The 223,433-nt window shown below is 70.2% G+C and carries 217 protein-coding genes and 3 tRNA genes (1 of these 220 only partly in view); 104 read left to right on the forward strand and 116 right to left on the reverse strand.

Annotated elements, in window-relative coordinates:
- Positions 1-42: 42 nt before the first annotated feature.
- From cysN to V8J36_RS06610, 7 genes are all read right to left on the reverse strand, one after another.
- Positions 43-1,953 (reverse strand): sulfate adenylyltransferase subunit CysN, encoded by a 1,911-nt coding sequence (gene cysN, locus V8J36_RS06580; protein WP_336466481.1) that lies wholly within the window; start codon positions 1,951-1,953, stop codon positions 43-45.
- Complete coding sequence (cysD, locus tag V8J36_RS06585; RefSeq protein ID WP_336466482.1) at positions 1,953-2,876, reverse strand: sulfate adenylyltransferase subunit CysD; 924 nt, start codon at positions 2,874-2,876, stop codon at positions 1,953-1,955. The genes cysN and cysD overlap by 1 nt, the downstream gene beginning before the upstream one ends.
- 313 nt (positions 2,877-3,189) lie before the next feature.
- Positions 3,190-4,137: a DUF2927 domain-containing protein gene (locus V8J36_RS06590; RefSeq protein ID WP_336466483.1), complete on the reverse strand. Its 948-nt coding sequence runs from the start codon at positions 4,135-4,137 to the stop codon at positions 3,190-3,192.
- 1 nt (position 4,138) lies between these two features.
- Positions 4,139-5,326, reverse strand: coding sequence for a toxic anion resistance protein (locus V8J36_RS06595; protein ID WP_336466484.1), 1,188 nt, complete (start codon positions 5,324-5,326; stop codon positions 4,139-4,141).
- Between the two features lie 43 nt (positions 5,327-5,369).
- On the reverse strand, positions 5,370-6,284 hold the full coding sequence (locus V8J36_RS06600) for a 5-bromo-4-chloroindolyl phosphate hydrolysis family protein (protein WP_336466485.1): 915 nt from the start codon (positions 6,282-6,284) through the stop codon (positions 5,370-5,372).
- Positions 6,284-6,487, reverse strand: coding sequence for a hypothetical protein (locus V8J36_RS06605; RefSeq protein WP_336466486.1), 204 nt, complete (start codon positions 6,485-6,487; stop codon positions 6,284-6,286). The genes V8J36_RS06600 and V8J36_RS06605 overlap by 1 nt, the downstream gene beginning before the upstream one ends.
- Before the next feature lie 86 nt (positions 6,488-6,573).
- Complete coding sequence (locus V8J36_RS06610) at positions 6,574-8,409, reverse strand: pseudouridine synthase (RefSeq protein WP_336466487.1); 1,836 nt, start codon at positions 8,407-8,409, stop codon at positions 6,574-6,576.
- A gap of 174 nt (positions 8,410-8,583) precedes the next feature.
- Between V8J36_RS06610 and V8J36_RS06615 the strand changes: the two genes are divergently transcribed.
- Positions 8,584-9,222: a sulfotransferase family protein gene (locus V8J36_RS06615; RefSeq protein ID WP_336466488.1), complete on the forward strand. Its 639-nt coding sequence runs from the start codon at positions 8,584-8,586 to the stop codon at positions 9,220-9,222.
- 5 nt (positions 9,223-9,227) lie between these two features.
- On the opposite strand, the gene V8J36_RS06620 is transcribed toward V8J36_RS06615, so the two are convergent.
- The 4 genes from V8J36_RS06620 to pepN form a co-directional block, all read right to left on the reverse strand.
- Positions 9,228-9,902: an ABC transporter ATP-binding protein gene (locus tag V8J36_RS06620; RefSeq protein WP_336466489.1), complete on the reverse strand. Its 675-nt coding sequence runs from the start codon at positions 9,900-9,902 to the stop codon at positions 9,228-9,230.
- Positions 9,895-11,199, reverse strand: a complete 1,305-nt coding sequence (locus V8J36_RS06625) for a lipoprotein-releasing ABC transporter permease subunit (RefSeq protein ID WP_336466490.1) — start codon at positions 11,197-11,199, stop codon at positions 9,895-9,897. Before V8J36_RS06625 ends, V8J36_RS06620 begins: the two co-directional genes overlap by 8 nt.
- Positions 11,200-11,329: 130 nt before the next feature.
- Entirely contained in the window at positions 11,330-12,208 is an 879-nt protein-coding gene (locus V8J36_RS06630; protein ID WP_336466491.1) for a lysophospholipid acyltransferase family protein, read from the reverse strand.
- Between the two features lie 103 nt (positions 12,209-12,311).
- Positions 12,312-14,909, reverse strand: coding sequence for an aminopeptidase N (gene pepN / locus V8J36_RS06635; protein WP_336466492.1), 2,598 nt, complete (start codon positions 14,907-14,909; stop codon positions 12,312-12,314).
- 215 nt (positions 14,910-15,124) lie between these two features.
- Between pepN and V8J36_RS06640 the strand changes: the two genes are divergently transcribed.
- A complete protein-coding gene (locus V8J36_RS06640) occupies positions 15,125-15,922 on the forward strand; it encodes a gamma-glutamyl-gamma-aminobutyrate hydrolase family protein (protein ID WP_336466493.1) in 798 nt (265 codons plus the stop codon).
- Positions 15,923-16,217: 295 nt separating this feature from the next.
- Positions 16,218-16,787: a manganese efflux pump MntP gene (locus V8J36_RS06645; RefSeq protein WP_336466494.1), complete on the forward strand. Its 570-nt coding sequence runs from the start codon at positions 16,218-16,220 to the stop codon at positions 16,785-16,787.
- Positions 16,788-16,858: 71 nt separating this feature from the next.
- Here the strand turns inward: V8J36_RS06645 and V8J36_RS06650 are convergent, their stop codons facing one another.
- Entirely contained in the window at positions 16,859-17,479 is a 621-nt protein-coding gene (locus V8J36_RS06650; RefSeq protein WP_336466495.1) for a transglycosylase SLT domain-containing protein, read from the reverse strand.
- Between the two features lie 260 nt (positions 17,480-17,739).
- Here V8J36_RS06650 and gatB point away from each other — a divergent pair, with 260 nt between their 5' ends.
- The 9 genes from gatB (at position 17,740) to V8J36_RS06695 (ending at position 28,307) form a co-directional block, all read left to right on the forward strand.
- A complete protein-coding gene (gene gatB / locus V8J36_RS06655; protein ID WP_336466496.1) occupies positions 17,740-19,251 on the forward strand; it encodes an Asp-tRNA(Asn)/Glu-tRNA(Gln) amidotransferase subunit GatB in 1,512 nt (503 codons plus the stop codon).
- Between the two features lie 145 nt (positions 19,252-19,396).
- A complete protein-coding gene (locus V8J36_RS06660; RefSeq protein WP_336466497.1) occupies positions 19,397-20,035 on the forward strand; it encodes a DUF4177 domain-containing protein in 639 nt (212 codons plus the stop codon).
- A gap of 141 nt (positions 20,036-20,176) precedes the next feature.
- Positions 20,177-20,818: a J domain-containing protein gene (locus V8J36_RS06665; RefSeq protein ID WP_336466498.1), complete on the forward strand. Its 642-nt coding sequence runs from the start codon at positions 20,177-20,179 to the stop codon at positions 20,816-20,818.
- Between the two features lie 445 nt (positions 20,819-21,263).
- Positions 21,264-22,250 carry a cobaltochelatase subunit CobS gene (gene cobS, locus V8J36_RS06670; protein ID WP_336466499.1) on the forward strand — a complete coding sequence of 329 codons (987 nt, stop codon included), beginning with the start codon at positions 21,264-21,266 and terminating at the stop codon, positions 22,248-22,250.
- Positions 22,251-22,343: 93 nt separating this feature from the next.
- Positions 22,344-24,227 carry a cobaltochelatase subunit CobT gene (gene cobT, locus V8J36_RS06675; protein WP_336466500.1) on the forward strand — a complete coding sequence of 628 codons (1,884 nt, stop codon included), beginning with the start codon at positions 22,344-22,346 and terminating at the stop codon, positions 24,225-24,227.
- Entirely contained in the window at positions 24,227-26,038 is a 1,812-nt protein-coding gene (locus V8J36_RS06680; RefSeq protein WP_336466501.1) for an aminopeptidase P family protein, read from the forward strand. Before cobT ends, V8J36_RS06680 begins: the two co-directional genes overlap by 1 nt.
- Positions 26,039-26,101: 63 nt before the next feature.
- Positions 26,102-26,452, forward strand: a complete 351-nt coding sequence (locus tag V8J36_RS06685; protein ID WP_336466502.1) for a DUF427 domain-containing protein — start codon at positions 26,102-26,104, stop codon at positions 26,450-26,452.
- An 89-nt stretch (positions 26,453-26,541) separates the two neighbouring features.
- Complete coding sequence (locus V8J36_RS06690) at positions 26,542-27,921, forward strand: FAD-binding oxidoreductase (RefSeq protein ID WP_336466503.1); 1,380 nt, start codon at positions 26,542-26,544, stop codon at positions 27,919-27,921.
- Positions 27,918-28,307 carry a YybH family protein gene (locus tag V8J36_RS06695; protein WP_336466504.1) on the forward strand — a complete coding sequence of 130 codons (390 nt, stop codon included), beginning with the start codon at positions 27,918-27,920 and terminating at the stop codon, positions 28,305-28,307. Before V8J36_RS06690 ends, V8J36_RS06695 begins: the two co-directional genes overlap by 4 nt.
- Here V8J36_RS06695 and V8J36_RS06700 read toward each other — a convergent pair.
- Positions 28,291-28,605 carry a J-domain-containing protein gene (locus tag V8J36_RS06700; protein ID WP_336466505.1) on the reverse strand — a complete coding sequence of 105 codons (315 nt, stop codon included), beginning with the start codon at positions 28,603-28,605 and terminating at the stop codon, positions 28,291-28,293. The two genes, V8J36_RS06695 and V8J36_RS06700, sit on opposite strands and share 17 nt — an antisense overlap.
- An 89-nt stretch (positions 28,606-28,694) precedes the next feature.
- The gene (locus V8J36_RS06705) at positions 28,695-30,296 is read right to left on the reverse strand and encodes a bifunctional metallophosphatase/5'-nucleotidase (protein WP_336466506.1); all 1,602 of its coding nucleotides are present in this window, start codon (positions 30,294-30,296) and stop codon (positions 28,695-28,697) included.
- A gap of 193 nt (positions 30,297-30,489) precedes the next feature.
- Between V8J36_RS06705 and V8J36_RS06710 the strand changes: the two genes are divergently transcribed.
- The gene (locus tag V8J36_RS06710; RefSeq protein WP_336466507.1) at positions 30,490-30,828 is read left to right on the forward strand and encodes a DUF952 domain-containing protein; all 339 of its coding nucleotides are present in this window, start codon (positions 30,490-30,492) and stop codon (positions 30,826-30,828) included.
- Positions 30,825-31,889, forward strand: coding sequence for a quinone-dependent dihydroorotate dehydrogenase (locus V8J36_RS06715; protein ID WP_336466508.1), 1,065 nt, complete (start codon positions 30,825-30,827; stop codon positions 31,887-31,889). Before V8J36_RS06710 ends, V8J36_RS06715 begins: the two co-directional genes overlap by 4 nt.
- Positions 31,890-31,893: 4 nt before the next feature.
- On the opposite strand, the gene V8J36_RS06720 is transcribed toward V8J36_RS06715, so the two are convergent.
- Genes V8J36_RS06720 through V8J36_RS06730 form a run of 3 tightly spaced genes read right to left on the reverse strand, consistent with a single transcriptional unit; the run spans position 31,894 to position 34,198 of the window.
- Positions 31,894-33,234 carry an MATE family efflux transporter gene (locus V8J36_RS06720; RefSeq protein WP_336466509.1) on the reverse strand — a complete coding sequence of 447 codons (1,341 nt, stop codon included), beginning with the start codon at positions 33,232-33,234 and terminating at the stop codon, positions 31,894-31,896.
- Complete coding sequence (locus V8J36_RS06725) at positions 33,231-33,731, reverse strand: PaaI family thioesterase (RefSeq protein ID WP_336466510.1); 501 nt, start codon at positions 33,729-33,731, stop codon at positions 33,231-33,233. Before V8J36_RS06725 ends, V8J36_RS06720 begins: the two co-directional genes overlap by 4 nt.
- Complete coding sequence (locus tag V8J36_RS06730; RefSeq protein WP_336466511.1) at positions 33,728-34,198, reverse strand: PaaI family thioesterase; 471 nt, start codon at positions 34,196-34,198, stop codon at positions 33,728-33,730. The genes V8J36_RS06725 and V8J36_RS06730 overlap by 4 nt, the downstream gene beginning before the upstream one ends.
- 113 nt (positions 34,199-34,311) lie before the next feature.
- Here V8J36_RS06730 and V8J36_RS06735 point away from each other — a divergent pair, with 113 nt between their 5' ends.
- The 10 genes from V8J36_RS06735 (at position 34,312) to V8J36_RS06780 (ending at position 45,393) form a co-directional block, all read left to right on the forward strand.
- On the forward strand, positions 34,312-34,704 hold the full coding sequence (locus V8J36_RS06735) for a MerR family transcriptional regulator (protein ID WP_336466512.1): 393 nt from the start codon (positions 34,312-34,314) through the stop codon (positions 34,702-34,704).
- A gap of 246 nt (positions 34,705-34,950) precedes the next feature.
- Positions 34,951-35,346 (forward strand): MerR family transcriptional regulator, encoded by a 396-nt coding sequence (locus V8J36_RS06740; protein WP_336466513.1) that lies wholly within the window; start codon positions 34,951-34,953, stop codon positions 35,344-35,346.
- 48 nt (positions 35,347-35,394) lie between these two features.
- The gene (locus tag V8J36_RS06745; RefSeq protein ID WP_336466514.1) at positions 35,395-37,131 is read left to right on the forward strand and encodes an acyl-CoA dehydrogenase; all 1,737 of its coding nucleotides are present in this window, start codon (positions 35,395-35,397) and stop codon (positions 37,129-37,131) included.
- A gap of 89 nt (positions 37,132-37,220) precedes the next feature.
- Positions 37,221-37,433, forward strand: coding sequence for a hypothetical protein (locus tag V8J36_RS06750; RefSeq protein ID WP_336466515.1), 213 nt, complete (start codon positions 37,221-37,223; stop codon positions 37,431-37,433).
- A 312-nt stretch (positions 37,434-37,745) separates the two neighbouring features.
- On the forward strand, positions 37,746-38,372 hold the full coding sequence (locus tag V8J36_RS06755; RefSeq protein WP_336466516.1) for a glutathione S-transferase family protein: 627 nt from the start codon (positions 37,746-37,748) through the stop codon (positions 38,370-38,372).
- A 37-nt stretch (positions 38,373-38,409) separates the two neighbouring features.
- Positions 38,410-39,621 (forward strand): acetyl-CoA C-acetyltransferase, encoded by a 1,212-nt coding sequence (locus tag V8J36_RS06760; RefSeq protein WP_336466517.1) that lies wholly within the window; start codon positions 38,410-38,412, stop codon positions 39,619-39,621.
- Complete coding sequence (locus V8J36_RS06765) at positions 39,621-40,088, forward strand: cupin domain-containing protein (RefSeq protein ID WP_336466518.1); 468 nt, start codon at positions 39,621-39,623, stop codon at positions 40,086-40,088. The genes V8J36_RS06760 and V8J36_RS06765 overlap by 1 nt, the downstream gene beginning before the upstream one ends.
- 98 nt (positions 40,089-40,186) lie before the next feature.
- Complete coding sequence (locus tag V8J36_RS06770) at positions 40,187-42,358, forward strand: 3-hydroxyacyl-CoA dehydrogenase NAD-binding domain-containing protein (protein WP_336466519.1); 2,172 nt, start codon at positions 40,187-40,189, stop codon at positions 42,356-42,358.
- 256 nt (positions 42,359-42,614) lie between these two features.
- Entirely contained in the window at positions 42,615-44,255 is a 1,641-nt protein-coding gene (locus tag V8J36_RS06775) for an AMP-binding protein (protein ID WP_336466520.1), read from the forward strand.
- A gap of 118 nt (positions 44,256-44,373) precedes the next feature.
- On the forward strand, positions 44,374-45,393 hold the full coding sequence (locus V8J36_RS06780; protein ID WP_336466521.1) for a hypothetical protein: 1,020 nt from the start codon (positions 44,374-44,376) through the stop codon (positions 45,391-45,393).
- 98 nt (positions 45,394-45,491) lie between these two features.
- Here the strand turns inward: V8J36_RS06780 and V8J36_RS06785 are convergent, their stop codons facing one another.
- The 6 genes from V8J36_RS06785 to V8J36_RS22855 form a co-directional block, all read right to left on the reverse strand.
- Positions 45,492-46,073, reverse strand: a complete 582-nt coding sequence (locus tag V8J36_RS06785) for a hypothetical protein (RefSeq protein WP_336466522.1) — start codon at positions 46,071-46,073, stop codon at positions 45,492-45,494.
- A gap of 103 nt (positions 46,074-46,176) precedes the next feature.
- Positions 46,177-46,809, reverse strand: coding sequence for a uracil phosphoribosyltransferase (gene upp / locus V8J36_RS06790; protein ID WP_336466523.1), 633 nt, complete (start codon positions 46,807-46,809; stop codon positions 46,177-46,179).
- Positions 46,810-46,881: 72 nt separating this feature from the next.
- Positions 46,882-47,859: an adenosine deaminase gene (locus V8J36_RS06795; RefSeq protein ID WP_336466524.1), complete on the reverse strand. Its 978-nt coding sequence runs from the start codon at positions 47,857-47,859 to the stop codon at positions 46,882-46,884.
- A complete protein-coding gene (locus tag V8J36_RS06800; RefSeq protein ID WP_336466525.1) occupies positions 47,856-49,067 on the reverse strand; it encodes a phosphopentomutase in 1,212 nt (403 codons plus the stop codon). The genes V8J36_RS06795 and V8J36_RS06800 overlap by 4 nt, the downstream gene beginning before the upstream one ends.
- 1 nt (position 49,068) lies before the next feature.
- On the reverse strand, positions 49,069-50,358 hold the full coding sequence (locus V8J36_RS06805; protein WP_442902470.1) for a thymidine phosphorylase: 1,290 nt from the start codon (positions 50,356-50,358) through the stop codon (positions 49,069-49,071).
- Between the two features lie 31 nt (positions 50,359-50,389).
- Entirely contained in the window at positions 50,390-50,785 is a 396-nt protein-coding gene (locus V8J36_RS22855) for a cytidine deaminase (RefSeq protein WP_442902468.1), read from the reverse strand.
- Positions 50,786-51,114: 329 nt separating this feature from the next.
- Here V8J36_RS22855 and V8J36_RS06815 point away from each other — a divergent pair, with 329 nt between their 5' ends.
- Positions 51,115-53,409 carry an NADP-dependent malic enzyme gene (locus V8J36_RS06815; protein WP_336466528.1) on the forward strand — a complete coding sequence of 765 codons (2,295 nt, stop codon included), beginning with the start codon at positions 51,115-51,117 and terminating at the stop codon, positions 53,407-53,409.
- 37 nt (positions 53,410-53,446) lie between these two features.
- Here the strand turns inward: V8J36_RS06815 and V8J36_RS06820 are convergent, their stop codons facing one another.
- Entirely contained in the window at positions 53,447-54,130 is a 684-nt protein-coding gene (locus V8J36_RS06820) for a hypothetical protein (RefSeq protein ID WP_336466529.1), read from the reverse strand.
- Between the two features lie 223 nt (positions 54,131-54,353).
- On the opposite strand from V8J36_RS06820, the gene V8J36_RS06825 reads away from it, so the two are divergent.
- Positions 54,354-56,249: a propionyl-CoA synthetase gene (locus V8J36_RS06825; RefSeq protein WP_336466530.1), complete on the forward strand. Its 1,896-nt coding sequence runs from the start codon at positions 54,354-54,356 to the stop codon at positions 56,247-56,249.
- Between the two features lie 141 nt (positions 56,250-56,390).
- Positions 56,391-57,833 (forward strand): sigma-54-dependent transcriptional regulator, encoded by a 1,443-nt coding sequence (locus V8J36_RS06830; protein WP_336466531.1) that lies wholly within the window; start codon positions 56,391-56,393, stop codon positions 57,831-57,833.
- Between the two features lie 79 nt (positions 57,834-57,912).
- Here the strand turns inward: V8J36_RS06830 and V8J36_RS06835 are convergent, their stop codons facing one another.
- Positions 57,913-58,686, reverse strand: a complete 774-nt coding sequence (locus V8J36_RS06835; RefSeq protein WP_336466532.1) for an NAD kinase — start codon at positions 58,684-58,686, stop codon at positions 57,913-57,915.
- Between the two features lie 249 nt (positions 58,687-58,935).
- Here V8J36_RS06835 and glyA point away from each other — a divergent pair, with 249 nt between their 5' ends.
- Positions 58,936-60,231 carry a serine hydroxymethyltransferase gene (glyA, locus tag V8J36_RS06840; protein WP_336466533.1) on the forward strand — a complete coding sequence of 432 codons (1,296 nt, stop codon included), beginning with the start codon at positions 58,936-58,938 and terminating at the stop codon, positions 60,229-60,231.
- A 190-nt stretch (positions 60,232-60,421) separates the two neighbouring features.
- Here glyA and V8J36_RS06845 read toward each other — a convergent pair whose 3' ends face one another.
- Positions 60,422-61,819, reverse strand: coding sequence for a GntP family permease (locus V8J36_RS06845; protein WP_336466534.1), 1,398 nt, complete (start codon positions 61,817-61,819; stop codon positions 60,422-60,424).
- Positions 61,820-62,034: 215 nt separating this feature from the next.
- On the reverse strand, positions 62,035-62,406 hold the full coding sequence (locus tag V8J36_RS06850; RefSeq protein ID WP_336466535.1) for a hypothetical protein: 372 nt from the start codon (positions 62,404-62,406) through the stop codon (positions 62,035-62,037).
- A gap of 113 nt (positions 62,407-62,519) precedes the next feature.
- On the opposite strand from V8J36_RS06850, the gene V8J36_RS06855 reads away from it, so the two are divergent.
- On the forward strand, positions 62,520-63,296 hold the full coding sequence (locus V8J36_RS06855) for an alpha/beta fold hydrolase (RefSeq protein WP_336466536.1): 777 nt from the start codon (positions 62,520-62,522) through the stop codon (positions 63,294-63,296).
- Between the two features lie 61 nt (positions 63,297-63,357).
- Complete coding sequence (gene ygfZ / locus V8J36_RS06860) at positions 63,358-64,149, forward strand: CAF17-like 4Fe-4S cluster assembly/insertion protein YgfZ (RefSeq protein WP_336466537.1); 792 nt, start codon at positions 63,358-63,360, stop codon at positions 64,147-64,149.
- Positions 64,150-64,734: 585 nt separating this feature from the next.
- Here the strand turns inward: ygfZ and V8J36_RS06865 are convergent.
- Positions 64,735-65,451, reverse strand: a complete 717-nt coding sequence (locus V8J36_RS06865; protein ID WP_336466538.1) for a DUF1428 domain-containing protein — start codon at positions 65,449-65,451, stop codon at positions 64,735-64,737.
- 82 nt (positions 65,452-65,533) lie between these two features.
- On the opposite strand from V8J36_RS06865, the gene V8J36_RS06870 reads away from it, so the two are divergent.
- On the forward strand, positions 65,534-66,034 hold the full coding sequence (locus V8J36_RS06870; protein ID WP_336466539.1) for a MarR family winged helix-turn-helix transcriptional regulator: 501 nt from the start codon (positions 65,534-65,536) through the stop codon (positions 66,032-66,034).
- A 230-nt stretch (positions 66,035-66,264) separates the two neighbouring features.
- Complete coding sequence (locus V8J36_RS06875) at positions 66,265-66,585, forward strand: DUF6280 family protein (RefSeq protein WP_336466540.1); 321 nt, start codon at positions 66,265-66,267, stop codon at positions 66,583-66,585.
- 179 nt (positions 66,586-66,764) lie between these two features.
- On the opposite strand, the gene V8J36_RS06880 is transcribed toward V8J36_RS06875, so the two are convergent.
- From V8J36_RS06880 to V8J36_RS06890, 3 genes are all read right to left on the reverse strand, one after another.
- Entirely contained in the window at positions 66,765-67,985 is a 1,221-nt protein-coding gene (locus V8J36_RS06880; RefSeq protein WP_336466541.1) for a hypothetical protein, read from the reverse strand.
- A 191-nt stretch (positions 67,986-68,176) separates the two neighbouring features.
- Complete coding sequence (locus tag V8J36_RS06885; RefSeq protein WP_336466542.1) at positions 68,177-69,556, reverse strand: TolC family outer membrane protein; 1,380 nt, start codon at positions 69,554-69,556, stop codon at positions 68,177-68,179.
- 128 nt (positions 69,557-69,684) lie between these two features.
- On the reverse strand, positions 69,685-70,338 hold the full coding sequence (locus V8J36_RS06890; RefSeq protein WP_336466886.1) for a protein-L-isoaspartate O-methyltransferase family protein: 654 nt from the start codon (positions 70,336-70,338) through the stop codon (positions 69,685-69,687).
- 226 nt (positions 70,339-70,564) lie between these two features.
- Between V8J36_RS06890 and V8J36_RS06895 the strand changes: the two genes are divergently transcribed.
- A complete protein-coding gene (locus V8J36_RS06895) occupies positions 70,565-70,831 on the forward strand; it encodes a hypothetical protein (RefSeq protein ID WP_336466543.1) in 267 nt (88 codons plus the stop codon).
- 302 nt (positions 70,832-71,133) lie between these two features.
- On the opposite strand, the gene V8J36_RS06900 is transcribed toward V8J36_RS06895, so the two are convergent.
- From V8J36_RS06900 to V8J36_RS06930, 7 genes are all read right to left on the reverse strand, one after another.
- On the reverse strand, positions 71,134-72,159 hold the full coding sequence (locus V8J36_RS06900; RefSeq protein WP_336466544.1) for a molybdopterin biosynthesis protein: 1,026 nt from the start codon (positions 72,157-72,159) through the stop codon (positions 71,134-71,136).
- A complete protein-coding gene (locus V8J36_RS06905) occupies positions 72,159-73,199 on the reverse strand; it encodes an XdhC family protein (protein ID WP_336466545.1) in 1,041 nt (346 codons plus the stop codon). The genes V8J36_RS06900 and V8J36_RS06905 overlap by 1 nt, the downstream gene beginning before the upstream one ends.
- 206 nt (positions 73,200-73,405) lie before the next feature.
- On the reverse strand, positions 73,406-73,903 hold the full coding sequence (locus V8J36_RS06910; protein ID WP_336466546.1) for a DUF1203 domain-containing protein: 498 nt from the start codon (positions 73,901-73,903) through the stop codon (positions 73,406-73,408).
- A 245-nt stretch (positions 73,904-74,148) separates the two neighbouring features.
- Positions 74,149-76,194 carry an OmpA family protein gene (locus V8J36_RS06915; RefSeq protein ID WP_336466547.1) on the reverse strand — a complete coding sequence of 682 codons (2,046 nt, stop codon included), beginning with the start codon at positions 76,192-76,194 and terminating at the stop codon, positions 74,149-74,151.
- A gap of 163 nt (positions 76,195-76,357) precedes the next feature.
- The gene (locus V8J36_RS06920) at positions 76,358-77,629 is read right to left on the reverse strand and encodes a vWA domain-containing protein (RefSeq protein WP_336466548.1); all 1,272 of its coding nucleotides are present in this window, start codon (positions 77,627-77,629) and stop codon (positions 76,358-76,360) included.
- A 90-nt stretch (positions 77,630-77,719) separates the two neighbouring features.
- The gene (locus V8J36_RS06925) at positions 77,720-78,640 is read right to left on the reverse strand and encodes an AAA family ATPase (RefSeq protein ID WP_336466549.1); all 921 of its coding nucleotides are present in this window, start codon (positions 78,638-78,640) and stop codon (positions 77,720-77,722) included.
- A gap of 2 nt (positions 78,641-78,642) precedes the next feature.
- Positions 78,643-79,626: a LysR substrate-binding domain-containing protein gene (locus V8J36_RS06930; RefSeq protein ID WP_336466550.1), complete on the reverse strand. Its 984-nt coding sequence runs from the start codon at positions 79,624-79,626 to the stop codon at positions 78,643-78,645.
- A 107-nt stretch (positions 79,627-79,733) separates the two neighbouring features.
- Here V8J36_RS06930 and V8J36_RS06935 point away from each other — a divergent pair, with 107 nt between their 5' ends.
- On the forward strand, positions 79,734-80,966 hold the full coding sequence (locus tag V8J36_RS06935; protein WP_336466551.1) for an acyl-CoA dehydrogenase: 1,233 nt from the start codon (positions 79,734-79,736) through the stop codon (positions 80,964-80,966).
- Here the strand turns inward: V8J36_RS06935 and V8J36_RS06940 are convergent.
- From V8J36_RS06940 to V8J36_RS06975, 8 genes are all read right to left on the reverse strand, one after another.
- A complete protein-coding gene (locus V8J36_RS06940; RefSeq protein ID WP_336466552.1) occupies positions 80,951-81,196 on the reverse strand; it encodes a hypothetical protein in 246 nt (81 codons plus the stop codon). The genes V8J36_RS06935 and V8J36_RS06940 overlap by 16 nt on opposite strands.
- A gap of 308 nt (positions 81,197-81,504) precedes the next feature.
- On the reverse strand, positions 81,505-82,458 hold the full coding sequence (locus V8J36_RS06945) for an aldo/keto reductase (protein WP_336466553.1): 954 nt from the start codon (positions 82,456-82,458) through the stop codon (positions 81,505-81,507).
- Between the two features lie 360 nt (positions 82,459-82,818).
- Positions 82,819-83,619, reverse strand: a complete 801-nt coding sequence (locus V8J36_RS06950) for a phosphodiesterase (protein ID WP_336466554.1) — start codon at positions 83,617-83,619, stop codon at positions 82,819-82,821.
- Between the two features lie 73 nt (positions 83,620-83,692).
- Positions 83,693-84,976, reverse strand: coding sequence for an ABC transporter substrate-binding protein (locus V8J36_RS06955; RefSeq protein WP_336466555.1), 1,284 nt, complete (start codon positions 84,974-84,976; stop codon positions 83,693-83,695).
- 46 nt (positions 84,977-85,022) lie between these two features.
- The gene (locus V8J36_RS06960; RefSeq protein WP_336466556.1) at positions 85,023-85,844 is read right to left on the reverse strand and encodes a carbohydrate ABC transporter permease; all 822 of its coding nucleotides are present in this window, start codon (positions 85,842-85,844) and stop codon (positions 85,023-85,025) included.
- Complete coding sequence (locus V8J36_RS06965) at positions 85,844-86,755, reverse strand: carbohydrate ABC transporter permease (RefSeq protein WP_336466557.1); 912 nt, start codon at positions 86,753-86,755, stop codon at positions 85,844-85,846. The genes V8J36_RS06960 and V8J36_RS06965 overlap by 1 nt, the downstream gene beginning before the upstream one ends.
- Positions 86,752-87,897 (reverse strand): ABC transporter ATP-binding protein, encoded by a 1,146-nt coding sequence (locus V8J36_RS06970; protein ID WP_336466558.1) that lies wholly within the window; start codon positions 87,895-87,897, stop codon positions 86,752-86,754. The genes V8J36_RS06965 and V8J36_RS06970 overlap by 4 nt, the downstream gene beginning before the upstream one ends.
- 354 nt (positions 87,898-88,251) lie before the next feature.
- Positions 88,252-89,253 carry a GSCFA domain-containing protein gene (locus tag V8J36_RS06975; protein ID WP_336466559.1) on the reverse strand — a complete coding sequence of 334 codons (1,002 nt, stop codon included), beginning with the start codon at positions 89,251-89,253 and terminating at the stop codon, positions 88,252-88,254.
- 376 nt (positions 89,254-89,629) lie between these two features.
- On the opposite strand from V8J36_RS06975, the gene V8J36_RS06980 reads away from it, so the two are divergent.
- Positions 89,630-90,592: a phosphoadenosine phosphosulfate reductase gene (locus V8J36_RS06980; protein WP_336466560.1), complete on the forward strand. Its 963-nt coding sequence runs from the start codon at positions 89,630-89,632 to the stop codon at positions 90,590-90,592.
- Positions 90,593-90,661: 69 nt separating this feature from the next.
- Here the strand turns inward: V8J36_RS06980 and V8J36_RS06985 are convergent, their stop codons facing one another.
- The gene (locus tag V8J36_RS06985; RefSeq protein WP_336466561.1) at positions 90,662-92,302 is read right to left on the reverse strand and encodes an alpha-glucosidase; all 1,641 of its coding nucleotides are present in this window, start codon (positions 92,300-92,302) and stop codon (positions 90,662-90,664) included.
- A 245-nt stretch (positions 92,303-92,547) separates the two neighbouring features.
- On the opposite strand from V8J36_RS06985, the gene V8J36_RS06990 reads away from it, so the two are divergent.
- The 8 genes from V8J36_RS06990 (at position 92,548) to V8J36_RS07025 (ending at position 98,569) form a co-directional block, all read left to right on the forward strand.
- Positions 92,548-93,555: a glucokinase gene (locus V8J36_RS06990; RefSeq protein ID WP_336466562.1), complete on the forward strand. Its 1,008-nt coding sequence runs from the start codon at positions 92,548-92,550 to the stop codon at positions 93,553-93,555.
- A gap of 111 nt (positions 93,556-93,666) precedes the next feature.
- The gene (locus tag V8J36_RS06995; RefSeq protein WP_336466563.1) at positions 93,667-93,957 is read left to right on the forward strand and encodes an STAS domain-containing protein; all 291 of its coding nucleotides are present in this window, start codon (positions 93,667-93,669) and stop codon (positions 93,955-93,957) included.
- Complete coding sequence (locus V8J36_RS07000) at positions 93,954-94,319, forward strand: response regulator (protein WP_336466564.1); 366 nt, start codon at positions 93,954-93,956, stop codon at positions 94,317-94,319. The genes V8J36_RS06995 and V8J36_RS07000 overlap by 4 nt, the downstream gene beginning before the upstream one ends.
- Before the next feature lie 10 nt (positions 94,320-94,329).
- On the forward strand, positions 94,330-96,474 hold the full coding sequence (locus tag V8J36_RS07005) for a chemotaxis protein CheA (RefSeq protein ID WP_336466565.1): 2,145 nt from the start codon (positions 94,330-94,332) through the stop codon (positions 96,472-96,474).
- Between the two features lie 4 nt (positions 96,475-96,478).
- Positions 96,479-96,937, forward strand: a complete 459-nt coding sequence (locus V8J36_RS07010; RefSeq protein ID WP_336466566.1) for a chemotaxis protein CheW — start codon at positions 96,479-96,481, stop codon at positions 96,935-96,937.
- Positions 96,934-97,812 (forward strand): CheR family methyltransferase, encoded by an 879-nt coding sequence (locus tag V8J36_RS07015; RefSeq protein WP_336466567.1) that lies wholly within the window; start codon positions 96,934-96,936, stop codon positions 97,810-97,812. Before V8J36_RS07010 ends, V8J36_RS07015 begins: the two co-directional genes overlap by 4 nt.
- Positions 97,812-98,198, forward strand: coding sequence for a response regulator (locus V8J36_RS07020; RefSeq protein ID WP_336466568.1), 387 nt, complete (start codon positions 97,812-97,814; stop codon positions 98,196-98,198). Before V8J36_RS07015 ends, V8J36_RS07020 begins: the two co-directional genes overlap by 1 nt.
- Positions 98,195-98,569, forward strand: coding sequence for a hypothetical protein (locus tag V8J36_RS07025; RefSeq protein ID WP_336466569.1), 375 nt, complete (start codon positions 98,195-98,197; stop codon positions 98,567-98,569). Before V8J36_RS07020 ends, V8J36_RS07025 begins: the two co-directional genes overlap by 4 nt.
- 41 nt (positions 98,570-98,610) lie before the next feature.
- Here V8J36_RS07025 and V8J36_RS07030 read toward each other — a convergent pair whose 3' ends face one another.
- The 3 genes from V8J36_RS07030 to V8J36_RS07040 are packed head-to-tail and all read right to left on the reverse strand — an operon-like array spanning position 98,611 to position 103,137.
- The gene (locus V8J36_RS07030) at positions 98,611-99,144 is read right to left on the reverse strand and encodes a chemotaxis protein CheD (RefSeq protein WP_336466570.1); all 534 of its coding nucleotides are present in this window, start codon (positions 99,142-99,144) and stop codon (positions 98,611-98,613) included.
- The gene (locus tag V8J36_RS07035; protein WP_336466571.1) at positions 99,141-100,193 is read right to left on the reverse strand and encodes a protein-glutamate methylesterase/protein-glutamine glutaminase; all 1,053 of its coding nucleotides are present in this window, start codon (positions 100,191-100,193) and stop codon (positions 99,141-99,143) included. The genes V8J36_RS07030 and V8J36_RS07035 overlap by 4 nt, the downstream gene beginning before the upstream one ends.
- Entirely contained in the window at positions 100,183-103,137 is a 2,955-nt protein-coding gene (locus V8J36_RS07040; protein ID WP_336466572.1) for a methyl-accepting chemotaxis protein, read from the reverse strand. Before V8J36_RS07040 ends, V8J36_RS07035 begins: the two co-directional genes overlap by 11 nt.
- Before the next feature lie 261 nt (positions 103,138-103,398).
- On the opposite strand from V8J36_RS07040, the gene V8J36_RS07045 reads away from it, so the two are divergent.
- Together V8J36_RS07045 and V8J36_RS07050 are read left to right on the forward strand one after the other, a co-directional pair.
- Positions 103,399-104,382, forward strand: coding sequence for a response regulator (locus tag V8J36_RS07045; RefSeq protein WP_336466573.1), 984 nt, complete (start codon positions 103,399-103,401; stop codon positions 104,380-104,382).
- Positions 104,383-104,397: 15 nt separating this feature from the next.
- Positions 104,398-104,784 carry an Hpt domain-containing protein gene (locus V8J36_RS07050; RefSeq protein ID WP_336466574.1) on the forward strand — a complete coding sequence of 129 codons (387 nt, stop codon included), beginning with the start codon at positions 104,398-104,400 and terminating at the stop codon, positions 104,782-104,784.
- Positions 104,785-104,814: 30 nt separating this feature from the next.
- Here the strand turns inward: V8J36_RS07050 and V8J36_RS07055 are convergent, their stop codons facing one another.
- The 9 genes from V8J36_RS07055 to V8J36_RS07095 all read right to left on the reverse strand — a co-directional run bounded on the left by V8J36_RS07055 (position 104,815) and on the right by V8J36_RS07095 (position 115,066).
- Positions 104,815-105,378: a DedA family protein gene (locus V8J36_RS07055; protein ID WP_336466575.1), complete on the reverse strand. Its 564-nt coding sequence runs from the start codon at positions 105,376-105,378 to the stop codon at positions 104,815-104,817.
- A 4-nt stretch (positions 105,379-105,382) separates the two neighbouring features.
- Complete coding sequence (mraY, locus tag V8J36_RS07060; protein ID WP_336466576.1) at positions 105,383-106,465, reverse strand: phospho-N-acetylmuramoyl-pentapeptide-transferase; 1,083 nt, start codon at positions 106,463-106,465, stop codon at positions 105,383-105,385.
- Positions 106,466-107,932, reverse strand: coding sequence for a UDP-N-acetylmuramoyl-tripeptide--D-alanyl-D-alanine ligase (locus tag V8J36_RS07065; RefSeq protein ID WP_336466577.1), 1,467 nt, complete (start codon positions 107,930-107,932; stop codon positions 106,466-106,468).
- On the reverse strand, positions 107,929-109,425 hold the full coding sequence (locus tag V8J36_RS07070; RefSeq protein WP_336466578.1) for a UDP-N-acetylmuramoyl-L-alanyl-D-glutamate--2,6-diaminopimelate ligase: 1,497 nt from the start codon (positions 109,423-109,425) through the stop codon (positions 107,929-107,931). The genes V8J36_RS07065 and V8J36_RS07070 overlap by 4 nt, the downstream gene beginning before the upstream one ends.
- A gap of 44 nt (positions 109,426-109,469) precedes the next feature.
- On the reverse strand, positions 109,470-111,251 hold the full coding sequence (locus V8J36_RS07075; protein ID WP_336466579.1) for a peptidoglycan D,D-transpeptidase FtsI family protein: 1,782 nt from the start codon (positions 111,249-111,251) through the stop codon (positions 109,470-109,472).
- Between the two features lie 5 nt (positions 111,252-111,256).
- Positions 111,257-111,652: a cell division protein FtsL gene (gene ftsL / locus V8J36_RS07080; RefSeq protein WP_336466580.1), complete on the reverse strand. Its 396-nt coding sequence runs from the start codon at positions 111,650-111,652 to the stop codon at positions 111,257-111,259.
- A gap of 1 nt (position 111,653) precedes the next feature.
- Positions 111,654-112,652: a 16S rRNA (cytosine(1402)-N(4))-methyltransferase RsmH gene (gene rsmH, locus V8J36_RS07085; protein ID WP_336466581.1), complete on the reverse strand. Its 999-nt coding sequence runs from the start codon at positions 112,650-112,652 to the stop codon at positions 111,654-111,656.
- A gap of 2 nt (positions 112,653-112,654) precedes the next feature.
- Positions 112,655-113,167 (reverse strand): division/cell wall cluster transcriptional repressor MraZ, encoded by a 513-nt coding sequence (mraZ, locus tag V8J36_RS07090; RefSeq protein WP_336466582.1) that lies wholly within the window; start codon positions 113,165-113,167, stop codon positions 112,655-112,657.
- Between the two features lie 768 nt (positions 113,168-113,935).
- The gene (locus V8J36_RS07095) at positions 113,936-115,066 is read right to left on the reverse strand and encodes an Mrp/NBP35 family ATP-binding protein (RefSeq protein ID WP_336466583.1); all 1,131 of its coding nucleotides are present in this window, start codon (positions 115,064-115,066) and stop codon (positions 113,936-113,938) included.
- Between the two features lie 283 nt (positions 115,067-115,349).
- Between V8J36_RS07095 and V8J36_RS07100 the strand changes: the two genes are divergently transcribed.
- Positions 115,350-115,571 carry a DUF1127 domain-containing protein gene (locus V8J36_RS07100; RefSeq protein ID WP_336466584.1) on the forward strand — a complete coding sequence of 74 codons (222 nt, stop codon included), beginning with the start codon at positions 115,350-115,352 and terminating at the stop codon, positions 115,569-115,571.
- Positions 115,572-116,219: 648 nt separating this feature from the next.
- On the opposite strand, the gene V8J36_RS07105 is transcribed toward V8J36_RS07100, so the two are convergent.
- Positions 116,220-116,723: a DUF4405 domain-containing protein gene (locus tag V8J36_RS07105; RefSeq protein ID WP_336466585.1), complete on the reverse strand. Its 504-nt coding sequence runs from the start codon at positions 116,721-116,723 to the stop codon at positions 116,220-116,222.
- A gap of 81 nt (positions 116,724-116,804) precedes the next feature.
- The gene (locus V8J36_RS07110) at positions 116,805-119,285 is read right to left on the reverse strand and encodes an ATP-dependent helicase (protein WP_336466586.1); all 2,481 of its coding nucleotides are present in this window, start codon (positions 119,283-119,285) and stop codon (positions 116,805-116,807) included.
- Positions 119,286-119,593: 308 nt separating this feature from the next.
- On the opposite strand from V8J36_RS07110, the gene V8J36_RS07115 reads away from it, so the two are divergent.
- Both V8J36_RS07115 and V8J36_RS07120 read left to right on the forward strand, forming a co-directional pair.
- The gene (locus tag V8J36_RS07115; protein WP_336466587.1) at positions 119,594-123,031 is read left to right on the forward strand and encodes a pyruvate carboxylase; all 3,438 of its coding nucleotides are present in this window, start codon (positions 119,594-119,596) and stop codon (positions 123,029-123,031) included.
- 303 nt (positions 123,032-123,334) lie between these two features.
- A tRNA-Gly gene (locus V8J36_RS07120) sits at positions 123,335-123,409 on the forward strand.
- Between the two features lie 28 nt (positions 123,410-123,437).
- On the opposite strand, the gene V8J36_RS07125 is transcribed toward V8J36_RS07120, so the two are convergent.
- Positions 123,438-123,746 carry a hypothetical protein gene (locus V8J36_RS07125; RefSeq protein ID WP_336466588.1) on the reverse strand — a complete coding sequence of 103 codons (309 nt, stop codon included), beginning with the start codon at positions 123,744-123,746 and terminating at the stop codon, positions 123,438-123,440.
- Positions 123,747-123,839: 93 nt separating this feature from the next.
- Here V8J36_RS07125 and V8J36_RS07130 point away from each other — a divergent pair.
- The 7 genes from V8J36_RS07130 (at position 123,840) to V8J36_RS07160 (ending at position 128,372) form a co-directional block, all read left to right on the forward strand.
- Positions 123,840-123,914 (forward strand) — tRNA-Gly (locus tag V8J36_RS07130).
- Between the two features lie 188 nt (positions 123,915-124,102).
- Complete coding sequence (hisB, locus tag V8J36_RS07135; protein WP_336466589.1) at positions 124,103-124,690, forward strand: imidazoleglycerol-phosphate dehydratase HisB; 588 nt, start codon at positions 124,103-124,105, stop codon at positions 124,688-124,690.
- Complete coding sequence (gene hisH, locus V8J36_RS07140) at positions 124,690-125,328, forward strand: imidazole glycerol phosphate synthase subunit HisH (protein WP_336466590.1); 639 nt, start codon at positions 124,690-124,692, stop codon at positions 125,326-125,328. Before hisB ends, hisH begins: the two co-directional genes overlap by 1 nt.
- Complete coding sequence (locus tag V8J36_RS07145) at positions 125,328-126,254, forward strand: glutaminase (protein ID WP_336466591.1); 927 nt, start codon at positions 125,328-125,330, stop codon at positions 126,252-126,254. The genes hisH and V8J36_RS07145 overlap by 1 nt, the downstream gene beginning before the upstream one ends.
- 100 nt (positions 126,255-126,354) lie before the next feature.
- Positions 126,355-127,080 (forward strand): 1-(5-phosphoribosyl)-5-[(5-phosphoribosylamino)methylideneamino]imidazole-4-carboxamide isomerase, encoded by a 726-nt coding sequence (gene hisA, locus V8J36_RS07150; protein WP_336466592.1) that lies wholly within the window; start codon positions 126,355-126,357, stop codon positions 127,078-127,080.
- Between the two features lie 222 nt (positions 127,081-127,302).
- Complete coding sequence (gene hisF, locus V8J36_RS07155) at positions 127,303-128,064, forward strand: imidazole glycerol phosphate synthase subunit HisF (protein WP_336466593.1); 762 nt, start codon at positions 127,303-127,305, stop codon at positions 128,062-128,064.
- A complete protein-coding gene (locus V8J36_RS07160) occupies positions 128,061-128,372 on the forward strand; it encodes a phosphoribosyl-ATP diphosphatase (RefSeq protein WP_336466594.1) in 312 nt (103 codons plus the stop codon). Before hisF ends, V8J36_RS07160 begins: the two co-directional genes overlap by 4 nt.
- Positions 128,373-128,514: 142 nt before the next feature.
- Here the strand turns inward: V8J36_RS07160 and V8J36_RS07165 are convergent, their stop codons facing one another.
- Complete coding sequence (locus V8J36_RS07165; RefSeq protein WP_336466595.1) at positions 128,515-129,504, reverse strand: hypothetical protein; 990 nt, start codon at positions 129,502-129,504, stop codon at positions 128,515-128,517.
- A gap of 31 nt (positions 129,505-129,535) precedes the next feature.
- Positions 129,536-130,378 carry an alpha/beta hydrolase gene (locus V8J36_RS07170; RefSeq protein WP_336466596.1) on the reverse strand — a complete coding sequence of 281 codons (843 nt, stop codon included), beginning with the start codon at positions 130,376-130,378 and terminating at the stop codon, positions 129,536-129,538.
- Between the two features lie 409 nt (positions 130,379-130,787).
- Here V8J36_RS07170 and V8J36_RS07175 point away from each other — a divergent pair, with 409 nt between their 5' ends.
- Entirely contained in the window at positions 130,788-131,015 is a 228-nt protein-coding gene (locus tag V8J36_RS07175; protein WP_336466597.1) for a LysR substrate-binding domain-containing protein, read from the forward strand.
- 15 nt (positions 131,016-131,030) lie between these two features.
- Here the strand turns inward: V8J36_RS07175 and V8J36_RS07180 are convergent, their stop codons facing one another.
- Genes V8J36_RS07180 through V8J36_RS07200 form a run of 5 tightly spaced genes read right to left on the reverse strand, consistent with a single transcriptional unit; the run spans position 131,031 to position 136,181 of the window.
- Positions 131,031-131,852 carry a sugar phosphate isomerase/epimerase family protein gene (locus V8J36_RS07180; RefSeq protein ID WP_336466598.1) on the reverse strand — a complete coding sequence of 274 codons (822 nt, stop codon included), beginning with the start codon at positions 131,850-131,852 and terminating at the stop codon, positions 131,031-131,033.
- A gap of 8 nt (positions 131,853-131,860) precedes the next feature.
- The gene (locus V8J36_RS07185; RefSeq protein ID WP_336466599.1) at positions 131,861-132,472 is read right to left on the reverse strand and encodes an NIPSNAP family protein; all 612 of its coding nucleotides are present in this window, start codon (positions 132,470-132,472) and stop codon (positions 131,861-131,863) included.
- Positions 132,469-134,220, reverse strand: coding sequence for an FAD-dependent oxidoreductase (locus tag V8J36_RS07190; protein WP_336466600.1), 1,752 nt, complete (start codon positions 134,218-134,220; stop codon positions 132,469-132,471). The genes V8J36_RS07185 and V8J36_RS07190 overlap by 4 nt, the downstream gene beginning before the upstream one ends.
- Before the next feature lie 7 nt (positions 134,221-134,227).
- Positions 134,228-135,061, reverse strand: coding sequence for an IclR family transcriptional regulator (locus V8J36_RS07195; protein WP_336466601.1), 834 nt, complete (start codon positions 135,059-135,061; stop codon positions 134,228-134,230).
- 7 nt (positions 135,062-135,068) lie between these two features.
- The gene (locus V8J36_RS07200) at positions 135,069-136,181 is read right to left on the reverse strand and encodes a Gfo/Idh/MocA family protein (protein WP_336466602.1); all 1,113 of its coding nucleotides are present in this window, start codon (positions 136,179-136,181) and stop codon (positions 135,069-135,071) included.
- A 189-nt stretch (positions 136,182-136,370) separates the two neighbouring features.
- Here V8J36_RS07200 and V8J36_RS07205 point away from each other — a divergent pair, with 189 nt between their 5' ends.
- The 9 genes from V8J36_RS07205 to V8J36_RS07245 all read left to right on the forward strand — a co-directional run bounded on the left by V8J36_RS07205 (position 136,371) and on the right by V8J36_RS07245 (position 144,955).
- On the forward strand, positions 136,371-138,110 hold the full coding sequence (locus V8J36_RS07205; protein WP_336466603.1) for an FAD-dependent oxidoreductase: 1,740 nt from the start codon (positions 136,371-136,373) through the stop codon (positions 138,108-138,110).
- Entirely contained in the window at positions 138,107-138,994 is an 888-nt protein-coding gene (locus V8J36_RS07210; RefSeq protein WP_336466604.1) for an NAD-dependent epimerase/dehydratase family protein, read from the forward strand. Before V8J36_RS07205 ends, V8J36_RS07210 begins: the two co-directional genes overlap by 4 nt.
- A 79-nt stretch (positions 138,995-139,073) precedes the next feature.
- On the forward strand, positions 139,074-139,889 hold the full coding sequence (locus V8J36_RS07215; protein WP_336466605.1) for a shikimate dehydrogenase family protein: 816 nt from the start codon (positions 139,074-139,076) through the stop codon (positions 139,887-139,889).
- A gap of 69 nt (positions 139,890-139,958) precedes the next feature.
- Entirely contained in the window at positions 139,959-141,080 is a 1,122-nt protein-coding gene (locus tag V8J36_RS07220; protein WP_336466606.1) for an ABC transporter substrate-binding protein, read from the forward strand.
- A 99-nt stretch (positions 141,081-141,179) separates the two neighbouring features.
- Entirely contained in the window at positions 141,180-142,055 is an 876-nt protein-coding gene (locus V8J36_RS07225) for a branched-chain amino acid ABC transporter permease (protein WP_336466607.1), read from the forward strand.
- Complete coding sequence (locus V8J36_RS07230; protein WP_336466608.1) at positions 142,052-143,026, forward strand: branched-chain amino acid ABC transporter permease; 975 nt, start codon at positions 142,052-142,054, stop codon at positions 143,024-143,026. The genes V8J36_RS07225 and V8J36_RS07230 overlap by 4 nt, the downstream gene beginning before the upstream one ends.
- Positions 143,023-143,769: an ABC transporter ATP-binding protein gene (locus V8J36_RS07235; protein WP_336466609.1), complete on the forward strand. Its 747-nt coding sequence runs from the start codon at positions 143,023-143,025 to the stop codon at positions 143,767-143,769. The genes V8J36_RS07230 and V8J36_RS07235 overlap by 4 nt, the downstream gene beginning before the upstream one ends.
- 1 nt (position 143,770) lies before the next feature.
- Entirely contained in the window at positions 143,771-144,490 is a 720-nt protein-coding gene (locus V8J36_RS07240; RefSeq protein WP_336466610.1) for an ABC transporter ATP-binding protein, read from the forward strand.
- Positions 144,491-144,823: 333 nt separating this feature from the next.
- On the forward strand, positions 144,824-144,955 hold the full coding sequence (locus tag V8J36_RS07245) for a hypothetical protein (protein ID WP_336466611.1): 132 nt from the start codon (positions 144,824-144,826) through the stop codon (positions 144,953-144,955).
- Positions 144,956-145,127: 172 nt separating this feature from the next.
- Here V8J36_RS07245 and V8J36_RS07250 read toward each other — a convergent pair whose 3' ends face one another.
- From V8J36_RS07250 to V8J36_RS07260, 3 genes are read right to left on the reverse strand one after another with little or no spacing between them, the layout of a single operon-like run.
- Positions 145,128-145,886, reverse strand: a complete 759-nt coding sequence (locus tag V8J36_RS07250) for an SDR family NAD(P)-dependent oxidoreductase (protein ID WP_336466612.1) — start codon at positions 145,884-145,886, stop codon at positions 145,128-145,130.
- Positions 145,879-146,640: an SDR family NAD(P)-dependent oxidoreductase gene (locus V8J36_RS07255; protein WP_336466613.1), complete on the reverse strand. Its 762-nt coding sequence runs from the start codon at positions 146,638-146,640 to the stop codon at positions 145,879-145,881. Before V8J36_RS07255 ends, V8J36_RS07250 begins: the two co-directional genes overlap by 8 nt.
- Positions 146,637-148,376: an FAD-dependent oxidoreductase gene (locus V8J36_RS07260; protein ID WP_336466614.1), complete on the reverse strand. Its 1,740-nt coding sequence runs from the start codon at positions 148,374-148,376 to the stop codon at positions 146,637-146,639. The genes V8J36_RS07255 and V8J36_RS07260 overlap by 4 nt, the downstream gene beginning before the upstream one ends.
- Positions 148,377-148,505: 129 nt before the next feature.
- Here V8J36_RS07260 and V8J36_RS07265 point away from each other — a divergent pair, with 129 nt between their 5' ends.
- The 3 genes from V8J36_RS07265 (at position 148,506) to pobA (ending at position 151,282) form a co-directional block, all read left to right on the forward strand.
- Complete coding sequence (locus tag V8J36_RS07265; protein WP_336466615.1) at positions 148,506-149,417, forward strand: helix-turn-helix domain-containing protein; 912 nt, start codon at positions 148,506-148,508, stop codon at positions 149,415-149,417.
- Between the two features lie 81 nt (positions 149,418-149,498).
- Positions 149,499-150,101, forward strand: coding sequence for an NIPSNAP family protein (locus V8J36_RS07270; RefSeq protein ID WP_336466616.1), 603 nt, complete (start codon positions 149,499-149,501; stop codon positions 150,099-150,101).
- 11 nt (positions 150,102-150,112) lie between these two features.
- A complete protein-coding gene (gene pobA / locus V8J36_RS07275) occupies positions 150,113-151,282 on the forward strand; it encodes a 4-hydroxybenzoate 3-monooxygenase (RefSeq protein WP_336466617.1) in 1,170 nt (389 codons plus the stop codon).
- Positions 151,283-151,387: 105 nt separating this feature from the next.
- On the opposite strand, the gene V8J36_RS07280 is transcribed toward pobA, so the two are convergent.
- Together V8J36_RS07280 and V8J36_RS07285 are read right to left on the reverse strand one after the other, a co-directional pair.
- Positions 151,388-151,474: transfer RNA gene (locus V8J36_RS07280), tRNA-Leu, on the reverse strand.
- A gap of 205 nt (positions 151,475-151,679) precedes the next feature.
- Positions 151,680-153,251: a peptidoglycan-binding domain-containing protein gene (locus tag V8J36_RS07285; RefSeq protein ID WP_336466618.1), complete on the reverse strand. Its 1,572-nt coding sequence runs from the start codon at positions 153,249-153,251 to the stop codon at positions 151,680-151,682.
- Between the two features lie 129 nt (positions 153,252-153,380).
- Here V8J36_RS07285 and lipB point away from each other — a divergent pair, with 129 nt between their 5' ends.
- From lipB to ctaD, 3 genes are all read left to right on the forward strand, one after another.
- Complete coding sequence (gene lipB / locus V8J36_RS07290; RefSeq protein ID WP_336466619.1) at positions 153,381-154,046, forward strand: lipoyl(octanoyl) transferase LipB; 666 nt, start codon at positions 153,381-153,383, stop codon at positions 154,044-154,046.
- 235 nt (positions 154,047-154,281) lie between these two features.
- The gene (locus V8J36_RS07295; RefSeq protein ID WP_442902471.1) at positions 154,282-154,692 is read left to right on the forward strand and encodes a c-type cytochrome; all 411 of its coding nucleotides are present in this window, start codon (positions 154,282-154,284) and stop codon (positions 154,690-154,692) included.
- 253 nt (positions 154,693-154,945) lie between these two features.
- Positions 154,946-156,619, forward strand: a complete 1,674-nt coding sequence (ctaD, locus tag V8J36_RS07300; RefSeq protein WP_336466621.1) for a cytochrome c oxidase subunit I — start codon at positions 154,946-154,948, stop codon at positions 156,617-156,619.
- A 121-nt stretch (positions 156,620-156,740) separates the two neighbouring features.
- On the opposite strand, the gene V8J36_RS07305 is transcribed toward ctaD, so the two are convergent.
- Positions 156,741-157,115: a hypothetical protein gene (locus V8J36_RS07305; protein ID WP_336466622.1), complete on the reverse strand. Its 375-nt coding sequence runs from the start codon at positions 157,113-157,115 to the stop codon at positions 156,741-156,743.
- A 211-nt stretch (positions 157,116-157,326) separates the two neighbouring features.
- Here V8J36_RS07305 and V8J36_RS07310 point away from each other — a divergent pair, with 211 nt between their 5' ends.
- Entirely contained in the window at positions 157,327-158,259 is a 933-nt protein-coding gene (locus V8J36_RS07310; RefSeq protein WP_336466623.1) for a hypothetical protein, read from the forward strand.
- A gap of 126 nt (positions 158,260-158,385) precedes the next feature.
- Positions 158,386-158,910, forward strand: coding sequence for a DUF2244 domain-containing protein (locus V8J36_RS07315; protein WP_336466624.1), 525 nt, complete (start codon positions 158,386-158,388; stop codon positions 158,908-158,910).
- A gap of 6 nt (positions 158,911-158,916) precedes the next feature.
- Here the strand turns inward: V8J36_RS07315 and V8J36_RS07320 are convergent, their stop codons facing one another.
- Together V8J36_RS07320 and V8J36_RS07325 are read right to left on the reverse strand one after the other, a co-directional pair.
- The gene (locus V8J36_RS07320; RefSeq protein ID WP_336466625.1) at positions 158,917-159,102 is read right to left on the reverse strand and encodes a DUF3008 family protein; all 186 of its coding nucleotides are present in this window, start codon (positions 159,100-159,102) and stop codon (positions 158,917-158,919) included.
- Positions 159,103-159,182: 80 nt separating this feature from the next.
- The gene (locus V8J36_RS07325) at positions 159,183-159,644 is read right to left on the reverse strand and encodes a GatB/YqeY domain-containing protein (RefSeq protein ID WP_336466626.1); all 462 of its coding nucleotides are present in this window, start codon (positions 159,642-159,644) and stop codon (positions 159,183-159,185) included.
- 150 nt (positions 159,645-159,794) lie between these two features.
- Here V8J36_RS07325 and carA point away from each other — a divergent pair, with 150 nt between their 5' ends.
- Both carA and V8J36_RS07335 read left to right on the forward strand, forming a co-directional pair.
- Positions 159,795-160,955, forward strand: coding sequence for a glutamine-hydrolyzing carbamoyl-phosphate synthase small subunit (gene carA / locus V8J36_RS07330; protein ID WP_336466627.1), 1,161 nt, complete (start codon positions 159,795-159,797; stop codon positions 160,953-160,955).
- A gap of 121 nt (positions 160,956-161,076) precedes the next feature.
- Positions 161,077-163,089, forward strand: a complete 2,013-nt coding sequence (locus tag V8J36_RS07335; protein WP_336466628.1) for a glycosyltransferase — start codon at positions 161,077-161,079, stop codon at positions 163,087-163,089.
- Here V8J36_RS07335 and V8J36_RS07340 read toward each other — a convergent pair.
- Positions 163,086-163,715 (reverse strand): GntR family transcriptional regulator, encoded by a 630-nt coding sequence (locus V8J36_RS07340; protein ID WP_336466629.1) that lies wholly within the window; start codon positions 163,713-163,715, stop codon positions 163,086-163,088. The genes V8J36_RS07335 and V8J36_RS07340 overlap by 4 nt on opposite strands.
- Before the next feature lie 149 nt (positions 163,716-163,864).
- Here V8J36_RS07340 and V8J36_RS07345 point away from each other — a divergent pair, with 149 nt between their 5' ends.
- Positions 163,865-164,518, forward strand: coding sequence for a pyrimidine 5'-nucleotidase (locus V8J36_RS07345; protein WP_336466630.1), 654 nt, complete (start codon positions 163,865-163,867; stop codon positions 164,516-164,518).
- 59 nt (positions 164,519-164,577) lie between these two features.
- On the forward strand, positions 164,578-165,774 hold the full coding sequence (locus tag V8J36_RS07350) for a UbiH/UbiF family hydroxylase (protein ID WP_336466631.1): 1,197 nt from the start codon (positions 164,578-164,580) through the stop codon (positions 165,772-165,774).
- A gap of 4 nt (positions 165,775-165,778) precedes the next feature.
- Here the strand turns inward: V8J36_RS07350 and V8J36_RS07355 are convergent, their stop codons facing one another.
- A complete protein-coding gene (locus V8J36_RS07355) occupies positions 165,779-166,237 on the reverse strand; it encodes an Lrp/AsnC family transcriptional regulator (protein WP_336466632.1) in 459 nt (152 codons plus the stop codon).
- 62 nt (positions 166,238-166,299) lie between these two features.
- Positions 166,300-166,764, reverse strand: a complete 465-nt coding sequence (locus V8J36_RS07360; RefSeq protein ID WP_336466633.1) for an Lrp/AsnC family transcriptional regulator — start codon at positions 166,762-166,764, stop codon at positions 166,300-166,302.
- A gap of 122 nt (positions 166,765-166,886) precedes the next feature.
- Here V8J36_RS07360 and ilvC point away from each other — a divergent pair, with 122 nt between their 5' ends.
- Both ilvC and V8J36_RS07370 read left to right on the forward strand, forming a co-directional pair.
- A complete protein-coding gene (ilvC, locus tag V8J36_RS07365) occupies positions 166,887-167,909 on the forward strand; it encodes a ketol-acid reductoisomerase (protein ID WP_336466634.1) in 1,023 nt (340 codons plus the stop codon).
- 142 nt (positions 167,910-168,051) lie between these two features.
- Positions 168,052-168,333 carry a hypothetical protein gene (locus V8J36_RS07370; RefSeq protein WP_336466635.1) on the forward strand — a complete coding sequence of 94 codons (282 nt, stop codon included), beginning with the start codon at positions 168,052-168,054 and terminating at the stop codon, positions 168,331-168,333.
- A gap of 71 nt (positions 168,334-168,404) precedes the next feature.
- Here the strand turns inward: V8J36_RS07370 and V8J36_RS07375 are convergent, their stop codons facing one another.
- Positions 168,405-169,220: a DUF6635 family protein gene (locus V8J36_RS07375; protein WP_336466636.1), complete on the reverse strand. Its 816-nt coding sequence runs from the start codon at positions 169,218-169,220 to the stop codon at positions 168,405-168,407.
- A gap of 258 nt (positions 169,221-169,478) precedes the next feature.
- Between V8J36_RS07375 and V8J36_RS07380 the strand changes: the two genes are divergently transcribed.
- Complete coding sequence (locus V8J36_RS07380; protein ID WP_336466637.1) at positions 169,479-170,687, forward strand: OpgC family protein; 1,209 nt, start codon at positions 169,479-169,481, stop codon at positions 170,685-170,687.
- Positions 170,688-170,796: 109 nt separating this feature from the next.
- Here V8J36_RS07380 and glmM read toward each other — a convergent pair whose 3' ends face one another.
- The 7 genes from glmM to V8J36_RS07415 all read right to left on the reverse strand — a co-directional run bounded on the left by glmM (position 170,797) and on the right by V8J36_RS07415 (position 180,866).
- A complete protein-coding gene (glmM, locus tag V8J36_RS07385; protein WP_336466638.1) occupies positions 170,797-172,143 on the reverse strand; it encodes a phosphoglucosamine mutase in 1,347 nt (448 codons plus the stop codon).
- Positions 172,140-173,162: a dihydropteroate synthase gene (folP, locus tag V8J36_RS07390; protein WP_336466639.1), complete on the reverse strand. Its 1,023-nt coding sequence runs from the start codon at positions 173,160-173,162 to the stop codon at positions 172,140-172,142. Before folP ends, glmM begins: the two co-directional genes overlap by 4 nt.
- A gap of 46 nt (positions 173,163-173,208) precedes the next feature.
- Positions 173,209-174,141, reverse strand: coding sequence for a dihydroneopterin aldolase (locus V8J36_RS07395; protein WP_336466640.1), 933 nt, complete (start codon positions 174,139-174,141; stop codon positions 173,209-173,211).
- Positions 174,142-174,246: 105 nt separating this feature from the next.
- Positions 174,247-175,011, reverse strand: a complete 765-nt coding sequence (locus V8J36_RS07400) for a cell wall hydrolase (protein WP_336466641.1) — start codon at positions 175,009-175,011, stop codon at positions 174,247-174,249.
- 182 nt (positions 175,012-175,193) lie between these two features.
- Positions 175,194-177,773: a putative PEP-binding protein gene (locus V8J36_RS07405; RefSeq protein ID WP_442902469.1), complete on the reverse strand. Its 2,580-nt coding sequence runs from the start codon at positions 177,771-177,773 to the stop codon at positions 175,194-175,196.
- 134 nt (positions 177,774-177,907) lie between these two features.
- Positions 177,908-179,971, reverse strand: coding sequence for a glycine--tRNA ligase subunit beta (gene glyS / locus V8J36_RS07410; RefSeq protein ID WP_336466643.1), 2,064 nt, complete (start codon positions 179,969-179,971; stop codon positions 177,908-177,910).
- Between the two features lie 82 nt (positions 179,972-180,053).
- Positions 180,054-180,866, reverse strand: a complete 813-nt coding sequence (locus V8J36_RS07415; protein ID WP_336466644.1) for a hypothetical protein — start codon at positions 180,864-180,866, stop codon at positions 180,054-180,056.
- A gap of 359 nt (positions 180,867-181,225) precedes the next feature.
- Between V8J36_RS07415 and V8J36_RS07420 the strand changes: the two genes are divergently transcribed.
- On the forward strand, positions 181,226-182,569 hold the full coding sequence (locus V8J36_RS07420) for a DEAD/DEAH box helicase (protein ID WP_336466645.1): 1,344 nt from the start codon (positions 181,226-181,228) through the stop codon (positions 182,567-182,569).
- Positions 182,570-182,614: 45 nt separating this feature from the next.
- The gene (locus V8J36_RS07425; protein ID WP_336466646.1) at positions 182,615-183,193 is read left to right on the forward strand and encodes a thymidine kinase; all 579 of its coding nucleotides are present in this window, start codon (positions 182,615-182,617) and stop codon (positions 183,191-183,193) included.
- A gap of 73 nt (positions 183,194-183,266) precedes the next feature.
- Here the strand turns inward: V8J36_RS07425 and V8J36_RS07430 are convergent, their stop codons facing one another.
- The 4 genes from V8J36_RS07430 to V8J36_RS07445 all read right to left on the reverse strand — a co-directional run bounded on the left by V8J36_RS07430 (position 183,267) and on the right by V8J36_RS07445 (position 185,238).
- Positions 183,267-183,470, reverse strand: coding sequence for a CsbD family protein (locus V8J36_RS07430; protein WP_336466647.1), 204 nt, complete (start codon positions 183,468-183,470; stop codon positions 183,267-183,269).
- 63 nt (positions 183,471-183,533) lie between these two features.
- Positions 183,534-183,890 (reverse strand): tRNA-binding protein, encoded by a 357-nt coding sequence (locus V8J36_RS07435; RefSeq protein ID WP_336466648.1) that lies wholly within the window; start codon positions 183,888-183,890, stop codon positions 183,534-183,536.
- Positions 183,887-184,699 (reverse strand): pyrroline-5-carboxylate reductase, encoded by an 813-nt coding sequence (gene proC, locus V8J36_RS07440; protein WP_336466649.1) that lies wholly within the window; start codon positions 184,697-184,699, stop codon positions 183,887-183,889. The genes V8J36_RS07435 and proC overlap by 4 nt, the downstream gene beginning before the upstream one ends.
- Before the next feature lie 35 nt (positions 184,700-184,734).
- Positions 184,735-185,238 (reverse strand): YbjN domain-containing protein, encoded by a 504-nt coding sequence (locus V8J36_RS07445; RefSeq protein ID WP_336466650.1) that lies wholly within the window; start codon positions 185,236-185,238, stop codon positions 184,735-184,737.
- A 323-nt stretch (positions 185,239-185,561) separates the two neighbouring features.
- Between V8J36_RS07445 and V8J36_RS07450 the strand changes: the two genes are divergently transcribed.
- Entirely contained in the window at positions 185,562-186,533 is a 972-nt protein-coding gene (locus V8J36_RS07450; protein ID WP_336466651.1) for a hypothetical protein, read from the forward strand.
- Between the two features lie 95 nt (positions 186,534-186,628).
- Here the strand turns inward: V8J36_RS07450 and V8J36_RS07455 are convergent, their stop codons facing one another.
- A complete protein-coding gene (locus tag V8J36_RS07455; RefSeq protein ID WP_336466652.1) occupies positions 186,629-186,883 on the reverse strand; it encodes an accessory factor UbiK family protein in 255 nt (84 codons plus the stop codon).
- Positions 186,884-187,056: 173 nt separating this feature from the next.
- Between V8J36_RS07455 and lgt the strand changes: the two genes are divergently transcribed.
- The 5 genes from lgt to V8J36_RS07480 all read left to right on the forward strand — a co-directional run bounded on the left by lgt (position 187,057) and on the right by V8J36_RS07480 (position 191,218).
- Positions 187,057-187,953, forward strand: a complete 897-nt coding sequence (gene lgt, locus V8J36_RS07460) for a prolipoprotein diacylglyceryl transferase (RefSeq protein WP_336466653.1) — start codon at positions 187,057-187,059, stop codon at positions 187,951-187,953.
- Positions 187,950-189,032 (forward strand): class I SAM-dependent methyltransferase, encoded by a 1,083-nt coding sequence (locus V8J36_RS07465; protein ID WP_336466654.1) that lies wholly within the window; start codon positions 187,950-187,952, stop codon positions 189,030-189,032. Before lgt ends, V8J36_RS07465 begins: the two co-directional genes overlap by 4 nt.
- Before the next feature lie 44 nt (positions 189,033-189,076).
- Positions 189,077-189,844: a peptidoglycan editing factor PgeF gene (gene pgeF, locus V8J36_RS07470; RefSeq protein ID WP_336466887.1), complete on the forward strand. Its 768-nt coding sequence runs from the start codon at positions 189,077-189,079 to the stop codon at positions 189,842-189,844.
- 192 nt (positions 189,845-190,036) lie between these two features.
- Positions 190,037-190,231 (forward strand): hypothetical protein, encoded by a 195-nt coding sequence (locus tag V8J36_RS07475; RefSeq protein ID WP_336466655.1) that lies wholly within the window; start codon positions 190,037-190,039, stop codon positions 190,229-190,231.
- Between the two features lie 144 nt (positions 190,232-190,375).
- Entirely contained in the window at positions 190,376-191,218 is an 843-nt protein-coding gene (locus tag V8J36_RS07480; protein WP_336466656.1) for a Hint domain-containing protein, read from the forward strand.
- A gap of 99 nt (positions 191,219-191,317) precedes the next feature.
- Here the strand turns inward: V8J36_RS07480 and V8J36_RS07485 are convergent, their stop codons facing one another.
- On the reverse strand, positions 191,318-191,818 hold the full coding sequence (locus V8J36_RS07485; protein ID WP_336466657.1) for an Lrp/AsnC family transcriptional regulator: 501 nt from the start codon (positions 191,816-191,818) through the stop codon (positions 191,318-191,320).
- Between the two features lie 268 nt (positions 191,819-192,086).
- Between V8J36_RS07485 and trxB the strand changes: the two genes are divergently transcribed.
- The 3 genes from trxB to V8J36_RS07500 all read left to right on the forward strand — a co-directional run bounded on the left by trxB (position 192,087) and on the right by V8J36_RS07500 (position 194,846).
- Positions 192,087-193,037, forward strand: coding sequence for a thioredoxin-disulfide reductase (gene trxB, locus V8J36_RS07490; protein ID WP_336466658.1), 951 nt, complete (start codon positions 192,087-192,089; stop codon positions 193,035-193,037).
- Positions 193,038-193,161: 124 nt separating this feature from the next.
- Positions 193,162-194,463, forward strand: a complete 1,302-nt coding sequence (locus tag V8J36_RS07495) for an HWE histidine kinase domain-containing protein (RefSeq protein ID WP_336466659.1) — start codon at positions 193,162-193,164, stop codon at positions 194,461-194,463.
- Positions 194,460-194,846 carry a response regulator gene (locus V8J36_RS07500; protein ID WP_336466660.1) on the forward strand — a complete coding sequence of 129 codons (387 nt, stop codon included), beginning with the start codon at positions 194,460-194,462 and terminating at the stop codon, positions 194,844-194,846. The genes V8J36_RS07495 and V8J36_RS07500 overlap by 4 nt, the downstream gene beginning before the upstream one ends.
- 196 nt (positions 194,847-195,042) lie before the next feature.
- On the opposite strand, the gene V8J36_RS07505 is transcribed toward V8J36_RS07500, so the two are convergent.
- Both V8J36_RS07505 and V8J36_RS07510 read right to left on the reverse strand, forming a co-directional pair.
- The gene (locus V8J36_RS07505; protein ID WP_336466661.1) at positions 195,043-195,273 is read right to left on the reverse strand and encodes a DUF1150 family protein; all 231 of its coding nucleotides are present in this window, start codon (positions 195,271-195,273) and stop codon (positions 195,043-195,045) included.
- Positions 195,274-195,299: 26 nt separating this feature from the next.
- A complete protein-coding gene (locus V8J36_RS07510) occupies positions 195,300-195,716 on the reverse strand; it encodes an Hsp20 family protein (protein WP_336466662.1) in 417 nt (138 codons plus the stop codon).
- A gap of 222 nt (positions 195,717-195,938) precedes the next feature.
- Here V8J36_RS07510 and V8J36_RS07515 point away from each other — a divergent pair, with 222 nt between their 5' ends.
- From V8J36_RS07515 to V8J36_RS07525, 3 genes are all read left to right on the forward strand, one after another.
- Complete coding sequence (locus V8J36_RS07515; protein ID WP_336466663.1) at positions 195,939-196,169, forward strand: YdcH family protein; 231 nt, start codon at positions 195,939-195,941, stop codon at positions 196,167-196,169.
- Between the two features lie 136 nt (positions 196,170-196,305).
- The gene (gene purE, locus V8J36_RS07520) at positions 196,306-196,791 is read left to right on the forward strand and encodes a 5-(carboxyamino)imidazole ribonucleotide mutase (protein WP_336466664.1); all 486 of its coding nucleotides are present in this window, start codon (positions 196,306-196,308) and stop codon (positions 196,789-196,791) included.
- The gene (locus tag V8J36_RS07525; protein ID WP_336466665.1) at positions 196,784-197,860 is read left to right on the forward strand and encodes a 5-(carboxyamino)imidazole ribonucleotide synthase; all 1,077 of its coding nucleotides are present in this window, start codon (positions 196,784-196,786) and stop codon (positions 197,858-197,860) included. The genes purE and V8J36_RS07525 overlap by 8 nt, the downstream gene beginning before the upstream one ends.
- 100 nt (positions 197,861-197,960) lie before the next feature.
- Here the strand turns inward: V8J36_RS07525 and V8J36_RS07530 are convergent, their stop codons facing one another.
- Entirely contained in the window at positions 197,961-198,473 is a 513-nt protein-coding gene (locus tag V8J36_RS07530) for a VPLPA-CTERM sorting domain-containing protein (RefSeq protein WP_336466666.1), read from the reverse strand.
- Positions 198,474-198,611: 138 nt separating this feature from the next.
- Positions 198,612-199,457, reverse strand: a complete 846-nt coding sequence (locus tag V8J36_RS07535; RefSeq protein ID WP_336466667.1) for a DMT family transporter — start codon at positions 199,455-199,457, stop codon at positions 198,612-198,614.
- 108 nt (positions 199,458-199,565) lie between these two features.
- Between V8J36_RS07535 and V8J36_RS07540 the strand changes: the two genes are divergently transcribed.
- Positions 199,566-200,024: an NUDIX hydrolase gene (locus V8J36_RS07540; protein ID WP_336466668.1), complete on the forward strand. Its 459-nt coding sequence runs from the start codon at positions 199,566-199,568 to the stop codon at positions 200,022-200,024.
- 4 nt (positions 200,025-200,028) lie between these two features.
- Here V8J36_RS07540 and V8J36_RS07545 read toward each other — a convergent pair whose 3' ends face one another.
- The 5 genes from V8J36_RS07545 to groES all read right to left on the reverse strand — a co-directional run bounded on the left by V8J36_RS07545 (position 200,029) and on the right by groES (position 204,906).
- On the reverse strand, positions 200,029-200,511 hold the full coding sequence (locus tag V8J36_RS07545; protein WP_336466669.1) for a GNAT family N-acetyltransferase: 483 nt from the start codon (positions 200,509-200,511) through the stop codon (positions 200,029-200,031).
- A gap of 151 nt (positions 200,512-200,662) precedes the next feature.
- A complete protein-coding gene (locus V8J36_RS07550; RefSeq protein WP_336466670.1) occupies positions 200,663-201,859 on the reverse strand; it encodes a zinc-binding metallopeptidase family protein in 1,197 nt (398 codons plus the stop codon).
- Between the two features lie 64 nt (positions 201,860-201,923).
- Positions 201,924-202,796: a GGDEF domain-containing protein gene (locus tag V8J36_RS07555; RefSeq protein ID WP_336466671.1), complete on the reverse strand. Its 873-nt coding sequence runs from the start codon at positions 202,794-202,796 to the stop codon at positions 201,924-201,926.
- Between the two features lie 107 nt (positions 202,797-202,903).
- A complete protein-coding gene (gene groL / locus V8J36_RS07560; protein ID WP_336466672.1) occupies positions 202,904-204,544 on the reverse strand; it encodes a chaperonin GroEL in 1,641 nt (546 codons plus the stop codon).
- Positions 204,545-204,618: 74 nt separating this feature from the next.
- Positions 204,619-204,906, reverse strand: coding sequence for a co-chaperone GroES (gene groES / locus V8J36_RS07565; RefSeq protein WP_336466673.1), 288 nt, complete (start codon positions 204,904-204,906; stop codon positions 204,619-204,621).
- 263 nt (positions 204,907-205,169) lie between these two features.
- Here groES and V8J36_RS07570 point away from each other — a divergent pair, with 263 nt between their 5' ends.
- Entirely contained in the window at positions 205,170-206,261 is a 1,092-nt protein-coding gene (locus V8J36_RS07570; protein ID WP_336466674.1) for a TraB/GumN family protein, read from the forward strand.
- 217 nt (positions 206,262-206,478) lie between these two features.
- The gene (locus V8J36_RS07575) at positions 206,479-207,396 is read left to right on the forward strand and encodes a manganese-dependent inorganic pyrophosphatase (RefSeq protein ID WP_336466675.1); all 918 of its coding nucleotides are present in this window, start codon (positions 206,479-206,481) and stop codon (positions 207,394-207,396) included.
- An 81-nt stretch (positions 207,397-207,477) separates the two neighbouring features.
- Here the strand turns inward: V8J36_RS07575 and V8J36_RS07580 are convergent, their stop codons facing one another.
- Entirely contained in the window at positions 207,478-207,819 is a 342-nt protein-coding gene (locus V8J36_RS07580) for a DMT family transporter (RefSeq protein ID WP_336466676.1), read from the reverse strand.
- Positions 207,816-208,376 (reverse strand): TetR/AcrR family transcriptional regulator, encoded by a 561-nt coding sequence (locus V8J36_RS07585; RefSeq protein ID WP_336466677.1) that lies wholly within the window; start codon positions 208,374-208,376, stop codon positions 207,816-207,818. Before V8J36_RS07585 ends, V8J36_RS07580 begins: the two co-directional genes overlap by 4 nt.
- Before the next feature lie 135 nt (positions 208,377-208,511).
- Here V8J36_RS07585 and V8J36_RS07590 point away from each other — a divergent pair, with 135 nt between their 5' ends.
- Entirely contained in the window at positions 208,512-209,393 is an 882-nt protein-coding gene (locus tag V8J36_RS07590) for a TIGR01459 family HAD-type hydrolase (RefSeq protein ID WP_336466678.1), read from the forward strand.
- A 73-nt stretch (positions 209,394-209,466) separates the two neighbouring features.
- Here the strand turns inward: V8J36_RS07590 and V8J36_RS07595 are convergent, their stop codons facing one another.
- A complete protein-coding gene (locus V8J36_RS07595; protein ID WP_336466679.1) occupies positions 209,467-211,227 on the reverse strand; it encodes an FUSC family protein in 1,761 nt (586 codons plus the stop codon).
- On the reverse strand, positions 211,224-211,706 hold the full coding sequence (locus tag V8J36_RS07600; protein WP_336466680.1) for a MarR family transcriptional regulator: 483 nt from the start codon (positions 211,704-211,706) through the stop codon (positions 211,224-211,226). Before V8J36_RS07600 ends, V8J36_RS07595 begins: the two co-directional genes overlap by 4 nt.
- Positions 211,707-211,882: 176 nt before the next feature.
- Here V8J36_RS07600 and V8J36_RS07605 point away from each other — a divergent pair, with 176 nt between their 5' ends.
- From V8J36_RS07605 to V8J36_RS07615, 3 genes are read left to right on the forward strand one after another with little or no spacing between them, the layout of a single operon-like run.
- Positions 211,883-212,326 carry a MaoC family dehydratase gene (locus tag V8J36_RS07605; RefSeq protein WP_336466888.1) on the forward strand — a complete coding sequence of 148 codons (444 nt, stop codon included), beginning with the start codon at positions 211,883-211,885 and terminating at the stop codon, positions 212,324-212,326.
- A 42-nt stretch (positions 212,327-212,368) separates the two neighbouring features.
- A complete protein-coding gene (locus V8J36_RS07610) occupies positions 212,369-213,331 on the forward strand; it encodes a bifunctional riboflavin kinase/FAD synthetase (protein ID WP_336466681.1) in 963 nt (320 codons plus the stop codon).
- On the forward strand, positions 213,331-213,867 hold the full coding sequence (locus tag V8J36_RS07615) for a GNAT family N-acetyltransferase (RefSeq protein ID WP_336466682.1): 537 nt from the start codon (positions 213,331-213,333) through the stop codon (positions 213,865-213,867). The genes V8J36_RS07610 and V8J36_RS07615 overlap by 1 nt, the downstream gene beginning before the upstream one ends.
- Positions 213,868-213,886: 19 nt before the next feature.
- Here the strand turns inward: V8J36_RS07615 and V8J36_RS07620 are convergent, their stop codons facing one another.
- Complete coding sequence (locus V8J36_RS07620) at positions 213,887-214,201, reverse strand: DMT family transporter (RefSeq protein WP_336466683.1); 315 nt, start codon at positions 214,199-214,201, stop codon at positions 213,887-213,889.
- Between the two features lie 219 nt (positions 214,202-214,420).
- Here V8J36_RS07620 and V8J36_RS07625 point away from each other — a divergent pair, with 219 nt between their 5' ends.
- Positions 214,421-214,882: a YcgN family cysteine cluster protein gene (locus tag V8J36_RS07625; protein WP_336466684.1), complete on the forward strand. Its 462-nt coding sequence runs from the start codon at positions 214,421-214,423 to the stop codon at positions 214,880-214,882.
- A complete protein-coding gene (locus V8J36_RS07630) occupies positions 214,883-215,935 on the forward strand; it encodes a threonine aldolase family protein (RefSeq protein ID WP_336466685.1) in 1,053 nt (350 codons plus the stop codon).
- Here the strand turns inward: V8J36_RS07630 and V8J36_RS07635 are convergent.
- Positions 215,922-216,719, reverse strand: a complete 798-nt coding sequence (locus V8J36_RS07635) for an alpha/beta fold hydrolase (protein ID WP_336466686.1) — start codon at positions 216,717-216,719, stop codon at positions 215,922-215,924. The genes V8J36_RS07630 and V8J36_RS07635 overlap by 14 nt on opposite strands.
- A 121-nt stretch (positions 216,720-216,840) precedes the next feature.
- Between V8J36_RS07635 and V8J36_RS07640 the strand changes: the two genes are divergently transcribed.
- A complete protein-coding gene (locus tag V8J36_RS07640; RefSeq protein ID WP_336466687.1) occupies positions 216,841-217,860 on the forward strand; it encodes a ribose-phosphate pyrophosphokinase in 1,020 nt (339 codons plus the stop codon).
- Between the two features lie 142 nt (positions 217,861-218,002).
- Here V8J36_RS07640 and V8J36_RS07645 read toward each other — a convergent pair whose 3' ends face one another.
- From V8J36_RS07645 to atpA, 7 genes are all read right to left on the reverse strand, one after another.
- On the reverse strand, positions 218,003-219,739 hold the full coding sequence (locus V8J36_RS07645) for a methyl-accepting chemotaxis protein (protein ID WP_336466688.1): 1,737 nt from the start codon (positions 219,737-219,739) through the stop codon (positions 218,003-218,005).
- Positions 219,736-220,023: a hypothetical protein gene (locus V8J36_RS07650; protein WP_336466689.1), complete on the reverse strand. Its 288-nt coding sequence runs from the start codon at positions 220,021-220,023 to the stop codon at positions 219,736-219,738. The genes V8J36_RS07645 and V8J36_RS07650 overlap by 4 nt, the downstream gene beginning before the upstream one ends.
- 74 nt (positions 220,024-220,097) lie before the next feature.
- Positions 220,098-220,448, reverse strand: coding sequence for an H-type lectin domain-containing protein (locus tag V8J36_RS07655; protein ID WP_336466690.1), 351 nt, complete (start codon positions 220,446-220,448; stop codon positions 220,098-220,100).
- A gap of 98 nt (positions 220,449-220,546) precedes the next feature.
- Positions 220,547-220,993 (reverse strand): F0F1 ATP synthase subunit epsilon, encoded by a 447-nt coding sequence (locus tag V8J36_RS07660; RefSeq protein ID WP_336466691.1) that lies wholly within the window; start codon positions 220,991-220,993, stop codon positions 220,547-220,549.
- Between the two features lie 10 nt (positions 220,994-221,003).
- Positions 221,004-222,425: a F0F1 ATP synthase subunit beta gene (atpD, locus tag V8J36_RS07665; protein WP_336466692.1), complete on the reverse strand. Its 1,422-nt coding sequence runs from the start codon at positions 222,423-222,425 to the stop codon at positions 221,004-221,006.
- Positions 222,426-222,446: 21 nt separating this feature from the next.
- Complete coding sequence (locus V8J36_RS07670; protein ID WP_336466693.1) at positions 222,447-223,322, reverse strand: F0F1 ATP synthase subunit gamma; 876 nt, start codon at positions 223,320-223,322, stop codon at positions 222,447-222,449.
- Positions 223,323-223,338: 16 nt separating this feature from the next.
- Positions 223,339-223,433, reverse strand: the final stretch of a protein-coding gene (gene atpA / locus V8J36_RS07675; protein ID WP_336466694.1) for a F0F1 ATP synthase subunit alpha. The gene runs 1,444 nt beyond the window's last position; 95 of the gene's 1,539 nt are visible here — the last part of the coding sequence; the start codon falls outside the window, past its right edge; the stop codon is at positions 223,339-223,341.

Consider the following 223,433-nt stretch of genomic DNA (forward strand, 5'->3'; position numbering starts at 1 on the left):
AGGGCCCGGGGGGCAGCGCCCCCCGCCCCAGATCGCCCAACCTCAGCGCAGAAGCGCCTCGACGATCCGATCCGCCGCCTCTTCCGCCGTCATCTCGACGGTGTTCACGGTGATCTCCGCCGCCGCGGGTGCCTCATAGGGGCTGTCGATGCCGGTGAAGTTCTTCAGCTGCCCCGAGCGCGCCTTCTTGTAGAGCCCCTTCACGTCCCGCGCCTCGGCCACCGCCAGGGGCGTGTCGACGAAGACCTCGACGAACTCGCCCGCCGGCAGCAGGTCGCGCACCATCTGCCGCTCGGCCCGGAACGGCGAGATGAAGGCCGTCAGCACGATCAGCCCGGCGTCGCACATCAGCTTCGCCACCTCGCCCACCCGGCGGATGTTCTCGACCCGGTCGGCATCGGTGAAGCCCAGATCGCGGTTCAGCCCGTGACGGACGTTGTCGCCGTCGAGCAGGAACGAATGCTTGCCCAGCGCATAGAGCTTCTTCTCGACCAGGTTCGCGATCGTCGACTTGCCCGAGCCCGAAAGCCCGGTGAACCACACCAGCTTCGGCGTCTGGCCCTTCTGCGCGGCATGTGCGGCCCGGTCGATGTCGACCGCCTGCCAGTGGATGTTCTGCGACCGGCGCAGCGCGAAGTGGATCATGCCCGCCGCCACCGTGCGGTTGGTCATCCGGTCGATCAGGATGAAGCCGCCCAGATCGGGGTTGGTCGCATAGGCCTCGAACGGGATCGAGCGGTCGAGCGAGATGTTGCACACCCCGATCGAATTCAGCTTCAGCGTCGTCACCGCCAGATGTTCCAGCGTGTTGACGTTGACCTCGTATTTCGGCGCGGTGATCGTCGCCGTCACCGATTGCGCGCCGATCTGCAGGATGTAGGGACGGCCCGGCAGCATCTCGTCCTCGTCCATCCAGACGATGGTCGATTCGAACTGGTCGGCGACCTCGCAGGGGGCATCGGCCGTCACCAGCACGTCGCCGCGCGAGCAGTCGATCTCGTCGTTCAGCGTCAGCGTCACCGACTGGCCGGCCACCGCCTGCGGCAGCTCGCCATCATAGGTGACGACGGCCTTCACGGTCGAGGTCTTGCCCGAGGGCAGCACCCGCACCGCGTCGCCGGGCTTCACCTGCCCCGCGACGACCAGTCCGGCAAAGCCGCGGAAGTCGAGGTTCGGGCGGTTCACCCATTGCACCGGCATCCGGAACGGGCCTTCGGCCTTCTCCGTCTCGCCCAGCGGCGCCTCTTCCAGATGCGCCATCAGCGTCGGGCCCTTGTACCAGGCCATGTGCTCGGACGGCGTGACGATGTTGTCGCCCTTCAGCCCCGAGATCGGGATCGGGGTGAAGCTGTCGATGCCGATCGACGCGGCGAAGGCCGAGTAATCGGCCAGGATCTCGCGGAAGCGGGCCTGCGAATAGCCCACGAGGTCCATCTTGTTGATCGCCAGCACCACATTGCGGATGCCCAGCAGGTTCACCAGATAGCTGTGCCGCCGGGTCTGGGTCAGCACGCCCTGCCGCGCGTCGATCAGGATCACGGCCAGATCGGCGGTCGAGGCGCCGGTGACCATGTTGCGGGTGTACTGCTCGTGGCCGGGGGTGTCGGCGACGATGAACTTGCGCTTGTCGGTGGCGAAGAAGCGATAGGCCACGTCGATGGTGATGCCCTGCTCGCGCTCGGCCGCCAGACCGTCGACCAGCAGCGCGAAGTCGATCTCCTGACCTTGCGTGCCCACCGCCTTCGAGTCCTTCTCGAGGCTCGCGAGCTGGTCCTCGAAGATCATCTTCGAATCGTATAGCAGCCGGCCGATCAGCGTCGACTTGCCGTCATCGACGGACCCGCAGGTGATGAAGCGCAGCATGGTCTTGTGCTGGTGCTGCAGCAGGTAGGCGTCGATGTCCTCGGCGATCAGGCTGTCGGCGACGAACGAGGGATCCTTCGGGGTATTCATCAGAAGTAGCCCTCCTGCTTCTTCTTCTCCATCGAGGCGGCACTGTCGTGGTCGATCGCCCGTCCCTGCCGTTCAGAGGTGGTGGTCAGCAGCATCTCCTGGATCACTTCCGGCAGCGTGGCGGCGGCGGATTCGACCGCGCCGGTCAGCGGGTAGCAGCCCAGCGTCCGGAACCGGATCGAGCGCATCACCGGCTCTTCGCCCGCGCGCAGCGGGAAGCGCTCGTCGTCGACCATCAGGATCAGCCCGTCGCGCACCACCGTCGGGCGCGGTGCCGAGAAATACAGCGGCACGATCTCGATGCCCTCGAGATGGATGTATTGCCAGATGTCGAGCTCGGTCCAGTTCGACAGCGGGAAGACGCGGATCGACTCGCCCTTGGCCTTGCGCGCGTTGTAGAGCCGCCAAAGTTCCGGGCGCTGGTTCTTCGGGTCCCAGCGGTGCTGCGCGGTGCGGAACGAGAAGATCCGCTCTTTCGCGCGGGCCTTCTCCTCATCGCGACGCGCGCCGCCGAAGGCCGCGTCGAAGCCGTATTTGTCCAGCGCCTGCTTCAGACCGTCGGTCTTCCACATGTCGGTGTGCAGCGAGCCGTGGTCAAAGGGGTTGATGCCCTTCGCCTTGGCCTCGGGGTTCTGATAGACCAGCAGCTCCATGCCCGCATCCTTCGCGGCCTTGTCGCGCAGGTCGTACATCGCCTTGAACTTCCACGTGGTGTCCACGTGCAGAAGCGGGAACGGCGGCGGCGCCGGGTAGAAGGCCTTCTTCGCCAGATGCAGCATGCAGGCGCTGTCCTTGCCCACCGAATACAGCATCACCGGGTTCGAGGCCTGCGCCACGACCTCGCGCATGATGTGGATGCTCTCGGCTTCCAGACGCTGAAGATGCGTCAGACGCGCGGGGGAGATATCGGTGGGTGTCGCCATGTCGGAAGATACCTGTCCGTCCAGAAGGGATCGACGCGGCCCAGACCGCGCCTGAGTTGCTGCAATGGCACCGCATTCCGCGCGGGTCCAGTGCCTTGCACGACTTTACGCGGCCCGTCGCCAATGCCGCCGCGGACCCGTCAGTGGTTCCGCCCCGGATGCCGCAAACGCCCGTTGCGCCCATCCCCCGAACGCCGGAGCGCCGTTCCGTCCCGGCGCAGGCATCGCGGAGAAGATTTTTTTTCGCATCTTCCGCCGCCCGCGCCCGGATTTCCCCTGCGGCAGGCTGCGGTTCCGGGGGCTTGGCGGGCACTCAGCTCGGCGCGGCCAGCATCTCGGTGGCCATCTGCTGCACCAGCGGGCGCGCCTCGTCCGGCGTCATGCCCGGCGCCAGCCGCCGGTCGTAGAGCATCCGCAGCATCAGCTCGTCCATCCGCGTCAGCAGCGCGAATTCCTCGTCGTCGTTGAAGATCGAGGGCCGTGCCACCGGGCTGTCATTGGCCAGCCCCAGCCCCTGCGCCAGTTCCTCGTGGATGCAGGACAGGCGCATCAGGTCGGGATGCTCGCCGCGGATCACCGCCACCGCCCGGGTGTAGATCGGCGACGATCCGGTCGAATAGGCGAAGACAAGGCAGTAGGTCCCCGACCCCATCGTCAGGATCGAATTGCGCGAGGCCGCGTCGATGTTGGGGAACAGCGCGTCGAGCCGGGCGGCGTAGCCCAGCCGGTCGCCCTCGTTCAGCACCAGCACGGTGTAATTGGCGCTGTCGACGCTGCCCATCCGGATCGGCAGGCCCGAGATCCGCGACAGCCGCCGCGCATAGCCCGAGATCTCGGCGCTGTCGCGGACCCGCTGCGCCGCGGGCACGGTGGCGCCGTATTCGACCGCCATCGTCACCGGGCTTTCCCAGCGGCGCAGGCGGCTGGGCACCGCGCGGTGCACGAAGGACCCGCCCTGCGCCACGTATTCGTCCCAAAGCGCGATCTTCTCGAAATTCTCGGCCAGGATCCGGGCGTCGAAGGGCGTGTCGACCCCGCCGCCGTCCTGCCTGAGCAGCCCCTGCGACAGAAGCTGCGCCTGCACCTTCTCCAGCCGCGCCTTCATCGCAAGGCTCTCGGGCGACAGCGGCGGATCGGCGCGCGGACGCTCGGCCGGGCGCGCGGGCGGCACCGGCGTCTGTTCGATCCCGCCGGTCTGGCAGGCCGCAAGCAGCGCAATCAGGATCAGGGGATGAAATGCCCCGGGAACGCGCAGGCCCATGTCAGCGGTTTGCGCCTCCGTTCACGCGCCCGGCCGAGGGGCCGCGGGCGCGCGCCGAAGACAGCGCCTCGCGCAGCTCTCCCTCCATCTTCTGCAGCTCGCCCTCGGCGGCACGGCGGCGGGCCTTGCCCTCGTCGGCGATGCGCAGCGAATCCTCGATCGTCGCCACCAGCTCGGCATTGGCGGTCTGCACCGCGGTGATGTCGAAGATGCCGCGCTCCAGTTCGGTGCGCACCTGCTGGTTCGCCTGCCGCAGGTTCTTGGCATTGGCGGTCAGCAGCTCGTTCGTCAGGTCGGTCGCGGCCTTGACCGACCGCGCCGCGTCGCCCGAGCGCTGGATCGTCACCGCCTGCGCCAGCTGCGTCTCCCACAGCGGCACCGTGTTCACCAGCGTCGAGTTGATCTTGGTGACCAGCGCCTTGTCGTTCTCCTGCACCAGCCGGATCGAGGGCAGCGCCTGCATCGTCACCTGCCGCGTCAGCTTCAGGTCGTGCACCCGCCGTTCCAGATCGTCGCGGGCGGCGCGCAGGTCGCGCAGCACCTGCGCGGCCATCACCTTCTGGCCCTCGCTCGCCGCCGCCACCTCGGCCTCGCGCGCGGGGATGTCGCGGGCATCAACCTCGGCCAGCTTCGCCTCGCCCGCGGCGATGTAAAGGCCCAGCTCGCGGTAGAAGCCCAGCGTGCGGTCATAAAGCAGGTCGAGCGCCTTGATATCCTTCAGAAGCTTGTGCTCGTGCCCCAGCAGATCGTCGGTGATCCGGTCGATCTGGCCCTGCACCTCTTCGTAGCGGGCCACGAAGCGGGCGAAGGGCGCGGTGCGGCCCATCAGCTTCTCCCACCAGCTGCGCTCGCGGCGCACGTCGAGTTCGGCGACAGAGAAGCCGCGGATCGTGGTCACGATCTGGCGCAGGGTGGCGCCGGCCGGGCCCACGTCCTTGTTCTTCACATCGGCCAGCATCGACTGGCTGATCTCTTGCAATTCGGCCTGCGCGGTGCTGCCGAACTGCACGATCGAGCCCGCGTCGTTCAGGTCGATCTGCGCCATCGCCTCGCGGATGCGGCTGGCCTCTGATTCCGAGGCTTCCGAAAGCGTCGTCGGTGTCGAGGGAACCTCGGGCAGCTCGACCCTGGTCATGTCCTCGATCTCGGCCTTGGCGGCACGCGCGCCGTCACGGGTTCGGTCGGTCATGTCGGTGATTCCTGCTGTCGCGCCGGCCCGGGGGCCATGGCGGCTATTCCATCCCATCCCCGCGCCGGGCGGCAAGCCCCTCGCGCGAAAGACGTTCGCGAAGTACCTCGATCTCCACACCCAGATCCGCGCGGTCGTTGCCGATCAGCGCCTCGGTCCGGGCGGCGTAATCCGCCTCGAGATCGTCGAGAAGATCCATGTAGGCGGCGCGGGCGGCCCGGTCCTCGCCGCCGCGCAGGATCTGCACCAGTTTCTCGGTCGCGTCGGCCGCGCCCTGCAGATAGACGCCCAGATAGCGCCGGGCGGCGGTCAGGTCGCGCGGGTCCTCGGCCACCCGGGCGAACATCGCGCGGGCGGTGTCGTGGAACCCGGCGACCCGGCGGGTCAGCGTCCGGTCGCCCAGATCGGCCACCGCGCGGGTCATCCGCGCCAGGTGCCGCTCGGCCTCGTCCAGCGCCCGCGCCACCCGGTCGTGCTGGAAGGCGTCGATGCCCTCGGGGCGGCGGTCGCGCAGCGGGTCCATGCCGAAGGCCACGGCATGCAGCACCATCGCGATCGCCCCCAGCAGCAGGCCCCCGGCCACCGCGCCGGCTTCGGCCTCGCCCGCCAGCGCGCCGTCGGGCAGCGCCGCCAGCGCGACGCCGATCCCGGTCGCGGCCAAGCCGAACAGCTTGCGCGGGATCGCCGGGCGGCGCGCGACGGCCTGCGCATTGAACGCGGCCTCGGCCTTGACCCCTTCCGAGGTCAGCCAGGCCCCGCCCCAAAGCGCGGCCAGCGCCAGCAGATCGCCCGCCAGATCCAGCGCCCCGCCCGAAAACGCGCGGAACACCAGCGGCAGCGGCGCGAGGAACAGCAGGTTGCGCCGGGCCCGCATCGGCTCGGGCGCGCGGGTGCGCAGCTTGGAGCCGCGCGGCGCACGGGCGCCGGGCGAATGCGGCCCGCCGAAGCGTTCGGCCATCAGAGCCCCTCCAGCCAGCCGGCAGAGGTGGCCGCGATCACCAGAAACAGCGCCGCGAAGGCCAGCCGGGCGGCGGTGCCGTCCTGCCCGGCCTTGACCGGCAGCGGATCGCCGTCGCGCGCAGGCATCACCCGCGCGGCCAGCCAGCGCAGCGCCAGCACCACCGCGCCCAGCAGCGCCGCAAGGATCAGAAGCCTTTGCATCGGTTACTCTCGGTTCGCGTCATGCCCTCAGACATAGGAGATGGGTCGCGCCCCTGCCAGCGGCAATGCCCCGGCCCGAACCGGGATCAGCGCGGGCTGCGCGGACCCCTGCCGGGCGGGCCGCCCTGCGGACGGTCGCCGCGCGGCTTGCCGAAGGGCTTGCCGCCCGGCCCGCCCGCGGTCTTTCCACCCGGGCCACCGGCGGGCCGACCTGCGGGCTTGCCGAAGCTCTTGCCCACGGGGCGCTCGCCCGGCGGTTTGCCATAGCTGCGCGCGGGGCCCTCGCCGCTGCCCGCGGGCCGCGGCTTGCCGAAGCCCCCGCCCTGCGGACGGTCGCCGAAGCTGCGGGCCGGGCGTTCGCCGCGCGGGCCGTCGGCATGGCTCTTGAAGCCCTCGGCGCGGGATTTGCCCGCCGGGCCACCATGCGACTTGAAGCCCGAGCTGCGCGGGCCGTCCGCGCTGCGCGGCTTGCCCTTGAAGCCCTCGCCACGGGGGGCAGAGGCAAAGCCCTCGCGCCGCGGTCGCTCGCCGGTCGCGCCCTCTTCGCGCGGCGGACGCGGACCCTTGTGGCGCGGCTTGCGCGCCCCCTCGTCAGCCCCGGCCTCGGGACGCGGGGCGCGGTTGAACGGGCGGTCGCCCTCGGGGCGCGGACCGCGCGAGAAGGGACGGTCGCCCTCGGGCCGCGGGCTCTTCGAGAAGGGGCGGTCGCCGGTCGGGAGCGGGCCCTTGCCGAAGGGGCGGTCGCCTTCGGCGCGGGGGCCTTTCGAGAACGGGCGATCCCCGGTCGGACGCGGGCCCTTGTTGAACGGACGATCCCCGTCGGCCCGCGGGCCCTTGCTGTAGGGGCGATCCCCATCGGCGCGCGGGCCCTTGTTGAACGGACGGTCGCCATCCGCCCGCGGGCCCTTGCTGTAGGGACGATCCCCATCGGCACGCGGCCCCTTCGAGAACGGACGGTCGCCATCAGGACGCGGACCGCGGCTGAACGGGCGATCGCCGTCAGGGCGCGGCCCCTTGCTGAAGGGGCGGTCGCCGTCGGGACGCGGGCCGCGCTCGAAGCCGCGCTCGCCCGAGCGGTCGCGGTTGCGATAGCTCTCGGCCGGCTCTGCGCGGTTGCGCTGGTCGTAGTTGCGCGGGCCGCCGCCTTCGCGCGAGATGCGCGAGGGACGCTCGACATGATCCTCGTTGCCCGGCAGCAGCGCACCCAGCTGGTCGCGCATGACCTTGGCCTTCACCTCGGTGATGTCGCCGGCCTTCATCTCGTTCAGGCGGAACGGGCCGTAGCTCACCCGGATCAGGCGGTTCACGGTCAGGCCCACGGCGGCCATCGCGCGGCGGATCTCGCGGTTGCGGCCCTCGCGGATGCCGACGGTCAGCCAGGCGTTCGCGCCCTGCTGGCGGTCAAGCACCACCTCCATCGGCTGGAAGTCCTCGCCCTCGATCGTGATGCCCCGGCGCAGCGGGTCGAAGGTCAGGTCGTTGGGCTGACCGTTCACGCGCACGCGGTATTTGCGCAGCCAGCCGGTTTCCGGCAGCTCGAGCCGGCGTTTCAGCTCGCCGTCGTTGGTCAGCAGCAGCAGCCCCTCGGAATTGAGGTCGAGCCGGCCCACCGACATCACCCGCGGCATGCCCTCGGGCATGGTGTCGAAGATGGTCTGGCGGCCCTTTTCATCCTTCTCGGACACCACGAGGCCCAGCGGCTTGTAGTAAAGCCACAGGCGCGTCGGCTGCTTCTCGTCGATGGCGCGGCCGTCCAGCGTGATGCGGTCGCCGGGCGCCACGTCCAGCGCGGGGCTCGCGATCTTCTTGCCGTTCACCGCGACGCGGCCCTCAAGGATCATGCGCTCGGCATCGCGGCGCGAGGCGACGCCGGCACGGGCCATCACCTTGGCAATACGGTCGTTGGCGTTGGAATCGGTCATGTCTGTCCTCGAGATCACTGGCGACATCGCGTCGCGGAAGCCCGCAGGAATACAGCAAAGCCCCCGCGCTTGAAAGGGGGAGCACATCGCGGGCGACATGCACCTTTTGCGAAACTTGACGCAGCGTCAGCGCGGACCGATTGTCGTCTGCAGGGAAAAGGTCGGGGGGACGGCATGACACTCAGGGTAATCGGCTCCGGCTTCGGCCGGACGGGAACGCGCTCGCTCAAGGAAGCGCTGGAAATCCTCGGTTTCGGGCCCTGCCACCACATGGAGGAGGTCTTCGCGAACCCCGCCCAGGTGCAGGGCTGGGTGGACGCGCTGTCCGGCCGGCCGACCGACTGGCCTGCGCTGTACGCCGGCTACGCCGCGCAGGTCGACTGGCCCGGCGCCCATGTCTGGCGGCAGGCCGCGGCGGCCTTTCCGCAGGCGAAGGTGATCCACAGCCAGCGCCCCGACGACAGCTGGTGGCGCAGCTTCTCGGCGACGATCGGCAAGGTGCTGCGGATCTCGGACAGCCTGCCCCTGCCCCCGCATATCCGCCAGATGTTCAACGCTGCCCTTCCGGCGATCGGCGAGGGCACCTTCGGCACCCGCACCCCCGACCGCGACACCGCGCTGGCCGCCTATCACCGCCGCCGCGAAGAGGTGCTGGCGGCGCTGCCGCATGACCGCGTGCTGGTCTTCGACGTGGCCGAGGGCTGGGGGCCGCTCTGCGAGTTCCTGAAGGTGCCGGTGCCCGACACGCCCTTCCCGCATCTGAACGAGCGCGAGGCGTTCTGGGCCAACTTCGGGGGCGAGCCGCCCGGCTGAGCCTGTTAGAGGATCCGCCCCTCTTCCAGCCGCACGGTGCGGTCCATCCGCGCCGCAAGCTCGAGGTTGTGGGTCGCGATCAGCGCCGACATGCCGGTCGCGCGCACGAGGTCCATCAGCGCGCCGAACACCACGTCCGAGGTGCCGGGGTCGAGGTTCCCGGTCGGCTCGTCCGCCAGAAGCAGCGCCGGCGCATTCGCCAGCGCCCGGCAGAAGGCCACGCGCTGCTGCTCGCCCCCCGACAGCGCCGCGGGCCGGTGATCGGCGCGCGGGCCAAGGCCGACGCGGGTCAGCAATTCGCGCGCCCGCGCCTCGGCGGCCTTCGGACCCGTGCCATTCGCCAGCTGCGGCAGCACGATGTTCTCGAGCGCAGTGAACTCGGGCAGCAGGTGGTGGAACTGGTAGACGAAGCCCAGCGCCTCGCGCCGCAGCCGCGTGCGGGCGCGGTCCCCCGCCCCGGCCATCGCCTGCCCGGTGATGCGCACGTCGCCCGCATCGGGCGTGTCGAGAAGCCCCGCGATGTGCAGCAGCGTCGACTTGCCAGAGCCCGAGGGCGCGACCAGTGCCACCACCTCGCCCGCGGCGATGGTCAGGTCCGCCCCGCGCAGCACCGCCACTTCCGAGGGCAGGCCGCGGTTGTAGATCTTCTCGATCCCCTGAAGCGAGAGCACGTCACTCATAGCGCAGGGCCTCCACCGGGTTCATCCGCGCGGCGCGGCGGGCGGGCAGGATGGTGACGACGAAGCTCAGCACCAGCGACAGGCCCGCGGCCTTGCACACGTCCCAAAGCTGCAGCTTGGCCGGCAGGTTGTAGATGCCGCGGATCGACGGGTCCCAGACCCCGCCCCCGGCGACGAAGTTCACGAAGCTGAAGATCGGGTCGATCCAGAGCGCGAACAGGCAGCCAAGGATCACCCCCATCACCGTGCCGATCACGCCGGTGAACGCCCCGCACAGGAAGAACACCCGCAGGACCGAACCTTCGGTCAGTCCCATCGTGCGCAGGATGCCGATGTCGCGGCCCTTGTTCTTCACCAGCATGATCAGACCGCTCGTGATGTTCATCGCCGCGATCAGCACGAGGATCGACAGGATGATGAACATCACGTTGTCCTCGACATCCAGCGCCCGCAGGAACGAGCCCGAGGAATCGCGCCAGGTCCACAGATAGACCTGCTGCCCTGCCGCCAGCGCGATCGGGCCCGACAGGTCGTCCACATGCTCGGGATCCTCGGTCATCACCTCGATCTCGTCGGCGACGCCCTCGCGGTTGAAGAAGCTCTGCGCCTCGGCGAAGGGCAGGTAGATCCGCGTGCGGTCGATGTCATAGCGCCCGGCGGTGAAGATGTAGACGACCTGATAGGCATTGGCGCGCGGGCTGGTGCCGAAGGCGGTGCGCACGCCGTTGGGCTGGATCAGCCGCACCCGGTCGCCGACATTGACCCCAAGCTCGCGCGCGAGGCCCGAGCCGATGGCGATGCCGCCGCCCTCGACCGCGCCGAAGTCCTTCAGCTCGCCCCAGGAGGCATCCGGGTGCTGGCCGATGCGCGGGATCTGCGCCAGATCCTCAGAGGTGATCCCGAAGACCTCGGCCCCCACCGCCTGCTCGCCGAAGCTCGCCATCACCTGACCGCGGATCAGCGGCGCGGCAGAGGTGACGCCCGGAACCTTGGCCACCTTCTCTGCCACCGCCTGATAATCCGGCATGGTGCGGATCGTGGCGCCATTCTCCAGCGTCTGCGGCGCGGCATAGACGGTGACATGGGCATTCGCGCCCAGGATCGTGTCGACGAACTCGGCCCGGAAGCCCGCGCGCACCGACAGCGTCGCGATCAGCGCGAAGACCGCCAGCGTGATGCCGACAAGGCTGATCCAGGTCATCACCGACACTCCGCCCTCGGCGCGGCGGGCGCGCAGGTAGCGCCAGGCGATCAGGAATTCGAAGCGCGAGAAGGGGGCGGTCGGGCGACCTGTCATGCTGGCTCCGCGTCAGGGGGCAAAACGCGCGCACCGTGGCGTCGGGGCGCGGGAAGGTCAAGGCAGGCCCCGGCCCGGCCCGCGCACGGTGGCGCGAGCAGAGGGGGCGCGTGTGAGAGCAGGGTAGCGATCAGCCGATCGCGGGGCGCCCGCGGCGGGCCAGCAGCTTGCGGCTGACCTCGACCATCGAGATGCCGGGCCGGTCGATCTCGCCCAGCGCCAGCGTCTCGCGCTTGAGCATCTCGATCCCGTCGGCCGAGGTCTCGGGCAGCCGTTCCGGCATGATCGGGCGGCCGATGTTCACCCGGTAGGGCTGGCGGGCCTTGTTCAGCATCTCGTGGAACAGGGTGATGTCGCGCAGCGTCGGGTGGATCATGTCGAAGAGGTAGAACAGGATCGAGTTGCGCGCCCGGATGTTCAGCGGGATCACCGGCAGGTTGTTCTTGCGCGCGATCATCGCGGCCGAGGGCATCCATTCGCGCTCGTAAAGCCTCAGGCCCCGGCGCTTGGCGAGCCGCCCCGAGGGGAAGATGACGCCCAGCCGTCCCTTCTCGATCGCCTCGCGGGTCAGGGTCATCGTCTCGCGGGTCTTGGTCAGGGTGCGCTTCTCCTGCCGCCATTCGACCGGCAGGATCAGGCTTTCCATCTGCGGCAGGATCCGCAGGATGTCGCTGTTGGCATAGATGAACAGGTCCGGGCGGATCTGGCTCAGGATGTGCCACAGGATGATGCCGTCGGCGATGCCGGTGGGATGGTTCGCCACGATCAGCGCCGGGCCGTTCCGGGGAATGTTCTCAAGCCCCGAGACCTGCAGATCCTTGGCGATCACCTCGGCCACGGTGCCCATGATCACCTCGGTCGGCGAGAACTCGACCTTGCGGCCGATCGCCAGCGTCTTCGGATACCCCAGAAGCGAGGTCAGGACGCGCTGCGCAAGCTCGTGATGCGGCTTGCCGGTGAACAGCCACGGCGCGCGCTCTGCGATCAGCGGGTCGATCTTGTCTTTCATGGCGCACTCCGAACACGAGGTGACAACAGCATTATGACAAGCGGGTTCCCGCTGCCAGTCACTTGCGATGCCGCATCCTGCATCGGCAGGGTTTCGCAGGCGCTCAATCGCTGCCCGCCGCACGAATCCGGCCCACCATCTCGGCGGTGTCGCGGCTGAGCCCCGGCGCCGCCGCGATCCGCGCCAGCGCCTCGGACGCCTGCCCGCGGCGGTCGGCATCATAGCGGGTCCAGGTCTCGAAGGCCGTCGACATCCGCGCCGCGGTCTGCGGGTTCAGCGCATCCAGCCGGATCAGCCAGTCCGCAAGGAAGCGGTAGCCCGCGCCGTTAGCGGCATGGAAGCCCGCGTGGTTGGCGGTCAGCCCGCCGATCAGGCTGCGGAAGCGGTTCGGGTTCTTCCAGTCGAAATCGGCGTGCTTCGCCAGCCGCTCTGCCACCGCCACCGCGGCCCCGGGCGCTGCGTGCATCGGCTGGATCAGGAACCACTTGTCGATCACCTGCCGGTTCCCGGCCCAACGGTCGTGGAAATGCTGAAGCTCGACCGCGCCCCGCCCGGCCTCGAGCAGGCAGGACAGCGAGCCGAGGCTTTCGGTCATCGTCCGCGCGGCCGCATGGATCCGCGCGGCCTCGGCCCCGTGGTCGAGCCGGCTCAGCAGCGCGAGCAACCCCATGCGCAGTGCGCGCTTGCCGCCCTGCTCGGCATCCGGGCGGAAGTCGCCGGTCACCGCCAGATCGGCGATCATCGTCCCCAGCCGCGGCGACAGCCGTTCGGCCAGCGCCACCGCCAGCGCCTCGCGCGCGGCACGGATCGCGTCGGGATCGGGGGTGCGGCCCGCGTCGTGCAGCGCCTGCGCCAGATCTTCCTCGCCCGGCAGCCGCAGGCAGAGCGCGCGGAACTGCGGGTCGAGCGTCGCATCCGTCGCCACCGCCTCGAGCCCCGCCAGAAGCCCGGCCGAAGGCGCCGCGCCATCGGCCACCATCCGCACCAGCACCTCGCGCGCCAGCGCCCGGCCCGCCTCCCAGCGGTTGAAGGGATCGGTGTCATGGGCCAGCAGGAAGGCGCGTTCGCCCTCGCTCACCTGCCGGTCGAGCACAACGGGCGCCGAGAAGCCGCGCAGGATCGAGGGCACCGGCCGCGCCGAAAGCCCGTCGAAGCGGAAGCTCTGCGTCGTCTCGGTCATCTCGAGCACGCGGGTCGGCAGCACCTCGTCGCCATTGGGGTTCAGAAGGCCGACGGCGATCGGGATCACCCGCGGCGGCTTGCGGTCCTGCCCCGGCGTCGGCTTCGTGTTCTGCGTGAAAGTCAGCGTGTAAGTGCCTGCGTCATAAACCTCTTCCACGCTCAGCCGCGGCGTGCCGGCATCGGTGTACCAGCGCTTGAACTGCGACATGTCGCGCCCGGTCGCATCCTCGAAGACCTGCAGCCAATCCTCGATCGTCGCGGCATCGCCATCGTGCCGTTCGAAATACAGGTCCAGCGCGCGGCGATAGCCGTCGTCGCCCACCAGCCGCTTGAGCATGCCGATCACCTCGGCGCCCTTTTCATAGACGGTGGCGGTGTAGAAGTTGTTGATCTCGATATAGCTGTCGGGCCGGACCGGATGCGCGAGCGGCCCCATGTCCTCGCGGAACTGGCGGGCGCGCAGGGTCAGCACGTCGTCGATCCGCTTCACCGGGGCCGAGCGCATGTCGGCGGTGAACTGCTGGTCGCGGAAGACGGTCAGCCCTTCCTTCAGGCACAGCTGGAACCAGTCGCGGCAGGTGATCCGGTTGCCGGTCCAGTTGTGGAAGTATTCGTGGGCGATGATCCCCTCGATACGTTCGAAATCCATATCCGTGGCGGTCTCGGGCGAAGCGAGAACCCATTTCGAGTTGAAAATGTTCAACCCCTTGTTCTCCATCGCCCCCATGTTGAAATCGTCCACGGCGACGATGTTGAACACGTCCAGATCGTATTCCCGGCCATAGACCCGCTCGTCCCAGTCCATCGAGCGGATCAGAGCCTCCATCGCATAGGCGCAGCGGTCGATGTCGGCCGGGCGCACCCAGATGTTCAGCGCCACCGCCCGGCCCGAGGCGGTGGTGAAGGCGCCGGGATGCGCCTTCAGATCGCCCGCGACCAGCGCGAAGAGATAGGCGGGCTTCGGCCAGGGATCGACCCATTCCGCCCAGCCGGGTCCCGAGGCGACCGGGTTGCCGTTCGACAGCAGCACGGGCTTGTCGCTTTCGATCCGCACCTTGAAGGGTGCCATCACGTCAGGGCGGTCGGGGTAGTAGGTGATCTTGCGGAAGCCCTCGGCCTCGCACTGGGTGCAGTAGATGCCCCCGGACATATAGAGGCCTTCCAGCGCCGTGTTGCCCTCGGGGTCGATCTCGACCTCGGCCTCCCAGAGGAAGCCCGCGGCGGGCAGCAACGCCTGCGGCACCGTCAGCCCCGCGGGGGTCACCGGCACGCGGGCCGGGTCCAGCCCCACCCCGTCGATCGCCAGCGACCGGATCGCCAGCCGCTCGCCGTCCAGCACCAGATCGCCGCCGGCCTGCGCGCCCGCGGCGGGGTTCGGCTCGAACCGGATCCGCGACAGCACCCGCGTCGTCTTCGGCGCAAGGCGGAAGGTCAGCTCGACCTGCGCGATCCGCCACGGATAGGGGCGGTAATCGGCAAGGCGGGTGGCGGCATGGGCGGGGGCGCTGTCGGCCGGCATGGCGAAGTCCTTCGGTCTGCGCCGGGCTTGGACCCGGCCCGCCAAGGGTAGGCGCGCGCGCGGCCCGCTTCAACTCCGGCCCGGCGGCAGCGGGTCTGCCCAGAAAAGCGGCCTCTGCCGAGATGCGCGGCACTCTGTGCGTCCGGGGCCTTTCTCTGCGCGAGCGCAGCCCATATCTTCCCCCCATGCGACATCTTGCGAACGAGGAGGCGGCGATGTCCCGCGGCCAGTCCAGGCGGCCCGTCATCGGGATCATCAGCAACGCCACGGTGCTGAACGACACCTACCCGGCCCATACCGGCGGGGTGATGAATTCCACCGCGATCGCGACGGTGGCCGGTGGCCTGCCGATGCTGATCCCCTCGGACCCGCGGCTGGTCTCGGTCGAGGAATTGCTCGAGATCTGCGACGGCTTCCTGCTGACCGGCGGCCGGCCGAACGTCCACCCGTCCGAATACGGCGAGGAAGAAACCGAGGCGCATGGCACCTTCGACCGCTCGCGCGATGCGATCACCCTGCCCCTGATCCGCGCCTGCGTCGAGCGGGGCCAGCCCTTCCTCGGCGTCTGCCGCGGCTTTCAGGAGGTGAACGTGGCGATGGGCGGCACGCTCTACCCCGAGATCCGCGACCTTCCGGGCCGGATGAACCACCGGATGCCGCCCGACGGCACCATCGAAGAGAAATTCGCCCTGCGCCATGTCGTCAGCTTCACCGACGGCGGGCCGTTCCACCGGCTGATGGGGGCGCGCGAGGTGATGACCAACACCCTGCATGGGCAGGGGATCAAGGCGGCGGGCAGCCGGATCGTCATCGACGGGCTTGCCCCCGACGGCACGCCCGAGGCGATCTATGTGAAGGACGCGCCGGGGTTCACCCTGTCGGTGCAGTGGCACCCCGAGTGGAATGCCGCGAGCGACCCGGTCTCGCGCCCGCTGTTCGAGGCCTTCGGTGAGGCCGCCCGCGCCTGGGCCGAGTGCCCCGGCCGCGCCGCGGCGCAACGGCTTTCGGCCTGAGGTGAGGCTGCGTTCCAGAGTTGCGCCCGAAGTTGCGACTGAGACGCAGAAACACAAGCACCTGCAAAGATTGACAAATTTCCGAATCCCAGTCACAAGCCGGGCCATCGGGGAGTAGCGACCGGCCGGGATCTTCCGGGCCGGGGGCGCGTCAACACCGTCGCGGGGTTCGGCCCTGCGTGGCGCGTCCAGCCGGGCAACCGGCCTTGCGAGACCGTGGCGTTTTTCGAGCCTCCCGATCCCGGGCCGGGGGCCGCCATGCGTCTGCTCCCCTGCCCGGGGCCGGAGAGATCCCATGTCCCCGATCGCCATCGGCGTGCTTGCCATCGGCATGTCCATCGACGCCCTCATCGCCTCGCTCGGCCGCGGTGCCCGCGCGACGGGGCGCCCCAACCTTGGCGCGGCGCTGCGCACCGGCGCCGTCTTCGGCGCGGTCGAGGCGGTGACACCGCTGATCGGCTGGGCGCTTGGTGTGGCCGCGGCGGGCTTCGTGAAATCGGTCGACCACTGGATCGCCTTCGGCCTTCTTGCCGCGGTCGGCGGCAAGATGCTGGCCGATGCGCTGTCGCGCGGCGGCTCCGAGGCCGAGGAGGCCACGCCTGCGAACGGGCTGATGGCGCTGCTGGCCACCGCGATCGGCACCTCGATCGATGCCGCGGCAGTGGGCGTGTCGCTGGCCTTCCTCGAGGTGAACATCTGGATCGTCGCCGCCGCGATCGGACTTGCCACGATGCTGATGTCGACGACGGGGATGCTGGCGGGCCGGGTGCTTGGCCGTCGCTTCGGCCGCTGGGCCGAGGGCGCGGGCGGGCTCGCGCTGGTCGGCCTCGGCCTCGGGATCCTGATCGAGCATCTGGCGGCCTGAGGCCGCCGCCGCCCTCCCGAAACGACAACGCGCCCCGGTGGGGCGCGTTCAGCAATCACGAAATGCCGGTGTCAGGCGCGGGCGCCGGGCTTGACGCAGTAGCTCTGCTTCGAGGTCCAGGCGGCCATCGCGCTGACCTTCGCGGACGAGCGCATCGGCGCCCAGTCGCGGGCGAGGCCTTCCCAGCCCGGCGCGCCGCTTTCGACGATGGCGTTGTCGCGCGGCACCTGCCGGGCGGCGATCTTCACCGCGCAGCTGACGTTGGCCGCGCCGTCCTTCAGCCCCGAGGACGAGGTCGCGTCGCAGGAATAGGCGCGTGCCGTCGAGGGCGCGATCTGCAGCAGCCCGACCCAGGCCCCGCCACCGCCCGAGGCCTTCGGGTTCCAGGTGCTTTCATACTGCGCCAGCGCCGAGAACAGGCCCGACCAGAAGGCCTGCCGCTCTTCCAGCGAGGCCTCGGCATAGTTCGGGCAGAACCGCTCGATGTCATGGGGGACGGTGGTCGCCAGCACCGCGCCGTCGGTCGCCATCGCGCTGATCGCCGCCTTCGTCCAGTCCGCCGCTTCGGGACGATGATCCCAGCGCATCGCCGGAGCCTCGTCGAAGGATCCGCCGGACTGAACGCACCCGGACAGGGCGGCCGCGGCGACGATCATGGCGGGGGCGGTGAGGCAGGCGAGGGACTGTCGCATCGGTTCCGGGGCGTGGCACCGGACCCTTTGCCCGGCCGCCGGGTTCTGACCGTCAGGGGAGATTCTGACAATTCGCGAAAAATCGCCTAGGCGGATCCTCGCGACTCAGGCGGATTCTTGCCGGTTTCCGTCATCGGGCGTCGCGAAGCGTTCATCAGATCGAAAGGTCTGACTGCGTTGCCCTTGCGCCACATGCCCCGCGCCTTGCCTCACGCGGGCGCGCGCCGTAAGAGGGCGGGAACGACGAAAGCGAGGCCCCGATGCTCGATCTGACCTACACCGCCCCCACCCCGAAGGTGATCTCCGGCGCCAAGGAAGACTGGGAGCTGGTGATCGGACTCGAGGTCCATGCGCAGGTCGCCTCGCAGGCCAAGCTGTTCTCGGGCGCCTCGACCGCCTTCGGCGCGGAGCCCAACGCCAACGTCGCCTTCGTCGACGCGGCGATGCCGGGCATGCTGCCGGTCATCAACGAATTCTGCGTGGCGCAGGCGGTGCGCACCGGGCTTGGCCTGAAGGCGGGGATAAACCTGCGCTCGGCCTTCGACCGCAAGAACTACTTCTACCCGGACCTGCCGCAGGGCTACCAGATCAGCCAGCTCTACCACCCGATCGTGGGCGAGGGCGAAGTGCTGGTCGAAATGGGCCCCGGCGTCGCGCGCCGGGTGCGGATCGAGCGCATCCATCTGGAACAGGACGCCGGCAAGTCGATCCACGACATGGACCCGGCGATGAGCTTCGTCGACCTCAACCGCACCGGCGTCGCGCTGATGGAGATCGTCAGCCGCCCCGACATCCGCGGGCCGGAAGAGGCCGCGGCCTATGTCGCGAAGATCCGCCAGATCATGCGCTATCTCGGCACCTGCGACGGCAACATGCAGAACGGCAACCTGCGCGCCGACGTCAACGTCTCGGTCTGCCGCCCCGGCCAGTATGAGAAGTGGCTGGCCGACGGCGACTTTGGTCACCTCGGCACGCGGTGCGAGATCAAGAACATGAACTCGCTGCGCTTCATCCAGGCCGCGATCGAGTACGAGGCCCGCCGCCAGATCGCCATCGTCGAGGACGGCGGCACGATCGTGCAGGAAACCCGCCTTTACGACCCCGACAAGGGCGAGACGCGCTCGATGCGCTCGAAGGAAGAGGCGCATGACTACCGCTACTTCCCCTGCCCCGACCTGCTGCCGCTGGAAATCGAGCAGGGCTGGGTCGACGACATCGCCGCGACCATGCCCGAGCTGCCCGATGCGCGGAAGGCGCGCTACATGGGCGACTTCGGCCTGACCGACTATGACGCGAGCGTGCTGACCGCCGAGCGCGAGAACGCCGCCTTCTTCGAGGCCGTGGCCGAGGGCCGCGACGGCAAGCAGGCCGCGAACTGGGTGATCAACGAGCTGTTCGGGCGGCTGAACAAGGAAGGCCTCTCGATCGAGACCTCGCCGCTGTCGGCCGCGCAGCTGGGCGGCATCCTCGACCTGATCGCCAAAGGCGACATCTCGGGCAAGATGGCCAAGGACCTGTTCGAGATCCTGTGGACCGAGGGCGGCGATCCGGCCGAGGTCGCGGCCGCGCGCGGCATGAAGCAGGTGACCGATACCGGCGCGATCGAGGCGATGGTGGACGAGATCATCGCCGCGAACCCCGCGCAGGTCGAGAAGGCCAAGCAGAACCCGAAGCTTGCCGGCTGGTTCACCGGACAGGTGCTGAAGGCCTCGGGCGGCAAGGCGAACCCGGCCGCCGTGCAGGAGATCGTCTCGGCCAAGCTGGGGCTCTGAGCGCCGCGCCGCCCCCCTCACGGGGGCGCGCGCCGACGTGTCTTGCCTTTCGCCCCGCGGACGGGCGACAAACGGGCCAAAGCACCGCAAGGGCCCTGCGCGGGAGATCCCGCACAGGCCGCACCATGCGAGGAGACGAGGGCCAATGCAGCGATACGAATACAAGGTGGTGCCGGCGCCGGTCCGGGGTGAGAAGGCGCGCGGGCTGAAGACGACCGCCGACCGCTTCGCCCGTGCGCTGACCCTGCTGATGAACGAACAGGCGACCGAGGGCTGGGAGTACGTCCGCTCGGACACGCTGCCCTGCGAGGAACGCAGCGGCCTGACCGGGCGCGCGACCAGCTATCAGAACATGCTGACCTTCCGCCGTCCGCTCGCCACCGCAGGCGCCCCTGCGGTGCCGGCGCTGGCCGCGCCCGCGCCGACCCCGGCTCCGGTTCTGGCCGCGCCGGTCGCCGAGCCGGTCGCCGCGCCGGTCGAAGGGCCTGCGGTGGTGCCGGCCGCTCCGGCGGTTGCCGCGCCGGTCGCACCGGCTGCCGCCAGCGCCCCCATCACAGGCCCCGTCACAGCCCCCGTCACGGCGGCTGCGGCGGTCCCCTCGCCCGCAACCGACGCGGCAGAGCGGACCCTGTCGTTGGTCAGCGCACTGAAGGCCCGCGCCCAGAGCGGCAAGCCCGCCCAGCCCCTGAACGTCCGCGCCCCGACGGGCGAGGCACCGCCGCTGGGCGGCGCGGACGAGGCCGGCAGTCCGCCGCCCCTCGGCCCGGCCGACCGCAAGGAGTGAGGGCGACGACGGTCGCTGACGGGCCCCGCGGGGCCCGTTTCTGCATCCGCGAAAGAAACCGCCGAGACTGGTCGCGAGGCTCTTCCGCTGGCCGCGAAAAACCCTAAACTCTCCCTCCCGAGTCGCTAGTCAGGCAGAGGCATGAGCAAGAACGACCCCTTCGGATTCGACCTGCGCGTTTCTTCCGACAAGAAGAAGCGCACCAAGGGCCGGCGCGGCATGTCGGGTGCGATCGACACCTCGACCCGGGTCTGCGACCATCCGGGCTGCGAAGAGCAGGGCCAGTACCGGGCGCCGAAATCGCCCGACCAGCTCGACGAGTTCTTCTGGTTCTGCAAGGATCACGTCCGCGAGTACAATCTGAAATGGAACTTCTTCCAGGGCACGACCGAGGACGAGTTCCAGAAGTTCATCGACAAGGATCGGGTTTGGGGCCGCGAGACCAAGCCCTTCGCCAAGATGGGCGAGGAGGACCGCGCCTGGGCACGGCTGGGCGTCGACGACCCGCACCAGATCCTGGGCGACAACGCGACCCAGAACCCCGGCCGCGGCCCGACCTCGGGCGCGACCCGCAAGCTGCCGCCGACCGAGCGCAAGGCCATCGAGATCCTCGAGGCCCGCGACAGCTGGACCAAGCCCGAGATCCGCAAGCAGTACAAGGCGCTGATCAAGGTGCTGCACCCCGACATGAACGGCGGCGACCGTTCTGACGAGGAGCGGCTGCAGGAAGTGGTCTGGGCCTGGGACCAGATCAAGGACAGCCGCAACTTCCGCGACGCCTGAGCCTGCGGCCCGGGGTCTTCGGGGCGGGGTCTTCGGGGCGGGAAGCGCGGGCGCCGCCCGTCTTGAAGGCAAAGGCGGGGGCTCTGCCCCCGGGGCCCGTGCCGGGCCCTCCCCCGGGATATTTTCGCCAGTGCGAAAGCGATGCAGACGGGGGCTCCGCCCCCGCGCGCCAAGGCGCGCTCCCCCGGAGTATTTGGACCAAGCCGAAAGCGCGCGCGGCCCCGGGCGAAGCCAAGGGCAAAGCTTGGTGACGCGCCGCAATTCCGGCCTCGCGCCCTTGCACCCCCGCCCCGAATGTTTCATCAATCCCGGGTGCGCCGTCCGGGCCCCGGGACGGCGATGGCTCGCGATGCAGGAACCGCAAGGCTCCGGGCGCCGCGCCGGGGTGGCTAACCGCAAGGATCGGCGCCGCAAGGGCGGTGCGCCGGTCGGAAGGATCTGGACGATGGCTGACGGCATGCTCGACATCAACGCGAAGCCCACCGAGGAGATCTCGGTCCGCGAGGTCTTCGGGATCGACACCGACATGAAGGTGAAGGGCTTCCCCGACCGCACCGAGCGCGTGCCGGACCTCGACCCGACCTACAAGTTCGATCCCGACACCACGCTCGCGATCCTGGCGGGCTTCGCCTACAACCGCCGCGTCATGATCCAGGGCTATCACGGCACCGGCAAATCGACCCATATCGAGCAGGTCGCGGCGCGGCTGAACTGGCCCTGCGTGCGCGTCAACCTCGACAGCCATGTCAGCCGGATCGACCTGATCGGCAAGGACGCGATCAAGCTGGTGGACGGCAAGCAGGTGACGGTGTTCCACGAGGGCATCCTGCCCTGGGCGCTGCGCAACCCGACCGCGATCGTCTTCGACGAATACGACGCCGGCCGCGCCGACGTCATGTTCGTGATCCAGCGCGTGCTGGAGGCCGAGGGCAAGCTGACGCTTCTGGACCAGAACGAGGTGATCAGCCCGAACCCGGCCTTCCGGCTGTTCGCGACCGCGAACACCGTGGGCCTTGGCGACACCACCGGGCTCTATCACGGCACCCAGCAGATCAACCAGGGCCAGATGGACCGCTGGTCGCTGGTCGCGACGCTGAACTACCTGTCGCACGATGCCGAAGCGGCGATCGTGCTGGCCAAGAACCCGCATTACAACACCGAGAAGGGCCGCAAGGAGATCAGCCAGATGGTCACCGTCGCGGACATGACCCGCACGGCCTTCATGAACGGCGACCTCTCGACCGTCATGTCGCCGCGGACCGTGATCGCCTGGGCGCAGAACGCGCGGATCTTCTCGAACCTCGGCTATGCCTTCCGACTGACCTTCCTGAACAAGTGCGACGAGCTCGAGCGTCAGACCGTGGCCGAGTTCTACCAGCGCTGCTTCGGCGAGGAACTGCCCGAGAGCGCGGCCTCGCAGAGCGTCAAGTGAAGTGACCGGGGGGCCGCGGCCCCCCGGGACCCCCGCGCTTCGGGCGCGGCATGAATGGGGCCCGGCCGCCGGGCCAGTAAGGACCCGCGAGCGATGTCGAAACCCTCCGACAACCCGGCAGATCCCTTCAAGAAGGCGCTGGCCGAGGCCGCCAAGACCATGGCCGACGCGCCCGACCTGACCGTCAGCTATTCGGTCGACCCGCCCGGCATGTCGGGCGACACCATGCGCCTGCCGCAGGTCAGCCGCCGGATGACCCGCGACGAGGTGCTGCTGGCCCGCGGCACCGCCGACAGCCTCGCGCTGCGCCATCGCTATCACGACGCCAAGGTCTTCAACCGCTATGCCCCGCAGGGGCAGATGGCGCGCGACCTGTTCGAGGCGATGGAACATGCCCGCTGCGAAGCGGTGGGCGCGCGCGACATGCCCGGCACGCTGGGCAACATCGACGCCAAGATCGGCCATGACGCCGAACGCAAGGGCTATGGCCAGATCCGCAGCCAGACCGACGCGCCGCTGGCCGCGGCGGCGGGCTATCTGGTGCGCCATCTCGCCACCGGCCGGGCGCTGCCGCCGGCGGCCGCGAATGTGATGGAGCTGTGGCGGCCCTTCATCGAAGGGCAGGCGCAGGGCGCGCTCGACGACATCAACGCCACGCTCGCCGACCAGACCGCCTTCGCGCGGCTGGCGCGGCGGGTGATCTCGGACCTCGGCTACGGCGACCAGCTGGGCGACGATCCCGACAGCGAGGATGACGACGCCGGCGACGAGGCGACCGAGGATCAGGAACCCGAGTCCGGCGACAGCCAGAACCGCGACCAGGAGCAGGACGACCAGTCCGAGGCCGCGCCCGAGCAGAGCCAGGAACAGCAGCAGGACTCGGCCGAGGCGCAGGTCAGCTCGGACGATCTCGCCGACCAGGAAGAGGGCGAAGAGGCGGAACTGCCCGAGGGAGACGCGCCGATGGAGCCGCCGCCCCCCGCCCCGCATTCCAGCGCCGATCCGAACTATGCCGTCTACACGACCCTCTTCGACGAAGAGATCGGCGCGGCCGACCTTGCGGAACCCGCGGAACTGGAACGGCTGCGCGCCTATCTCGACCAGCAGCTGGAACCGCTGAAGGGTGCCGTGTCGCGCCTTGCCAACAAGCTGCAGCGCCGCCTGCAGGCCCAGCAGAACCGCAGCTGGGAATTCGACCGCGAAGAGGGCACGCTGGACGCGGGCCGCCTCGCGCGCGTCGTCGCCAACCCGACCACGCCGCTGTCCTTCAAGGTCGAGAAGGACACCGAATTCCGCGACACCGTGGTGACGCTGCTTCTGGACAACTCCGGCTCGATGCGCGGGCGTCCGATCTCGATCGCGGCGATCTGCGCCGACGTGCTGGCGCGCACGCTGGAACGCTGCCAGGTGAAGGTCGAGATCCTGGGCTTCACCACCCGCGCCTGGAAAGGCGGGCAAAGCCGCGAAAGCTGGCTGGCCGCGGGCCGCCCCCAGCAGCCGGGTCGCCTGAACGACCTGCGCCACATCGTCTACAAGTCCGCCGACGCGCCCTGGCGGCGGGTGCGGGCGAACCTCGGCCTGATGATGAAAGAGGGCCTGCTGAAGGAAAACATCGACGGCGAGGCGCTGGAATGGGCGCACAAGCGGATGCTCGCCCGGCACGAGGCGCGCAAGATCCTGATGGTGATCTCGGACGGGGCGCCGGTGGACGACTCGACCCTGTCGGTCAACCCCGCGAACTATCTGGAAAAACACCTGCGCGACGTGATCGCGATGGTCGAGAAGCGCCGCGCGGTGGAGCTGATCGCCATCGGCATCGGCCATGACGTGACCCGCTACTACCAGCGCGCCGTCACCATCACCGATGTCGAACAGCTTGCCGGCGCGATGACCGAACAGTTGGCCGGGCTCTTCGACAGCGACCCGCGCAAGCGCGCGCGCTTCGCGGGCCAGACCCGGGTCGGGGGAAGCCGCTGATGTTCCAGACCTTCACCGCCGCCACCCGGCCCGAGGACGGCCCTGCGCGACTTGCCGCGCTGCGGGCCGAACTGGAACGGCGCGAGCTTGACGGCTTCATCGTGCCACGCTCGGACGCCTGGCAGGGCGAATATGTCAGCCCGCATGACGAGCGGCTGGCCTGGCTGACCGGCTTCACCGGCTCGGCCGGGTTCGCGATCGTGCTGCCGCAGGTGGCGGGCGTCTTCATCGACGGGCGCTACCGGGTGCAGGTCAAGGCGCAGGTCGCGCTGGAGCACTTCACACCGGTCGCCTGGCCCGAGACCCTGCCCGGCCCCTGGCTGAAGCAACAGCTTCCGGGCGGCGGCGCGGTGGGCTTCGATCCTTGGCTGCACACGCCGAAAGAGATCCGCGAGATCGAAAAGGCGCTGGCCGGCACCGCGGTCAAGCTGGTGCCGGTGAGCAATGCGCTGGATGCGGTCTGGCCCGACCAGCCCGCCCCGGCGCGTGGCAAGGTCGTACTGCAACCCGTCGATTTCGCTGGCGAAACCGCCGAGGACAAGCTCGCGCGGATCGCGGGCGTGCTGAAGGCCGCCGGTCAGGCGACCTGCGTGATCACACTGCCGGATTCGATTTCCTGGCTGTTGAACATCCGCGGCAGCGACATTCCGAAGAACCCGGTGGTGCAGGCCTTCGCGATCCTAGACGCGGGCGGCAGCCTTGATCTGTTCATCGACCCCGCGAAGGTCGAGGGGCTCTCCCTGCCCCGCAAGGTGCGCCTGCACGCGCCCGACAGCTTCCCGATGGCGCTACGCGGCCTTGACGGTCCGGTGCGCGTCGATCCGGCCACCGCGCCGCTGCAGGTGCTGGCCGAGATGAAGCACGGCGGTTTCGGCGGCACCGGCATCAAGATCGCCGAGGCCGAGGACCCGATCCTGCTGCCCAAGGCCCGCAAGAACCCGGCCGAGATCGCGGCGACGACCGAGGCGCATCTGCGCGACGGCGCGGCGATGGTCGAGTTCCTCGCCTGGCTCGATGCCGAGGCGCCGAAGAGCGGGCTGACCGAGATCGCGGTGGTGAAGGCGCTTGAGGGCTTCCGGCGCGCGACCAATGCGTTGAAGGACATCAGCTTCGACACGATCTGCGGCGCGGGCCCGAACGGCGCCATCGTGCATTACCGCGTCACCGAAGAGACCGACCGCGTGATCACACCCGGTCAGCTGCTGCTGGTCGACTCGGGCGGGCAATATGTCGACGGCACCACCGACATCACCCGCACCATCGCCGTGGGCGAGGTCGGCGAGGCCGAAAAGCACGCCTTCACCCTTGTCCTGCAGGGGATGATCGGGATTTCGCGGCTGCGCTGGCCGAAGGGTCGCGCGGGCCGCGATCTCGAGGCGGTGGCGCGCTATCCGCTCTGGCTCAACGGCATGGATTACGACCACGGCACCGGTCACGGCGTCGGCGCCTATCTGTCGGTGCACGAAGGCCCGGCGCGGCTGAGCCGGGTGTCGGACGTGCCGCTGGAAACGGGCATGATCCTGTCGAATGAGCCCGGCTATTACCGCGAGGGCGCCTTCGGGATCCGGATCGAGAACCTGATCACCGTCATCCCCGCCCCCGACCTGCCCGGCCAGGACGACCGCGAGATGCTGGCCTTCGACACCCTGACCTGGGTGCCGATCGACCGGCGGCTGGTGACGGTCGCGATGCTTTCGGGGGCCGAGCGCGATTGGCTCAACGCCTATCACGCCACGGTGGCCGAGAAGCTGGCGCCGCGGCTGTCCGAGGCTGCCCGCGACTGGCTGGCTGAGGCCACCGCCCCGATCTGACACGCAGGTTTTACCGAAGACCCTGAAGGTTCCGGTCTCGCGACCGGAGCCAAGGAGACTGCCATGTTGATGACCCAGACCCAGCCCGCCGTCCGCCGCCTGCCCGGCACCTGGGTGGTCCGCGCCGCCGGTGCCGTGCTCGGCGAGACCGAGACCGCGCTGGAACTGACCGAGGCCAATGGCCTGACCCAGGTCTACTTCCCCGAAGCCGATCTCGCGCTTGCCTTTTTCGAACGTTCGCCGCGCAGGATCGCCTCCGATCTGGGCGGAACCATGCAGTATTTCGACATTATCGGCCGTAACGGGGCGATGGCCGAGGCGGCTTGGACCCACGAGGCCGCCCAGGACCGCGCCGCGCGCCTGACTGGCCATATCGCCTTCGACACCCAGCGGGTCGCTGTCGAACGCGTCTGACGCCGCGACAGCGAAAGGGGCATGGGCGGGGGTCTTCCGCCCGGCCCGTCCCGGGGATAGGGTGCCGGCCTGACCGGAGGAGCCCGCCCATGGCCATCGACACCGTCCTGCCCGCCCTTTCCGCCCTGCTGGGCGACAGGCTCAGCACGTCGCGCGGCGACCGCGACCAGCACGGTCACTCGGAAAGCTACTTCCCCCCGACCCCGCCCGAGGCGGTGGCCTGGCCCGAAACCACCGCCGAACTGGCCGAGATCGTGCAGATCTGCGCCAGCGCCGGCGTGCCGGTGGTGCCCTGGGGCGCGGGCACCTCGCTCGAAGGTCAGGCGCAGGCCACGCAGGGCGGGCTCGTGCTCGACATGGCGCGGATGGCGCAGGTGCTCGAGGTGCTGCCCGAGGACATGCTGGTCCGCGTCCAGCCCGGCATCACCCGCGAGGCGCTGAACGCCCATCTGCGCGACACGGGTCTGTTCTTCCCGATCGACCCTGGCGCCAATGCCTCGATTGGCGGCATGGCCGCGACGCGTGCCTCGGGCACCACGGCGGTGAAATACGGCACCATGCGCGACAACGTGCTGGCGGCAGAGGTGGTGCTGGCCGACGGCCGCGTCATCCGCACCGGCTCGGGCGCGCGCAAATCCTCGGCCGGCTACGACCTGACCGGGCTCTTCGTCGGCGCCGAGGCCACGCTTGGCATCTTCACCGAGTTGACCCTGCGCCTGCATGGCCAGCCCGAGGCGGTGACCGCCGCCGTCTGCGCCTTCGACGACTTCGCCCGCGCGGTGGAAACCGTGATCGCGACGATCCAGATGGGCATCGACGTGGCCCGCATCGAATTCGTCGACGAGGCCACCGCGGCCGCGTTCAACGCCGCCGCCGGCACCGATCTGCCGGAACTGCCGCATCTGATGGTGGAATTCCACGGCACCCCGGCCGCGGTGAAGGAACAGGCCGAACGCTTCGGCGAGATCGTGGCCGAGATGGGCGGCGCGCATTTCGCCTGGGCCGAGCGGCCCGAGGACCGCACGAAGCTGTGGAAGATGCGCCACGGCGCCTATCCCGCCTGCCTCGCGCTGCGCCCCGGGTCGATGGCGGTGGTGACCGACATCTGCGTGCCGATCTCGCACCTGGCCGAGGCCGTGGCCGAAACCCGCGCCGACATCGCCGAACAGGGGCTTATCGGCCCGATCCTCGGCCATGTCGGCGACGGCAATTTCCACGCCATCCTGCTCGTCGACCGCGACGACCCCGAGGAGCTTTCGCGCGCCAAATGGATCGCCGCGCGCCTCGCCGCCCGCGCGCACCGCTTCGGCGGCACGATGACCGGCGAGCATGGCGTGGGCATCGGCAAGCGCGCGCTGATGGCCGATGAACACGGCCAGGGCTGGCAGGTGATGGCGGCGATCAAGCAGGCGCTCGACCCGAAGAACATCCTGAACCCCGGCAAGATCGTGCCCGGAGACCTCGCATGAGCTTTTCGACCCCCGACGATTTCGCGCGGCAATTCGCGCAGGCCTGGGGCGCGCGCGACGTGGCGGCGCTGGTCTCGCTCTTCTCCGAGGACGCGGACCTGCTGACCCTGACCGGCGCCTGGGCCGAGGGTCGTGAAGAGATCGGCAACGTGCTGTCGGGTGAATTGGCCGGCGCCTTCGCCCGCGCCAAGCTGGTGACCGGCAAGGCCAAGGTCCGCGCGATCGGGCCGCAGGCGGCGGTGGTGATGCAGCGCTTCGTGCTCTCGGGGATCCGCAATGCCGACGGCAGCGACGCGGGCCGGATCGGCACGGTTCTGAGCGCGGTCGTCGCCCCCGGCGGCGACGGCTGGCAGGTGCGGCAGGCGACCTTCAGCGTCGAGAGCTGAAGGCCTGTTTCGCAAGGTCCAGCCGGACCTCCATCATCGACATCTCGCGCAGGATCTCGCCCCGCTTCGTGCGGTCGGTCTCGTCGCGCAGGCTCTCGCGCAGCCGCGCGAGGGTCTTCGACAGGGTGACGAATTCCGGCTCGCCCCCCGCCTCGCGCACCAGCCGGTGCAGCAGCGCGTTCTCGGGATCCTCGACCTCGGGCAAGGGCTTGCCCGCCCCCGCGAGGTTGTCGAAGGCGCCGTTCGCTTCCGCCTCGGCGATCCGGGCGTTGATCAGGTCGATGAGCGGATGGTCCATGGGCCGACGATGCCAAGGTCAGCGCCCGGGCGCAACACCGGGCAAGGGCACCAAAGCACGGGGGGCTCCGCGAGCCCCCCGACCCTGTTTCACTTCTTGACGATGCGCCCGTCGGTATAGGGCTTGTAGGGCTGGTTCGCCGCCAGGAACTCGGCCGTCACATCGGCGAGGTCCGGCCCGAAGTCATAGGCGTTCATCCCCTCGGCCGCGAACATCTTGAAGCCGTCGCCGCCATTGCGGACGTAGTTGTTGGTCACCACGCCATAGGTCGCCTCGGGGTCGATCGGCACCCATTTGCCGTCCTTCTCGACCATGACGTCCGACACTCGCTCGCCCACCGGCTTCGAGATGTCGAAGGTATAGTGCAGCCCAGCGACCTGGGCGAAGCGGCCCGCGGCCTCTTCATACTGGCTCACGCCATTCTCCAGCGCCTTGACGATGGTCGCGCCCTTGGCCTGGAAGGTGGCGAGCGTGTTCTGGAACGGCAGCACCGTCAGCACGTCGCCCATCGTCACCTCGCCCCCGGCGATCGAGGCGCGCAGGCCCCCGCCGTTCGCGATCGAGATGGTCACGCCCTGGTCCTTGACCCGCGCCAACTGCGCATCGGCGACAAGGTTGCCCATGGTGCATTCCACCGCGCGGCAGCTGTCGCGGTTGCCGTCGATGTCGCCCTCGCTGGTGGCGACGACCTTGGCCTTCAGCTCGTCGATCGGGCCCGACAGTTCCTTGATGCGCGCGACCATTTCCGGGTCCGGCGTGACCGAGGCATCGAGCAGGATCGGCTCGCCTTCCGCCTTCAGAAGCTTGCCGGCGTCGTCGAAGGTCAGGACCGTGTGGCCGAGGTATTTCGAATAGGCATAGGCGGTGCTGATCGGCACCTCAGTGCCCGAGGGGCCCTTGACCATGGTCGGGAACGGACCCGCGGCCTTTTCGTCGGTGCTCGACAGGTAGGTGTGCGAATGCCCGCCGATGATCGCGTCCACGCCCTCGGCCTTGGCGGCGATCGCCTGGTCCTTGACGTAGCCGACATGGGTCAGGGCGATGATCTTGGTGACGCCCTCGGCCTCCAGCGCCGCGGCATCGGCGGCGAGGCTGTCGGCCTCGTCCTGGAAGGTGACGTTCGGGCCGGGCGACGAGGTTTCGGGCGTGTCCACCGCCAGCGCCGAGATGATGCCGATCTTCTCGCCGCCGACCTCGAGCACGGCATGGTCCTTGATCTTGCCCTTCAGCTCGGTCGAGGACGACAGGTCGAGGTTGCCCGAGATCACCGGGAAGGTGACGTTGTCCAGCAGCTCCAGCGTGCCGGTGGGGCCGTCGTCGAATTCGTGGTTGCCGACGGCCATCGCGTCGAAGCCGATGTCGGTCATCAGCTCGGCCACCAGCTTGCCCTTGTAGGTCGAATAGAACAGCGAGCCCTGGTACTGGTCGCCCGCGTCCAGCACGATGACATTCGCGCCCTCGGCCTTCAGCTTGTCGCGCATCGCGTTGATTTCGGTCTTCACGCGGGCGATGCCCCCGAAGCACTCGCCCTTCGCCTCGCCCTCGTCGCCGCAGGTCGAATCGTACTTGTTGATCGACTGGATGCGGCTGTGCAGGTCGTTGATGTGCAGCACATGCAGGGTGTAATCGGCATGGGCGGCGCCGGCGGTCAGCGCGAGCGCCGCGGCCGAGGCAAGAAGCCTGGTCTGCATCGGGGATCCTCCTGTCGGATACTTGTCATATGGCCGTTACATTGGCGGCGACCGGGGAAGCCTGTCAAAGCCGAATGCCCGGGCATCCTTGCGTAATGCAATGACGCGCGCGTGACACTGCCCGCAAAGCGGGCAATCGCGGGCGGCTCTGCGCCCATTGACGCGGGCCGGGGTTCCGGCGCATGTGTCGGCCATGCTCGTCTTCAAGATCCTTCGCCGGTCCGAATGGGACCAGTTCCGCGCTGCGGGAGAGACCGCCGGGGCGCCGGTGGATCTGGCCGACGGCTACATCCACTTTTCGACCGCGAACCAGGTCGCCGAGACGGCCGCGAAGCATTTCGCGACCGAGAGCGACCTCGTGCTGGTCGCGGCCGCCGCCGACATGCTGGGCGACGCGCTGAAATGGGAGCCGTCGCGGGGCGGGCAGCTGTTTCCGCATCTCTATCGCCCGCTGCGGCTGGCCGACGTGGTCTGGGACAAGTCCCTGCCGCTGGGCGCCACGGGCCACATCTTCCCCGAGGGCCTGCTGTGAGCACGCTTTATGAACGGCTTGGCATGGCCGCGCTGCACCGGCTCGACCCCGAGACCGCGCATGACCTCGCGCTGAAGGCGCTGGCCGCGGGGCTGGTGCCGCTGCCGGGGCTGGTGAGCTCGCCTCGGCTCGCGACCTCGGTCGCGGGTCTGGCGCTGGCGAACCCGGTGGGGCTGGCCGCGGGCTTCGACAAGAACGCCCGCGCGATCCCGCAGCTGGCGCGGGCGGGTTTCGGCTTTGTCGAGGTCGGCGCCGCCACCCCGCGCCCGCAGCCCGGCAACCCGAAGCCGCGCCTGTTCCGGCTGACCGAGGACCGCGCGGTGATCAACCGCTTCGGCTTCAACAACGAGGGGATGGAGGCGATCGCCGCCCGTCTGGCCCGCGATGCCGCGGGCGCGCAGGTGCCGGTGGGGCTGAACCTCGGCGCGAACAAGGATTCCACCGATCGTTCAGGCGATTACGCGACGGTCCTGAAGTGCGTGGCGCCGCATGTCGCCTTCGTCACGGTCAATGTCTCGTCGCCCAATACCGAGAAGTTGCGCGACCTGCAGGGCCGCGCGGCGCTGACCGCGCTCTTGACCCGGGTGATGGAGACGCGGGCCGGGCTGGCCAAACCCCTGCCCGTCTTCCTGAAGATCGCCCCCGACCTGACCGGGGAAGAGATCGAAGAGATCGCGGAGGTCGCCATCGCCACCGGCATCGACGCGATCATCGCGACCAACACGACCTTGTCGCGGGATGGTCTGAAAAGTGCGCATAAAGGTGAAATGGGCGGGCTCTCTGGCGCGCCCCTGTTCGAAAAGTCCACGCGGGTTCTGGCGCGGCTTTCGCATGCGCTGGAGGGGCGGCTGCCGCTGATCGGCGTGGGCGGCGTGGCCTCGGCCGATCAGGCCTATGAAAAGCTGCGCGCAGGGGCCTCGGCCGTGCAGATCTATTCGGCGCTGGTCTATGGCGGGCTGTCGCTGGCGGCAGAGGTGGTGCGCGGGCTCGACACGCGGCTGCAGCGCGAAGGTCTCACCGCGGCGCAGGTCAGCGGCACCGGGCGCGGCGACTGGCTGTAAGGGCTCAGGCGGGCGCGCCCAGCGCGTCGCCCGTGATCACACCGCGTTCCAGCCGGGGATAGAGCAGCGCCAGGCTGACCCCGCGCAGCAGGTTCATCGTCAGCAGCGCCGCCCAGATCCCATGCGTGCCGAAGGCGCCGACCAGCAGCGGCACCGCGGCGAAATAGCAGGCCATCGCCACGATCATCGCGTTGCGCATGTCGCGGGTGCGGGTCGCGCCGATGAAGATGCCGTCGAGCATCCAGCAGGCAAGGCTCGCCACCGGCAACGCCGCCATCCAGATCAGATGCGCCCCGGCCTCGGCCCGCACCGCCGGCGCGGTGGTCATCAGCGCGATCAGCGCCTCGCCCGCGGTCATGTAGATCACCGTCAGCCCCAGCGCGCCGGCCAGCCCCCAGACCGAAGTCACCAGCGCCGCCCGCCTTAGCCGCCCGCGGCTGCGCGCGCCGACCGCCTGCCCCACCAGCGCCTCGGCCGCAAAGGCGAAGCCGTCCAGCGCATAGGCCGTGATTTCAAGGAATTGCAGCAGCACCTGGTTCGCGGCGAGCGTCACGTCGCCCGCCCGCGCGCCAAGGAACAGGAAGGTCAGGAAGCCCAGCTGCAGCAGAATCGAGCGGATCATGATGTCGCCGTTTACCGCCAGCACCCGCGCCATCCGGTCGCGGGCGAAGATCCGCGCCCGGCCCGCCGCCAGCCCCTCGGCCAGCGCCGCCCGGCAAAGCCAGAGCCCCAGCGCCAGCCCCGACCATTCCGCGATCACCGTCGCCGCGGCCACCCCCGGCACGCCCCAGCCAAGATGCAGCACGAACCACAGGTCCAGCAGGATGTTGACGCCGTTCATCACCAACTGCAGCGCCAGCACCCCGCGGGTGCGTTCCGCGGCGATCAGATAGCCGGTCAGCGCAAAAAGCGTGACCTGCGCCGGCGCGCCCCAGAGCCGGATGCCAAGGTATTGCGCGGCCAGCGTTTCGACCTCGTCCGAACCGGGGGAAAGCGCCAGCGCCCCCGCGGTCAGCGGCAGCTTCAGCGCCACCATCAGCGCCCCCGCCGCCAGCCCGATCAGCACCGCGCGCGCAAGGTCGCGCGCCGCGGCGCCGCGATCGCCACGGCCCAGTTCCTGCGCGACCAGCCCGCTGGTGCCCATCCGCAGGAAGCCCAGCACGGCGTAGAGCGAGGCGATGACCACCGCCCCCAGCCCGACCCCGCCGATCGGCGCGGCGGTGCCGATCTGGCCCACCACGGCGGTGTCGACAGCGCCGAGGATCGGCACCGTCGCATTCGACAGCACGATCGGCAGCGCGATCGCCAGCACCCGCCGATGCGTGATCACATCGGACGTGATCACGCGCGTTCCGGCATCAGGAAATGGCCGGTCGCCTGCGCGAAGAGCTTCGCGCGGTTGTCCTGCCAGGCCTCGACATGCACGCTGGCATAGCGCCGGCCCGATCGGTTGACCCGCGCCCGCGCATAGGCATCGCGCGGCAGGCCGGAGCGCAGGAAGTCGACGGTGAAGTCGATGGTCTTCGGCAGGCGCGGCAGCGCCACGGCCTCGGGCGCGGGGCCGCCGGCGGCCTCTATCTCTTCCCACATCAGCGACCAGGCCAGCTCGACGATGGCCGCGGTTTCCAGGAAGGCCGCGGTGACGCCGCCGTGGATCGCGGGCAGCATCGGGTTGCCGATCAGCTTGTCGTCGAAGGGCATGATTGCGGTCAGCTCGTCGCCGCGACGGTCGAAGCGCAGGCCGAGGAAGCCGATGTAGGGCACCCCCTCGACCAGCGCCGCCAGCGCCGCGTCGCGCCGGCTCTTGATCACCTGAACGGGTTCGGGACGCGGCCGGCTCATGCGCCGCCCTCCTCTGGGCTGGCCGACAGCGCCGGCACCTCGGACGCGCCGCCAGCGGTGAAGGCGCCGGTCGCGGTGGCGACGGGGCGCGCGCGGTCGTCATCGGTCGCGGTGGCGCGCACGAAGGCGACCGAGCGGGTGACATGGTGGCAGACCGCCTCGGCCCGGATCCGCTGGCCGGGCTGGGCCGCGCGCATGTATTCGATGCGCAGGTCGATGGTCGCGGTGACCTGGGTCACGTTCGGATGCGCCATCACCGCCGCCCCCGCGCAGGTGTCCATCAGCGCCGAGACCGCGCCGCCGTGGATCACCCCGGTCGACGGGTCGCCGACCAGCTCGGGCGCCCAGGGCATCGACAGGACGGCGCGGCCCTGCCCCATCTCTTCGACCTCCATCCCCAGCGCCCGTGCATGCGGGATCACCGCGATGAACTGGCGGGCAAGCGCAAGCTGTTCGGCATCGGTCATGGGCTGTCTCCGGCACGGGTCCTGCCCCTGTTATGGACCGCGCCCGCGCCTGCGCAAGCCATGTTGGAATCATGCGACCAACGTATTAGCCTTCGCGCGGGAGGATTTTGCAGATGGCCGACACACGCCTGACGTTCAAGGAGATGTGCGCGCGCTTCGACGTGACGCCACGGACCTTGCGCTATTACGAATACATCGAACTGCTGCAGCCGGACCGCGAGGGGCGCGCGCGCTACTACGGCCCGCGCGAGATCGCGCGCATGACGCTGATCCTGCGCGGGCGGCGGTTCGGCTTCCAGCTGGAAGAGCTGCGCAAGTGGCTGCTGCTCTACGATCAGAAGGGCAAGACCGACCAGTACCGGGTCTGGGTCGAGATGGCCGACCGCCAGCTGGCCGTGCTGCTGGAAAGCCGGGCCGAGCTCGACCGCTCGATCGCCGACCTGCGCGAGCTGCGCGATCACACCGCCGCCAGCCTGGGGCTGGAGAGCCGTCCCGAATCGGCCTGACTGACCAGACAGTAAAACTTTGCACGGCCCTCGTCGCCCTTCGTGACCCTGCGTCAGGAATTGCGCGGCGGGGGCCGAAGTTTTGCCGGAAATTGCCGGCGCCCCGCTGTCATCTTTCCGTTGCTTTCCGCTTTTTCAGGGTGACGCAGGGTCAACCTGACCGTATCGTCAAGTTTTCTGGACAGGCTTCGACGAAGCCGTCATTCCGCCCGCTTCATGGACATAAATCTGTCGGGACCAACCGATATGACCGAGAAGATGATGACGATCCGCGAGATGTGCGACACCTACGAGGTGACGCCGCGCACCCTGCGGTTCTACGAGGCCAAAGAGCTGCTTTTCCCCGTGCGAGAGGGGCAGAAGCGGCTGTTCACCAAGCAGTGCCGGGCACGGATGGCGCTGATCCAGCGTGGAAAACGCTACGGCATCAGCCTTGAAGACATCCGGCAGCTGCTCGATCTTTATGAGCAGCCGGACGGCGCGCAGCGCCAGCTGGTCCGCTCTGTCGAGGTCGCGCGCGACCGGCTGGCGGAACTGCGCCGCCAGCAGGAGGAGCTGACCCAGACGATCGGTGCGCTGATCACCGAGATCGCCTGGGGCGAAGACGAAATGAAGCGTTCGACGACCCAGACCGCCGCCTGACGGCGGCACGCCCGGGCCCTCGGACGCGCAGGCGACGGAGGGCCCCGGATGCCGGGTTACGTGCCGCCTCTCGAGGCGATCCGCTTCACCCTGCGGGCGGTCACGCCCGCAGACACCCCGATCCCCCTCCTGCCGGACGAGGCCACGCTCGAGGCGATCCTCGACGGCGCCGGGCGTCTCGCGGCCGAGGCTCTGGCCCCTCTCAACCCCATCGGCGACCGCGAGGGCTGCGTGCTGGAAAACGGCACCGTCCGCACGCCCGCGGGCTTCCGCGACGGCTTCGACGCGATGCGCGACGGCGGCTGGTGCGGGCTCGACTGTGCCGAGGACCACGGCGGCGCGGGGCTGTCCTACCTGATCCATTCCACGGTGGGCGAGATCTTCGTCTCGGCCAACATGGCGCTGCAAATGTATGCAGGCCTGACCCACGGCGCCTATTCCGCGATCCTCGCCCATGGGTCAGAGGCGCAGAAGGCGCTCTATCTGCCGAAGCTGGCCAATTGCGCGTGGACCGGCACGATGAACCTGACCGAGCCGCAGGCGGGCACCGATCTGGGCCTGATCCGCACCAAGGCGGAACCGGCCGAGGATGGCAGCTACCGCCTGACCGGGCAGAAGATCTTCATTTCTGCCGGCGAGCACGACCTAGCGGAGAACATCGTGCATCTGGTGCTGGCCCGCGCGCCGGGGGGCGAGCCCGGCACCCGCGGCCTGTCGATGTTCATCGTGCCGAAGCACCTGCCGGAGGAGGATGGCACCCCCGGCGCCCGCAACGCCGTGCACTGCCTGAAGGTCGAAGAGAAGATGGGCATCCACGGCAACGCGACCTGCGTGATGGCCTATGACGGCGCCACCGGCTGGCTGATCGGCGAGTTGCACAAGGGCATGCGCGCGATGTTCACGATGATGAACGAGGCGCGGCTGGGCGTCGGCCTGCAGGGCTATGCGGTGGCCGAGGCCGCGGCGCAGGCCGCCGCCGCCTATGCCCGCGACCGTCTGCAGGGCCGCTCGCCCCTGCCCGGGCCGCACGAGGGCGCCGCCGACCCGCTGATCGCCCATCCCGACATCCGCCGGATGCTGATGGACCAGCGCGCCTTCCTGGAGGGCGCGCGGGCGCTGACCTACTGGGGCGCGGCGCAGATCGACCTCGCCCGCACGGGGGATGCCGAGGCCGAGGCGCGGATCTCGCTGCTGACGCCGGTGATCAAGGCCTTCCTGACCGACCGCGGCTTCGAAACGGCGGTCACCGCCCAGCAGGTCTTCGGCGGGCATGGCTACATCGAGGAAACCGGCGTCGCCCAGTACCTGCGCGATGCCCGGATCGCGATGATCTACGAAGGCGCGAACGGCGTGCAGGCGCTCGACCTCGTGGGGCGCAAGCTGGCCGGGGACGGCGGTCGCGCGATGATGGCCTTCTTCGCGACGATGAAGGCCGAGATCGCCGCCGCGACCGAACCCGAGCTGCAGGGCATCGCGCAGGCGCTGAAGGCGGGCTCGAAGGATCTGCAGGCGGCGGCGATGCATTTCGCCGAGCACGGGCTGAAGGAGCCCGCCGTGGCGCTGGCCGGGGCGAGCGATTTTCTTTCGCTTTTCGGTCATGTCGCGCTGGGCTGGATGCATCTGAAGCTTGCCCGTGCCGCGCTGGACGACGCGGGGCGCCGCGAACGCCAACTGGCCCTGGCCGAACATTGGGCCGGCCGGCACATGCCTGCGACGGCGCTGCATCTGGCGCGGATCCGCGCAGGCGCGGCTTCGGTTATGGCACTTCCTGCCGAAGCGTTCTAACCTGACCGGCAGGGGCGCCGCGCGCCCCCTGCCCGTTCACCGCCGTGCCGAGTGTTGCGCGTATCATTGCCCCAGTGTCCGAGGATCCGATGCCAAAGCGCCTGCGCCTGACCCGCCGCATTCCCGTCGCCCTGACCGAAGACGCCTGGCGCAAGCTGAAGGGCTTCGCCGCCGAGGCCGAGATCACCACCGACGAGGCGCTGGTCTTCCTGTTCGAGAATTTCGGCTCGGTCACGCGCGAGGACAACCTCGGCCACCGGTTGCGGCTGTTCAAGGCCGAGCTCGAGGCCCGCAAGGCCTGACCCGAAAGCCTGACCCGAAAGCCTGACCGCGACAGGCGAAAAGGCGCCCCGGCCTGAGCCAGCAAACACACCCTGCGAGGAAGCAAACTCGTAACACCTCGTCCCGGGCCGGAGCAGAAGTCCCTCGCCTCGGTCTAAGGGTGGGGAACCCGCGACCGTAACCCGACTGTCACCGACAGCGCTTAACAACCGGTTAACGTTACCCGTCGGTGAATCGGTCGGCCCCGCTTGCAGCCGTCCTGACGCGAGGTCAGACTGGCCTCGGGCGGCGATGCGGCCTCTGCTGGCCGCGACACGGCACGGGAGGAAACGATGACGGCGACACTTCACTGCTTCGGCGAAAGCGGCAATGCCTACAAGGCGGCGCTGACGCTGGAACTGGCGAGTTACGACTGGCAGCCGGTCTGGGTCGATTTCTTCCACGGCGCCTCGCGCAGCCCCGAATTCCGCGCCCTGAACGAGATGGGCGAGGCGCCGGTCTTCGCCGAGGACGGGCTGACCCTGACCCAGTCCTGCGTGATCCAGCTGCATGTGGCCGAGAAGACGGGGAAATTCCTCGACGGTGACCGCTCGGAAATCCTGCGCTGGATGTTCTGGGATGCGCAGAAGGGCTCGGGCCAGCAGGGGGGCCTGCGCTTCATGATGAACTTCCTGCCCGAAGAGAAGCGCCCCGAGGGGGCGATCCGCTGGCTTTCGGGCCGGGTGCAGGCCGCGCTCGACGTGCTCGAGGCCCATCTTCAGGGCCGCGACTGGATGGTGGGCGGGGCGCCGACCCTCGCCGATTTCGCCTGCTGCGGCTATCTCTACTACCCCGAACCCTTCGGCTTCGACCGGGCCGCCCGGCCCGCGACCGCCGCCTGGCTGGACCGGATCGCCGCCCTGCCCGGCTGGAAACACCCCTATGATCTGATGCCCGGCAACCCCTCGGACCGGGCCTGAGCGCCCGCCCGAGGACCGCCGGGGACGGGAGGCCCCGATGCGTGACGCGCTGATCTACGATGCCCTGCGCAGCCCCCGCGGCCGCGGGCGGCCCGACGGGGCGCTGCACGAGGTGACCTCGGTCGCGCTGTCGGCGCAGATGCTCGATGCGCTGGCGGCGCGCAACGGGCTGGCAGGACCGGTGATCGAGGACGTGATCTGGGGCAACGCCACCCAGGTCGGCGAACAGGGCGGCTGCCTTGCCCGGTCGGCGGTGCTGATGTCGGGACTCGATCAGGCGATTCCGGGCCTGTCGATCAACCGTTTCTGCGCCTCGGGGCTCGAGGCGGTGATGCTGGCCGCCAACCAGGTGAAGGGCGGCGCCGGCGAGGCCTATGTCGCCGGCGGGGTCGAGATGATGAGCCGCGTCGCCATGGGCTCGGACGGCGCCGCGATCGCCGTCGACCCGCGGCTGGCGATGAAGGCGGGCTTCGTGCCGCAGGGCATCTCGGCCGACCTGATCGCCACCGAACACGGATTTTCCCGCACCGACTGCGACGCCTTCGCCGTCGAAAGCCAGACCCGCGCCGCCGCGGCGCAGGCATCGGGGCGGTTCGACCGCTCGCTGGTCGCGGTGCGCGACTTGAACGGCCTGCCGATCCTCGAGACCGACGAGGCGCTGCGCCCCGGCACCGACATGCAGGCGCTCGGCGCGCTGAAGCCCTCGTTCAAGGAGATGGGCGAGTCGATGCCGGGCTTCGACAAGGTCGCGCTGATGCGCTACCCGCATCTGGAACGGATCGAGCATGTCCACCATGCCGGCAATTCCTCGGGCATCGTCGACGGGGCGGCGGCGGTGCTGGTGGGCTCTGCCGCGTTCGGGGCCGCGCAGGGCCTTCGCCCCCGCGCCCGGATCCGCGCCGCGGCCCGCGTCGGCACCGAGCCCACGATCATGCTGACCGGTCCGGTGCCCGCGACGCAGAAGGTGCTGGCCGCCGCCGGGATGACGATCGCCGACATCGATCTTTTCGAGGTGAACGAGGCCTTTTCGGCCGTGGTCCTGCGCTTCCTGCAGGCCTTCGACGCCGATCCGGCGAAGGTGAACGTGAACGGCGGCGCCATCGCGCTGGGGCACCCCTTGGGCGCCACCGGGGCGATCCTGCTGGGCACGCTTCTGGACGAGATGGAGGCCCGCGGCCTTGGCACCGGGCTGATCACGCTCTGCGTGGCCTCGGGCATGGGCGTGGCGATGGTGATCGAGAGGCTCTGATGGCGAAGAAACTCGACCTGGACAGCCTGCCCCGCCGCACCGGTTCCGGCTATCCGGCGGCCTTCCTGCCCCGCGTCGCCGGACGGTCGTCGTTGCGACTGGCCGAGGCCGGCGGGCTCAGCCAGTTCGGCGTCAACCTGATCCGGCTCGAGCCGGGCGCGGCCTCATCGATCCGCCACTGGCACGAGCGCGAGGACGAGTTCGTCTGGGTGACCGAGGGCGAGCTGGTCATGGTCACCGACGACGGCGAGGCGGTGATGCGCCCCGGCGATTGCGTGGCCTTCCCGGCCGGGCGTCCCGACGCGCACCATTTCCTGAACCGCAGCGCGGAACCGGCGAGCTTCCTGGTGGTCGGCGCCAAGATGGCGGGCGAGATCGCGCATTACCCCGACGAGGATCTGGTGATGCGGCACGCCGAGGGCCGACAGGCCTATTTCCACCGCGACGGCACCCCGTGGGAGGGCTGAGATGACTTTCCCTTTTCGAACATGTCCGTCTGACATGATCCTCATCCGTTGGCTCATCTTGCCGCAATCGAATATTCGCACGGTTACGGAGATCCGCCATGGCTGACTTCCGCTGGGACTGCGACGAGGGCATCGCGACCATCACCTGGGACCTGCCCGGGCGCTCGATGAATGTCATGTCGCTGGAAGGGCTCGACGAGCTGTCCACGCTGATCGACCGCGCGCTGGGCGACCCGGAGGTGAAGGGCGTCGTGATCACCTCTGCCAAGGCCGATTTCGCCGGCGGCATGGACCTGTCGGCCATCGCCCGGATGAAGGCCGAGGCCGGCGACGCCCCCGCCCGCGGGCTCTTCGAGGGGCTGATGAAGGTGCACGGCCTGCTGCGCCGGATCGAGCGCGGCGGGATGGACCCGAAGACCCTGAAGGGCGGCAAGCCGATCGTCGCGGCGCTGCCCGGCACCGCGCTGGGCCTCGGGCTGGAACTGCCACTGGCCTGCCACCGGATCTTCGCCGCCGACAATCCGAAGGCCAAGATCGGCCTGCCAGAGATCCTCGTCGGCATTTTCCCCGGCGCCGGCGGCACCACGAGGCTTGCCCGCAAGCTCGGCCCGATGATGGCGGCGCCGGTGCTGCTGGAGGGCCGGCTGTCGGACCCGAAGACCGCGAAGATGCTGGGCCTGATCGACGAGGTCGTGGCGCCCGAGGCGCTGCTGACCCGCGCCAAGGACTGGATCCGCGCGGCGACCGACGCCGATCTGGTGAAGCCCTGGGACCAGAAGGGTTACAAGTATCCCGGCGGCGCGCCCTATTCGCCGCAGGGCTTCATGACCTTCGTCGGCGCCGCGGCCATGGTGCAGGGCCGCACGCTGGGCCGCTACCCGGCGGCCGAGGCGATGCTGGCCGCGATCTACGAGGGCGCGCTGGTGCCCTTCGACACCGCGCTGAAGATCGAGGCGCGGCAGTTCACCTCGGTGCTGATGGACCCGACCTCGGGCGCGATGATCCGCTCGCTCTTCCTCGACAAGGAGGCGCTCGAGAAGGGCGCGACCCGGCCGGATGTGCCGCCGATGCCGGTCACGGTATTGGGCGTGATCGGCGCCGGGATGATGGGCGCGGGCATCGCCCATGTCGCGGCGAAGGCCGGGATCGAGGTGCGGCTGATCGACCGCACGCAAGAGGCCGCCGACAAGGGCCTGGCCCATGCCGTGGCCGAACAGGACAAGGCCGTCTCGCGCGGCAAGACCTCGAAAGAGGCGCGCGAGGCCACGCTCGCGCGGATCACCGCCACCACCGACATGGCGGCGCTCAACGACTGCGATCTGGTGATCGAGGCGGTGTTCGAGGACACCGGCGTCAAGGCCGAGGTCACCGCCCGCGCTGCCGCCGCCCTGCCCGCCACGGCGACCTTCGCCACCAACACCTCGACCCTTCCGGTCACCGACCTGGCCCAAGCCTTCTCCGACCCCGCGCGCTTCCTCGGCATCCATTTTTTCTCGCCGGTCGAGAAGATGGCGCTGGTCGAGATCATCCGCGGCCGCGACACCGCCGATGCGGCGGTCGCTCGCGCGCTCGATTTCGTGCGCGCGATCCGCAAGACGCCGATCGTGGTGAACGACGCGCGCTTCTTCTACGCCAACCGCTGCATCATCCCCTATCTGAACGAGGGCATCCGCATGGTGGCCGAGGGCGTGGCCCCGGCGCTGGTCGAAAACGCCGCGCGGATGGCCGGGATGCCGGTCGGGCCCTTGCAGCTGATCGACGAGGTCTCGCTCGACCTCGGGGCCCGGATCGCCACCGCGACCAAGGCCGCGATGGGCGCGGCCTATCCGGATGCCGCGGTCGATGCGGTGATCTTCCCGATGGTCGCCGCCGGGCGGCTCGGGCGCAAGGCGGGCGCGGGCTTCTACGACTACGATGGCTCGAAGCGCCTCGGCCTCTGGCCCGGCCTCGCCACGGCGCATCCGCCGGCGGCCGAGCAGCCCGCCCTGCCCGAGGTGCAGGCGCGGCTTCTCTACATCCAGGCGCTCGAAGCGCTGCGGGCCTGGGAAGAGGGCGTGCTGACCGACCTGCGCGAAGGCGATGTCGGCGCGATCCTCGGCTGGGGCTTCGCACCCTGGTCGGGCGGGCCGTTCTCCTGGCTCGACCGGATCGGCGCCCCGGCGGCGCTCGCCGCCTGCGAGGACCTCGCCGCGCGCCACGGCCCCCGCTTCGCGCCGCCCGAAGTTCTGATCCGCGCCGCGCGCGAGAACACCGGTTTCCGCGCGGCCTGAGGAACAGGGAGGGGGCGCTGCCCCCTCGGCGCGTGCCGCGCCTCACCCCCGGGATATTTCGGCCAATGAGAAATGCGCATTTCGCACTGGTGCAAATATCCCGGGGGGAGGCCGCAGGCCGGGGGGCAGCGCCCCCCTCCTGCCCCGGGCCGGTGACGTCCCGTCATTTTCCGCGCCGCCGCTTCCCCGCCCCCCCGCCGCGCGGCAGGATCGCCCCCGGATGGCAGGGCCGGACAGCCGGCCGAGGGGGGACATCATGGGCTGGCTTGCCGACGAGACCGGGTTGGAGAAATGCGCCGCGAACCACGTGCCGCTGACGCCGCTGAGCCACCTCGCGCGCGCGGCCGACGTCCATGCCCATCGCACCGCGCTGGTCTATGGCGATCTCAGCTGGACCTATGCCGAATATCACGCCCGGGTCTCGCGCCTCGCCTCGGCGCTCGCGCGCCACGGGATACGCCCCGGCGACGTGGTGGCGACCCTGATCCCGAACCTGCCCGCGCATTGCGAGGCGCATTTCGGCGTGCCGGCGGCGGGTGCGGTGCTCAACACCATCAACACCCGGCTCGATACCGAGACGGTGGCCTATATCCTCGGCCATGCCGAGGCGAAGATCCTGCTGTGCGACGCGGGCTGCCTGTCGCTGGCAGAGGCCGCGATCAAGGCGATGCCGGGCTCGGGCCCGAAGATCGTCGAAATCGCCGACCCGGTCGCCGGGATCCCCGCCTCGGGCCGGTATCTCGACTACGAGGCGCTTCTCGCCGAGGGCGATCCGGCCGCGCCGTGGGTGCTGCCGCAGGACGAATGGGAAAGCATCGGGCTGTCCTATACCTCGGGCACCACGGGGCGACCGAAGGGCGTGGTGATCCACCACCGCGGCGCCTATCTGGCGGGGATCCAGAACGCGATCGGCTGGCGGATGCAGCTTTACCCGGTCTATCTGACCATCGTCCCGCTCTTCCACTGCAATGCCTGGACCCATCCCTGGATGATCCCGGCCTATGGCGGCACCGTCGTCTGCTGCCGGGACATCACCGCGAAGGCGATCTACGACGCCATCGCCGATCACGGCGTCACCCATTTCGGCGGCGCGCCGATCGTGCTGAACACGATCATCAACGCCAAGGACGCCGACCGCCGCGCCTTCGCCCATACCGTCGAGGTCTTCACCGCCGGCGCCCCGCCCCCCGCCGCCACCCTCGCCGCGATCGAGCCGCTGGGCTTCAACGTCACCCAGGTCTACGGGCTGACCGAATGCTACGGCCCCGCCACCGAATGCATCTGGAAACCGGAATGGGACGGCATCGCGGGCGAGGAGCGTGCAGCACTCAAGGCCCGCACCGGGGTGAAGATGGCGATGATGGACGAGATCACCGTCCTTGACGAGGCCGGCGCCGAGGTGCCGCGCGACGGCCGGCACCTGGGCGAGATCGCGATGCGCGGCAACGGGGTGATGAAGGGCTACTTCAAGAACCCCGAGGCCACGGCCGAGGCCTTCCGCGGCGGCTGGTTCCACACCGGCGACATCGCCTTCCGCCACGAGGACGGCTACATCAAGATCACCGACCGCGCGAAGGACATCATCATCTCGGGCGGCGAGAACGTGAGCTCGGTCGAGGTCGAGGGCGTGCTGGCCCATCACCCCGCCGTCAGCCTTGCCGCGGTGGTGGCCAAGCCCGACGAGAAATGGGGCGAGGTTCCCTGCGCCTTCGTCGAGCTGAAGGCGGGCGCCAGCGTCACCGAGGCCGAGCTGATCGCCTTCGCCCGCACCCGCCTTGCCGGCTTCAAGACCCCGAAGCGCGTCGTGTTCTGCGAGCTGCCAAAGACCTCGACCGGCAAGATCCAGAAGTTCGAACTGCGCGCGGTGGCGAAGCTTCTGGACGAACCGGCGAAATAAGCCCGCGATTCCCCGGGATCGGGACCGTGGCCGCATTGCCCTGCCCCCGGCGGGGGTCTATCGTCGGACCCGACTAGGGCCCGTCCGTCGGCGCCGTGCCAGGAGAGCCCCGCCGCCGATGACGGCCCTTGCAGAATACCAGCGCCTCGAATGCTCCGCGCTCTGGCGCGACCGCAGCGGCGACCAGCGCCGCGCGGTCGTGGTGTCGCTGGGCGATGCGACGCTGGTGATCTCCGACGACCGCTCGGGCCGGCCGCTGACCCATTGGTCGCTGCCCGCGATCCGCCGGGTCAATCCCGGCGAGATGCCCGGTCTTTACGCCCCCGGCGAGGGCGAGGACGAGCTGCTGGAAATCGACGAGCCGGCGATGATCGAGGCGCTCGACAAGGTGCGCAGCCTGATCCTCGCCCGCCGCCCGCACCCGGGCCGGCTGCGCGGCACCATCGTCGCGCTGACCTGCGCCGCTTTGGCGGGGCTGGGCCTGTTCTGGCTGCCGGGCGCGATGGTCGACCACACCGCCGAGGTGCTGCCCTTCTCGACCCGCGTGGATCTGGGCCGCGATCTGGTCGACGACCTCGCCCGGCTGACCGGCACCGCCTGCAGCACGCGCGAGGGCGACGCGGCGCTGACCCGGCTGGGGGCGCGGCTGGGCACGGCGGGCGAGCCGCTGCACATCGTCGTGGTGCGCGACGGCGTCACCGGCACCCTGCACCTGCCCGGCCGCACCGTCGTCGTCTCGCGCCGGCTGATCGAGAATTACGAGACGCCAGAGGTGCTTGCCGGCTTCATCCTGGCAGAGCGCCAGCGCGCCCTGATCGACGACCCCGTGCGCGAGGCGCTGGAATGGGCGGGCCTGCGCGCGACCTTCCGGCTGCTGACCACGGGCGAGCTGCCGGCCGCGACCATGGCGGGCTATGCAGAGCACCTGCTGACCGAACCCGCCGTCGCCGCCGATCCCGAGGCGCTGGCGCTGCGCTTCAACCAGCTCAAGGTCACCTCCGGCCCCTATGCCCGCGCCATCGACCCCACCGGCGAAAGCGTGCTGCCGCTGATCGAGACCGACCCCGGCGCGGCCGGCATCTACGAGCCGGTGCTGAGCGACACCGACTGGGTCTCTCTGCAGCAGATCTGCGGCTGAAAGGAACGGCCCCGCCCTCTTGCGAGAACGGGGCCGCAGCACTGCCCGATGTTTCCCCGGTTAACCCTTCCCCACCCGCGTCTGACGCGGGGGGATGTTCATTGTCCCGCGCCGGCGGGCGCGAAATACAGCCGCGGCGTGGTGTTGCTGGCAAGCTTGCCGCGCATCGGCACCTCGTCCGTCCAGTAGCGCGCCATCGAGGCGTCGCCCGCGCTGGTCCGAAGCCCGCGCGCCGGATTCAGCCGGCCGTCCTCCCAGGTGCGCTTGTAGCCCTTGGGCGGCGCCAGCAGCTGCAGCCCGGCCATGTCGGGCGTCAGCGGCATGCAGCGCAGCATCGTGCCGCCGCCGGGCGCCGGAACCTTGCGCAGCATCGGGAAGGCCCGCGGGCAGAACACCCGCCCGTCGGCGGCCTGCACGACCGCGGCAGAGCTCGGCGCAACTGTCACCACGCGCGCAACCCGGGTCTTCGGCGCGCTGCCCGCGACGGTCGCGGGGCGTCCGCACATCGGATTGCGGTCCGATCCGACGACCGGCGCCCAGATCGTGCGGTTGCCCATCGTCGCGCGCTGGAAGGCACAGCCGTTGCTGTCGACATAGCGCTCGCCGGTGATCGGCGGCATCGCATCGGCCCGGGCCGCAGACACCAGACCTGTGGCCAGCGCCGTCACCAGCGCCGCCACCGTCAGAGTCCTTGAAATCCGCTGCACCAAGACCTGCCCCCCGGGCTTACGTTGCCAAGGATCATGGGGGGAATCAGGCCGGTCAGTAAAGCGAAATAACCGGTTATTTGGTGCCGAACATGCGGTCGCCCGCATCCCCTAGTCCAGGCACAATATATCCATGGTCATTCAGGCATTCGTCCACAGACGCGGTGACGATCGGCACATCGGGATGCGCCTCCTTCATCCGGGCGATGCCCTCGGGCGAGGCGAGCAGGCACAGGAAGCGGATGTTCTTCGCGCCCTTCTCCTTCATCAGGTCCACCGCCGCGACCGAGGAATTCCCCGTGGCCAGCATCGGATCGACAAGGATCGTCAACCGGTCCTCGAGCTCCGAGGGCACCTTGCAGTAATACTGCACCGGCTGCAGCGTCTCGGGGTCGCGGTAGAGGCCGACGAAGCCGACCCGCGCCGCCGGGATCAGTTCGAGGATCCCGTCCAGAAGCCCGTTGCCGGCCCGCAGGATCGACACCAGCGCCAGCTTCTTGCCGTCGAGCACCGGCGCCTGCATCTTCTGCAGCGGCGTCTCGATCTCGGTCGTGGTCATCTCGAGCCCGCGGGTGATCTCATAGGCCAGAAGCAGGCTGATCTCGCGCAGAAGCCGCCGGAAGCCCGCGGTCGAGGTCTCCTTGTCGCGCATCAGCGTCAGCTTGTGCTGCACCAGCGGATGGGTGACGACGGTCAGATGCTCCAGCATCGCTTGGCTCCCTGTTGTCTGTTTCCCTTCCCTAGCGCGGGAAAGGCGCGGGGGGAAAGTCCTGACCGACCGTCAGGCCGCCGCGATCCGCTTCAAGAGCCCGGCGCGCGTGTTCTCGTCGCAGAAGGCGGCCTCGGCGGCGGTGACCGCCAGCTTGCGGAACACGCCCTCGTCCCAGTCGAAGGCATCGGCCAGCCGGTCATGCTCGCGCGCCATCGTGGTGTGGAAGAACGGCGGATCATCGGTCGAGACGGTGACCTTCACCTCGCGGTCGTAAAGCTTGCCGATCGGGTGCTGCCGCCAGCCCTTGTAGATCCCCAGCGCGATGTTCGAGCCCGGACAGACCTCGAGCACCACGCCGCGCTCGGCCAGTTCATCGACCAGCGCCAGATCCTCGATCGCGCGCACCCCGTGGCCGATGCGGCTGACGCCGAGGCTCAGCGCGTCGCGGATCGACTGCGGCCCGCCCCATTCACCGGCGTGGCAGGTCAGCCCCAGCCCCGCCTCGCGCGCGCAGTCGAAGGCCCAGGCGAAGTCCTGGGGGCTGAGCACATCCTCGGCCCCGGCCATGCCGAAGCCGGTGAGGAAACCGCCCGCGGTCTCTGCGGCACAGAGCGCGGCGGGGCGGGATTTTTCGGGCCCGAAATGGCGGATCGCGGTGACGGTGGCGCGCAGGATCGGGCCGCCATGCGCCTGCACCTCTGCCGCGGCCTCCTGCATCGCGGCCAGAAAATCGCGCCAGGCGCCAAGATCGCCACCACCGCAGAAATCGGGCGAGACGAAACATTCCGAATAGATCACGCCACTTGCGGCGCTTTCCTCAAGCACCGCCCGCACCAGCCGCGCGTAATCGGCGGGCGTCGTCAGCACCGAAGTCGCGGCCTCGTAGACGCGCAGGAACTCGTTGAAATCGGCATAGCGGTAATGGCCGCGCGCGTCGAAGATGCCCGAGATGTCGATCTTCTTCTCGGCCGCAAGACCACGGATGAAGGCCGGCGGCGCCGCGCCCTCGAGATGCAGGTGCAGTTCCAGCTTCGGAATGTCGGTCACAGGAAGCTTTTCCCTTCGGCAACGGGGGGCAGATCTAGATGCGCGGCAAGGGTTGCGGCCACATCGGTAAAGGCAACCTGTCCGATGGCCTGCGGCCCCGCCCCCCAGCCCAGCACCGGCACCCTCTCGCGGGTATGGTCGGTGCCGGAATGGGTCGGGTCGTTGCCATGGTCGGCAGTGAAGATGGCAAGGTCGCCGGGTTGCAGACGGTCGAGGAAGCGTCCCGCGACGGTGTCGAACCATTCCAGCGCGCGCGCATAGCCCGAGACGTCGCGGCGGTGGCCATAAAGGCTGTCAAACTCGACAAAGTTGGCAAAGGTCAACGACCCCGGCTCAGCCTCCTGGGCCAAAGCCAGAAGATGTTCGGAAAGATCAAGGTCGCTCTTGCCCTTCCGCAGGTCCGAGACGCCGCGCGTCGAGAATATGTCGCCGATCTTGCCCACCGCATGCGTGGCCCGGCCCGCGGCGGCGGCGCGGTCGAGGATCGTCTCGCCCGGGCAGGCCAGCGCATAATCGCGCCGGTTGGCGGTCCGCGCGAACTGGCCCGGCACGCCGGTGAAGGGCCGCGCGATCACCCGCCCCACCCGCATCGCGTGAACCCGCGGCGCGATCGCCTTGCAAAGCGCCAGCAACCGGTCGAGCCCGAAGGCCTGCTCATGCGCGGCGATCTGCAGCACGCTGTCCGAAGAGGTGTAGCAGATCGGCCAGCCGGTCCGCAGATGCTCGTCCCCCAGCCGGGCGATGATCTCGGTGCCCGAGGCATGGCAGTCGCCAAGGATGCCGCCCGCCCCCGCCAGCCGCGCGATCTCGGCCGCCAGATCCGCCGGGAAGGCCGGCACAGTTTCGGGGAACACCATCCAGCGCCAGGGCAGCGGCACGCCCGCCAGCTCCCAGTGCCCCGTCGGCGTGTCCTTGCCGGGCGAAACCTCGGTCGCCGCCCCCCAAAGCCCCTCGGGCCGCGCGCCAAGGCCCGGCATCCCGGCGCCGGAGGCCAGTTGCACCGCCGCCGACAGGCCCAGCCGGTCCAGCACCGGCATCCGCAGAGGCCCCGAGCGCCCTTCTTCCGCCTGCCCCGCCGCGCAGGCCGCGGCGATATGGGCCAAGGTGTTGGCCCCGGTGTCGGGCAGCGTGCCATTGAAGAAGGCCCCGGCATCGGGCGCCCCGCCGCAGCCGACGCTGTCCATCACGATCAGGAAGGCGCGCGCCATCTCAGCCGACCCGGTCGTGGATCAGCGGCGGCTCTTCCGGCGCGGCCTCGCCCAGCGCATAGGCCGCGCGCACCTCGGCCACGGCACGCTCGGCCGCCTCTTCGGTCGCGGCATGGACGAAGGCCAAGGCCAGGTCGGGCGAGACGCGCTCGCCCACCATCGCCAGCTCTGCCAGCCCCACCGAAGGGTTGATCCGGTCGCCCTCGCGCAGCCGCCCGCCGCCCAGCCGCACCACGGCATGGCCCAGAGCCTCGCCGTCGATCGCGGTGACGAACCCCTCGCGGCCGGCGCGCACCTCGCGCACCACCGGCGCCGCCGGCAGCCGGTCGGGATAGCGCTCGACGAAGTCCGAAGGCCCGCCCAGCGCCGCGACCATCTCGCCGAAGATCTCGGCGGCATGGCCGGTCTCGATCGCCTCCTCGATCCGCTCGGCGCCCTCGTCGGCATCGGCCGCGAGCCCCGCCAGGGCCAGCGCCTCGCCGCCCAAGGCCGCGGTCAGGTCGAAGAGCGACTGGTTGATCGCGTCGCCGGTCAGCGTCTCCATCACCTCGATCAGTTCCAGTGCATTGCCGGCCGAGGATCCCAGCGGCTGGCTCATGTCGGTGACCAGCGCCGCGGTCATGCAGCCCGCGCCCTGCGCGGTCTCGACCAGCGCGCGGGCCAGCGCCATGCCCTCGTCCAGCGTCTTCATGAAGGCGCCCGAGCCGACCTTCACATCCAGCACCAGCGCCTCGAGCCCTGCGGCCAGCTTCTTCGACAGGATCGAGGCGGTGATCAGGTCGAGGCTCTCGACCGTGCCGGTCACGTCGCGGATCGCGTAAAGCCGCCGGTCCGCCGGCGCGATCTCGGCCGAGGCGCCGACGATGGCGCAGCGGAAGTCGCGCACGAGATGCTGCAGATCGTCGGCGGAGACATCGGTGCGGTATCCGGGGATCGCCTCGAGCTTGTCGAGCGTGCCGCCGGTATGGCCCAGCCCGCGGCCAGAGATCATCGGCACATAGGCGCCGCAGGCCGCCAGCGCTGGCGCGAGCAGCAGCGAGACGGAGTCGCCGATGCCGCCGGTCGAGTGCTTGTCGATCACCGGGCCCGGCAGGTCCCAGTGCAGGACGCGCCCCGAGTCGCGCATCGCCCGCGTCAGCGCCACGCGCCCCGGCGCGTCGAGCCCCTTCAGCCGCACCGCCATCGCGAAGGCCCCGGCCTGCGCATCGGTGACATCGCCCGAGGCGAGGCCGCGCGCGAACCATTCGGCATCGGCGGGGCGCAGCCCCTGCCCGTCGCGCAGCCGGCCGATGACCGCCCGCGCCTCGGGTGCGCGCGCGCCGTCAGCCACCGCTGGCCTCCATATGCGCGCGCCCGAACGAGCCGGGCAGCAGGTCGGCCACGGTGGTCTCGAAGATCAGGCCCGAGGTGGTGGCCAGCGTCACCTTCGCCCCGGGGGCCGCGAATTCGGCCAGCTTCTGGCGGCAGCCGCCGCAGGGCGGCACCGGCTGCGGGCTGTCGGCGATGACGAAGGCCTCGGTGAAGCGGGTCTGGCCCGCGGCGACCATTGCGGCGATCGCCCCGGCCTCGGCGCAGGTGCCCTCGGGGTAGGCCACGTTCTCGACATTGCAGCCGACATGGACCGCGCCCGCGGCATCGCGCAGCGCCGCCCCGACCTTGAAGTTCGAATAGGGCGCATAGGCGCGCTCCCTGACCGCGGTGGCGGCGTCCTTGAGCATGGTCCCCTCCGTTCGGGTCTCTGCGCCCGAGACTGCGCCGCCCGCCCGGGCGATGCAAGGCGGGTCCCGGCGGCAGGAAGGGGGCGCTGCCCCCTCGGGCTGCGCCCTCACCCCCGGGATATTTGGACCGATGCGAAAGCGGCCATTCTCATTGGCCCAAATATCCCCGCCGGAGGCGCAGCTTTCCGCTGGCGCAGGGGTGGGGCCTTTGCGGGCGGGCGCGTTTCCCTTGCCTCGCACGGCCCGAGGGCGTAAGGCGGGCATGGGCGGGTCGGTCGATAGTTGAACGTTAAACAATCACCCGCGATCGCACCCGGATGGAGGCAGCCATGGACGAGAAGATTTCGGCGGAAGCCCGGCAGGAGAAGGTGCGGCAGGACGCGCTGCGCTATCACGAGATGCCGAAGCCCGGAAAGCTCGAGATCCGCGCGACGAAGCCGCTCGCCAATGGCCGCGACCTCAGCCTCGCCTACAGCCCCGGCGTGGCCGAGGCCTGCCTCGAGATCAAGGCCGATCCCACCGCCGCCGCGCGCTACACCACCCGCGGCAACCTCGTCGCGGTCGTGTCGAACGGCACCGCGGTGCTGGGCCTGGGCAACATCGGGCCGCTGGCCTCGAAGCCGGTGATGGAGGGCAAGGCCGTCCTCTTCAAGAAATTCGCCAATATCGACTGCTTCGACATCGAGATCGCCGAGACCGACCCGGTGAAGCTGGCCGAGATCGTCTGCGCGCTCGAGCCCTCGTTCGGGGCGATCAACCTCGAGGACATCAAGGCCCCCGACTGCTTCGTGGTCGAGGAGCTGTGCCGCCAGAAGATGCGGATCCCGGTATTCCACGATGACCAGCACGGCACCGCGATCGTGGTGGGGGCCGCGGCGACCAACGCGCTGAAGATCGCGGGCAAGCGCTGGGAGGACATCAAGATCGTCTCGACCGGCGGCGGCGCGGCGGGCATCGCCTGCCTCAACATGCTGCTGAAGCTGGGCGTGAAGCGCGAGAACGTGTTCCTGTGCGACCTGCACGGCCTCGTGCACGAGGGCCGCAACGAGGACATGACCCCGCAGAAGGCCGAGTACGCGCAGGGCACCGAAGCGAAGACCCTGGCCGAGGTGATCGAGGGCGCGGACATGTTCCTGGGCCTGTCGGGCCCCGGCGTCCTGAAGCCCGAGATGGTCGCGAAGATGGCCCGCCAGCCGATCATCTTCGCGCTCGCGAACCCCACGCCCGAGATCCTGCCGGAACTCGCGCGCGAGGTCGCCCCCGACGCGATCATCGCCACCGGCCGCTCGGACTACCCCAACCAGGTCAACAACGTCCTGTGCTTCCCCTTCATCTTCCGCGGCGCGCTCGACGTCGGCGCGATCACCATCAATGACGAGATGAAGATCGCCTGCATCGAAGGCATCGCGGCGCTGGCCCGCACCACCACCTCGGCCGAGGCCGCCGCCGCCTATTCGGGCGAGAAGCTGAGCTTCGGCCCCGACTACCTGATCCCGAAGCCCTTCGACCCGCGGCTGATGGGCGTGGTGGCCACCGCCGTCGCCAAGGCCGCCATCGCCACCGGCGTGGCCGAGCGCCCGGTCGAGGACCTGGCCGCCTACAAGCAGTCGCTCGACGGCTCGGTCTTCCGCTCGGCGATGCTGATGCGCCCGGTGTTCGAGGCCTCGGCCATGGCCGAGCGCCGGATCGTCTTCGCCGAGGGCGAGGACGAGCGCGTGCTGCGCGCCGCGAACGCGATGCTGGAAGAGACCACCGACAAGCCGATCCTGATCGGCCGTCCCGAGGTCATCGCCATGCGCGCCGAGCGTGCCGGCCTCGCGATCCGGCCCGAGAAGGACTTCGAGATCGTGAACCCGGAAAGCGACGCCCGCTACCGGGAATACTGGGAGACCTACCACGGCCTCCTGGCCCGGCAGGGCGTCACCCCCGACAGCGCCCGCGCGATCATGCGCACCAACACCACCGCCATCGGCGCGGTGATGGTGCATCGCGGCGAGGCCGACAGCCTGATCTGCGGCACCTTCGGCCAGTATCTGTGGCACCTGAACTACGTCCGCCACATCCTCGCGCGCGACGGGCTGCACCCGGTGGGCGCGCTGTCGATGATGATCCTGGAAGACGGCCCGCTGTTCATCGCCGACACCCATATCCACGCCGAACCCACGCCCGAGCAGATCGCCGAGACCGCGATCGGCGCCGCGCGCCATGTCCGCCGCTTCGGGCTGGTGCCGAAGGTCGCGCTGTGTTCGCATTCGCAGTTCGGCAACCTCGACATCTCGTCGGGGCGCCGGATGCGCGCCGCGATGGAGATCCTCGACGCGCGCGAGGCGGATTTCGCCTACGAGGGCGAGATGCACATCGACTCGGCGCTCGACCAGGGCCTGCGCGACCGCATCTTCCCGGGCGCGCGGTTCGAGGGCCCGGCGAACATCCTGATCTTCGCCAATTCCGACGCGGCTTCGGGCGTGCGCAACATCCTGAAGATGAAGGCCGGCGGGCTCGAGGTCGGGCCGATCCTGATGGGCATGGGCAACAAGGCCCATATCGTCACCCAGTCGATCACCGCGCGCGGCCTGCTGAACATGTCGGCCATCGCCGGCACCCCGGTCGCGCATTACGGCTGACGGAACCGGGCGCCCCGGCGGGGCGCCCGCAGCACGCTCAGCAGCGGCGGCGGCGACGCGCCGCCAGCGCGCCGAGCCCGCCCAGCGCCCCGGCCAGCAGCGGCAGCGCGGCCGGCAGCGGCACCGGCGCCACATCGGCGCTGACCGTCAGGTTGTCGATCGCCCAGCTTTCATCGGTGCCGCCCTGCCAGCCGATGCCGTCGGCGAACATCGCCAGATCCAGCGTCGCGCCGCTGTGCAGGAAGCTGAACGCGACCGTGAAGGTCGAATCCCCATAGCCGCTGCCGAACAGGTTCTGTCCGCTCGCCCGCCCGGTCGCGGTGGCCGGGACCTGCTCGACGCTGCCTGAACCGAAGTTGTCGACCGAGATCTCGAACACCTCCGCGCCATCCGCGGTGACGTTGAAATAGTCGCCGTAGGGCCAGCCCCAGGGCGAGGTGCCGTCCCAACTGTCGATCAGCGCCAGCGAGAAGCTGACCGTGACCAGCGAATGCGCGCCAAGTCCGCCCAGCGCCAGCTGGTAGCCCGCCGGGGCCCCGCCCGTGCTGGCGTTGTAATACATGCCGCCGGCGAAGCCGTTGCTGCCCGCCAGCCCGCCCACGGGCGTCCCGGCCGAGAAATCGTCCGTGTAAAGCACCGTCGCCGCCCCGGCCGCACCTGCGGCCGAGATCACGGCAAGCGCCGCCGCGCAAACCGCGACGGTCCCGATAATAGGTTTCATCAATATCTCCCATGCGTCGAATCCCGACAGATCCATCTTGCGCAAATCGCGCTGCGAACAAAGCGGATCCTCGGGCGGGCCGGGAATACTTCCAGAGGATTGAATATAATTCGCAACCCGTGGCGGAAAACTTTGCAAATTATTCTGCACCGTGACCGGTAACAACGTTGCGCCGCTCCGGCCCCTGTCGCTACCACTGTGACCGGAGAGAGGGAGGAGCGTTATGAGCTACGCAGAGGTCTATGCCGGCTGGAAGGCCGACCCCGAGGCGTTCTGGATGCAGGCCGCCGGGGCGATCGACTGGGTGCGCCCGCCCTCGAAGGCGCTGTTCGCGGACAAGGCGCCGATCTACGAATGGTTCGCCGATGCCGAGGTGAACACCTGCTGGAACTGCGTCGACCGCCATGTCGAGGCCGGCCGCGGCGATCAGGTCGCGATCATCCACGACAGCCCGCTGACCCGCTCGACCAAGGGCATCACCTATGCCGAGCTGCAGAAGCGCGTGGCCTCGCTGGCCGGGGCGCTGCGCGCCAAGGGCGTGGGCAAGGGCGACCGGGTCATCATCTACATGCCGATGATCCCCGAGGCGCTCGAGGCGATGCTGGCCTGCGCCCGCATCGGCGCGATCCATTCGGTGGTCTTCGGCGGCTTCGCGGCGCATGAACTGGCGGTGCGCATCGACGACTGCACACCAAAGGCGATCATCGCCGCCTCCTGCGGGATCGAGCCGGGGCGGATCGTGCCCTACAAGCCGCTGCTCGATGCCGCGGTCGAGGCCGCCGCCCACAAGCCCGAGTTCTGCGTGATCTTCCAGCGCGAGCAGGAGGTGGCACGGCTGGTCCCGGGGCGCGACGTCGCCTGGCACAGCTTCCAGTACGGCGTCGCCCCCGCCGACTGCGTCCCGGTCGAGGGCAACCACCCCGCCTACATCCTCTACACCTCGGGCACCACGGGCCAGCCGAAGGGGGTCGTGCGTCACACCGCCGGCCACCTCGTGGCGCTGGCCTGGACCATGCCCAACATCTACCGCATCGACGCGGGCGACGTGTTCTGGGCGGCCTCGGACGTGGGCTGGGTCGTCGGCCACAGCTACATCTGCTACGCCCCCCTCGCCGTGGGCGCGACCACCATCGTGTTCGAGGGCAAGCCCGTGGGCACCCCCGATGCCGGCACCTTCTGGCGGGTGATCCAGAACCACAGGGTGAAGTCCTTCTTCACCGCCCCCACCGCGATCCGCGCCATCAAGCGCGAGGACCCGGCCGGGATCCTGAGCCGCGACTACAACCTGCGCTCGCTCACCGCGCTCTACCTCGCCGGCGAGCGGGCCGACCCCGACACCATCGTCTGGGCCCAGCAGATCCTGAACGTGCCGGTGATCGACCACTGGTGGCAGACCGAGACCGGCTGGCCGATCGCCGCGAACCCGATGGGGATCGAAGCGATGCCGGTCAAGCTCGGCTCGCCGACCGTGGCGATGCCCGGCTACCAGATCGACGTGCTCGACGAGGGCGGCCACCCGATGAAGGCGGGGGAACTGGGCGCGATCGCGGTCCGCCTGCCGCTGCCCCCCGGCACGCTGCCCACGCTGTGGAACGCCGAGCCGCGGTTCCGCAAGGCCTATCTCGACCGCTTCCCGGGCTATTACGAGACCGGCGACGCGGGCTATATCGACGGGGACGGATACCTCTACATCATGGCGCGCACCGATGACGTGATCAACGTCGCCGGGCACCGGCTGTCGACCGGCGCGATGGAAGAGGTGCTGTCCTCGCACGTCGATGTCGCTGAATGCGCGGTGATCGGGGTCGCGGACCAGCTGAAGGGCCAGCTGCCGCTGGGGTTCCTCTGCCTGAAGAAGGGCATCAACACCCCGCCCGAACAGGTGGTGCGCGACTGCGTGAAGCTGGTGCGCGACCGCATCGGGCCCGTGGCCGCCTTCAAGCTGGCGGTGGTGGTCGACCGGCTGCCCAAGACCCGCTCGGGCAAGATCCTGCGCGCGACCATGGCCAAGATCGCCGATGGCGAGGCCTTCAAGATGCCCGCGACGATCGACGACCCGAAGATCCTCGACGAGATCGCCGAGGCGTTGAAAGGACTGGGCTACCCCGTCGCCGCCTGATTGCGCGCCCGGACTTGGCGGAGGGGCCGGGTTGGAATATCCTGTCCCTACAGGGCATCCGGTCAGGGGACTTCCGGAGCGCCCCGGGCGTGAACTTCAGGGTCCGGTGCGTGGGGACCGGCGACGGCGGGGAATGACGGCATGACGGGCGCAGGCGCGATACCCGGTCGACAGGGAAGCCCCCTGCGCGGCCCCGCGGATCCACTTCGCGGGGGCGGGCCGGGGCGGATCCTTCTGGTCGAAGACATTCCCTCGTTGCGCCAGCTTTACGAGGCGATCCTGCAATCGGGCGGCCACCCGGTCGAAAGCGTCGGCACCGCCGCCGATGCCCGCGAGTCGATCCGCCGGCGGACGCCGCTGCTGACCCTGCTCGACCTGTCGCTGCCCGATGCGCGCGGGCTCGGCCTGCTGCGCGAGATGATCGCCGCCCTGCCGACGGTCCCGGTGCTGATCATCACCGCCGAAACCTCGGCCCGCGTCTCGGTCGAGGCGCTGCGGGCTGGCGCGCAGGACTTCCTCGTGAAGCCCTTCGACGACATGCGCCTGCTCGACGCGATCGATGCCGCCCTCGGCGGGCGCAAGGTCGAGACCCGGCCCCACCGCGCGCCGCACCGCCTGCCGGAGATCATCGCCCGCTCGGCCGCGATGCAGCCGCTTCTGGAAACCCTGCCCCTGCTCAGCCGGGCGCCGCAGCCGGTGCTGATCACCGGCGAAAGCGGCACCGGCAAGACGCTGATCGCGACCACGATCCATGCCCGCTCGGGCGATGTACAGCCGCTGATCACCGTCGATGGCGCCGACCCGCATTCGGTCGAGCATCTGGACGAGGCGCTGCCGTCCGAGGCCGCCGCCACGACCACGCCCCGCACCCTGCTGATCGAGAACCTCGACGAGGCGCCGATGGGGCTGCAGACCCGCCTACTGCACCTGACCGCGAGCGAGCCGTTCCCGGGCGGCGCAGCGCCGGTGCGGATCATCGCCACCGCCGGGCCCGGCCTGCGCGAGGCGGTCGCGGCCGGCCGGCTGCGCGAAGACCTGTACTACCGCCTGAACGTCCTGCCGCTGGCGCTGCCGCCGCTGCGCGAGCGCGGCGAGGACATCCTCGCCATCGCCGAGGCCTGCCTGGCCCGCACCCTGCGCGAACAGGGCCGCGGCCCGCGCCGGATCTCGGCCGAGGCGCGCGAGGTGTTCCTGCGCTACACCTGGCCCGGCAACCTGCGCGAGCTGGTGGCGATCGTGCTGCGCAGTGCGACCTTCCACGACGCGGCAGAGCTGGGCGTCGCGCATCTCCCGGCCGCGATGCTGGAACCGCCGGCGCCGCCGGTCGCCGCCACGCCCGAACCGCCGCCGCTGCAGGCCGCGGTCTCGGCGCTGGTCGGCCTGTCGATGACCGAGATCGAGCGCCAGGTGATCGAGGCGACCATCGCCCATGCCAAGGGCTCGGTCACCCGCGCCGCGCGGATCCTCGACGTCGCCCCCTCGACCCTCTACCGCAAGATGGAGGCCTGGGCGCGCCCGCAACGCGACGATGCCGAGGGCAGCGCGGGCGCCGAAGCGGCCGCCGAGCACGCGCCGCAGAAATAGCGCCCCGAAACAGGACCGCACTTCGGGGGCCCATGCCCCGCGGCGGGCGGCCCCCGGCGGGCGGCCCCCGGCGGGCTGCTCAGACGAACTGCTCGCGGGTCAGACGCTCTTCCAGCCCGTGACCGGGATCGAACAGGATGCGGTGGCGGATCCGGGTCTCGGTCGTGACCTCGACCCAGGCCACGTCGCGCACCGAATGGCGGCTGTCGCCATCGGCCATCACCGGGCGCTTCTCCTGCTCGAGCACGTCGAAGCGCACCAGCGCGGTGCGCGGCAGGATCGCGCCGCGCCAGCGCCGCGGCCGGAACGCCGCCATCGCGGTCAGCGCCAGCACGTCCGAGCCGATCGGCAGGATCGGCCCATGCGCCGAATAGTTGTAGGCGGTCGAGCCCGCGGGGGTCGAGACCAGCGCCCCGTCGCAGACCAGCTCCTCCATCCGCACCTTGCCGTCGACGCTGACCCGCAGCTTGGCGGCCTGCGGCCCCGCGCGCAGCAGCGCGACCTCGTTGATCGCCAGCGCCTCGTGCCGGCCGCCGGCGACATCGCCCACCCGCATCCGCAGCGGATGGATCACCTCTTCCTCGGCCTCCGCCAGCCGCTCGGGCAGGCCCTCTTCGAGGTATTCGTTCATCAGGAAGCCGATGGTGCCGCAGTTCATGCCATAGACCGGGCGGTCGAAGGCCTCGATCGCATGCAGGGTCTGCAGCATGAAGCCGTCGCCGCCCAGCGCGACGATCACGTCGGCCGTCTCGGGGGCGGCCTGGCCATGGCGCGCGGTCAGCCGCCGCAGCGCCTGCTGCGCCACCTCGGTCTCGGACGCGAGGAAGGCGATGGTGCGGGGGCGATCGGGCACGGCGGGCAGGCTCCGGGGAAGAAACGGGTGCCGGGCGACCTTTTCCTCTGGGCGCGGGAAACTCAAGCCCCCGCGGGCAGGTGCGCACCCCCGCGGGGGCAGGTGCGCGGCACCGGCCGCGGCCCGGCACGGCCACGCGACGCCCCCGCTTTCGCACCACGCGGCCCGAGCGTCGGATTCCGACCTTTCCGCACCCCGCCCTTTGGGCTAATAGCCGAACAAATTCCTCGCCAGCCAGGGAGAGCGCCCATGAACGCCCCGCAACGTGACGCCGGCTTCTTCACCGAGACCCTCGCCGACCGCGACCCCGAGATCTTCGGTTCGATCACCAAGGAACTCGGCCGCCAGCGCGACGAGATCGAGCTGATCGCCTCCGAGAACATCGTCTCGCTGGCCGTCCTGCAGGCGCAGGGCTCGATCATGACCAACAAGTACGCCGAGGGCTATCCGGGCAAGCGCTACTACGGCGGCTGCCAGTACGTGGACATCGCCGAACAGCTGGCGATCGACCGCGCGAAAGAGCTTTTCGGCTGCGAATTCGCCAACGTGCAGCCGAACTCGGGCAGCCAGATGAACCAGGCCGTGTTCCTGGCGCTGCTGCAGCCGGGCGACACCTTCATGGGCCTCGACCTGAACTCGGGCGGTCACCTGACCCACGGCTCGCCGGTGAACATGTCGGGCAAGTGGTTCAACGTCGTGTCCTACGGCGTGCGCCAGCAGGACGAGCTTCTGGACATGGAGGCGATCCGCGAGAGCGCGCTGGCCCACAAGCCGAAGCTGATCGTCGCCGGCGGCACCGCCTACAGCCGGATCTGGGACTGGGAAGCCTTCCGCAAGATCGCGGACGAGGTCGGCGCCTACCTGATGGTCGACATGGCCCATATCGCGGGCCTCGTGGCCGGCGGCCAGCACCCCTCGCCGCTGCCGCACGCCCATGTCGTGACCACCACCACCCACAAGTCGCTGCGCGGCCCCCGTGGCGGCATGATCCTGACCAACGACGCCGAGATCGCGAAGAAGATCAACTCGGCCGTCTTCCCCGGCCTGCAGGGCGGCCCGCTGATGCATGTCATCGCCGCCAAGGCCGTGGCCTTCGGCGAGGCGCTGAAGCCGGGCTTCAAGGACTATGCCGCGCAGATCGTCAAGAATGCCAAGGCGATGGCGGACGAGCTGATGAAGGGCGGGATCAACATCGTCTCGGGCGGGACCGACAACCACCTGATGCTGGCCGACCTGCGCCCGAAAGGCGTGACCGGCAAGGCGACCGAGGCGGCGCTCGGCCGCGCGCACATCACCTGCAACAAGAACGGCGTGCCGTTCGACCCGGAAAAGCCCTTCGTCACCTCGGGCATCCGTCTCGGCACCCCGGCGGGCACCACCCGCGGCTTCACCGAGGAAGAGTTCCGCCAGATCGCCCGCTGGATCGTCGAGGTCGTCGACGGGCTTGCCGCGAACGGTGAGGCCGGCAATGCCGAGGTCGAGGCCAAGGTCGCCGGCGAAGTTAAGGCGCTCTGCGCCCGCTTCCCGATGTACCCGACGCTGTGACGGCAAGGCCGGGGGCGCTGCCCCCGGGCCCCCGGGATATTTGAACCAATGAGAAAGGGCGGAGGCGCGAGCCTTCGCCCTTTGCGCATCGGCTGGGCAGGGGCCGGGAGCGCAGGGGGGGTCGCCGATGGTCCGCCATCGGTCCGAGGACCAATCGGCGACGGGGGAGGCGCGCCTCCCCCGCCCTTCCTCAGAAGGTGCCGAGCGTCGAGCCGAGCACGATGACGGTAATCAGCGCCAGCACCGGCACCGCGACCGCCACCATGAAGATGTCGCCATACGACTGCCGATGGTTCAGCCCGGTGATCGCCAGCAGCGTGATCACGGCGCCGTTGTGCGGCAGGCAGTCGAAGCCGCCCGAGCTCAGCGCCGCCACGCGGTGCATCAGCTCGGGACTGATCCCCGCCGCCTGCGCCATCTGCGCATAGGTCTCGCCCAGCGTTTCCAGCGCGATCGAGAGCCCGCCCGAGGCCGAGCCGGTGATCCCGGCCAGCGCGTTCACCGCGATCGCCTCGGACACCACCGGGTTCGAGGGCCAGAGGCTCGTCACCCCGCCCGCGATCACCGCGAAGGCCGGAAGGCTGGCGATCACCGAGCCGTAGCCGACCTCGGAGGCGGTGTTGAAGATCGGCAGGAACGAGCCCGCGACCCCGTCGGTCAGCGTGCCCTTCAGATCGCCCGCCAGCCGGCGCCAGTTCAGCCCGATCAGCAGCACGATCGCCGCGAAGAGCGCCGCGATGATCGCCCAGATCCCGCGCACCGCGTCGAAGCTGGTGGCGCCGTAAGCCTCGTCCGCGAGGTAGGAGGTGTCGAGCATCGGCAGCACCACCCGCGTCATCGCGAAGTTCATCGCGATCACCAGCACCACCGGCGCGATCGCCACCCAGAACGGCGGCAGGTCGCGCGGGGTGTCGAGGCTTTCGCCCGCGCGGCCTGCCCTCGAATACTGGTCCTCGACGCCGTAGCCCTCGCCCGCGGCATGGGCGGCCGCGATGCGCCGGTTCAGCCACAGAACCCCGCCCGCGAACATGATCAGCGCCGCGATCACGCTCAGCCCCGGGGCGGCGAAGCCGTCGGTCCCGAAATAGGGCGAGGGGATCGCGTTCTGGATCGCGGGCGTCCCCGGCACCGCGGTCATCGTGAAGGTGAAGGACCCCAGCGCCAGCGCCGCCGGGATCAGCCGCTTGGGATGATCCGCCGCCACGAACAGCGCCGCCGCGATCGGATAGACCGCGAAGGCCACCACGAACAGCGACACCCCGCCATAGGTCAGGATCCCGCAGGCCAGCACCACGGCCATGGCGCTGCGTGAGGGGCCGAGCCGCGCGGTGATCCCCTCGGCCAGCGCCCGGGCCGAGCCCGAGGCCTCCATCAGCTTGCCGAAGATCGCGCCCAGCAGGAACAGCGGGAAGAACTGGGTGACGTATTTGCCAAGCCCCGTCATGAAGACCTGGGTGTAGCTGCCCAGCAGCGGCGCCCCGCTCAGCAGCGCCGCCAGCAGCGCCAGCAGCGGCGCCAGGATCAGAACCGAGATCCCCCGGTAGGCAAGATACATCAGCAGAAGCAGCGACAGGATGATGCCGATCACGCGCGGTCCTTTCCTTCGGGACCCGCGCCCTCCGCGGTCCCTCCCCGCAATCCCCACGCGGGCAGTGGCGAAAGGTTCCGAACGAAAGCAGGGCTGTGACAGGATGCCGCAGCGCGGCAGGCCGGGACGGCCGACCAAGGGCGGGCCGCTCGGCCCGCGCTGCGATCCGGCGCGATCTTCCCGGACAGTTCGGCGACGCGGCGCGACGCGGCGGCTCAGAGGTAGCCGCGCCAGACCAGAATGCCCAGCACCAGCGCCGTGGTCACCACCAGTGCCAGCCCCACGCCCGCGGCCGCGTCCAGCAGATAGCCGCGCACGCGCGCGCCCTGCCCCAGCGGCCCCAGATAGCTGATGCATTGATGGTAGGCGCGCGCCACGCGGTCATGGTCGATCTGCATCGACAGCCGCGGCACCTGCGCCTGCAGCGCCGCCCGCACGAGGATCTCGCCCTCGCGCCGGATCCGGCGCGGCAGCAGCCGTCGCCCGCGACGCAGCTTGGTCGCAAGATCCTTGCCGCGCAATCTCAACCGCTGTTCGAGAAGCTGGGCCACACGATCGGCCATCTGCTGCACGCTCGTCGTGCCCATGATCCGCCCTTCTGCCCCACGGGCGAACTCTAGCGCCAATCGCGGCAATTCTCAAGCGGGGCGGCCCCAAGACCCTCTGGCATCCCCGCGGGGCCCGCGCTAGCGTCCGGCCCATGCTGAACACCGTCCTTCATGGCTCGCCCACCGACCGCCCACCGCTTCTGATCGTGCACGGGCTCTTCGGCTCGGCCCGAAACTGGGGCGCCATCGCCCGCCGGCTTTCTGAAGACCGGCTTGTGATCACGCTCGACCAGCGCAATCACGGCGACAGTCCCTGGCTCGATCGCCACGGCTACGAAGAGATGGCCGCCGACATCGCCGAGGTGATCCGCGCCCATGTCGACGCCCCCGCCGGCCAGCAGATCGACGTCGTCGGCCATTCGATGGGCGGCAAGGCGGTGATGCAGCTGGCCCTGACCGAGGGCCAGCTGATCCGCCGGCTGATCGTCGCCGACATCGCCCCCGTCGCCTACAGGCACACGCAGATGCCCCTGGTCCACGCGATGCGCGACATGGACCTGTCGAACCTCAGCTCGCGCGGCGAAGCCGACCGCCGGCTGGCCGCCAGCGTCGAGGATCCGGGCACCCGCGCCTTCCTGCTGCAATCGCTCGACCTCAAGGCGGATCCGCCGCGCTGGAAGCTGAACCTCGAGGTGCTCGGCGCCGAGATGCCGCGGATCCTGAGCTGGCCCGGCACCGAGGGCACCTTCGAGGGGCCCACGCTTTTCCTGACCGGCGCGCTGTCGACCTATGTCTCGTCCGAGGATCGTCCGGCGATCAAGGCCCTGTTCCCGAACGCGAAATTCGCCAAGCTTCCTGGGGCCGGCCATTGGCTGCACGCCGACCGCCCGCGCGAGTTCGAGGCGGCGGTGGCGACCTTCCTCGCCTGACACCTCCCCCCGGGGACCGGCGCGGCCTATATCAGCCGCAGAGATGCTCAAGGAGGCCCCCATGGCCATCGGCGAGGCGATCGAGGGTCGCCGGATTTTCGAGATCACCGGCACCGACCGCGAGGCCTTCCTGCAGGGCCTCGTGTCGAACGACGTGCGGCGGCTGAAGGCGGGAATGGTCTATGCCGCGCTGCTGACCCCGCAGGGCAAGTTCCTGGCCGATTTCTTCCTCGTCCCGCAGGGCGAGGCGGTGCTGCTCGACTGTGCCGCAAGCCAGGCTGAGGGGCTGGCCCGCCGCCTGTCGATGTACCGCCTGCGCGCCGATGTCGGCATCGCCGACAGCCCGCTGCACCCGGCCCGCGGCCTGGGCGAGGCGCCGGTCGACGCCTTCCCCGACCCGCGCGACGCGCGCCTCGGCTGGCGCCGCTATGCGGCCACGCCGGGCGCCCCCGCGACCACCGACTGGGACGCGATCCGCGTCGAGGCCTGCGTGCCCGAAACCGGCATCGAGCTGATCCCGGACGAGACCTACATCCTCGAAGCCGGGTTCGAGCGGCTGAACGGCGTCGATTTCCGCAAGGGCTGCTATGTCGGGCAGGAGGTGACGGCGCGGATGAAGCACAAGACAGAGCTGCGCAAGGGCCTGCGCACCGTCACCGTCACCGGCCCCGAGACCGCGCCGGGCACGCCGATCCTGATGGCGGACGGGCGCGAGGCGGGCACGCTCTACACCCGCGCCGGCAACCACGCCATCGCCCATCTGCGCTTCGACCGGGCGGCGGGGCCGCTGACCGCCGGCGAGGCCACGGTTCGGGCGGACGAACAGGCCGAAGGGCGCGCCGATCCCGCGTGAGACCCGCAGCCTCAAGGGCCATATGACGGGCCGCGCGCGCCATCTCCCGTCACGCGGGGGCCCGTGATCACAGGGCCGGGGGCCTGACGAGATTATCGCCGCCACCGGCCGACGGTCGAGGCCGTGCAGTCGTCGCCCTCTGGCGCGCCGCCGCCCCGCCCGAAGCACGCCCAGTCCTGGCGCATGCCGCGCCCGTGCCCCGCAGGCAGCAACGCTCGGCCCGGCGCCTGCGGCCCTGCGCGACATCAGCGCCGGGTGACGCATCGCCGTTGCACCGGGCGATTGCCCCCCGAACCAGCCGACCCTCGGCCCATGTCCGGCGCGCCACAGGGTCATGCCCGCCCGAGGGAAGCATCGCCCGCTAACCGGCTCGTCACTGTTGCCGGCGCGCGGCCCAGTCGCGCAGGCTCTCCACACCGCCGTGCCGCCCGACGGGGGCTACGGTCGACCTAAGGGCTCGTTACCCCTGACGGCGCGCCATTCGGTCCGCACGGACGTGCCGCAACCGAAAATGCCGCCCCCGGGCACGGCGGCCCCCGAGGCTGACCGACGGGGCCCTCTCCGGGGCCCCGGCGAAGGACGCGGTCAGACCTGGACGATGGGCGCGAAGCCGCCGTGGATCATCCGCTGCGGGCAGAAGGGCATCTCGTCCGGGCCCGGCATCGCGCCCCCCGCCATCAGCTGCGCCCAGCCTGCGTCGCGCACCGCCTTCGACGGCCATTCGATCCAGGAATAGACCGCCGTTTCATCGGCCCCGGCCGCCACCGCGCGCTGGAAATCGGTCACCTTGCCCTCGGGCACTACGTCCCCCCAGCAATCGACCACCCGCGTCGCCCCCGCGCCCAGGAACAGCGGCGCCATCCGCCCTGCCGCCGCCGCGAAGGCCCCGCGCCCGTCCGAGGGCGCCGGTGCCACCATCCCGTCGACATAGCCCGCGGTCCCGCCCGGACCGGCGTCCGAGACCACCTCGAACCCGGCCCAGATCATCCGCTTCCCGTCGAAGGGCATGTCGCGCATCATCGCCTCGGCCTCGGGGCTCTCCATCGTGATCCGGTGCGAGGCGTCGCGGGTGGCGCGGTCCGGGAACTCGATCCAGCTGAACAGCACCTGCTCGCCCGGCACGGCCTGCACCGCGCGGCGGAAGTCGGTGCGCTTGCCCTCGGGCACGTCGTCGCCCCAGCATTCGAGGAAGCGGGTCATCCCCCCGCGACGGAAGACCGGCGCCGCGGCCTCGGCGTGGCGGCGGTAGGCCTCGCGGTTGGATTCGGGGACCGGCACGACAAATCCATCGACGTAGCCCATGGCAGCTCCTCCTGTCTGGCTCCAGCGTCTCGTCCGGGTGTCTCATCTTGACGTAATGAGTTGGTATCAACATAATCGCGATATGTCAAAGACCCCCTCCCCTGCCGGCGACGCGCCGCCGGTTTCCCATGCCACCACCCTGCAGGTCCGCGACCATTGCCTGTGCCTGGCCGCGCAGCGCGCCGCCCGCACCCTCGCCCGCCGCTTCGACCTGGCGCTGAAACCGGTCGGGCTGACCAACGGCCAGTTCTCGCTGCTGATGGCGCTGAACCGGCCCGACCCGCCGCCGCTGGGGGCCGTGGCCGCGCTGCTGGCGATGGACCGCACCACCCTGACCGCCGCGCTGAAGCCGCTCGAGCGGCGCGGGCTGCTGACCAGCCTGCGCGACCCGGCGGACCTGCGCAGCCGCCTGCTGGCGCTCACGCCCGCGGGGGGCGAACTGCTTGCCCGCGCGCTGCCGATCTGGCAGGCGAGCCATGACCGGCTCGACGCGGCGCTGGCCACGCCGCCCGCACCGACCGACCCCGCGGCGCTGCGCGCAGGCCTTGCCAGGCTGGCCGGAACGCCCGCGGCAAACCGTTAAAAAATTCGGAATTTGCCCGGCAAAATCGTGCCAATTGTTTGGCACACACCGAATCTTTGGTTGATCGGTTTTCGCGCGCGCCTATATGTGGCCCGCTCCCAAGGGCGCCGCCGTCAAGCCATGCAAGCCTTGCATATCAGGACTGCCGAATGCGAAACACCGAATCACCGCTACACACGATATTCGGACTGCACGCCAGATACGCAAGAGCAATAAAAAAGGATTAAGAAATGCGCGACTTCGTTGACGGCACCGCATTCAACTATGAGCAAGGCCAGCGTTCGCGGAAGCTTTTCGCCGCGGTCGTTCTCGCCGCTCTTGATGATGCGATTGCCGATGACAAGAAATACGGGAACGGTCCCGATCAGATCGCGCGCTGGGCGCGTTCGCGCGACGGGCGCGAAGTGTTGTCCTGCGCCGGCATCGACCCGAACGAGCGGGTGGTGAAGGGTCTGATGGAATTCGTCTCGAAAGGTGTGCGGACCTCTGTCGCGCTGTCGCGCGAAGAGAGCGAACGCCGCCACGCCCTGGAAGAGGCCGAAGCGGCCTGACCAGACCGGCTTCCAGACCGGCTCATGCGCCGCCCCTCCCCGGTCGGCGACCAGAGCTCGCACAGGACGCGCCCCACGGGGCGCGTCTTGCATTTCCGGGGTCCGGCAAGCAGTTTCGGAAAGCACCGCACCGGGCAGCGCTCAGTCGCGGCACTAGGTGCAGTGCTTAGTCGCAGCGCTCAGTCCATGCCGCGGGTGGTCAGCGCCCGCTGGATCTCGTGGCGCACCAGCTTGCGCACCGCGTGGGTGATCCGCTCGCCCAGCGCCCCCTGCAGCTCTTCGCGCACGATCTGCGACACGAAGGCCTTCAGCGCCGCCTCGTCGACCACGAGGTCGTCGTCGGGCACGATCTCGTCGGCCTCCTGCACAAGGGCAGGCTCGGGCTCAAGCGGGCGCCCCGTCGCGCGGGGGCTCGCGTCCGGCGCCGCATCCTCGGGGCGCGGCCAGCCCTCGCCCGCGGCCGAGGGCTGGGGCGGCGGCTGCCAGTCGAGGCCCCCTGCCAGATGCAGACGGCGGATCGGCTTCGGCTCGTCCTGCCAGTCGCGGGCGGCAGTCTCGGGCGCTTCGGCGTCCGGCTCTGCGGCAGGCTTGCGTCCCGGGATCGCGGTCAGGTCCGGGCCGCGCGGCGCGGGCGCCTTGGCCGGAGCCTCTGCGGCCGTCGCGTCGGTTGCAGCCGGCATCGCGGCGTCGTCCAGCGGCGGCTCGGCGGGCAGGAAGGGATCGGTCACGCGCAGCACGACGGGCTCGGGCGATTGCGCGGCTTCGGGCGCAGCCCCAGTCGCAGCCGCAGTCGCGGCGTCAGTCACGGGCTCGACCGGTTCGCCGGCGGCGGCCCATTCCAGCGACAGGCGCGGATCGTCCTCTTCCTCGACATCGGTCGCGGGGTCATGCGGAGGCATCGGGCCGCGGCGGCGCACGCGCGCGGCCGCCTCGGCGATGCGGGCGGCAAGGTCGTTGGAGGGGGCCGGCGGCGCCTCTGCCTCGGCCTCCGCCTCGGGATCGACCTCGGGCGGCAGCGGCCGGCCCAGCGCCGAGGCCAGTTCGGCCTCGAACCGCGCCAGCGCGGCGGTGTCTTCGGTCAGCGGCGCCGGCGCCGACGCAGGCCCTGCCGCGGGCGCAACGACGACAGCGACAGAGGCCGCAACGGGGGCCCGCGACGAGGCCGCCACCGCGGCCTCAAGCTCGGCAATGGTTTCCTCGAGCGAGGCCCTGAGCGCCGAGCGCGTCGCCATCGGCGCGGCCACGGCGGCCGGAATCGGCATCGGCTCGACCCGCAGCGCGGGGGTCAGCACCAGCGGCTGCGTCAGATCCCGGTCGGCCACGCGCTTCTCGTCCGCGACGAGCCGGCGGATCGAGCTCAGCACATCGTCGATCTCGCGCTTGCTCAGGGGGTCAGACATTCGGGCCTCTCAACCGTTTCGCGGAAGGTTAGCGGGACGGGATTAGCGAAACAACAAGGGCCGCGGCAACAGTGTGGCGCTGTGGCCGCAATGCCGCCCTCATCGGCGGCCCCCATCGTCGGAGAAGCGGCGCGGGCCGCCGGCGACCGGGAACACCTGCCCCCGCCCTGCCCCGGCGATCCGCCCTGCGCCTATTGCTTGCCCATTGCCTTCAGGGCCTTGTCGAGGCTCTTGCCGCGGCTCGAGGTCAGCGGCGCGTTCTTCACCGCCTGGTAATAAGCGTCCGGGTCATAGACCGGAACGTTCAGCCCCAAGTGCTGCACCGTCAGCAGCCCCATCGAGGACAGCAGCGAATAGAGCGCGATCTGCTCGTTCGCCTGCGCGGTGATGCGGTCGGCGCGGGCGTCGAGCAGGTCCTGCTCGGCATCGAGCACGTCGAGCGTGGTGCGCGAGCCCAGCGCGGCCTCGTCGCGGATGCCGTCATAGGCGACCTGCGCGGCCTGGATCTGCTCGGCCGTGGCGCGGATCTGCGCCCGCGACACGTCGATCGACGACCAGCTTTCGCCCACGCTCTGCTCGACCGTGACGCCGGTCTGCAGCAGCGCCGCGCGGGACTGGTCGCGCCCGGCCACCGCCCGGCGATGCGCCGAGGACACCGCGCCGCCGGCATAAAGCGTCTGCGACAGGCCCAGCGACACCGCCGAGTTCTTGTCGGAATATTCGTCCAGCGTGGTCTGCGCGGTGATATCGACCGAGGGGCCGAAATTCGCGCCGGCCAGCTTCACCTGCAGGTCGGACACCTTCACCTGCCGCTGCGCCTCGAGGATCGAGGGGTGGTTGCGCTGGGCGATCGACTTGGCCTCGCCCAGCGTGCGCGGCAGCGCCGGCGCGGCGGGGGCCGGGGCAAGGCTGCCCGGATAATGGCCGGTCGCGGCCTTGTAGGCCTCGCGCGCCACCTCGAGATCGCCCTGCGCGGCGGCAAGGCTCGCCCGGGCCGCGGCGCGCTGCGCCTCGGCCAGGCTCACGTCGGTGCGGGTGACCTCGCCGACCTCGAACCGGTCCGAGGTCGCGCGCAGTTCCTCGTCCAGCACGCGGATCGAGTTCTGGTTGATCGAGACGCTCTCCAGCGCCGAGCGCACCTGGAAATAGGCGCTGACCGCCGAAAGCAGCACCTGCTGCTCGACCTGCACCAGCGCCTGGCGGGTGGCCAGCACCGACTCGCGGGCGATCTCGATGCCCAGCCGGTTGCGGCCGTTGTCCCACAGCACCAGCGAGGCGGTGAGCCCAATCTGGCTGGTCGAGCCCTCGGTCAGCAGGGTCTTGGAATAGTCGGTCTGGGCGATGAAGGCCACGACCGGGCGCAGCGTCGCCACGGCCTGGGCCGCATCCTCGTCCGCCGCGCGCAGCACCGCGCGGTTCTGCTCGAGCAGGTGCGAGTTGCGATAGGCCGAGGCCAGCGCATCCGCCAGCGTCTCGGCCTGTGCCTGGGCGGCGAAGGCCAGCCCCAGGACAAGCGCCATCGCCGAGGCCCCGAACCGTCCGTATCGCCGCAGCGTGCGTCCTTCACTCATGCCCGTCACCTGTCTGCCTCTGCCTGCCAGGCCGCTTGCGGCGGGTGCCGTGCGGCACGTGTTCTGGATCTGCCCATCGGGCCGTCGTTGGGCGTCACGGGCCGGCGTCCGGCCCGCGACGGTGTCGTTCACAGCACGAAATCGCGCGCCTTTTCGAAGCCCGGCAGCACCGGAGCGGTCGCGTTGAACGAGAAGTGCCAGCTGACCGCGCCGCCGGCCTTGCGGCCGATCTTCACGGTGCCCAGCGCCTTTTCCATGAACAGCGCGGCGATGCGGCCGCCGTCCTTCAGCTGGTCGAGGATCGCCTGCGGCACGGTCTCGACCCCGCCCTCCAGCACGATCACGTCATAGGGTCCGTGCTTGGCGGCACCGGAGGCCAGGCTGCCGGCGATCACCACCGCGTTCTCGACCCCTTCCGAGGCCAGCAGCGACTGCGCCTCGGCGGCCAGCGCCTCGTCCTCCTCGACGGCGACGACGGCCTCGGCCATCCGCGACAGGACCGCGGCCGAGTATCCAAGCCCGCAGCCGAGGTCGAGCACCACCGCGTCACGCTGGATGTCGAGCGCGTCGAGCATCTTGGCCAGCGTACGTGCCTCGAGCACGACACGACCGCGCGCGAATTCGAGGTTCTCGCCGACATAGGCGGCCTCGCGCTTGGCGGCGGGCACGAAGACCTCGCGCGGCACATGCAGCATCGCCTCGATGATCGGGAATTTCGTCACGTCGTTCGGGCGGACCTGGGTGTCCACCATCATCGTGCGACGCTGGGCGTAGTCGGCCATTACTAAACTCGCCAGTTTTGTTTTCTCGAAATCCGTCATGCCACAGATGCCTGCGTTGGGCAACGGCCCGATGTGGCGGTGCCGCATTCCGTGGCCGGCAACGTGGCCCCCGGGACGCGTCGCCACGATCCGGCCACGCTTCCGTCCTAAAAGATGCGTGATGAATACAACAATTTACGGAACCTCATGCCGCTTTGCAGCGTCTACATCCCGGGGAGGATCCGCCATGTATGATGCACCTGCCGCAACCGACACCGCCAGCCTGCCGGTCAACAGCCTGCCGGTCAGCCACCTTCCGGTCTCGGTCCGCCTGAAGCTGCCCGCGCAGCAGGCCCGCGCGCTGTCGCGCTGGCTCGCGCTGTGCAAGCTGCCGGGCAGCTACGCGCTGGAACGCGACCCGGCGGGCGGGCGGCAATGCCACCGACTGTCGTTGCGCACCCCGCAGGACGCCGTCGATGTGATCGAGATCTGGCGCCTGCAGCTCTGGGCCTGACCCGGGCACTGTGCCTGGGTCCGTTTCCCGGCCCCTCGCTCAGGCAGGCGTCAGGACAGGCAGGCCACGAACCACTCCATCCTCCGACCTGCCGCGAGGCATCCGCTCTTCGCGCGACTGCGGCGGGATCGGGATGCCCATCGCCGCGCAGTGCTGCAGCTGACTTCGCGCCCGCAGGCCGCCTCTCCAATCCGCCACCCAGCCCTGCGGCCTCCGCCCTTCACACGGCTGCTATCGGATCGGAATGCCTTTTAAACCTCCATTGCCGCGAAACGCTCGCCTCGCGCCCGGCCGACGACCGCCTACTCCGCCGCCCTCCCGCGCGGCGCCCTCCGCTCGCGCGGCTGCGGGCGGATCGGGATCTCTTTCAGCAGCCCCCCCACCCCCATCGCCGCGATGTCGCGGTCGCTGACCTCGAGCCCGCAGGCCAGCCGTTCGATCACCCAGTCGGCGCCGTTCAGCGCGGGCGAGCGGGCGCAGCCCGGCAGGCCGATCACCGGCCGCCCGCCCAGCCGGCCGTGGAACAGCAGGTTGCCGGGATCGACCGGCATGCCGAAGCGCGCGACCGTCCCCCCCGCCTGCCGCACCGCCTCGGGCGCGTCGTCGCGCAGGTCCGAGGTGGCCGAGCCGGTCAGGATCAGCACCATGCCACCCGGCGCGCGGCCCAGCGCCGCAGCGATCGCCGCGCCGTCATGGGCGACCTCCTCGACCGAGGCCAGGCCGATGCCCAGCGCCGCCAACCGCGCGGTCACCGCCGCACGGCCCTTGGCGTTCAGCTTCGGGTCCTGCCCCGGCACCGCGGTCAGCACCAGACTCGCATCCGCGACGCTGACCGGCCGGATCCGCACCGCGGCGCGCGCCGCCCGGCCCGCGGCCTCCAGCGCCGCGCCCGGCACCGCATAGGCGATGATCTTGACGGTGCCGACCAATGTCCCCGCCGTCACCCGCTGCCAGGGCTGCAGCGTCGCCAGCGTGATCGCCGGATCGACCATGTTCAGCGCCAGCACCGCCTCGGGGTCCAGCTCGACGATCCCCGGCCCCATGGCCTTCAGGTTCACCCGGCCGGTATGCGCCGCCGTCACCGCCAGCCCCGCCGCGCCCGGATCGGGCACCAGCGCCGCCGCCAGCCGCGCCGCCGCCTCGTCCTCCCAGACATCGCCCGGCTCCAGCACCGCGACGGTCACCGGGTCCTGCCCCACCGCCGCCAGCGCCGCGATCTCGGCCGCGCCCAGCACCGTGCCCTTGGCGATCCGCCGCGCGCCCGCCACCGCGGAATGCGCCAGCACCGCCCCTTCCGCCGCGGCCAGCGCCACCGGACCGAAGCGCATCAGCCGCGCCTCAGGACCTGGGTGACCTCGGCCAGGATCGAGACCGCGATCTCGCCCGGGCTCTTGGCGCCGATGTCCAGCCCGACCGGCGCATGGATGCGTGCGATCACATCCTCGGCCACGCCCTCGGCCTGCAGCCGCGCCACCCGCTTGGCATGGGTGCGGGGCGAGCCCAGACAGCCGAGGTAGAAGATGTCGGACCCCAGTGCCGCCCGGATCGCCGGATCGTCCAGCTTCGGGTCGTGGGTCAGCGTGATCACGGCGGTCCGGGCATCGAGCCCGATCGCCGCCAGCGCCTCGTCCGGCCAGTCGTCGAGGATCGTCTCGCCCGGGAACCGCGCGTCCGAGCCGAAGGCCGCGCGCGGATCGACCAGCACCGGGTCATAGCCGGCCAGCCGCGCCATCGGCAGCAGCGCCTGCGCGATATGGACCGCGCCCACCACCACCATCCGCAAGGGCGGATTGTGCAGGCCGACGAACTCCGCCGCTTCCGCCTCGCCCTCGACGCCCGAACGGTCGGTGCGGAACCGCGCCGCCACCGGCGCCTCAGCCCCGGCCCGCGTCACCAGCCGCGTCGCGAACCCGTCCAGCGCCGTGACCAGCGCGACCGGTGCCCGCGCCGCGCGCGCCGTCACCAGTGCCTCGAGCAGCGCCGGCGTCAGCCCCGCGCCCTCGGTCACCGGCTGCACCAGTACCCGGATCGTGCCACCGCAGGCCAGCCCGACCGCGAAGGCATCGTCGTCGCTGACCCCGAAGGTCAGCAGGCGCGACTGCCCGTCGGCGATGGCAGCCATCGCCTCTTCGATCACCGCGCCCTCGACGCAGCCGCCCGAGACCGAGCCCATCATCTCGGCCGCACCCGAGACCGCCAGCTGGCTGCCCGCCGGCCGCGGGGCCGAGCCCCAGGTCTCGACCACCGTGGCCAGCGCGGCGCCGCGGCCGGCGCGGTGCCAGTCGAGCGCGATTTCGGGAATGCTTTCGCTGCGGGCGCGGTCGCCGAGGCTGGCAGGCGCCGCGGCGGGGGCGAGGGTATCGGGCATGGGCCACCTCCTGAGAGGCGGAATATGTGCCCTGCCCCGGCGTTCGGCAACCGTCCCGCCGTCGCAGGGTGCTGCCGGACCGGGCAGGTGCCGTGATCACGTCCATGCAACCGGCCATCCGCCCCGCTGCATCGGGGGGCAAATGATCCGTATATCGACCGTGATTACGCGACGCTATGCCGTGTGGTGATCACAGACCCGACCCGTCACCGCACCCGCGCGAGGAAACAGTTGTTCCGTGCCGAGCGGATGTCGACGAAGGCCACGTCGGCCCGAGAGAGCAGCTCCTGCGCCCGCGTGGTGACCGCCCCCGCGGCGACCACGCCGCCGGTCCCATAGACGATGCGGTGATCACGGCCGTAGCCTTTCAGCAGGTAATCCGGGCTCGCGCCCAGCACCGGCGGCAACCCCGGCCCCTCCCAACGCGCACAGTCTTCGGCGCAGAGGAAGATCGGCCCAAGCTCGGCATAGGGCTGCGGCGTGGGAAACGGCCGATGCGCCAGGATCAGCATCTCCGCCCCCTCGGGCACGAAGCCCAGGCAATGGCGGCAGGGATTGCCGCCCCCCTCGGCCCGCACCCGCTCGGCCGGCTGGCCATTGGCATCGGACGCCCCGGCCCGCCAGGCGCGGACCAGCGCGGTGTCGAGCGCCTCGATGCGGATCGGTCGGGAAATGTCGGCGGGAACGCGGGCGGGATGGGTCATCGTGAACTCCTGTCTGATGCCCCAGCCTCGCGTGCCCGCGGCGCGGCCGCGACCCGAAGCCTGCGGTTTCGCGCGCCCAAAGGTGAACGGATCCCGAAAGCCGCGCCCGCGGGAGGGTGTACGGGGGGTGTACGCGCGGTGCACCGATGTCACCCCCGCCGCAGCGCAGCATTTTACGAAATGCCCGCCGAAAACGCGAACGGGCGGAGCATCACTGCCCCGCCCGCCGGATCCGCTGGAACGCGTCAGTTCTGTGCGGTGTTCAACAGGTCGGTGATCCGGCGCACCGCGGCGCGGCGGTTCGCCCGCTCGTCGCCATCGCTCTGCACGCGCAGGTTCGATTCGCCGTAGCCCTGCACCACCATGTTCTCGGGCGGCACGTCGAAATACTCGGTCAGCGCCAGCGCCACCGATTCCGCGCGCCGGTCCGACAGCGCCAGGTTCGACGCGGCCGAGCCCACGGCATCGGTATGCCCCTCGATCAGGAACACCTCGCGCGGGTTCTCGGCGATGTAGCCCTGGATCAGCTTGCCCAGCGCGGCCAGCGCCTTCGCCTGGTTCGGGTTGATCGCGGCCGAGCCGGTGTCGAAGGTGATCGCGTTCACGTCGATCACCGGCACGAGGCTGCGCACCTCGTAGATGTTGCGGATCTGGCCAAGGCTGAAGGTCCGGTTGATCTCAGCCTCCTGGCTCAGGGCCCGGCGCAGCTCGGCCTCGCTCGAGTCCAGCGGAACGTAGCGCGGCTCGACCCGCGGCAGGGTCGAGACATCGACCGGCTCATAGGCCACCGAATCGTCGATCAGCATGTAGCGCTCGCCCTGCGGATCGATGCGGCTGCGGCGGATGACGCGCATCTCGGGGTCGTAGATCGTCACGATCTGCGAGCCGTCGGCGCGGGTGACGGTCGTGCGGCTCGACCCGTCGCGGAAGGTCTCGGTGCGCACGTCCGAACCGGGGCGGCGCAGCAGCACGCCGTCGTCCTTGATCACCTCGTAGCCGCCATCGGGGCGCTCGACCACGATGCGGTCACCCGAGTTCAGCTCGACCTGACGGTTGTTCGACAGCATGGTGCCGACCGCGGCGACGCCGAGCCCGCCCAGCAGAAGCTTCTCGCGATCCGACAGCGCGCCAGAGAAGATGCCGCCCTTCTTGTCGTCCTTCTTGCTGTCCTTCTGCGCCTTCTCGAGGTCGCTCAGGCGCTCGTTGACGCGGTTCTGGAAGTCTTCGTCGGACGAGCGCGCGCTGTCTTCCGTGACCTTCTCTTCGGACACGGTGACCTCGCCGTCGGCCTTCGCGGCCTCGGTGCCGGGCTTGGCATCATCCTCGGCGGCGCTCAGCGCGGCAGCGACCGGCGGCGCGCCGGTCTCGGCGGCGGGCTGGGCGGGACGCTCTTCCGCGGCCACCGGTTCGGCAGCGGCATCGGTGCCCGCCTCGGCCGTCGCACCGCCCTCTGCCGCGGCGCCGTCGTCCGTGGTGGCCGCCGTTCCGGTGCCCGAGCTGTCGCCGGTGCCCTCGGCCGTGGCCGGGGCATCCGCCTTGGGTTCTGTGCCATCGGCCGGTGCTTCGGTCGTGGTCGTGCCGTCGGCCCCGCCCTGCATCTCCTGCTTCATCGCATCATCAAGCGACTGCGGCGCGGCATCGGACGAACCCCCAGCGGCCGAGCCCTCGGCAGGCGCCGTCGTGGTGCCGGCCCCGGACGACTGGTCCGTTGCCGCTTCCGGCGCGGGCTCGGGCGCAGGTTCGGCAGTCGGGCTTTCGGTCGGGTTTTCGGCCGGGCTCTCGGATGCGCCGGCATCGCTCGGAGCGGTTGCCTCGGGGGCGGGTTGCGCTTCCGGAGCAGTTTCGGCGGCAGGCCCCTCGGCAGGCGCGGCATCGGGCGCCGGTGCCACCGTCGTCTCGCCCGCGGTCGAGCCACCAGTGGTCGCATCGCCGCCCGATGCTTCCGGCGCGGACTCCGGGGCCGCCTCGGCGGGCTGCTCCGCGTTGTCAGCTGCCGGGGCCGTATCGCTTTCGGGGGACGGCGCCGCGTCGGGGGCCGGTGCAGGCTCCTCGGCCGGAGCCGCTTCGGGGGCCGCTTCGGGAGCCGCTTCGGGGGCGGCCTCCTGCGACTGGGTCGCGTCCGGCTGGGTCTGATCGGGCGCGGCGCAGGGCGCCGGGCTGCCGTCGGCGCAGGTCTCGGCCGGCTGGGTCTGAGCCTCCTGCGCCCAGAGCGGGGCCGGCACGGCGAGCGAGGCGCTGGTCAGCAGCGCCACCATCGTGGCCGACGTCTTCTCGATGTGTTTACGGGCCATCGGTAGGCTCCTTGTCTATCGATATTGGCCAGAAAAACGTGCGCCATTGCACAGGAGTTCCCCCGACCGCGATTCGTGAACGGAATCGCCGCCTTTCGCAAAAAGCCGCCGAGCGGCCCGGGCAACAAATTCTTTCGGGAACCTTAAGGCGGCGGCCGGTGCCTCAGCCCAGCCCGGCCATCGCCGCCATCAGCCGGGGTTTTTCTCCGGCATCGCGGGTCTCGCTGAGCGCGCGGCCCAGCGCCGCCAGCGAGGCGACGGAATGACCCGCGCGGAAGCTGTCGACATGCGGCAGGATCGCGCGGATGCCGCTGGCGCGGGGCACGAAGCCGTCCCAGCGCAACAACGGGTTGACCCAGACGAGGCGGCGCGCCGACAGGTGCAGCCGCTCGATTTCGGATGCGAGTTCGGCCGGATCGCCGCGGTCGAGCCCGTCGGTGATCAGCAGCACGACCGCCCCCCGCGACAGCACCCGGCGCGACCAGTCGCGGTTGAAGTCATGCAGGCAGGCGCCGATCCTTGTGCCGCCCTGCCAGTCCTGCGCCTCGGCCCCGGCGGCGGCCAGCGCCGCGTCGACGTCGCGGGCGGCAAGGTGACGGGTGATGTTGGTCAGCCGCGTGCCGAAGGTGAAGGCATGGACCCGCCCCCAGCCGCCCGCGCGCGAGCGGTCGGCGGCATTGGCGGCGGCATGCAGGAAGTGCAGCACCATCCGGCTGTAGGAGGACATCGAGCCCGAGATGTCGCAGAGCGCCACCAGATCCGGCGGGCGCACCCGGCGGGCGCGGGTGGCGAAGCGCAGCGGCTCGCCGCCGGTGCGCAGGCTCGCGCGCAGCGTCGCGCGCCAGTCGGGCAGCGCCCCCGCCCCGGCGCGGGTGCGGCGGCTGAGGATCGGCGGCACCGACAGGCTGAGCCGCGCGATCATCCGTTTGGCCTCGGCGATCTCGGCGATCGACATCTGCTCGAAATCCAGCGTCCTCAGCCGTTCCTCGGCGGACATCGAGGGGCGCGCGTCAATCTCGACCTCTTCGCCCTCGGGCGCCTCGGGCAGGTCGGGCGGATCGCGCGGCGCGCCATCCAGCAGCGCCTCGGCGGCGCGCTTGGCGCCGGCCTGCGCGACACGTTCTTCGTGGGTGCCGCGGACGGCCGGCAGCATCAGGCTCATCAGCTGTTCGAGATAGCGCGGGTCGCGCCAGAACAGGCGGAAGGTCTCGGCGAAGACCGCGCGCTCTTCGGGACGCGAGACGAAGACCGCGGCCAGCGTGTGGTAGAAGTCGCGCCGGTCGGTGAAGCCCACCGCCTCGACCGCGCGCACGGCGTCGAGCACCTTGCCGGGGCCGGCCTTCAGCCCCGCCTTGCGCAGCGCGCGGCCGAAATGGGCGATGTTCTCGGCGAGGCGGCCGTTTTCCGGCAGGGCGAGATCGGTGAGGTCAGCCATGGCAGGGCCGCGGCGGAGGGGGGGCGCTGCCCCCCGGTCGCGGCCGGGCCGCGACTCCCCCCGGGATATTTCGGCCAATGAGAAAGCCCATCAGCTGGCCGGGGCGAGGCCGCGGCGGACCTCGTCGAGCAGCTTCTTCGCCGGGGCGCCCTCGATGCGGGCGATGTCGTCCTGGTATTTCAGGAGCGCGCCCAAAGTGTCCGAGATCACCTCGGGCGAGAGCGAGATCACGTCGAGCGCGAGCAGGCACTTGGCCCAGTCGATGGTCTCGGCGACACCGGGCTTCTTGAACAGGTCTTCCGTGCGCAGGCGCTGGACGAAACCCACGATCTCGCGGCTGAGAGTCTGGGTCGCCTCGGGGGCGCGGGCGTGCAGGATCTCGAGCTCGCGGGCGAAGTCGGGGTAGTCGACCCAGTGGTAGAGGCAGCGGCGCTTCAGCGCGTCATGCACCTCGCGCGTGCGGTTCGAGGTCAGGATCACGATCGGCGGTTCGGGGGCGCGGATCGTGCCAAGCTCGGGGATGGTCACCTGGAAATCGGAGAGGGCTTCGAGCAGGAAGGCCTCAAAGGGCTCGTCGGTGCGGTCGACCTCGTCGATCAACAGCACGGGCGCGCCGCCGGGCTGGGGGCGCATCGCGCTGAGCAGCGGGCGTTCGATCAGGTAGCGCTCGGAGAAGAGGTCGGCCTCGACATGGCCGGCCCCGCCGCCGACCTGACCGCGCGCCTCGGCGGCGCGGATCGCCACCATCTGCGCGGCGAAGTTCCATTCCGCCACCGCCTGTGCGGCGTCGAGCCCTTCGTAGCATTGCAGGCGGATCAGCCGGCGGCCGAGCGCGGCGGCGATGCTCTTGGCGATCTCGGTCTTGCCGGTGCCGGCCTCGCCTTCCAGAAACAGCGGCCGGCCGAGGCGCAGGGCGAGGAAGGCCGTCGTCGCCAGCGCCCGCCCGCAGACATAGCCCTGCCCCGCCAGCGCCGCCTGCACCGCATCGATGTCGCCCGGAATATCGCCCATGCTCAGCCCTCCCCGGCCTTGCCCGCATCCTTCCGGCCCGGCCCGGGGCGGTCAAGGCCCGGCAGGGGCCCCGGTGCCGCACCCGCGACCAAGGTCGGATCGGCCAGCGCCGTCCGGAAGCTGCGGAAGGCCGCAAGCTCGTCGCTGCGGTCGGGCCAGACCAGGAGGTAGGGCTCGGCCGTTTCCAGCCGGCGCGGCGAGGCAAGGCGCAGACTGCCCGCGGCCAGCATCTCGGCCGCGACCACCTCGGGCACCAGCCCGACGCCAAGCCCCGCCCGCGCCGCCGCCAGCACCATGCCGAACTGCTCGAACCGCGGGCCCCGCAGGATGGTGATCGGGTCCATCCCCGCATCGCGAAACCAGTCGAGCCAAAGCTCGGGCCGCGTCGCCTGCTGCAGAAGCGGCAGCCGCGCGATCCCGGCATCGTCCAGCGCCTCACCGCTGCCGATCAGCGAGGGCGCGGCCACCGTCACCAGACGTTCGTCGAGCAGCTTCTGCGCCCGCAGCCCGGGCCGCGCGGACCAGAGCGTCGAATCGCCACGCAGGATCTGCGCGTCGCGGGTGCCGCGGTCGAAATCGACCGGCGCGAGGGTCGCGGACAGATCGAAGGTCACCGCCGGCGCCTGCGCCCGGAAGGCGGCGAGGCGCGGCACCAGCCAGCTTTCGCCGAAGGAGGGCAGCACCGCGAGGCGGATCACCTCGGGCTGGCCGCCGAAGGACATCACCGTCAGCGCCGCCGCGTCCAGTTCCGCCAGGATGCGCTCGGCATCGGCCAGCATCGCGCGGCCCGCGTCCGACAGCACCAGCCGCTGCCGCATCCGGTGGAAGAGCCGCACCCCGAGCCGCGCCTCGAGACTGCCGAGCGCCCGGCTGATCGCCGATTGCGTCAGACCCAGCGCCGCGGCGGCACGGGTGGTCGAGCCGCTGCGGGCGGCGTTCACGAAGGCCTGAAGCTCGGGCAAGGTCGGGGTATAGGCGCGGCGCATGGTGCCACCCTATGAGTTCCGCTCATCAACTGGGAAGGGCTATTCATTTGAACCCGCGCCCGCGCAGGCCTAGAAAGGGCCGAGCGCAGCGCCCACCGGAGGACCCCATGGACCAGCCCGTCACCGACCGCCCGAAACTGAAGGCCAAGGATGCCCCGGATCTCGGCCGCTTCGGCTGGGAGGATCCCTTCCGCCTGAACGACCAGCTGACCGAGGAAGAGCGGATGCTGGCCGAGGGCGCGCGCGCCTTCGCGCAGGACCGGCTCGCGACCCGGGTCGAGGCCGCCTACATGGCCGAGGCGTCGGAGCCCGAGGTCTTCGCCGAGATGGGCGAGGCCGGGCTTTTGGGCGTGACCGTGCCCGAGGAATACGGCGGTCTCGGCGCGGGCTACGTTGGCTACGGGCTGGTGGCGCGCGAGGTCGAGCGCGTCGATTCGGGCTATCGCTCGATGATGTCGGTGCAAAGCTCGCTGGTCATGTACCCGATCTATGCCTACGGCTCCGAGGCGCAGCGGATGAAATACCTTCCGAAACTGGCCTCCGGCCAGTGGATCGGCTGCTTCGGCCTGACCGAGCCCGAGGCGGGCTCGGACCCCGCCGGCATGAAGACCGTCGCCCGCAGGACCGAAGGCGGCTACGTGCTGAACGGCGCGAAGATGTGGATTTCCAACGCGCCCTTCGCCGATGTCTTCGTGATCTGGGCCAAGTCCGAGGCGCATGGCGGCAAGATCCGCGGCTTCGTGCTGGAAAAGGGCATGAAGGGCCTCAGCGCACCGAAGATCGAGGGCAAGCTGTCCCTGCGCGCCTCGGTCACCGGCGAAGTGGTGATGCAGGATGTCGAAGTCGGCGAGGACGCGCTTCTTCCGCATGTCGAGGGCCTGAAGGGCCCGTTCGGCTGCCTCAACCGCGCGCGCTACGGCATCGCCTGGGGCGTGATGGGCGCGGCCGAGGACTGCTGGATGGCCGCGCGCAGCTATGGCCTTGACCGCAAGCAGTTCGGCAAGCCGCTGGCGGGCATGCAGCTTTACCAGAAGAAGCTCGCCGACATGCAGACCGAGATCGCGCTGGGCACCCAGGCCGCGCTGCGCGTTGGGCGGCTGCTGGACGAGGCGCAGGCCGCGCCCGAGATGATCTCGATCATCAAGCGCAACAACTGCGGCAAGGCGCTCGACATCGCGCGGATGGCGCGGGACATGCATGGCGGCAACGGCATCCAGATCGGCTACCGGGTGATGCGCCATGCCGCGAACCTGGAAACCGTGAACACCTACGAGGGCGCGCATGACGTGCATGCGCTGATCCTCGGCCGCGCCCAGACCGGGCTTCAGGCCTTCTTCTGACCCGCTTCGTCCTGGCCCCGGACGCGGCGCTGCGCCTTCTTGCCGAAGGCGCGGCCCCGCATCCCGGGCACCGGCTGCTGGCTCCCGCCGCCCTGCGCTCGCATCTGCTCGCCGCGCTCTACGCAGAGGTCCGCGCCAGCCGCCTCGACCGCGCCGAGGCCCAGCGCCGCCTCGACGCCTTCCGCGCGCTCGCGCCGCGCCTGCTCGGCGACCGTGTCCTGCAGCGCCACGCCTGGGACATCGCCGAAACGCTCGACTGCCCCGACACCGCGCTTGCCGAATACCTCGCCCTGACCCGGTTGCAGGCCGATGCGCTGGTGACCACCGACGCCGCTCTCGCGAAGGTGGCGGCGCCGCTGGTCCCCACCGCCCCCTACGCGGCGCTGTTCGCCCCCTGACGGCCGTTTCGACTTTGCCGGAATATCCCGGGGGAGCCCGGAACGGGCGGGGCAGAGCCCCTTCTTCCCTGCTTTCGCATTGGCCCAAATATCCCGGGGGTGAGGGCGCAGCCCGAGGGGGCAGCGCCCCCTCCTGTCCCTCAGTCCCCCGCCGCCGTCAGCGCCGCCATCTGCGCGCCGCTCAGCCGCAGCTCCGCCGCCCGGGCGAAGCTCTCGACCTGCTCCACCTTCGTGGCCGAGGCGATCGGCGCCGTCACCCCGGGCCGCGCCATCAGCCAGGCCAGCGCGATCTCCGAGGGCGCGGCCCCCGTCTCTTCCGCCACGCCGTCGAGCGCCGCGAGGATCCGCCCGCCCTTCGCGTCGAGATATTTCTCGACCGCGCCGCCGCGCCCGCCCTGCCCCAGATCGGCCTTCGAGCGGTACTTGCCCGACAGGAAGCCCGAGGCGAGGCTGAAGTAGGTCACCACGCCGATGCCCTCGGCCGCGGCCATCTCCTGCAGGTCGCCCTCGAAGGCGTCGCGGGCATAGAGGCTGTACTCGGGCTGGATCACCGCATAGCGCGGCAGGCCGCCCTTGCCCGAGGCCTCGAGCGCGCCGCCCAAGAGCCCCGCGTCATAGTTCGAGGCGCCGATCGCCGTCACCTTGCCGGCGGCGATCAGCGCCTCGTAGGCGCCCAGCGTCTCTTCATGGGTCACGGTCTCGTCGGGCCAGTGCGAGAAATAGAGGTCGATGCGGTCCGTCCCCAGCCGGCGCAGCGAGGCCTCGGCCGCCTCGGCGATCCAGCGCCGCGACAGGCCCTTCTGGCCGGGCGTGCCAAGGTCCGAGCCGACCTTGGTGAAGATCACCACCCGCTCGCGCATCCCAGGACGGGCGGCCAGCCAGCGCCCGAGGATCGTCTCGCTCTCGCCGCCGGCATTGCCCGGCGCCCAGGCCGAATAGACGTCGGCGGTGTCGATCGCGTTGAAGCCGTGATCGACGAAGGCATCGAGCACGCGGAAGCTCTGGGCCTCGTCGATGGTCCAGCCGAAGACATTGCCGCCGAAGACCACCGGCGCGGTCGCAAGCCCGCTGGGGCCGAGGGGACGCATCTGCATGGGAAATCCTTTCCGTTCGGATGCGCCAAGACTTGGGCCGCCGCGCGCGCGGGGACAGGGTCCGCCGCGCACAGGCGGGCCGCAGGCCCTGCACAGGGCCCGCCGCTGCCGAGGAGCGGGCCCGCAGACAGCCCCAGCCCCCCCGCAGACAGAAAGTCCTCCACACAGGAAACCCGCCCCGGGCACGTCACAGGCCGTTGCCCCGACGAGGCTGACAGCATCATGGGCGCCTCGCAAAAGCTTGCGCCGCGCTGGGGCAACGCACACAGGGTCCGGCGCACGCGCCTAGGAAGTGCGCAGAGCCGCCCCGGGCTCCCGGGCCGGACCCTGTGCCGGGGACCGGGAAGGGCGCGCGCGGCCTCAGGGGCCTTCGCAGACCGGGGCGCGCGACACCACCGGCTCGCCCACTTCCGCCGAAAACGCGCGGAAGCCGCGCCCGTCCAGGAACAGGACCCGGTAGCAGGGATTGCCGCCGGTCCAGAACGGGTCCGGCAGCTCGGTGTCCATGATGAAGCGATGCGTGCAGGACTGGCCCGAGCTGAAGGCGATCCCCTCGGGCGAGGTGCCGCAGAGCGGCATGTGGATATGGCCGAAGACGATATGGCGGATGCCCGGCGGATGCGCCGCCAGCCGCGCCAGCAGCGCGCCCCCGTCATGCAGCGAGATGTCGCGGAAATGGCGGATGCCGTCGGCCACCGGCGGATGGTGGACGAAGACCGTCACGGGCAGATCCCCCGCGCCCTCCAAGGCTGTGTTGAGCCAGGCCAGGCGGTCCGCCCCGTAGATGCCGCCGATGACCCCCGCCTCGTGGGTGTCGAGGAACAGCAGCCGCCCGTGGTCGGTGTCGATGACCGACTGGACATGGCCCGCCGGGTCGCGCGGGTGGTCGGGGAAGGCCGCCACGAAATTCGGGCGGTGATCGTGATTGCCCAGCATCAGCAGCACCGGCATCGGCAGCGGCGCGAGGATGTCGCGCAGCAGCGCATAGGCCTCGGGATCGCCGTGGTTGCACAGGTCGCCGGTGATGACGAGCAGGTCCGCATCGGCCTGCCGTGCGAGGATGTCGGCTATGGCGGCGCGCAGCATCCGTTCGGGGTCGATGCCATTGGCCATCTCGCCGGGGGGCATCAGGTGGGTGTCGGTCAGCTGGATGATCTTCATGATGCTTCCTTGAAACGCGGAGGCGGAGGGCGCGCGGCCCCCCGCCTCCGGTCGCCGGGCCTTTTGGCGCGGCTTATTTCATCAGGGCGTTGGTCTGCTCGACGATCTGCGCCAGACCGGCCTCGGGCGTCACCTCGCCGCGCATCACCGTGCCGATGATGTCGCGCTGGGTGCGCCAGATGCGGACCGAGTCGCCGCCCGGATAGCCGGCCCAGGGCAGCGAACGCTCGGCCTGACGGGCCGCGGTCGCGACATTCGGGTGGTCGTGGTAATAGGGCGCCAGATAGGCCTCGCCGGTGGCCAGCTTGTTGGTCGGCAGGTAGCCGGTGATGCGCACGATCACGTTCTGCGCCTCGGGGCCGGTGACGAACTTGATGTAGTTCCAAGCCGCCTTCTGCTTGGCCGCGTCAGAGGTCAGCATGACGGCCGAGTTACCGCCGGTCGGGACGCCGCCCCTTTCCTTGTTGTCGAGCGGGAAGGTGGTGGTCACCAGCGGGAAGCGGTCGCCCACGAGGCCCTCGATCGTCTGCACATGGGCGGGGGTCGAGAACAGGACACCGGTCAGGCCCGCACCGAACTGCTGGCGCGCCTGATCCCAGTCGAAGGTCGGCGCACCGGCCTCGGCCGCCATCTGGCGGATCATGGTCAGCGCGTTCAGGCCGATCTCGTTGTCGAAGCCGACCTTGCCGGTCGCGGTGTCGACCAGCGTGCCGCCCTGCTGGGTGATCATCGCCTGCCACAGCCAGTCGTCCGGCCAGCCGGCGATGTCATAGGACATGCCCGCGACCTTCGGATCCATCTCGTGGATCCTCTTCGCCAGCGCGATCAGCTCGGGGAAGGTCGTCGGCATATCCGCGGGGTCGCCGCCCGCCTTCGTCACCAGATCGGCGTTCACATACATGATCGGCGACGAGGCATTGACCGGCAGCCCGTATTGCTTGCCGTCGATCACGCCCAGCGCCGACATGTTGGGGGTGAAGTTCGCGGACAGGAAGGCGGCGCCGCCCTCGGCCTCGATGAACGGCCCCAGATCCTGGATCTGGCCGCGCGGGGCCAGGGTGTGCACCAGCTCGGCGGTCAGGTTGTAGCCCGAGAAATAGACGTCCGGCAGCTCGTTGGTGACGGCGGCGCGCAGCACCTGCTGCTGGCCGTCGTTGTAGCCGGCGGCGGGGGCGAGGAAGTTGATCTTCACGCCCGGGTTCTGCTTCATGAATTCGTCGGCCAGCGGCTGGTGGAATTTCGTGAAGCCCGGCAGGTTGTAGAGCACGTTGAGCGTGACGTCCTCGGCCAGCGCGAAGCTCGGGGCGGCAAGGCCCAGCGCGAGCGCGCTGAGGGCAAGGCGGCGGGTGATGGTCATCTGGATCTCCGAAGGGAGGTTGGGAGGGTCGTGGGGCGAAGCGGCGTCACTTGACGCCGGTCATGGTGATGCCCGCGATGAAATGGCGCCGTGCCAGCAGGAAGCAGACGACCATCGGGGCGGTGATCAGGGTGGCGCCGGCCATGAGCGCGCCGTAGTTCGCGCCCGTCTCGACATCCGAGAAGAACAGCATGCCCAGCGGCGGCGGGGCGAGCGTGGGCTTGTTGACCACGATCATCGGCCAGTAGAGGTCGTTCCAATGCGCCACCACCGAGAAGACCGAGAAGGCGGCAAGCGAGGGCAGCGCCCCGCGTAGCACCAGCCGCCAGCAGATCTCGAGTTCCGAGAACCCGTCCATCCGCGCGGCCTCGATGATCTCGTCGGGATACGAGCGGAAGGCCTGGGTGAAGAGGAAGATGGCGAAGACCGACAGGAAGAACGGCGCCATCATCGCGAAATAGGTGTTCAGCAGCCCCGCGGTCGCGAGCCCGACGAACAGCGGCAGCGCCAGCGCCTGCATCGGCACGCAGAGCGCGGCGATGACCAGCGCCATCAGCAGCCGGCGGCCGGGGAAGCGCAGCTTGGCCAGCGCATAGGCGCAGGGCACCGCGGTCAGCACCTGCACGATCAGGATCCCGGCGCAGACCACGAGCCCGTTCCACATGAAGCGCGCCATCGGCACCGTGGTCGCGGCCTGGGCATAGTTCGCGACGGCCGCGGGCTCGCGCGGCACCGGCCAGAGCGAGATGTCGAAGATCTCGGCCGGCGAGCGCAGCGAGGTCAGCAGCATCCAATAGAACGGCAGCAGCATGACCGCCGCGCCCAGCGCCAGAACCAGATGCGGAAGGTAGCGGGTGAGACGGGACATCAGTAATGCACCTTCCGGTCCATCTGCACCGACTGGCCCAGCGACAGCACCAGCACGATGGCCAGGAAGATCAGCGTGAGGGCAGCGGCATAGCCGGTGTTGGAATATTCGAACCCCTCGAGATACAGCGCATACAGCAGCACCTCCGAGCCCGAGCGGCCCTTGGTCAGCACGGCGACCGTCTCGAACACCTTGAAGGCCGAGATCGAGGTGGTGACGGTCACGAACATCGTCGTGGGGCCCAGCATCGGCCAGGTCACGGTCAGGAAGCGGTCGAGCGGGTGGCGCGCGCCGTCCAGCCGCGCGGCCTCGTGCAGGTCCTTCGGGATCGCGGTGAGGCCGGCAAGGAACAGCACCATGTTGAAGCCCAGCACCTGCCAGATACCGATCACCGCCATGGTCGGGATCAGCAGCGCCGGATTGCCAAGGAACGAGACCGGCTCGAACCCCAGCCAGCGGATCGCGGCATTCACCGGCCCCAGCGAGGGGTGCAGCAGGAACTGCCAGACCGTCGCCATCGCGACGAGCGTCGCGGTCACGGGCAGGAAATAGGCGGTTTCCCAGAAGGCCCGCGACCGCTTGCGCCCGTGGACCAGCAGCGCCACGCCCAGCGCGAGGAACACCCCCGCCGGGATCACGATCACCGCGTAAAGCACGGTGTTCCACAGCGCGCGCAGGAAGACGGGGTCGGCGAAGGCATCGCGGAAGTTCTTCAGGCCCACGAAGTCCCAGTTCAGCGCGCCAAGCTGGTAGTCGGTCACAGAAAACCCGGCCAGCACCAGCATCGGCACGATGTAGATCGCGACCAGCAGCAGGATCGCGGGCAGCGCGAAAAGCAGGCCGCGCCGCGCGACGCGCCGGGCGGCGTCCGTCCGCCGCGGCGGCGCCATGCCAAGATCCAGCGCGCTCATGCCGCGACCCGCTCGGACAGCTGCGCGGCACGGCGCAGGCCGTCGGCCCCGAAGAGATGCGCCTGCGCGGGGTCGAACCCCAGCGTCAGGGCGCCATCGGCCCCGGCCGCGACCGGCTCGGCCGCCGATTGGCGCAGGGTCACGCAGGGCTGGTCGCCCGCCAGCAGCCGGCAGGTCAGGTAGCGGTCCGCGCCATGCGTCTCGCTGCGCTGGACGCGAGCGGCAAGGCCCTGCCCCGCCACCCGAAGATCCTCGGCCCGCAGCCCCAGCATCATCGGTCCGGCCGCCGCGCCCGCCGCGACGATCCCGGTGTCGGCGCCGAACAGGCTGACCCGGCCCCGGGCGTCGGCCTCGACCGGCAGCAGGTTGATGGTCGGCGTGCCGATGAACCGGGCCACGGTCAGCGAGGCGGGCGCGCGGTAGAGCTCGTCCGGCGTGCCCAGCTGCTCGATCCGGCCCTCGACCATCAGCGCGATGCGGTCCGACATCGTCATCGCCTCGACCTGATCGTGGGTGACATAGATGAAGGTCGCGCCAAGGCGGCGGTGCAGGGCCGCAAGCTCGTCGCGCATATGCGCCCGCAGCTTGGCGTCGAGGTTCGACAGCGGCTCGTCCATCAGGAAGGCCGCCGGCTGGCGCACCAGCGCCCGGGCCAACGCCACCCGCTGCCGCTGCCCGCCAGAAAGCTGCGCGGGCTTGCGGTCCAGCAGGTGGCCGATCTGCAGCAGTTCCGCCGCCTCGGCCACGGCGGTGCCGATGGCGGCCTGCCGGTCGCGCGGGGTGGCGAGGCGACCGATCAGCGGCAGGCGCTGCATCAGGCTCAGCGAGCGCATGCGCAGCGGCGTCGCGATGTTCTCGCGCACGCTCATGTGCGGATAGAGCGCGTAGGACTGGAACACCATCGCGAGGTTGCGATCCGAGGGGTCGATGCCGGTCACGTCGCGCCCGCCGATGGTCACCCGGCCGGCGTCCGGCGCCTCGAGCCCGGCGATGATCCGCAGCAGCGTGGACTTGCCGCAGCCGGACATGCCCACCAGCGACAGGAATTCGCCGGGCTGCACCGAGAGGTCGACGGATTTCAGGATGTCGGCCTGGCCGAAGCCCTTGCGGATGCCCGAGAGGTCGAGGGATTGCGGCTGCATGGCGGCTCCTTTTTCTGGGCGAGCCTTTGCCCCCGGCGCATGTCGCCTTTGCAACACCCCCGTGAACCTTCCGAGACAGGGGCTGCATTGCGACAAAATGCGCAGGCCCGCGGCGACCGGCGGTTGCGGGCGCGGTCGCGCCGCACGGCACGCGCGATCGGCCGGCACCGCGGCGCGGGCGGGGATGCGGCGGTGGTCAGGGTGCTGGAGGCCCCGGCGGGCCGGGGCAGCGGGGGCGCCCCCCCGGGCGAGCCCGGCGGACCGCCGCCCGCACGACCGCGCAGGTGGACGGCGCGGCTCGCGCAGCACGCTTCAGGCGGCCCCGCTCAGGCAGCTCGGTTCAGGCGGCCCGGTTCAGGCGGCGGTGCCGAAGTGTGCGGCCTGATCGCGGAAGAAGCTGTCCATGACGAAGGCCACGCCCTCGGGGCGGACCTGGCGCAGGTTCTCGGCATAGAAGCGGCCGCCGAAGGGCGGGCCGGTGATGATCTCGTAGCTGGGGAAATAGTCGACGCGCGCATCCTCGGCGGCGATCTCGCCCGCAACGGCGCGCAGCACCGCCTTCGACCAGCCGGTCGCGACCAGCACGTGGTTGCCGCTGGCGGTGGCGGTCAGCGGCACCGGCGAGACGGTCAGCAGCACGCGGATCCCCGGATTGGCCCGGCGCAAGAGCCCGATGGCATCGCCGAGCCGCATCAGCGTGTCGTCGAAATCGTGGTTCACGAATTGGTGGCGCGCCGGGTCGAACGTCCCGGCCAGCGTGCCCGGGCAGATCGCGTATTCGACGCCGGTCTCGCGCTCCTGCCAGCTTTCGGTGAGGCCAAGCGTGAAGACGAAGACCGTCGCCTCGGCCACGGCGGCTCGGATCGCGGCCAGCGTCGCCTCGCGCGAGGCCTGAAGGGCCGCGCGGCTGGCGAAGCCCTGGGGCTCGATCGCCGGGCGGAACGGGTCGAAGACGCGGCCGTCGCGCTCCCAGACCTCGTCGGGCATCGGCTGCGCACCCAGCGCCCATTCCAGCCACTGCGCCAGCATGTTGGCGGTGTAGATGTTGCCGGTGCGGAAGCTGAAGGTGCCGTAGTGATGCGCCAGCTTCGCCGCCGGGGCCATGCCCTCGGGCGCGGGTTCGGCGTCGATCCAGCCGTAGCCGCGGCCGGCCAGCGCCCGCCCGATGTGCTGGGCGAAGCACGAGCCCGCGGTGACGATCCGGTCCTCGGGCCCGATCGCGAATTTCGGCTGCCAGAGGCCGGTGATCTCTTCGGGGGCGCGGGCCGAAACCGCGGCGCGCCAGAAGGCCTCTTCGGGCAGCTCGAGATAGGGGTGTCTGGCAGGCGTTTCTGTCACGTCGTCATGCTCCGGCATCGCCCGGGCATCCTGCGCGGGGAGCGCGCGGCGGGTCAACCGCCGCCCCGGGAACGGGCCCTGAGGGGACCGTCAGAATGCGGCAGATGCGGCGCCGCGGCAGCGCCACAATCCCTGCGTTTCCGAGGGCAAAGGGAAACGATTCCGCTGCTTTCGGATATTTGTTTAACAATTTGGGCCGAAACCGGGCGAAGTCTTGAAAACACGACGGGTTTGCTGCTTGCCTCGGCTATCGGTCCGCAACCAGACTGTTTCGCGTCCCGCGCGCCTTTTTTCGCCGACGGTCCGGTCCCGGGCCGCTCACGTTCCCGCCCGTCTCTGCCGCACCACACGGTCGCCGCCGTCCCGCCCCTTCGTCGTCCCGTCAGGAACACAGATGCCCCAGCTTCCCATCGATCCGCGGCAGGCCGAGATCTTCGAGCGGCTCGACGCTTTCGGCGAGGACGCGGGGTATTTCGAGCCGCTGGGCCCGCGCCACGGCGCGCTGTTCTGCGACGAAGGCACGACGCTTCTGGTCACCTTCGAGACGCTGGACGCCTGCAAGGGCGACCCGGACGGACGGCCGATGGGCCAGCGCATCGCCGCGCGCCACGGCTGGTCCAGCCTGTCGCTGATCGCCGACGGGCCGACATGGTTCCGCGACCGAGCGGTCTTCGGCTTCTTCGACCGGCAGGTCGACGACGCCTTCTTCGAGGATTTCGACCGGGTGATCTTCTGGGGCGCGGGGATGTGCGGCTATGCCGCCGCCGCCTTCTCGGTCACCGCGCCCGGGGCCACGGTGATCCTGGCCGCGCCGCAGGCCACGCTCGACCCGGCCGTCACCGGCTGGGACGGGCGGTTCGCGCGGCTGCGCCGGATGAACTTCACCGACCGCTACGGCTATGCCCCCGACATGATCGAGGGCGCGGGACCGGTCTACGTGATCTACGACCCGCTGGACACGGCCGATGCGATGCATGCCTCGCTGTTCACGCGGCCCTTCGTGCAGAAGCTGCCCTGCCCCTTCATCGGCCGCGGCCCGGCCCGGATGCTGGCCGACATGGGCCTGATCGAGCCGCTGCTCGAGGCCGCCGCAGCGGACGACTTCTCTGCCGCAGACTTCTGGCGCCTCTACCGCGCGCGCCGCAGCCACCGCCCCTGGCTGCGCCGCTTCGCCGCCGTGCTCGAGCAGCGCGAGCGGCCGGTGCTGTCGGCGATCGTGAACCGCAACGCCGGCAGCCGGCTGGGCGACAGCCAGTTCCGCAGCCGGTTCAAGGATCTCAGCGACGAGATCGCCGGCCGCGGCGGCTCGATCCCCCCGGCCCGGCGCCCGGCCGAACGCCCGGCACCGGTGCTCTGACCCCCGCCACTCGGGACGGCGGGCGAACCCGCACGAAGGCGGGCCCGCCCCCCGATCACGGCGCGCGGATCAATGCGCGCTGTCGAGCAGCAGGATGCTGGGCTGCCACGGCCCAAGATACAGCTGGAAGTCCGGCGTCGGACGGGTCGAGCCGATCTCGCCGCCGATCGCCACCCAGTGGCCGGGCGGCACGGTGACGGTGGCGGGCTCTTCCGAGAGGTTGAAGAAGCACAGGATCGTCTCGCGCCCCTCGGTGCGGCGGAAGCTCAGGACCTCGCCCTCGACCGTCACATCGGTGATCTCGCCCACCCGCAGCGAGGGATGGCCGCGCCGGAAGGCCAGCGCCCGGCGATAGTGGTGCAGCAGGGCGGCCGGATCCGCCTCGGCCGCGCTGACCGCCAGCGGGTAATGCGGCGACGGCACCGGCAGCCAGGGCCGCGCCGGCGAGAAGCCCGCGTTCACCTGCGCGGGGTCCCAGGGCATGGGCGTCCGGCAGCCGTCGCGGCCCTTGAATTCCGGCCAGAATTCCTTGCCATAGGGGTCCTGCAGATCCTCGAAGGCGATGTCGGCCTCGGGCAGGCCCAGCTCTTCGCCCTGATAGAGGCAGAGCGAGCCGCGCAGGCAGATCATCAGCGACACATAGGTCCGCGCCGCCGCCGCGGTCAGCCCCCAGCGCGTGATGTGGCGTTCCACGTCATGGTTCGAATAGGCCCAGCACACCCAGCCGTCGGCGGCGACGCGGGCGACCTCGGCAAAGACCTCGGCCACGGTCGCGGCCGGCATCGCGGTGCCCGAGAGGAACTCGAAGGCATAGGACATCTGCATCCGGTCGTCGCCGCGGGTGTATTCGCCCAGGATCTCCAGCCCGCGATGGCTGTCGCCGACCTCGCCCACCGCCGCGGCGCCGTAGCCGTCCATCAGCTGGCGGAACCGCGCGAGGAAGGCGAGGTTCTCGGGCCGGTTCTTGTCATAGACATGCAGCTGGTGATTGTAGGGGTTCACCGAAGGCGCGGTCTTGTCGTTGCGCTGCTCTTTGGGCAGTGCCGGGTTGTCGCGCAGCTCGGCGTCGTGGACGTAGTAGTTGATCGTGTCCAGCCGGAAGCCGTCGACGCCGCGTTCCAGCCAGAACCGCGCCACGTCCAGAAGCGCATCCTGCACCGCAGGACTGTGGAAGTTCAGATCGGGCTGCGAGGTCAGGAAGTTGTGCAGGTAATACTGTTCGCGCCGCGCGTCCCAGTGCCACGAGGTGCCGCCGAACTGCGACTGCCAGTTGTTGGGCACGGTGCCGTCGGGCTTGGGTTCCGCCCAGACGTACCAGTCCGCGCGCGGATTGTCGCGGCTGGCGCGGCTTTCCTTGAACCAGGGATGCTGGTCCGAGGTATGCGACAGCACGAGATCGATCATCACCTTCAGCCCATAGGCATGGGCGGTGGCGATCACCTGATCGAAATCGGCAAGGCTGCCGAACATCGGATCGACGTTGTAATAATCCGAGACGTCGTAGCCATAGTCCTTCATCGGCGAGGTGAAGAACGGCGAGATCCAGATCGCGTCGACGCCCAGCGCCGCCACGTAGGGCAGACGGTTCACGATGCCGAGCAGGTCCCCGATCCCGTCCCCGTTCGCATCCTGGAAGCTGCGCGGGTAGATCTGGTAGATCACCGCTCCCTTCCACCAGCCTGGCTCTTTCTGAAACACGGTCGGCGCCATGGACGTCTCCTGTTTTTCCGCAACTCTTCGCGAACCTGTGGCGGTAACCCCCGGGGTTCAACCCGAAACCCGCCCGCGCTCGCGTCGAATTGCGCAACCCGCGAGGGGGCGGCGGCGTTCCGCCCGCAGTGCCCGGGCTCTGGCTCTCCGGCGCGCAGGCGGCTAGCCTTCCGGCGGCGCCGCCCTGCACCGGACCCCGCCCCGCCAGACGACCTGCCTCACGACCTGACGCCCCAGGAGCCCCGATGCCCGACGCCCGCCCCCTCAGCCCCGCCCTGACCCTCGTCGCCGATGTGGGCGGCACCAACACCCGCGTGGCCTTCGCCCGCGGCGGCGTGGTCGACACGGCCTCGGCGGTGAAGTTCCGCAACAGCGAGGCCAGCGGCCTGCCCGAGGTGCTGGCGCGCTTCCATGCCGCCGCCGGCGCCCCGGCGCTGGCCGGCGCCTCGGTCGCGGTGGCAGGCCCGGTGCATGGCGGCACGGGCCAGCTGACCAACCTCGCCTGGAGCTTCGATGCCACGAGCCTCGGCGCGGCGCTGGCGCTGGTGCCCGCACGGGTCGGCATCCTGAACGACCTGCAGGCGCAGGGCTTCGCGCTGGGGTACCTCGCGCCGGGCAGCGAAACCGCGCTGATCGCCGCGCCCCGCGACGCGGCCGGCGTGCAGCTGGTGATCGGCATCGGCACCGGCTTCAACGCCGCTCCCGTGCATCCGGCGCCCGGCGGCGGCCGCGTGGTGGCACCTTCGGAATGCGGCCATGTCACCCTGCCCGCCCGCACCGAGATCGAGATGGCGCTGTCGCATCACATCGCCCGCGAATACGGCTTTCCGGGCGTGGAAGAGGCGCTGTCGGGGCGCGGGCTCGGCCATATCGACGCCTTCCTCGCCCAGCGCAGCCCCGGCGGCCTGCCGCCGCGCGATTCGGCGCAGATCATGTCGGCGCTGACCGAGGGCGAGCCCCGCGCACGCCAGGCTGCCGAAATCTTCGTCGGTCTGCTCGGCCGGGTGGCAGGCGACCTCGCCCTGGTGCACCTGCCCTTCGGCGGCATCGCGCTGATCGGCGGCATGGCCCGGGCGCTGGCGCCGTGGTTCGCAGAGTTCGGATTTGCCGCGGCCTTCCGCGACAAGGGGCGTTTTTCGACGTTCCTCGAAGCCTTTGCAGTCGATCTGGTCGAGGATGACTTGGCCGCGCTGACCGGCTGCGCCCGGCACCAGACCGGTCTGTCGGGTCACGAAACCGCCATCCTGCCATAAGGCATTTTTAACGCTCGCGCCCTAACCCTGCCTTGTCCCTTCTCGAGGAACGGAGGCAGGAGTGACCCTGTTGCGCTTTGATCGGTTTCCGCCCCTTCGGGGGGCCGCGGCATGAGCGCGGTCTTCCCCCTTCCCCCCCGCCTCGATTTCAACGCGGTGCAGCCGCTGGCCGCGGCGCTGCGGGATCGCAGCAGCGCGGACCTGGCGCTCGACGTGTCCGGCGTCACGCATCTGGGCGCGCTCTGCCTGCAGGTGCTGCTGGCCGCGGCGCAAAGCTGGCGGACGCAGGGGCGACGGCTGACCCTGACCGGCGACTCGCCCGCGCTGGACGAGGCGCTCGAACTGTTCGGCATCGACCGCGCGAAGCTCGTCACCCAGGCCGAGCTCGAGGCCGCGGCATGACGTTGACCGTGCTCGCGGTGGATGACAGCCGCACGATCCGCGACATGCTGCGCCTGGCGCTGACCGATGCCGGCTTCACCCTGCACCTGGCCGAGGACGGGATGCACGGGCTCGAGGTGCTCGCGGGGATCGAACCCGACGCGATCATCTCGGACATCAACATGCCGCGGCTCGACGGCTTCGGCTTCATCGAGGCGGTGCGCGGGCAGGAACGCCACCGCGCGACGCCGATTCTGGTGCTGACCACGGAAAGCGCGCCCGAGCTGAAGGCCCGGGCCCGCAACGCCGGCGCGACGGGATGGATCGTGAAGCCCTTCGATCCTCCCAAGCTGGTGAAGGCCCTGCACATGGTCGCCGGCTGAGGAGGCTGGGATGGCGCAACCGCTTGATCCGATGGCAGAGATCCGCGCCTCGTTCTTCGTGGAATGCGAAGAGCTGCTCGAGGCGCTGCAGGACGCTATGGCCGCGATCTCGGACATGCTCGATCAGGGCACACAGCCCGACGGCGAGACGATCAACGTCGCCTTCCGCGCCGTCCATTCGATCAAGGGCGGTGCCGGGGCCTTCGGGCTGACCGCGCTCGTCGCCTATGCGCACCGGTTCGAGACGGTGCTGGACGAGCTGCGCGCCGGGCGCATGGTGCTCGAGCCCGAGGGCATGAAGCTGATCTTCGCGGCGGCCGACATCCTGGCCGACCAGGTGCGGCTGGCGAATGCCGATCCCACCGCCAGCCCCGAGGGCGCCGAAGACGCCCTGCGCGCGATCGAGGGGCTGACCGGCGGACTGCCAGCCCCAGAACCGGAACCCGAGCCCGCGGATTTCACCCCGCTCGGCCTCAGCTTCGACTTCGGCCCGCCGGACGAGCCCGGCCCTACCGCCTGGCGGCTGCGCTTCACGCCCTCGGACGCGCTCTACAAGTCCGGGAACGAACCGCTGCACCTGCTGCGCGCCCTTGCGGCCCTCGGCCCGATCGAGGTGCGCTGCGACGTCTCGCGCCTGCAACCGCTCGACCGACTGGACCCCATCGCCGCGCAGATCGGCTGGGACATCCGGCTCGAAACCGGCTCGACCCGCGACGAGATCCTCTCGGTCTTCGATTTCGTCGAGGATGTCGCCGAGATCGAGCTGTCCGAGGTCTCCGGCGATCCCGGCCCGGGCAGCCCGCCGCCCGAGCCCCCGCCCGAGATCGTCGTGCCGCCCGAGCCTGCCGCGCCGCTGCCCGCCCCCGTCGCGGCGGATCCGCACCCGCCGGCGGCGACCGCGGCCGCGGCCCCGCGGGCCGAGGCGAAGCCCGACGCGCATCCGGCCGAGGGCGCGGGCGCGACCGTGCGTGTCGATCTCGACCGGATCGACCGGCTGGTGAACCTGGTGGGCGAGCTGGTGATCAACCAGGCGATGCTGGCGCAAAGTGTCTCGGAGGCCGGACTCGGCGCGAACTCGGCGGTGATGAGCGGCCTCGAGGCCTTCATGATGCTGACCCGCGACATCCAGGACTCGGTGATGATGATTCGCGCCCAGCCGGTGAAGCCGCTCTTCCAGCGCATGGCCCGCATCGTGCGCGAGGCCTCGGGCGCCGTCGGCAAGGAAGTGCGGCTGCGCACCGAGGGCGAGGGCACCGAGGTCGACAAGACCGTGATCGAGCGTCTCGCCGACCCGCTGACCCACATGATCCGCAACGCCGTCGACCATGGGCTGGAGCGCCCGGACAAGCGGCTCGAGCGCGGCAAGTCGCGCGAGGGGATCATCACCCTTTCGGCGCAGCACCGCTCTGGCCGGGTGGTGATCGAGGTCTCGGACGACGGCGGCGGCATCAACCGCCCCCGCGTGCGCGAGATCGCGGAGCAGAAGGGCCTGATCCCGCCCGAGGCGCAGCTGTCCGACGGCGAGATCGACAACTTGCTGTTCCTGCCCGGTTTCTCGACCGCCAGCGAGGTTTCGGCCCTCTCCGGCCGCGGCGTGGGCATGGATGTGGTCAAGCAGGCGATCCAGGCCCTTGGCGGCCGGATCTCGATCGTCTCCGAGCCCGGGCAAGGCACCTGCTTCTCGATCTCGCTGCCGCTGACCCTCGCCGTTCTGGACGGAATGGTCGTGAAGGTGGCGGGCGAAACGCTGGTGATCCCGCTGTCGGCCATCGTCGAGACCGCCACGCTTTCGGCCGGCGACATCCGCATGCTCGGGCCGGAAAGCAGCGTGATCCACATCCGCGGCGGCTTCGTGCCGCTCTACGATCTCGGCGCCGAACTCGGTTACCGCGAACCGCGCGCCTCCTATGCCGGCTGCATCGTGTTGCTGACGGCCCAGGACGACGGCAGCCGCGCGGCCCTGGTCGTCGAAGAGATCATGGAGCAGCGCCAAGTGGTGATCAAAGGCCTGCAACAGGGCTATGGCAACATTCCCGGCGTCGCCGCCGCGACCATCCTTGGCGATGGCAAGATCGCGCTGATCCTCGACCCGGGGGATCTGGTGCAGAATGCCACCGGCCGCACCCGCCTCCCCGATTTCGCGCTGACAGGTTGAGATCATGACCGAGGATCGTCTCACTTCCGAACTCGAGCTTCTGTCCTTCCGCCTCGCGGAACAGGAATACAGCGTCGACATCATGTCCGTACGCGAGATCCGCGGATGGACGCGCGCCACGCCGCTGCCGCACAGCCCGCATTACATGCGCGGCGTGATCAACCTGCGCGGAACGGTCCTGCCGGTGATCGACCTCGCCTCGCGCCTCGGCATGCCACCGGTCGAGGGCGATGCCCGCAACGTCATCATCGTCGTGCAGTCCGAGGGCCAGAGCGTCGGCCTGCTGGTCGATGCGGTCTCGGACATCCTCGCGCTGCCGCGCGACCAGCTGCAGCCGCCGCCCGAAATCAGCGCAGATGCCGCGGCCGGCTTCATCCAGGCCCTGACCATCGTCGAGGGGCGGATGATCCGGGTGCTGGATCTGTCCTCAGTCCTGCCCGGCTACAGGACCGATGCGGCATGACGGCAATGACAGGTTTCCTCCACCACGGCGGCCCTCCGGCCCCCAGCCCCGAAGAGATGGTGGCGATCGCGCGCATTCTGCACGAAGAGGCGGGCATCGTCCTGCATCCGTCGAAATCCAGCATGGTGCAGTCGCGCCTTGCAAAACGGCTGCGCAAGCTGTCGCTCGATGGCTACGGCGACTACATCGCACTGGTCAACACAGCCGACGGTCAGGATGAGCGGCGGCGGATGATCTCTGCCCTGACCACCAACGTGTCGCATTTCTTCCGTGAAGCCCATCACTTCGACCTGCTCCGAAGCACGGTCCTGCCCCCTCTGATCGAGCGCGCCAAGGCCGGCGGCAGGGTGCGCCTCTGGTCCGCGGGCTGCTCGAACGGTCAGGAGCCCTGGTCGATGACCATGGTGATCCGCGACCTGCTGCCCGAGGCTCACCGGTTCGACCTGCGCATCCTCGCGACCGACATCGATCCCGAAGTCCTCGCCCGGGCGGAACGCGGCGTGTATCCCGCGGGCGCGCTGGAGGGGCTGGATGCAGGGCTCGTCGCCCGCCATTTCAGGCGCGACCCCGACGGGCATGGCATCTGTGACGAGGCGCGTGCCCTGCTGCGCTTCCGTGAGCTCAACCTGCACGGCCCGTGGCCCATGCGCGGCACCTTCGACGTCATCTTCTGCCGCAATGTCGTGATCTATTTCGATGCTCCGGCCCAGGCGCGGCTCTGGCACCGCTTTGCCGGCGCGCTCGCGCCCGGTGGCACGCTTTGCGTCGGGCATTCGGAGCGCGTTCCTGTCGCCCCGACATTGCCCTTCGTCACGGCGGGGATCACGAGCTATCGCCGAACCGAGGCACCGCTGCCGCGCCGGGAGGATCACTGATGTCGCTCCGCGAACAGTTGAAGGTCATGGTCGTCGATGACATGTCGACCAGCCGTGGCCTGATCACCCAGGCTCTCGACGCGATGGGGCTCCGCCAGGTTGCCTATGCCAGCGATGGCCCGGGTGCCCTGGATGCCCTTGGCAAAGCTCCGGCGCATCTGGTGATCTCGGATTACAACATGCCGGGCATGGATGGGCTGCAGCTGCTGCAGGCCCTGCGCGGCGGCGCCAAGACCAAGGGCGTTGGCTTCATCCTGATCACGGGACGCGCTGACAAGGAGATCATCGATTCCGGCAAGCGCCTAGGAATGAACAATTTTCTCAAAAAGCCCTTTACGCCGCAGGAGCTGCGCACCTGCATCGAGGCGGTGGTGGGCCGGCTGTGAGCAGCGCAGCATCGGTCCTCGCCCATCGCGACCTCCCGCTGGATGCGCTTGCGCAGCGGATTGCTGAAGAGCTCGCCGCGCTGGCGGCCCTTTCTGCCGGCGTGCAGTCCGCCCTGTCGCTCTGTCATTTCGCAGACCATACGGACCCGGCGGCGATCCGGGGTTTGCAGGGGATCGACCGGATCACCCAATGCCTCGAGGATCTTGGACGGCTGATGGAATCGGTATCCGGTGAGCTGACCGGCGATGTTCGCCTACATGCCGTTCCGATCCTCTCGCGGCTGCGCCTGCACGAGCTGGTGTCAGCACTCGACCCTGAGCAGGGGCCGATCCAGCCTCCGCCGGACGATGGTGAGGTCACCTGGTTCTAGGAACAGCGGCGCGGCCCACAGGCAAGCGCCACACCACCACCTCAGAAGAGCTCCACCCCATTCGCCGGGGCCGGCCGAAGGCTCGGCTTCTCCTGAAGGCCGGCATTCCCGACCAGCTTCTGGCGCGCGCGACCGTCGCCCGGCCAGAACTGGACGCGGCGGGCTTCGGTACCGCCCAGGCTTTGCCCGACGCAGTGCAACCCCTCCTTGTCGAGAAAATCGAGAACGAACTGCGCATTCTTTGCGCCGATGTCGGAAAGGCCAGCAACCATCCGTGCCCCGCCAAAAACCTTCGCCTGCATGCGCCCCCGCTGCGCCCCGGCCTTGATGAGGGCATTTATCAGCAATTCCATGGCATTGATGCCGAAACTCGCCGCAGGTGCGCCCGTGCCGGTCCCTTCCGGCAGCAGGAAGTGGTTCATGCCGCCCACACGCGCGACCGGGTCATGCAGGCAGGTCGCAATGCAGGACCCGAGAATGGTGGAAATCGAACTCTGCTCTCGTCCCACCGCGAATTCGCCCTGCGAGATATGATAGGCGCCCTCGAGCGGGACCTTGCTGTCGACACCGATCATCCACGTTCCCCCGCCGCAACATTTTGCCGCCCCGCCAGCGCGAGCAGTTCTCCGGACAGGCGCGTGAGCGGGACCGCACGCTCGGCCCCGCCGATCTCGAGCGCAGCACGCGGCATGCCCCAGACCACCGAACTCGCCTGGTCCTGCGCGATGCACCGCGCCCCCGCCGCGCGCAGGGCGGCCATGCCCTCGGCGCCATCCCGTCCCATACCGGTCAAAAGCGCCGCGACCACTTTCGACGCCAGCGGCACGGCACTCTCGAACAGCACGTCGACAGACGGGCGGTGTCCGCTGCGCTTCGGCGCCTCCAGAAGGCGACATGTCATCCCGTTGCCCAGCGCGAGGTGATGGGATCCACCCGGCGCCAGGCGCACCTCGCCCTGGCGCAGGGGCTGCCCATCCTCGGCCAACCTCACCTTGGGGGCGACGATCCCATCGAGGCGCCGCGCAAAGCTTGCCAGAAACGACGCGGGCATGTGCTGGGTGATCAGCACCGGGGGACCGTCCGCCGGAAAGCCGCGCAAGACGCATTCCAAGGCGTCGACCCCGCCCGTCGATGACCCGATCAGCACCAGCTTTCCGTTCCACAGGAAATTGCGCGGTGCCACAGGGCGCTGCCGCTGTCCCTGCAGGCGGGCCGAGGCTGCGGCGACGAGGATGTCGCCAAGCTCGCGAAACCCGTAAGGCAGCCGATCGGCCGCGGGCTTGCCGATGCAATCGACGGCCCCCAGCGCCAAGGCCTCGATCGCGACCCGAGACCCTTCGGACGTCTCGGTCGAGATCATCACCACGGGCATCGGACGCAGCCGCATGAGACGCTCGAGGAACTCCAGACCGTTCATCCTCGGCATCTCGACATCCAGCGTCAGCACATCGGGCGACAGGCGCCGGATCAGCTCACGGGCCTCAAGTGGATCTTCCGCCTCGCCGACCACCTGTAGCCGCGGATCGCTCGAGAGCCGATGGCGGATCAATTGCCGAATGGTGCGACTGTCATCGACGATCAGCACCTTGACTACGCTGGCCACGCGCGGAACCTCAACCGGCATTCCGCCATTCCATGGTCTGCGGGCGTTGCTGGCCGGCCAGGCGGAAGCGGGCAACCTCTCGGGCCAACGTTTCTGCATCCTCGCTGATGCTGCGGCTGGCCGCGGCGGTCTCTTCGAACATCGCGGCATTCTGCTGGGTGACCTGGTCCAGCTGGTTGATCGCGGTGTTGATCTCTGCAAGACCCGAGGACTGTTCGGCCGAGGAACTTGCGATCTCTCCGACCCGCGCGGTGATGTCCGAGACCCCGGCAAGGATCTCGCGCAGTGCCCCCCCCGCCTTGCCGACCAGTTCCACCCCGGCGCGGACATGGCCACCGGACCGCGCGATCAGCCCGTCGATCTCGCGCGCCGCCTCCGAGGACCGTTGCGCCAATGCCCGCACCTCGGAGGCGACGACCGCGAAGCCACGCCCCGCCTCGCCGGCCCGCGCGGCCTCGACCCCCGCGTTCAGCGCCAGGAGGTTGGTCTGGAAGGCGATGTCGTCGATGACGCCGATGATCCGCGAGATCTCCTGCGAAGACGCCTCGATCTGCTCCATCGCCGCGACAGCCTCGTCAACGATCCGGCCCGAGCGTTCCGCGGCCCCGCGGGCGACTTCGACCGCGCCCTGGGCCTCGGCGGCGCCGGCCGCGGCCGAGCGCACCGAGGCGGTCAACTGGTCGAGCGCCGCCGCAGTCTCTTCCAGCGTCGCGGCCTGCCGTTCGGCGCGCCGGCTCAGATCCTCGGCCGAGCCGGAGATCTCGCTCGACCCGCTGCTGAGCGATCCGGCCCGTTCCGCCACGGCGCCGATCGTGCGGGCGAGCTGCTCGACCGTGTGGTTGAAGTCGGCGCGGACGCCCTCGTAATCGCTGGAGAACCGGTCGTCGATGCGAACCGAGAGTTCCCCCGAGGACAGCCGCTGCAGGGCCGCCGCGAGCACGGTCACTGCCTGCCGCTGCGCTTCGGCCAGCGCCTGGCGGGTCGCGTCGGCTGCGGCGAGGGCTGCCTGCGCCTCGGTCACGTCGGTCGCGATCAGCGAGATCCGCATCACCGCGCCGCTGCGGTCCAGCACCGGCGCCAGCATCGCATCGGCAAGCCGCGGCCCCAGTGCGAGTCGCCCCTGCCAGCCCTTGCCGGCCAGAAGGCCCTCCCACAGCGCCTCGAAGCCGCCCGCCGCCTCGGATTGCGGGCGGAACAGATCGGCGGCGCGCCGGCCGGACAGATCTTCGGCACCAGCGAGCGCAGCGAAATGCGCGTTGGCGACCGCAAGCTCGCCGCCGGGCTCGAACTGCGCCATCGCCTGTGCACGGTCCAGCGCGCCGATCACCGCCTGCGTCAGCCGGTCCGCGGTCACGTCGCGCCATTCGACGACGTAACCAATGCGCCCCCGCCCCTCCATCTTCACCTCGCTGACGTTCAGCGAGAAGCGCGCCGATCCGACCTTGATCTCGGCCAGATGCGGCAGGTTGCGGCTGTCCGACAGCAGCGCCCGCGCCCGGGCCGGGATCGCGTGGAAGACGTCCATCGTCCGGCCGATCACCGTGTCCGGATCGAAGGTACTGACCTGTGCGCGGAAATCCTCGCGCCGCGCCTCGAACAGCCGCGACAGCGCCGGGTTCACGAAGCGGATCTCGAAACCGTCGTTCACCATCATCAGCGGCGCCGAGGTCCCGTCGAAGGCCGCACCGCGGAAGGCCGCGGCCTCGGCCTGCACGGCCGCCTCGGCCAGGCGGTCGCGGAACGCACCCAGCGCCCGGGCGATGTCGCCGATCTCGTCCCCGCGGCCCTGCCCCGCGATGGTGATCGCATAGTCACCCTCGGCCACGCGGGACATGCTGTCGCAGGCCGCCGCGAGGGGGCGCGAGATCCCGCGCGCAAGCCACCAGGCCAGCACCGCGATGCCGCCGATCAGCCCGATCCCGCTGAGCGTCACGATCCGCACCAGCCGCCAGACGGGCGCGAGGATCTCGTCGCGGTCCTGCTCGACGATCAGCGCCTCGCCCGCCCCGAACATCTTCACCGGTCCGTAGCTGACCACCGCGGCATCCCCGTCGATCGCGCGCCCGTCCGCGGTGCCGACCTCGCCCGCCAAGGCGCGCTGCACCTCGGGCTGGGTCGTCGTCACCGGTGCCAGCGGGTCGGCAGAGCCGCCCTCGATATTGGTCCGCAGCCGCTGGTCTGCCCCGACCAGGAAGGCACGGCCGGTCGCCCCAAGCCCGGCGCGGGTACCGGTGATCGCGTTGATCTGGTCGAAGGGCAGCTGGAAGGCGATCGCGCCGATCCGGTTGCCGTCCTTGTCGAAGACCGGGGCCGCGACGAAAGCGGCCTCTGCCCCGGCCGAGGGCGCGTAGGGTTCGAAATCCGCGAAGGCCGGGGCTGCGTCCGGGCCGGCCTGCAGCGCGGCGCGCACCGCGCGGCCAAGGCCGGTGTCCTTGTAGGGCCCCTGCATCAGGTCGCTGGCGAAGTCCTCTTCCTTGAACAGCGTGTAGACGACGCGGCCCGCCGTATCGATCAGGAAGATGTCGTAATAGCCCTTCTGGCGGTAGAGCGCGGTGAAGCCCGCATGGTTGCGGCGGTGGGTGATCGAGTAGTCGTCGGTCCCGCCCGCGGTCTCGAGCTTGTAGCGCTGGCCGGCCGGATGCGGGTTGCCGGTGATGTATTCGCGCTTGAGGTCGCCCTCGGCGCCGGGGCCGCGGCGATTGAAGGCGATGGTGAACTCGGTCAGCGCGCGCACCGCCGACTGGCTGCCCGCGGTGGCCAGCAGGTCGGCCGCGATGTCATGCGCCCAGCGGTCCAGCTGTTCGCGCCGCATTTCCGCCGCGAGTGCCAGCCGGTCGCGTCCCGCCTCCATCAGGGCGGTTCCGGCCTCTCGCACGGCGAGCGCGCCCATGCAGACGAGGGTGACGAGGCTGACCGCGACGATCAGCAGGGGCAGCTTCGCGCTGAGGCGCAGGGTCTTCGACATGGGGGTCCCGCGGTTCCGGCCGGCACAGGATCGGCCGTGTCTCAGGCTGGCGACACCGGCTGAAGATTCGCTTAATCGTCCACATCTGCGCCGCATCCCCGGCGGCCTTCCGCCTGAAAACACCTTGATACGGACGGATTTTCACGCGCAACGCGCCATATTCTCGCCGGATTCCCGGACCAGTCTGACCGGGAAATGAAGAGGTGCGGCGTGGGAAGAACTCCCTGAGCAGGCGCTGCCCCACCACCAGAAGGGCTGAAGATGCGCATTCTTGCGGTCGACGACGACGAGATGATCCTGGAACTGCTGTCGGCGAGCCTTGGCGCCAACGGGTTCAGCGATCTGACCACGGCCTCCTCGGCACGCGAGGCGGCGACGATCCTGACAAACAGCCCCGAACCTTTCGATTGTTTCCTTCTCGACATCCAGATGCCCGAGATCGACGGGATCGAGCTGGCGAGGGCGATTCGCCGCAGCCCCTCGTACCAGCAGTCCCCGATCATCATGATCACGGCGATGTCGCAGAAATCCTATATCGACCGGGCCTTTGCGGCCGGGGCGACGGATTACGTGACCAAGCCCTTCGACCCGGTCGAACTGGGCACGCGGATCCGGCTCGCCGCGCGCCTCGTCGACCAGAACAACGCGATCCGCGACAATGCCTCGATGGTGGACGGCCTGCGCGCCCAGCTCGAGCGCGAGCGGTTCCTGGACCTGAACGAGGCGATCGGCATCAAGGAAGTCGATGGCGTGATCGAGCTGCAATCGCTCGAGAACTACCTGCTGCAGCTGACCCGCTCGGGCCTGTTCGCCACCTCGATCTTCGCCTTCAAGATCGAGGGCGTCGAGAACATCTATGCCGCCAGCTCGCCCACCGACTTCCGCTACCTGCTGACCGACGTGGCCGAGGCGATCTCGACCGCGCTGCGCTCGGTCGAGCGTTTCGTCTCCTACGCCGGCAACGGCGTCTTCGTCTGCGTGGCCCATGGCCGGACCCTGCTCGACCTCGACACCGTGGTCGCGACCGCGAACCTGATCGTGGACGAGATGGGCCTGACCAACAGCCGCGGCATGCCGATCAAATGCACCCTGCGCGTGGGCTCCCCGGTCCGCGTGGGGCTGGTGCGCGCCGGCCGCGGCGCCGTCGATGCGCTCTACGTCGCCATCGACAATGCCGAACACGATCCGACCCCGGCCGAGCCCAACGCCTGGGGCAGCTCCTCCTCCCAATTCCGCATGGCCTGACGGCCCGAGGCCCCGATGATCGACCCCGTCCAGGAACAGACCCGCAACCGGGTCGTGACCGCCCGTGTCGCCGAGATCCGCGGCCGCTTCCTCGACGTGCTCGAATCCCGGCTCGTCGAGCTCGAGGCGGCGCGCAGCGATCTCGAGGAGGACGACGGGATCGACCACGGTTACCGCCGCCAGCTGATCGAGGCGATCCGCTTCGGCGCCCACAAGACCACCGGCATCGCCGCCACCGTCGGCTTCCCCGAGCTTGGGCGGCTGTCGCAGGTGGCCGAACTTGCCGCCGACGGCCATGACCCGGCCCGCGCGACGGTCCCGGAACTCAACCGCCTGCTGCATGCCGTCGACGACATGCTGGGCGAGATGGCCCTGATCCTGATCGACAACGACCGCTGCTGAGCGCCGGGCGCGCGCCCGCGCCGACGGCCTTCAGCGCCGACGGCGCCACTGGTGATGCAGCGCCCAAGCGACCGCGAAGCCCGCCGCCACCACCGCCGCGGCCATCCCCAAGTGCCCTTCAAGCCGCACCCGCCCGATCAGCCCGTGCAGCGTCGCGCCCAGGCCGTAGCCCAGCGCGGTCACCACATGCGCCCAGACCAGCACCGCCAGAGCGTTGAGCGCCACGAAACGCGGCACCGGGATCCCGGCCGCGCCAAGGCTCAGCGCCCCGATCGTGCGCGCGCCGTAGAGGAAGCGGAAACCCAGGATCAGCGCCGTCGGCCGCTCGACCACCATCCGGCGCACCTTCGACACCGCGCCGTGGTTCAGCATCCGCTGCACGAAGCCGAAGCGCGAGGTGTGGCGGCCAAGGAAGAACAGCGCCTGGTCGCCGGCGAATGCGCCGGCCGCGACGGTCATCGTCGCGACCTCGTAGGGAAAGAGGCCCCGGTGGGCGAGCACGCCGGCCAGGAAGCCCGTGGCATCGCCCTCGACCGAACAGCCCAGGAAGATCGCCGGGAGGCCCCACTGGGTGACGAGGGCCTCGAATCCCATGCTCTCAGCGCACCTTCAGCGTGGCGAGGCCGATCAGCGCGAGGACCAGCGAGATGATCCAAAACCGGATCACGATCTGCGCCTCGCCCCAGCCCTTCTTTTCGAAATGGTGGTGGATCGGCGCCATCAGGAACACCCGCCGGCCGGTGCGCTTGAAATAGGCGACCTGGATGATCACCGACAGCGCCTCGACCACGAAGAGCCCGCCGACGATCGCCAGCACGATCTCATGCTTGGTGCAGACCGCGATGGCGCCCAGCGCGCCGCCCAGCGCGAGGCTGCCGGTATCGCCCATGAACACGGCCGCGGGCGGCGCGTTGTACCACAGGAAGCCCAGCCCCCCGCCGATCAGCGCCGCGCAGAAGACCAGGATCTCGCCGGTGCCGGGCACGTAGTGGACGCCGAGGTATTCGGTGAAGTTCAGGTTGCCGACGACATAGCTGATCGCCCCCAGCGTCGCCGAGGCGATCATCACCGGCATGATCGCCAGCCCGTCCAGCCCGTCGGTCAGGTTCACCGCGTTGGCCGCGCCGACGATCACCAGCATGCCGAAGGGCACGAAGAAGATGCCAAGGTGGATCAGCAGGTCCTTGAAGAACGGCAGCGCCAGCTCTCCGGTCAGGCCCGCCGGATGCGCCCAGGCCGCGGCCATCGAGGCGAGCGCCGCCACGACCAGCCCGATCCCCATACGGATCTTGCCGGACACGCCCTTGGTGTTCTGCTTGGTGACCTTCGCATAGTCGTCGGCGAAGCCGATCAGCGCGAAGCTGTAGGTCACCAGCAGCACGATCCAGATGTAGGGATTGTCGAGCCGCGCCCAGAGCAGGGTCGAGACGCCGAGCGCCGAGAGGATCAGCAACCCCCCCATCGTCGGCGTGCCCGCCTTGACGAAATGGGTGGCCGGGCCGTCGTCACGGATCGGCTGGCCCTTCTTCTGGACCTTGCGGAGGTAGTCGATCAGCGGGCGCCCGAAGAGGAAGCCGAAGATCAGCGCCGTGAAGAAGGCCGCACCCGCCCGGAAGGTGATGTAGCGGAAGAGGTTGAAGATCCCCCCGCCATCCGACAGCTCGGTCAGCCAATAGAGCATTCACTCGGTCCCTCGGTTGTGGTGGGCGACCGCTTGCCCCAGCTTGCGAATGGCGTCAACCAGCAGGGCCACCTTGATGCCCTTCGACCCTTTCACGAGCAGGACATCGCCGGCATCGGCCAAGTGGCGCAGCTCGGGCACCATCTCTTCGGCCGTCTCGTGCCACTCGCCGCGCTTGGCGCGCGGCAGCGCTTCCCACAGCGCCTTCATGCGCGGGCCGACGCAATGCACCGTGGTGACCTGCGCCATTGCCGGATGCCCGGCCAGCGCCGCGTGCATCGCGATCTCGTCCGGCCCCAGCTCCAGCATGTCGCCCAGAATCGCGATCCGCCGCCCGGCGGCCTTGCGGCCGACCCCGTCCTTGGGCTGCGCGGCGGCCAGCATGTCGAGCGCCGCCCCGACCGAGGTCGGGTTGGCGTTGTAGGCATCGTCGATCAGGTCGAAGCTCAGGTGGTCGTCGACCACGTCCAGCACGATGCGCTCGCGCATCCCCCGCCCGCCCGCCGGCAGCCATTGCCCCAGATCGAGCGCGGCCACCGCCGTATCGGCCCCGGCCGCCGCGGCGACCGCCAGCACGGCCAGCGCGTTCTGGGCGAAATGGGTGCCTTGCGTGCGCAGCTTGAACAGCAGCGGATGGATCAGACCGTCGGCGCCCTTGTGCGAGGCCTCGACCACCGTCGCATCGGCCGTCACCTTCGCATGGATCAGCCGCCAGTCGGCCTCGGGATCGGGGCCGAAGGTCAGGATGTGGTGGCCATGCCCCCGCCCCGCCGCCTCGAGCAGGCCCGAGACCGGCAGGCCCAGCGGCACCACGGCGGTGCCGCCCGGCTCGACCCCCTCGAAGATCGCGGCCTTCTCGCGCGCGATGCCGTCGAGGTTCTCGAAGGCTTCCAGATGCGCAGGCGCCACCGTGGTGATCACCGCCACATGCGGGCGCGCGAGCTTCGCCAGCGGCGCGATCTCGCCGGGATGGTTCATCCCGATCTCGATCACCGCGAAATCGGTGTCGGCGGGCATCCGCGCCAGCGTCAGCGGCACGCCCCAGTGGTTGTTGTAGCTGGCCTCGGCCGCATGCACGCGGCCCTGCGCCGCCAGCACCTTGCGCAGCATCTCCTTGGTCGAGGTCTTGCCGACCGAGCCGGTCACCCCCACCACCTTCGCCCGGGTCCGCGCCCGTCCGGCCCGACCAAGCGCGGTCAGCCCCTCGAGCACGTCGGGCACGACCAGCAGCGGGTCCTTGTCCGAGCAGCCCTCGGGGATGCGCGAGACCAGCGCCGCGGCCGCGCCCTTGTCGAGGGCGGCGCGCACGAAGTCATGGCCGTCGCGGACGTCCTTCAGGGCGACGAAGAGGTCGCCCTTCGCGAGGGTGCGGGTGTCGATCGAGACGCCCGTCACCTCGAAGGCGCGGGTGGCGCGGCCTTCGGTGGCGGCGGCGGCCTCGGCCGAGGTCCAGAGGATGTCGGTCATATGCGGCCCTCCAGCGCGGCGACAGCGACGCTTGCCTGCTCGGCATCGTCGAAGGGATAGACGGTGTCGCCGACGATCTGGCCGGTCTCGTGGCCCTTGCCGGCGATGATCAGCGCGTCGCCGGGTTCAAGCGCGTCGACGGCGCGCAGGATCGCCTCGGCCCGGTCGCCCACCTCGGTCGCGTCCGGGCAGCCGGCCATCACCTCGGCCCGGATCGTGGCCGGGTCCTCGCTGCGCGGGTTGTCGTCGGTGACGAAGACCAGGTCGGCATGGCGGGCCGCGGCCTCGCCCATCAGCGGGCGCTTCAGCCTGTCGCGGTCGCCGCCGGCGCCGAAGACGCAGAGGATGCGGCCCATGACATGCGGGCGCAGGCTCACCAGCGCCGAGGCGAGCGCGCCCGGCTTGTGCGAATAGTCGACGAAGACGGTGGCGCCGTTGCCGCGCACCGCGGCCAGTTCCATCCGGCCATGCACGGTGCGGACCTGTCGCAGGGCGGCGAAGACCTCGTCGGGTTCGGCGCCGGCGGCGATCACCAGTCCGGCGGCGATCAGCACGTTCTCGGCCTGGAAGCCGCCGATCAGGTCGAGCCGCAGCTGCCGCGGTGCGCCGAACCAGTCGACGCGCACATCTTGCCCCGTCGCATCAAAGCGTTGCGACAGGATCTTCATGTCCGCAGGCGTGTCGCGGCCGACGGTGATCAGCTCGAGCCCGCGCGCCTTGGCATGGGCCTGCATCTCGGACGACCGCGGATCGTCCATGTAAAGGACGGCGGTCGCCTCCTCGGGCAGGACGCGGTCGAAAAGCCCAGCCTTTGCCGCGAAGTACTCGTCGAAGCTCGCGTGGTAATCGAGATGGTCCTGACTGAAGTTGGTGAAGGCCCCCGCCTTCAGCCGCACCCCGTCAAGCCGCTTCTGGTCAAGCCCGTGCGACGAGGCCTCCATCGCCGCGTGATCGACGCCGATCTCGGCCATCTCGGCGAGGATCCGGTGCAGGGTCAGGGGCTCGGGCGTGGTGTGGGGCACGGGCGCGGTGAAATCGCCCAGCACGCCCATCGTGCCGATGTTCGCCGCGCGCAGGCCCATCGCCTGCCAGATCTGCCGTGTGAAGGTCGCGACCGAGGTCTTGCCCGAGGTGCCGGTCACCGCCACCACCGTGTCGGGCTGGGTGCCGAACCACAGCGCCGCCGCGAAGGCCAGCGCCTGGCGCGGATCCTCGGCCACGATCAGCGCGGCCTGCGTCCCCGCCATCGCCTCGCGCGCGATCTGCGCGCCGGCGCGGTCGGTCAGGATCGCCGCGGCCCCCTGCGCCAGCGCGATCGGCGCGAAGTCCGCGCCATGCACCTTCGTGCCCGGCAGCGCCGCGAAAAGATGACCGGGCTTGACCATGCGGCTGTCGACCGAAAGCCCGGTCACCCGGACCTCGGCCCCGCCGCGCGCGGTCAGGCCCAGCTCGGCCAGCGTCGCGGTTTTCGGGCCCGATGCCTGATCGCTCATCGCGCGTCCTCCAAGGCTTGCCGAGGGGCGCCCCGCCCCCCGCTTCAGTTGCGCACGAGTGTTAGCGCAGCGTCGCCGGAAGGTCCAACCTGAGGGCGCAGCCCCAGAAGCGGCGCGATGCGGCGGATGATCTCGGCGCCCACCGGAACAGTGGTCCAGCCGGCGGTCCGCCGCGGCTCGGAGCCCGAATTCTCGGAGGCCTCGTCGAGCGAGGTGATCAGCACGTATTTCGGATCGTTCATCGGGAAGGCCGAGGCGAAGGTGCCCATGACCTTGTCCTTGTAGTAGCCGCCCGCCGGGTTGACCTTGTCGGCCGAGCCGGTCTTGCCGCCGACCAGATAGCCCGGCACATCGCCGAAGCTGGCGGTGCCGCGCGCCACGACCTGCCGCATCAGGCTGCGCATGATCGCCGAGGTCTTTTCCGAGATCAGCTGCGGGCCGCGCGGCACCGGGCCGGTCTTCAGCAGCGTCGGCGTCACCTTGTAGCCGCCGTTCACGATCGTCGAATAAGCCGCCGCCAGATGCAGGGGGCTGGCCGACAGGCCGTGGCCGTAAGAGACGGTCATCGCGGTGATCTCGGGCCATTTCGACGGCACGATCGGGCGGCCGGTCGGCGCCTCGGCAAGTTCGATCGGCGTCGGCTCCATCAGGCCCAGCGCCTTCAGGAAGGCCTGCTGGCGTTCGGCGCCGATCATCAGCGCGATCCGCGCGGTGCCGATGTTCGAGGATTTGACGATGATCTCGGTGACCGAGAGATGCTCGCCGTAATTGTGGAAGTCCTTGATCCGGAACCGGCCCCAGACCAGCGGCGACTTGGTCTGCACCTCGGTCGAGGGGTTCACCAGCCCAAGCTCGATCGCCTGCGCCACCGCGAAGATCTTGAAGGTCGAGCCAAGCTCGTAGACGCCCTGCACCGCGCGGTTGAACAGCGGACTGTCCGAGGCATCGCCCTTGGTCAGCGGCGCGGGGCGGGTGTTGGGGTCGAAATCGGGCAGCGAGGCCATGGCGATGACCTCGCCGGTGTGCACGTCCATCAGGATCGACGAGGCACCCTTGGCGTTCATCAGCTTCATGCCGCCTTCGAGCACTTCCTCCATCGCGGCCTGCACCGAGAGGTCGATCGACAGCTGCAGCGGCTTGCCGCCGTTCGCCGGGTCGCGCAGCCAGCCGTCGAACGAGCGCTCGACGCCGGCAGTGCCGATGACCTCGGCCGAATGCACGCCCTCGCGGCCGAAACCGGCGCCGCCGAGGATATGCGAGGCGATGGCGCCATTCGGATAAATGCGCATCTCGCGCGGGCCGAACAGCAGGCCCGGATCGCCGATGTCATGCACCTGCTGCATCTGTTCCGGGCTGATCTTCTTCTTGATCCACAGGAACTTGCGGCTGCCGGTCAGGTCCTTCATCAGCCGCTCTTCGTTCAGGTCCGGGAAGATCTTCAGCAGCGCCTTGGCCGAGCCCACCGGGTCGATCATCATCTGCGGCTGGGCGTAGAGCGAATGGGTGACGAGGTTCGTGGCCAGGATATGGCCCGAGCGGTCGGTGATGTCGGCGCGCTGGGCGACGATGGCGGCGCCGGGCACCTCGCTGCGCGGCTCCATCGGTTCGGAGGCGGCCAGAAGCCCCATCTGCGCCCCGATCACCCCGAAGGCCGAGAAGAACAGCAGGCCCATCACCAGAAGCCGCGTCTCGGCCCGGCCACGCGACTTCTCCTGCATCTGCTCGTGGCGGATGCGCAGGTTCTCGCGTTCGATCACATCCGGGTTCTCGCCCTTCTGGCGGGCGTCGAGGATGCGGGCGAGCGGGCGAAGCGGCGTGCGGATCAACGCGTCTACTCCTGGTCGGCGCCGTCGGCGGCAGAAAGGGCGGCAGAGGTTTCGACCGGGTCGGTGATCGTGCCGGCCTTCGGTGCGGCGGGGGCGACCTCGGGGACCGCGACCTCGGGCGGATAGGCGACCTGGTCGACGGCGGCGAACTGGTCGGACTGCATCGGCAGAAGCGGCAGGCGGGCGAAGTTGATCGCCACCAGCTCGCGCAGGCGGTCGGGGCGGTTGAGATAGGCCCATTCCGCCTTCAGCACGCCAAGGCTTTCGGTCAGATGCGCGATGTCCGACCGCATCGCGTCGATCTCGGACATCTTCGACTGGGTCGCGTAGTTTTCGCGGTAGGCCCAGAAGGCGAGGCCCATGACGACCAGCGCGGTGATCACATACAGGAAGCTGCGCATCTCAGCCGCCCTTCCGGCGACCGGGGCGCTGCTCGAGCGCCGGAGCCGGGATCGCCATCGCCGCGCGGTCGAGCGCCTGCGCGGGCGCCGCGGTGCGCCGCGCGACGCGCAGCTTCGCGGACCGCGCGCGCGGGTTTTCGGCCAGTTCCTGATCGTCGGGGGCGATCGCGCGGCGCGAGATCATCTCGAAGGCCGGGGCCGCGGCCTCGCGCGCGGGGGCATAGCGGCTGCCCTGCCCCTCGCTGCCCGACCGGATCTGGAAGAAGCGCTTCACCACGCGGTCCTCGAGCGAATGGAAGGTCACCACCGCCAGCCGGCCGCCCGGGGCCAGGGCGCGCTCCGCGGCGGCGAGGCCTTCGGCCAGCTGGCCGAACTCGTCGTTCACGGCGATGCGGATGCCCTGGAAGGTGCGGGTGGCCGGATGGCTCTGACCCGGCTTCTGGCGCGGCAGCACCGATTCGACAATCTTGGCGAGGCCGAGGGTCGTGGTGATCGGCTGATCGTTGCGCGCGCGCACGATGGCCCTGGCGATCCGGCGCGAGGCGCGGTCCTCGCCGTAGTGATAGATGATGTCGGCCAGTTCCTCTTCCGAGGCCTCGTTCACGAGGTCGGCGGCCGAGGGCCCGTCCGAGGACATGCGCATGTCGAGCGGGCCGTCCTTCTGGAACGAGAAGCCGCGCTCGGCCTGGTCGATCTGCATCGACGAGATCCCGAGGTCGAGCACCACGCCCTGCACCGGCCCGCCGGCGATCGCGTCGAGATCCGAGAAGGTGCCACGTTCCAGTTGCAGACGGTCGCCGTAGTCGCCGGCCCAGGCCTTCGCCATCTCGAAGACCATCGGGTCGCGATCGATGCCGATCACGCGCCCGGCCCCGGCGGCGAGCAGGCCGCGCGAATAGCCCCCGGCCCCGAAGGTGCCGTCGACCCAGGTGCCCAAGACAGGTGCGACCGCTTCGAGGAGCGGCCGCAGCAGGACGGGAATATGCGGCGCCTCGGCCATGATCACCCCCCGGCCGACGGGGTCTTGGCGGCCCCGAGCAGCGAGTAGACGTCGAAATCGGCGGGCATCTCCTCCAGCCAGCCGTCGATCTGGGCCTGATCCTCGGCGGCGAAGGTCTCGGGGTTCCAGATGGTGAAGGTCTCGCCCTGGCCGAGGAACAGCGCCTCGGACGAAAGGCCGATCTTCTCGCGCAGCTTCTGGGGCAGCACGAGGCGGCCGTCGGGCTCGACCTCGACGAAGGTGGTCGCGCCGAGCACCATGCGCTCGAGGATGCGCCGCTGCATCGAGCCGCGGTCCATGTTCGCGATGTCGGCGGCCATGCGACGGAAGTCGTCGTAGCTGTGGCACTCGAGATGCGACTTGTTCGGGGTGGCGACGATCGCGATGCGGGGGCGATTTTCGTTGGGGCGCTGCAGGTCGCAGGCTTCAAGCTCGCGGCGATAGTCGGCGGGGATCGACATGCGCCCCTTGCCGTCCACCTTGAAGGTGTATTCGCCTACGAACATGCCGGCCATGTGGCCTGTGGCTCCTATCTCTGTCCCGGCCGCCGGACCCTCTGCGGGGTCTCGGAAGCGAAACGGCGGACCGGGCTGCTGCCACTGCCCGATCCGCCGCCCTCGTTCCCAGTTCCTGGGCCCCATGTGATGGGGGTGTCCGACTGCGCGCGCCACCTGGGGGGATGTCTGCTCGCCCGCGCGCCGGATCTCTTCGTTTCGATGAGTGGGCTGCCTGTATGAAGCCTGCTTTTTTTATCGTTTCCGGGGTCTTGCGACCCGGATGCCCGTGTTCATCGTGTGATCATTACTGGCACGGGAATTCACGGGAGTAAACAGCGAATTTAGGGAAGCCACGGGATCCCCATGGCGCGAAACGCCGCAGTCCCTTCGCAGTTCGGACAGTTAGCCAGACCCTTGGCACAATATGATGTTATTAAGCTTCGTCATGTCGTCATATATGGGCCCGTCGGGCGGGCACATTTTTTTCCCGTCATTTCCCAGAAGCAACGGAACACGGCGCCGCCGCATTGCCCGCGTTGCCTCAAGGACACGGTTCGGGCCCCCTGCTCACGAAATCAGACGCCGAGTTCACGGCGGATCGCGTTTCCGTGACCACCGGAACCGAATCCCCAAGTTTCATTGGGGCAGCGCTCGGCACAGGGCATCTACGACGCGAAAAGGCGGCCCCTCTCGGCGCCGCCTTCCCGTGAATTCCCAGAGTTCAGTCCCGCGATTTCCCGTGCCCCGCCCCGCTTGCCCGCCAAGGGGACGAATCGAGTGGGCGGGTCAGGCCATTCCACCCGCGACGAGGCGCCGGGCCAGGCGCAGGTAGGCCTCGGCTTCGGGCCCCTCGCCTGCTGCCACAGGGGTGCCGGCGTCGCCCGCCAGCCGGATGTCGAGGCTGAGGGGGATCTCTCCCAGGAACGGCAGGCCCAGACGCTCGGCCTCGGCGCCGACGCCGCCGTGACCGAAGAGATGGGCCTCGTGGCCGCAGTTCGGGCAGACATAGGTCGACATGTTCTCGATCAGGCCGAGAACGGGGGTCTTCAGCTTGCCGAACATGTCGATCGCCCGGCGCGCGTCCAGAAGCGCGATGTCCTGCGGGGTCGAGACCACCAGCGCCCCGGTCAGATGCGTGCGCTGGCACAGCGTCAGCTGCACGTCGCCCGTGCCGGGCGGCAGGTCGACGATCAGCACGTCGAGCTCGCCCCACTTCACCTGGGTGAGCAACTGCTGCAGCGCGCCCATCAGCATCGGGCCGCGCCAGACCACGGCCTCTTCCTCTTTCAGCATGAAGCCGATCGACATCAACGTCACGCCATGTGCGTGCAGCGGCTCGATGGTCTTGCCGTCGGGCGAGGCCGGGCGGCGGTTCACGCCCATCATCCGCGGCTGCGAGGGCCCGTAGATATCGGCATCGAGAAGCCCCACGCGCCGCCCCTCGCGCGCGAGCGCGACCGCGAGATTGGACGAGACCGTCGACTTGCCCACCCCGCCCTTGCCCGAGGCGATGGCGAGGATCCGGTCGATGCCGGCAAGGCGCTGCGGGCCGGTCTGTCCGGGCGGCTGCGGGGTCGGATGACCGCCGATCTTGAGGCTGGGCGCGGCCCCTGCGCCGGCCCCGGGGGCCGCAGTCGCGCCGCGCTGCGGCGTTAGCGCTGCCGCAGCCACGGCAACCGACACCTTTGCGACGCCTGGCAATGCGCGCAGCGCCGCCTCGGCCGCGGCGCGCAACCCCTCACCGGCGCCGGCCTGCGCCTCGGGAAGTTCCAGAACGAAGGCGACGGCGGCACCGCCGCCCGACGCTGCAGGACCAACAGTTAGGGCCCGAACCATGTCCCTGCCCACGATATCGCCGCCTCCGGGTGCCGCGACTCGGGCCAGGGCGGTCATGACGGCAGGTTTATCGAGGGTCATACTTTGGTCTCCCGGGGCGTTTTCAGGCGAGGTGTGGCAGTTCTGACATGGTTCGCAAGGCGATTCAGGATCGTTTGTCCACAAACTGCCTGAGCTTTGCGCAGAGGCCCTGTTAGCGCCCCTAAATTATGTCAGCGGACGTTATGCATTCACGTCATGTCGGGCTTGAGAGGACGGGGGATTGTGCAAATGCAGCATCGGGGCCAGATTGGGTTCAACAGCGACGGACACGGAACGACACGCACCGCGAACCGCCGCACATCCGCAGACGAAAGCATCCGAAATGGCACTCGCTCAGAACCTCTCCACCACCGATCGCGGCTTTGCCGATCGCGTCGCCGCCCTGTTCCGCTCGATGTCGGAAGCCCGCCAGCGCCGCAAGGTGTTCCGCCAGACGCTCGGCGAACTCCGCTCGCTGACCTCGCGCGAACTGGCCGACCTGGGCCTGAACCGCTCGATGATCACCCGCGTCGCCGCCGAGGCGGCCTACGGTAAAGCGGCCTGAACGAATTACAAGGTTTCCTCAGGCTCCTCCTCCTCCCTGAGCCTGGGAAATAAGCGGCGGCCCCCTCCTCCTCCCTGGGGTCGCCGCACCAGATGACCGGGTTCCTCCCCAAGGGGATCGACCCAGCCGGCAGACGCAGGTCCCCTCCTCCTCCCTGGGACCTCGTACAGGCGGCGGCCCCCTCCTCCTCCCTGGGGCCGCCGCGCTTTCCCCCGCAAGGGGCGCCGGCACGACGGACTGCGAAGGACCCCTCCTCCTCCCTGGGTCCGACGTTGTGAAGGCCGGTGGCGTCCCCTCCTCCTCCCTGGGACGCCACCGCCGCCTTCCGCAAGAAGATGCGACGGGCCCCTCCTCCTCCCTGGGTCCGGCGTTCGTGAAGTCGGCGGCGCCCCTCCTCCTCCCTGGAGCGCCGCCGATCTTCACCAGACGATGCGACCGGTGTCCCTCCTCCTCCCTGGACCCCGGCGTAGGTGACGACCGGCGGCGCCTCCTCCTCCTCCCTGAGGCGCACCCCAAGTCCTCACCGCATACACGCGGGCCCCTCCTCCTCCCTGGGTCCAGCGTTCAGACGGCGGCACCCCCTCCTCCTCCCTGGGGTGCCGCCGTTGTGCATTTCGGGGGTCTTCCATCCGACCGGCCCCTCGCGGGCTAGCCCTCGATCGTCACCAGAAGCGCCGCCAGCGCGGCCTCGTCCTTGCCGGCGGCGGCGGCGATCGCCGACAGGCTGGCGCCCGGTTCCGGCGCATAGCCGGCAGCGGCCAGCGCGGTGCCCAGCGCCTCGGGCGTAAGGCCCAACGCAGGGGCCGCATCCTGCAGCGGCGCCGCCATCAGCCGATGCGCCAGCGCGAATTGCGGCGGGCCGGACCGTCCGCCGCCGGTGCCCTGCGCGGGCAGGAAGAAGGGAACCATCGCCACCAGCGTCACCGCAGCGGTGATCCAGAGCCGCGGGCCGCGCAGGTAGGACAGCATCGGGCGCCAGTTGCGCCACAGATGCGCGAGGAAGGGCGCGATCAGCACGAGGCTCAGCCATTCGTGGCTGCCACGGAAGCCGCTGGGGCCGATGTGGAAGAACAGGCCGATGCCGGTGATCAGCGAAACGAGGAAGAAGGTCAGCGTCGCGGGCGTCGCGTAACGGAAGAGGAAGGCGCGCATCGAAGGGTCCAGTCGCATCCGGGGCCGGTCCGCGGCCCCGTTCCTGCCCCTGCTACGCAGATCCCGCGCGCCTCCGTCGGCTCAGAACGGCACGTCGTCGGCGTCTTCGGCCGCGACGAGGAAGCCGCCCAGAAGCCGCTTCGGGCCGGCCTTGTCGAACTCGACGGCCAGCTTGTCGCCCTCGACCCCGATGACGGTGCCGTAGCCGAACTTCTTGTGGAACACCCGGTCGCCCTCATCGAAGGGCGAAACGGCCTCGGCGTCGATGACCACATGGCGCGCCTCGCGCGGCTGGGCCATTGGGCGTTCGGAGGCGCGCCCCTGCATCCGCCGCCAGCCCGGCGAGTTGTAGACATCGGCCCGCGCCGCCCGCGCCTCGACCGCCGAGGTGCCGAAGCTTGCGCCCATCCCCGCCGCCGCCGCGCCGTAGCCGCCGCCGTAAAGGCCGGGCGGCGTCATCACCTCGACATGCGCCTCGGGCAGCTCGTCGATGAAGCGCGAGGGCAGCTGGCTTTGCCACTGGCCATAGACCCGGCGGTTGCCGGCGAAGGAGATCGTGCAGACCGCTTCCGCCCGGGTGATGCCGACATAGGCCAGCCGCCGCTCCTCCTCGAGCCCCTTCAGACCCGATTCGTCTAGCGAGCGCTGGCTGGGGAAGAGCCCGTCCTCCCAGCCCGGCAGGAACACCGCCGGGAATTCGAGACCCTTGGCGGCGTGCAGGGTCATGATCGTGACCTTGTCCGCGGCCTCGTCATTGTCATTGTCGAGGATCAGCGCGACGTGTTCGAGGAAGCCCTGCAGGTTGTCGAACTGCTCGAGCGCCTTCACCAGTTCCTTGAGGTTCTCGAGCCGCCCCGGCGCCTCGGGCGTCTTGTCGTTCTGCCACATGGCGATATAGCCCGAATCCTCGAGCATCTCTTCCGCCAGCCGGATGTGGGAATGGTCGTGCGCGGGGGGCACGTCGTCGATGTCGAGCTCGATCAGCGCGTCATCCGGGTCCTCGCCACCGATCGGCGGCAGCGCCGTCGCGGTCGAGGCGCCGGCGACGCGCTCGTGCCAGCCGTCGATCAGTGTGACCAGACGGCGCAGCTCGGCCCCGCCCTTGCCGCCGATCCGGCCGGTGGCGACGGCAGAGCGCGCGCCTTCCAGCAGACTGGTGCCATCGGCGCGCGCGACCATCTGGATCGTCTGCTGCGCCTTGTCGCCAAGGCCGCGCTTGGGGGTGTTCACGATCCGCTCGAAGGCCAGATCGTCATCGGGCGAGACCGCGAGCCGGAAATAGGCCATCGCGTCGCGGATCTCCTGCCGTTCGTAGAAGCGCGGGCCGCCGATGACGCGATAGGGAAGGCCGATGGTCAGGAACCGGTCCTCGAACGCCCGCATCTGGTGGCTGGCGCGCACGAGGATCGCCTGATCGTTCAGGGCGACCGGGTCGCGGGCGCGGGTGCCGCGCTGAAGCGTCTCGATCTCTTCTCCGATCCAGCGCGCCTCTTCCTCGCCGTCCCAGTGGCCGATCAGCCGGACCTTCTCGCCCTGTTCAAGGTCGGTCCAGAGCGTCTTGCCCAGCCGCCCCGAGTTCTGCGCGATCACGCCCGAGGCCGCGGCAAGGATATGCGGGGTCGAGCGATAGTTCTGCTCCAGCCGGATCACGGTCGCGCCGGGGAAGTCCTTCTCGAACCGCAGGATGTTGCCGACCTCGGCGCCCCGCCAGCCGTAGATCGACTGGTCGTCGTCGCCGACGCAGCAGATGTTCTTCTTCGCCTGCGCCAGCAGCCGCAGCCAGAGATACTGGCAGACGTTTGTGTCCTGATACTCGTCGACGAGGATGTAGGGCAGGAAGCGCTGATACATGCCCAGCACGTCCGGATAGGCCTGGAAGATCGTGACGACATGCAGAAGCAGGTCGCCGAAATCGACGGCGTTCAGCGACCGCAGGCGCTCTTGATAGGCCTCGTAAAGCTCGGTGCCCTTGTTGTTGAAGGCCGAGGCCTCGGACGAGGGCACCTTCGAGGGCGTCAGCGCCCGGTTCTTCCAGCCGTCGATGATCCCGGCCAGCTGGCGGGCGGGCCAGCGCTTCTCGTCCATGTTCGCGGCCGCGATCACCTGCTTCAGCAGGCGGATCTGGTCGTCGGTGTCGAGGATGGTGAAGTTCGACTTCAGCCCCGCAAGCTCGGCATGGCGACGCAGGATCTTGACCGAGATCGAGTGGAAGGTGCCCATCCAGGGCATGCCCTCGGCGGCATGGCCCAGAAGGCGCCCCACCCTGTCCTTCATCTCGCGCGCGGCCTTGTTGGTGAAGGTCACCGACAGGATCTCGTTCGGGCGGGCGCGGCCCGTGGTCAGCAGATGCGCGATGCGCGTGGTCAGCGCCTTGGTCTTGCCGGTGCCGGCGCCGGCCAGCATCAGCACCGGGCCGTCCAGCGTCTCGACCGCCTGGCGCTGCGCGGGATTGAGATCGTCGAGATAGGGCTGCGCCTGCCCCCGCGCCGCCATGGCGCGCTGGGACAGGGACACCGCCTGATGGGCGCTCTCGAATGCGTCGTCGTCGTCGAACCTGCTCATGGCGCGCATGATACCGGGTCGCGCCGGGCGAGGAAAGTTCTTCTTCCGTTCGCGCCCGATGAGGGTGCTTCTAGAATCGAGCGGCACTCGCCTGCGCGTCGTCTGCGGTGCGCGCCAAGTGTGCATATCTACCCATGATTGCAATCATTGCGCTTTTACGCGGATTCATGGCGCAAAAGCGCTGACGTCACGGCAAAAGTGTCGTTAAGCCAAATTTACCAGTCCGGCATCGGCTTGCGCTGCGGCGCGGCATCACGGAAGCTTCACATGAAGTGCCGCCCCAGAGTCATCGCGGCACGGAGGATAAGATGACCGAATTCAAGAAGATCCTGATCGCCAACCGCGGCGAGATCGCGATCCGCGTGATGCGCGCCGCGAACGAGATGGGCAAGAAGACCGTCGCGGTCTATGCCGAGGAAGACAAGCTTTCGCTGCATCGCTTCAAGGCCGACGAGGCCTATCGCATCGGCGAGGGTCTTGGCCCGGTCGCGGCCTATCTGTCGATCCCCGAGATCATCCGCGTCGCCAAGGAGGCCGGAGCCGACGCGATCCATCCGGGCTATGGCCTGCTGTCCGAGAACCCCGAATTCGTAGAGGCCTGCGAGACCGCCGGCATCACCTTCATCGGCCCCAAGGCCGAGACGATGCGCGCGCTGGGCGACAAGGCCTCGGCCCGCAAGGTGGCGGTGGCGGCCGGGGTGCCGGTGATCCCCGCGACCGAGGTGCTGGGCGACGACTTCGACGCGATCAAGGCCGAGGCGGCCGAGATCGGCTATCCTCTGATGCTGAAGGCCAGCTGGGGCGGCGGCGGGCGCGGCATGCGCCCGATCACCAAGCCCGAGGAGCTGGTCGAGAAGGTCCGCGAGGGCCGGCGCGAGGCCGAGGCCGCCTTCGGCAACGGCGAGGGCTATCTGGAAAAGATGATCCTGCGCGCCCGCCACGTCGAGGTGCAGATCCTCGGCGACAAGTTCGGCGAGATCTACCACCTGTTCGAACGTGACTGCACCGTGCAGCGCCGCAACCAGAAGGTCGTCGAGCGCGCCCCGGCCCCCTATCTGACGGCGGAACAGCGCGCCGAGATCTGCGAGCTGGGCAAGAAGATCTGCCAGCACGTGAACTACGAATGCGCCGGCACCGTCGAGTTCCTGATGGATATGGACGACGGCAAGTTCTACTTCATCGAGGTGAACCCCCGCGTGCAGGTCGAGCACACGGTGACCGAAGAGGTCACCGGCATCGACATCGTGCAGGCCCAGATCAAGATCGCCGAGGGCAAGACGCTGGCCGAGGCGACGGGCGTTCCCAGCCAGGCCGACGTGAAGCTTCTGGGGCATGCCCTGCAGTGCCGGGTCACCACCGAAGACCCGCAGAACAATTTCATCCCCGACTATGGCCGGATCACCGCCTATCGCTCGGCCACCGGCGCGGGCATCCGCCTGGACGGCGGCACCGCCTATGCGGGCTCGGTCATCACCCGCTACTACGATTCGCTTCTGGTGAAGGTCACCGCGCGGGCGCAGACGCCTGAGGCCGCGATCGCCCGCATGGACCGCGCACTGCGCGAGTTCCGGGTGCGCGGCGTCAGCACGAACATCGACTTCGTGATCAACCTGCTGAAGCACCCGACCTTCCTGAACGACACCTACACCACGAAGTTCATCGACACGACGGCGGACCTGTTCGACTTCCGCCAGCGGCAGGACCGGGCCACCAAGATCCTGACCTACATCGCCGACATCACGGTGAACGGTCACCCCGAGACCGCCGGCCGCCCGAAGCCCGCGGCCGAGGCGCGCAAGCCCGTGCCGCCGAAGAAGATGGCCGAGCCCGCGCTGGGCACCCGCCAGATCCTCGAACAGAAGGGCCCGCAGGCGGTCGCCGACTGGATGGCGTCGCAGACGAAGCTGCTGCTGACCGACACCACGATGCGCGACGGGCACCAGTCGCTGCTGGCGACCCGCATGCGCTCGATCGACATGATCCGCGCGGCACCGGCTTATGCCGCGAACCTGCCGCAGCTGTTCAGCGTCGAATGCTGGGGCGGCGCCACCTTCGACGTGGCCTATCGCTTCCTGCAGGAATGCCCCTGGCAGCGGCTGCGCGACCTGCGCGAGCGGATGCCGAACCTGATGACGCAGATGCTGCTGCGCGCCTCGAACGGCGTCGGCTACACCAACTACCCCGACAATGTCGTGGTGGCCTTCGTGAAGCAGGCGGCCGAGACCGGCATCGACGTGTTCCGCGTCTTCGATTCGCTGAACTGGGTCGAGAACATGCGCGTCGCCATGGACGCGGTGATCGAGGCCGACAAGGTCTGCGAGGCCGCGATCTGCTACACCGGCGACCTGCTGGACCCCGACCGCGCGAAGTATGACCTGAAATACTATGTCGCGATGGGGAAAGAGCTGCGCGACGCGGGCGCCCATGTGCTGGGGCTGAAGGACATGGCGGGGCTCTTGAAGCCCGCCTCGGCCCGCACCCTGATCCGCACCCTGAAGCAGGAGGTGGGCCTGCCGATCCACTTCCACACCCATGACACCTCCGGCATCGCGGGGGCCACGATCCTCGCTGCCGCCGATGCGGGCGTGGATGCGGTCGATGCGGCGATGGACGCCTTCTCGGGCGGCACCTCGCAGCCCTGCCTCGGCTCGATCGTCGAGGCGCTGCGCCATACCGAGCGCGACACCGGGCTCGACATCGGCGCGATCCGGACGATGTCGAACTACTGGGAAGCGGTGCGCGACCAGTATGCGGCCTTCGAATCCGGGCTCGAGGCCCCGGCCTCCGAGGTCTACCTGCACGAGATGCCGGGCGGGCAGTTCACCAACCTCAAGGCGCAGGCGCGTTCGCTCGGGCTGGAAGAGCGCTGGCACGAGGTCGCCAAGACCTATGCCGATGTGAACATGATGTTCGGCGACATCGTGAAGGTCACGCCCTCGTCGAAGGTCGTGGGCGACATGGCGCTGATGATGGTGGCGCAGGGCCTGACCCGTTCGCAGGTCGAGGATCCGAAGGTCGAGGTCTCGTTCCCCGACTCGGTCATCGACATGATGAAGGGCAACCTCGGCCAGCCCCCGGGCGGCTTCCCAGAAGGCATCGTGGCGAAGGTTCTGAAGGGCGAGAAACCCTCGACCGACCGCCCCGGCGCCAACCTGCCCCCGGTCGATCTGGAAGCCACGCGCAAGAAGCTGGAAGCCGATCTCGACCGCCTCGTCGATGACGAGGACCTGAACGGATATCTCATGTATCCCAAGGTCTTCACCGACTACGTGAAGCGGCACGAGACCTATGGCCCGGTCCGCGTCCTGCCGACGCCGGTGTTCTTCTACGGCATGCAGCCCGGCGACGAGGCCTCGGTCGAGATCGACCCGGGCAAGACGCTGGAAATCCGGCTGCAGACCGTGGGCGAGACCACCGATGAAGGCGACGTGCGGGTGTTCTTCGAACTGAACGGCCAGCCCCGGGTGATCCGGGTGCCGAACCGGATGGTGAAGGCCAAGACCGCGGCGAAGCCGAAGGCGGCAGAGGGCAACCCGAACCACATCGGCGCGCCGATGCCGGGCTCGATCGCCTCGGTCGCGGTCGCCGCTGGCCAGAAGGTCAATGCGGGCGACCTGCTGCTGACCATCGAGGCGATGAAGATGGAAACCGGCATCCATGCCGACCGCGCCGCCACGGTGAAGGCGCTGCATGTCACCGCCGGCAGCCAGATCGACGCCAAGGACCTGCTGCTCGAACTGGAATGACCAGGATGCGGCCCGCGGGAACGCGGGCCGCATGCCCCCCCTCTATCCTGCTGAGCCCTGCCGCGCCGCCGGGGACGACGCGCCGCTGGCACGGCGCAGCTGGCACGATGACCGCGATCCAAAGACGGGCCGCCGACCGGGCCGCGCCAGCCCCCCTCGCGACACCGCCAGCCGCGCGTGCCCGGACCGTCCCTCAGGTCGCCACCGGATCCGGCGCCTTGCGCCTTCCCTCGCGGGAGGCGTCATTTTTCCTCTTGCGGCCCCCGGCGCGCTTCAGTAGATCACCGCCCACCGGAACCGGTTGCGGGCGTAGCTCAGGGGTAGAGCATAACCTTGCCAAGGTTAGGGTCGTGAGTTCGAATCTCATCGCCCGCTCCAGTTCCGGATGATCCTTCCACAGCGACGATCATCTGACCGCCTCTCCGGGGCGACAGGCGCCCTGTGTGATCTCTTCCCAGCTTTTCCCCGCCGCCCGCAGCGCCTCGATCGTCGGCCCCTCTTCCGAGCCGTAGACCGCCCGCGTCCGCGCGAGGATCCGCGACCGCCGCGGCTCTGGCGTCAGCGCGCGATAGTCCACCGACAGCCGCAGCCGCGCGCCATGCAGCGCCCGCGCCACCTGTTCCGGCCCCTGCCCCTCGGCCCGAAGCCGCGCGCCCAGTGCCGCCAGCGCCCGCACCTCGGCCTCGTAGCGCGTCCGCAGATCGCCCCCGGTCATCCTGTCCCCCCCTTCGCCGCCGCTTCCGCTGCGGCAGCGCGAATTCCCTCTTGCGCCGCTGCGCGCGCATCGCTATCAGACGCGCCACGGAGTGCGGGCGTAGCTCAGGGGTAGAGCATAACCTTGCCAAGGTTAGGGTCGTGAGTTCGAATCTCATCGCCCGCTCCAAATCGAACCGGCCGGTCCCTTGCGGGGCCGGCCGTTCGCGTTTCCGGGACCCGCGCGGCGCCGGGACCCTCGCGCCAGGGCGCAGGGGGTCCGGGGAGGCGCGCCTCCCCCGGCGCCTGTTGCAATGGAATTGCCCGCCCGCGCGCCCCGCCCTATAAGGCAGCCGTTCCAAGACGAAAGATCCGCCGATGCGCAGCGCCACGATCACCCGCAAGACGGCCGAGACCTCGGTTTCGGTGATGCTCGAGCTTGACGGCACGGGCAGCTACAAGAACGAGACGGGCGTGGGCTTCTTCGACCACATGCTCGACCAGCTCTCGCGCCATTCGCTGATCGACCTGAACATCTCGACCCAGGGCGACCTGCACATCGACGACCACCACACCGTCGAGGACACCGGCATCGCCATCGGCCAGGCGCTGGTGAAGGCACTGGGCGACAAGCGCGGCATCCGCCGCTATGGCCATTTCAACCTGGCGATGGACGATGCGCAGGTCGCCTGCGCGCTCGACCTCTCGGGCCGGCCGTTCCTCGTCTGGAACGTCGACTTCCCCAGCGAGAAGATCGGCACCTTCGACACCGAGCTGGTGCGCGAATTCTTCCAGGCCATCGCCACCCACGGGGGCATCACCCTGCACGTGGACAGGCTGCACGGGATCAACAGCCACCACATCGCCGAGGCTGCCTTCAAGGCCGTCGCCCGCGCGCTCAGGATGGCGGTCGAGACCGATCCCCGGCTCGAGGGCCAGCTGCCCTCGACCAAGGGGGCGCTCTGATGCTGACGGCGCTGGTCGATTACGACAGCGGCAACCTGCATTCGGCGGAGAAGGCCTTCCAGCGCATGGCGCTGGAGACCGGCGCGGGCGAGGTGGTGGTCACCGCCGACCCCGCGGTGGTGGCGAAGGCCGACCGGATCGTCCTGCCCGGCGACGGCGCCTTCCCGGCCTGCCGCCGCGCGCTCTTCGACCGCTCGGGCCTCTTCGAGGCGATCGACGAGGCGGTGACGGCGAAGGGCCGTCCCTTCCTCGGGATCTGCATCGGCATGCAGATGCTGGCGACGCGCGGGCTGGAATACGAACCCACCGCCGGCTTCGGCTGGATCCCGGGCGAGGTGGTGAGGATCGCCCCCGCCGACCGGGCGCTGAAGGTGCCGCACATGGGCTGGAACGATCTGGTGGTCGACCGGGCGCATCCGGTGCTGGACGGGATCGCGAGCGGCGATCACGCCTATTTCGTGCACAGCTTCCACATGCAGGTCGCCGATCCCGCGCATCTCTTGGCCCATGTCGACTACGCGGGCCCGGTCACCGCCATCGTCGGCCGCGACACTGTGGTGGGCACCCAGTTCCATCCCGAGAAAAGCCAGGCTACCGGCCTGCGCCTGATCGCCAACTTCCTGGCCTGGGCGCCCTGATGCGGCCCCTGCCCGAGATCCTCGACCGCATCGCCGAGACGCTGGCGCTGTCCGAGGATCGCGGGCAGGTCGCAAGCTACATCCCGGAACTGGCCGCGGTCGACCCGAGGCAGTTCGGCATCGCCGTGGCCCTGCCCGACGGCACCGTGCACAGCGCCGGCGATGCGACGGTGCCCTTCTCGATCCAGTCCGTGTCCAAGGTCTTCACGCTGGCGCTGGCGCTCGGGCGGCTGGGCGACAGCCTCTGGACACGGGTCGGGCGCGAACCCTCGGGTCAGCCCTTCAACTCGATCCTGCAGCTCGAGGTCGAACAGGGCCGCCCCCGCAACCCGTTCATCAACGCCGGCGCCATCGTCGTCACCGACGCGATCCTCGCCGGCCATGCCCCGCGCGAACTGCTGGGCGAGGTGCTGCGCTTCGTGCGAACCGCCGCCGGCCAGGACGAATCGCAGGGCCTGATCCGCATCAACGAGGCCGTCGCGCGATCCGAGGCCGAGACCGGCCACCGCAACATGGCGCTCGCGCATTTCATCGCCGCGCATGGCAACCTGCAGAACCCGGTCGAGAAGGTGCTGGGCTGCTACTTCCACCAATGCGCGATCGAGATGTCCTGCATCGAGCTGGCGCGCGCAGGCCTGTTCCTGACCAACGCCCCCGGCGCGCCGCGCCTGGTCTCGCCCAGCCGGGTCCGGAGGATCGGGGCGATCATGATGACCTGCGGCCATTACGACGCTTCGGGCGACTTCGCCTATCGGGTGGGCCTGCCGGGCAAGTCCGGCGTCGGCGGCGGGATCCTCGCGGTTGCGCCCGGCCGGGCGGCGATCGCGGTCTGGTCGCCGGGCCTGAACGCGCGCGGCAATTCCAAGCTCGGGACCGAGGCGATGGAGATGCTCGCCCGCGCCACCGGCTGGTCGGTCTTCGGCTGATCCCTCGCGCAGGCGGCACCGCGCGCGAGCGCCTGCCCGCTTGAGCCCCGCGCCCGCCCGTGGCAAGAGCCCGGCGAGCGAAGCCGGAAGGAGACCGGAGATGATCCTCTACCCCGCCATCGACCTGAAGGACGGCAACTGCGTGCGCCTTTTCAAGGGCGACATGGACCAGGCCACGGTCTTCTCGGACGACCCGGCCGCGCAGGCGGCGGCCTTCGCTGACGCGGGCTGCGACTGGATCCACCTCGTCGACCTGAACGGCGCCTTCGCGGGCGAGCCGGTGAACGCGGCCGCGGTCGAGGCGATCCTCGCGCGGGTCAGGGTGCCCTGCCAGCTCGGCGGCGGCATCCGCGACATGGCGACGATCGAACGCTGGCTGGAAAAGGGTCTTGCCCGCGTGATCCTCGGCACCGTCGCGGTCGAGAACCCGGCCCTGGTGCGCGAGGCGGCGACGCATTTCCCCGGCAAGATCGCGGTCGGCATCGACGCCCGCAACGGCCGCGTCGCGACCAAGGGCTGGGCGACCGAGACCAACGTGATGGTCACCGATCTCGCGAAGAGCTTCGAGGATGCCGGCGTCGCCGCGATCATCTACACCGACATCGACCGCGACGGCGCGATGGGCGGCCCGAATGTCGAGGCGACCGCGGCGCTGGCCAAGGCCGTCAACATCCCGGTCATCGCCTCGGGCGGTGTCTCGAAACTGTCGGACCTCGTCGCGCTGCGCGACGCGGCCCCGATGCTGAACGGCGCGATCTCGGGCCGCGCCCTCTACGACGGCGCCATCGACCTTTCCGAAGCGCTCGCCGCCCTGAAGGTACGCTGACCCGCCCCGTTCGGCTTGGCGAAGATACTCCGGTGGAGCGCGGCACGCGCGGGGGCAGAGCCCCCTCTTTCCGGCTTTCGCATTGGCCCAAATATCCCGGGGGTGAGCGGGCAAGGCCCGCGAGGGGGCAGCGCCCCCTCCGACCCTGACCGTTGCGAAACCGCCGGGACCCTTCCCCTCGTCTCCGTCCCGCGCTAGAGCATCCGCGAAAGGGGACCGCCCATGCTCAAGACCCGGATCATTCCCTGCCTCGACGTGGCCGACGGCCGCGTGGTCAAGGGTGTCAACTTCGTCGATCTGCGCGATGCCGGCGACCCGGTCGAGGCCGCCAAAGCCTATGACGCCGCCGGTGCCGACGAGCTGTGCTTCCTCGACATCCACGCCACGCACGAGAACCGCGGCACGATGTTCGACCTCGTGACCCGCACCGCCGAGCAGTGCTTCATGCCGCTCACCGTCGGCGGCGGGGTGCGCACGCCCGAAGATGTGCGCGCGCTGCTGCTGGCAGGGGCCGACAAGGTCAGCTTCAACTCCGCCGCCGTCGCCGATCCCGATGTCGTCGCCCGCGCCGCAGACCGCTTCGGCAGCCAGTGCATCGTCGTGGCGATCGACGCCAAGACCGTCGAACCGGGGCGGTGGGAGATCTTCACCCATGGCGGGCGCAAGCCAACCGGCATCGACGCGGTCGACTTCGCCCGCACCGTCGCCTTGAAGGGCGCGGGCGAGATCCTGCTGACCTCGATGGACCGCGACGGCACCCGCGCGGGCTTCAACCTGCCGCTGACCCGCGCGATCTCGGACGCCGTCGACCTGCCGGTGATCGCGAGCGGAGGCGTCGGCACGCTCGACCACCTCGTCGAGGGCGTGACCAAGGGCGGCGCCTCGGCGGTGCTGGCGGCCTCGATCTTCCATTTCGGCGACTTCACCATCCGCGAGGCCAAGGAGCACATGGCCGCCGCGGGCATCCCGATGAGGCTTGCATGAGCGCGCTCGACCGCCTGGCCGCCACCGTCGAGGCCCGCAAGGGCGCCGATCCCGAGACCTCCTGGACCGCGAAGCTGCTGGCGAAGGGTCCCGAGAAATGCGCCGAGAAATTCGGCGAGGAAGCCGTCGAGGCGATCATCGAGGCGGTGAAGGGCGACCGCGACAAGCTGACCTACGAGGCGGCGGATGTGCTCTATCACCTCGTGGTGATGCTGGCGGCGCGGGACGTGGCGCTGGCGGATGTGCTGGCGGAGCTTGACCGGCGGCACGGGACCTCGGGCATCGCCGAGAAGGCTGCGCGCGGCTGACGGGCGCGGGTGACGGGCGGCGCAGGGGGCGCTGCCCCCTGACCCCCGGGATATTTGGGCCAATGCGAAAGAGGCAAGTGGGGGCTCCGCCCCCGCCCTTCGGGCTCCCCCGGAGTATTTGCACCAAGCCGAAGGTGGCAGGTCAGCGCATCCAGAGGCCGGCGGTCTTGATGCGGGCGCGGATAATCTGCTCGCGGCGGGGAAGGTCAGCGCGGTCGAAAAGCGCGCGGACCTTTGCGCCCCGGCCCTGGTAGACCATCCGCTTCATCGGCTCCCAGTCCTTCAGAAGTTTCTTCAGCGGGTTCGGTGCCATCGTCGTCTCGAGCGCGGCGACCGTCGCATCGCTTTCGCGCGCATAGAGCAGCGGCAGCGTGCGGTAGTGACAGGTGACGGCGCCGTCGAGGCCGGACAGCTCGGGCCCCGGGCGGCCGCCGCCGAGGGAATGGATCACCAGCGGCAGCACCACCTGGTCGAGCCAGGGGTCGAGCGACTGGCAGGCGAGTTCGTCGGGCGGGTCGCGGCGCAGCGCCAGCGCCCAGTCGCGGAAACGGGTCCCGAACACCGCCGGATCGGCGCCGAAGAACCAGCCCGCGTTGAAATAGAGGTAGCGCGCCCAGTATTCGTCCGGCTGCGACAGGTCGAGCGAGCTCGCGTAGTCGAGGCCGAAGCGGTCGTAGAGCGATTTCCAGATCGCGCCGTAGCCCGGACCGTAGAGCGGCGGCTCGGGCCAGGTGCCTTCGCGCCGCATCGAGGCCGAGGGGCGCGCGAAGTCGAACGGCACCTGCGCGAGATCGCCCAGGATCAGCGTGTCGGTGTCGAGGAACAGGAAGGGCTCGCCCGGTGGCAGCACCGAGAGCGCCTCGATCTTGTTGCCGTGGGGATAGCTTTCACCGAAGTGGCGGCACTCGAGCGGCACGATCCGCGCCCCGAGCTCGGTCAGCATCCGCCGCGTCGCGGGGGCGATGCGCGGGTCGGCGGACCAGAGAGGGCCCGGCTGCGGCTCGGCCAGCCAGAGGCGCCCGGCGAGGGCCGGACTGCGCCCGGCGAGGCTCGCGGCCAGCACCAGCGCTTCGTATTCGAGCCGGCCGGCCTGCACGACGGCAAGGATGTTGAACGCGGGGGATGCCGTCATCGTCGGTGGTTCCTTGGTCCGTCCGGGGCGATTATAGGCCGCGCCGCGGGGGCGAGAAGGCGAAAGCGTCACCGAAGCAGGCCAGCGCCGCGGCCTGCACGCCCTGGGCGAGCATCGCGTGGTGATCGGCATCCGGACGGTGCACGAGCGTCACCGGCAGGCCGGCCCAGAGCAGCAGTTCCGCCGCCTCTGCCGTCGAATCGAGCATCGCGCGGGCGGTGAGATGCGCCCGGCGCGCGGGCGGGGTGCCGGCCGGGGGATGCTGTTCGTAACGCCCGGCACTCAGCATCACGGCGGGGCGCGGGGCACCGGCGGCCTGGCAGGCCTCGTCCCCCGCGCGCAGGCGGCGCAGGATCTGGAAGCCGCTGAACCACAGCGAGGGGCTGGCCGCGCAGAACCGCGCGAAGCTGCCCGGCGCGGTCAGCAGGGTGTCGCAGGCGAAAAGCCCGCCGTAGGAAAAGCCGAAGAGCGTCGTTGCCGCCGGATCCAGCGGCCAGCGCGCGGCGACCTCTGCCCGGATCGCCCCGAGCAGGCTGCGCCGGAAGGCTGCGGCACCGCCATGCACCGGCCCGGACCGCGACGCACCGATTTCGGCGTCGGGTGCGGGCGTATAGGCCTCGGACCGCCGGTCGCGGTCGAAGGCCGCACCGGAGGGGAAGGCCAGCGCGACGACGATCCCCGGCGCATCCCGAGGGGCCAGCGGCAGGGTGGCATCGCCGTCGAGCAGCCAGAGCGAGGGCCAGCCCGCGGCCGGTGCCCCGCCCCGCGGCGCGCGGACGAAGATGACATGCGCCCTGCCGGCGGCGGTCAGGTCAAGACGGTGCAGCCCCGGCGCGGGGTTGCTCCATCGGCAAGCGGGATCGTCGGTCGACATGCAGCGGATCCGGTCAGGTCGGGGGAGCCTGGCGGTGGCGCCGGGTGGCGCCGGCTGTTCCTGTGTCCCGAAGGTGGCAGCGCGTGAGGGCACGCGCCCCATGTCTAGGGCGGCACCTGTGGCAGGGCAAGATTTTCAGGGGCGCGCGCGGCTGCCGGTCCCTGGGCCTGCGGGGGATGTCCCTCGTCGTGGTGCGCAACAGGGCGACGGTCGGGCCGGAGGGCAGCGCGCCTTCGGCCCCGGGCTTGAAGGCTGGCAGCACCGCGTGCGGCGGGCCCCGACGTCGCTGGCCGGGCCCGCCGTCGGTGTGGCTTGCGCCGTGACGCCTGCGGGGCGGCTGGTAGGCGGCCGGGGCGCGGCCGGCGCCCCCTACCGTTGGGAGTTCTAAGAGGACGGGAGCGCCTTCGACGTGGCGGTCCCCGCGCATCTGACCACGAACGCCGGGGGCGGGATCACCTTCGGGATCGAAGAGACCTTCGCCCCCGCCCTCGCGCGCGGCGCGCTGGTGCGTTTGCTGGACGACGACCTGCCCCCCTTCGCCGGGTTCTACCTGCTCTACCCGGGGCGGCGGAACCTGCCGCCGAAGCTGCGCGCGATGATCGCGCATGTGCACGGCTGGCGTGGTCGCGCGCCCTGACCGCCGCGCCGCGGGTCAGGCGCGGCCCGCGGCCCGCAGGATGGCCCGGGCACCCGCGATCGCCATCGCCGCGCGGCCCTCGGCATCGACCTTGGCGGCCAGCGCGCGATGCGGGATCTCGACACTGACGGTCACGCCGGGCGGGGCGGCGCGGACCACGCCCGCCAGATCGATGCCGCCAAGGCCGGGCAGCAGCCGCTCGCCCCGGGCGACCCGGATCAGCTCGGCGTCCGAGGGGTCCCAGGGGTCGGGCCCGTCGCAAAGCTGGATGTAGTTCACCCGTGACGGCGGCAGCGCCGCGATCTCTTCCAGGGTCGAGTCCGAACGGTCGAAATGCAGCGCATCGACCAGCACGCCGCCGTTCGCGGCCCCCGCGGCCTCGACGATGGCGCGGGCGGTGGACAGGTTCGGCACCCGCGTCCAGGGCATGAACTCGAGATCCGCGGTCAGCCGATGCGGCGCCGCCAGCGCGCAGAAGCGGGCAAAGCTCTCGGCCAGCCGCGCATGATCGGGATCGTCGCCCGCCACCAGCACATGGCGCGCGCCCAGCGCCTCGGACCGGTCGCAGAAGCGGGCGAACAGATCCCAGTCCGGCGCAGGCCCGAGACGGACGATCTCCATGTCGCCGATGGCGACGCCGGTGTCGTCGAGCGCCCTGCGCACCTCGGCCAGCAGGCGGTCGTCGGTCAGCAGCGGATAGTCGGGTTCCGACCCGGGGGCGGCGGGCAGGATCCGCAGCCCGACCATGTCGTAGCCGGTGCGGGCCGCGACCCGGACCGCCTCGAGCGGGCCGATGTCGAAGACGGTGAGAAAGGCGAGCGAAAGCGGGTGGGTCATCGGCGCGCTCACTTCAGCGGCGAGAAGGGCAGCGGCAGGGCGATCTGGCTGGTCATCTCGGGGCGCAGCCAGTCGGGGCCGCCCTTCGGGGGCCATTTGCCATCGGCGACCGAGCGGGCGCGGGCCTCGCTGCGGGCGGCGAGGCTTTCGTAGGGCCAGATCTGGGTGACGCGCGGCGCCCCGTCCAGCCCGTACATCGCCACGGTCAGCTTCGAATAGGCTTCGCGCCCCGGCACCGCCTCGGCCCATTTCGCCATCGTCGGCGCGATGCCGGCGAGATGGGTGTGATAGGTGCGGAATTCGTAGACCGGCCCGAAGCTGCCCGGCACGACCGGCGGCAGGAAGTCGAAGGCGCGGTGGCTTTCCATGGTCAGACCGACCAGATGGGCGCTGCAGCCCCAGGGGTCGTCGGACAGGAGCGCGCGCTGGCGCTCTTCCAGCATCTGGCCGGCCTCGTCGAAGCCGCGCAGCACGAAGATGCGGTTCAGCCGGCCGATGTCGGTGCCCCAGGCCCCCAGCAGCCGGCCCTGCCCGGCGCCGCACCAGGCCTCGATCGGGCCCGCGCATTTGCCGGCGCCGAAGATCACGGTGTCGAGGGTCGCCAGTTCGTAATAGCTCATGCAGGGTCTCCTTCTGCCTGTCCTGTTGGGTCGGGCGCCACGCCCGCGACCGGCTGGCCGGCCAGCACCCGGCCGGCGATCCAGCCGAAGGTCATTCCCGGTCCAAGGGTGATGCCCCCCGCCGGGTAATGGCCGCCGAAGATCGAGCTCATGTCGTTGCCGACCGCGAAGAGCCCCGGCACCGGCCGCCCCGCGGCATCGAGCACGCGGGCGCCGGGATCGGTCCTGAGCCCGTCGAAGGTGCCAAGGCTGCCGACCACGATCTTCACCGCGTAGAAGGGCGCCGTGGCCAGCGGCGCCAGCGAGGGGTTCGGCCCCGGATGGTCCGGGTCGCCCTGCACGCGGTTGTAGGCGCTGTCGCCGCGATGGAACTCGGGATCCTCCCCGCGCGCGGCGGGCCCGTTGAAGCGCGCCACCGTGTCTGCCAGCGCGGCGGCAGGCAGGTTGCAGGCCGCAGCCAGCGCCGCCAGGGTCCGCCCGCGCCGCAGGTAGCCCGAGCGCAGCGCCGGGCCGATCGGCATCGGGAAGGGCTTGACCGCGCCCAGTCCCCAGCGGCGCAGCGCGGCATGATCGGCGATCAGCCAGGCCTCGGGCGCACGGCCCCGCGGCGTCGCCGCCTGCAGCGCCGCGACGAAATCGTGATAGCTGTCGGCCTCGCTGACGAAGCGGCGGCCCTCGGGGGTGACGGCGATGATGCCGGGTTTCGCGCGCTCGATCAGATGCGGGAAATGCGCGACCGTCCCGTCGGGGCGCGGCCAGAGCGAGACCGGCGCCCAGGCCGCCGCCGCCGCGAGGTCGCCCGCAATCGCGCCGCCCTGCGCCTCGGCCAGGCGCAGGCCGTCGCCGGTGTCCTCGCGCACCGCGGCCGAGAAATGGCCGAACGCCTGCGCCTCGCCCAGAAGCGCCTGCAGCCGCGCGGGGTCATGGGGGAAGCCGCCGGTCGCCAGCACGACGCCGCGGCGGGCGCGCACCCGGATCTCGCCCGCCGGGGTCGCCAGAAGGGCACCCGCGACGCGGCCCGTCTCGCGGGTCAGCGCCGTCGCCGGGGCCGAGGCCAGCAGCCGCACGCCCTTGTCCAGCGCCGAGCGCAGCAGCCGCGCGACCAGCGCGTTGCCGTTGACCAGCTGCAACCCGCGGCGATGGGTCAGCAGGTCGCGCCCGTGCCGCGCCAGCCGCCGCGCGACATGGGCAAGCGAGGCCGGGCGCCGGGTCGCGTTGAAGAAATGCCGCAGGTCTGCTCCCCCGGCGATGCCCATCCCCGCCAGCGTCGTCACGTCGAGCGGCGGGCGCAGCCGGTCGATCCAGGCCCCGAGCCCGCGCCCGTCATAGGGCGCGACCGTGACCGAGCGCCCGCCCCTGCCCGCCCCCGGCGTCTCGTGGAAATCGGGGATGCGGTTGCCGTCGACCCATTCGACGGCGCTGTGCTGGGCAAAGAAGCCGACCATCTGCGGCCCGTTCTCGAGGAACACCGGGATCCGCGGATCGCCGGCGCGGTTGCCAAGCTCGCTGCTGAGGTAGGTCATCGGCGCCTCGGGCGGCTCGTCGATGCCGGCGGCGGCGGCCAGAGGGTTGCGCGGGATCCAGAGCCACCCCCCCGACCAGGCGGAGGTGCCGCCGAAGACCGCGGCCTTTTCGGCCACCACCACCGACAGGCCGTGATGCGCCGCGGTCACCGCCGCGGCCAGCCCCGCCGCGCCCGAGCCGATGACCAGCACGTCGCAGTCGATCCCCTCCGCCGCGTCGCTCATCCCCGCCTCATGCGATGCGTCGCCCCGGCTCGTCGCCCTCGAGCGCGCGCAGGAGCGTCTGGAAGAACTGCGAGCCGGCCGCCGCCTCGCCCAGGTCCGCCGCCGCTTCCAGCAGCGCGGGGGCATCGGCGCGCACGCGCTCGGGCGTCATCCGCACCGAGGGGCCGGCGATCGAGACGCAGCCGATCACCGGGCCGGTGCCGCGGTAGCGCACCGGCGCCGCCATCGCGGTCATGCCCTCGTAATAGCTGTTGGCGGCGACGGCATAGCCCGCGACCCGCGCCGCGGCCAGCCGCGCCAGCAGGTCCGCGACCTGCACCGGCGCGCCGCGGCCGCGGTCGGGCTCGTCCCGGACCAGGCCCTGGGCATAGACCCGGGCCAGCGCGTCCTCGTCGGCCATCGTCGACAGCCAGGCCTGCCCGCCCGCCGACGAGGCGAGATGCACCTTCACCCCCTGCTCGAGCCCGGGATCATAGCGCAGCCCACCGGTCGCGCCCTGCGCGACGCCGACCCAGGTCAGCTGATCGCCCTCGATCACCGAGAGCCGGATCAGCTCGCCCGAGCGCTGGGCGAGCCGGTCGAGGATCGGCTGCGAGATGTCGGGCACCCCGGCTCGGCCAAGGAAGGCAAGCCCCATCGCCGGCAGCTTGATGGTCAGCGCATAGTCGCCCTGCGTCGCGATCTGGCGGACGTAGCCCAGCCGGGCCAGCTCCTGCAGGGTGCGGTGCACGCCGCTGACCGGCTGGCCGGTGCGCGCGGCAAGGATCGAGACCTGCAGCCCCGAGGGGTGGTCGGCCAGGATCTCGACCAGGTTCAGGGCTTTTTCGAGGACACTGCTCATCTGTGATTCATCCGTGTGCGGCAACGCAGGCATCGGCCGCGGTCAGACCCGAAAGGTCAACCTCCGCCACGCGGCCGGTGGCGCCCGCGGTGCGGATCGCCTCGATCACCGCCAGATTGGCGGTGCCGTCGGCAAGACTGACCCGCGGATGGTCGGCGCGCCCGGTCACCAGATCGGCGAAATGCGCGATCTGCGCCTCATAGGCATCGGTGGCCGCGGCCGTCAGCCGTTCAGAGCGCATCGGGCGCGTCCAGTCGGGAGGGCCGTCGGTGGGGCCGTCGTGGCGCCACAACGTCAGGTCCGGCAGCGACAGCCCGCCGCGGCTGCCCGCGTAGTGATGCGCGCTGACCGGGTGCGCCGGGAACCGGCCGGGGTTTTCGCCCGCGGTCAGGTCCCAGGCCCAGGGGCCCGCCGCCGCGTCGCTGATCGCCACCGTCCCGAGCCCGCCACCGGCGAAACGCAGCGCCACCGCCGCGCCATCCTCGACCGCGAAGCCCCGCTGCGCGTTCGACACGATCGCCTGGACCGAGACGATCTCGCCGAAGAAATGGCGCAGCATGTCGATCTCGTGAATCAGGTTGATCAGCAGCGGGCCGCCCGCGCCGGGGCTGCGCCGCCAGGCCATGTCGAAATAGGCCGCGGGCTTGGCGAGGCTGGTGGTGACCGAGGCCATGACCAGATCGCCGATCTCCCCCGCCGCGATGGCCTCGCGAGCACGGGCCACGATCGGATTGCTGCGGCGGTGATGGCCGACCAGCACCGGCACGCCCAGCCGGGCCTGCAGCGCGACCAGCGCGCGCGCAGCCTGCAGGCTTTCCGCCACCGGCTTTTCCAGCAGCACCGGCAGACCCGCGCCGATCAGCGCCGCGGTCAGCGGCAGATGCGTCTCGTTCGGGGTCGCGACGATGGCGGCATCGGCGGCGCCCGCCTCGACCAGCGCCTCGGCATCGTCGAAGGCCGGCACGCCCAGCCCTGCCGCCAACGCCCGGCCCGCGGGCATCGGATCGACGATCGCCGACAGCCGCACCTCGCCCCGCGGCGCCATTCGCCCCAGCGTCTCGACATGGGTGCGGCCGATGACCCCGGCCCCGACCACTGCAATGCGCACCGCGCTGTCCATCCCGTCCTCCTGCCGGGCCCTCCCCGGCCCGAGTCCCCTCCTGATGCCACGGCAAAGCGCATTATGGAAGCAAATTTAAAACTTGAAAGTGTTTCCACTAATCTGCCATCTGATGGCAGTCCGGGGCGGGAATCACCGTCCGGGATGAGCCGCAAGGCGGGCCGGGAGGACGGCCAGGGAGGGTGACAGATGACGGCAGCCGATGGCCTGTCGGGGATTCCCGACGGCAGCAGCTTCGACGTGGTGGTGCTGGGTACCGGGGCCGGCGGCCTGTCTGCCGCGGTCTTCGCGGCGCTCTCCGGCGCGCGGGTGCTTCTGGTCGAACGGACGGACTATCTTGGCGGGACTACCGCCTATTCCGCCGCGACGACCTGGGTCCCGAACACCCGCCACGCGTCGACCGTCGGCGCGACCGACAGCTTCGAGACCGCCTCGGGCTTCCTCGACCGCGCGGTGGGCAACCGCTCGTCCAAGGCCGCGCGCGACGCCTTCCTGCGCGCCGGACCCGAAGTCATCGCCACGCTCGAAGACCGCGCGGGCCTGCGGTTCCGTCCGCGCGCCTTCCACCCCGACTACCTGTCCGAAATCGAGGGCGCGACCTCCTGCGGGCGCGCGCTGGAGCCGGTGCCCTTCGACGCGTCGGGCCTTGGGTCCGACCTGCACCTGATCCGCCCGCCGATCCCCGAGTTCACCATCCTTGGCGGCATGATGATCGACCGCGACGACATCGCGAACCTGATGAAGATCGGCAAGGGTCTGGCGCCCACGGTCTATTCGGCGCGGCTGATCGGGCGCTACTGGCTGTCGAAGCTGCGCCACGGGCGCGGCACCCGGCTGGTGATGGGCAATGCGCTGATCGGCCAGTTCCTGGCGGCCGCGCGGCGGCTGGGCGTGACGATCCTGACCGAATGCGAGACGACGGCGCTGGCGGCGGACGCCACCGGCGTCACCGGGCTGACGCTGGTGCAGAAGGGCGTCACCCGGCATCTCGAGGTGCTGGGCGGCGTCGTGCTGGCGACCGGCGGCTTCGCCCGCCATCCCGAGCTGCGCGGCCGGATGCTGCCCGCGCCGGTGCCCGACTTCAGCCCCTCGGCCCCCGGCCACACCGGGCGGCTGCACGACCTCGCCCTGACGCTCGGCGCCCGCCACGGCAGCCTTGCGGCGCAGCCCTGCTTCTGGGCCCCCTGCTCGCACCGCCGCCGCGCGGATGGCAGCATGGCGGTGTTCCCGCATTTCGTCTTCGACCGCTCGAAGCCCGGCATCCTCTCGGTCGGGCGCGACGGGCGGCGCTTCGTCAACGAGTCGACCTCGTATCACCTCTTCGGCGCCGCCCAGTTCGCCGCCGACCGCGACGGCTCGCACGTGCCGGCCTTCCTGATCGCCGACGCGACGGCGCTGGCGAAATACGGGATGGGGATGATCCGCCCCGGCGGGCAGGACCCGAAGCCCTTCCTTGCCGACGGCTACCTGACGCAGGGCGCCACGCTGGAAGAGCTGGCCGGCAAGCTCGGCATCGACGCCGCGGGCCTCGCGGACACCGTCGCGCGGATGAACCGCTTCGCCGAAACCGGCATCGACGAGGACTTCGCCCGCGGCACCACCACCTACGAGCGCGCGAACGGCGATCCCGCCCATGGGCCGAACCCGACGCTGGGCCGGCTCGACACCGCGCCCTATTACGCGGTCCGGCTCTGGCCCGGCGACATCGGCTCGGCCGAGGGGCTGGTCGGCAACGAGGCGGCGGAACTGCTGCGCGACGACGGCTCGGTCATCGGCGGGCTCTATGCCTGCGGCAACGATCTGGCCTCGATCATGGGCGGGGTCTATCCGGGCCCCGGCATCACCGTCGGGCCAGCCATCGTCTTCGGCGCGATCGCGGCCCGCGGCGCGGCGGCGCGGGCCGCCGACCGCGCGAGGGCCGCGGCATGAGCCCGGTTCTCGTCACCGGCGGCATGGGCTTCGTCGGGCAGCGGGTGCTGCGCGCCCTTGCGGCGCAGGGACTCGCGGCGCGTGTCCTCGATCTTGCCCCCGACCCCGCGCGCCTGCCCCCGGGCACCGACGTGGTCGCGGGCGACATCGCCGATCCCGCCGCCACCGCCGCCGCGGCCGAGGGCTGCCGGGGGATCATCCACCTCGCCGGGCTGATGACCGTCGATTGCGCGGCCGATCCGATGCGCGCGGTGCGCGTCAACGTGCAGGGGTCGGTCGCGGTGTTCGAGGCCGCGCGGCGCGCAGGCCTGCCCGTTGCATGGCTTTCCACGGCCGGGGTCTTCGGGCCCGCCGATGCCGTCCACCCTGCCCCCGCGACGGTCTACGGCGCGACCAAGCTCGCCGTCGAGGGGATCGCCCGCGCCTATGCGAGCGACCATGGCATGCCCAGCCTCGGGCTGCGGCCCTACATCGTCTACGGTCCCGGCATCTCGTCGGGCATCGCCGCCGGGCCCTCGATCGCGATCGACGCCGCGGTGCGCCGCGTGCCCGCGACGATCCGCTTCTCGGGCCGGGTCGGCTTCGTCCATGTCGACGACGTGGCGCGGCTGCTGGTGGCGGGCGTCATCCGCCCGCGTCCCGGCGCCACGATGCTGACCCTTGCCGGGGACACGGTCGAGATGACCGCCTTCACCGCGGAACTCGCCCGCCAGTCCGGCTGGGACGGCGTCAGCATCGAGGGGCCGGCGCTGAAGATCCCCGCCGATCTGTCCAACGATCCGGTGCCCCCAGAACTGGGCCCCCACCCGGTCACCACCGTCGCACGGGGCATATCCGACAGCCTGTCCGAACTGCGGGCCCTGCGACCGCTCGCCGAGCAATAGTCCAACGATGCGCCCGCAAGATCCATTTCCTGCACCCGGCCCGAATGATTTGCTGCCGGGCACCGAAACGAGGCCCCCGATGAACGCCCTACCGCAGATCGACGGCGAGACCCTGCTCTACCCGATCGCCGGCCATCCGATCGGCCAGGTGAAATCGCCCACGCATCTATCGGCGCTGATGGCGCGCGACGCGATCAACGCGCTGGTGATCCCGGCGCATGTCCTGCCCGGCGATCTCGGCCCCTGGCTCGAAAGCCTCGAACGCTGGCAGAACGTGCCCGGCGTCGTGCTGACCGTGCCGCACAAGGCCGCGGGGCTGGCGTTCTGCTCGCGGGTGTCGAAGCGGGCGCGGGCGGCCAGTGCCGTCAACATCCTGGTGCGTGATCCCCGCGGCGGCTGGACGGGCGATGCGACCGACGGCGCGGGCCATCTCGACGGCATCGCCGCGCACGGGTTCGACGTGGCGGGCCGGCGCGCGCTGCTGGTCGGCACCGGCGGCGCCGGGGCCGCCATCGCCTACGAGATCCTCGCCCGCGGCGCCGCCACGCTGGCGCTGCATGACATCGACGCGGCCCGCCGCGACGCGCTGATCACCCGGCTTGCGCCCGAGTTCCCGGGCCGGCTGCAGGTCGGATCGGCCGACCCGACCGGCTTCGACCTCGTGGCCAATGCGACGCCGCTCGGCATGCGCGAGGGCGATCCGCTGCCGGTCCAGACCGACCGCCTGACGCCCGCACAGTTCGTCTCGGACGTGGTGACGAAACCCGCGGTGCCGGCGCTGATCGCCGCCGCCCGCGCCAAGGGCTGCGCCACCATGGCCGGGACCGAGATGTTCGAGGCCCAGGCCCAGCTTCTGGCCGACATCCTGACCGGGAGGCGAGGGATCGAGGCCTGACGACACGCCGCCCCCGGCAGCGCGGGGGGCGGCACCCAGAGGACATCGTGTGATTTCAGGGAGGAAACCATGCTCAAACACCTGCTCGGCGCCTCGGCGCTGGCGCTTGCCCTCGCCTCGCCGGCGCTGGCCGATCTCAAGGTCGGCTCGATCTCCGAGCTGTCCGGCGCCGGCGCCGCGGCCGGCACCAACTGGCACGACGGCCTCGTGATGGCCTTCGACGAGATCAACGCCGATGGCGGCATCCTTGGCGAGAAGGTCGAGGTGCTCAGCTACGACAGCCAGACCGACCCGCAGGTCAGCCGCGCGCTGGTGCAGAAGGCCATCGACGAGGGCGCCTATGCGCTGATGGGCACGGTCTATTCCGGCTCGACCATCGTGAACATGCTGGTCAGCCAGCAGGCGGGCATCCCGCAGATCACCGGCTCGGAAAGCCCGAAGATCACCGCGATGGGCAACCCCTACATCTTCCGCACCGCCTTCGGCGCGCAGAAGGGCATCCCGAAGCTTGTGGGCTACCTGAAGGAACAGGGCATCACCAAGATGGCGGTGGCCTATGCCAACACCGAATTCGGCAAGGGCGGCCACGACGCCTTCATGGCCGAAGCGAAGACCGCCGGGATCGAGGTGGTGGCCGAGGTCCCCTCGGAACAGGCGCAGACCGATTTCGCCGCCGATGTCGTCAAGCTGAAGGGCACCGGCGCGCAGGCGATCTTCGTCTACTACACCGAAGAGGAAAGCGCCCGCTTCCTGCGCGAGGCGCAGAAGCAGTCGATCGGCATCCCGCTTTACGGCGACACCACGCTGATCGGGCAGAAGGTCATCGACCTTGCCGGCGGCGCGGCCGAGGGGGTGATGGGCCATGTCGGCCTGACCTCGGACGCCGACGTGCCGCTGGTCAAGGAGATGGTCGACAAGTTCAAGGCCAAGTTCAACTACACCCCCGACCACAACGCTATCAAAGGCTATCTCGGGGCCTACGCGCTGAAATACGCGACCGAGATCGCCGGCGAGGCCGACAGCGAGAAGGTGGCCGAGACGATGCACGGCCTGACGCTGAAGGCCTCGGAATATCCGGGCGTGCTGATGGACATGAGCTGGGACGACACCGGCGAGGTCAGCCGCGCGAGCTTCCTCGTGAAGGTCGAGAACGGCCACCAGACGGTGATCAAGCAGCTGCCCGCGAACTGACCGCCCCCGCCGGGGCGCGCACGCACGCGGCGTCGGCTGACGCAAGCCTGCGCGCGCGCCCCGGCTTCCCTCCGACCATCTGCGCCGGGAGGCTTGGCCATGGCCGAATTCCTTCAGATCCTGATTTCCGGCCTTGCCGCCGGCTCCATCTACGCGCTCGCCGCCGTGGGCTTCACCCTGCTGTGGCAGGCCTCGCAGACCATCAACTTCGCGCAGGGCGAATTCGTGATGCTGCCCGCCTTCTTCGTGCTGATCGGCATCGGCTTCGGCCTGCCGCTGTGGCTGGCGGTGCTGGCCGCGCTGGTGGTGTCGCTGCTCGTGCTGGGCGTCTTCTTCAAGAAGCTGCTGGTCGAGCCGATGCTGCCGCATGGCACGCTGCCGCTGGTCATCGCCACCATCGCGCTGGGCCTTCTGATGAAGGAGAGCGTGAAGGAATTCTACTCGGCCACCGCCCAGCCCTTTCCCTCGATCTTCCCCGAGGGCACGATCAGCCTGTTCGGCGCGGTCGTGTCCTGGACCGACGTCGGCAACCTGGTGACGGCGATGGTCGCGATCGGCGCGCTGCAGCTGTTCCTCGACCGCACCCGCACCGGGCGCTGCATGCAGGCGACCGCGCAGAACCCGGCCGTGGCCGAGATCCTGGGCGTGAACATCAAGCGCATGGTGCTGTACACCTTCCTGATCAATGCCGGGCTGTCCTGCATCGCCTCGGTGCTGATCTCGCCGGTCTATCTCGCCAAGTTCTCGAACGGCGAGACCATCGGCCTTGTCGCCTTCATCGCGGCCATCGTCGGCGGCTTCAACCAGATCCGCGGCGCGCTGGTGGGCGGGCTGCTGATCGGGGTCATCGACAACCTCTCGGCCGTCTACGTCTCGGCGCAGTATCGCGCGGCGGTGCCGCTGGTGCTGCTGATCGTCATCATCCTCGTGCGCCCGCAGGGGCTTCTGGGCACCTCGGAAGGGAGAACGGTATGAGACGCCTCGCACCGCTGCTGATCCTCGCGGGCATCGCCGCGCTGGTGCTCGCGCCGCTCGGTCAGGGCAACTACATCACCTACACGCTCTGCTCGTGGCTGATCTTCTCGATCGCGGCGATGGGGCTGAACCTGACGCTGGGCTACGCCGGGCAGGTCAGCCTCGCGCAGGCAAGCTTCATGGGGATCGGCGCCTATGCCACGGCGCTGCTGACCATGGCGGGGGTGCACTGGCTGCTGGCCGCACCGCTGGCGATGCTGCTGTGCTTCGTCATCGGCCTTGCGCTGGGCTATCCGGCGCTGCGCGTCCAGCACCATTTCCTGGCCTTCGTCACGCTGGCCTTCAACACGCTCGTCTTCCTCGTGCTGCGCAACGAGGAATGGCTGACCGGCGGCTCGCTCGGCCTCGTCGGCATCCCGCGGCCGGACTTCTGGCTGGTCTCGACGATGAAGCAGCTGCCCTTCTACTACTTCACGCTCGTCTGCTTCCTGGCCTCGGCCGGGGCGATGTACTGGATCGTCCGCTCGCCCTGGGGCCGGGCCTTCCGCGCCCTGCGCGAAAACCCGGTGCGCGCGGAATCGCTGGGCCTGAAGATCCGCCGCCAGACGCTTCTCGCCTTCGCCATCGGCTCGGCCTTCGGCGGCGGCGCCGGCGCGATCGTGGCGCCGCTGGTGCAGTTCATCGAGCCGGGCAGCTTCGCCCTGGTCCACAGCTTCAAGATCCTGCTGATGGTGATCGTCGGCGGCTCGGGCTACTTCCTCGGGCCGGTGCTGGGCGCCGCGGTGGTGGTGCTGCTGCCCGAGCTGCTGCGCGGCTTCCAGGACTATTATCTCATCCTCTACGCCTCTTTCGTGATCGTGCTGATGATCTATTCGCCCACCGGCCTGATCGGCCTTGGCGCGAAGCTGGCGGCGAAGTTCAAGCCCGCGCGCGAAGAGCGCCGCGACCTGCAGCAGGGGGCGCAGCTGTGAGCGACACCATCCTTTCCGTCCGCAACGTCTCCAAACGCTTCGGCGGCATCCGCGCCGTCGAGGACGTGAGCTTCGAGGTCAGGAAGGGCGAGATCCTCGGCCTGATCGGGCCCAACGGGTCGGGCAAGTCGACGCTGTTCAACTGCATCCTCGGCCAGCTGAAGCCCAGCGGCGGGCATGTGACGATCAACGGCGTCGCGACCGACGGCGTGCGCCCCGCCGACCTCAGCCTGATGGGCGTCGGGCGCACCTTCCAGCAGCTGTCGGTCTTTCCGAAGATGACCGTGCTCGACAACGTCATCCTTGCCGGACAGGAACATCACGGCACGATGCTGAGCCGCCTCTTCTCGCGTCCCGACATGGGCCTGACCGAAGAGGCCGAGCGGCTGATCGCCTTCTTCCGCCTGACGCCCTACCGCGACACGCCGGCGGGCTCGCTCTCCTACGGGCAGCAGAAGCTGGTGGATGCCGCGATGGCCTTCATGGCCGGGCCCGAGATCGTGCTGCTGGACGAACCCGCGGGCGGCGTCAACCTGACGATGCTGGCGCATCTGAAAGAACGGCTCGTGGCCTACAACCGCGAGCATGGCACCACCTTCGTGGTGATCGAGCACAACATGGAATTCGTCATGTCGCTTTGCACGCGGATCATCGTGCTGGCGCAGGGCGCCGTGATCGCCGAGGGAACGCCGGACGAGATCCGCGCCAATCCCGAGGTGATCGAAGCCTATCTGGGGGGCTGAGATGCTGGAGATGAAGAGCCTTGTGGGCGGCTATGGCCGGGTCACGATCCTGAACGGCACCAGCTTCGCGGTGCCCCGGGCCTCGATCACCACCGTGATCGGGCCGAACGGCGCCGGCAAGTCGACGGTGTTCAAGGCGATCTTCGGGCTGCTGTCGATCGAGTCGGGGCAGATCCTGCTGGACGGGCAGGACGTCACCCGCGCGAGCCCCGCGCAGATGATCGCACATGGGGTGACCTATGTGCCGCAGGGGCGCAACGTGGTGCCGCAGCTCTCGGTGCTGCACAACCTGGAACTGGGCGGGATCACCGCCCGGGACCAGCGCCGGGTCAGGGCACGGATCGAGCAGGTGATGGACCAGTTCCCGATGCTGCGCCAGCGCAAGGACCAGAAGGCGATCGAACTGTCGGGCGGCCAGCAGAAGCAGCTCGAGATCGCGCGGGCGCTGTTGCTGGACCCGAAGCTGATCCTGATCGACGAACCCTCGATCGGGCTGTCGCCGAACCTGGTGCAGGAAGTGTTCCAGACCCTGATCCGCCTGCGCGATCAGGGGGTGACGGTGCTGATGGTCGAGCAGAATGCCAAGGCGGCGCTGGCGATGTCGGACTACGGGCTGGTGCTGGAGCTTGGCCAGACCCGGATGTTCGACCGCGCGGCGACCTTGCTGGCCGATCCGCGGGTGGGGCAGCTGTTCCTCGGCGGGCATGTCGAGGCGGCCTAGCCGCGCGCCACGTCCCGTAGGCGACACCCTCGCCGGCAGGCGGCAGCACGCAGCCCTTTGCGCGCGCGGCCGTACCGGCGGGGCGATCGCCGAATGTCGGGCCCGGGGGATTCGGTCCCCGGTCCGGCCGTGGCCGCCACGACGGTGATCCTCAGCCCGAAGAGGTTCCGGCCCATCGCGTGACCAAGCCCCCGGCGAGCCGGGACGACCCGCACCTTGGCCATGGTGGCCCGCGCCGCGATCGGTCGCAGGCTTCGGTCGCACCAACACGGTGCGCCCTTGGCAGAGGATGGCGACGGCCAGCATCGACCAGCGCGGCGGGCCATTCGGCGCATGCTGAAACGCCAAGCCTTGCGCACCCACGGCCCTGCGCTGCGGCCCGAACTGCTCCAGCCGTCGAGCAACGCCCGCCGCTTTCGCAGCGTGCGCAAGGCGGCGACCGGCGCCGGCCGCACCGCCGCCTGATCCTGGCGTCTCAGCATCACCGCGTCCGCGACGTCGGCCCGACGGGCAAGATCGGCCGGTCGGGCCTTGGCACCGGTAACGAAATCCCGCAGCTGCCGCCCACCTGCACGGCAGGACTACGAACCCTGCACGGCCCCCTGTCGAACGCGCAGCCGCCCCGGGGTCCGCGCGCTCACTCGGCCCAGTCCGCGGCCTCGCCGAAGTCGCCCCAGCCGGTCCAGCCGCCGTCGACGGGCAGCACCGCGCCGGTGATCCCCGAGGCCGCGGGCGAGGCCAGGAAGGCGACCGCCGCCGCGACCTCGTCGGGGCGGATCAGCCGGCCCAGCGGCGTGCGGCGGCGGATGCGGCCAAGATCGATCCGGCCGGCCTCGGCAAGGCTGCGCACCAGCGCGGTCTCGACAAAGGTCGGGGCCACCGCATTGACCCGCACTTCGTGCCGCGCCCATTCCCCGGCCATCGCGCGGGTCATCGCCACGATCCCCGCCTTTGCCGCGCCATAGGCATTGCGCCGCGGCAGGCCCACCAGCCCGGCGATCGACGACAGGTTCACGATCGCCCCGCCCCCCGCCGCGACCATGCCGCGACCGAAGGCCTGCGACATCAGGAACGTCCCCTCCAGATGCACGGCCAGCACACGCCGGAACGCCGCGATGTCCTGCTCGAGCGTCGGGGCATGGCTGTCACCGATGCCCGCGTTGTTCACGAGGCAGCCCACCGGCCCCAGCGTCGCCGCCAGCGCCGCGACCGAGGCCGGGTCGGTCACGTCGCAGCCGAAGCCCCGATGACCCGCGCCAAGCTCTCCTGCCGCCTCGGCCGCGGCATCCGGGTCGAGATCGGCGATCGCCACCTGCCAGCCCTCCGCCGCAAGCGCACCGGCGATGGCGCGCCCGATCCCGGCCGCGCCCCCCGTCACCACCGCCAGATCACGCATAGCCCGGCCTCGGCACCAGCCCCATCAGGCTCTGGCTGAGCCCGCCATCCACCACGATCTCCTGCCCGGTGACATAGGCGGCCCGCGGCGAGGCAAGGAACAGCACCGCCCCCGCCATGTCCTGCGGCGCGGCGATCCTGCGCAGCGGCACCATCGCCTCGCGCCGGGCCCGCACCTCGGGATCGGCATAGAAGGCCTCGGACAGCGGCGTGCGCACGAGGCCGGGACTGACCACGTTCGAACGCACCCCCCGCGGCCCCCATTCGGCCGCAAGCTGGCGCGACAGCATCGCCACCGCCGCCTTGCCGGGGCTGTAGGCGCCGCTGGCCGGCTGCGGATGGCTGGCCGCGATCGAGGCCACGTGCACGATCGCGCCCTGCCCCGCCGCCAGCATCGCGCGGCCGAATTCCTGCGCGGCGACCAGATAGCCGGTCAGGTTCACCTCGAGCATCGCGCGCCAGTCCTCGACCGCCACCGTCTCGAGCGCGCCGGGCCGCAGGATCGCGGCAGTGTTGACCAGCACGTCGACGCCGCCCAGCCGCGCCGTGACCGCGCGCGCCGCCGCCGCGACCTCGTCCGGTCGCGCCATGTCGCAGGCCAGATGCAGCGCGCCCTCGGGTCCCGGCGCCTCGGTGCGGTCGAGCAGCGCAAGCCGCGCCCCGGCCTCGGCAAAGGCCGTGGCCAGCGCCTGCCCGATGCCGCCGCCCGCGCCCGTCACCACGACGCGCGCGCCCTCCAGTCCCAGCCAGGTCATTGGGCGGCCTCCATCGTCTGCGACACAGGCTGCGGCACAGGCTGCGGGACCGGTTCGAGCCCGGCGAGATGGCGACCGGTGATCCAACCGAAGGTCATCGCCGGGCCCAGCGTGATCCCGGCCCCGGGATAGGTTCCGGCCATGAGGCTCGCGCGGTCGTTGCCCACCGCGTAAAGCCCCGGGATGACCCGGCCCGCGGCATCCTTCACCGCGCCCTCGACCGTGCAGTCGAGCCCGTCGAAGGTGCCAAGATCGCCCATCTCGAGCCGCAGCGCGTAGAACGGCCCGGTCTCGACCGGCCCCACCGCGGGGTTCGGGCGATGCTCCGGATCGGCCAGATAGCGGTTAAAGCTGGTCGTGCCGCGCCCGAAGGCGGGGTCGTGCCCGGCACGGGCCTCGCGGTTGAAGGCCGCGACCGTCGCTTCCAGCCCGTCGGGGTCGATCCCGGCCGCCGTGGCCAGCGTGCGCAGGCTGCCGCCGGTCTTCAGATAGCCTGAGCGCAGCCAGGGTGTCAGCGGCATCGGCGCGGGCTTGGCATGGCCGAGCCCATACTTTCGGATCGTCGGGCGGTCGCAGATCAGCCAACAGCCGGCATCGCCCCCGGCACGGCGAGCGGCGACCATCGCCTCGCCCATGTCGTGATAGCTGGCGGATTCGTTGGTGAAGCGCCGCCCGTCCGGCCCGACCGCGATCATCCCGGGCTTGTAGCGGTCGAGCAGATGCGGAAAGACGCCCGCCCCGCCCCCCGCCCCGCGCCCCGGCACCAAGCTGACCGGCATCCAGGCGGCCGGCTGCGGAAAGCGCGCGGCAAAGCCCGCCCCCGCGCCCTCGGCCAAGGCGAGGCCGTCGCCGGTATTGCCCGCCGGCACCGGCGAATGATGGCGGCCGCCCTCGCGCAGATGCGGATAGGCCGCGGCGCGCCGGGCAAGGTCCTGCGCGTAGCCGCCACAGGCCAGCACCACCCCCGCCGTCGCGCGGATCTCGCCGCGGTCAAGGCGCACGCCGGCCACCCGGCCGTCTTCGACGATCAGCGCCCGGGCCGCGGTGCCGGTGCGGATCTCGACGCCCGCGTCCAGCGCCGAGCGCGCCAGCCGCGCCGCCAGCGCATTGCCCGAGGTCACCTGCACGCCCCGCCCGTGCCGCGCGACCTCCAGCCCGTGGGCGGCAAGGCGCCGCAGGACATAGAGGAACGAGGTCAAAGATTTGGTGGCATTGAAGAAATGCCGGATGTCGGCATTCGAGGAATTGAACATCATCCCCATGAAGGTGATCGTCGACAGCGGCGGGCGCAGGCGCTTCAGGTCTGGCCCCAGCCGGCTTGCGTCATAGGGCGCCGCCAGCACCGAGCGGCCGACATCCACACCGCCCTCGCGGTCGGGGTGATAGTCGGGATACAGCGTCGGCACGAAGCGCAGTTCGGTCTCGCGCTCGAACCAGTCGAGCATCTGGGGTCCGGCGTCGAGGAAGGCATCGACCGCCGCGGCATCGAAGAAATTCCCGGTCTCGACCTCGAGATAGCGCCGCGCCGCGGCCCGGCTGTCGCCCCCCTGCGGCCTGCCATGGCGGTTGCCGGGGATCCAGAGCACGCCGCCCGAAAAGGCGGTGGTGCCGCCGAAGACGGGTTCCTTCTCGATCACGGTCACCCTGAGGCCGCCGAAGCGGCGGGCCGCGATCGCGGTGGCAAGCCCGCCCGCGCCAGAGCCGATCACCAGCACATCGGTGGTTTCGCTGTCCATCGCATCCTCCCTTGTCGCCTTCAGGGGTAGAAGGCGGGCCGCCGCGGACCAATGGACGCTGGGGGGCAAATCTTGCACAATTCGGCTCAGCCCGCGGCAGGCGATCCGCGGCAGGGAGGAGGCATCGCCATGGGAACCGGACCCACCGGGATACCGACCTATTACCTGTATGGGGACCAGGGCGCGGATGTCGAACGCGACTTCCTGCATATCGAGCCGATCCGCGACCGGTCCGGTCCGAACGACTGGCGGATCCGGCCCCATGCCCATCCCGACCATGCGCAGGTGCTCTTCGTGAAGGGCGCGGCGGGCGAGACGACCCGCGGGCGGATCCGGCTCGAGGAAAGCGTGCTGCCGATCCCGGCGCCGGGTATCCTCGTGATCCCGGCCGGCATCGTCCACCAGATCGACTTCGCCCCCGCGACCGACGGCTTCGTGGTCACCGCGGCCCTGCCCTACCTCACCCGCGCCGCCGAGGGCGACACCCGGCTGGCCGAGGCCGCGGCCCTGCCCGCCGCCTACCGGATCGAGGGCACCGGCGTCTCGATCCCGGCGGTCGAGGACACGTTCGAGTGGCTGCACCGCGAATTCGTCTGGTCGGCGCCGGGGCGGCGGACCTCGATCCTCGCGCATTTCATGCGGGTGCTGGTGATCCTGCTGCGCCTGCGCGTCACCGGGTCCGAGGCCGCGACCGCCGCCCCCGACCGCGACTACGATCTGGTCGTGCGCTACCGCGCCCTGCTCGAGGACCATTTCCGCACCCGGCGCACGCTGGGCTTCTACGCGGGCGCGCTGGCGGTAACGCAGGCGCGCCTGAATGCCGCCTGCAAGGCGCGGGCCGGGCACACCGCCTCGGAACTGCTCTACGAGCGGATCCTGATCGAGGCGAAGCGCTACCTCGTCTACACCGAAAGCTCGGTCGCGCAGGTGGCGCATCTGACCGGCTTCGACGACCCGGCCTATTTCAACCGCTTCTTCACCCAGCGCGTCGGCATCTCGCCCGGGGCCTTCCGCAAGGATGCCGCCAGCCGCGCCGGCTGACCGGAAAGGTCCAATCCTTCCCCCGCATCGTCCATTTCCCCGGCGGCCCGGCTTGGCCAGTCTGGCCGGCGGAGGGACGAGATGCTGTATGAATTCAGGACCTACCGGCTGGGGCCGGGACTGGCGCCCGACTATCTGGCGCGCTTCGTGGCACGCGGCCTGCCGGCGCTGTCGCACCACCTGCCGATGCTGGGCTACTGGCTGACCGAGACCGGCCGGGCCAACACCCTGCACCACCTCTGGGCCTATCGCGACTGGTCCGAACGCGCCGCCCGCCGCGCGGGCCTTGCACAGGATGCCGGCTGGGCCGCTTTCGTGGCCGAGGGCTTCGCGCTGATCCGCGAGCAGGAAAGCGTCCTGCTGGAGGCACAGGGGCTTTCGCCGGCGCTTGCGGCCGCGCTGGCCGGGCGCGACAGCCGCCACGTGCCCCCCGCCCCCGGTGCGGCGCTGATGGCGGCCGAGGTCTCGGCCTTCGAATGGCACGACCGGCCCTGCGCGGCGGACACCGCCGGGCCGGCCTCCGGGTCGTCGGACCCCGGCACGCTCGCCCTCTGGCGCGTCGTTTCGGGGGCGCTGTCGCCCGGCTGGCTGCGGCTGACCGCCCGCGCGCCTCTGCCCCCCCAGCCCCTCCCCGGCGCCCTGCGCCACGAGATCGTCCGGCCCCTGGCCCTGTCCCCGCTATGAACGGAACCTCCATGCGCACCCAGGTCTGCATCATCGGCGGCGGCCCCTCGGGCCTGCTGCTCGCCCTTCTCCTGCACCGCGCCGGCGTCGCGGCGGTGGTTCTCGAACGCAAGAGCCGCGACTACGTCCTCGCCCGGATCCGGGCCGGCGTGCTCGAACAGGGCCTGACCGACCTGCTGGCCGAGGCCGGCGTCGGCACCCGGATGGCGCGCGAGGGCTTCCGCCACGACGGCACGCTGATCGCCGCCTTCGGTCACCAGATCCGCATCGATTTTCAGGCGCTGACCGGCCGCCATGTCACCATCTACGGCCAGACCGAGGTCACCCACGACCTCTACGACGCGCTCGACGCGGCCGGGGTGACGGTGATCCACGAGGCCGAGGGCGTGGCCCTGCACGATCTGACCGGCGCGCATCCGCATGTCACCTTCACCACGAACGGCACCGGGCGGCGGATCGACTGCGACCATGTCGCCGGCTGCGACGGCTTCCACGGCGTGTCGCGCGCCGCCATCCCGCAGGACCTGCGGCGCGAGTTCGAGCATGTCTATCCCTTCGGCTGGCTCGGCATCCTGTCCGAGACGCCGCCGGTGCATGACGAGCTGATCTATGCCGGGCACGACCGCGGCTTCGCGCTCTGCTCGATGCGCAACGCCCATCTGAGCCGCTACTACCTGCAGGTGCCGCTGACCGACCGCCCCGAGGGTTGGACCGACACCGCCTTCTGGGACGAACTGCGCCGCCGCCTGCCCGAAGAGCATGCCCAGCGGCTGGCGACCGGGCCCGCGATCGAGAAGTCGATCGCGCCGCTGCGCAGCTTCATCTCGGAACCGATGCGCCACGGCCGGCTGTTCCTGGCGGGCGATGCCGCACATATCGTGCCCCCCACCGGCGCCAAGGGGCTGAACCTCGCCGCCTCGGACGTGCGCTACCTGTCGCAGGCGCTGATCGCGGCCCATGTCGCGGGGGACGACAGCCTGCTCGAAGGCTATTCGGCGCGTGCGCTGGGCCGGGTCTGGAAGGCCTCGCGCTTCTCCTGGGCGATGACGCGGATGCTGCATGCCTTCCCGGACGAGGGCCCGTTCCTGCGCCGGATGCAGGAGGCCGAGGTCGAGACCCTGGCCACGTCACCTGCGGCGCAGGCGGCGCTGGCCGAAGCCTATGTGGGCTTCCCCTACTGACCCCAGCGGGGACGGGTCTGGCGACCGGCGGAGGACCCGCCGGCATGCGAAAGCCGCGGGCCGGGCGCTGACCCGGTCTCACCGCTCATCCTGAAGAAGGGAGAGTGGTGCGGTCGAGAAGACTCGAACTTCCACGGGGGTTAGCCCACAGCGACCTCAACGCTGCGCGTCTACCAATTCCGCCACGACCGCACTCTGTTTGCGGGGCAGGCCCCGCTGAGGTGTGGGCCTTCTAGCCGGTTGATCGGGGCACCTCAAGAGGAATTTTCGCCGTTCCGGAAGTTGCCGTAACAGCCCCCGGACCTTGGCGCCGGGGCGGAGGCAACCACCCCCGCGCCGGGCCTCAAGCAGGCCATCAGACCCGCCCGCAGACTCGCCCTCGGGCCGGCCTTCACGCTCAGTCGCGGAAGAGCTTGAAGGGCAGCTGCAGCGCCGCCGGAAGCGCCGCCACCGGGCTGCCGCCCGCCGAGGCCGCAGCCGTGGACGAAACCGTCACCGCGCCGGGGGCCGGCGCCACGGATGACTGCTTTTCGGGATCCGCGGGCGCGGTCTGGGGCACGGCCTGCGGCGCTGGCACGCCGAAGCTCGGCAGTGCCGCGGGCACCGGCGCCGGCATCGGTTCGGCGCGACCGCCAAGGCGATAGGCGGCGCGGCGCACCAGCTCGGCCCGTTCGGGCTGCGCCGGGGCGAAGACCGGGGCCACGCCCGCCGCCAGCGCATCGAGCCCGACGTCATACCAGCCCAGCGCCAGATCGGGGCGCTGCGCGGTGCCGAAGCCCTGCGACAGGTGATGGCCGACCAGCTCTGCATAGGGTGCGTCGCCCATCGAGGTCAGCAGCAGCGCCGAGGCGATCGCCACCCCCATGTCGTCGGTGCGGTAGCCGACCGACAGGCAGATCTTCGCGGTCGAGATCAGCTGCGCCGCCGACATGCCGGTGCCCTGGGCGAAGGCCTGCACATCGGTCATCACCGCCGGCGCGGGCTTGATCGCGATCGACGAGATCGCGGCCTGCATCGCCGGCGCGAAGCCGCGGCACTGCTCGGCGATCTGGGCGGGGGTGAAGCCCTGAACCTGGCTCGCCAGCTCTTCGCCCTGGGCGATGGCATAGGTGCGCGCCAGGCAGAACTGCTCGCCCAGCGCCTGGTTCGGGTCGCTCAGGCTGGCCGCGGTGACGAAGCCGCCATTGCTCGAGGTCATCAGGCTGACCTTGTTGCATTGCGAGGCGAGCGAGGCCTGCGTCACGTCGCCGCCCATGAACGAGGGCAGGCCCGGCGCCGCGGGTGCGGGGGCCGCGACGGCCATCGGCGCGGGGGCCGGGGTCGGAGCTGGAGCCGGAGCCGGAGCCGGAGCCGGTTCGGCGACCTCGGGCAGCGCCGCCATCACCGTCGCCGCCGGGGCGGCGACCATCGGGGCGGGCATCGCGGGCTGCGGCATCAGCGTCATCGCCTGCTGCGGCATCACCCCCATCTGCTCGTCCCGCCAGGCGACCAGCAGCCCGCGCATCCCCATCGGGTTGCCGGCCGCCAGCTGCATCGTCTGCGGCGAGGCGACGCCCCGGTGATACGATCCCACCAGCAGCGTGCGCTGGTATTCGGTCAGCTCGCCCGTCGCCGGATAGCCCAGCGTCGCCTGCATGTCGGCGATGCCGGCGCGCGTCCGCGGCCCGAAGGCGCCATCCGGGGTTCCGACCGGGTAGCCGAAGTAGTTCAGCGCGGTCTGCACCTCGCGGTTCTGCTCGCGCTGCGCCGAGACCGCGGCACTGTTGCGCCGGTACTGCTGGCGTTGCGCGGCGGCCGCCGCGGCCTCGCGCTGCCGGGCCTTGTTGTTCTCGTTGACGATGGCCCCGCCGATCAGCCCGCCGACGATGAGCCCCAGCGCGGCATCCCCGCCATCGGCCATCACCCGCGTTGCCGGAGTGAGGGCGATGGACCCCGCCAGGCAAGCCGTTGCAATCCGCTTCCCGATCATCGATTTTCTCCCAAAGGACTCGTCACGCTCAATTCCCCGTGAGCCTATCACGGAAAACGCGTCCGATCTCCAAATTTCCACCCTGACGGGAGCCCCGCGCGGCCCCCGGGACGTTGCCGGAGGGCCGACATGGTCGAATGGATCACCAGCCAGGCCCCCGTGCCCTACCCCGAGGCGCTAAAGGCGATGGAAGAGCGGGTCGCGGCCATCGCCGCCGGCACCGCCGGCGAGGCGATCTGGCTGCTCGAACATCCGCCGCTCTACACCGCCGGGACCTCGGCAGATCCCGCGGACCTGGTGGCGCCCGACCGCTTCCCGGTCTTCGAGGCCGGCCGCGGCGGGCAATACACCTATCACGGCCCCGGCCAGCGCATCGCCTATGTAATGCTGGACCTGAACGCCCGCGGGCGCGATGTGCGCTGCTTCGTCTCGCGGCTGGAAAGCTGGGTGATCGCGACGCTGGCCGAGTTCAACATCCGCGGCGAGAAGCGCGACGGGCGCGTCGGCGTCTGGGTCGCGCGGCCCGACAAGCCGCCGCTGCCCGACGGCACCCCGCGCGAGGACAAGATCGCCGCGATCGGCGTCAAGCTGCGCCGCTGGGTCAGCTTCCACGGCATCTCGATCAACGTCGAGCCGGACCTGTCGCATTTCGAGGGCATCGTGCCCTGCGGCATCCGCGGCCACGGGGTCACCAGCCTGGTGGACCTCGGCCTGCCGGTGACGATGGCCGACCTCGACGCGGCGCTGATGGCGAATTTCGAACCGGTGTTCTCGGCCGCCCCCGCCTGCGCCTGAGGCGGACCGCCTCGGACCCGGGCCGAAGCCGCCCCTGCCCCCGACAGCCCGCGGTGACGCGGCGTCCGGGGCCGCGCTACGACCAATGGAGGACGCGACGGCGCCGGGCGGCTGCGGCATTCTGCGCGGTGCAGGCGCAGGCCGGCCCGCGACAGGTTGACGGATGGCGTTGCGCCGCCGCGCGATCTACTGCGGCAGGCGAGATGCGCGAGGAAGGCCAAGGAGGATACCCATGCTGAAACATCTCATCGCCGCGACCGGGGCGCTTTTGCTGCTCGCCGGGGCCGCGACGGCGCAGGACGCCGCCAAGGGCGAGACCGAATTCAAGAAGTGCCGCGCCTGCCACGAGATCGTGGGCGCCGACGGCACCGAGATCGTGAAGGGCGGCAAGACCGGCCCGAACCTCTACGGCGTGATCGGCCGGGCCGCGGGCACCGCCGAGGGCTTCTCGTATTCCGACGCGCTCAAGGAACTGGGCGCGGCCGGCGAGGTCTGGACCGAAGAGGATCTGGCCGCCTATGTCACCGACCCGAACGCCTATGTTCAGGAGAAGACCGGCGACAAGGGCGCGAAGACCAAGATGACCTTCAAGCTCAACAAGGCGCAGGCCGATGTCGCGGCCTATCTGGCCAGCGTCGTGAAGTGAGATCCCGGCGCGGGGCCGGCGCTGTCCGGCCCCCGCCCCCGCTTTTGCCCCGCGTCGCGCCACCGGGACGTCGCGGCACGCCGCATCCCTGCGACAGCATGACGCAGGTTCCTGCAATGCTTTCCGGCAGATGCGGCAAATTTTCCCCTTCCGGCCCTCGCCGCGATTGCCCGTGCGCGCCATTCGGCATATGACGTTTTCGTGTGCGGCGCGGGAGGCTTCGGGACCGCCGCCAAGAATTTGGGAGAGATTCATGGCCGACGCAGCCATCCATGGCCACGGAGAGCATGACCACCGCGGGTTCTTCACCCGCTGGTTCATGTCGACGAACCACAAGGACATCGGCGTCCTTTACCTGTTCACCGCCGGGCTCGTGGGCCTTCTGTCGGTGCTGTTCACCGTCTACATGCGCATGGAGCTGATGCATCCGGGCGTGCAGTTCATGTGCCTCGAGGGCGCGCGGCTCTTCCCCTCGGGCGAGGCCTGCACCCCGAACGGCCACCTGTGGAACGTGATGATCACCTACCACGGCGTGCTGATGATGTTCTTCGTCGTCATCCCGGCGCTCTTCGGCGGCTTCGGCAACTACTTCATGCCGCTGCAGATCGGCGCGCCGGACATGGCCTTCCCGCGGCTGAACAACCTCAGCTACTGGCTCTATGTCACCGGGGTCGCGCTCGGCGTCGCCTCGATGCTGGCGCCGGGGGGCGACAGCCAGGCCGGCGCGGGGGTGGGCTGGGTGCTGTACCCGCCGCTGTCGACGCAGAACGCGGACACCTCGTCGATGGACCTCGCGATCTTCGCGGTCCACGTCTCGGGCGCCTCGTCGATCCTGGGCGCGATCAACATGATCACCACCTTCCTGAACATGCGCGCCCCGGGCATGACCCTGCACAAGGTGCCGCTCTTCGGCTGGTCGATCTTCGTCACCTCGTGGCTGATCCTGCTGTCGCTGCCCGTGCTGGCCGGCGCGATCACCATGCTGCTGATGGACCGCAACTTCGGCACCGCCTTCTTCGACCCGGCCGGCGGCGGCGACCCGATCCTGTATCAGCACATCCTGTGGTTCTTCGGGCACCCGGAAGTCTACATCATCATCCTGCCCGGCTTCGGCATCATCAGCCACGTCATCGCGACCTTCTCGCGCAAGCCGATCTTCGGCTACCTGCCAATGGTCTACGCGATGGTGGCGATCGGGGTGCTGGGCTTCGTCGTCTGGGCGCACCACATGTACACCGTGGGCATGTCGCTGACCCAGCAGAGCTACTTCATGCTGGCGACCATGGTCATCGCGGTGCCGACCGGCGTGAAGGTCTTCAGCTGGATCGCGACGATGTGGGGCGGCTCGATCGAGTTCAAGACGCCGATGCTCTGGGCCTTCGGGTTCCTGTTCCTGTTCACCGTCGGCGGCGTGACCGGCGTGGTCCTGTCGCAGGCCCCCGTCGACCGCGTCTACCATGACACCTACTACGTCGTGGCCCACTTCCACTACGTGATGAGCCTTGGCGCGGTCTTCGGGATCTTCGCCGGCGTCTACTACTGGATCGGCAAGATGTCGGGCCGGCAGTATCCGGAATGGGCGGGCAAGCTGCACTTCTGGATGATGTTCATCGGTGCGAACCTGACCTTCTTCCCGCAGCACTTCCTGGGCCGCCAGGGCATGCCGCGCCGCTACATCGACTATCCGGAAGCCTACGCGACCTGGAACTTCGTCTCGTCGATGGGCGCCTTCCTCAGCTTCGCCTCGTTCCTGTTCTTCATCGGCATCGTCTTCTACACGCTGACCCGCGGCGCGCGGGTGACCGAGAACAACTACTGGAACGAATACGCCGACACGCTGGAATGGACCCTGCCCTCGCCGCCGCCCGAACACACGTTCGAGCAGCTGCCGAAGCGCGAGGACTGGGACCACCACCACGCGCACTGACGGCTGGACCGTCCAGGTCTGAAACGACAGACGGCCCCGGAGCGATCCGGGGCCGTCTTCGTTTCAGGGGCCGAAGATACGATCCACCCGTTTTGCCGCCGGGCGGTCGACTGGCGCTGTTCTACTTGAGAACGACGCCGTTATCCGCAACCGCCAGTTCCGTCGTCCCGGTCGCGCCCGACAGGGCGCCCCGCGCCTTGTACTTGCCGTTCCAGTCGCGCGACCCCAGACCGGCGCCGCCGGCAAGGTCACGGCCAGGATCGGTCCGGCCGTAGCGCCCCGCCGCACCGCTGCGCGACGACAGCGCCGCAGAGGGCTGCTCGACCGCGAGCGGATTGGTGCGGAATCGACCGATGGTCTGGTTCACCGGCGCCTCTGCCGTGGCAGCCGACGGCGGCACGATGATCACATCCGCCCGCGCCGGCATCGCCGCCGCGAGTGTGAGCAGAAGCGCCGCGCCAAGAGCACGGCTGTCATGGTTGCATAGGAATTTCATGGCACAACTCCCGAATGGCCCTTAAAAAGACCCTGTCAGTACCCCCGCCGCCGGCCTTCGTTCCCCCCGAAGTGCCCCGGCATCGATGTCGACGACTATCCATGCCGCCCCCCCTGCACGCGACGCAGGAAGGCGGAAAGCACTGGAAATCATTCGAATTTCCAATTTTCGAGTTCCGGCGTTTGTTGCAACCCGAGGGGATCGTTCAAGAATGTCTTTCGCCCGCAAGCTCAGCCTCACGGCCGCTGTCCTTGCCTGCGGCTCCCGCAAGGAGCTTTGCGCATGCTTCCGCGGGGTGAATCCCGCGACCGAATTCGAGCTGGAACGCAGCTTCAAATGGCTGCAGGGCCGCGCCCAGCCCCGCTCGCGCCAGATCTACGAGGATTGGGCGCGGCTTCTGGGCACGACGCGGCCGGGCGTCTGGCTCGCCGGCTGCTCGACCGAAGCCTTCCTCGACGAGATCTGCCGCCAGTTCTCGGCCGACCCGGCGCTGCTGCAGGCACAGGCGCGCGCCTTCGCCCCCGATGCCTGGACCGGCAACGACCTCGGCCCCGAGGACGAGGCGGCGCAGCTGTCGGGCAGCTTCCTGTGCTATTCGCGCAGCTGGTCGCCCTATCACCAGGACACGCTGATCCGCGGCGTCTTCTCGCTGACCGAGCGGCGCCGCGGCCGCCTGACCGCGACCTATACCGAGACCCTGCCCCGCGGCGCCCTGATCTGCGAGGGCGAGGCGCATCGCGAGGGCTCGGTCCTGCATGCCGCCGTGGCCGCGCGCGGCCGGGCCGGGCATGAACGGCTGTTCTTCTCGCTTCTGGTGCCGGGAAGGCCGGTCAACGTGCTGTGCGGACAGATGCAGGGGGTGATCATCTCGGGCCCGGAACCGCAGCCCTCGTCGGCACGGATCATCATGCTGCGAATCCCGCCGGTCGAACTGCTGCCCCCGCCCTGCTACGTGCCCGCCACGCCTGACGCGCTGGCTGCCAATCTCGACGGCTTCGCGCTGCCGCCGATCCCGCGCCTGCATCTGGCGGGCGAACTGCTGGCCTTCCTCGACCGCGATCGCACCCGCCCGGTCAACCAGGTGACCTTCCGCGAACTGACCGACCTTTCGATGCTGCTCGAGGGCGCCTGCGCAGAGGACTGAGGGACGAAGACGAGGCGATGTCCCCGTTCCTGCCCGCCCCCCTTGCCGCGCGGGCGGGAACGGGGCTAGCTGGACCGGGGCACCGCCTTCGGACAAGCGCGCGCCCTGCGAGGCCGAGGACCCGCCATGCCCTATGAATGGATCGCCGCCGCGCCGGTCCCTGCCGCCGCCGCCGATGCGGTCACGGCAGAACTTCATCTGTGGCCCTATCGCTCGCTGCCGCGCCGCGGCTTCGTGGCCTTCATCGCCGCGACCTGCCTGCTGCTGTTGCTGCCACTGATCGCGGTGCTCGGCTCGCCCGTGCTCTGGGCGCTGCTGCCCTTCCTCGTCGCGGCGGTCGGCGCGGTCTGGTGGGCGCTCTCGCGCAGCTACCGCGACGGCGAAGTGCTCGAGGTGCTGCGTCTCGCCCCCGGCACCGTGACGCTGAGCCACCGCCCGGCGCGCGGAGCGTCGCGCGAATGGCAGGCCAATCCCTATTGGGTCGAACTGCAAAGCTATGACAGCGGCGGGCCGGTGCCGCATTACCTGACCCTGCGCGGCGCGGGCCGCGAGGTCGAGATCGGCGCCTTCCTCAGCGAGGACGAGCGCCGCGCCCTGAAGCCCGAACTGCAGCGGGCCCTGTCGCGGCTGCGCGCGCCGGCGGCGCCCTGAGCGCGCCTAGTCGCCGGCCCGCTCGGGCAGCCCCTTGCGCGGAGTCGAGGCCAGCTCTTCCAGCTCGGCCTCGGTCATGGTCTTGGCCATGTCCTTCGACGCGCCCTTCAGCTTCGATTTCGGCGTTTCGCCGCGCTTGGCGGACAGGGCCGCCCCGGCGGCCTTCTGCTGGGCTTTCGATGTTGCAGGCATCGCGGTTCTCCCATGGACATCATGTCCCGGGAAAACGCGCCGGCCGGGTCCGCCGTTCCGGACCCGCCCAGAACCGCGCCTCAGCCGAGCCGCGTCTTCAGCAGGCCGCCGACCAGCCCGAAGTCCATCTGCCCGGCATAGCGCGCCTTCAGCGCCGCCATCACCTTGCCCATGTCGCGCAGGCTGGCGGCACCGGTCTCGGCCACGGCACCGTCGATCGCGGCCGCCACCTCGTCCTCGCTCAGCTGGCGCGGCAGGAACTCCTCGATCACCTTGACCTCGTTCAGTTCCTTCTCGGCCAATTCCAGCCGCCCGCCCTCTTCATAGGCCCGCGCGCTTTCCTGCCGCTGCTTGACCATCTTGGCCAGGATCGCCAGCACCTCGGTCTCGCCCAGACCGCCCTCGCCGCCACCCTCGCCCCTGAGCGCGATCTCGCGATCCTTGATCGCGGCGTTGATCAGGCGCAGCGTCGACAGCCGGTCCGCCTCCTTGGCCTTCATCGCCTCTTTGAGCGCCGAGGCGATGCGGTCTTTCATGGTCATGGGAGGGTCCGTGAGACGTTTCAAAGGCGGCCAGCATACAGCGTTCAGGGGTCCTTAACAACGCCCGCGCGGCGGCGCGGCATGCCGCCTTGACCCCGCCCGGCCCCGACTTTAGGTTGCCGCGGATTTGACCGCCGGGGAGTCGCGCCCATGCCCATCCAAGCCCAACCGAAACCGACCGCCTGCCTCGCGCTCGCTGATGGCACGCTGTTCTACGGGACGGGCTTCGGCGCCGTTGGCGAGACCGTCGCCGAGCTCGTCTTCAACACGGCGATGACCGGTTACCAAGAAATCATGACCGACCCGTCCTACGCGGGCCAGGTCGTGACCTTCACCTTCCCCCATGTCGGCAACGTCGGCACCACCCCCGAGGATGACGAGACCGGCGACCCGGTCGCCGCCGGCATGGTGGTGAAATGGGACCCGACCGAACCGTCGAACTGGCGCGCGGCCGAGCATCTGGTGCCTTGGCTGGAAAAGCGCGGCCGCATCGGCATCGGCGGCATCGACACCCGCCGCCTGACCCGCGCCATCCGCCAGCAGGGCGCGCCGCATGTCGCGCTCGCCCATGATCCGGAGGGCAATTTCGACATCGACGCGCTGGTCAAGAAGGCCCGCGGCTGGTCCGGGCTCGTCGGGCTCGACCTCGCGAAGGACGTGACCTGCGCCCAGAGCTACACCTGGAACGAGATGCGCTGGGCCTGGCCCGGCGGGTTCGAGGCCCGGAAAGAGCCGGGCATGAAGGTCGTCGCCATCGACTACGGCGCCAAGCGCAACATCCTGCGCTGCCTCGCCTCGGCCGGCTGCGACGTGACGGTGCTGCCCGCGACCGCGACCGCCGAGGACGTGCTGGCCCTGAACCCGGAAGGCGTGTTCCTGTCGAACGGCCCCGGCGACCCGGCCGCGACCGGCGCCTATGCCGTGCCGATGATCCGCGGCGTGCTGGAAAAGGATCTGCCGGTCTTCGGCATCTGCCTTGGCCACCAGATGCTGGCGCTGGCGCTTGGCGCCAAGACCATCAAGATGAACCACGGCCATCACGGCGCGAACCATCCGGTGAAGGATCTCGAGACCGGCAAGGTCGAGATCACCTCGATGAACCACGGCTTCACCGTCGACAGCCAGACCCTGCCCGACGGCGTGATGGAGACGCATGTCTCGCTCTTCGACGGCTCGAACTGCGGGATCCGGATGACCGAACGCCCGGTGTTCTCGGTCCAGTACCACCCCGAGGCCAGCCCCGGCCCGCAGGACAGCTACTACCTGTTCGAGCGCTTCGCCGAAGCGATGAAGGCCCGCCGCGCCGCCTGATCCCCGGCGCGCGGCTCCTTACGGGGGCCGCGCAGCGCTCGCGCGCAGGGTTAACCGCGAATTAACCACCCGACGCCGAGGCTCCCCGTAGGCCAGCCGCCTGCCAGCCGGGAGGAATCGCGTGTCGGAACCCGAACTCGTCAGATTGCCGGTGCGTCGCGCCGACGGCGTCGCAACCCGCCCGCGCCACCTGCCGAAGCGCGCGCCGCTGGGGCAGATCCTGCTCGAGGCGGGCGCCGTCCAGCCCGAACACCTGATGCGCGCGGTCGCGCTCGGGGCGCGGCTGGACCTGCCGCTGTCCGACATCCTGCTGGCGCATGGCTGGGTGGCCGAGGGCGACCTGCTGGCGGCTCAGGCCCGGCAATGGCGGGTCGAGGCGCTGGACCTGAACGCCCGCCCGCCCGATCCGCGGCTGCTCGACATCGCCGGCGCCCGTGACTGCCTGCGCCACGGGGTGATCCCCTGGCGTCGCGTCGGTGGCGGCTGCGTGCTGGTCACCGCCCATCCCGAAAGTTTCGAGGCCGCGGCGGCCGCCCTCGCGCCGCGGCTCGGCCCCTGCCTGATGGGCCTCGCGACCGACCGGCAGATCCGCGACGCGCTGCTGACCCTGCGCCAGACCCGCCTCGCCCGCCGTGCCGAATGGCAGGTCCCGGCCGAGCTCAGCGCCCGCAGCCTCTCGGCCCTGACCAATGCCCGCGTCGCCATCGCCGTCACCGCGGCGCTGGCGGTGGGCTTCCTGATCGTGCCGCGGCTGACCTTTCTGGGCCTCTTCGGGCTCGCGATGGCTCTGATGCTGTCGCTGCAGACGCTGAAACTGGGCTCGCTCGCCGCGACCGCCTTCCGCCGCAACCGCCCGGCGGCGCCCGAGGCCGAGGTCGGCCGGCTGCCCGTCGTCTCGGTGCTGGTGCCGATGTACCGCGAGCGCGACGTGGCCACGAAGCTGCTGGCCCGGATCGGCCGGCTCGACTATCCGCGCGAACTGCTGGACGTGCTGCTGGTCGTCGAGGAAGACGACGCCACCACCCGCGCGGCGCTGGATGGCGCGCGGCTGCCCGGCTGGATGCGGCAGATCGTGGTGCCGCGCGGGCCGATCCGCACGAAGCCGCGGGCGATGAACTACGCGCTGAACTTCTGCCGGGGCAGCATCGTCGGCGTCTACGATGCCGAGGACGCGCCCGCCCCCGACCACATCCACCGCATCGTGCGCCGCTTCGCCGAACTGCCCGAAACCACGGTCTGCCTGCAGGGCGTGCTCGACTTCTACAACCCGCGCACCAACTGGATCGCGCGCGCCTTCACGCTGGAATACGCCTCGTGGTTCCGGGTGCTGCTGCCCGGGCTCGCGAAACTGGGCCTCGTGGTGCCGCTCGGGGGCACGACGCTCTATTTCCGACGCGCGGTGCTGGAAGAGCTCGGCGGCTGGGACGCGCACAACGTGACCGAGGATGCCGACCTGGGCCTGCGCCTGCACCGCCGCGGCTACCGCACCGAACTGATCGGCATCGTCACCATGGAAGAGGCCAACTGCCGCGCCCTGCCCTGGGTCAAGCAGCGCTCGCGCTGGCAGAAGGGCTTCCTCGTCACCTGGTCGGTGCACATGCGCCAGCCACTGCGGCTCTGGCGCGAGATCGGCACGCTTCCCTTCCTCGGGGTCCAGGTCCTGCTGCTGGGCTCGGTCCTGCAGGCGCTGCTGGCGCCGCTGTTGTGGAGCTTCTGGCTTCTGTCGCTGGCCTGGCCGCACCCGGCGACGGCAACCCTGCCACCGGGGCTGCTTCACGCCTCGATCGCGACCTTCATCGCGGCCGAGACGGTGAACATGCTCTGCGCAGCCTGGGCCGCGCGCGGTCCGAGCCACCGCCACCTCTGGCGCTGGCTGCCGGTCCTGCATGTCTACAACATGATGGCGACCTTCTCGGCCTGGAAGGCGCTGCACGAGATCGTCACCAAACCGTTCTACTGGGACAAGACCCAGCACGGGCTCTTCGACCAGTCGCTGATCGACATCGCCAACGGCCTCGTCCCGCAGGCCGACCCCGATGCCTTGGCGATGGTGCCCGACGAACTGCTGCCCGAGATGGCCCATGTCGCCGACCAGACCCGGGCCATCGGCCGGGTGATCGAGATCCGGCGCTAGCCGCGGATCTCGCCGGCGTCGAGCTTCAGCCGCGTCTCATAGGCATGGCTGATATGGGTGCGCAGCGCCTTCTGCGCGCTGTCGGGGTCGCGCCGGGCGATGGCCTCGACGATCGCCGAATGCTCGTCCAGCGTCGCGGCACTGCGCCCCTCGGCCGCAAGCGAGGTCGTCGCCAGCAGCGCCATCGAGCGGTGCACGAGGTCGAGCTGCTGCACCAGATAGCGGTTGTGCGAGGCCAGGTGGATCAGCCGGTGGAAACGGCGGTTGGCGCGGCTCAGCGCGTTCGGATCCCCCGCCAGCAGCCGGTCGGTCTCGACCATGTCGCGCAGGACGCGGCATTCCTCCTCGGTCGCATGCAGCGCCGCCAGCCGCGCGGCCAGCCCCTCCAGTTCGGCCCGCACCACGTAAAGCTCGGCCAGCTGGTTGTGGTCGAGCGAGGCCACGATCAGGCTGCGCCCGTCGCGCGCCACCATCGACTGCGTCTCGAGCCGCTGCAGCGCCTCGCGGATCGGGGTGCGCGAGACGCCGAAGCGTTCGGCGAGCTCGCTTTCCACCAGCCGGTCGCCGGGGCGGTAGACGCCTTGGTCGATGGCGTCGAGGATCAGGCTATAGGCGTCTTTCTGCATCGGAACCGTCTTCGGGCATGGGGTCGCGAACCCTAAGCGCCACCCGCCCCAAAGGGCAAGCACCCGCGCCGCTGCGGGACTTCGCGTCGCACCCGGCAAGTCCGGCCCCAGCCTTGCCGCCCAGCGCGCAGGCGCGTAGCCTGCGCGCCATGCAGACCGCTCCCCTTCTTGGCTTCGACGGCGTGACCGACTGGGTCTTCGACCTCGACAACACGCTCTATCCCCCCGCCGCCCGGCTCTTCGACCAGATCGAAGTGAAGATGACCGACTGGGTGATGGAAACCCTCGGCGTCGCGCGCGACGAGGCCGACGGGCTGCGCCGGCGCTACTGGCAGCTCTACGGCACCACGCTGGCCGGGTTGATGCGCGAACATGACATCGACCCGCTGCCCTATCTGGACCGCGTCCACGACATCTCCTTCGACGCGCTGATCCCGGCCCCCGACCTGCGCGCCGCCATCGCCCGGCTGCCGGGGCGGCGGATCGTCTACACCAACGGCTCGCGCCCCTATGCCGAACGGGTGCTGGCCGCCCGCGGCCTTGACGGGCTTTTCGACGGCATCTTCGGGGTCGAGCACGCGAACTTCCGCCCCAAGCCGGACCGCGAAGCCTTCGAGACGGTCTTCGCCCTCGCCGGCATCACTCCCGCCCGTGGCGCCATGTTCGAGGATGACAGCCGCAACCTCGCGGCGCCCCATGCAATGGGCATGCGCACGGTGCATGTCGCGCCCGAGGCGCTGGCGGCCCCGCACATCCATCACCATACCGACGACCTCGCGGCCTTCCTCGCCCGGATCGGCTGACCCTTCCCCCGCGCGCCCCGCCGCGCTAGATCCCGCCCCAAGGCCACGGGAGACCCGCGATGACCGAAACGACCGACATCCTGATCTCCGGCGGCGGCATCGCCGGGCTGATCGCCGCGGCCAGCTTCGGCGCGGCGGGCTTTTCCACGCTGGTCGTCGATCCCGCGCCCCCCGTCGCCTCGGATGCCGACCCGGCGGCCGATCTGCGCTCGACCGCCTTCCTGCAGCCCTCGGTGCGGCTTCTGGAAGAGATCGGCCTCTGGGAGCGCCTCGCCCCCCATGCGATGCCGCTGCAGGTGATGCGCATCGTCGATGCCGGCGGCCCCGAGCCGGAGCCGCGCGCGATCCGCGACTTCGACGCGGCCGAGATCTTGGACCAGCCCTTCGGCTGGAACCTTCCGAACTGGCTTCTGCGGCGCGAGATCGCGGCGCATCTGGGCACGATGACCGGCACCCGCTTCCGCGCCGGCTGCGGCGTGGCGGGCCTTCTCGCGCGCGAGACCGAGGCGCGGGTCCGGCTTTCGGACGGCACCAGCGTCTCGGCCCGGCTGCTCGTCGCCGCCGACGGCCGCGACAGCCCGGTGCGCGGGGCTCTCGGCATCGAGGCGCACACCCGCCGCTACGGGCAAAAGGCGCTGGTCTTCGCCGTCACCCACCCGATCCCGCATGGCAATGTCTCGACCGAGATCCACCGTTCGGGCGGCCCCTTCACGCTGGTGCCGCTGCCCGACCGCGACGGGCTGCCCTGCTCGGCGGTGGTCTGGATGGAAACCGGGCCCGAGGCGCAGCGCCTGGCCGCCCTGCCCGTCCCGGAGTTCGAGGCGGAACTGGCCGCTCGCAGCTGCAACCTGCTCGGGCCCCTGACGCTGGTGACCCGCCGCCCGGTCTGGCCGATCATCGCCCGCCACGCCGAGCGCCTTACCGGCCCGCGCAGCGCGCTGGTGGCCGAGGCCGCGCATGTGGTGCCGCCGATCGGCGCGCAGGGGCTGAACATGAGCCTTGCCGACATCCGCACCCTGCGCGACCTCGCGGTGGCCGACCGCGACGGGCTCGGCGGCCCGGCGATGCTCGCCGCCTACGAGCGCGCCCGCGCGCCCGAGATCCGGGCGCGGCTCGCCGGGATCGACCTGCTGAACCGCGCCTCGATGCTGGCGCCGCAGCCGCTGCGCGACCTGCGCGCCGCCGGCCTGACTGCGATCCACGGCCTCGCCCCGATCCGCCGGCTGGCGATGAAGGCGGGGCTCGGCATCGGCTGAGCCCTCAGCCGATCGGCCCCGGGCGCCGCTCCTCGCTCAGAAGCACGTTGGCCTCGACGTTGCCCACCCCGGGCAGCGTCATGATCCGCCGCCGCAGCACGCGTTCGAAATCCGCGATGTCGCGCGCGACGACCCGCAGGCGATAGTCGAACAGCCCCAGCACGTGCTGGACCACCTGCACCTCGGGGATCGCCTGCACCGCGCGCTCGAAATCCTCAAGGCTGACGCGCCCCTTGGTCTGCAGCTTGATCCCGAGGAACACCGTCACCCCGAAGCCCAGCGCCTCGCGGTCCAGCACCACGCGCCGCCCGGCGATCACCCCGGCTTCCTCGAGCCGCCGCACCCGCCGCCAGGCCGCGGGCTGGCTGATCCCGAACCGCCGCCCCAGCGCCCCCGCGCTGACCGTCGCATCGGCGACCAGCGCGCGCAGGATCTGCCGGTCCATGTCATCGAGATCTATCATTTCTCATCGGTCCAAATATCCCGGGGGAGGTCTGGAGGGGCCCGCGGCCCCTCCAGCGCCCGTCACACCGGCAATGCCTCGGAATGCTTCACGCTGGCCACCAGCATCAACGCCTCGATGTCGGCAATGTGCGGCAGGGTCAGGATCCGCGCCCGGTAGATCTCCTGATAGTGCCGCATGTCCCGCGCCACGAGGTTCAGTCGCACGTCGACCCGGCCCAAGAAGGTCTCGATCCCGATCACCTCGGGCACCTTGCGCGCCGCCTCGATGAATTCGTCGAAGGCCCGCGGCTCGGTCTTGTCAAGGATGAAGCGCAGCGACACCTCGACCTCGAAGCCCAGCGCCCGCCAGTCCACCACCGCCTCCTGCCCCTTCAGGATCCCGGCCTCGGCCAGCCGTTCCAGCCGCCGCCAGCAGGTGGCGGTGGTCACGCCCGCCCGCTCCGCCAGTTCGGCGGTGGCCAGCGCCGGCTCCGCCATCAGCTGGCGCAGCAACCGCCGGTCGGTGTCGTCGACCTGAATGGGCATCTCGCGAACCTGCCAAATCCAGAATGATCTTTCCGCACATCGCGCGAAATCATCCGATATTGCAAGAAGCCAATCCGATGGATGCCTATGATGCCGGCAAGACAGAGGGAAAGGAGACCCCCATGCGCGTCTATTACGATCGCGATTGCGACATCAACCTGATCAAGGACAAGAAGGTCGCGATCCTCGGCTACGGCAGCCAGGGCCATGCCCATGCGCTGAACCTGCGCGATTCGGGCGCCAAGAACGTGGTCATCGCGCTGCGCGAAGGCTCGCCCTCGGCCAAGAAATGCGAAGCCGAAGGCCTGAAGGTCATGGGCATCGCCGAAGCCGCCGCCTGGTGCGACCTGATCATGTTCACCATGCCCGACGAACTGCAGGCCGAGACCTACAAGAAATACGTCCGTGACAACCTCAAGCCCGGCGCGGCGATCGCCTTCGCCCACGGCCTGAACGTGCACTTCGGCCTGATCGAGGCGCCCGAGGGCGTCGACGTCATCATGATGGCGCCGAAGGGCCCGGGCCACACCGTGCGCGGCGAATACACCAAGGGCGGCGGCGTGCCCTGCCTGGTGGCCGTCCACAACGACGCGACCGGCAAGGCGATGGAAATCGGCCTGTCCTACTGCTCCGCCATCGGCGGCGGCCGCTCGGGCATCATCGAGACCAACTTCCGCCAGGAATGCGAGACCGACCTGTTCGGCGAGCAGGCCGTGCTCTGCGGCGGTCTGGTCGAGCTGATCCGCATGGGCTTCGAGACGCTGGTGGAAGCCGGCTACGAACCCGAGATGGCCTATTTCGAGTGCCTGCACGAGGTGAAGCTGATCGTGGACCTGATCTACGAAGGCGGCATCGCCAACATGAACTACTCGATCTCGAACACCGCCGAATACGGCGAGTATGTCTCGGGCCCGCGGATCCTGCCCTATGAGGAGACCAAGGCCCGGATGAAGGCGGTTCTCACCGACATCCAGAACGGCAAGTTCGTGCGTGACTTCATGCTCGAGAACGCCGTCGGCCAGCCCTCGTTCAAGGCGACCCGCCGCATCAACGACGAGCACCAGATCGAACAGGTCGGCGAGAAGCTGCGCGCGATGATGCCGTGGATCTCGAAGGGCAAGATGGTCGACAAGGCCCGTAACTGAGCCCGCAACTGAGCCTCGGGCTTAGTCGCAGACGATCCCGCCGCGCGCCTCCCTCCGGGGCGCGCGGTTCCCTTTTCAGCGCCGGCCCGCGGCCCCATATTGCCAGTCAGGGCGCCATCGCCGCGCGCCAAGGATCGCTTGCATGAAATCCGTCCGTATCGCCCTCGCCGTCCTGCTCGCCGCCCCGCTGCCGGCCGCGCCCGCGCTCGCCGCGGGCTGCCCGGTGGGGCAGGTCATGGTCGGCACCAGTTGCCAGCCGATCGGCCAGAACCGCCTGCCCTCGAAGGCGACCGGCACGCTGAACGCGACCGGCGGCGGCGCACCCGGCCTGTCGCGCCCCCGGCTGCCGAATGCCGAGGCCACGCGCCAGCGCCTGCGCACCGATCAGGCGATCCGCAAGGCACAGCCGAAGCTGCGCCCGTGATCCCGCGACGGTGATGCTGCGCCGGTGATGCTGGGGCCCTGCCCCGTGCCCCTGAACCGCCGGCCTGACGCTCAGCGGATCAGGCGGATCAGGCTGACCCCGGCATCGGTCGCGTCCCAGACCCGCGCGAGGTAATGCTCGCCCGCCGCGAAGCGCCCGCTGCCCCGCTCGGCCGCCTCGGCCTCCAGCGCGTCGATCAGCCGGTTCAGCCTTCGGGCATGAATCCCCAGCCGCAGCTGCACCGGGTCGGCGAGGATGCCGGCGAATGAGGTGCACAGCGACAGCACCAGCATCATCGCCACCGCCACCCCCGCCGTCAGCCCGGCCGAGGGCGCCACCGGAAAGGCCCCGTACCACAGCGCCCCCATGCCGCCGCCCAGCGGGAAGGCCGCGATCGCCGCGCCCTGCGCGAAACTCAGCGCGAAGGCGGGCGCCAGGCTCAGCGCCCCCGGCGTCACCGCCTTGAAAAGCGCGGCCCCCGCCCCCAGCGGCACCAGCGAGGTGGTGAACTCGGCCACCGCCCCCCTTGTGTCGCCATAGGCGCCCAGATGGGCGGCGTCGCCGGCGATGGCGGGGCCCAGCAGCTCGTCGCGCACCAGCGCCTCGATGGCGCGCGCGGTGTCGGTGCGCAGGATCAGCGGCCGCGCCGCGATCCGTGCCGCAAGCCCCCGCAGCCGCAGCGCATACAGCGCCATCGCCAGCAGCCGCAGGATCAGGTTCAGCGGCGCGAGCGCGGTGTTCGCCGGCGCGCGCAGCAGGTCCCAGCCCAGCGCCGCGCGGTGCAGCCTGAGCGTGCCGCGGACCGAGAAATGCCGGGCCACGAAGCCCGGCACCCGGGCGCGGGCGGCGACGAAGGGATCCTGCGGCAGGGGCGCGGTCGCGGTCATGCCGCATCAGATGGCGACGCGCGCGCCCCGCACAAGGGCGTGCCTGCCGATCGGCCACCACCGTCGGCTGGCAACCGCCCATCGCCTTCACCAGCGCGTGACCGGGTCGGAACCCCTGCCGCCGTTCCGGACTTTCCTCTGCAAGTCTTCCGAACAACCGGTCGCCTCTGGCCGGCCCCCGCGCCGCCGGCGCCCGGGCCGGGGATGCGCGGCTGCGTGCCAGCGGTTCGGACATCGCAACCCGCGCGGGAGGGTCCCATGCGCCTGAATATCCTTGACGGATTCCGAGGGTTCTTCCTCGTCTTCATGATGGTCGCGCATGCGAACGCCTATCTCAACGCGCCGCTCGGCCATATCAACCACCACTATTTCGGCTGGGTCGAAGACGCGCAGGGCTTCGTCTTCATCTCGGGCCTCGTCGTCGGGCTGGTCTATGCCAAGCGCCTGATGCGCAAAGGCCCGCAGGCGATGCGCGCGGGCATCTTCGCCCGGGTGCGGACGATCTACACCTATCACGCCGGCCTGATCCTGGCCTTCCTCGCCGCGGCGCTGCTGCTGCCGCTGGCGGGCATCGAGGCCCAGATCCTGAAGCAGCAGGCGACCGAGCCGGTGGTCTTCACCCTCGCCGAGGCGCTTCTCTTCACCGGCACGCTGCACATGGGCATCCTGCCGATGTATCTCGTGTTCATGGTCGCGACGCCGGCGGTGCTGACGCTGTTCCACCGCGGCCAGGGCGTGGTGGTGCTGGCGGGCTCGATCTGCCTGTGGCTCTTTGCGCAGACCGGCTGGCCCGATCTCGCACAGCTGCCGGTCGAGGGCGCGCTGGCCGGGGCCGGTCACGGCATCAACATCGGCATCTACTTCAACATCTTCGCCTGGCAGGCACTTTTCGTGGGCGGGCTCTGGCTCGGCTGGCTGCTGGCGAACGGCCGGCTGGATCTAGAGCGGCTGAAGCGGCCAGAGATGCAGACCGTGTTCTGGATCGCCTTCGCGGGCTTCCTGATCCTCGGCATCCTTGACGTGATGGCCTGGAGCGGGATGGGCGAGCCCGGCTGGCGCAAGATGATGTTCAGCTACATCGACCGCGGCAACCTCGCGCCGATCTACGTCGTGGCCTTCGTGGTCAACCTCTACATGGTCACCTGGCTGGTCGTCGCCGGCCGCCACAGCCGCAACCGGGTGCTGGCCTGGGCGGGCGAGGCGTTCCACTGGCTCTTCACCCGTGAGGCGCTGGTGATGCTCGGCCGCCACTCGCTGCAGATCTTCGCGACGCATGTGGTGCTGGTCTACATCCTGTCGATCTGGATGCAGGACCGCGAGCTGGCGCCGATGGCGGCGAACGTCGCATTGGTCGCGATGCTGGCCCCGCTCTGGATCGTCGCGGTGACCCGCGAATGGCTGCAGGGCAACGCCCCGGTCGCCGCGAAACCCGTCCCGGTGACGGTGGCCGCCCAGCGGCGCAAGTGACCCCGCCGGCCAAGGGCGCCAGAGCGCGGGGGGCCGCCGATCTGTCCGCCATCGGTCCGAGGACCGATCGGCGGCGGGGGGGGAGCTCGCCCCCCGACCCTGTTTCCGGTCAGGCGGCCGCCCGCTCCACCGCCGCGACGATCTCGTCGACCACCTCGCCAAGCAGCCCGGCATCCTCGCACTCGGCCATGACCCGGATCAGCGGCTCGGTCCCCGACTTGCGGATCAACAGACGCCCCTGCCCCTCGAGCCGCGCCTCGGAGGCGCGGATCACCGCCTGCACCGCCTCGGCCTCCAGCGGCAGCTGCCCCGCCGCATAGCGGACGTTCTTCAGAAGCTGCGGCACCGTCTCGAACTGACGCACCAGCTCGGACGCGCGCTGCCCGGTTTCGGCCATCGCCGCCAGGAACTGCAGCCCCGCGATCAGCCCGTCGCCGGTCGTCGTGTAATCGGTCATCACGATGTGGCCCGACTGCTCGCCGCCCAGATTGTAGCCCGACTCGCGCATCCGCTCGACGACGTAGCGGTCGCCCACCGCCGTCCGCTCCAGCCGCAATCCGCGCCCGGCCAGGAACCGCTCGAGGCCAAGGTTCGACATCACCGTCGCCACCAGCGCCCCGCCCTTCAGCCGGCCCTCGTCGGCCCAGCGCCGGGCGATCAGCGCCATGATCTGGTCGCCATCCGCCACCGCCCCGGTCTCATCGAGGATCATCACCCGGTCGGCATCGCCATCGAGCGCGATCCCCACGTCGGCGCCATGCTCAAGCACCGCCTTCGCCGCCGCCTGCGTATGGGTCGAGCCCACGCCCGCATTGATGTTGCGCCCGTTCGGCTCGGTGCCGATGGTCACCACCTCGGCGCCCAGCTCCCACAGCACCTCGGGCGCGGCCTTGTAGGCGGCGCCATTCGCGCAATCGACCACCACCTTCAGGCCGCGCAGCGTGTCGCCGCGCGGGAAGGTGGTCTTGGCATATTCGACATAGCGGCCAAGCCCGGTGTCGATCCGCTTCGCCCGCCCGATGTTGTGGGGCTGCGCCAGACGGATCTCTTCCTCCAGCATCGCCTCGATATCCATCTCGGCCTCGTCCGACAGCTTGAACCCGTCGGGGCCGAAGAACTTGATGCCGTTGTCATCGGCCGGGTTGTGGCTGGCCGAGATCATGATCCCCAGATCGGCGCGCATCGAGCGGGTCAGGAACCCGACCGCCGGCGTCGGCACCGGGCCCAGCAGCAGCACGTTCATCCCCGTCGAGGTCAGCCCCGCGGTCAGCGCGGTTTCCAGCATGTAGCCTGAAAGCCGTGTATCCTTGCCGATCACCGCGCGATGCACGGTCGAGCCGTCGCGGCGGAACCAGCGGCCCGCGGCGGCGCCCAGCTTCAGCGCCATCTCGGCGGTCATCGGATGGGAATTGGCGCGGCCGCGCACGCCATCGGTTCCGAACAGCTTGCGGCTCATGCCTCGGCCTCTCCCTGAATATGCTGCCACAGGCGCAGGGCCTGGGTCACCTCGGCCACGTCATGCACGCGGTGCATCTGCACCCCCTGCCGCAGCCCTTCCAGCGTGATCGCCACGGTGCCGGCCATCCGGCCCGTGGCCTCGCCGCCGTCGCCGCCCCCCAGCCGCCCGATGAAGCGCTTGCGCGACACCCCCAGCAGCACCGGGCATCCCAGCCCGTGGAACAGCGACAGACCGCGGATCAGCGCGATGTTGTGCGCCTCGGTCTTGCCGAAGCCGATGCCCGGATCGACCGAGATCCGCGCGGTGTGGATCCCCGCCATCTCGGCCCGCGCCACCCGTTCGGCCAGCGCGTCATAGACGTCCAGCAGGACGTCGTCATAGGCGGGGTTGGCCTGCATGGTCTCGGGCGTGCCCTGCGCGTGCATCAGGCAGACCGCGACGCCGGTGCGCGCGACCAGATCGGCCATCGCCGGGTCGAAATCGAAGCCCGAGACATCGTTCACCAGATCCGCCCCGGCGGCGATCGCGGCCTCGGCCACTGCCGCCTTGCGGGTGTCGATCGAGATCGGTCCCTTGTGGCCCGCACGGCGCAACGCGGCGATCACCGGGGCGGTGCGGGCGATCTCTTCCGCCACCGGCACCTCGGGGGCGCCCGGCCGCGTGCTTTCGCCGCCAATGTCGAGGATGTGCTGCCCGGCCGCGGTCAGCGCCTTCGCGCGGGCCACCGCGACCTCGGGCGCATCGAAACGGCCGCCGTCGGAAAAGCTGTCGGGCGTCACGTTCAGGATGCCCATGATCCGCGGCCGGTCCATCGACAGGCCGGCATGGGCGGCGCGCGGCAGGCTCAGCTGTTCAAGCGCGCCGCGCGGCATGTCCTCGACCGGGATCACCCGCGAAGGCTCGCCGCGTTCCAGCACCTCGACATGGTCGAACCAGGCCCAGGCGCCGGCGATCCGGCGGGCCTGTGGCGTCGCGGGCGAGCCTGTCTGGCAAAGGGGGCGGTAATAGCGGGCCATGTCGTCATTCACCGCAACCGCGCGGGCTTGGCAAGGGTGCCGAAGCTTACCGGCGCACCACCGGAACGCGACTTCCCGCCGGGGCTGACACATTGGCGTGATCTTCGGGCCCGTGCAGCTCCAGCCGGTCGGCGGCCAGGCTTTCGGCCAGCCACAGCGCCAGCGCCACCCCGTCGCCCGCAGCCCCCTTCGGCCCGTCGACCGCATCCAGCACGATCTTCGAGGGCGCCCAGACCACCATCTGGTCGTGCTTCATCGCCCAGTCGATCTCGGTCTTCGAGGCGACGACGACGCAGCGCCGGTCGCGCGCCGCCAGCCGCCAGGCGTTCTGCTCGATCGCCAGCAGGTCGATGCGGCGCTGGGTGACGGGCTGGCCGCTTTCCGGCACCGCCCCCGGCGGCAGGCCCACCGCCAGGATCACCGGCATGCCGCCCGCCTGCAGCGCATCGAGCCGCGCGCCCAGATCCGGCCCCGCGATCGCGTCATTGTCGAGATAGGCCACAACCGGATGCAGCGCGGTGTCGCTGCCATCGTCCGCGGCGCGCGAGCGCACCGGCTGCACCGCGCGAGAACGCACGATCTCGACCCCCAGCGCGCCCGGACCGCGGTCGAGCTTCTCGATCCGCACGAAGACCCGCATCGCCTGCGGCTCTTCCAGGATGCGCTCGGCCACCTTCTCGGCCAGCGTCTCCAGCAGGTTCAGCCGGCTCGCGCGCAGCTCGCCCTCGATCGCCTCGGTGATGCGGTCGTAGCTCAGGATCCGGTCCACATCGTCATCCAGCACCTCGGGATGCGGGCGCACCTCGACCACGACGTTGAAGCGCAGCCGCTGGCTTTGCCCCCGCTCCTGCTGGAAGGCGCCGATATCGGCGGACACGATGTGATCGCGCAGGCTGATCCGGTCACGCGGATCGGCGCCGGCCGAGGCTTCGGCGCGCTCTTCGGGATGCGCGAAGGCAAGGCTGATGTCGGTGCTCATGGCGCACTCCCGGTCTTTCGGACGCGCGATATATACCGCCGGCGCGGGGGGACGGAAGGCGCAATGCGCCGCTCGCGGGGCGCTCTGCGACGCGCCCGCCCGGCGTCAGCGCCGCAGGGTGCCCGAGGCGTCGGCCACCACCGCCTCGGCCGGCGCCAGCGCGCCCGACCGGCGGTAGAAGATATGGTCGCCGATGGTCGCGGTCTTCACGAAGCTGCGCGCCCAGGTCGGCTTCACCCGCGGGGTGTGGAAATGGGTCGCGCCCTCGGTCAGGTCGCGCGGCGCGCCGTCGATCATCGCGCGGGCGATGCGGCCGGCCACGTCCCAGGCGCTGCGGTCGCCGATCGCGTCGGACTTGCCGTCGCAGGTGTAGGAGAACTGGCAGCTGCCGCCGCCGCCCTGGTTCACCACCCCGCAGATGGTCTTGGGATAGTTCGCATCCTCGACCCGGTTCAGGATCACCTCGGCCACCGCCGCCTGCCCGGCCAGCGGCTCGCCCCGCGCCTCGAAGTATAGGGCGGTCGCCAGGCACTGGAACTGCGCGTCGCCCTGGGGCGCGGGCTGGCGCGCCAGCCACGAGGCGCTGGTCACCTGTGCTTCGGTCGGGGTCCGTTCGACCGCACCGCTGCGCCCGATGCGCGCGATCGCGCCGAACAGGCTGCGCGAGGATTTCGGTTCGGCCACCATGGCCGCCACCTTCTCCGGGGTGACGCCGGCGAGGGCTGCATGCTCCTGCCCCAGAAGGGCCGCGGCCTCGGTCTCGATCTCGGCATTGGGATCGTTCGAGGTGCTCATCGTGACGTCGGCAAATACCGGTGCGGCAAGGGGCAGAAGGCAGAGCGCCAGTGTCAGGCGGAGGGTGCGGGACATGCGCAGTCCGGTATTGTTTCCACGACACACGGGGATCCCCGCGATCCCGCGGAATTAAGAGGCGAAATGAAGATCGGCCAGCAAGGGGCTGAAAAATCGGCGGATTACTGCCAACGCCTCGCAAAACGGAAGGATCCGCCGGGGGCGGTTCCTGCCTCCAGATGATGTCCAGGATGGAAGATCTAGCGGGGCGCGCCCGTCGGCACCGGCCGATCTAGTAGCACTTTCCGGTCCAAGAGCGCGAAATGGGCGGCGGCAAGCCGCGCAACCGGAACGCGAAACGGTGAACAACTTACGTAATCGAAGCCCGCCGCGCGGCAGAAGGCGATTGATTCGGGGTTGCCGCCATGCTCGCCGCAGATCGACAGCGTGAGGTCCGCGCGCGTCTCGCGACCGCGCCGCGCGCCGATCAGCAGCAGTTCCCCCACCCCGTCGTCGTCCAGCGTGTGGAACGGATCTTCGCGGTAGACGCCCTGCTGGACGTAGGAGCCCATGAACTTGCCCGCGTCGTCGCGCGACAGGCCATAGGTCATCTGCGTCAGGTCGTTGGTGCCGAAGGACAGGAAGGCGGAATGCTGGGCGATCTCGCCCGCCCGCAGGGCCGCGCGCGGCGTCTCGACCATCACGCCCAGCTTGTAGTCGAAGCTGCCGCCGGTCTCGTTGCGCACCGCCGCCGCGATGGCGTCGATGCGGGTCTTGACCAGCTCGACCTCGCGGCGGGCCGAGACCAGCGGGATCATGATCTCGGGCACGATCATCGCGCCGCGGCGGCGCGCCTCGATCGTCGCCTCGAAGATCGCCCTTGCCTGCATCTCGTAGATTTCCGGCATGGTGATGCCCAGTCGGACCCCGCGCAGACCCAGCATCGGGTTGAATTCCGTCAAGGCCTCGACCCGGCGCTGGATCTCTGACAGCGGTCTCGCCAGCGCCTCGGCCAGTTCGCGCATGCCCTCGCGGTCATGGGGCAGGAACTCGTGCAGCGGCGGATCGAACAGGCGGATGCAGACCGGCAGACCGGCCATGATGTCGAACAGCGCGATGAAGTCGGCGCGCTGCATCGGCAGCAGCCGTTCCAGCGACGAGCGGCGGTCGGCGGCGGTGTCGGCGAAGATCATCTCGCGCATCACCGTCAGGCGGTCTTCGTCGAAGAACATGTGCTCGGTCCGGCACAGGCCGATGCCCTCGGCCTCGAACATCCGCGCGGTGCGGGCGTCGTCGGGCGTGTCGGCATTGGCGCGGATGCCGATGTCGCGCACGTTGTCGGCCCAGTGCAGCAGCGTGCGGAAGCCGTCGTCCAGCGCCGGCTCCAGCATCGCCGGCGCGCCGGCCAGCACGTCGCCCGAGGTGCCGTCGACGGTGATCTCGTCGCCCTCGCGCAGCACGCGGCCATCGGGGCCGGTCAGGGTGCGGTCGCGGCTCGACAGGCGGATCTCCGAGGCGCCGACGATGCAGGGCAGCCCCAGCCCGCGGGCGATCACCGCGGCATGGCTGGTCATCCCGCCACGCTCGGTCAGCACCGCGACGGCGGCATGCATGCCGCGGATGTCCTCGGGCGCGGTCTCGCGCCGCACGAGGATGCAGGGCTCGCCCCGCGCGGCGGCGGCCTGCGCGGCGGTGGCCGTGAAGACGATGCGCCCCGTCGCCGCGCCGGGCGAGGCGGCGATGCCGCGCGCGATCCGGTCGCGGGGCACGCGCGGATCGATCTGCGGGTGCAGCAGTTCCGACAGCGCCCGCGGCTCGACCCGCAGGATCGCATCCTCGCGGCTGATGACCTCGTCCTGCGCCAGCGCCACGGCGATGCGCACCGCCGCCCGCGACGAGCGGGGCACCTTCACCGCATCGATGACCCGCAAGGTGCTGTCCTCGATCGCGAATTCGATCTGCATCTCTTCGCGCAGCCGCCTGCGGCAGACCGCGCCCATCGCCACCAGATCGGCGAAAAGCTCGGGCGCCACGTCCTGAAGCCCAAGCCCGCGCTTGTCGGTGGTCAGATAGAGCGTGTCGCGCGCCGGGCGGTCGGCGCCCGGATGCGGCGCGCGGCCCTGATGCTGGCCGCGGAAGCGCCCGGTGATCTGCGGGGCGCCGGTCACCGCATCGACGAACTGGATGGTGCCAGAGCCCGACAGACCCGGCCCCACGCCCAGCGCCATGCCCTGCACGATCAGCCCAAGGCTCGCCTCGGCCGGCGCGCCCTTGGCCTGGCGCAGCAGGCGCGCGGTCGGCCCCTCCCAGCTGCGGGCCATCGAGCGCATCACCTCTGACAGTTGGCGCGCCGGATCCTGCGGGAAGGGCTCGTCGGTCTCGTCGGCATAGGCCTCGAGCGCGGCCTCGAGCGCGTCGGGGCCCAGCGGATCGGAAAAGCGGTCGGGGTCGAGCCGGGCGATGTGGATCGCATAGGCCTGCACGAAATGCAGGTAGAGCGCATCGGCGGCCTCGGCCCCGTGCGTTTCGGTCAGGGCCGCGTGGCGGGCGTCGTTCATGCCGACATTGAGCATGGTCGAGGGGCCGCCCCATTCCGGGTTTTCGGGCGAGGGCCGGACCGAGACCAGCGGCGAGGGACCGAATTCGGCGATGATGCGCTGCGGGTTCGGCAGGGCGCCGGCGGCCATGGCGCGCACCGCCTCGAAGGGCAGAAGCACCGTGGTCGGCACCGGCAGGTCAAGACGGATCAGCCTTTGCAGGCATTTGGCACGCCAGCCGTGGCGCGCGACCGAGACCTGCGCGGTCGGCGTGACCAGCGTGTACTCGGAGAGATCCAGCATTTTCTGCACCGCAGCATCCTCCTGTCGGCGCCAGCATACGCCGCTTGCGATTCGCCGCAAGCCTGCCGGACCGCCCCCCCCCGGGCCCAAGGCTCCTCCGCGCCGGGTCCGGGGTCCATCCGTCGAAAGTCGACCTAGCCGTCCACCCGGCCGAGATCCGCGACACCCAGGCAGATCGTGCGGATCCGGCTGAGCAGGTTCAGCCGGTTGCGGCGCACGACCTGATTGTCCGAGTTCACCTGCACCGCCTCGAAGAAGGCGTCGATCGGGCCGCGCAGCGCAGCCATCGCGGCCATGGCGGCGGCGAAGTCCTCGGCGGCCATCGCCGGGGCGATCTGCGCCTCGGCGGCATCGAGCGCGGAAAACAGCGTCTTTTCAGACTCGTGCTCGGCGAACTTCACGTCCGCGCCGAAACTGTATTCGACACCGTCCTTCGCCTCGGCCTGGGTCAGGATGTTGTTGGCGCGCTTGAAGCCCTGGATCAGGTTCGCCCCGTCCTCGGTCGCCAGCACCCCGGTCAGCGCCCGCGCGCGCTTCACCAGCAGCGTCAGATCGTCAGCGCCGGGCATCGCGAGGCAGGCGTCGATCACGTCGTGACGGATGCCCTGATCGCGCAGGAACACCTTCAGGCGGTCATGGAAGAAGGACAGCAGGTCGGCGGCGTCCGCCCCCGGGTTGGCCTTTTCGAACATTTCCGTCAGCGACAGCCGCAGATCGTTGGTCAGGATCAGACGAATGCAACCAAGGGCCGCCCTGCGCAGCGCGAAGGGGTCCTTGGAGCCCGTGGGCTTCTCGTCGATCGCCCAGAAGCCGGTCAGCGTGTCGAGCTTGTCGGCCAGCGCCACCGCGACCGAGACCGGCGCCTGCGGCACCGCGTCCGAGGGCCCGAGCGGCGCGTAATGATCCTGGCAGGCGGCGGCGACCGCCTCGGGCAGGCCGGCGGCGGCAGCGTAGTAGCGGCCCATCAGGCCCTGCAGTTCGGGGAACTCGCCGACCATAGCCGATTGCAGGTCGGCCTTGGCGACCTCGGCGGCCAGCCGCGCCTGCGCGGCATCGGCCCCGACCTGCGGCGCCAGCGCCTCGGCCAGCGCGGCGATGCGCGCCACGCGCTCGGCCTGAGAGCCCAGCTTGTTGTGGAAAGTGACGTTCGCGAGGCCCGCGGCGAGGGTTTTCATGCCCTCGGGTTGCGAAACCACACGCAGGTCGTTTTCCCAGAAGAACTTCGCATCCGACAGCCGGGCGCGCAGCACCTTGCCGTTGCCGTGCAGGATCGTCGCGCCATTGTCGGCGGTCTCGCGGTTGGCGACGGTCACATAGCGCTCGATCCGACTGGTCTTCGGGTTGCGGACCGAGAAGAACTTCTGGTGTTCCTTCATCGAGGTCTGCAGCACCTCGGGCGGCAGGCCCAGGAACTCTTCCCCGATCGGGCCCATCAGCACCACCGGCCATTCGACAAGGCCCGAAATCTCTTCAAGCAGCCCGCGGTCCTCGACGATCTCGAGCCCGGCCGCGAAGGCACCGTTGCCGGCATCGGCGGCGATGTGCTCGGCCCGGTCGGTGGCGTTCAGGACCACGAAGGCGCGCTTGAGCTTCGTCTGGTAATCCTCGAACGAGGATACCGAAAACCGCGCCGGCGCCATGAAGCGATGGCCCTCGGTCGTGTCACCGGCGACGATCCCGTCAACGTCCAGCGGCACCACCTCGGCCCCGGCCTCGTCGGTCAGGATGCACAGGATCGACTGCAGCGGGCGCACCCAGCGCAGGCTGCCCTCGCCCCAGCGCATCGACTTCGGCCAGGGGAAGCTGCGGATCGTGCGGTCCAACACTTCGGAGACGATGCCGGCAGCGTCGCGGCCCGGCTTCTCGACCACGGCGAAATAGACCTGGCCCTTCTTCTCGTCGCGTTTTTCAAGCTGCTCGAGCGCGAGGCCGGTCGAGCGCAGGAAGCCCTCGATCGCCTGGGCGGGCGCGTCGGTGCGCGGGCCCTTGCGTTCCTCGCGCACGGCCATCGAACGCGCCGAAAGCCCCTCGACCGTCAGCGTCAGGCGCCGCGGCGTCGAAAAGGCCGCGGCCGAGGCATAGGTGAGCCCGGCATCGACAAGGCCCTGGGTGACGAGCGCCTTCAGATCCTCGCGCGCGCGGGGCTGCATCCGCGCGGGAATTTCCTCGGAGAAGAGTTCGATCAGAAGGTCAGGCATCGGGTCACCGCTGGCTTTTCAGGGGCCTAGTTTGCGCAGGGCATACCGGCCCCGTCCCGCGGCGTAAAGCCTGACTTCGGCGCTATTCCCCGCAGACCCAGACCGCGCCGCCGACCACGACCACGCTGGCCGCCGCCCCCGCCAGCGCCAGCGGCGCCGCCATCAGCGCCGTCGCCGCGCTGCCGATGCCCGCCATCGCCGAGCTGAGCCCGGCGGTCGAGCCCGACAGGATCATCGCCCCCGACTGGTGCTTCACCGCATCGACCCCGGCCGAAGCGGTGGCCGAGGCGACCTCCTTGGCCTCGCGGCTCGAGGCATTCACGAAACGGCAGACCTTTCCCGGCCCCTCGCAGAGGCCCATCTGGTCGCGCTCGCCCATCGCCAGCCCGGAATAGCCCATCATCGGATCGCTCTGCAGGCAGAAGACGTCACGCTCGCGCGGGGACAGGTCCGGCGACATGTCCGCGATCACCACCTTGGCCGGGCAGCGCCCCTCGCCCAGATTGCGCTTCTCGCGCTTCGAGGACCACACATTGGCATCGGTCGCGTCATAGCCCAGCGTCTTCGCAACCCCGCCGATCACGGCGGAGCAGGCCGTGACCTCTGTCACCTCGACGGCCTCGGAAACCGGCGGCACCGGCGGCGCGCCTGCCGGCACCTCGGGCCCCGGGGCGGTGGTCGGCTGGGACGAGGGCGTATCGCCGGCCTGTTCCGCCGATGCCGCCTCGGGCGCAGCAGGCTCAGGCGCGGCAGCCTCGGACAGGGCAGGTTCGGGCGCAGCGGGCTCGGAAGCAGCGGGCGGCACCACGGTGTCCTCGGCCCAGAGCGGCGCGGGTGCAAAGGCGGGGGCGAGGGCCGCACAGAGCAGGCCCGCGGTCAGCAGGGGAAGGCGCATTCGGGGAACTCCAGCTCGTGCCCGGTCGTCGCGGTCTTTCCGCCGCGTCATCGGCACATCCTAGCCGATGCCGCAGCGCCGCAGAAGGTGCCGCTTCATCGCGGCGATCACATCCGCTTCACTTGACTTCGCGCCCGCCCTGCCCCATCTGGGACCGATCCGCCGTCCGCTGCCGCGTGAGCAGCCGTGCCCGATCCGGTCCTTGCGACCAGATTCCGACCGGGGCACAGGACCGGAAGACCGGCTCCCATCACGCCAGGGGTCATCGCGGGCCGTGCCCGTGACCCGCCTGTCGCGCGCCGTCTCCCTTCGGCGCCCCTCCCCCGTGCGCCGCCGTGCGCCTGCCGAAAGAGACTGCCTTGAGCAATTTCGAGTCCCTGGGCCTTGCCCCGGATGTCCTGAGAAACATCGCCAAGATCGGCCTGACCGATCCCACCCCGATCCAGGCCGAAGCGATCCCCGAGATCGTCAAGGGCCGCGACCTGCTGGGCCTTGCCCAGACCGGCACCGGCAAGACCGCGGCCTTCGGCCTGCCGATGATCACCCGCCTGCTGAAGCATGGCGGCAAGCCCGGGCCGAAGCAGGTCCGCGCGCTGATCCTCGCGCCGACCCGCGAGCTGGCCACCCAGATTTCCGACAACATCACCGCCTATGCCGACGGCACCCCGATCCGCGTGTTCCGCATCGTCGGCGGCGCCTCGGTCAATGCCCAGATCGAGCGGCTGAAGCGCGGCGTCGACGTGCTGATCGCCACCCCCGGGCGGCTGATCGACATCCTCGACCGCAATGCCGTCGACCTGACCAAGGCCGAATACCTCGTGCTGGACGAGGCCGACCAGATGCTGGACATCGGCTTCATCCACGCGCTGCGCCGGATCGCGCGCTACCTGCCGCGCACCCGCCAGACGCTGCTGTTCTCGGCCACCATGCCGAAGCTGATGGAAGAGCTGGCCGACACCTACCTGACCGAGCCGGTGCGCGTCGCGGTGAACCCGCCGGGCAAGGCCGCCGAGAAGATCGACCAGGGCGTGCATTTCGTGAACCAGGGCGACAAGGCCAAGCTTCTGGCCGAATATGTCGGCCGTCACCCGGGCGAGCTGTCGATCGTCTTCGGCCGCACCAAGCACGGTTCGGAAAAGCTGAGCCGGCTGATGGAAAGCTGGGGCTTCTCGGTCGGCGCGATCCACGGCAACAAGAGCCAGAACCAGCGCGAGCGTGCGCTGCAGGCCTTCCGCTCGGGCGAGATCGAGGTGCTGATCGCCACCGACGTGGCGGCGCGCGGGCTCGACATCCCGGATGTGAAGCACGTCTACAACTACGACCTGCCGAACGTGCCCGAGAACTACGTCCACCGCATCGGCCGCACGGCACGGGCGGGGCGTGACGGGCGCGCGGTCGCCTTCTGCTCGCCGGCCGAAGTGGGCGAGCTGCGCGCGATCGAGAAGGCGATGAAGGCCGAGATCCTGGTGATCGGCGGCGAAGAGCCCGAGGCCGTAGCACCTGCCGCCAAGGGCCGGGGCCGGCCGGGCCCGAGCCGCTCGCAGGGCGGTGGCGCCGGGCGTCCTCAGGGCAAGGGGGCGCCGGGCGGCGCACCGCGCGGGCCGAAACCCGCGCCGAAGGCGGCAGCGGGCGACGCGGCCCCCAGCCGCAAGCGCCCCGCGCGGCGCCCCTCGCGCCGTCCGAAGGCCCAGCAGAGCGCCTGAGAGGGCGGTTGATTTGCCGCGCGCGGGGGCCTAACCCTCGCGCGCATGGCAAAGCTCTATTTCCACTACTCGACGATGAACGCCGGCAAGTCGACGATCCTGCTGCAGGCGGCGCACAACTATCGCGAACGCGGCATGGGCTCGTTGCTGATGACCGCCGCGATCGACGACCGGGCCGGCACCGGGCGGATCGAAAGCCGCATCGGCATCGGCGAGCCGGCGGCGACCTTCGACGCAACGACCCAAATGTTCGATTTCGTCAAGGCGGCTGTCGATGCGGGCGGCATTCACTGCATCTTTGTCGATGAAGCGCAATTCCTGAGCCAAGAGCAGGTCTGGGATCTGGCCCGAGTGGTCGATGATCTGGGCCTGCCGGTGATGTGCTACGGGCTGCGGGTCGACTTCCGCGGCGCGCTGTTCCCGGGCTCGGCCGCGCTGCTGGCGCTGGCCGACGAGCTGCGCGAGGTGCGCACGATCTGCCATTGCGGAAAGAAGGCGACGATGGTCGTGCGGCGCGACGCCGGCGGCCGGGTGACGGTGGCCGGGGCGCAGGTGCAGATCGGCGGCAACGAGACCTACGAGTCGCTCTGCCGGCGCCACTGGCGCGCGGCGGTCGGGCAGTAACCCGGAGAGAAACCCCCACGAAAAAGGCCGCCCCGTTCGGGCGGCCTTCGCGCTGGCGCAGCCTTTCGGCGGCTCAGTGCTTGCGGTTGGCGAAGTAGTCGTCGACCTCGCGCTCGGCGACATCCTTGGTCTTGCCGTACTTCTCCTGGATCAGACCGGCGAGCTTGTCGCGCTTGCCTGCGGCGACGTCGAGATCGTCATCCGTCAGCTTGCCCCACTGCTCTTTCACCGAGCCCTTGATCTGCTTCCAGTTGCCTTCGACGATATCCCAGTTCATGTCCGTCTCCTTTCGGATCAAATCTGCAAAAATAACGCGCAGATCCGGACACGGGTTCCGCCCTCAGAACAGTCGCCCGCCGATCGGCACATCCTTGCCGGGGGCCAGCAGCACCACCTCGCCATCCTCGTCGGGCACGCCCAGCGTCAGCACCTCCGAGCGCATCGGCCCGATCTGGCGCGGCGGGAAGTTGACCACCGCCATCACCAGCCGACCGACCAGCGCTTCGGGCGTGTAGTGCTTCGTGATCTGGGCCGAGCTCTTCTTCTCGCCGATCTCGGGCCCGAAATCGATCCAGAGCTTGATCGCCGGCTTGCGCGCCTCGGGGAAGGGTTCGGCCTTTACGATCCGGCCGACGCGGATGTCGACCTTCAGGAAATCGTCGAAGCCGATCTCGGGCGCCTTGTCGTTTCCGCTCATTTGCCCAGCTCCCGACCGCGGTCCGCGGCCGCCTTCACGGCTTTTTTCAACAACGCGGGGAAACCGGCCGTCTCATCCATCAGCACGGCCAGCGCCGCGGCGGTGGTGCCGCCGGGCGAGGTCACGTTGACCCGCAACTGCGCCGGGTCTTCGGGCGCAGCCTCGGCCAGCGCCCCTGCCCCGCCGACGGTGGCCTTCGCCAGCTGCATCGACAGTTCGGGCGACAGCCCCTCGGCCACGCCGGCGGCGGCCAGCGTCTCGATCAGGTGGAAGACATAGGCGGGGCCAGAGCCCGAAACGGCGGTGACCGCGTCCATCTGGTGCTCGCCCTCAAGGCGCACCACCTGCCCCACGGCCGACAGCAGCGCCTCGGCCAGTGCCAGATGCTCTGCGGTGGCCGAGCCATTGCCGCAGATCGCGGTGATGCCGCGGCCGATGGCGGCGGGGGTGTTGGGCATGGCGCGCACGATGGGCGTGCCGGGGCCGAAGACCGCCTCGTAGGTGGCGATCGTGGTGCCGGCGGCGACGGTCACGACCAGCGTGCGCCCGCCCCCGAAGGCCGCGATGGTGGGCAGCGCCGCGCCCATCATCTGCGGCTTCACCGCCACCAGAACGATCGCCGGATCGGCCGGCAGCCCGGCGTTGATCGCGGCGCCGGTGCCCTTCAGCCAGTCGGAGGGATTGGGGTCGATCACATGGACCGAGGCCGCGGGCAGCCCGCCCTCGAGCCAGCCCGCCAGCATCGCCGAGCCCATCTTGCCGCAGCCCAGAAGCACCAGCCCCCGCGCCGCCACCGTCGCCATATCCATTGCAGCCGTCCTCGAAACCCTGTCGGGTCCGGACCTTAGGCGCGGCCGTAGGCCTCGGCAATGGCGACCTGCATCGCCTGTTCGGGAGTGCGCTCGCCCCAGCCCACAAGCTGGAAGGCGGGGTAGAAACGTTCCGAGGCGCCGACCGCGGACGAGATCATCCGGTCGATCTGCTCGGGGCTGGCCGCCTGCCCGCCCGAAAGCACGAGGCCATAGCGCCAGACCATCAGCCGCTGCTCGGCCCAGAAGCTGAAGGCGCCGGTCCAGACCTGATCGTTGATGCGATTGAGCGCCTCGTAAAGCTCGGCCATCCGCGCCTCGGGCGGCTCCATCTCGAAGGTGCAGATCAGGCGCAGGGTCTCGTCCTGCGGGGTCCAGGCCAGCGTCAGCGAATAGGTGCGCCACTGCCCTTCCACCGCCATCGCGATCTGGTCGTCGGCGACGCGGTCGAATTCCCAGTCATGGGATTCGGCCAGGCTTTCGACGATGTCGATCGGGTGGACATCCTCGGAAAGCAGGAAATCCTCGGAGAGTGACATGCTCGGCCTCATGGTCGTTGGCAGATTGACGGACAGGCCCGCAACTGCTGGGTAGTGTCACAAGGGTCGGGGATGATCCTGCGCCGCCCTTACCAGATATGGTGTTCTCTGGCGCTGACTCTGTAAAGCCGAAACTTGGGGACAACTCGCCTGTGCCCGCATTTCAGGCAGCTCACGCAATCCCGAGCGGGTGACGCGAAATGTGACCGGGTTTCGCGGATGCAGCGATTTACTTTGCGGCAACCATGCCGCAAGAGCAGCCGCATTCACCTATCGCTAACCGACCTTCCGCCCGTTCCGCTCGACCAGAGGAGAACCCGCGCATGGCCCTGCTGCGCCCGACCCTGCTTGCCGCCCTTCTGACCTCGCTCGCCCTGCCCGCGCTGGCCGCCGACATCCGGCTGGAACGCGACGCCGCCGGCCAGCCGCCGCTGATCGTCGGCATCGGCTCCAGCTCGATGAACCGCTCGGCCCCGGCGATGGAGAAGATCGCCGCCGAGATCGGCGCGACCTATCTGAACCGCGGCGACGAGGGCTCGACCCAGCGCGACATCGGCCAGCGGGTCGGCTCGTATTTCACGCCCTTCCTGGTCAAGGGCGGCATGCTGCCGGCCGAGGGGCCGGTCGAGCTGCAGCTTGACGGCGAGTTCCCGACGCTGAGCTTCGCGATCAAGCCGACCGAGGTGACGATCCTGGGCGTGAAGGGCACGCTGACCCGCAACGGGCCCGAGAACCGCTATCAGTTCGACCGGGCCGAACCCGGCCGCGCGGTGGTGGCGCAGAACCGGGTGCGCGCGATCCCGACCAACCCCGACATCGCGGCGCTGCGCCCCGCCGATCCGGGGCTGTCGGACAAGGTGGTGATGCTGAACGCCGGCAAGAACGGCATCAAGCAGGGCCACCCGACCGAGATCATGGCCCGCGACCTCGACCAGCTGATCGGCTATTTCGATGATCCCGAGCACCAGCTGCTGATCTGGGGCTTCTTCGAGGACGTCAGCTGGGACCCGGCCTCGCCCGAGTTCCAGAAGGTGCTGGACCTGAACGCGCATCTGCAGGCGCAGTGGCCGGCGAACTACCTCGACTTCCGCGGCTGGCTGCTGTCGCCCCGGCCCTGGACCGCGGCGCAGATCCGGCCGACGCCCGAGGATCTCGACCGGCAGAAGGCCGGGCGGATGCCGCCCTCGCTGTTTGCCGATGACGCGCATCTGAAGCCAGAGGTCTATGCGGCGCTGGTGATGGACACCGTCCGCCCCGAGTTGGTGAAATCGGTCAAGCAGGCCGCCGCGAACTGAGCCCCGGCTGCCGGGACCCCGAAAGACGACAGCCGCCGCCCGGGTCGGGGCGACGGCTGCATCCGGTCACAGGGGGCGCGACGCCCCCGCGCGCCTCACTTGGCGATCTTTTCCTCGAGCGCGGCCAGACGGGCCGACAGCGCCTCGTTCTCTTCGCGGGCCCTCTGGGCCATGGCGCGGACCGCGTCGAATTCCTCGCGCGTGACGAAGTCGCGGTCGGCCAGCCAGCGGTCCATCCAGCCCTTCATCGCGGTTTCCATCTCGGTCCGCGCGCCCTGGGCCACGCCCATCGCATTGGTCATCAGCTTCGAGATGTCGTCGAAGAACTTGTTGTTGGTCGTGCCCTGCATGGCTCGCTCCTTGGGATCAGGCCGGGACGGACCGGCGCGGCGCTTGTCCCTTATATGGTCGCGCAGGCACGCAGGCGCAAGCCGCGCGGCCCCGCTGACAGTTGCGCGAGCCGGTTGACACCGCCGGCCGCAGCGGGCTTCTGACCCGCGACACCGCGCAAGAGCAGGACGGCATGACCGGCATTCCCTTCCCCGACATCTCTCCGGTCCTGTTCACGCTCGACCTCGGCCCGATCCACTTCTCGCTGCACTGGTATGCGCTGGCCTATATCGCAGGGCTGCTGATCGGCTGGCGGATCGTGGTCGCGCTGATGCGCCGCCCCGCGCTCTGGCCCCATGACCGCGCGCCGACCGCGCCCGAGCGGATCGAGGACCTGATGACCGCGGTGATCCTGGGGGTGATCCTGGGCGGGCGGCTGGGCTTCGTGCTGTTCTACCAGCCCGACTATTTCCTGGCGCATCCCTTGGACATTCCCAAGGTCTGGCAGGGCGGCATGTCCTTCCACGGCGGCTTCCTGGGCGTGGTGGCGGGCACGGCCTGGTTCTGCCGCCGCAACGGCGTGCCGGTGCTGAGCCTTGGCGACGCGCTGGCACTGGCGACGCCGCCGGGGCTGATGCTGGGCCGCTTCGCCAATTTCGTGAATGCCGAGCTCTGGGGCCGCCCGACCGACCTGCCTTGGGGAGTGATCTTCCCCGGCCCCGAGGCGCAGGACTGCCCGGGGATCGTGCCCGGTCTTTGCGCGCGCCACCCGAGCCAGCTGTACGAGGCGGGTCTCGAGGGGATCGTGCTGTTCCTCGTCCTGCTGCTGGCGATCCGTCTGGGGGCGCTGAAGCGTCCGGGCCGGGTGATGGGGCTGTTCTTCGCGGGCTACGGGCTTGCGCGCTTCCTCGTCGAATTCGCGCGGCAGGCCGACCCGCAGTTCATCACGCCCGAGAACCCGATGGGCAACGTGATCAGCTTCGGGGCGCTCGGCGGGCTGTCGATGGGCCAGATCCTGTCGCTGCCGATGATCGCCGTGGGCCTGTGGTTCGTTCTGCGCGCCCGCCGGCCCGCGGCCCCGGCGGCATGACTGCGCCCGGAAGTCCGCTGGCGACGCGCATCGCCGCGCGGATCGCGGCCTCGGGCCCGGTCACGCTGGCCGAGTGGATGGCCGACTGCCTGACCGATCCCGAGCACGGCTATTACGTCACCCGCGACCCGCTGGGCCGGGGCGGCGACTTCACCACCGCGCCCGAGATCAGCCAGATGTTCGGCGAGATGCTGGCGATGAGCCTTGCGCAGGGCTGGGCCGACCAAGGCCGACCGCCGGCCTTCGTGCTGGCAGAGCTTGGCCCCGGGCGCGGCACGCTGATGGCCGACGTGCTGCGCACGCTGGCGGCGATGCCCGGCATGGACGCCGCGGCCGAGGTGCATCTGGTCGAGGCCTCGCCCACCCTGCGCGCCCGCCAGCGCGCGGCGCTGGGGGACCGCCCTGTCACCTGGCACGACAGCGTCGAGACGCTGCCCGCCGACCGCCCGCTCTATCTTCTGGCCAACGAATTCTTCGACGCCCTGCCGATCCGCCAGTTCGAGCGGGTGCCCGGCGGCTGGCGCGAACGGATGGTGGGCCATGACGGCGCGGGCTTCCGCTGGGGTCTCGGCCCGCTCACCGATTTCCCCGCGCTCGCCCATCACCGAACCGCGGCGCCCGGCACCATCGCCGAGCTGTGCCCGGCCCTGCCGGGGATCACCGCGGCGATCGCCGCGCGGATCGCGGCGCGGGGCGGGATCGCGCTGATCCTCGACTACGGCGGCTGGGACGGCACCGGCGACACGCTGCAGGCGATGCGCGACCATGCCTTCACCGATCCCTTCGCCGACCCCGGCGCGGCCGACCTGACCGCCCATGTCGATTTCGCGGCCCTCGCCCGGGCCGCCCGCGCCGCGGGCGTGGCGGCCAGCGGCATGACCGCGCAGGGGCTGCTGCTGCAGCGGCTGGGGATCGACGCCCGCGCCGCGCAGCTGGCGGGGCGGCTGACGGGCGCCGGCCTCGACAGCCACGTCGCCGCGCACCGCCGCTTGACCCACCCCGAGGAAATGGGGAACCTGTTCAAGGGACTCGCCCTCTACCCCTCGTCCGCCCCCTGCCCGGCGGGCTTCGACACATGACCGGCGACATGCAGACCGGCCAGACGGACAAGACCGCCGACACCATGCCCCACCGCCCCAGTCTGGAAATCCTCACGGCCCGCAGCCTCGCCCCGCTGCGCCACGGCTTCTTCACCCGCCACGGCGGCGCCTCTTCGGGGATCTTCGCCGGGCTGAACTGCGGTCAGGGCTCGTCCGACCTCTCCGAGGCGGTGGCGCTGAACCGCGCCCGCGTGGCCGAGGCGATGGGCGTCGCCCCCGAGGCGCTGGCGGGCGTCCACCAGATCCACAGCCCCGATGTCGCGGTGATCGAGGCACCGGGCCAGCCCCCGGTCCGCGCCGACGCGATGGTCACCCGCACCCCGGGCCTTGCGCTGGGCATCCTGACCGCCGACTGCCAGCCCGTGCTCTTCGCCGATGCCGCCGCCGGCGTGATCGGCGCGGCCCATGCGGGCTGGAAGGGCGCGCTGGGTGGCGTGCTCGAGGCCGTCGTCGACACGATGGAGGCGCAGGGCGCGCTGCGCGAGCGCATCGTGGCCGTGATCGGCCCGACGATCAGCCAGCGCGCCTACGAGGTCGGGCCGGAATTCTTCGACACCTTCCTGGCCGAGGACGACGCGGCCGACCGATTCTTCGCGAACGGCGCCGGCGACCGGCTGCAGTTCGATCTTGTCGGCTTCTCGCTGGCACGGCTGCGCGCTGCGGGCATCGGCGCGGCCGAATGGACCGGGCACTGCACCTATTCCGACCCGGACCGCTTCTATTCCTACCGCCGCTCGGTCCACCAGCGCGAAGCGGATTACGGCCGCCTGATCTCGGCGATCCGGCTCTGACCCGCGGGGGCCACTGCCCCCTGCACACTTCCCGCGCGCCCCCCCGACTCGACGCACCGTTCGGCCCAGCGCAACAAACCCCATGAACGCCCCCTGCTTGCCACGGCAGCGCCACGATCGCTGACGAGGATCGCCCTCAAAGCACAATCCGGAACGGGATTGCACGCGAGGACCAGAGCAGGAGAATCCGCCATGCCCACGCATCGCCGCTGGCTGAAATCGGCCATTGCCGCCGCGCAGAGTGCCGACGTGCCCCTGCTGCCGTGGCAGGGCCGCCGCACTGCCACCCGCCCCGCCAACCGTACCGCGACTCCGGTTGCCGTCGCCCCTGCCCTGCAGGGGCAGACCCGCAGCCCCGCCCGGCCCACCGGCCGCGCGGCGCGCTGATCCACCTGCCCCGCCGGGGCGTAACCCACAGGAACCCTTCCAAGCAGGGAACGTTGACATGCCGGAGAAGGAAGAACATCCCCGCCCCCTGACCCTCGGGTCGGTGGGAGAAAATCGGGAACGGCAGACCGGGGGGCTGCGCGCATGACCCAACCCCATCGTCCCTACCCGCCGCGTCCCGACGCGGGGGTCCGAGCCCCGCTCGTGCCATCGCTGTCGCCTGCCACCGCGCTGAAGCCCGAACGCCGCCCGCTGCGCGCGATGCCGCTGGCCCGGCGCTACGAGGCCAGCTACCTGATGGCGAACGGCGACATCGGCAGCGTCTCGCGGCTGGCCCCGGCGATGCCGATGTTCGAACAGGCCTTCGCCGCCATCGCGCGGGGCACGCTGGTCGCCACGACGCAGGGCCCGGTGGCCGTGCAGGACCTGCTGCCCGGCGACATCCTCGTCACCGCCGAGGGCGACTCGTCGGCGCTGCTCTGGACCGGGCAGATCACGCTCTACCCCGCCGGCTCGGCCGAGACCGAGCGCACGGCGAGCCAGGGATCGGAAGCCGCGCGGCTGACCCGGATCATGGCGGAAAGCTTCGGCATGGGCCGGCCGCTGGCCGACGTGGTGCTGGGCCCGCACGCCCGGCTGCTGCGCCGCGACCCCAAGCTGGTGCCGATCGTCGGGCGCGACAGCGCCTATCTGCCGGTGCGGGCGCTGCAGGACGGCGAGCGGATCTTCGAGGTCGCGCCGGCGACGCCGGTGTCGGTGCACCACCTCGTGCTGGCCAATCAGGCGACGCTCTCGGCCGGGGGCATCGGCATCGAAAGCTTCCACCCGGGCGAGAACCTCGCCACGATGATGGACCCGCAGCTGCTGCACCTGTTCCTGTCGCTGTTCCCGCACCTGCCGGACCACGGCGGCGGCATCGCCGGCTTCGGCGCCGAGGCACATCCGCGCCTGACCCGCTTCGAGGCAGAGGACCTTCTGGTCGCCTGACCCCGCGCGCGGCGCGGCCCCCGACCGCACCCCATGCAAAAAGCCGCCCCGGCGCCGGGGCGGCTTTTTTGGTGCGCTCGCGGGGCGATCCGCGGCCGGTCAGCCCAGCCGCTTCAGCCGGTCCTCGAGCACGTCGAAGGGCACGCCCGGCTCATCCTTGGCGCAGCGGATAACGAGGCTCGTCTTCACGCTGGCGACGTTGTCGGCGGCGGTGAGCTGGCCGGTCAGGAAGCTCTGGAAGGTCGAGAGATCGGGCGAGACGCATTTCAGGATGAAGTCGATCTCGCCGTTCAACATGTGGCATTCGCGGACCAGCGGCCAGGCGCGGCAGCGCGCCTCGAAGGCCGACAGATCCGATTCGGCCTGGCTGTGCAGGCGGACCATTGCGAAGACCGCGACCTCGAACCCAAGCTCGCGCGGGTTGACATCGGCATGGTAACCGCGGATGTAGCCCGCCTCTTCCAGCGTGCGCACGCGGCGCAGGCAGGGCGGGGCCGAGATCCCGACGCGCTTGGCCAGTTCGACGTTCGTCATCCGCCCGTCCGCCTGCAGCTCGGCCAGGATCTTGCGGTCGATTTCGTCAAGTCGGGTGGCGGCCATTGCGGTCCTCGTCTGAATTCTTGCCGTTACTTACCCCCGCGCCCCGCGCTGCGCAATATTGTTTCACAACCTTGTCACATCGTTGCGCGGCTCGCGTCCCCTCCGTCGCCCATCGCGCGGGCAGAGCGCCACCACAACGGGCAGCCTGACGACGCCGCAGGGCCGCTGCCCGCCAGACGGGGGTATCGGGGGGGTTTTCGGGCGCCGCGCGGCTCTCTATATCGTCCCGGCTGCCACCGAAGAGATCGCGGAAGAACTGGGGAACGCCATGGCCGAGACGAAGCACAGCAAGGTTCTGATCATCGGCTCCGGCCCCGCGGGCTATACCGCCGCGGTTTATTCCGCCCGGGCGATGCTGAAGCCGGTGCTCGTGCAGGGCATCCAGCCCGGTGGCCAGCTGACCATCACCACCGATGTCGAGAACTGGCCGGGCCAGAGCTCGATCATGGGCCCCGACCTGATGGTGAAGATGGAAGAGCACGCCCGCGAGATGGGGACCGAGATCATCGGCGACATCATCACCGCGCTCGACCTCTCGAAGCGGCCCTTCACCGCCACCGGCGACTCTGGCACCACCTACACCGCCGATGCGGTGATCCTCGCGACCGGCGCGCAGGCGAAATGGCTGGGGCTGCCGTCGGAAGAGAAGTTCAAGGGCTTCGGCGTCTCGGCCTGCGCGACCTGCGACGGCTTCTTCTATCGCGGGAAAGAGGTCGTGGTGATCGGCGGCGGCAACACCGCGGTCGAAGAGGCGCTGTTCCTGACCAACTTCGCCTCGAAGGTCACGCTGATCCACCGCCGTGACACGCTGCGCGCCGAACGCATCATGCAGGAGCGCCTCTTCAAGCATCCGAAGATCGAGATGGTCTGGAACTCGGAAGTGACCGAGGTTCTGGGCACCGAGGCGCCGCTGGGCGTCGAGGCGGTGCGCGCGCGCAACCTGCAGACCGGCGAGACGACCGACATCCCCTGCGCGGGCTTCTTCGTGGCGATCGGCCATGCGCCGGCCTCGGAACTGGTCAAGGGCCAGCTGACGCTGCATTCCGGCGGCTATGTCCAGGTCCAGCCCGGCTCGACCGCGACCTCGGTCCCCGGCGTCTTCGCCGCGGGCGACCTCACCGACCACATCTACCGCCAGGCGGTGACCTCGGCCGGGATGGGCTGCATGGCGGCGCTGGATGCCGAGCGCTTCCTGGCCGCCGAAGGTCTGGCCGAATAAGCCGGCCCGCGGCGCGCCCGCGCCGGCGCGCCGCGGCTGACCCGCCGCCGCGGCGCGGCGGGCACCGAATCCGGTTTCGCGCGTTGGGGTGCCGACCCTCCGTCCGAACCGGCCCAGAACCTCCGTGATCCCCGCTTTCCTCTCCAGCCGACGTGCGCTTGCCAGCCTGCTGCTGGTCCTGCTGCTGGCCAGCCTCTATCTGGCGGGCGGCCTTGCCCTGTCGCGCGGCTATTCGGCCGAGGATGCCGCCCGGATCGAGGTGCAGCGCACCCGCGGCATGCTGAGCGAACTGGCCGACCTGACGGTGGTGCTGCTGGATGCCGAGACCGCCGCGCAGGCCTTCCTGCTGACCGGGAACGAGACCAACCTCGCGAATTTCACCGAGGCGCGCAATCGGCTGGACGGGGTGCTGATCCGGCTCGATGCGGCGGCGCGGGCCTCGTCGATCGAGGGGCCGCTGCGCACCGGGCCGGTGAAGACCCGCGCGCGCGAGCGGATGGCCGCGCTCGAGCAGATCGTCGCGCCGCGCGGACCGATGTCGCGGACGGCGCTGTCGCGCGAGGTCGAGACCGGGCGGCGGGTGATGGCGCAGCTGCGCCGCGAGATCGACGCGCTGCGCCTGCCCGAGGTGGCGCGGCTGGAAACCGCCTTCGCCGATGCCGACACGCAGCGCCGCCGGGTGCGGCTGGCGCTGGTGCTGATCGGGGCCAGCACGACGGCGCTGGCGGTGCTGGCGGCGGTGCTGGCCTTCCGCATGGCGGGGGCCGAGGCGCGGATGGCCTTCCTCGAGCGCATCGAGGCCGAGCGCGACCGTGCCGACCTCGTCTCGCGCGAGCTGTCGCACCGGGTGAAGAACCTCTTCGCGGTGATCCTGTCGATCATCTCGCTGACCGCGCGGACCGAGCGCGATCCGAAGATCGCCGGCGAGAAGTCGCGGCTGCGGATCCAGGCGCTGGCACGGGCCTACGAGCTGTCCTCGCAGCAGTCGCGACTGGGCACGGCAGAGCTTGGCGACCTGCTGCGGGGCGTCGTCGGCGCCTATGCGCCGGGCCCCGACCGGCTGTTCCTGCATGGCCCGCGGGTGGTGCTGCCGGCGCGCCTGATGACCCCGGTCGGGCTCATCGTCAACGAACTGGCAACCAATGCGCTGAAATATGGCGCATGGTCCCGGCCAGAGGGAACCCTCTCGGTCTCGTGGGCGTTCGGGCAGCACTGTCGATTGCACCTCGGCTGGATGGAACAGAGCCCTTCGGGCGGTTCCGATGGCGACAGGGGCGAGGGGTTCGGCAGCAGGATGATCGAGCTGTCGCTGGCGCAGGCCGCGGGCAGCATGGAACGGCGCTGGAGCGAGAACGGCCTCGAGATCGAGCTTGTGTTCGATCTGCTGGAAGAGGAACTGGCCGCTGCACTGGTGCCTGTCGGGTGAGAGGCGAAGACGTCGTGGGCAAGTTTTCGGGCAAGACGATCATGGTGGTCGAGGACGAGGCGCTGCTGGCGCTCGACCTCGCGATGACCATGGAGGACATGGGGGCCGAGGTGGCGGGCCCCTGCTATCGGCTTGCGCCGGCGATGGAGCTGGTGCGCGAGCGCGCGGTCGACGCGGCGATCCTCGATGTCGACCTGAACGGTGAGACGGTTCTGCCGCTGGCGCAGTGGCTGACCGAGCATGGCGTGCCCTTCGTCTTCCACACCGGCCGCGCCGATCCGGGCGCCCTGCTTGCCGCCTTCCGCCGGGCGAAGGTCTGCACCAAGCCCTCGACCCCCGAGGTTCTGGCCTCGTGCCTCTGCGCGGCGATGGCCGAGCCCTGAACGCCCGCGACCCGCGCCGGCCTGGAGGGACGGCGGGGGGCGCTGCCCCCCGGGGCCCGTGCCGGGCCCTCCCCCCGGGATATTTGTGCCAATGCGAAATCACGCGGCTCTGCGCCACGCCTGAACGGAACGCGCCTGAACGAAAAGGGCGGCCGATCCCCCGGGATGCGGCCGCCCTTCGGTGATCGTGCCCGGATCAGTGGACGCTGACGGGGGCGAGGTCGTTCTGGCGCGCCAGCATGAAGGCCAGCCGGCGGTCGCGAACCAGCGCGATCCGCTCGCCGTCGGTGTCATGCAGCGCATAGATCATGTCGAGCCCGCCCGCCTGCTCCTGCACCTCCTCGGGAAGGTCGGAGACGAGCACCGGACGCACGTAGACGATGCGGTCGGCGCCGGCCTTCTCTGCAATCTCGTGACGCGTGTTCATGTCCTTGCTCCTTGTCCTCAGGGTCCTCAGGTGGTCCGGCCGATGCGGATGGTCTGCACCACCGCCTCTGGCACCGAGCGCTTCAGGTCGACGTGGAGAAGCCCGTTCTCCAGCGTCGCTCCGGACACCTCGACCCCGTCGGCCAGCACGAAGCTGCGCTGGAACGCCCGGGCCGCGATGCCGCGGTGCAGGAAGATCCGGGTCTCGCCCTCGTCGCCCTGCCGGCCGCGGATCACCAGCTGCCGATCCTCGACCGTGATCGAGAGATCGTCCTCGCGGAACCCTGCGACGGCGAGCGTGATGCGGAAGGCATGCTCTCCGGACTGTTCGATATTGAAGGGCGGGTAGCCTTCGGCCCCGGCCTTCACCGTGCGCTCCACCAGCCGCTCCAGCTGGTCGAAGCCCAGCAGGAAGGGGTGCGCGCCGAAACTCACCTTGGTCATCTCTGTCCTCGTCCAAGCGACATCGTCAGGGCCCCGATCGCGGCGACCCCGTCTGTATCGAATATGGGGGCGGGTCCGTGGCGCGGCAAGTGACTCGCACCTCGCTCGCGCCGCGGGGGCATCACAAGCCTTTGCAGGCGCCGGCATCTGCCGCTATTCTGGGCCATGCCCCCAGCTGGCCGGGATCCCCCCGGCGGCGCCACGGGCCAAGGGCCGGAACCGATGAACGCGCCGATGACGCCCCGCGGGCAGATGGAACACGAGGACGTGCTGCGCGTGAAGCTCGAGGTGCTGCGGCGCGAGCACCGCGACCTCGACCAGGCGATCCATGCGCTGGAAGAGACCGGCCGGTCGGACCCGCTGCGGCTGCGCCGGTTGAAGAAGCAGAAGCTGCTGCTGAAGGACCAGATCGCGCGGATCGAGGACCAGCTGACCCCCGACATCATCGCCTGAACGACGGACCCGACCGGCGACGCCGCCAAGGGCACGCCGCCCATTGCGCCCTGCCCAGTGCGCCCTGCCCATTGCGCCCTGTCGGCCCGTGCGTATAGTGCCCGCTCTTATTTCCGGGCGCGCAAGGGACATCGGCATGGGCGTGAAGGTCGGCATCATCATGGGCAGCCAGTCGGACTGGCCCACGATGAAGGAAGCGGCGACGATCCTCGACGAGCTGGGGATCGCCTACGAGACGAAGATCGTCTCGGCCCACCGCACCCCCGACCGGCTCTGGTCCTATGGCAAGGCCGCCGTCGAGCGCGGGCTGCACGTGATCATCGCCGGGGCCGGCGGCGCCGCGCATCTGCCGGGGATGATGGCCTCGAAGACCCGGGTGCCGGTGATCGGCGTGCCGGTTCAGACCCGCGCCCTGTCGGGCGTCGACAGCCTGTATTCGATCCTGCAGATGCCGAAGGGCTTCCCCGTCGCCACCATGGCGATCGGCGCCGCCGGGGCCGCCAACGCCGGCCTGATGGCCGCGGGCATCCTCGCCATCACCGATCCCGCGATCGCCGCCCGCCTCGACGCCTGGCGCGAGGCGCTCTCTGCCTCCATTCCCGACGAGCCCTCTGATGACTGACACCGCCCCCCTCGCCCCCGGCGCCACCATCGGCATCCTCGGCGGCGGCCAGCTTGGCCGCATGCTGGCGGTCGCCGCCAGCCGCCTGGGCCTCAAGGCGCATGTCTACGAGCCGGGCGCCAACCCGCCGGCCGCGGAAGTGGCCCATGCCGTGACCACGGCCCCCTACGAGGACGAACCCGCGCTGCGCGCCTTCGCCGCCTCGGTCGATGTCATCACCTACGAGTTCGAGAATGTGCCGACCTCGGCGCTCGACATCCTCGAAAGCCTGCGCCCGATCCGGCCGGGCCGCCGCGCGCTGGCGGTCAGCCAGGACCGGATCCTGGAAAAGACCTTCCTGAACGGCGCCGGCCTCGCGACCGCGCCCTGGGCCTCGGTCGAGTTCCCGGACGATCTTGCCGCAGCGGTCGAGCGCATCGGGGCGCCCTCGATCCTGAAGACCACGCGCATGGGCTATGACGGCAAGGGTCAGGCCCGGATCCTCGACGCGGCCGAGGCCGCGGCGGCACTGGCGACGCTTGAAGGCGCGCCGGCGATTCTCGAGGGCTTCGTCGACTTCAGCCGCGAGATCTCGGTGATCGCGGCCCGCGGGCTCGACGGGGCGGTCACCGCCTACGACCCCGGCGAAAACGTGCACCGCGACGGCATCCTGCACACGACGACGATTCCGGCGCGGATCTCGGCCTCGCAGCGCTCGGACGCGGTGCTGATCGCGGCGAAGATCCTGACGCAGCTCGATTATGTCGGCGTGATGGGGGTCGAGCTCTTCGTGACCCCGCAGGGGCTTCTGGTGAACGAGATCGCGCCGCGGGTCCACAACTCGGGCCACTGGACGCAGAACGGCTGCACCATCGACCAGTTCGAGCAGCACATCCGTGCCGTCGCCGGCTGGCCGCTGGGCGACGGCGCGCGGCATACCGACGTGGTGATGACCAACCTGATCGGCGACGACGTCGCGAAGGTGCCGGACTATGCCCGCGATCCGGATGTGGCGATCCACCTCTACGGCAAGGCGCAGGCGCGGCCGGGCCGGAAGATGGGCCATGTGAACCGGGTGATCCGCCGCTGACCGGGACCGCCGCCCGCGATCTGGATGCGGCACGATCTGCACGGAAAAGGGCCGGCATCGCGCGATGCCGGCCCTTTCGTTTCGATCCCGCGCCCGGGGATCAGGCGGCGCGGCGGCGGCGCAGCGCGGCCAGACCGCCAAGACCCGCGACCATCATCAGGCCGGCAGCCGGCACCGGCACCGGCGCCGGACCCGGCGCGCCACCCGCGGTGCGGATGACGAAGGTCTCGCTGAAATACCCGCCGTCCACGTTCCAGACGAAGCCGGCCAGCGCGTCCGAGACGTCGCAATGGGTCCAGCTGCTGTTGAACCAGCCCGAGGCGCAGGCGTAGATGTCGTCCTTGAAGAAAGACGCCACGAAATCAGAGACGCTGGGCAGGATATAATCCGCGATCTCTTTCGCGTCGGGCAGGCGCCAGCCGTAGGTCGCCTGCTCGGCGATGTCGAAATTCGCGCAGGAGTCGATGTCCGCCCCGCAGGGCGAAGCCCAGGCCCAGTCGGCATCGCCGATGGTGATGTAATCGGCGACGGGGATTTCGCCGCTGTAAATGGTCGCGGCACCGGCAGCAGAGGCCGCGACCGAGAAGGCCGCAGCCAGAAAGACTTTCTTCATGAGTAACTCCAAAACTCGTCAGGGAACACGCTAGCGTGATCATCCTAGGGCCGCCGCCGAAACCGCGTCAAACCCTTTCGGCTGGCGGGTCGGCCGCGCCGCCTTCGCCGCCCCCCTTTGCGGCGGCCCCGCCCTCGTTCAGCGCGGCCGGCGCCCGGCCAGCGACAGCGTCACCCCGCCGATCACCAGCGCCGCCGCGGCCCAGAATCGCGGCCCCGGCGTCTCGGCCAGTAGCAGCGCGCCGCCCAGCGCCGCGATCACCGGCACCGTCAGCTGCGCCACCGCCGCCCGGCTGGCCGCCAGCCGCGGCAGGCAGGCATACCAGAGCGCATAGCCAAGGCCCGAGGTCACCGCGCCCGACAGCGCCGCCAGACCCACGCCGGCGGCCCCGGGCGCCACCACATCGGGCCGCAGCACCAGCGCCATGAGCCCCAACGGCAGCGCCAGCAGGAAGTTCGCCGCCGTATCGCCCAGCGGGTCGGCCGCGCCGCGGCCGGCCAGCGAATAGATCCCCCAGCCCAGCCCCGCGGCCGCCATCAGCGCCACGCCGCTGCCCGCCAGCCGCGCCGCGCCCGAGGGCCAGGCCAGCAGGCAGAGCCCGGCGAAGGCCAGCCCGGCCCCCAGCGCCCGGCGTGCCGGCACCTGCTCGCCCAGCGCCAGCGCCCCCGCGAACATCGTCAGCTGCACCGCGCCGAACAGGACCAGCGCCCCCGCCCCGGCATCGAGCGTGAGATAGGCGAAGGAAAACCCCAGCATGTAGAGCGCGAGGCTCGCCACCCCCACCGCGCGCCGCGGCCCGAGGCCGGGCCGGAACCCGCGCGGGCGCAGCGCCGCCAGCGCGACCAGCGTCGCCGCCCCCGCCGCCAGCCGCACCGCCGCGAAGCTTGACGGCCCGATGCCGCCCCCCGCCAGCGCAAGCCGGTTCAGCAGCGAGTTGGCCGCGAAGGCCAGCATCGCCAGCCCCACCATCAGGATCAGTCGCATCCGGGTCTCCTCCCGCGCCCAGCCTCGCGCCGAAAGGCGGGGGCAGGCAAGGGGCGCGGCGGCCCCGGCGGGCTGGACATCGCGTCGCGCCCGCGCGAGGGTCGTGCCATGGCCCTACCCTCTCCCCGCCTCGCCGTGCGCGCCCTGATCCTGCACGAGGACAGGCTCCTGATCGTCAACGCCTTCCCCGAGGCGCAAAGCGACCTGTGGTGCGCACCGGGCGGCGGCGTCGAACGCGGCAGCTCGCTGCCCGACAACCTCGCGCGCGAGATCCTCGAAGAGACCGGCCTGCAGATCGCGGTGGGCGACCCGGTGCTGGTGAACGAATTCCACGATCCCGGCGGCATCTTCCACCAGGTCGATGTCTACTTCCGCGCCAGCATCACCGGCGGCGAGATCGGCGGCGACTGGACCGACCCGGAAGGCGTGGTCACCCTGCGCCGCTTCGTGACGCGGGACGAGCTTGCGACGCTGCGCCACAAGCCCGACAGCCTCGCCGCCGCGGCCTGGCCCGCGCCGGATGCGGCCCCGGTGCTCTACGATCCGCTCGAGCCGATCCTGCGCTGAGCGGTCAGACCATCAGGAAGGTTTCGGGATAGACCAGCCGCCCGGCGGTGCCGGCCGTGCCGGGCCGGATCGGATAGACCAGCGTGTAGTCGCGGGGATAGTCGGACGAAAGCTGCGCCCCCGCCTCGCGGCTGAACCCGAAGCGGCGGTAATAGGCCGGTGGGCCGACCACCGCGATCGCCTTGGCCCCCTTCTGCCGCGCGCGGTCCAGCCCGTAGCGCACGATCTCCGAGCCGATGCCCCGGTCCTGCCGGGCCCGGATCACCGCCAGCGGCCCGACCGCCCACCAGCCCTCGGGCTCGACGAGACGGGCGAAGGCGATATGGCCGATGATCTTGCCCGCATCCTCGGCGACCAGCTCCATCGCCATGTCGCCCGAGGCGCGCATCGCCTCGACCAGGCGGCTTTCCTCGGGCCGGCCATAGGCGGTGTTCAGAAGCACCGAGATCATCGTGCGGTCGAGATCGCGGACTTCCCTGAGATTCATGCGCCGGCCTCCGTCAGCTCCGCGCGCCATCCACCGGCGCGGGTCCGGTCCAGAGTGTGCCGCCCCGGCACCCCGTCAAGGCGGGCTCGCCGCCGGATCGGCAGGGCGCGGCCGACAGCCCGCCCCGCCGGGAAAACCGCTTAAAAAACGGTCACATCGCCGCCGAACTCGGCTCGGCCTGCTCGGCCTCGCGCGTTTCGGGATCGGGCATGCCCTGCCCCGACTGCGCGCCGGCCCCGGCATCCGCCCCCGCCGGGGCCGCAGGCGCCGCGCCGGGCCGCGCCCCGCGCACGAGGTCATGCACGAAGCCAAGCTTGGCCAGCACCGGCTCGGGCAGCACGAAGGGATAGAGGTCGTTCTGCCCCATCGAGCGGTTCATCGCGTTCAGCGCGACCGTCAGCGGCATCCACGCCGAGACCAGCCGCTTGATCCCGCGCACCCGGTAGGGATCGAAGTCGAGCTCGGTCGACAGCTCGCCGTCCTCGTCCAGCTCGGGCTCGACCTTCATCCCGAAGGCCGCCGCCGTCTCCAGCGTGTCGACCATGTGCAGGTAATGGGCCCAGGTCTCTGCCCAGTCCTCCCACGGGTGCATGGTCGCATAGGCCGAGACATGGGCGTTCTGCCAGCCCGCCGGCGCGCCGTTGGCGTAATGGGTCTGCAGCGCCTGGCCGTAGTCGTAGCTTTCATCGCCGAAGAGCTCGCGGAACGCCTCGATCCGGCCGCCGTCGCGCACGAGGATGTCCCAGTAGTAATGCCCGATCTCGTGCCGGAAGTGGCCCAGAAGCGTGCGGTAGCCCTCGTTCATGTCCTGGCGCAGCTTCTCGCGATGCGCGTCGTCGGCCTCGGTCAGGGCGATGGTGACCACGCCCGAATCGTGGCCGGTCATCACCCGGTTCGACTGGTCGGGGCTGTCGGCGAGGAAATCGAAGATCATCGGCTCGGGGTGGCCGTCTCCGGCCAGCGGCGCCGGCAGGCCCAGCCGTTCCAGCGTGTAGATCAGCCGGCGCTTGGCCGCCTCGATCTTCTGCCAGCGGGCATGGTTCACCGGGTCGGCGAGGTCGGGCACCGTCCGGTTGTGCCGGCAGGCCCGGCAGAAGGTCTCGCCCCGGTCGGCGCGCAGCATCCAGTTGCAGCCGCTCATCTCCCAGTTCGCACAGAACCGGTACTCCTGATCGGGATCGGGCAGCGCCGTCTCGGCCTCGGCAAGGCGCCAGACCGGCCCCTCGGCCTCGACCGCCGCCATCTGGCCGCGGTCGGGCAGGAAGCCCACCTGGCGGCCGCAGCGCAGACAGACCGTGTTCTCGAAGTGCAGCAGCTGACCGCAGCACTGGCATTGGAATAGTTGCATCCACCGCTCCTCGGGCGCGACCGTCGCACCCTGCACAGACCCGGGATGCCGTCTTGCGGCGCCCTCAGGCGCCCAGCATCCCGCCCTGCTGAACCACGGCGACCGCCACCCGGTTCCGACCGGAATCCTTGGCGGTGTAAAGTCCGCGGTCCGCCTCGCGCATCAGCCCCGGAAGGTCGAGCCCGGGACGGAACATCGCCAGCCCGATCGAGACGGTCACCGGGTTGTTGCCGGCCGACACCTGCATCTCGATGCAGCGCACCAGACGCTCGGCCACGTCGCGGGCGTCGGCGGGGGCGACCTTGGGCAGGAACAGCGCGAATTCCTCGCCGCCGATCCGGGCCAGCACGTCGCCCATGCGGATGTTCATGCTCAGGATCCGGCCGATGTCGGACAGGACGCGATCGCCCTCGCTGTGGCCGTGCAGATCGTTGATCGCCTTGAAATTGTCGGCGTCGATCATCAGCATCGCGCCCATCAGCGCCGGGTCCGCGCCCATCCGCGCCTCGAAGCCGCGGCGGTTCAGCAGACCGGTCAGCGGATCGCTTTCGGATTCCCGCCGGCTCGCGCCCAGACGCTCGTCGACGCTGAGCACCAGCCGGTTCACGTTCTCCATCAGCCGGCCGACCTGGTCGCGGAAGCCGAAGGGCAAGGGCAGGATCTGCCCCTCCTTGCGGAACAGCGACAGCGAGCGGTCGATGCGGTTCAAGGGCGCCAGCATCGCGTTCAGCAACATCAGCGTGCCCGCGGTCGAGAACAGCGTGGCGATCAGGATCACCACGAACACCCGCCAGGGCGTCAGCCATTCGCCGCCGAAGGCCAGCAGCCCGATGATCACCACCACCAGCGGCACATGCGTGCCCAGGAACGCGATCACGAAGATCTTCGCCATGTAGCTCGTCGGAAACACCCGCGAGAGCGCTGCGTAAAGACGCATTCCCAAATCTCCGTCACCTTACCCGGCACTCAACCTAGACGAACAATGTGCCAACAAAAAGGAGGCCCGAAGGCCCCCTTTCCGTTTCTCGTGCCGGTTGGGCAGGATTACATCATCCCGTCCATGCCGCCCATGCCGCCCATGCCGCCGCCGGCCGGCGCATCGGCCTTCGGCTTGTCGGCGATCATGGCCTCGGTGGTGATCAGCAGGGCCGCGACCGAGGCCGCGTCTTCCAGGGCGGTGCGAACCACCTTGGCCGGGTCGATGACGCCGAACTTGAACATGTCGCCATATTCTTCGGTCTGCGCGTTGAACCCGAAGGTCAGGTCGTTCGACTCGCGGATCTTGCCGGCGACGACGGCGCCGTCGACACCCGCGTTGGTCGCGATCTGGCGCAGCGGGGCTTCGATCGCACGGCGCACGATGGCGATGCCGGCGTCCTGGTCGCCGTTCGCGCCGGTCAGGCCTTCCAGCTTCTTGCCGGCCTGGACCAGAGCCACGCCACCGCCGACGACGATGCCTTCCTGCACGGCCGCACGGGTCGCGTTCAGGGCGTCGTCAACGCGGTCCTTGCGCTCTTTGACCTCGACTTCGGTCATGCCGCCGACGCGGATGACGGCAACGCCGCCGGCCAGCTTGGCAACACGCTCCTGCAGCTTCTCGCGGTCGTAGTCCGAGGTGGTTTCCTCGATCTGCGCACGGATCTGGCTGACGCGGGCTTCGATCTCGGCCTTGTCACCGGCGCCGTCGACGACGGTGGTGTTGTCCTTCGAGATCGAGACCTTCTTGGCCGAGCCGAGCATGTCGATGGTGACATTCTCGAGCTTCATGCCGAGGTCTTCCGAGATCACCTGGCCGCCGGTCAGGATCGCGATATCCTGCAGCATGGCCTTGCGGCGGTCGCCGAAGCCCGGGGCTTTCACGGCAGCGATCTTCAGGCCGCCGCGCAGCTTGTTGACCACGAGGGTCGCCAGCGCTTCGCCTTCGACGTCTTCCGCGATGATCAGCAGCGGCTTCTGCGACTGGATCACCGATTCCAGCAGCGGGACCATCGGCTGCAGCGACGAGAGTTTCTTCTCGTGCAGCAGGATCACGGCGTCTTCCAGATCCGCGACCATCTTCTCGGGGTTGGTCACGAAGTAGGGCGACAGGTAGCCACGGTCGAACTGCATGCCTTCGACGACATCCACTTCGGTTTCCATGCCCTTGTTTTCTTCGACGGTGATCACACCCTCGTTGCCGACCTTCTGCATCGCGTCGGCGATCTGACGGCCGATCGAGGCTTCCGAGTTGGCCGAGATGGTGCCGACCTGGGCGACTTCGTCCGAGTTGGCGACCGGGCGGGCGGCGGCCTTGATCTCGCCGACGACCTTGGCGGTGGCCAGATCGATGCCGCGCTTCAGGTCCATCGGGTTCATGCCGGCGGCAACGGCCTTCAGGCCTTCGCGGATGATCGCCTGGGCCAGGACGGTGGCGGTGGTGGTGCCGTCACCGGCTTCGTCGTTGGTGCGGGAAGCGACTTCCTTCACCATCTGGGCGCCCATGTTCTCGAACTTGTCTTCCAGTTCGATCTCTTTGGCGACCGAGACACCGTCCTTGGTGATGCGCGGGGCACCGAACGATTTCTCGATGACGACGTTGCGGCCTTTCGGGCCCAGGGTCACCTTCACCGCGTCGGCGAGGATGTTGACGCCGCGCAGCATGCGGTTGCGGGCATCGGTATCGAACTTGACGTCCTTGGCAGCCATCTGACTGTCTCCTGATGTCTAGAGTGGGGGAAGAAAGCGCGCCTGGCACCCCTTCAGGGGGCGCCGGCAGGTCCTCAGGCCAGAATGCCGAGGATGTCGCTTTCCTTCATGATCAGCAGCTCTTCGCCGTTGACGGTCACTTCGGTGCCCGACCATTTGCCGAAGAGCACGCGGTCGCCGGCCTTGACCGACATCGCGATCAGCTCGCCCGAGTCCTTGCGGGCGCCTTCGCCCACCGACACGATCTCGCCTTCTGCCGGCTTCTCTTTGGCGTTGTCGGGGATGATCAGACCGCCCTTGGTCTTCTCTTCGCTCTGCACACGCTTGACCAGGACACGGTCATGAAGCGGTTTGAAAGCCATCTGGATGCACTCCCTCAGGGTCCAGGTTAGAAACTTGGTTATCACTCACACGGGGCGAGTGCTAACGCGCAGCAGAGTTAGGCAGGGGGGCGGAACCTGTCAACACCCGCCGTCCGGGAAAATGCGCGCGCCCGTGCTGCCCCCCCCGGCCGACGCGGTGCGCAGGCGCAGGCCGGGGCTGGCGCAGGCCTTCGCGGCGCGGGGCCGGTCCGAACACGCCTGCAGGCTGGAAACCACCGCGCGGCTCTGCAACTCTGCCGATCATGACCCGCTCCGCACTCCGCCCCACCCCGCCGAACCGCCCCCGCCCCGTTGCCCACGTCGCCCGCGCCCGGTCCAGGCTGCGCCCGCTCGGGCTCTGGCTCGCCCTCTGCGCGGGGCTGGCCGCGCCCGGTCTTGCCGCGGCGGCGGGATCCTGCGGCGGGCAGGACCTGATGGCAGGGCTCGCGCCCGCGCAATCGGCCGCGCTCGATGCCGCGATCGCCGGCCAGCCCTTCGCCGAGGGCAACCGCTGGCACGCGCGCAAGGGCGCCGCCGAAATCACCCTCGTCGGCACCATGCATGTCGACGATCCCCGGCTCGACGCGCCGCTGGCCCGGCTGATGCCGGTGCTCGCGCAGGCCGACGGCCTCTGGCTCGAGGCGACGGACGAGGACATGGCCGCGCTCCAGCAGGACATGGCCCGCGATCCCTCGCTGATGTTCCTGAACGAGGGGCCCTCGCTGCTCGAGCGGATGGGCCCCGACTGGCCGCGGCTCAGGGCCGAGATGGAGGCGCGCGGCATGCCGGCGCTGATCGCGGCGCGGCTGCAGCCCTGGTATGTCTCGATGGTGATCGGCCTGCCGCCCTGCGCGATGCAGGCCGCAGGCGACAGCAAGGGGCTCGACGGCCGGCTGATGGCCGCGGCCCGCACGGCCGGCGTGCCGATGCACGCGCTCGAACCGCGCGACACCGTCTTCCGCCTCTTCGACGCCTTCCCCGTCGACACCCAGGTCGAGATGATTCGCGCCGCGCTGCCGATGGCCGAGCAGTCCGAGGACCAGTTCGCCACCCTGCTCGCCGCCTATTTCGCCGAAAGCCACCTGCGGCTCTGGGCCTTCAGCCGGCAGGCCGCGCTCGCGGCCGTGCCCGACGCGGACCGCGCCGAGGCCGAGCGCGACTACGCGCTGTTCGAAGACGCGATCCTGACCCGCCGCAACGCCGCCTGGGTCGAGCGGCTGACCGAGGCCACCGGCGACGGCAGCCGCGCGCAGCATCTGGTCGCGGCCTTCGGCGCCGCCCATCTCGCCGGGCCCGAGGGCGTGCTCGCCGGCCTCGCCGCCCGTGGCTGGCAACTTGCGCGCGAGCCGTTCTGACCCCTGCCTTTCGCATTGGCGGAAATATCCCGGGGGGAGCGCGGCACGCGCGTGGGGGGCAGCGCCCCCCGCCCCTGAGAAAAATGCCTCCGCCCGCTTCGAAGGTCTCCCCCGCCGCGCCGCCGCCGACCGGTGACATTCCCCCGGGCGCGGGCTAGAACCTGCACGGATTTCAGCGCGCCGGCCGGCCCGGCGCCGTGCACAAGGGTAGGATCCCATGATCAAGGTCTTCGGCCACAAGTCTCCCGACACCGATTCCACCGGCTCGCCGATCGTCTGGGCCTGGTACCTGACCGAGGTGAAGGGCACCCCGGCCGAGGCGGTGCTGCTGGGCGAACCCAACACCGAGGCCGCCTTCGTCCTGAAGCACTGGGACCTGCCGAAGCCCGCGATCATCGCCGATGTCGCCGCGGGCGAGAGCGTGGTGATCGTCGACACCAACAACCCGGCCGAGCTGCCGCCCTCGATCGACGAGGCGAAGATCGAGGCGATCATCGACCATCACATGCTGGTGGGCGGGCTGAAGACCAAGACGCCGATCGACATCACCATCCGCCCGCTGGCCTGCACCGCCACGGTGATGCACGACCTGATGGGCGCCGACGCCGCCCGGGCGCCGAAGGCGATCAAGGGCGCGATGCTGTCCTGCATCCTGTCGGACACGCTCGAATTCCGCTCGCCCACCACCACCGCCCATGACCGCGCCGTGGCCGAGGGACTTGCCGCCGATCTCGGCGTCTCGATCCCCGAGTTCGCGGCCGAGATGTTCGCGGCGAAGTCCGATGTCTCGGCCTTCTCGGACGCGGAACTGCTGCGGATGGATTCGAAGGAATATTCGGTCGGCGGCAAGGAACTGCGCGTCTCGGTGCTGGAAACCACCGCGCCGCAGGTCCTGCTGGACCGCAAGGCCGCGCTGATGGCGGCGATGCCCGGCGTCGCGGCCGAGGACAAGGCCGACGAGGTGCTGCTGTTCATTGTCGACATCCTGAAGGAAGAGGCGACGCTGCTGGTGCCGAACGATTTCGTGAAGACCGTGGCCGAGGCCTCGTTCGGCGCGCGCGTCTCGGGCGACAGCGTGGTGCTGCCCGGGATCATGTCGCGCAAGAAGCAGATCATTCCTTCGCTCAAGGTCTGAGCGCGACACGGACAACAGGTCGGGGGGAGGCGCGGCCTCCCCCCGTGCCCCCCTGCGCCCGGGCGCGCTTGCCCGGCGGCGCTAGTGGCTGACGGACTTCGAGAAGAGGTTCACGATCAGGATGCCGGTCACGATGAACCCAAGGCCCACCAGCGCCGCGGTGTCGAGGCGCTGGCGGAAGACGACGAGCCCGATCAGCGAGATCAGCACGATCCCCAGCCCCGACCAGATCGCATAGGCGACCCCCACCGGCATCGTCTTCAGCACGATCGACAGGCACCAGAAGGCGGCGGCATAGCTGACCGCCACGCCCAGCGTCGGCAGCGTCCGGGTGAACTGCTGGCTCTGCTGCAGGAAGGTGGTGCCCACCACCTCGAAGGCGATCGCGATCACCAGGATCGCATAGGTCGCAACCGGCGTCATTCCGTCTCCCTCCTCGTCATCGCGATCATCGACCGCACCAGCCCCGCGCGCTCGTCCCCCGTGGCGCCGCTGCCGCAAAGATCGGCCAGCCACAGCCCGTCCGCCGCCAGCCGCGCCATCGCCGGGCCCGCGCGCCCGGCCTCGCCCTCGGCCGCGACCCGCGCCGCCAGCCAGTCGCCCCAGCGGTCGCGCAGCCCCGGGTCCGACAGCATCGCGAAGGCCGAGGCCACCCACAGCTTGTCGCTGCCCACCGAATCGGGCGTCGTCAGCTCGCGCACATAGGCCCGGCTGAACCGCCCCGCGGGATCGGGATCGGCCGCCATCGCCTCGGCCAGCGCCGCCTCGAACCGCTCGATCAGATCCTCGAACAGCGCCGTCACCAGCGCGGCCTTCGACGGGAAATGGTGGAAGAACCCGCCCTTGGTGACCCCTGCCCCCAGGCACACCGCCTCGACCGTCATCTCGCCAAGTCCGCGCGCCACCGCGACCGAAGCCGCGGCGTCAAGGATCTGGCGGCGGAGCTTCGCGGGCTCCTTGGGGCGGCGGGAAATGGTCATGCCTCTTAATACCGACCGGTTGGTATGTTTCAAGCCCTTTCGATGCCCTATCCCCTGCCGCAAGCCCGCCGCTTGCACCCCGCCCCGGCCCGCGCGATAGAGGGGCCCGACCTCCCCATGACCGAAGGGCCCGCCATGACCCGCATCCTGACCCATCTCGCCGAGATCGGCGCCGACTACGACGCGCTGTTCTGCGACCTCTGGGGCTGCGTCCACAACGGCGTCGCCCCCTGGCCCGAGGCCGTGGCCGCGCTGCAGGCCTATCGCGCCGGGGGCGGCAAGGTGATCCTGCTGACCAATGCGCCGCGCCCGAAGAAATACGTGATCGCCCAGCTCGACCGGCTTGGCGTGCCGCGCGACGCCTGGGACGACGTGGTGACCTCGGGCGACGCCGCGCAGGACGCGATGTTCGCGGGCGCGGTCGGCCGTCGGGTCTGGTTCATCGGCACCGAGAAGGACCTGGGCTTCTTCGACGACGTGCCCGCCGAACACGCGGGCGCGGCCCCGATCGAACGGGTCGAGCTGTCGGATGCCGAGGGGATCGTCTGCACCGGCCCCTTCGACGAGTTCAACGAGACGCCCGAGGACTACCGCTCGCAGCTTCTCTTCGCCAAGACCAAGGGCATGAAGCTGCTCTGCGCGAACCCCGACATCGTCGTCGACATGGGCGACAAGCGGATCTACTGCGCCGGCGCGCTGGCCGAGCTTTATGACAGGATGGGCGGCGAAAGCCTTTACTTCGGCAAGCCGCATCCGCCGATCTACGACCTTGCCCGGCGCCGGCTGGTGCAGGCGGGCGGGGCCGAGGATGCCCGCGTGCTCTGCATCGGCGACGGGGTCCGCACCGACGTGAAGGGCGGCGTGGTCGAGGGGCTCGACGTGCTCTTCGTCACCGGCGGGCTCGCGGCGGAAAGCTTCGGCCCCGATGTCGAGACACCCGAACAGACGCTGCTCGACGACTGGCTGAAGGCCGAGGATTTCGAAAGCGTCCCCTACGCCATCGGCCGCCTGCGCTGAGCCGCGCGGGCGGGCGGCCCGAGCCCCCGCCCCTGCCTGTCAGTGATCCGGCCAGCGATCCCGGCGGAAGCGTTCAGGCCGCCATGCCCCGCGCGGCATCCGCGGCCGTCTCGAGAAGCGCGCGATCCGCGCCCGGCGCCCCGGCGGCACGCAGAAGCGCCCGGCCCGCCCGCCGCGGGTCGCTCGCCAGCCGTGCGAGTCGCGCCAGCGCCGCCTTCGCCCGCCGCGACGGACCCGGAGCCGGCCCCTCGGCCAGCTCGGACAGGTGCTGGATCGCCGCGCCCAGCGCCAGCAGGCCCAGCGCCGCGTCGGCGGATTGCGCCGCGGTCTCGGGCGCGCGCTCGGCCCAGAACATCGATACCAGCGCCTGATGGGCGACCCGCGCCCGCAGGCCGCGCGCCTGCGGACGGCGCGCCTGCAGCTGCAGCTCGGCCACCGCCGCCCGGCGCAGTTCCGCCGCCCGGACCGTGGCGCTTGGCGGCGCGATCAGCCGGAAGGCCATCAGCGCGATCAGCGGCGCCGCAACCACCGCGATCCCCGCCTCGACCGAGGTGCCGAAGCCCATGGTCAGCGGGAACACCGGCTGCAGCATCAGCAAAAGCACCATGTTGTAGTCGAAGCCCATCACCGCCGTGCGCCGGTGCGAGGCGATCAGCGCCCCCAGCGCGATGAACGGCAGGACCAGCGCCACCAGCGCCCAGTCGCTGCCCGCCAGCGGCCAGACCAGCCAGCGGCAGGCCATCGCCCCCAGCACCCCCAGCCCCTGCCCGATCGCCACCTTCGGCAGCACCCGCAGCGGATGCTCGAAGGTCGAGAAGATCGAGGTCATGATCGCCGCGCCCAGCATCATGTAGCCGCCCATCGGCCAGCCCGAGAGCAGCCAGAACGCCCCCACCGCCAGCAGCGTGCCCGCGCCGCGCAGCATGGCGCTGCGCGCCCCCGCCCAGTCGCGCTTCAGGGCCGGGACCGGCATCAGCCCCTCGCCGCCCGCCTCGCCCGCGAGTGCCGCGGCCAGCCGGGTCAGCGGCCGCGCCAGCGGTGCGGGCGCCAGCCCCGCCGCACGGCGCAGCGCCGCCGGGTCCGACCCGGCCTCGCGCAGCGCATCGGCCAGATCCGGGCCGGCCTGCCCGCGCCGCGCCCACAACAGCAGCTCCAATGACGCGATCAGCCCCGCGCGCAGGTGCCGCACCGCGCGGCGCGCCCCCATCGAGCCCGCGGCGGCCAGATCGAGGCCCGCCTCGATCCGCGCCATCTCGCCGACCAGCGCCACCTCGCTGTCGCCGCGGTCGCCCGCGACCCGCGCCAGCACCCGGCGCGCGGCCAGCGCGAAAGCGGCCTCCGACGGCGCGGCGCCGCCCGGACGCGCGAAGAGCCAGCCACCGGCCAGCGCCACGGCGACCCCCAGCCCCACCGTCGCCACCCGGTCCGCGCCCAGCGCCCAGATGTGGTCGGGATGCGCCGCATCCAAAAGCGCCACCATCGCCGCGGTATAGCCCGCCAACATCGCGCCATAGCTCGCGAAGCCGCGCAGCAGGTTGCCCGCCGCCGCCGCGCAGCCCAGCCACAGCGAGATGCCGACGATCAGCCAATGCAGCTCGCCCCGCGTCACCGCCATCAGCGCCATCCCGAACCCCGCGCCGACCAACGTGCCGCCGAAACGGTAGCCGGCCTTCTCCAGCAGATGCCCGCGCAAGGGCTGCGAGGCCGCCCAGACCGTCATCCCCGCCCATTGCGGATGCTCGAGCCCCAGCGCCTGCCCCAAGACCAGCGCCAGTGCCGCACAGCCCGCCACCCGCAGCGCATAGGCCAGCGATGTGCGATCGAACCCCGTCATCTTCCCGTCTCCACCGGGGCCACCGCGCCCCCCTGACCCGACCCCTGCATCCCCTCGACCCGCGCCGCGACCGTGGTCAGCAGCCGCAGGAACACCGCAGCCTCGTCATCGCCCAGCGCCTCGAGCATCTCGACCTCGGCCGCCTGCAGCACCGGCTGCATCTCGGCCACCGAAGCCCGCCCCGCCGCGGTCAGCGCGATCCGCCGCGCGCGGCGGTCGTTCGGGTCCGGCTGGCGCGCGACCAGCCCGCGCCCCTCGAGCCCGTCGATCACCCGCACCAGCCCCGAGGCATCGACCCCGATCCGCGCCGCAAGCTCGGCCTGCGTCTGCCCGTCGCCCAGCCGCGCCAGATGCAGAAGCACCGGCCAGCCGGCCTCGCCCAGCCCGAAGGGGGCCAGCCGCTGGTCCAGCACGCGCCGCCAGCGCCGGGCGAGCTGCGCCATCACCAGCCCGATCTCAAAACGATCCGATCTTGCCATGCCGATATACATGACATGCAAATCACTTAGATTCAATCATAATGCGCCCATCGCATCGGAAACATAGTTGCGACCAATTGCCGATTGCGGTCACATTATTGCCCGACGATATTGACCGGGTCTTACGCGGCGCTATGCTGCACTGCAACGAAACCGTCTGGACGGGACCTGGAATGATGCTCGACAACCTTCCGCGCGGCACGATCTGCATCGAGGATCTCGAGATCGGCATGACCCGCTATCTCGACAAGACGGTCACGGACGAGGACATCGAGATGTTCGCGACCGTCTCGACCGACCGCAACCCGGTGCATCTCGACGAGGCCTATGCGCGCGAGACGATGTTCCACGGCCGCATCGCGCATGGCATGCTGACCGCGGGCCTGATCTCGGCGGTGATCGGCGAACAGCTGCCCGGCCATGGCACCGTCTACCTTGGCCAGACGCTGAAGTTCATGGCCCCCGTCCGCCCCGGCGACCGCGTCCATGCAGAGGTGCGCGTGGCCGCCATCGACCACGCCAAGCGCCGGGTGACCCTTGAAACCCACTGCAGCGTGGGTGATACGGTGGTCCTGAAGGGTGAGGCGACCGTGCTGGCGCCAAGCCGCAAGTTCGACTGATCCGGCGGGCGGGCCCGCGACGGGGCCCACACGCGGGGTAGGATGCACAGGTTCACCGACTGGCAGGGCCTCGCGGCCAAGGCCCAGGACGCCGGGGCAAAAGGCGCTTCGGTCGCGATGGGCAATTTCGACGGGTTGCATCTCGGCCATCAGGCCGTGATCCGCGCCGCGCACGAGGCCTGCCCCGATGCCCCCCTCGGCATCGTCACCTTCGAGCCGCACCCGCGCGAGTTCTTCGCCCGCCATCGCGGCGATGCGGCAGCGCCCGCCTTCCGCCTGATGAACGCCGAGGCCCGCGCCAACCGGCTGGCGAAGCTGGGGGTCGAACGGCTCTACGAGATCCCCTTCGACGCCGCCCTTGCGGCGATGAGCGCCGAGGACTTCGTGACCCGCGTGCTGGTCGAGGGACTCGGCGTGCGCCATGTCACCGTCGGCGCCGATTTCCTCTTCGGCCACGGCCGCTCGGGCGATGCGGCGCTGCTGGCAGAGCTGGGCGCGCGGCACGGCTTCGGCACCACCATCCTGCCGCTGCTGGCCGAGGGCGCCACCCGCGTCTCGTCGACCGAGGTGCGCCGCCTGCTGTCCGAAGGCGCGCCCCGCGCCGCCAAGGACCTGCTCGGCCACTGGCACCGGATCGAAGGCCCCGTGATCCACGGTGAAAAGCGCGGGCGCGAGCTTGGCTATCCCACCGCCAACATGGCGGTCGAGGGGCTGCACCTGCCGCGCCTTGGCGTCTACGCGGTCAAGGTCGACGTGCTGACCGGGCCACAGGCGGGCAGCTACGGCGGCGCGGCCTCGCTGGGGGTGCGGCCGATGTTCGGCGAGAACACCCCGAACCTCGAAACCTTCGTCTTCGATTTCTCGGGCGACCTCTACGGCCAGCAGCTCTCGGTGGCCTTCATCGACTACCTGCGGCCCGAGATGAAGTTCGACGGCCTGCCGGCGCTTCTGGCGCAGATGGATGCCGACTGCGCCCGCGCGCGCGACATCCTCGCCGCCCTCTGATGCGGCTGGTCACCGACCGGCTGATCCTGCGCCCCTTCGAGGACCGCGACCGAACCCCTTGGGCCGCGATGAACGCCGACCCCGAGGTGCGGCGCTTCTTCCCCGCGCTGATGACCCGGGCCGAGGCCGACGCCCAGATCGACCGTTTCGAAGCGGCCCGCGCCCGCGACGGCATCGCCTTCGCCGCCGCCGAACGGCGCGAGGATGGCGCGTTCCTCGGGATGGTCGGGTTGAATGTCCTGCGCCTTGGCACGCCGCTCGACGGCGCGGTCGAGATCGGCTGGCGCCTCGCCCGCGCCCATTGGGGCCAGGGCTACGCCACCGAGGGCGCGCAGGCCTGGCGCGACCACGGCTTCACGGCGCTCAGGCTGCCAGAGATCGTGGCGATCGTCGCGCGCGGCAACCTGCCCTCGCAGGCGGTGATGCTACGGCTGGAAATGGCGCATGACCCGGCGCGCGACTTCGCCCACCCGGCCCTGCCCGAAGGCCACCCGCTGGCCCCGCACCTGACCTTCGCGATCCGCCGCCCGGACTGAGGCCGCATCGGGTGCCCGCTCAGCCCGCCGCCTTCATCAGCGCGATCCCGCCCGCGATCATCGCCGCCGCCAGCAGCCGCAGCGGTGTCGCGGCCTCGCCCAGCACGAGGATGCCGACGGCAAAGGCCCCCAGCGCCCCGATCCCCGTCCAGACGGCATAGGCCGTGCCCAGCGGCAGGCTGCGCATCGCCCCGGCCAGCAGCCCGAAGCTCGCGATCATGGTGACAAGCGTGGCAAGCGTCATCACGGGCCGCGTGAAGCCCTGCGACGCCTTCATCAGGAACGACCAGAGGATCTCGAGAAGACCGGCGGCGACAAGCATGGTCCAGGCCATGGGGAACTCCCTTCCGGCCGGGTCGTCCCGGCGATGCACCCGAAGGGGGAGGTCGTCCTCGCCCCCGCGATCTGGGGCCGCGACCGCGCGGCGTCAAGGGGCGCGCGCAGGGGCATCGTCAGGGGCCGGCACGGCCGGAGGGGGTGTACAGGGGGTGTACGCCCGGTGCACTCGGGTCACCCCTTTTCGCGGGCCCCGATTGGGGGCATGGTGCGCGCCATGCCGAAGGCCCCCTCCCCCCCGCTGCGACCACGATTCTGGGAGCTTCCGCTCGACCGGCTGACGCCCCCGGAATGGGAGGCGCTCTGCGACGGCTGCGGCAAGTGCTGCCTGAACAAGATCGAGTTCGAGGACAATGGCGAGCTGGCCTTCACCCGCATCGCCTGCCGGCTGCTCGACGGCCAGACCTGCCGCTGCTCGCGCTACGAGACCCGCCACCAGTATGTGCCCGAATGCGTCCGGCTCTCGCCCGAGACGCTGAAGGACATCGCCTACTGGATGCCCTCGACCTGCGCCTATCGCCTGCGCCACTTCGGCAAGCCCTTGCCAGACTGGCATTATCTGGTCTCTGGTGACCCTGAAAGCGTCCATGCCGCCGACCAGTCGGTGCGCGGCTGGACGGTGTCAGAGGTCGAGGTGTCCGAAGAGGACTGGGAAGACCACATCATCGAGGACCTCTGAATGTTCTTCGCCTCCGACAATTCCTCCCCCGCCGCGCCCGAGGTTCTGGCCGCGATCGCCGCCGCCAATCAGGGCTATGCCATGCCCTATGGCCGTGACCCGATCATGGACCGCGTCCGCGCGAAGATCCGCGAGACCTTCGAGGCGCCCGAGGCCGCGGTCTATCTGGTCGCGACCGGCACCGCGGCGAATTCGCTCGCGCTGTCAATCCTTTGCCAGCCTTGGGAGGGGGTCTTCTGCCACCGCAACGCCCATGTCGAAGAGGATGAATGCGGCGCGCCCGAATTCTTCATCGGCGGCGGCAAGATGATCCTGGTCGAGGGCGACCACGCCAAGATGACGCCCGAGGCGCTGCGCGCGCAGATCGCCTTCACCGGCCGCGGCGGCATCCACAACATCCAGCGCGGCGCGGTGACGATCACCAACGCGACCGAGCATGGCACCGTCTATTTCCCCAGCGAAATCCGCAAGCTGACCGCCGTCGCCAAGGAGTTCGGCCTGCCCGTGCACATGGACGGCGCGCGCTTCACCAACGCCCTCGTCGCCACCGGCGCCAGCCCCGCCGACATGACCTGGCGCGCGGGCGTGGACGTGCTGTCCTTCGGCGGGACCAAGAACGGCTGCATGGGCGTCGAGGCGGTGGTGATCTTCGACCCGAAGCGCGCACAGGAATTCGAGTTCCGGCGCAAGCGCGGCGGCCACCTGTTCTCGAAGCACCGCTATCTCTCGGCACAGATGGACGCCTACCTGGAGGGCGGCCTCTGGCTCGACCTCGCGCGGCGGGCGAACGCGGCCGCGGCGCGGCTGTCCACCGGGATCCTGCAGGTGCCGGGCACCAAGCTCGTGCACCCGACCGAGGCGAACGCGGTCTTCGCGGCCTTCCCCCGCGCCGCCCACCGCCGCGCGCAAGAGGCCGGCGCGGCCTATTACCTCTGGCCCGGCGACCAACCGCTCGATGGCCCGGACAGCGAGCCGCTGGCCGCGCGCCTTGTGTGTTCCTGGTCGACGACGCCCGAGGATGTCGAGCAATTCCTGACGCTTATCCGCGGCTGAGCAGCGCGGCCATCTCTGCCGCCACCGCGGCGGGATGGCTGATCGGCAGCATGTGCCCGGCCGCGGGCACCACCGCCTGCCGCACGCGCGGCAGCCCCGCGGCGATCCGCTCGGCTACGCCCGCCACCGTTGCCGGCGAGGTCGCGCCGCGCAGCAGCAGCACCGGCAGGTCGAGTTGCCCGAGCCGGCCCAGGATCCCTGCCGGATCGCTGTCGTTCACCCATTCGATCGCCGCCATCAGCGGCATCCGCGCGGTGAAATAGGCGCGCTGGCGCTCGGGGATCTGCTCCCAGTCCTGCCCGCCGCCCCAGAGATCGAGAAAGCCGCGCGTCGCGGCCTCGATCTCGCCCGCGGCCAGCGCGGCCCGGAACCCGGCCGCCTGCGCCTCGTGCTGCTGCCAGAGCGGCCCGCCCCTTAGCGCGGCGAAGAGCACCGGCTCGACCAGCACCAGCCCCGTCAGGCGCCCCGGCCGCGCCAGCGCCGCCGCCAGCGCGACGACACCGCCGAAGGAATGGCCCAGCAGCAGCGGCGGCGCATCGGCGGCGTCGATCTCAGTCAGCACCGGGGCCAGCGCCTGGGCCAGGTAGTCGCCCCCCGCATAGTCCGGCCCGCGCCCATGGCCCGGCAGGTCATGGGCGATCAGCCGCGCCCGGCCGCGCAATGCCTCGGCCAGCCCGGCGAAGGCAGAGGCGCGCGCCAGCGAGCAATGCACGGCCAGAACCGTGTCCGGCCCCTCTCCCAGCAGCAGCCGGGCGCCCCGATCGAGGTCGTTTTGCGCTAACATGCACGGATGATCCCGGCTCGGAGCCGCTCTGCGGCGCTTGGGTTTGCGGCAAGGCTAGGCGGGTGCTAAGGGGGGCGCAATCTCACGAATCCGTCACGTAACGGAACACAGGATGCTGCCCATGCCCGTCATGACCGAGCCGAAACTCATCTCCGGCAATGCCAACAAGACCCTCGCGCAGGCGATCGCGCGGCGGATGTCGATGCACCGGGGGATGAACGTCGGCCTGGTCGACGCCCGGGTCGAGCGCTTCAATGACCAGGAAATCTTCGTCGAGGTCTTCGAGAACGTCCGCGGCGAGGACATGTTCGTCATCCAGCCGACCTCGAACCCGGCCAACGACAACCTGATGGAGCTGCTGATCATCACCGACGCGCTGAAACGCTCGTCGGCGGCACGGATCACCGCCGTGATCCCCTACTTCGGCTATGCCCGCCAGGACCGCCGCGCCAAGGCCCGCACGCCGATCTCGGCCAAGCTGGTCGCGAACCTGCTGACCACCGCCGGCATCGACCGGGTCCTGACACTGGACCTGCATGCCGCGCAGATCCAGGGCTTCTTCGACATCCCCGTCGACAACCTCTATGCCTCGCCGATCTTCGCGCTGGACATCGAACATCACTTCGCCGGCCGCATGGACGAACTGATGGTGGTCTCGCCCGACGTCGGCGGCGTGGCCCGGGCCCGGGAACTGGCGAAACGGATCAACGCGCCGCTGGCGATCGTCGACAAGCGCCGCGAAAAGGCCGGTGAGGTTGCCGAGATGACGGTGATCGGCGAGGTGAAGGACCAGATCTGCTTGATCGTCGACGACATGTGCGACACGGCCGGAACGCTCTGCAAGGCGGCCGAGCTGTTGATCCAGCATGGCGCGAAGGAAGTGCACGCCTATACCTCGCACGGCGTCCTCTCGGGCCCGGCAGTCGAGCGGATCACCAAGTCGGTGCTGAAAAGCCTGGTGATCACCGATTCGATCGAGCCCACCCCTGCGGTGCGCGCCTGCGCCAACATCCGCATCGTGCCCACCGCGCCGATGTTCGCCCAGGCGATCCTGAACACCTGGAACGGCACCTCGGTCAGCTCGCTGTTCGAGACCGACACGCTGGTGCCGATCTACGAAGGTTTCTACTCGAAGGGCTGACGCCACGGCGGCCAGCGCTGCGTGCGGTGGCCGGTATCGTCGGCGCGCAGCGGATGGGCTGACGCGCTGCGACGGCTCGGCGCCCTCGGCCGTGGCGCCGGGCTTTCAGATCCTGACGTTGGAAGGGCGGCGAGCGCCGCCCCTATCCCGCCATCCGGCTGCGCACGGCGCCCGGCTGCTGCGCCTGGGTGCGGAAGACCACCATCGCGGACCAGAGCCGCTCTGCCATCTCGTTCAGGGCGCGGTTCGCGGCGGTGGTTTCCTCCAGCATCGCGACGTTCTGCTGGGTCGTGCGGTCGATCTGCTCGACCGTGGTGTTGATCTCGCCCACCGACCGCGCCTGGCCCGAGGCGCTTTCGGCCAGCGAGTTGATCTGGGCCGCGATCTGCTCGACCGCGCTGGTGATCCGCTCGAGCTCCATCACCGTGCGGTTGACCAGATCCACCCCGGTCTTCACCTGCTGGCCCGAGGCCTCGATCAGCGTTCCGATCTCCTTGGCCGCCGAGGACGAGCGCTGCGCGAGGTCGCGCACCTCCGAGGCCACGACCGCGAAGCCGCGCCCGGCCTCGCCCGCCCGCGCCGCCTCGACCCCGGCGTTGAGCGCCAGCAGGTTGGTCTGGAAGGCGATGTCGTCGATCACCGACAGGATCCGCCCGATCTGGTTCGAACTCGTCTCGATCGCGCTCATCGCCTGCAGCGATTCCGCGGCGACCGAGGTGCTCTGGCTTGCCGCCACCCGTGCACGGTCGGCGGTGGTCGCCGTCTCGCGGCTGACCCGGGCGGCCTGGTGAACCGACTCGGTCAGCACGCCGATCGCGCTGGCGGCATCGCCCAGCGCGCCGGCCTGCCGTTCGGACCGCGAGGCAAGGCTGCCGGCGGTGTTGTTGATCTCGCTGATCTGGGTGCGGATGTCGGACGAGCATTCCAGCGCCGTCACCACCGACCCGGCCAGCTTGGCCAGAGAGTCGTTGAAGTCCTGCGCCAGCGCCGCATAGGCCGGGTCGCGCTGCGGCCCGAGCCGCACCGAGAGGTCGCCCGCCGACAGCCGCCCGAAGGCCAGCTTCAGCTCGGCCACCAGCGCCTCTTGCCGTTCCGAGATCGCGGTGCGTTCCGCCGCCAGCGCGCGCTCTGCCTCGAGCGTCGCGGCATCGGCGGCGCGGATCTCTTCCGCCTGCCGCTCGGCCCGTTGGGTGGCCGCCTGCGCGCGGGCGGCCTCGGCCTCCGCCGCGCTGCGCATCACCTCGGCCTCCTGCGAGCGGCTCTCGGCCATTGCCCGCGCGGCATCGGCCTGCAGGGTCAGCGCCTGCAGCCCCTCGAGCCGCGCCCGCAGTTCCGAGAACAGGCGCTGGCGCTGGCGCACGATCACCATCAGTGCCACCGCCTCGATCGAGAACAGCCCGGCGTGCAGCACGATGCGTTCGGCGTTTTCGGCGAACGCCGTGGCCGGGTAGACCAGCACCGGATAGGCGAGACCCAGCACGACCTGATGGAGTACCGTGCTGACCACCACGACCAGCAGGGCGCGCACGTCGACCAGCACCGTGACCAGCGCACAGACGGTGAAGAAGGCCATGTGCGTGTCGATGATCCAGCCGTGTCCCGCGAAGGCCCCCGTGAACGAGAAGCACTGCCCGATCATCCCCTGCGCCAGCATCGAGCGGCCCTGACGGTTGTCGCCGGCCGCGGTGCCCGCCAGCGCGAGCCCGGTGAAGCCCCAGGCCGAGAGGGTCGCGACCCAGAAGGCGCTGTCGATCCGCCAGGCCATGACCGTGGTCACCGCCGCGAAGATCACGGTGCCGAAGGCAAGGATGCGCATGGCTTGGGCGCGCCCTTCGAAGGGCAGGTCGCTTTCGTCGTTGAAGAGATCGAGCAAGGTCATGCGCCACAGATCCAGCGTGCGGTGTCACCGTCGATCAGGAACCAGGCCCCGGCGGCCTCGAGCGCGTCGAGCTGCGCGGTGCCGTCGACCGAGACGAAGGTTCCGAAGGGGGCGCTGGTCGGACCGACCAGCTGGGCGCCGGCATGGGCGGCGACGGCTGCGGCATCCGCCCAGGGCGGCACCACCATCAGCACGAGCCCCGCGGCGACGGGGCGGCTGCCGATCGCATGCGCCGTCGGCGCGACGATCAACGACAGGAGGGTTATGAGGATCTCGAGTTTCATCCCGGGCCACCAGTTCTGCTCAGCGAGAGCTAGTGGCAATTCGCTAAGGACGCCTTAAGCGCCCCCTGCCCGGCTCAGTCGACGCTCCAGTCGTCGGGATGCGCGACGGGGCCGATCGCCATCCAGTCCGCCCGCACCCGCGCGATGCGGCTGTCGGCCCAGGTGCGGAACACCAGCGTGAAGCCCTCGCGGCCGATCTCGTCCGCCGAGAGGTCCACCCGCTGGTTGGTTGCCCCGTCGGTGTCCCACATCGAGATCGACACATGGACCGCGGGGGGCGCCGCGAAGCCATCCGTGAAACGAACGGCGCGGCGCAGCTCGCGCGGGCCGGTGCCGGTCCACATCTCGCCCCCGTTCTGGAAGTCGGAAAACAGCACCACCGAGCCCTGGTCGACCCCGACGGCGTGGCTCTCGATGCGGCGCATGACCTGTCCCAAGTGCTTCGCGGAAAAGAATGAAGCCCCGGTTTCCCGGGGCTTGCAACGGCTCATTGAACCGCAATCTTCGAAAACGCCCGCAGGTCTCAGTCGGGAATCGACGCCTGGTTCGGGTCGAGCCCGATATGGGTGCCCATCGCGACCATGTCGGCAAGAAGCTTCGCCGCGGCGGTGACGGCCTCTTCGCCGATCTCCTCGCGGGTGTGATGCGCTTCCTTGTGGGCGACCTTCGCCTCGGTCAGCATCTCGTTGAAGACCTGCTGACTGACGTCCGAGCGCAGCAGGCTGCGTTCGGCAAGGACGGTGACGCTGTCGGCCGAGATCTCGGCGAAACCGCCGGTCACGGCATAGTCCACGGTGCCCTCGGCCGAAACGACGGTCAGGATGCCGGGGCGCAGCGTGGTCAGCGTCGGCGCATGGCCGGGCATGGCGGTGAGGTCACCCTCGGTGCCCGGGATGCGCACCTCGCGCGCCTTAACGGAAGCAAGCTTCCGTTCCGGCGACACGAGGTCGAACTGCATCGTATCGGCCATCTAAGCCCCCTTACGCCGCCGCCGCGAGGCGCTCGGCTTTCGCGATCACTTCCTCGATGCCGCCGACCATGTAGAAGGCCGCTTCCGGGAGGTGGTCGTATTCGCCGGCGACAACCGCCTTGAACGACTTGATGGTGTCGGCCAGCGGCACCTGCTTGCCGTCGGCGCCGGTGAAGACCTTCGCCACGTCGAAGGGCTGCGACAGGAAGCGCTGGATCTTCCGGGCGCGGGCCACCGTCAGCTTGTCCTCTTCCGACAGTTCGTCCATCCCGAGGATGGCGATGATGTCCTGAAGCGACTTGTAGCGCTGGAGGATCCCCTGCACCGAACGGGCCACCGCGTAATGCTCTTCACCCACGATCTGCGGGTCCATCAGGCGCGAGGTCGAGTCGAGCGGGTCCACGGCCGGGTAGATGCCCAGTTCCGAGATCGCGCGCGACAGGGTGGTGGTCGCGTCGAGGTGGGCGAAGGAGGTTGCCGGCGCCGGGTCGGTAAGGTCGTCGGCCGGAACGTAGATCGCCTGCACCGAGGTGATCGAGCCCTTCTTGGTCGAGGTGATGCGCTCCTGCAGCGCGCCCATGTCGGTCGCCAGCGTCGGCTGGTAGCCCACGGCCGAAGGAATGCGGCCCAGCAGCGCCGACACTTCCGAACCGGCTTGCGTGAAGCGGAAGATGTTGTCGACGAAGAACAGCACGTCGGTGCCCGAGGTGTCGCGGAACTGTTCCGCGATGGTCAGGCCGGTCAGCGCCACGCGGGCACGGGCCCCCGGGGGTTCGTTCATCTGGCCGTAGACCAGCGCCACTTTCGACTCTTCGAGCTTCTCGGGGTTGATAACGCCCGACTCGATCATCTCGTGGTAAAGGTCGTTGCCCTCACGGGTCCGCTCGCCAACACCGGCGAACACGGAGTAGCCCGAGTGCACCTTCGCGATGTTGTTGATCAGTTCCATGATCAGAACGGTCTTGCCCACGCCGGCGCCGCCGAACAGGCCGATCTTGCCGCCCTTGGCGTAGGGGGCGAGAAGGTCGATGACCTTGATGCCGGTGACCAGGATCTGGCTCTCGGTCGACTGGTCGTCGAACTCGGGGGCCGGCTGGTGGATGGCGCGGGTCTCGACCGAGGAGACCGGGCCCTTTTCGTCCACCGGCTCGCCGATGACGTTCAGGATGCGGCCCAGGGTCGCGTCGCCGACGGGCACCGAGATCGGCGCGCCGAGGTCGGACACGGGGGCGCCGCGCACGAGACCTTCGGTCGCGTCCATCGCGATGGCGCGGACGGTCGATTCACCGAGGTGCTGAGCGACTTCGAGCACCAGGCGCTTGCCGTTGTTGGTGGTCTCGAGGGCGTTCAGAATGGCGGGCAGATGGTCTTCGAACTGGACGTCGACGACCGCGCCGATCACCTGCGTGACTTTGCCAGTGGGATTGGCCATTTGGGTTTCTCCGGTACGGTGTCAGAGCGCCTCGGCGCCCGAAATGATTTCGATAAGCTCTTTGGTGATCGCCGCCTGACGCGAGCGGTTGTACTCGATCGTCAGCTTGTTGATCATGTCGCCCGCGTTGCGCGTGGCGTTGTCCATCGCGCTCATCCGGGCGCCCTGTTCGGACGCGGCGTTCTCCAGCAGGGCCGCGAAGATCTGCGTGGCGACGGCGCGCGGCAGCAGGTCGGCCAGGATGCCTTCCTCGTCGGGCTCGTAGTCGTAGAGCGACGCGGCGGCGCTTTCCTCGGCGGTTTCCACCACCGCGGGGATCACCTGCTGAGCGGTCGGGATCTGGCTGATCACCGAGGCGAAGCGGTTGTAGAAGATCGTGGCGACGTCGAACTCGCCGGCGTTGAAGCGCGCCAGCACGTCCTTCGAGATGCCGGAAGCGACATCGTAGCCCATCTTCTTGACCGTGCTCAGGTCGACGTGACCGACGAACAGGTTGCCGTAGTCGCGGCGCAGCTGTTCGCGGCCCTTCTTGCCAACCGTCAGGATCTTGACGGTCTTGCCCTCGGCCAGAAGCTTCTGGATCCGCTGGCGGGCGAGACGCACGATCGTCGAGTTGAAGCCGCCGCAGAGGCCCCGCTCCGAGGTCATGACGACCAGCAGGTGGGTCTTGTCGGCGCCGGAGCCGGCCAGAAGGCGCGGTGCGCCTTCCGAGCCCGCGACGGCGGTGGCGAGGGACGCCACCACCGAATTCATGCGGTCAGCATAGGGACGCGCAGCCTCGGCGGCGTCCTGCGCGCGGCGCAGCTTGGCCGCGGCGACCATCTGCATCGCCTTCGTGATCTTCCGCGTCGACTTGACGCTGGCGATCCGGTTCTTGAGGTCCTTAAGGCTGGGCATACCCTGTCCTTATCGCTCAGGCGAAGGTCTTGGCGTAGGCGTCCAGCGCAGCCTTGATCTTGTCCTCGGCCTCGCCCTTGATCTTCGGGTCGGTCGTGGTGATCCAGTCCA

The organism is Frigidibacter sp. MR17.14, assembly GCF_037095735.1.
Taxonomy (GTDB): domain Bacteria; phylum Pseudomonadota; class Alphaproteobacteria; order Rhodobacterales; family Rhodobacteraceae; genus Frigidibacter.

Coding starts and splice junctions, on each gene's coding strand:
- V8J36_RS06775 (WP_336466520.1), top strand. CDS start 42,615: ATGGGCTGGCTTGCCGACGAGACCGGGTTGGAGAAATGCGCCGCGAAC.
- V8J36_RS06960 (WP_336466556.1), bottom strand. CDS start 85,844: ATGTCCCGTCTCACCCGCTACCTTCCGCATCTGGTTCTGGCGCTGGGC.
- V8J36_RS07285 (WP_336466618.1), bottom strand. CDS start 153,251: ATGATCGGGAAGCGGATTGCAACGGCTTGCCTGGCGGGGTCCATCGCC.
- V8J36_RS06630 (WP_336466491.1), bottom strand. CDS start 12,208: ATGAAAGACAAGATCGACCCGCTGATCGCAGAGCGCGCGCCGTGGCTG.
- V8J36_RS06730 (WP_336466511.1), bottom strand. CDS start 34,198: ATGACCGATGCCGAACAGCTTGCGCTTGCCCGCCAGTTCATCGCGGTG.
- V8J36_RS07535 (WP_336466667.1), bottom strand. CDS start 199,457: ATGCGACTGATCCTGATGGTGGGGCTGGCGATGCTGGCCTTCGCGGCC.
- V8J36_RS07180 (WP_336466598.1), bottom strand. CDS start 131,852: ATGACCCACCCGCTTTCGCTCGCCTTTCTCACCGTCTTCGACATCGGC.
- V8J36_RS06615 (WP_336466488.1), top strand. CDS start 8,584: ATGACACTCAGGGTAATCGGCTCCGGCTTCGGCCGGACGGGAACGCGC.
- V8J36_RS06725 (WP_336466510.1), bottom strand. CDS start 33,731: ATGAGCCGGCCGCGTCCCGAACCCGTTCAGGTGATCAAGAGCCGGCGC.
- V8J36_RS07380 (WP_336466637.1), top strand. CDS start 169,479: ATGCGCCTGAATATCCTTGACGGATTCCGAGGGTTCTTCCTCGTCTTC.
- V8J36_RS07455 (WP_336466652.1), bottom strand. CDS start 186,883: ATGCAGGGCACGACCAACAACAAGTTCTTCGACGACATCTCGAAGCTG.
- V8J36_RS07405 (WP_442902469.1), bottom strand. CDS start 177,773: ATGCTGGATCTCTCCGAGTACACGCTGGTCACGCCGACCGCGCAGGTC.
- V8J36_RS06755 (WP_336466516.1), top strand. CDS start 37,746: ATGACGGCGACACTTCACTGCTTCGGCGAAAGCGGCAATGCCTACAAG.
- V8J36_RS07030 (WP_336466570.1), bottom strand. CDS start 99,144: ATGATCGGTGTCGACAGCAAGGTCCCGCTCGAGGGCGCCTATCATATC.
- V8J36_RS06975 (WP_336466559.1), bottom strand. CDS start 89,253: ATGCCGGAGCATGACGACGTGACAGAAACGCCTGCCAGACACCCCTAT.
- trxB (WP_336466658.1), top strand. CDS start 192,087: ATGGCCGAGACGAAGCACAGCAAGGTTCTGATCATCGGCTCCGGCCCC.
- V8J36_RS06945 (WP_336466553.1), bottom strand. CDS start 82,458: ATGCAGATGCGTCCCCTCGGCCCCAGCGGGCTTGCGACCGCGCCGGTG.
- V8J36_RS07415 (WP_336466644.1), bottom strand. CDS start 180,866: ATGCGCCTTCCCCTGCTGACCGCGGGCCTGCTCTGTGCGGCCCTCGCC.
- V8J36_RS07065 (WP_336466577.1), bottom strand. CDS start 107,932: ATGACCGACATCCTCTGGACCTCGGCCGAGGCCGCCGCCGCCACCGAA.
- V8J36_RS06885 (WP_336466542.1), bottom strand. CDS start 69,556: ATGAGTGAAGGACGCACGCTGCGGCGATACGGACGGTTCGGGGCCTCG.
- V8J36_RS07095 (WP_336466583.1), bottom strand. CDS start 115,066: ATGACCCTCGATAAACCTGCCGTCATGACCGCCCTGGCCCGAGTCGCG.
- V8J36_RS06620 (WP_336466489.1), bottom strand. CDS start 9,902: ATGAGTGACGTGCTCTCGCTTCAGGGGATCGAGAAGATCTACAACCGC.
- V8J36_RS07660 (WP_336466691.1), bottom strand. CDS start 220,993: ATGGCCGATACGATGCAGTTCGACCTCGTGTCGCCGGAACGGAAGCTT.
- V8J36_RS07110 (WP_336466586.1), bottom strand. CDS start 119,285: ATGAGCAGGTTCGACGACGACGACGCATTCGAGAGCGCCCATCAGGCG.
- V8J36_RS07590 (WP_336466678.1), top strand. CDS start 208,512: ATGACCCGCATCCTGACCCATCTCGCCGAGATCGGCGCCGACTACGAC.
- ygfZ (WP_336466537.1), top strand. CDS start 63,358: ATGGCCATCGGCGAGGCGATCGAGGGTCGCCGGATTTTCGAGATCACC.
- V8J36_RS07445 (WP_336466650.1), bottom strand. CDS start 185,238: ATGTCACTCTCCGAGGATTTCCTGCTTTCCGAGGATGTCCACCCGATC.
- hisB (WP_336466589.1), top strand. CDS start 124,103: ATGCGCAGCGCCACGATCACCCGCAAGACGGCCGAGACCTCGGTTTCG.
- V8J36_RS07630 (WP_336466685.1), top strand. CDS start 214,883: ATGTTCTTCGCCTCCGACAATTCCTCCCCCGCCGCGCCCGAGGTTCTG.
- V8J36_RS07650 (WP_336466689.1), bottom strand. CDS start 220,023: ATGAAACTCGAGATCCTCATAACCCTCCTGTCGTTGATCGTCGCGCCG.
- hisH (WP_336466590.1), top strand. CDS start 124,690: ATGCTGACGGCGCTGGTCGATTACGACAGCGGCAACCTGCATTCGGCG.
- V8J36_RS22855 (WP_442902468.1), bottom strand. CDS start 50,785: ATGCTCAAGGACGCCGCCACCGCGGTCAGGGAGCGCGCCTATGCGCCC.
- V8J36_RS06870 (WP_336466539.1), top strand. CDS start 65,534: ATGTCAAAGACCCCCTCCCCTGCCGGCGACGCGCCGCCGGTTTCCCAT.
- V8J36_RS06855 (WP_336466536.1), top strand. CDS start 62,520: ATGCTGAACACCGTCCTTCATGGCTCGCCCACCGACCGCCCACCGCTT.
- folP (WP_336466639.1), bottom strand. CDS start 173,162: ATGGCCCGCTATTACCGCCCCCTTTGCCAGACAGGCTCGCCCGCGACG.
- V8J36_RS07035 (WP_336466571.1), bottom strand. CDS start 100,193: ATGCCGGTTGAGGTTCCGCGCGTGGCCAGCGTAGTCAAGGTGCTGATC.
- V8J36_RS07480 (WP_336466656.1), top strand. CDS start 190,376: ATGACCCAACCCCATCGTCCCTACCCGCCGCGTCCCGACGCGGGGGTC.
- V8J36_RS07355 (WP_336466632.1), bottom strand. CDS start 166,237: ATGATAGATCTCGATGACATGGACCGGCAGATCCTGCGCGCGCTGGTC.
- V8J36_RS07550 (WP_336466670.1), bottom strand. CDS start 201,859: ATGCAACTATTCCAATGCCAGTGCTGCGGTCAGCTGCTGCACTTCGAG.
- V8J36_RS07105 (WP_336466585.1), bottom strand. CDS start 116,723: ATGCGCGCCTTCCTCTTCCGTTACGCGACGCCCGCGACGCTGACCTTC.
- V8J36_RS06825 (WP_336466530.1), top strand. CDS start 54,354: ATGAGCTACGCAGAGGTCTATGCCGGCTGGAAGGCCGACCCCGAGGCG.
- V8J36_RS07185 (WP_336466599.1), bottom strand. CDS start 132,472: ATGAGCTATTACGAACTGGCGACCCTCGACACCGTGATCTTCGGCGCC.
- V8J36_RS07615 (WP_336466682.1), top strand. CDS start 213,331: ATGCGGCTGGTCACCGACCGGCTGATCCTGCGCCCCTTCGAGGACCGC.
- V8J36_RS07005 (WP_336466565.1), top strand. CDS start 94,330: ATGGCGCAACCGCTTGATCCGATGGCAGAGATCCGCGCCTCGTTCTTC.
- V8J36_RS07250 (WP_336466612.1), bottom strand. CDS start 145,886: ATGCGTGATCTGGCGGTGGTGACGGGGGGCGCGGCCGGGATCGGGCGC.
- V8J36_RS06650 (WP_336466495.1), bottom strand. CDS start 17,479: ATGCGACAGTCCCTCGCCTGCCTCACCGCCCCCGCCATGATCGTCGCC.
- V8J36_RS07580 (WP_336466676.1), bottom strand. CDS start 207,819: ATGACGCCGGTTGCGACCTATGCGATCCTGGTGATCGCGATCGCCTTC.
- V8J36_RS07620 (WP_336466683.1), bottom strand. CDS start 214,201: ATGGCCTGGACCATGCTTGTCGCCGCCGGTCTTCTCGAGATCCTCTGG.
- V8J36_RS07525 (WP_336466665.1), top strand. CDS start 196,784: ATGACTGACACCGCCCCCCTCGCCCCCGGCGCCACCATCGGCATCCTC.
- V8J36_RS06970 (WP_336466558.1), bottom strand. CDS start 87,897: ATGCAGCCGCAATCCCTCGACCTCTCGGGCATCCGCAAGGGCTTCGGC.
- rsmH (WP_336466581.1), bottom strand. CDS start 112,652: ATGGCCGAGGCGCCGCATATTCCCGTCCTGCTGCGGCCGCTCCTCGAA.
- V8J36_RS06850 (WP_336466535.1), bottom strand. CDS start 62,406: ATGGGCACGACGAGCGTGCAGCAGATGGCCGATCGTGTGGCCCAGCTT.
- V8J36_RS06985 (WP_336466561.1), bottom strand. CDS start 92,302: ATGGCGCCGACCGTGTTTCAGAAAGAGCCAGGCTGGTGGAAGGGAGCG.
- gatB (WP_336466496.1), top strand. CDS start 17,740: ATGCTCGATCTGACCTACACCGCCCCCACCCCGAAGGTGATCTCCGGC.
- V8J36_RS07020 (WP_336466568.1), top strand. CDS start 97,812: ATGTCGCTCCGCGAACAGTTGAAGGTCATGGTCGTCGATGACATGTCG.
- V8J36_RS07475 (WP_336466655.1), top strand. CDS start 190,037: ATGCCCACGCATCGCCGCTGGCTGAAATCGGCCATTGCCGCCGCGCAG.
- pepN (WP_336466492.1), bottom strand. CDS start 14,909: ATGCCGGCCGACAGCGCCCCCGCCCATGCCGCCACCCGCCTTGCCGAT.
- V8J36_RS06930 (WP_336466550.1), bottom strand. CDS start 79,626: ATGCGCCGCGCCTATACCCCGACCTTGCCCGAGCTTCAGGCCTTCGTG.
- V8J36_RS06815 (WP_336466528.1), top strand. CDS start 51,115: ATGGACGAGAAGATTTCGGCGGAAGCCCGGCAGGAGAAGGTGCGGCAG.
- V8J36_RS07350 (WP_336466631.1), top strand. CDS start 164,578: ATGACCGAAACGACCGACATCCTGATCTCCGGCGGCGGCATCGCCGGG.
- V8J36_RS07425 (WP_336466646.1), top strand. CDS start 182,615: ATGGCAAAGCTCTATTTCCACTACTCGACGATGAACGCCGGCAAGTCG.
- lgt (WP_336466653.1), top strand. CDS start 187,057: ATGACCGGCATTCCCTTCCCCGACATCTCTCCGGTCCTGTTCACGCTC.
- V8J36_RS07655 (WP_336466690.1), bottom strand. CDS start 220,448: ATGCGCCGCATCGAGAGCCACGCCGTCGGGGTCGACCAGGGCTCGGTG.
- V8J36_RS07395 (WP_336466640.1), bottom strand. CDS start 174,141: ATGAGCACCGACATCAGCCTTGCCTTCGCGCATCCCGAAGAGCGCGCC.
- groL (WP_336466672.1), bottom strand. CDS start 204,544: ATGGCTGCCAAGGACGTCAAGTTCGATACCGATGCCCGCAACCGCATG.
- V8J36_RS07375 (WP_336466636.1), bottom strand. CDS start 169,220: ATGACCGCGACCGCGCCCCTGCCGCAGGATCCCTTCGTCGCCGCCCGC.
- V8J36_RS06680 (WP_336466501.1), top strand. CDS start 24,227: ATGTTCCAGACCTTCACCGCCGCCACCCGGCCCGAGGACGGCCCTGCG.
- V8J36_RS07605 (WP_336466888.1), top strand. CDS start 211,883: ATGCTCGACAACCTTCCGCGCGGCACGATCTGCATCGAGGATCTCGAG.
- V8J36_RS06745 (WP_336466514.1), top strand. CDS start 35,395: ATGCCGGGTTACGTGCCGCCTCTCGAGGCGATCCGCTTCACCCTGCGG.
- V8J36_RS06645 (WP_336466494.1), top strand. CDS start 16,218: ATGTCCCCGATCGCCATCGGCGTGCTTGCCATCGGCATGTCCATCGAC.
- hisA (WP_336466592.1), top strand. CDS start 126,355: ATGATCCTCTACCCCGCCATCGACCTGAAGGACGGCAACTGCGTGCGC.
- V8J36_RS06600 (WP_336466485.1), bottom strand. CDS start 6,284: ATGGCCGAACGCTTCGGCGGGCCGCATTCGCCCGGCGCCCGTGCGCCG.
- V8J36_RS06900 (WP_336466544.1), bottom strand. CDS start 72,159: ATGCGCTTCGGTCCGGTGGCGCTGGCCGCGGCGGAAGGGGCGGTGCTG.
- V8J36_RS07540 (WP_336466668.1), top strand. CDS start 199,566: ATGGCCCTACCCTCTCCCCGCCTCGCCGTGCGCGCCCTGATCCTGCAC.
- V8J36_RS06935 (WP_336466551.1), top strand. CDS start 79,734: ATGGACCAGCCCGTCACCGACCGCCCGAAACTGAAGGCCAAGGATGCC.
- V8J36_RS07555 (WP_336466671.1), bottom strand. CDS start 202,796: ATGCGTCTTTACGCAGCGCTCTCGCGGGTGTTTCCGACGAGCTACATG.
- lipB (WP_336466619.1), top strand. CDS start 153,381: ATGGTCGAATGGATCACCAGCCAGGCCCCCGTGCCCTACCCCGAGGCG.
- V8J36_RS07015 (WP_336466567.1), top strand. CDS start 96,934: ATGACGGCAATGACAGGTTTCCTCCACCACGGCGGCCCTCCGGCCCCC.
- V8J36_RS07505 (WP_336466661.1), bottom strand. CDS start 195,273: ATGAACACGCGTCACGAGATTGCAGAGAAGGCCGGCGCCGACCGCATC.
- V8J36_RS06990 (WP_336466562.1), top strand. CDS start 92,548: ATGCCCGACGCCCGCCCCCTCAGCCCCGCCCTGACCCTCGTCGCCGAT.
- ftsL (WP_336466580.1), bottom strand. CDS start 111,652: ATGCGCAGCTTCCTGTATGTGATCACCGCGCTGGTCGTCATGGGCCTC.
- V8J36_RS06710 (WP_336466507.1), top strand. CDS start 30,490: ATGCTCGTCTTCAAGATCCTTCGCCGGTCCGAATGGGACCAGTTCCGC.
- V8J36_RS06750 (WP_336466515.1), top strand. CDS start 37,221: ATGCCAAAGCGCCTGCGCCTGACCCGCCGCATTCCCGTCGCCCTGACC.
- V8J36_RS07265 (WP_336466615.1), top strand. CDS start 148,506: ATGGGAACCGGACCCACCGGGATACCGACCTATTACCTGTATGGGGAC.
- V8J36_RS07055 (WP_336466575.1), bottom strand. CDS start 105,378: ATGGGATTCGAGGCCCTCGTCACCCAGTGGGGCCTCCCGGCGATCTTC.
- groES (WP_336466673.1), bottom strand. CDS start 204,906: ATGGCTTTCAAACCGCTTCATGACCGTGTCCTGGTCAAGCGTGTGCAG.
- V8J36_RS07435 (WP_336466648.1), bottom strand. CDS start 183,890: ATGAGCGGAAACGACAAGGCGCCCGAGATCGGCTTCGACGATTTCCTG.
- V8J36_RS07215 (WP_336466605.1), top strand. CDS start 139,074: ATGAACGCCCTACCGCAGATCGACGGCGAGACCCTGCTCTACCCGATC.
- V8J36_RS06690 (WP_336466503.1), top strand. CDS start 26,542: ATGGCCATCGACACCGTCCTGCCCGCCCTTTCCGCCCTGCTGGGCGAC.
- purE (WP_336466664.1), top strand. CDS start 196,306: ATGGGCGTGAAGGTCGGCATCATCATGGGCAGCCAGTCGGACTGGCCC.
- V8J36_RS07530 (WP_336466666.1), bottom strand. CDS start 198,473: ATGAAGAAAGTCTTTCTGGCTGCGGCCTTCTCGGTCGCGGCCTCTGCT.
- V8J36_RS07260 (WP_336466614.1), bottom strand. CDS start 148,376: ATGGACAGCGAAACCACCGATGTGCTGGTGATCGGCTCTGGCGCGGGC.
- V8J36_RS07370 (WP_336466635.1), top strand. CDS start 168,052: ATGAAATCCGTCCGTATCGCCCTCGCCGTCCTGCTCGCCGCCCCGCTG.
- V8J36_RS07230 (WP_336466608.1), top strand. CDS start 142,052: ATGAGACGCCTCGCACCGCTGCTGATCCTCGCGGGCATCGCCGCGCTG.
- ctaD (WP_336466621.1), top strand. CDS start 154,946: ATGGCCGACGCAGCCATCCATGGCCACGGAGAGCATGACCACCGCGGG.
- V8J36_RS07670 (WP_336466693.1), bottom strand. CDS start 223,322: ATGCCCAGCCTTAAGGACCTCAAGAACCGGATCGCCAGCGTCAAGTCG.
- V8J36_RS06995 (WP_336466563.1), top strand. CDS start 93,667: ATGAGCGCGGTCTTCCCCCTTCCCCCCCGCCTCGATTTCAACGCGGTG.
- V8J36_RS06605 (WP_336466486.1), bottom strand. CDS start 6,487: ATGCAAAGGCTTCTGATCCTTGCGGCGCTGCTGGGCGCGGTGGTGCTG.
- V8J36_RS06955 (WP_336466555.1), bottom strand. CDS start 84,976: ATGACCATCACCCGCCGCCTTGCCCTCAGCGCGCTCGCGCTGGGCCTT.
- V8J36_RS07545 (WP_336466669.1), bottom strand. CDS start 200,511: ATGAATCTCAGGGAAGTCCGCGATCTCGACCGCACGATGATCTCGGTG.
- V8J36_RS07160 (WP_336466594.1), top strand. CDS start 128,061: ATGAGCGCGCTCGACCGCCTGGCCGCCACCGTCGAGGCCCGCAAGGGC.
- V8J36_RS06905 (WP_336466545.1), bottom strand. CDS start 73,199: ATGCCCGATACCCTCGCCCCCGCCGCGGCGCCTGCCAGCCTCGGCGAC.
- V8J36_RS07125 (WP_336466588.1), bottom strand. CDS start 123,746: ATGACCGGGGGCGATCTGCGGACGCGCTACGAGGCCGAGGTGCGGGCG.
- V8J36_RS07310 (WP_336466623.1), top strand. CDS start 157,327: ATGTCTTTCGCCCGCAAGCTCAGCCTCACGGCCGCTGTCCTTGCCTGC.
- V8J36_RS07430 (WP_336466647.1), bottom strand. CDS start 183,470: ATGAACTGGGATATCGTCGAAGGCAACTGGAAGCAGATCAAGGGCTCG.
- mraZ (WP_336466582.1), bottom strand. CDS start 113,167: ATGGCCGGCATGTTCGTAGGCGAATACACCTTCAAGGTGGACGGCAAG.
- glyS (WP_336466643.1), bottom strand. CDS start 179,971: ATGCCTGACCTTCTGATCGAACTCTTCTCCGAGGAAATTCCCGCGCGG.
- V8J36_RS07485 (WP_336466657.1), bottom strand. CDS start 191,818: ATGGCCGCCACCCGACTTGACGAAATCGACCGCAAGATCCTGGCCGAG.
- cobS (WP_336466499.1), top strand. CDS start 21,264: ATGGCTGACGGCATGCTCGACATCAACGCGAAGCCCACCGAGGAGATC.
- pobA (WP_336466617.1), top strand. CDS start 150,113: ATGCGCACCCAGGTCTGCATCATCGGCGGCGGCCCCTCGGGCCTGCTG.
- V8J36_RS07645 (WP_336466688.1), bottom strand. CDS start 219,739: ATGACCTTGCTCGATCTCTTCAACGACGAAAGCGACCTGCCCTTCGAA.
- V8J36_RS07600 (WP_336466680.1), bottom strand. CDS start 211,706: ATGGCAAGATCGGATCGTTTTGAGATCGGGCTGGTGATGGCGCAGCTC.
- V8J36_RS06910 (WP_336466546.1), bottom strand. CDS start 73,903: ATGACCCATCCCGCCCGCGTTCCCGCCGACATTTCCCGACCGATCCGC.
- V8J36_RS07450 (WP_336466651.1), top strand. CDS start 185,562: ATGGCCCTGCTGCGCCCGACCCTGCTTGCCGCCCTTCTGACCTCGCTC.
- V8J36_RS07510 (WP_336466662.1), bottom strand. CDS start 195,716: ATGACCAAGGTGAGTTTCGGCGCGCACCCCTTCCTGCTGGGCTTCGAC.
- V8J36_RS06875 (WP_336466540.1), top strand. CDS start 66,265: ATGCGCGACTTCGTTGACGGCACCGCATTCAACTATGAGCAAGGCCAG.
- V8J36_RS06925 (WP_336466549.1), bottom strand. CDS start 78,640: ATGGGCGATATTCCGGGCGACATCGATGCGGTGCAGGCGGCGCTGGCG.
- V8J36_RS06625 (WP_336466490.1), bottom strand. CDS start 11,199: ATGACAGGTCGCCCGACCGCCCCCTTCTCGCGCTTCGAATTCCTGATC.
- V8J36_RS07340 (WP_336466629.1), bottom strand. CDS start 163,715: ATGCAGAAAGACGCCTATAGCCTGATCCTCGACGCCATCGACCAAGGC.
- V8J36_RS07515 (WP_336466663.1), top strand. CDS start 195,939: ATGAACGCGCCGATGACGCCCCGCGGGCAGATGGAACACGAGGACGTG.
- V8J36_RS07195 (WP_336466601.1), bottom strand. CDS start 135,061: ATGAGCAGTGTCCTCGAAAAAGCCCTGAACCTGGTCGAGATCCTGGCC.
- V8J36_RS07210 (WP_336466604.1), top strand. CDS start 138,107: ATGAGCCCGGTTCTCGTCACCGGCGGCATGGGCTTCGTCGGGCAGCGG.
- hisF (WP_336466593.1), top strand. CDS start 127,303: ATGCTCAAGACCCGGATCATTCCCTGCCTCGACGTGGCCGACGGCCGC.
- V8J36_RS06895 (WP_336466543.1), top strand. CDS start 70,565: ATGTATGATGCACCTGCCGCAACCGACACCGCCAGCCTGCCGGTCAAC.
- V8J36_RS07040 (WP_336466572.1), bottom strand. CDS start 103,137: ATGTCGAAGACCCTGCGCCTCAGCGCGAAGCTGCCCCTGCTGATCGTC.
- V8J36_RS07570 (WP_336466674.1), top strand. CDS start 205,170: ATGACCCGCTCCGCACTCCGCCCCACCCCGCCGAACCGCCCCCGCCCC.
- cobT (WP_336466500.1), top strand. CDS start 22,344: ATGTCGAAACCCTCCGACAACCCGGCAGATCCCTTCAAGAAGGCGCTG.
- V8J36_RS06890 (WP_336466886.1), bottom strand. CDS start 70,338: ATGGCCGACTACGCCCAGCGTCGCACGATGATGGTGGACACCCAGGTC.
- V8J36_RS06780 (WP_336466521.1), top strand. CDS start 44,374: ATGACGGCCCTTGCAGAATACCAGCGCCTCGAATGCTCCGCGCTCTGG.
- V8J36_RS06685 (WP_336466502.1), top strand. CDS start 26,102: ATGTTGATGACCCAGACCCAGCCCGCCGTCCGCCGCCTGCCCGGCACC.
- V8J36_RS06705 (WP_336466506.1), bottom strand. CDS start 30,296: ATGCAGACCAGGCTTCTTGCCTCGGCCGCGGCGCTCGCGCTGACCGCC.
- V8J36_RS07315 (WP_336466624.1), top strand. CDS start 158,386: ATGCCCTATGAATGGATCGCCGCCGCGCCGGTCCCTGCCGCCGCCGCC.
- V8J36_RS07345 (WP_336466630.1), top strand. CDS start 163,865: ATGCAGACCGCTCCCCTTCTTGGCTTCGACGGCGTGACCGACTGGGTC.
- V8J36_RS07245 (WP_336466611.1), top strand. CDS start 144,824: ATGCTGAAACGCCAAGCCTTGCGCACCCACGGCCCTGCGCTGCGGCCC.
- V8J36_RS07255 (WP_336466613.1), bottom strand. CDS start 146,640: ATGACCTGGCTGGGACTGGAGGGCGCGCGCGTCGTGGTGACGGGCGCG.
- V8J36_RS07070 (WP_336466578.1), bottom strand. CDS start 109,425: ATGAGCGATCAGGCATCGGGCCCGAAAACCGCGACGCTGGCCGAGCTG.
- V8J36_RS06640 (WP_336466493.1), top strand. CDS start 15,125: ATGTCCCGCGGCCAGTCCAGGCGGCCCGTCATCGGGATCATCAGCAAC.
- V8J36_RS07305 (WP_336466622.1), bottom strand. CDS start 157,115: ATGAAATTCCTATGCAACCATGACAGCCGTGCTCTTGGCGCGGCGCTT.
- V8J36_RS06695 (WP_336466504.1), top strand. CDS start 27,918: ATGAGCTTTTCGACCCCCGACGATTTCGCGCGGCAATTCGCGCAGGCC.
- V8J36_RS06820 (WP_336466529.1), bottom strand. CDS start 54,130: ATGAAACCTATTATCGGGACCGTCGCGGTTTGCGCGGCGGCGCTTGCC.
- V8J36_RS06800 (WP_336466525.1), bottom strand. CDS start 49,067: ATGGCGCGCGCCTTCCTGATCGTGATGGACAGCGTCGGCTGCGGCGGG.
- V8J36_RS07220 (WP_336466606.1), top strand. CDS start 139,959: ATGCTCAAACACCTGCTCGGCGCCTCGGCGCTGGCGCTTGCCCTCGCC.
- V8J36_RS06765 (WP_336466518.1), top strand. CDS start 39,621: ATGGCGAAGAAACTCGACCTGGACAGCCTGCCCCGCCGCACCGGTTCC.
- V8J36_RS06965 (WP_336466557.1), bottom strand. CDS start 86,755: ATGAGCGCGCTGGATCTTGGCATGGCGCCGCCGCGGCGGACGGACGCC.
- V8J36_RS07000 (WP_336466564.1), top strand. CDS start 93,954: ATGACGTTGACCGTGCTCGCGGTGGATGACAGCCGCACGATCCGCGAC.
- V8J36_RS07320 (WP_336466625.1), bottom strand. CDS start 159,102: ATGCCTGCAACATCGAAAGCCCAGCAGAAGGCCGCCGGGGCGGCCCTG.
- V8J36_RS06700 (WP_336466505.1), bottom strand. CDS start 28,605: ATGGACCATCCGCTCATCGACCTGATCAACGCCCGGATCGCCGAGGCG.
- V8J36_RS06735 (WP_336466512.1), top strand. CDS start 34,312: ATGGCCGACACACGCCTGACGTTCAAGGAGATGTGCGCGCGCTTCGAC.
- cysN (WP_336466481.1), bottom strand. CDS start 1,953: ATGAATACCCCGAAGGATCCCTCGTTCGTCGCCGACAGCCTGATCGCC.
- V8J36_RS07045 (WP_336466573.1), top strand. CDS start 103,399: ATGCGCATTCTTGCGGTCGACGACGACGAGATGATCCTGGAACTGCTG.
- atpD (WP_336466692.1), bottom strand. CDS start 222,425: ATGGCCAATCCCACTGGCAAAGTCACGCAGGTGATCGGCGCGGTCGTC.
- glmM (WP_336466638.1), bottom strand. CDS start 172,143: ATGAGCCGCAAGCTGTTCGGAACCGATGGCGTGCGCGGCCGCGCCAAT.
- carA (WP_336466627.1), top strand. CDS start 159,795: ATGCCCATCCAAGCCCAACCGAAACCGACCGCCTGCCTCGCGCTCGCT.
- V8J36_RS06770 (WP_336466519.1), top strand. CDS start 40,187: ATGGCTGACTTCCGCTGGGACTGCGACGAGGGCATCGCGACCATCACC.
- V8J36_RS07625 (WP_336466684.1), top strand. CDS start 214,421: ATGCCGAAGGCCCCCTCCCCCCCGCTGCGACCACGATTCTGGGAGCTT.
- glyA (WP_336466533.1), top strand. CDS start 58,936: ATGAACGCCCCGCAACGTGACGCCGGCTTCTTCACCGAGACCCTCGCC.
- V8J36_RS06865 (WP_336466538.1), bottom strand. CDS start 65,451: ATGGGCTACGTCGATGGATTTGTCGTGCCGGTCCCCGAATCCAACCGC.
- V8J36_RS07610 (WP_336466681.1), top strand. CDS start 212,369: ATGCACAGGTTCACCGACTGGCAGGGCCTCGCGGCCAAGGCCCAGGAC.
- V8J36_RS07115 (WP_336466587.1), top strand. CDS start 119,594: ATGACCGAATTCAAGAAGATCCTGATCGCCAACCGCGGCGAGATCGCG.
- V8J36_RS07170 (WP_336466596.1), bottom strand. CDS start 130,378: ATGTCGACCGACGATCCCGCTTGCCGATGGAGCAACCCCGCGCCGGGG.
- V8J36_RS07400 (WP_336466641.1), bottom strand. CDS start 175,011: ATGTCCCGCACCCTCCGCCTGACACTGGCGCTCTGCCTTCTGCCCCTT.
- V8J36_RS07050 (WP_336466574.1), top strand. CDS start 104,398: ATGATCGACCCCGTCCAGGAACAGACCCGCAACCGGGTCGTGACCGCC.
- V8J36_RS07270 (WP_336466616.1), top strand. CDS start 149,499: ATGCTGTATGAATTCAGGACCTACCGGCTGGGGCCGGGACTGGCGCCC.
- V8J36_RS07010 (WP_336466566.1), top strand. CDS start 96,479: ATGACCGAGGATCGTCTCACTTCCGAACTCGAGCTTCTGTCCTTCCGC.
- V8J36_RS06915 (WP_336466547.1), bottom strand. CDS start 76,194: ATGGCCCGTAAACACATCGAGAAGACGTCGGCCACGATGGTGGCGCTG.
- V8J36_RS06980 (WP_336466560.1), top strand. CDS start 89,630: ATGCCCCAGCTTCCCATCGATCCGCGGCAGGCCGAGATCTTCGAGCGG.
- V8J36_RS06760 (WP_336466517.1), top strand. CDS start 38,410: ATGCGTGACGCGCTGATCTACGATGCCCTGCGCAGCCCCCGCGGCCGC.
- V8J36_RS07190 (WP_336466600.1), bottom strand. CDS start 134,220: ATGAGCGACGCGGCGGAGGGGATCGACTGCGACGTGCTGGTCATCGGC.
- ilvC (WP_336466634.1), top strand. CDS start 166,887: ATGCGCGTCTATTACGATCGCGATTGCGACATCAACCTGATCAAGGAC.
- V8J36_RS07145 (WP_336466591.1), top strand. CDS start 125,328: ATGCGGCCCCTGCCCGAGATCCTCGACCGCATCGCCGAGACGCTGGCG.
- V8J36_RS06665 (WP_336466498.1), top strand. CDS start 20,177: ATGAGCAAGAACGACCCCTTCGGATTCGACCTGCGCGTTTCTTCCGAC.
- mraY (WP_336466576.1), bottom strand. CDS start 106,465: ATGCTCTATTGGCTGACCGAGCTGTCGGATGGCGGGGGGATCTTCAAC.
- V8J36_RS07200 (WP_336466602.1), bottom strand. CDS start 136,181: ATGGACAGCGCGGTGCGCATTGCAGTGGTCGGGGCCGGGGTCATCGGC.
- proC (WP_336466649.1), bottom strand. CDS start 184,699: ATGGATATGGCGACGGTGGCGGCGCGGGGGCTGGTGCTTCTGGGCTGC.
- V8J36_RS07240 (WP_336466610.1), top strand. CDS start 143,771: ATGCTGGAGATGAAGAGCCTTGTGGGCGGCTATGGCCGGGTCACGATC.
- V8J36_RS07165 (WP_336466595.1), bottom strand. CDS start 129,504: ATGACGGCATCCCCCGCGTTCAACATCCTTGCCGTCGTGCAGGCCGGC.
- V8J36_RS07225 (WP_336466607.1), top strand. CDS start 141,180: ATGGCCGAATTCCTTCAGATCCTGATTTCCGGCCTTGCCGCCGGCTCC.
- V8J36_RS06920 (WP_336466548.1), bottom strand. CDS start 77,629: ATGGCTGACCTCACCGATCTCGCCCTGCCGGAAAACGGCCGCCTCGCC.
- V8J36_RS06740 (WP_336466513.1), top strand. CDS start 34,951: ATGACCGAGAAGATGATGACGATCCGCGAGATGTGCGACACCTACGAG.
- V8J36_RS06950 (WP_336466554.1), bottom strand. CDS start 83,619: ATGAAGATCATCCAGCTGACCGACACCCACCTGATGCCCCCCGGCGAG.
- V8J36_RS07465 (WP_336466654.1), top strand. CDS start 187,950: ATGACTGCGCCCGGAAGTCCGCTGGCGACGCGCATCGCCGCGCGGATC.
- V8J36_RS07575 (WP_336466675.1), top strand. CDS start 206,479: ATGATCAAGGTCTTCGGCCACAAGTCTCCCGACACCGATTCCACCGGC.
- V8J36_RS07325 (WP_336466626.1), bottom strand. CDS start 159,644: ATGACCATGAAAGACCGCATCGCCTCGGCGCTCAAAGAGGCGATGAAG.
- V8J36_RS06595 (WP_336466484.1), bottom strand. CDS start 5,326: ATGACCGACCGAACCCGTGACGGCGCGCGTGCCGCCAAGGCCGAGATC.
- V8J36_RS06590 (WP_336466483.1), bottom strand. CDS start 4,137: ATGGGCCTGCGCGTTCCCGGGGCATTTCATCCCCTGATCCTGATTGCG.
- V8J36_RS07360 (WP_336466633.1), bottom strand. CDS start 166,764: ATGCCCATTCAGGTCGACGACACCGACCGGCGGTTGCTGCGCCAGCTG.
- pgeF (WP_336466887.1), top strand. CDS start 189,077: ATGCCCCACCGCCCCAGTCTGGAAATCCTCACGGCCCGCAGCCTCGCC.
- V8J36_RS06610 (WP_336466487.1), bottom strand. CDS start 8,409: ATGACCGATTCCAACGCCAACGACCGTATTGCCAAGGTGATGGCCCGT.
- V8J36_RS07595 (WP_336466679.1), bottom strand. CDS start 211,227: ATGACGGGGTTCGATCGCACATCGCTGGCCTATGCGCTGCGGGTGGCG.
- V8J36_RS07100 (WP_336466584.1), top strand. CDS start 115,350: ATGGCACTCGCTCAGAACCTCTCCACCACCGATCGCGGCTTTGCCGAT.
- V8J36_RS06660 (WP_336466497.1), top strand. CDS start 19,397: ATGCAGCGATACGAATACAAGGTGGTGCCGGCGCCGGTCCGGGGTGAG.
- V8J36_RS06880 (WP_336466541.1), bottom strand. CDS start 67,985: ATGTCTGACCCCCTGAGCAAGCGCGAGATCGACGATGTGCTGAGCTCG.
- V8J36_RS07635 (WP_336466686.1), bottom strand. CDS start 216,719: ATGTTAGCGCAAAACGACCTCGATCGGGGCGCCCGGCTGCTGCTGGGA.
- cysD (WP_336466482.1), bottom strand. CDS start 2,876: ATGGCGACACCCACCGATATCTCCCCCGCGCGTCTGACGCATCTTCAG.
- V8J36_RS06830 (WP_336466531.1), top strand. CDS start 56,391: ATGACGGGCGCAGGCGCGATACCCGGTCGACAGGGAAGCCCCCTGCGC.
- upp (WP_336466523.1), bottom strand. CDS start 46,809: ATGCTGGAGCATCTGACCGTCGTCACCCATCCGCTGGTGCAGCACAAG.
- V8J36_RS07640 (WP_336466687.1), top strand. CDS start 216,841: ATGCCCGTCATGACCGAGCCGAAACTCATCTCCGGCAATGCCAACAAG.
- V8J36_RS07205 (WP_336466603.1), top strand. CDS start 136,371: ATGACGGCAGCCGATGGCCTGTCGGGGATTCCCGACGGCAGCAGCTTC.
- V8J36_RS07585 (WP_336466677.1), bottom strand. CDS start 208,376: ATGACCATTTCCCGCCGCCCCAAGGAGCCCGCGAAGCTCCGCCGCCAG.